This window comes from Ekhidna sp. (assembly GCF_039940915.1).
Lineage (GTDB): Bacteria > Bacteroidota > Bacteroidia > Cytophagales > Cyclobacteriaceae > Ekhidna.
The window spans coordinates 1095021-1325706 of sequence record NZ_JBDVFO010000002.1 but is presented as its reverse complement, the minus strand read 5'-3'; the positions used below and the strand labels follow the sequence as shown (position 1 = coordinate 1325706).

Genomic DNA, 230686 nt, shown 5'->3' with positions numbered 1-230686 from the left:
CAATGAAAATTCTGGAGATCATGGAGCTACTGAAAAAAGAGTAGTCAGGGAAGGAACAGCGCCTATTGGCAATGCATTTCAAAAATTTGATTTCAGTTTAGCACTAAGAAATCATGGGTTCAGTCATGGACAAAACTATGTCTTGGTAAACTTTAGAAATTCAGGACATGGAGCAGGTACTGCCCCTGCGCTAGATACAGGGACCACAGGATATGATGAGATAATTGCACAAGTAAGGCATCATATCCCCGGAGCCACAATTGTTCCAATGGGTGACCTTTTGCCGGCGGGCGGCGGCCCGTTTCCAGCCAACCTAGTCGATTATTGGACCTGGCCTGGAATCAACACGCGAGAAAAGCAAGCCGGCCTACTTAGGTACCTCAATGAAAACTATAACATAACAGGAGCAGTTGGAATGCGAAGTGGTATTATGGATAGCCTCGCGTTTGCGGGAATAAAAATAGTTTCGATTGACATTTCTCCTACTAAACAAGGAAACACCTCAAAAGGCTGGGAGAGAGGATCTAAATTGGAAAAGGCCTATGGAACAGACTATGGAAGAGTATTTGTCAAGCATCAGCGCGTTGGAGAGACGGTAGGAGGTAATCCATGGGTAGGCTCATTCCATGCAGCAGACAGAGCAACCATTGGAACTGCGGTTAATAACTATCTGGGAACGGGGGCCATTGCAATTGATAGAAAGGATGCCTCACACCCATTGTCAACGCACGAACTGCATGCATTAATCAATCGAGTTGCAGGTGCTGTCGTACCAGTACCAGCAGCACCACTTCCCGCTCCTGTCGGTAATCTCTTGGCTCAAGTCGAACGCACCAGGATTAATAAAATTAGAGATTTGGTCACAGCAAATTATACGCATGTTCCAAACGCGGCAGCTTATAGAGCTATTCTTGATAACTTTTTAACATTTCCTACACCTTGATGCAGCTTTGGTTTATTCGTGAGAACTACGGGTAACCTTTCTCTAATTTTGGTATTAACCCCTGTGAACCTGCGCACCAACAAAACTCAAGCATCAAAAACACAATCTGTCGCTGGCCATGTTGCTCAGCGGAAGGCCAACAATACAGGCCTTCCAGACAACTTGAAATCAGGAATCGAAGGATTGTCAGGCCATTCCATGGATGATGTGAAGGTCCATTATAACTCTTCACGTCCAGCCCAGTTACAAGCGCATGCTTTTGCCCAGGGGAATCAGATTCATTTGGCTTCAGGGCAGGAAAAGCATCTGCCACATGAAGCCTGGCACGTGGTGCAACAGAAACAGGGGAGGGTGAAGCCAACGATGCAATTAAAGTCAAGTGTACCAGTCAATGACGATCCGGGATTGGAGCATGAAGCGGATGTGATGGGGGCTAAAGCTTCTAATCATGTACTTCAAAAGGCGGCCTCTAATAAGTTGATATTGCGATCACCTTTTTCCGATTTAGCACAACTAGTTAGGAGAAATCGGAAACGATGGACTTCTGCTCAAAGAGAACAAAGTAGAAAATTTTGGGATAAGAAAGAGGCAAAGGAGAAAAGAATGGCAGATAGTGCCTTCATGCGAAACGAAGTTATCAAGCCAGACAAAGAGCAAGGTAACAAGGAAGAATTGCCTCTGGATATTAAAGGGAATTTCCCTTTGGAGGATAAGATAGATAAAGTAATTCTACAAGGATCTACAAAAACTGGAGAACACCAAGATGTGATTTGCACACTCTCGTCTGGGAAGAACTTACGTTTTTCTAGAAATCAAGCAGCTGATACAGCACAATTTGGAGCTGACCTTGGCAGAATGGCCACAATAAAAGTTTTTGCCCCCTCATCTAAAAAAACCGTGAAAGATGCGTTAAAAGCATTTAGACAAGCGCACGACGCAATTCCATGTTATTTTCATGGAGATTGTCAGTCCTTTGCCGATAAAATAGTTCATAATCTAACTGGGAGCAGCACTGGATTTGGTCATGACTCTGATGACGATCTATTTAGTATGTAGCCTCATAATGAAGCTAGGCTGACGAATCAATTAATTTATTATTTCAACTTCCGTACATTTTCTTTCAACGTTTCATTTCCTATCTCATTAAAAATCTCCTCAGCCTTTCCATCATTTCCCTCATCTTCATCTGTCAAATACAACAACCCTAAATACCATCTGGCCTGATCTTGAAACAGGTGATCGGGATCGTTGACCAACTGAACAAAGACATCTTCGGCGGCATCAAAATGTTTCAATGCGAAATGGCTAACTCCCAACATCAACTGGGCTCGATAATCATCAGGTTTTTCTATCAATAGTTTTTCAAACTTTGAGATGGCAGAATCAAACTCCATGTCTCTGTAATGTATCGTTCCCATCATGTAGTTGTCACTATCTTCGATTAGGCCTCTTGGTGTAGTCTGGATGATATAAGGTTCGAAAAACTCATCATAGATTTCATTTGGTGAAGCTGGTTTGGCAATGGTCCAAATAATCCAGGAAGCAGAGATGAGCAAGGCTACAGTTGCTGCAATCTTCAATGGACTGAAACCACCAGAGGTAGTACCATTGAAATAGTCCTCACTGGTTTCGTCTACAATCTTCCGAAAGATATTCAAGTCACTTTTATCACTGATGGCTTCAGAAAACTCACGCTCCAGCTTCACCCTTTTGCGTAGTGTTTCATCTTTTTCTAGACGGTCTTCAAATCGCCTCAGCGCTATACCTTCCAGTTGCTTGTTTAAATACCTTTCGATTTGATCGATAGTATCCTTATTCATTGCTCACCAATAGTTTATACTCAGGATCATTTTCAATGGCCTTAATAAGACTTTCCTTACATTGAAACTTACGTTTTTTAGCATAAGATACGCTTGCAAACCCAAAGTGCTCTGCGATACGCTTCATGTCTATGCCGTTAAGAAACATCTTCAGAATCTCCTGGCACTTTTCGCTGATCTCGTTAAACTTCTTGATATAAAAGTTGTAGCGATCAATTTTAAGTACCGTATCCTCCAGTTCCTCCTGTGCAATGTTGTGAATTTCGTCAGAAGTACCCATTGGATGATTTTTTCGCTCGCGTAGGCGCTTCTTCCAAATATTTGAGCTTACAGCGTGCAAGTAGGTTTTGAATTGGCAGGTGAGCTCAAACTCTTTATTCGATACATTTTGGAAGATGGCCATCATGGCATCCTGAAAGACATCTTTGGCATCATCTTCTGATCCTGAGTTTTTGAGGATGTGACTTTTTACATAAGGGTAGAAGTTTTCATAAACCTCTTTGATGGTTTTTTTCTTGCCTTTTCTCAATCCGTCGATAATGGTATCGTCGGAGTTATTTCTTAAAAACTCTATACTAATCATTACAATAGTGCAAAACGGTGGCGATTCAATTAGATGTGTATGTGATTTTAATCCAATAACCTTTCAGTTGCAAACTATTTTCAATAATTTGTAAGACACACATCGCCAAAACTGAACCGCCATGACTCACTATCTGCCGGCAATATTTATTGTCCGGAGAGGATCACTATCTCTCTGTCTATTTATAATATTACCGTTATTTGAAATAAAATCAAATCCTACGTTATCTGGATTGTATTTAGATGAATGTCTGACGGAAAAAGCATCCATGCTTGACTTAGCACATCTATATTTTGAAGGCATCCTTGATATTGAAATGGATGGATCAATGAAAATTTCTGAAGTGGCGAATGAAGAAAGGATGATCAATAAGTTTTTGGACTTGCTGGCCACTGTAAGACAATTTAAATCTTCAGTTTCTAGAGATGTTGAGTCCGCCATGCTTTTAGGGGATTTAATTGAACGCATGGAAATAGATATTGCATTGTTGGATGAACTGTGTACCAGTGATCCACTATCTCCCTATGTAATGGATTATGCTTACTTGGATAGAAAAAGCAGTTACTACGCTATTATGCTTGATTGGATGATTGATGGGGTAGCAGATGGGCTTATGGAGGAGCGTGACCTGACGTCTTTCTTTAAGGTGGTACTCCATTTTCTGGATGGATTTTATGCTTCGGGTCTTATCAACGCCTTTCGGAAAAATGAGCAAACAGAAAAGCACAATCTGCTGGAGAAGATGCTTGGTTACATTCATCAGTCTGATGCAATAGAGAATCGCAAATTCCTGATCAAGCAGATATTCAAAGTAAGCAGGCAAGGTGAGGTAGCGAGTAACAGACATGCTTTGTCCTTGAGTAGTGGCTACTCTGGTGTTTTATCTGAGTTATTGGCTCAGATCGAAGCAGTTGAACAGCCATTCTATCAAAAGAATACCATTGATAACCTAGTGAAATATCATCGTATAATAAACGGACTAAGAGAAAAATACCTGAAGATCATTCGATCAATGAGTCCTAAGGAAAATCAATCAATGGATAGGCTTACGAAAAACTTAGAAACAACGACTATCGTTTTTTTTTCAGGAGAAAATTATACGCATCAATATGTTGAGAACTCAAGCAAGTTTCAGTTGATCCAGCATTCGAAGTGCATGATAGCTCAGAGTGTCACTGACGTCATAGAAGAAATGGATCAAGCACTTTTTGAATTCAGTGGAAGTGCACATTCTTTGAAACATATGCAAGGGTTATTGAGGTCTATGTCCAGCAGCATTATCCAACCCATCGAAATAACACTTGATGATAAGATACGCATCATTGCAGATGGTCAGTTGTGTTTTTTTCCATTCGAAATGTTGATGACAGATGAAAATAAATACCTGTTTGAATCACATGAAATTATGTATCAATTTGATTTCAAAGAAACTAACGAGATGGTTCATTTGGAAGATATTTACAACGTCAAGGGTGAGTTTGACGGCAAGCTAAGACTTGCCGGATTTACTGGATATAACGAATTATCATTTAAAAGATTTAAGGCAATAGCCTCAGATAACTCTTTGCTCCACTTGGGCACACATCAAATCATGGTAGAGGATGAACCTTATATTCTATTGAATAAATCAGATTCAATGGCTCGAAGTGACTGGTTTAATGTCCCCGATATCATGGGTGTGTTAATGAGTATGTGTGCGGGATTTAGAGGTCGGTTAACGTCAGGCGAAAATGCAAGAAGCTTTGGGAATAGAGCTTATGAATCAGGCGCTGAGAGTATCATATCTAGTTTGTGGTCAGTGGATGATTACGCTACTGGTCGTTTGATTGAGCAGTATTTCGACTATCTGAACAAGGGAATGTCCAGCGGGAAAAGCTTGAGACAGTCCAAGCTTAAATACCTCGCTGAAACAGATGCATTTCACAGACACCCGGTTTTTTGGGCAGCATTCGTTCATTATGGGAGTAATTATTCAATGGAAAGAAAGCCCAATTACCTACTTCTTTTGTTTTTATTCCTGCTTCCCATTCTGGTACTCAAATTCAAAATCCGAGTGAGGTACTGATGTCACTTGTTGTGAACGGATTTTAGGGGGATTTACATTACCTGTTGCCTTCTTCATGTAAAAACGCAACAGGACTGCTATGAACGCTAAGACAACAAATGCCGATAAAACTTTTTCTGGGCACAAATTCATCCTTTCCAAATATGGAAACTATCTGAGAGAAAGACTCTCATCCGTTTATAAAAACCATTTTCCATTTGAGGAACTCAGCCCTTTGGATAATTATTTGAATGATGAAGGAGTGTACGCTGAACAAGACCGTTCAGGAAATCCTAGAATCAGCGTACACATAAAAATGAATCCTCTGCGAATAGAAGTGCGGGAACTAGCCAACCAAAGAAAGCAGGTAGTCTGGCAAATGATTGGTGGTTAAATACCCACCCACAGCTTTACTCATCTCTTAAAATATCCGCAGGGTTAGTCCGCATTGCTTTCCATGTTTGTGTACCGATGGTTAGCCCTCCGATCACAAGTATGAAGAGAAAGGCGATGACAATGATGTCATATCCTAAGCTAATTCGATAAGCAAATAATTCAAGCCAGGCTCTGTTTCCAAAGAAGGAAATGAGTCCACCTATTGCGGTAGAAATGATGATCATTATGAAAAAGCTTCTGCCGAGTATAATCATGAGGTTCTTGCCGTTTGCGCCAAGTATTTTTCTAATCCCAACTTCTTTTAGTCGTGTTTGTATGGTGTAAGTGGCGATGCCCAATAGACCCATGCCTGCGATTACAATGCTGAGAATGGATATGAGACCAACGATGTATACAATGTCATAAAACATGCTGTAAAATTCTTCTATTTGCTCATCGAAGTACTTGTATTCAAAATCGTGATTCGGATCAAATTCAGACCAAGTACTTTCCAATGCTTTCAGTTCTTCAATGCTATTCAAGCCAGCAACTTTGACTTGAGCGTACGTGAATTCCTCTGGATTGTATCGCAGGAGCATGGGGCGTATTTCCATGTACAAGATCATGTAGTTGTAATTTTTGACAACACCCACAATGTTTACATGCGTACTGTCGCTAAGGATGATGTTGCTCCCTATTGCCTCTTCATTGTCTGCAAACCCCAAAGCTTCCACCGCTTGTTCATTGATGATAACCTCTTTTTCTTCTTGCTGGTCAGGGGTGAAGTTGGTCCCCGCTAAAAGCTCCAGTTTGAGGTTGTCGATGTAGCGTTCATCTACTGAGAAATAATTGTATTTATCTGATTCATCAGTGATGCTTTTTCTGACTTCAATATCGTCGTGAGTGCCTGTGCTTGGGATGTTATTGGCACCAGACACAAGATCTACAAAAGCGAGCTTTTCGAGCTCTGGCTTTAGCAAATCAAAGGCCTGTCCCTGCAAAGAAATATTGACAATGTTTTCTTTTCTGAATCCATAGTCTCTGGTTGCCATGTATTTTATTTGACGATGTACCAAAGTCGCAGATATGATGAGAACCACTGATATGACCAATTGAGAAACAATGAGGAATTTTCTGAGACCAATTTTTGACATCTTTGGACCTTTCATTCCTTTCAAGGCATTGATTGGCTTGACTGCAGACATATACAGAGACGGAAAAAAACCAGTGACTAGCCCGGTAACCAAACTAAACACCAAAAACTGGAGGTATACCATGGTATCGGGATTTAGTTCCCAGTTTAGCATCGAGCTCATATTTAAGCTCTCGAATGCCGGAATGAGCAATTTGAGCAAACCGATAGCCAGGAGAAGGGAGAAGAGTGAGATCAGTACCGCTTCAATGATGAACTGCATGACGATCTGTTTTTTTGTAGATCCCATTACTTTCCGAACGCCTATTTCTTTGAACCTGGTGAGCGACCTTGCCGTGGTGAGATTTGCATAGTTGAAGGCGGCACATGTCATGATCAAAATGGCAAGTACCACAAGTCCGTAGATGAAAAACTTCGGCATTGACTGCCCAATTTGATTGCCCATCAGCGGCCCAGGGGTAATGTCCGTCATTTTTTGGACACCAAATCGCACTTCATATTCTGAGTCTTCATTGTAGTTTTCATCAGCAATTCGATTCAGTGCGTTTTGAAGCTCTTTTAGGTTTACACGGTCTTTAAATTTGAAGTAGAGCCATCCGGTGGACAGTTTTTCCCAGTCGGGAAGCGACTCGCTGAGGATTTTTTGTTTTTCTAGTGCAGCCCTGGTGCTGAAAGATGCCAATGACTCGAATGTGATGTGTGTTTTTCCAGGAATCTCCTCTAAAACGCCTGTTACCTTGAACTGGCCAAGTCCTTCTATAGCCAAATCTTGACCAATCGGATCTTGGTCTTTGAAAAACTTCTCTGCAATGTCATTTCTGAGGACTACAGAGTTTGGATTTGAGAGAGCTGTTTTGGGATCTCCTTTTGCAAGTTTGAAATCGAAAAGTTCAAAGAAAGTTGGAGTAGTGAAATAACCGGAAATAGCTAAGGTTTTACCATTTTCGACCACTTCTCCGCCAAACCCACGGGCAAACTGCACGAGCTGTTCTATGCCAGCATATTCGTTTTTTAGTTTGTCTGCCAATGGCATGGGGGTGGTAGCGATGGCAAGGTTTATCTCCGAGTTTAAACGTTCATGTGTGATTCGGTAGATGGCATTCCTTTGCGAATGAAATTCATCGTAGCTGTTCTGATCGTCAATGGTAGCTAAAATGAGGAGACATACAGCCATAGAAATAGCTAGCCCCACCACATTAATGGCAGTGAAGGCTTTGTTTCTTCTGATGTTTCTCAGTGCTACAAGTGTGTAATTCTTAAACATAAGCATTGGGATAAAAGTCCTTTTAGTCGTTTTGTTTTTGAGTGTATATTGGTTGATGAATCTGATGATGTCCATCCAGTATTTGAAATCAGAGATAATTTTGGAGTGTGACTCGCGATACATTTCGTAACGTTCATGCAAGTCTCCCATGATGGATTCAGCGAGCTCATTTTTACAATACCCACTGAAAAATCGATCGGCCAGCTTAGGTGGTTGGAGATCTTTTGGGCTTCTCATGGTGTATCAATTACTATTTTGGGAATCTTAGACCACAGGTGGTTTCTTGCATTTTTCGCCTCTATCAGTGCCTCTTTCCCCGCACTGGTAATCAGAAAGTTCCTTTTCCGTCTTCCCCCTCGCGTCTTAGAAGTTCCGCCGACTTTAGAGTTTAGCAATCCTTTTTCTTCCAGCCGATACAATGCTGTATGTACACTGCTCATTGTAACTGATCTTCCCAATTCTTCTTCTATTGCAGTGGTAACCGATAGCCCGTAGGCTTCCTCATTTTGTGCCGCTACTACCAGTAAAACGATTTCTTCAAACTCACCTAAATTAAATCTCATCTTTTATTACCCATTTGTAAAACAAATACGAAGATAAAAGTAAATGGTTGTTTTTTCCAATGAAGATACCTAGTGCAAAAGCTCAATTCGACCTCAGAGTGGATGTCTGAGGCCGAAAGTCGTTTATCTAAGAATGAATGATTTTGCTTAAGTCAGCATTTTCTTTGCGATTTTTCGAAATGGATTTCGCTGTTTTCAATCCAAATAATGGCCTGATAAAAGCGATTCTTTTGATGACAAACTCATAGGTAAGCATGCTTCCTGCAAAAGTGAAAATGTTCACTATGAGAAATATCCCGAAGGAAGAAGCCATGTTAAGCGGAAACAGCACAAAGCAAGCTAAGTATATGAATGCCATGTGGATGATATACACTGGATAGGCCGCTTGACTTAGATAGGTCAGTGCTTTACCTGGATGGTTCAAGTGCTTGTACCCAAAGCCGAAGACGGTGAATATCCACAGGTTTGATTCAATGGCCATTAGGTAGTCGGAAGTTCGTAATTCAAAAGCAAGCAACCTCACCAGGTAAAGAACGAAAGCTGCTGTGAATAATGGCCACCTCCATTTGGTCACCGTCTCCCAAAATGTATCACCACTGTAGACGAGACAGAAGCCAACAAGAAAAGCAATCATACCCAGCGCAAACCCGTGCATGGAGAGCGCATACATCTCGAAACTTTCGGGTTTTACTATTTCGGCTTCCAGGATGAAGGGAACAATCAGCACCAATAGACCCAGAGGATTTCTTAGTAGTTTTTGAAGGAAAATGCGAACCTTCCCGTTCGGGTTTTTCTTGAGGTAGAAAAAGATCGGTGACAAAAGGAGAACATAAATAAAGATGTTTCCAAGGAACCACAGATGCGCCGGACTGAAGCTGTAGGCGAGCTCCTGATGGTAATATTTTTGCCATAAGAACACATGTATGGGTACGATTGCAGCCATTCCAAAAACATATGGAAGAAGAATTCGCTTAGATCGTTCGATAATCAATTGTTTCCAGCTTCTCCGTTGGATAGCAAAGCACACCCCCATCCCAGAAACGAAGAACAAAAGAGGGATTCTCCACACATTCAGCATCGACATGGGGAGGAAAATCGCCTCCGAGGGTTGATTAGTTTGAATGAAACCAATGAACACGCCCCAGGGCTGAAAAGCTATTGCCACATGGTAAACGAGAAGCAATCCAATGGCGATGACTCGCAACCAATCGATATCATATCTTCTTCCTGACACCATTACTTGCTTGCTTTGATCATTTCCACAATAACCGGACGTGTTTCTTCGATCACCGCATAGTCGAGCTTCAAACCGAATGGTCCCAAGTCTCGACTAACCTGATCATAAAAAGGCTTAACCTCATTGAACGGACCGACAATTGACTCCATCGCTGTAGATCCGTAGTTGTTTCGGGCTGAAGTGTCCGCGCCCTTGTCTAACAACATTTGAACGATCTCTTTTCTACAAAAGAAAGCGGCAGAGTGTAGCGGGGTAGATCCATCACCACTTTTGATGTTCAAATTCGCCCCCGCTTCGATTAGCAGTTTGGCAACTTTAGGTTTTCCGAATATTGCAGCAATGGTCAAGGGAGCAGAACCAAATTGGTCCTTTTGGTTTAAATCTGTCTTGGCGGCAATGTGCGCTTTAAGTGCTTCCACATCACCTAAAAAAGCGGCTTCATGAATGGTCATTTTAGGTGCGTCGTTAGATGCTTCTTCCGTTTCTTGGCTGTTGGATTCACAGGAAGTGAAAGCAAATAGTGATAATAGCATACAGGAGAAATAACTTTTTCTGATAAAATTCATCGATAAAAAATGCATAGTGTTTGTGTTTTAAAATTTTGATACCACAAAGGTCTGAGGAAGGAAGAGCGGATAGTTATGAGCTATGTGACAAGATTTGTCAACTATGAATTATCTCTTGAAACTATGGTTCAAGACTATAAACTATGACGCAAGAGTCTGTTTTTTTCGTTGCTGAACCAGTTTATTTGGCGAATATTGTAGCATCTTATTTTTAAGAACCTATGAGTGATTTTTTACATCCGCAAAACGATTTTCTGAAAAAGGTGATAGCCATTATTGAAGAAAATCTAGCGGATGAGCACTTTGAAGTAACTGATCTCGCTTCGCAGCTAAACATGAGCAGATCAAATCTATTACGTAAGGTCAAAAGCCTTTCCGGTCTATCAGTAAGTGTCTTCATAAGACAGGTGAGGCTGCAGCATGCCAAAGAACTTTTAAAACAAGAGCTGCTTACTGTTTCCGAAGTTTCCTTTAGGGTGGGTTTTAACAGCACGTCTTATTTCACAAAATGCTTTCGTGAGTTGTTTGGATATCCGCCGGGTGAGGAGAGAAGTCAGCCAACGACAGAAGTTGAATCTCCGAAGAGTTCAGCTGTTACGAAAAAGAGATCCAGAGCGAAGATATTGGTCATTGTTGGGGCACTGATAGCTAGTATTTCGACCATACTTCTGACCCGAGAGTCTGCAACTTTCGTTGAGTTGGATAAGTCAATTGCAGTACTACCATTTAAAAATGACAGCAATGATTCTTCGAATGTCTACATCATCAATGGACTGATGGAAACCATTCTGAACAACCTACAAAAAGTAGAAGATCTGGATGTGACTAGTCGCACGACAGTTGAGAAATACCGAAACGCTGTTCAAACGATTCCTGAAATGTCAAAGGATCTCGGAGTGAGCTACTTTGTAGAGGGGAGTGGTCAGAAGATTGGAAATCAAATATTATTGACTGTTCAGTTGATTGATGGAAAGAACGATCGACACATTTGGTCTCAGCAGTACAAGCGTGAAGTAAGCGATATATTCAAATTGCAACAGGAAGTGGCAAAAATTATTGCCAGTAAGATTGAAGCAATTGTTACGCTCGATGAACAGCTCCGGATAGAAAAAATTCCAACAGAAAATCTGGTTGCCTACGACTTGTATCTCAAGGGGCAAGAATTTTTGAAAAGCGAAAGTGCTAATGGCTTGAATACAGCTATTTCGTATTTCGAAAAGGCGATTGAAGAAGATGGCGAGTTTGCACTTGCCTATGCCTACATAGCAATATGCTATTACTACCTGGATATTTATCAGGCAAATAAGCAGTTTGGGCTTGAAATAAATACCTATGCAGACAAAGCACTTCTGTACGATGAGGAACAGCCTGAAAGTTTAATCGCCAAAGCCCTGTTTTACATGCAGGATCAGCAGTATGAGTTGGCTGCCAGTTACTTTGAGAAAGTCCTTTCCTATAGTCCGAATTCTGGTTGGGTGCACAACAGGTTGTCAGATATCTACAACGACTATATTCCTAATACGGAAAAGTATTTGAAACACGCACTTCAAGGGATCAGAGTAGCCATTTCTGATCAGGATTCGACGGAAGCTAGCTATACATATCTCCATCTAGCCAACGCCCTGATAGAAACAGGCTTTGTTAAGGAAGCCGAAGTGTTTGTCATTAAATCACTGGATCATAACCCTGAAAATCTGTTTTCAGAACACTTGTATGCTTTCATCAAATTAGCGCAGAATTTTGATTTGGAAAGGACAAAAAATGAACTTATCGCCCTCTTAGCTAAGGATACATCGAGACTAGACATCCTGCAGTCAATAGGAAAGATATGCTATACCATGGAAGATTATGACGAAGCGTGGAAGTACTACGAAAAGTTTATCGTGATCAAAGAAATGTATAAGCTGGAGGTCTACGAAAGCGAAGATGTCAACATTGGATACGTCCTTGATCAGCTTGGTAGATCGGAAGAGGCAAAACAATTCTACGACAACCATTTGGAAAATGCGAAGAATAATCAGACCATCTACAGACCGTTGAGTATAGGCGCTTACCATGCTGCAAACGGTGAAGTAGAAGAAGCCATGGAATACTTCAAGGCATTTACAAGCGAAAGAAGCTATTTCTACTGGTTGATTTTATTTCTAGATAAAGACCCGGTGATCCTTCAACTTTCCGGGCATCCTGATTTTAACGAAACCATGCAAACGATCTCAGAGAATTTCTGGACGCAGCATAAAGAGATCCGAAAGATGCTTGAGGAGGAGGGGGTGATATAGCCTGGCTGCTGTTGTTTCAAGTCGAATTCCAAATGCCCAGATCATAATAAGAAAGTGTCTTTTAAGCGAGTTAGAGCAAATTTTTACCTTGGTGATAGCTGATTGAAAACAAAAGAACCAGCTACCACTGGCGCTGGTTCTAACTTAAACGTATGAGAAAAACTACTTTTTTATCTCAGGCAGTAGAATAAACTCCGCATAGTTGCGATCATCAAAATAAGCGTTAGCCGCATTCTTCAAATCTTCAGAGCTTAGATCTTCGATTTTCTGTTCTGCATTGAGCGCATCTTCTGGGTTGGTGTCATATACGTAAGCATTCTTGAGAATACTTTCCCAGTAGCCATTGTATTTCTTTCTATCTCTGAGATTGGTCAATTCAGCCTTTTTTATCTTTTCCAAATCAACAACTGTGGGGCCATTCTGCTTGATTTTATCTATTTCCTCCAGCACTTTTGATTTCAAAGCGTCAATGTTTTCGGGTGCGCAGGTAAAGCGTACATTCATGCGATACCAATGGTATGGCCTGTCTGTTGCAAATCCCGAAACCTGTACACCATACACGCCGGACATTTTCTCTCTCATTTCTTCATTGAGCTTGATTCGTAAGAGCTTTGCAAGGAATGTCATTTTACTTCTTTCCTCCAGAGAGTAATTAAGCTTGCCAGTGAATCGCATGTCAACTTTGCTCCGGTCATCAATCCCTTTTATTACGGTCTCTTTTATTATTCCTTCTGGACGTCTCAGGCCTATATCCTTCCAGGTGCTCATTTCTTCGGTATTTGATGGAAGACTCCCCAGGTATTGCGTTACGAAAGCTTTAAGTGTTTCCACTTCAAAATTTCCTATGAATATGAATGTGAATCCATTGGCTGAAGAAAAGCGCTCTTTGTAGAATTCGTAAACCTGATCAAGTTTTAATCCTTCTTCGATTTGCTCTTCTTTCAGTGAAACCGCTCTTAAATGATTTTGAGACATTACCTCACTTATTCTATGTTCGAACTTTGTGTTTGGGTTGTCATCGGTGTTTTTTGTAATAGCAATCATTTTTGATTTCCTACTTTCGAAGACACCCTGATCCTTGTTTGGTGAGGTGAAGTAAAGATGTGTCAGCTGTAACATTCGTTCTAGGTCAGCATACGAACTTGAGCCTCTGAAAAGATCGTCGTAATAATTGATGTATGGGGTGACACGTACGGTCTTTCCCATGTTGAGTTTTTTAAGGTCGATGGAAGAGATGCCATTTACGCCGCTTGCTCCGATAATGCCGCTCGCGTTCCTGGCAGATACATACAAATCATCTGGAGCTACGGAGCTACCACCTGGTCGAAAACCGCTCATAGATATCAAATCATTTTGCAATTCGGTGGGTTTCACGATGACAGTTACTCCATTGGCAAATCTCCATTTGGTTGCATCAACTACATGGTTATAGCTTGTTTCAACAATGGTGCCTGGCTCGGGCTTATTTGCCATCAAGGCAACGTTGGCCAACTTATCTTCGTAAGGGGCAATTTCTTTCGTCGATGTATTTTTTAGCGCTTTGATGAGCTGTTCTTCATTGGGAAGAACCACTGACTCTTTGTCTGGAGCGTTCAAAACCATGGCTATGTTTTGTTCTCCGATCCATTTTTTGCCGATCTGATTCACTTCCTCAATGGTAATGTCCGGTAAAACGCTTGCATAGAAGTTATAATTGAACTCATCTCCCGGAATTGGTCTCTTGTCAGTAAAGTGATCAGTATACTGCTCGAGGTAATACCTAGAGGATAATTTTCCTGTTTCTTTTCTGAGGGTATTTGCGTTGTTCAACAATACAGCCTTGTATCGCTCAAGTTCGGAAGCGGCAAATCCATGTCTTCTGGCACGCTCACTTTCTATTAGCAGTGCTTCAATTCCTGCTATTACGTTGTTTTCTTTAAGATTGACCCTGAGGAAGTAACAGTCCTTATCAGCTAAAAAACTACCAATGCCTGCAGCTGATGAAAGAAAAGGAGCATCCGTGCTTAGCTCTACTTCTGATAGTCTTTGACGTAGCATCCCTGTGTACAACCGCTGAAGTACCTGAGTTTTATATTCTTGGAGCGTTTTCTTCTCTTTCTTCTCTTTCTTGTAGTAAATGGATGCATTTACACTAGTTGCTTCTGGGTCTGTAATGATCGCCACAGCTGGCTCTTTGTTTTCAGGAATGCCATAATATATTCGTTCTCTTTTCTTTCTATTGGTAGATTTTAAGCTCTTGAATATTTTTTGAATTTGTTCTTCTACTTCATCGACATTGAAATCCCCGACGAGAACAAGTGCCATCAAGTCTGGTCGATACCAGTCTCGATAATATCGTTTCATTGCATCATATTCAGAATTCATGATTACATCGAGTGTGCCTATTGGCGATCTTTCTGCATACCTTGAATTGTTTGCCAGTATGGGTATTGATTGATAATACATACGCATACCTGCTCCACTACGGGCGCGCTTTTCTTCTGCTACAATGCCTCTCTCATTGTCGATCTCTTCATCTGAAAATGTAATACCATCGGCCCAATCACGCAGTATTTGAAGGCTGGTGTTAAATACTTCCTGGTTGTCTGTGGGGATGGAGAGTTTGTATACTGTTTCATCAAACCCAGTATGAGCATTTAGGTCAGCTCCGAATTCGATTCCCATGTTTTGTAAATAATCAATTAAGTCATTTTTCTCAAAATTGGTGGTGCCGTTGAAGGCCATGTGCTCTACGAAATGGGCGAGACCCAGTTGATCCTCATCCTCTACGACTGAGCCGACATTGACAATCAACCGCAGTTCTGCTTTGTTGGCAGGCTTTTCATTTGATCGTAAGTAATAAGTGAGTCCATTGCTCAACTTTCCAATTTTCACCGAGGGATCAATAGGAATTTGTTGATTGAGATCAAATGAGGTTTGACCCATCAAAAGATGGACGCAAAAACTCATGTACGCGAAGAGGAGTACGTTGATTTTTTTCATTTTGAGAGATATTTTAAATGTCGAATTGATTTTTTTTAGGCAATCACCGATGCTTTGAACGGCAGCAACAAAGGCATTTGCGTGAGTTTAAAACAAGACACCCCTGCTAGGCAGGAATGCCCTGTTTTTGCATATGAAGAGTGATTCTATTTATTCGTAACCTGGGTTTTGATCTGCTAATGAAATCTTCGCATTGCCGTTGATTTCCTCCTCTGGTATTGGGAGAATGTATTGATTGACACTTGTAATCGATGGTTTCAACGTCATTGCCTTGCCAAAGCGAATAGCAGCAAACCATTCACTACCATTTTCAAACGCAAGTTCTCTCACTATTTCATCGAAGATGTCATCTCTTAGTTCTTCGATCGTAGTGGCAGGGGAGTCACCAATGCCTGCACGGTTGCGAATGATATCCAAGGGAGCTTTGCTATCTGCCAAAGTCGCTCCACTAAAGGCCAATCCTTCTGCTTGAATGAGATACATCTCCGCAAGGCGGATGTAATATGTAGGCCGGAAATTATCCACGTTGTTTACTTTCAAACCAGTTGCTGATAATGCACTTGTGTAAGTGAGTGGCTGTCTTGGGTCTCCTGCCATTAGGGTAGCAAACCATGTGGTACCAGCTCTACCAGTATAAAAGCGCTTTCTGTTGTTTTGATCTGCATCTGAGTTTTCATCTCTATGCGTCATCAAAATCATCTCAGAAGAGTTTAACCCATTGTTAAATACAGAAGCAAAACCTGCTTCTGGTGTTCGTGTACCATCAGTGATGACTTCACTTGCCAGAGCGACAGCTTGTGCATAATCTCCCTGAAATAGCAATACTCTTGCCTTCAGCGCTTTGGCGGCCGTTTTCGAAGCCCTGTAAGTGACTGAAAAATCAGGTGCGTTGGCAATTGCAAAGTTCAAGTCACCCAGAATCATCGCATAGCAATCCACAACTGAACTTCTTTCCTTTGCTCTGGTTACAAAGTTGGAAGGTTCAGTTCTTAGAACTATGCCTAGACTGCTCGATTGGTTATAAAATTGTCCGTAATATCGCAGCGCATCGAAAGTTGCCATCGCTCTTAAGAAGTAAGCTTCTCCTAGAATTTCAGCTTTGTTATTTCCTGAAAATTCACTGTCAGGAAATTCAGTAGTAAGCTTGATTACGTTGTTGGCTTGATCTACTACTTTGTACAGTGCTAGCCAAAAGTTCTTGACGTGTGAATTGTCAAAGAACAAATCATTTTCTCTGAATTGATCATGACTACTTCCAAATCCTGAGCGGCTCATGGATCCAATAAGTGCACTCGGAATGAGCTCGTAGTTCATGTAGTAATATGAGCTTGTTCGTGATATTATTTGGCTGTAAACGCCATTTAGTAGTGCTTCAGCATCACGTTCATTTTCAATTACATTTTCTGGTACTAGATTATTTGGAGGATCATTTTCCAAAACATCTGTTAGCTCGCATGCGGAGATTGAAAACAACACTCCTATATATATGATTAAATTTTTCATGATTCTTCTTTTTTTGTTAAAAACCAATATTTACGCCCATGGTGAAAACTCTAGCTATAGGAAAGCGATTGTTGTCTCTTCCTGCACTTATGTCATTATTGAACAAGTTGGAAGCTTCAGGATCTGCTCCCGGATAGTCAGTGATGGTAAACAAGTTTTGGGCTGTCAAGTATATGGATGCACTGTTTACTATACCCATCTTTCCAGTCATTGTCGGAGATAGTGTATATCGCAGACTCAGTGTTTTCAATCGTACATATGAAGCATCGTAGACATAATGACTTGATGTGCGATCGTTGTTGTTTGGATCACGATAAACACTTCTTGGGATGTTACTGTCTCTGTTTTCAGGAGTCCATGCGTTTAAAACATCCGTTACTTTGTTCTCTCCGAAAAAAGTACTCGCGAAATTTTGACTTCTTGCCAAAGCAAAAGCGTCCAGGTCATTGCCAATGGAGTAAGTAAAGAAGGCTGTTAAAGTAAATCCTTTGTAGTTCCACTCACTGTTGAAACCTCCAAAAAAATCTGGTTGAGTATCTCCAATGACTTGCTGGTCCAAGCTTGTGATTCTACCATCAGGTACCCCATCAGGACCAGTAATATCTCTAAATCTTAAATCACCAGGGGATGTTTCATCATCTTGATAAAACCCAGTAGGGGAGCCAGTGTTTAGGGCGTCAATTTCATCTTGTGTCTGAAAGATTCCTTCCGCTACATAACCATAAATTAAGCCAATTGGGTTACCTACTCTCAATCTACCTCCACCACCAAAACCAGTCAGAAATCCATTCTCATCTTTGAAGTCGTCTGATATGGCAGTAAGTTCATTTTGGTTTTTGCTAATGTTAAAAGAGACATTCCAGTTGAAATCGTCTTTCGTAATAATGTCCCCTCTGAGTTCTATTTCAATACCCGTGTTTTTGGTATCTCCCACATTGGCAATGACTCTTGCTGTTCCAGAACTTCCAGGAGTAATTGCTGTGAAAAGTGCATCATGGGTTTCTTTGATGTAATAATTGAATACCCCTGACAATCGGCCATCGAAGAGTGTATAGTCCAATCCAACATCGAATTGGTTAGTTGTTTCCCATTTCAGCTGATCGTTACCAAGTTGAGATTGGATCACAGATGGCTGCCCACCATAGTTTGAGGATTCAAAAAGTGTCCGCCAAGCGTATGGACCAAAATCTTGTTGTCCTGTTTTACCTAAGCTGGTTCTTAATTTAAGCTCAACAATTGGCCTGATGCTAGAGAGAAAAGGCTCTTCGGAAATCCTCCACGCAACCGCCGCTGCTGGAAAAAATGCATACCGATTATCAACTGCAAATTTTGATGAACCATCCATTCTGGCAGATAGTGTCACTAAATACTTATTGTCATATCCGTAGTTGATGCGACCGAAATAAGATGCTAATCCTGAACCGGTTTGATCTGAAGAACCACTTGTAAATACTGTGGCGTTGGATATGTTACTCAATACATCGTTAGAAAATCCTTCTCCCCAAGCCTTATTGAAAGACGAACTGGTTCTTTCAAATGACGCGCCTAATACAGCATTTATGTTATGTACATCAATGATTTTATCATAGGTCAATGTGTTCTGAAAAAGGGTATTTGTGAATCTGCTTCTACTTTCTTGTGCATAGCCATCACCATCACCAAATCTTCGATCCCAGCCACCGCGAAAGGTGAATTTTGGATAGAAGGACTTTTGGTTTCCATTGTTGTAATTCAATCCAAAGAGGGTTTTTAAGTTTAACCCTTCAGCTACTTTGATTTGCGTGTAGAATGAGCCTAAAAAGAGCAATGTCTTATTGCCAGTAAAGGACTTTGTACGAGCTACCGGATTTTCTTGGGTATACTGCGCTGAAAATGAATAATTTCCATCCTCATCAAATACCGGGACATCTGGTCTGAAATCATACATGAGTTGAATGAGTGATCGATCTGCAGAGTTCTGATCTGTATGCGACAAGTTCATGGATGACCCAAATTGGAAAATATCGCTAAGCTCTGTGTCCAGGTTAAGGTTGAAGGAGTATCGATCAAAACCTGTGTTGCTAAGCACCCCATCTTGATTGTTGACCCCGATTGAAGTGCTGTATCTTGTCTTTGCAGACCCTCCCTGTACATTTAGGTTAAAAGTGGATGTGAGCGGATTGTTAGGGCTGATTTCATTTTCCCAATTCGTATCAGCGTCACCAAAGTAGCTTTCATCTAAAACACTGGTAGCAAATGCGTCGGTTGAACTTCCATTTTCTACTGCAGTTGTCCATACTTGCTTAAACTGGTCAGCGTTGAGCACAGAAAGCGTATTTGCTTCTTGTGAGCTTATAGCAAAATCAACGTTGAACCTTGGAGCAGTAGCGTAAGCCCCTTTCTTAGTGGTGATGATGATCACACCGTTTGCTGCTCGCGAGCCATAAATTGCAGCAGCCGAAGCATCTTTAAGTACGCTTATGGATTCAACATCTGCGTTGTTTATGTTACCAAGTGGGGTACTGAGTCCTTGTTGATCCAATTGATTTCCCAATACTCCGCCTTCCGGCCCACCAACGGGGATGTTACTATTTGGCACCACCGGTATTCCATCAATAACATACAAAGGTTGATTTGAACCGAATATAGAAGAAGTACCTCTGATTCTAACTCTGGATGCTGCGCCAGGCTGTCCTGTAGCACTAGAAATATAAACTCCTGCAACCTGGCCTTGAAGTGCATAATCCAGATTTACTGTTGGCGCTTGATTAGTGATGCTTTTAGCTTCTATCGTACCCACTGAACCGGTCAAAGCCTCCCGAGTGGTGGTTCCATAACCAACAACAACGACTTCACCAAGACGGGCTAAATCTGCTTTCAATACCACATCGATGACTGTCCGACTATCAACGACTACTTCGGTAGAAACAAAGCCGACATAGGAAATAGCCAGTATATCGCCTTCATTGGCTACTATTCTATAGTTGCCATCAATGTCTGATTGGACACCATTTGTCGTCCCTTTGATTAAAATAGTTGCTCCCGGTAGCCCTTCGCCGTCTTCGCTGGTGATTTTTCCAGATATAGCGACTTGAACAATTTTCTTTTTGACAGGGGGTCTCGGTTTTAATACAATCTGCTCCTCGAAAATTTCGAACGAGGTATTGGTGTTTTCGAAAAGCTTAGTGAGGATGTTTGAAAGGTACTCTTCATTAGCGTTTACGGAGACTTTTCGTTTATAGTCTACCTCTTTGTCGTTATAGAGAAATTTGTATTCCGTGAGCGACTCAATTTTGCTCAGCACATTCTCTACACTAACGTTTTCAAGATTCATACTCACAATGGTTTTCTGACCAAAAGTGTTGTTGGCATAAACCTGAAATAGCGAGCTGATAATTAGTAGAGAAGTAAGTTTCATTTTTAGATCGATTTTGAATCGAAAAGAAGCAAGCTTCTTTAGCTCAATAAAAATTTTCATACTTTTGTATTTGGTTTGTGATTAATTCATTTTGATCACATTTTAAGTCGGAGAATGTTGCAGCATTTTCCGATTTTTTTATGCTTCTTTTTTTCACCGTTTTGATGAATCATTAAAGCGCGTGACCTTTTAAGGATTCTTTTGTTGTTTACTGTTTCATAGGCACTCTTTGGTTAATTGATGATTATTTGATTGTCTTTAATGGTGTATCCAATAGCATAGTTTTTATTAAATGTTTCTAAGACTTGCTCGATGCTTTCAATATCGAAGCTGGCGGTAAATGTTTCTTCATTTAAGACTTCATTGTTGCTCACAATATCCACATTGTAATGCCGCTCCAGTTTTTTGAGGATGTTTTTGAATGGCATGTGTCTGAAAACAATTCTGCCATCAATCCAAGAGGTGAAAACTGAGGTTTCTATTTCTTCTATGAAAATACTTCTGTCTTCCTTGTTCCAAATAGCCTGGTGTCCTGGTTCAAGTCTTGTTGCCTCAGCACTGCCTGCATCTTCTGAGAGACTGACGGAACCTTCAACTAACACAGTTCTTATGAATTCATCTTCTGGATATGAAGACACGTTGAATTGTGTGCCGAGCACTTTGATATCTAATTCGTTGGCGTTTACAATGAATGGGTGAGCTGTGTCTTCTGCTACATCGAAAAAGGCTTCACCATTGAGGAAAACTTGACGGGTTGAACCAGCAATAAATTTCACTGGATACTTTAAGGAGCTACCGGCATTTAACTGCGCCTTGGTACCGTCCGATAGTACGAGCTTAAATCTTTTGCCGTATGGGACAGTCAGCGTATGGTATACTAAAGTGGTGTCGGTAGCGTCTAAATTTTCATTGTAAACGATTGTGTTACCTGATTGTGCTCCCAAAACCTTACCTGTAGCATCTACGATCTTCGCATTTTGCCGAAACGCAATGACTTTTACTTCCTGGTCACTCAAATTGAGGGTAATTGCCTCATTGGGAATGACAAGTTTAGCTGGTTTATTGTTGAAAAAATCTGTGAAGTAAACGTACCCAAGTCCAAAGATGATGCTGATCATTGCAGCGTACTTTAAGAATTGTAAACGTCTACTGGGTTTGGAATTGGGAGCAGAGTCAATGGTTCTTAAAAAATCTGAGAATTTTTTCTCGATATGAACGCTTTTTGCAGTCTCGTCAAAGGTAGAAGCTATGTATTGGGCTTTGAGAAGGTTGAATTTTTTGGCATTTTTCTCATCTTCGATGATCCAATTTTCTACCTTTTTTGCTTCAGTATCGGAAGTGTTTCCCGTTAAGTATTTTAAAATCTCCTGATCTTTCATAAAATAGATTATGAGTTAAAGACGACCAGAATGGGTTTTGTACCTACTCCGAAAGAAAAGAATTATAAAAAGAGTGTTAGAAAATCTCGCAAATGTAGTCTCATGTGTTTGACTGCCTTCGAGATATGATTATCTACTGTTTTAAGCGAAATCCCTAATTCCTGTGCTATTTCAGCTCGTTTCAAACCCTCCATCTTATTTTTCATAAAGACCTCTTTACACTTCTCAGGAAGTAGTTCGGCGCTTTCAAGTATTTTTTGTTCGAGCTCGTTCTCCAGAAGTAGGGATGCTGCCTCATCTTTCAAAAATTGATAGTTGATTGCTGATTTATTCTGAAGGTTTTGGTCCAGATAGCCGCGCTTGACCTTTTCATGTTTTAAATAGTCCATGCAGCTATTCTTAGTCATGATGTAGATGTAGCTGTTGATACTGGATATGTTCTTAAGCTTATCTCGTTGTTCCCACAGTTTCAAAAAAACATTCTGTACGATTTCTTCAGCGTCTGCTTCGTAGGTTAAGTAATTTTTAGAAAGGTGTAATAGTTTATCATAGTAGAGCCTAAAAATGGTTTCGAGTGCTACTGCGTCACCTTTTTTTAAAAGCTCTAGAAGAGAAATGGGGTCGTTATAGTCCTTGTAATTATCCAGCAATTTTACCTTTATAACCGGCCAATATAAAGAAATTATTGTCCCAGATAATTGGACAAAAATTAAACAGTTAATTAGAATAATTCATGGAATTGAAGATTCTTATCTAAATAATATCCATGGTTTTTTGACTTGAAATAAAACTTTTCAAAAACGCTGGTTATATAAATCTTTCTCTGTACTGTAGGTTAAACATTCCATATAAAAGAAATAAAAGAGTGCCGACAGACAGGTAGATTCTATTTTTAACTATGACGTTTAGCCAAATGAATTCACTCATCCCACGCGGCTCGCTGAAGGGATTTAGGAATACATTGTATGCGCTGTATTCTAATTCCTCGGCAAAGACGAAAAAGATGAAACTCACAATCACTACTACAATGGCTGTACCGTTTCCATTTTTGATTTTTGTAGAAAGCATAAAGGCCATCGAAGCTAAAAAGGTAATGGGAAACATGACCTGACCCAGCATGGGAAGTATGTCTACCCGGTAGAGTGTTAAGTTGGAGATGATCCCCAGAAAGTACAGCATCACTGCAGCCACCAAAAGTGCAAGTACGAATCGAATCAACCAGACTTTGTATCGATAGTTGGGAATGCCAAAAATGGTCTCAAGCATCTTAGAATCATCATCATTTTGAATCCCGTATGCCATTGGATAAAAGATGAGGAGGAGTCCGGGAAACACAAGGAATCCGAAAATAACCTCTTCGCTAAAGTTGGGGTCTTCAAAAATGGTAATGGTGATAATCCCTGCGAAAAAAAGCAGAGCGGCCAGTGCGAAGTACACAAACTTGTTTGCAAAAATGACCCGTATATTGTACGTGACCAGCTTATGCACCAGTATCAGATAGCTCTTCATTTTTCGTTTTCGTTTTACTTTTCATTAACCACAGGTAAGCATCTTCCAAGTTTGCACGGATTTGAGTTGCCTCTGTATCAGGCTTCTCTTCTGCAAGACACTTCACTTTAATTCGGTCTCCTTCCCGCATGTGATGCACGATTAGATAATCTTCTTTGCGGCTTTCAAACTCTTCAGCAGACATGTAGAATTCCCACACGGTGTCTTTGGCAAGTTCCGCCATGGAAGAAGGACTCCCCATATACTCAATGTTTCCTTTGATGAGCACGGCCAGGTTGTTGCAAGAACTGGCAATGTCCTCAATGATATGCGTGGAGAATACGACGATTCGTTCTCGACTCAATTCTACCAGCAGGTTTCTAAATCGGATACGCTCCAGCGGATCCAATCCTGCTGTGGGTTCGTCAACTACAAGTATTTTAGGAAGGTGCAGCAGAATTTGAGCAATACCGATTCGCTGTTTCATCCCTCCTGAAAAAGAACCAATTTTCTTGTCCTGATGCTCATCCATGTGAACGGCCTTCAAAACGTATTGAACTCGCGCCTCTCGTGTTTCTTTATTGGTAATCTTGCGCAGAATGGCCTGATAGTCAAGGAATTGTTTTGGAGTCATATTCTCATAAGTTCCAAATGCCTGAGGGAGATAGCCAATCAACCCCTGGAGTTCCTCTCTTCTTAGCGTGGTATCATGGCCATTGATCCAGATCTTGCCATAGCTCTGATCCATGATTCCACAAAGTATACGCATAAGCGTTGTTTTCCCAGCACCATTGGGGCCCAATAATCCGAACATTCCCTGTTCAATGTTCAGGCTCACACCAGCCAGCGCTTTGAATGGTTCTTTCTTCTTTCCGATGATAGGGAGAGCCATGATCATGCGGTAGTAAAGTCTTCTGATTTTTTTGAAGCGACCTTTCATCTGCTCAAGATCAACCGGCTTTTCCGATAGTCGTCTTCCTGAGTTGGTTAGTATCAAACCAATGAACCATAAGATGATGAGGAAAACTGCAAACGGACGCATATCCTGGGCAATGTCTGAATAGAGATAGTTAGAGCTGATAATCGGAAATCCCCAGAAAAGAAGGCGGTGAAAAATACGTGACAGTCTTCTTCGCTTTTCACTGATCAATTGTGAGATTTCCCCAGTCATTGAAAGTAGTAGGGTGTGCAGTGCTATCATGAAGCATAACTGCCAGAATGCCTTGTCGAAAAAGAAATAGATCAAATACACCAGCAGCCCTATCAAGGCTACCTGCCAAATAAGATTTTGTAAAACGTATTTTGCGGAAATTACAAACTCACCTCTCGATTCGAACAATCTTTTGTTTCCTTTCCACTCTCTTCGCCATCTTTTATCCCGCCCGTATACTTTGGTGAGGTTTTGAATTTCGATGTGCATTTCCTCATCTTCATCCACCATTTTAGTATTTGCTTGCCTCAAAGAAGTCATGACAAAGTGTGTTGTGCCCGGCACCAGAATGAGTGTGGAGAGGAACCAGATCATTTGCCAAAGAACTCCACTTATTTCCAGGTAAATAATGGTAAATATGACCACCATAAGTAAGATCTGAAAGATTCGAATGGATGGCTTTAAGTTTTTAAACCAGTTTATCACACTTTCGAGACCGGCACTCATGGTTGGTATATAGATCAATGTAAGTAGGGTGCTGAATGCGAGTCCGCCCATTACAGTAATGGCAAATGGTTGCCCAATACCAGTTACATATGCTGCATCTCCGAGTGCGAGCGGAAGCATCGCTACAATTGTTGTAATGGAAGTGATAAGAATCGGTCTGATGCGCGAAATTCCGCTGATCATTAATGATCGATACTTGGAAAACCCTCTTCTTCTTAGAATTCTTGAGTAATCGATTAGAATGATTCCATTGTTTACAACCACTCCAAGCAAAATGAGAGATCCAATCAAGGTATTTGCATTTAGCAAGGAGTTTCCTGAAAGGGTAAGACCTAAGAAAGCACCAATGGCAGAAAGAGGGATCGAAAACATGATCACCACGGGTAAGTAAAGCGACTCAAAAATTCCGGCAAGGATCATGAATATGATTACCACGGCGGCAATGATCAAAAAGTAGAACTCGTCAAAAAGTTTTTCATCATGAATGACATCCACCACAATGCCTGATGGGATATTTACTCCGCCCACAATCTGATCAATTTCTAGCTGAGAAGCTTCTAACAGAGATTCGGAACTCGACACTTCATCAATGAAGGAATAGGTGATTTCTATCTGCTTTTCCTGATTGAGTCTGTTGATGCCACTTTTACCAGAAGAATAAATAGCAGAGCCAAAATCATCGAGCTCATAAATAGCACCGGAGGTGTTGACCACTTGCATTTCACGGAGGTCTTTCATCTCCTTGTTGCCTTGATCTATTTGATTGGTGGTTTTGATGGTTATTTCGTATTCTTCATTCCCACTTACAAAGTTTGAGCCTGACTGAAATGAAGGCTGAAAGTCATTCAACGCATTCATGACATTTTCTTGCGTGATCCCGAATTCGCTCATGACCATCTGATCAAATTGAAGGTGAGCTTCGGGACGTTCTGGACTTAAATTGACCGTGCTCCTGCGTATGGATTGTAGCCCGTTTACAAACGTGTTGATATCGTTGGCAATGGTCTGCATTAAGTCAAAATCCTGACCTTTAATCACGATTCTCTCAGAAGCACTTCCTAGTCCAAGCATGCGTTCGAAGTTATCGGAAGCAGATGGACCGCTTGGCTGACCTTCGCTAGTGCTTGGCGGCTTGTCCATCGAAATATCGAGCTCTTTATACCCATCTGAAATGCTGCTAAGCATGTTTTTGATATCAGAAATGGAAACAGTGTCCTGCTCTTTGAAGTCCTCGATCAATTTTACGCGAAGAACTGCCTCGCCCTCCGAAGTTTGGCTGATTACTTTCTCAATTACATTGATATCAAGAATCTGTTGTTCTATTTTCTGAACCCTGATATCGGTAGAAGCAAGGGTAGCTCCTTGAGGCATATTGACATACATCGTCATTTCCTCAGTTTCTACTTCGTTTAGGCTTGCAGCGCTTACAATAAAACTCAAACCTATGGTGATGAAAAACAGCACTAGACCACCGATAATCGTAGCTGCAGGACGTCTAAAGCACATCTTAAGCACAACGATGTAGACCTGAATGATTCTTTGTCGGATAGATGCATTCTTTATGAGCGGTGTTTCATCTTCTCCGTTTTTTCGGATGGTCGCGTGAGCCAGCATTGGAATCAATACCAATGCAACCACCAGGGAGACAACCAATGTGGAAATGATGGATACGCCTATTTGTGTACCTATAATTGTGACTAAGAAGTTGGTGGAAAAAATGAATGGAAGGAATACCGTCACGGTTGTGAGTGTGGCCGCAGTAACTGACCGCATGACTTCCTTGGTTCCGTCTACTACGGCTTCTTCTGGAGACTTCTTATTTATCACGTGACGATAAATGTTTTCGATGACCACTACACTGTTGTCCAGGAGCATTCCGATGGCGAGTGCCATGCCTATCAGCGTCAGGCTATTGACGGAAATGTCATACGCATAAAAGAAATTGAAAGCAGTGAATACAGAAATGGGGATGGCCAGCGCAATACTTAGAATAAACTTGAGCCGGCGTAAAAATATCCACAGTACGAAAATCGCAAGCAAGCCACCAAGCAATGCCAGGTTCTTAATTTGATTGATGTTCTCTGTCATCAACTCTGCCTGATTGCTTTCTACGGTGATCTCTACATCTAAAGGAGCGAGTTCCTCATTAATTTCTTCAATGGCGGCTAAAACATCTTCAGATATGGAGATAAGATTGGCTTGAGAGGCTTTTGAAACACGTATAGATACGGCATCTTTTCCATTGACTCGGCTTAAGGTTGATTGCTCTTTTACCCCGAAAAAGACATCTGCTACATCACTGAGCAATAATGGCCCTTTTTCAGAAACCACAAGACTTTGAATGTTTTTGATGTTTTTTAATTCTGCTGTGACGTTAACGAAGAGTTTCTGTCCGTTCTGATCAACCCGCCCGGCAAAAGCACTCTTATTTGAGTTTTGAGCTAACACACTGCTGATGGTGCCAGGTGTGATCCCGTTGGCTTCACATATGGCATCATCCATGATGATTTCAATGGTCTTCTGCCTGCCTCCAAATACCTCAACACCACCTATTCCATCAATGTCGCTTAGCTTGCTTGTGATGTATTGGTCGGTTACATTTCTCACGCGATCCACTCCGCCACCGCCAAGCACTTGCAAGTCCATGAAGGCGTTGCTGAATTGTTCCGTGTCAATCTTGATGATTCGAACATTAAATTCATCAGGAAGTGTGGGTGTTACAGCTCCCACTTTTTGTTCAAGCTTCAGGTAAGCGAACTTGAGATTGGTGCCTCTTTTAAAAGAGATGAAAATGATTCCACGTTGACTATTAGCGGAAGCATTTATTTTTTCTACACCCTCAAGCGTACTGATTGCACTTTCAAGCGGCACAATGGCTTGGCTCTCCATGTATTCAGGGTCAACATCACCCGATGAGGCGATCTGTACGATGAGTACGGGAAGCTCGACATTAGGGAATAGCTCAACAGGCAATTTCTTATAGGAAACATAGCCCATGACTGAGAATCCAATGAATAGCATGGAAACCAGTACTTTCCGGTGTATGATCGTATGTAGTAGTCCTTTATTACCCATTAGACTTGCCAGTTAGTCTGAGATTGACGTTTCTTAATTTCGCTAGTCCTTTCTCAATGGTTTCATAGAAACACGGGATGATAATCAGTGTCAAAAGGGTGGAAGTGACTAATCCACCGATGACAGCTATTGCCATTGGAGATCGAAGTGAAGCACTTTCTCCAAAACCAAGCGTCAAAGGCAGTAAAGCAAGGATGGTAGTCAAACTTGTCATTATAATCGGTCTGAACCTTTTTTGCCCTGCTTCTAGAATAGCGGTTCGTGGATCGAGTCCCAGCTGTTTGTTTTTATTGATGCTATCTACCAAAATGATGGAGTCATTGACGGCAATTCCTGTGAGCATGATGATTCCGATCAATGCCATCATATTCAATGGCATTCCCAAAATAAAGAAAGATAAAAGAGCACCTACACCTGCTAGTGGAATCGTTAGCAGTATGGTAAATGGATGAATCAATGATTCAAACTGAGACGCAAGCACCATATACACAAGAAGCACAGATAGGATTAATGAAAACGTCAGGTTTTTCATGGATTCCTTACGCTTCAATTCTTGCCCGACCACATCAATCTTGTACTGAGGGGGCAAAGACATTTTAGAAAATTCATCTTGAATATTCCCAACAATTTGGTCGTACGGTCGATCCTGATTGACACGTGCGCTTACAGAAACGATTCGATTCTGATTTTTCCTGAAAATTGAGTTGGAAGCCATTTGTGTGCTGATGTCGCAGATTTCTCCTAGCCGCAATTCTTGTTGCGCACTTTTTATTTTCATGTTTTCTAATTCATGAAGTGCCAACTTTGGTATTTTAATCTGAATGTCTTGAATTTCTCCACCTCGCTCGATGGTGCCCGCTTTCTTTCCTTGCAGTTGATCCTTGATTTGACCAAGTACGTCTTCAATGGATAGACTGAAGAGCCCAGCACGATATTTATCAACATCTACCTGAATTTGAGGAATTCCTGCCTCCATGTTGGACAATGGTTCGTAAACATCTCTGTGCCTACTCAAGATCAGTAGCACCGAGTCAGCGATTGGTCTCAGTGTCGGTAGATCAGTGCCCGTTATGTCAACAACAAGCGGCATTTCTTCATCTCCCAGCACTGCTGTAAGCGCACTTTCATCATTGGAAAATGAAGCTGTCAAACCAGGTATTTTTTCGAAATAGTTGGAAAGGGCATCAGTGATCTTGGCAATCTCCAATGTTGACTCATCCTTGAATATGAGTTTGAGGCTTGCTTGATTTTCCTCGTAAACATTTTCATTTTCTATTCCTGATTGGCTCTGCATTGGCCCAATGTGACTGTATACTTTGTCGAGGTGTTCAGTAAACAATTCGAACAACTGCTTTTCAATCTGAGCGACCGTATTTGAAGTCCGCTCAAGTGGGGTGCCTTCGGTCAGTTTGATGTCGACAGAAAGGGCGCGAGTATCTGATTTTGGCATATACTCACTTCCGATAACCGAAATCAATTGATAACTTCCGACAACCATCAGGAATGATATAGCGATGAAAGCAAAGCGATAGTTTAGCGCCTTGTTGAGGAAATTTCTATATCCTTGAAACTTCAGAGGTGTTGGCTCAATGACTTTTTTAGTGTTTTTGAAAACCCTGGAAAAAAGCATAGGAATGACCAAAATGGCCACCACCAGAGAAGAAACGAGTGAAAAAGCAACTGTCAGGGCTTGATCCTTGAAGAGTTCACCGGATGGTCCCTGCAAATAGACAATGGGTAGAAATACGATGATGGTAGTGAGGGTAGAGGCCGTGATGGCACCACTTACCTCGCTTGTTCCCTGAATGGCAGCATCGATCACGCCAAGGCCTTCTTCTCTCTTTCTGAAAATGCTTTCTACGACTATGATGGCATTATCTACAAGCATTCCTGCTCCGAGCGCAAGTCCTCCAAGTGTCATTACATTCAAGGTCAGGTCATTGAAATACATGAGGTTGAATGTGGCAATGATCGAGATGGGGATGGCGATGCTGATGATAACCGTAGTGCCAATTCTCCTGAGGAAGATGAAAAGGACAATCATGGCAAATAAGGCGCCATACAGACCGGACTCCTTCACTTCATCAATAGCTCCCTGAATGAATCTGCCTTGATTTTGAATGACAACAAATTCATATCCGGGAACGGTCTTTTTGAGTTCGTCCAAAGCTTCCGTCAGTTCATTCACTGCATTGACCGTATTGTACTTGGTCTCCTTGTATATGGAGAGCCCGAGACTTCTCTGTTGATTTACGCGCACAATACTCCCAGCTTCTTTATCTAGGATTTTAATCTGAGCCACTTCTTTTAGGAGAATAGGAACCTGATCTGAGGAGGCAGCCTCCTCGGTCTGAGATTCCTGAGGAGTTCCCCCGACGGCTAACTGCTGTTGGGTAGTATACCCTACAACCAGATCTCCCAGATCTTCTGTTTTTTCAATGATCCCAAGTCCTTTTATGACATACTTCTTGCCTAATTCTTCAATAAATCCACCAGAAACGTTCCGGTTATAGCTTTGAATTTTTTGTACCAAATTGTCGACAGTAAGCCCCAATGAAGCAAGGAGGTTAGGATCAGTCTCCAGCACCACTTCCTTTTCTTGCTCTCCGGCTAATCTTACTTCTGCAATACCGGGTAAGCGGATGAGTTCATTACGAAAATTGGTTTCTGCAATTTTTCTCAGTGCATCAAAATCCTCATTTTGGGGATTATAGATTCCCAGTATCATGATGGGTGTGGCGTTCGGATCAAACTGAGAGATGACAAATTCCTCGATTTCCTCATCTAGTGAGAAGTTGGAAAGCGCCTTTTGCAAATCCAGAAATGCCTCATCCATGTCTTTGCCCCAATCGTACTGCACAGTAACGCGTGCATACCCAGTCTGACAAATGGAACTAACTTCTGTTGCTCCATTTTGTCTGATAGCCACGGATTCGATGGACTCAACAAACTGTTTTTCTACTTCGGATGGTGGACGTATCCCCACTTTCAACTCTACAAAGAGTGTAGGGTTTTTTAGGTTGGGGAATAGCTCTATTCCCAACTTGCTGAATGAAATGGTTCCGAGTAATATGACAGCTAAAACAACCATCAATATGGAAATCGGGTAGCTTACCGCCAGTGAAATAATTTTTTTCACGATTGATTGGGTTTACTGATACAATTATTGAATGACACTGACCTTAGACTTGTTTCGCAACGTCTCGAACCCGCTTACCACAAGCCGATCGTTTACCTTGAGCCCGTCGATGACTTCTATCAGGTCTTGATTTTCTAGCCCCGTCTTGATGGTTTTTTCAACAGCGATTCCATTTTCCACGATGAAAACCACTTTTCCATTTTGCCTGGAAATGATGGTCTCTTTAGGAATGACAATTATTTTTTCGCGTTTCTCTGAAAGAATCGCTGCTTTCACAAACATGCCTGGCCTTAGCATCAGCTCGTCGTTCTTGATTTCAAGTACACTCTGAAAGGTTCTTGTCTCAGGGTCAATAACCGGCGAAATCTGACTGATCTGACCGGTAAGCGTATCTTTCTTAAGGTTGTAGTTGGTAATGTTTACCATCTGACCCTTTCTTATTTCTATCAGGTGTTTTTCTGGCAATTTGATATCCAGCAACAGTCGGTTGAATTTCATCACTTTGAACATGTCTTGCCCTTGATCAACTTTCACACCTCCTGTACGGTAAGGAAGCTCCACGATGATCCCATCAAAAGGGGCTCGTATGGACATTTTCCCTAATTGGATTTGTGCATTTTCATACGCGTATTTAGCATTCACATATTCAATCGATGCATTTTTTAGTTCGGTTAATGTAACACCACCCTTCTCATACAGTGATTGCTGCTTGTCACGATTGTTCTCAGCTAGCTCAAGGTTGAGTTTTTTACCGTCCAGCTGGAGATTATTCTCGTATTCCTTGTCTTCAAGGGTGATCACCACTTGTCCTTGCTTCACAAAATCCCCCAGCGAAAAAGGCCTGTTTGTGGCAGGGTTGTTTCGCAATCGATAGATTCCGGTGAGTTCAGACTTCTGGATTCCTTCTTTTGAAGAGTAGACCGTTCCGGTTGTTTCAATGAACCGGGAAATGGACCCTTCTTTCAAACTGAGAACGGAAACTGGAATTTTAATTTCCGTGTCAATGGAAGATTGCTCGTCACCACAACCGGCCAAGGCAACCAGCAGTAGAATGGAGAGCAGTAAGTTGAGATGTTTTTTCATTTTAGTAGAATTTGTGGAATGAGTCATTTGGTACTAGCTATTTGATTTAGCGGCCATCATGGCCTCATGTTTTTTAAAAAGATTTTTGTGGAACCACTGGTTCGTCGTTTTCAAAGTCGTATAAACTTTGAATTTTTAGATTTAGGAGTTCGATTTTGTAGTTAATTAATGCTGTCGCCAGCGCGCTTTTCTTGTCAGAAAGTTGATTCTGAAAGAGGTTCAAATCCATGCTCGTCAAATCTCCGTTTTTGTAGCGTTCCAGGTTTATTTCATAAGTCAGCTCAGCATTTCTTACATTTTGCTGTGAAATTTCGATCTGGGTTTCTAGGTTTTGTAGGTTCCGGTACACCTTCCTGATATTGATCACAATGTCATTTTTTTGATTTTCCAGATCAATTTTTGTCATGTCCAGGTTAGCATTGGAAGCCGCCAGTCGCGCCTTTTTTTCTCCCCAGTCCCACAATGGAATGCTGAAAGAAACAGCAATACGCGGCTGGTTAGTGGGCGTGCTATACACATTGGTGAGACGTTCATTGTCACCGAAAATTCCGAGTGAGAGGGCAACGCTACCTTTGAATTCATTGAGTGCATTGGTCTTGACAAGCTCAAATTGTGACCGTTCAATATCTATGGATCTTTGCCTCAATTCCATCCGCTGATCGATTCCGTTTTGAATCGCTTTATTGAGATCGACTTTTTGGGTGACATAGTTGACATCAACCCTTACCTGGATATCTTCCTCAAGGCTAATGCCCAGCAGAAGCTTAAAATCATCTGCAGCGTTGTAGAGTGTTACTTGCTGATTTTGCAGGGTAGATTTAGAAGTGGCTAGGTTTAACTCTGCCTGATATAATTCTTCCTCTGCCAGCAGATCCGCTTCTACCTTATTTTTGGTGATTTCATAGCTTATTTGCTGATTGTCGTATTCATCCTGAGCGATCTCAACGTTATTTTGACTTTGGTAAAAATTGTAAAATGATTGCGTGACGTTACGCTCCAGATTGAGCAACTGCATCGCATGATTGAGTTGAGCATTTTCAAAATTCAGTTCCAACTCCGCCAATTGAAGTTTATTACGATTGTATGTGAAAATGGGCTGATCAAATTGTAAGTACAGGTTGTTGCTGTAAGTTTTGGTTCTTACGTCCTGAAATTCACTGAAATTATCCCGATAACCTAGCCGATTGTTTAAGGATAAGGTTCCATCCGTCACGGTGACAGGCTGTGAAATGGAAAAATTTGCAAAAGAGTTATAATCCTCACTTGTGTTCCATGTAGAGAAAAGGTCGTTGAAGACACGGCTTCTACTAAAGTCAATGGGTGTGACATCTAGTGCAAAGCGTGATTTCAGACTGGCGCGCTGAGCGTCCAGGCTTTTGCTGTTGCTGAGCAAGTTCAAGACAGATTTTCGAATGTCAGGACTGCTGATTTTTGCAACTTCAATCGATTCTTCCAGTGTTAGTACAGTTTGAGCTGCTACTGGCCTCCAGATCACAGATGTACTGAAGGTGAGGGCAAGGATGATTGTCCTTTTTAAACTGATTTTTGAGCGTTGATTCATTTTACTTTCGATTACAATTCTTTTACAATTACTGCTTTACCCATTTAATAGCATCGGCATACACGGTTCGCAGATCACATTCGTCTGTCAAGACTACACTTCCGCCTTCACCTGAGAAATAGTAAGATCCCAGGTAGTTCCATCCTCTTTCAGCATTCGAAAGATTGAAATTGATTTCATCCTTTCCGTCTGCATGATTGATGATGTATTTGTAGGTGAACCTCCGATCTGAACTACCTCTTCTGGTGAACTGGTTCTGGTTTTTACCCATCATGAAGGTGTACAAGTCATAAAATCCTTCTTCTTTAAGGTCAGGTGTCCACTCGGTAATTTTTTCTCCTTTCCCGGATCGGGTGAAATGAGCAGATCGGATGTGTTGGCCATAAAAACTTGATCCGGTGGTCAATCGCCACTTTGAATAAGAGCGTCTCCAGATTCCATAGTATTTCTTGTTGGAAGGGTTTTTCTTATCAAGATAGGCGCGTAGGTAAGTGTCTTTGATTGGACTGAAGAAAGAAAACCCTTCATCCTCATTGTCAACGATCACCTCATACTGCGAAGGCTTGGTTGCTTCTTCAATGACTCTTTCTCCTTCAAATGGAATAGCATTCTCTTTTAAAATGAATTGACCTGGCGAAAGTGTAATGACCGATGGGATATTTTTAGATACCAAGGTGTTGATAGCAATTTGGGTCGGTTCGGTATCCAGGATGAATCCGAACTGTCGAGTTTCTCCCGCTTTGATCAGAGAAGTGTATTCCAATTGAGCAGTCTTTGCTTCCAGGTTTCTTCGTCTGAATGAGAAATTTTCTGAATCACTTTCATCGTCAAATGTCACGGTAAGAACTCCATCATTTAGACCAGTATTTGTTGCATCAAACAATACTTGATATCGCTTTCGATCTCCATCTAGCAATTCATATTGATCCATGTTGTTTATCTCAAAAGAGGGTTGATCAGTTTCTGAATACACCTGATTGATGATCGGATCGATGTCTAACTGGAACGTGTTTAAAATACGATTGCGAAAATCAATATAGGAAGTGAGTTGATGTTGATTGCTGTTGATCCATTGGTATAGAAACTCCTTCAATTCTTCTTCTCCAATCAATTGCTCGAGGTAGGAAAAGAGGTATTGTCCTTTGAGTGAAACAGATTTCTGAATTTTCGAAAAGTCGGTTTCTTGTGTCAGCAGATCCATCAAAGGGGTCTCCTGCATCAGTTGATTACATTCTTCCGTGAAGGAGATTCCATTAATATTTCTGGAAAAATCATTTTCAGGCAATCGCACTTCATTCAGATATTCGGCGATGCCTTTGTTCAATAAGATCCATTCATTGCTTACAATGCCGGAGTTGTAGGCATAGAGGTTGGGGAAGATGGAATAATTCGCTACATCTTCATCTCTACCATCAAAAAACCAATTATCTCCTAGCTGCTTAGTGAATACTTTTTTGATCAATGTATTGAATACATTGGCCTGTTTTTCTTTATCACTCAATACTTGATTTTCTTGCCTGGCCTGGCGTTCCATGTTTCTAAATTGTCTTTTGAAATCAAAATCCCGGATGTTTCCTCCTTTTTCAGGCCAAAGCACGATTTCAGGCTGTACGAAAGCCTGATGACCTTCGTAGATTTTGTTGTAAGCCTTGAATTGGATAGGCACTTCTACAAATAGAAGTCGTTGGAACGGGTAGTCGAGTTGTTGATCATGCTCGTAACTGTTGACCAAGTCTTTGACCAGAATATCTAAGGTGTCACCTAGCTCATTAAGATGTTGTGAGAAATAATCGTTACCCCTGTGATAATAAATTGAGTAAGTTGTGCTGTCAACAAACAATTCCTTCTTTTCATAATCTCCGATAGTCAGTGAAATCTGTGGCAGTGGCGATTCTGGTCTAAACTGATGATAATCACCTACTTTTTCAACATTTCCTTGGGAAATTGGCGTATGGTTTCCAGCCACTTTTACATCGAGTTTGAAATCAATGAATGATCCCAGCTCTTTTACGGGTGATGACAGGCTATAGCCAACCATATTACTTGGATACCAAAGTACATCTTTTGTGAGCAGCGCATAGTCCTGCTGCAAAAAAGCATAGCGTTTTTCTATAGCGTAGATGAAATCTCCATCTATGGTTTCGTAGCGTTTTTGCTCAACTTCTAGATGCGCAGCTTCTTCCAGAATAGTTCCTTGATAGCTGATCTCTACCTCCGACTTTTCCCCTGCTCCAATCCCTTGCTTGAAGGGAATGGAAACAATATGAAGTTCTTTTTTGAATTCAACTTCTTCATTGTTGATGGTTAGTCCGGTTACTTCAAGTCCAGGGTTCAGTGTAAAAAAGAGAGTATCGAGATGAACCTGCGTAGTGTTGGTCACCAGCATTTTCGATGTTCCTTTGATTTCGTTGCCTTGGTGTTCGAGCGTAAGGTGATTCGATAGAATACTGATGTTCGGAGCCTCCGCCCAACGCCCATTTAGCTCAACCATGTCTTCTCGAAGGTCAATTGATCCGTTTCTATATTCCCACAGTGACATCATGATGTAGCCGGCAAAACCAGCGAAGACCAGCATGATGCTTCCCAGAGAAATTTTATTTCTTACATGATTCGAAAGCCGGTCAAGGAAGAAAGCTGATCCAACTAGACATGCGACCCCAGCGGTAAAATAAAATGCGCGCTGAAGGACGATGAATTTTAAATTGCTGAAGCCTGAAATATCGGAAGCCATCAAATTCAGCCGAAATGCCATGTAATCAAAAATGCTGGAATATTTACCGAAGAAATAAATGAGTATGACTCCAGATAGGCCAAGTAAAAGAACAATACTTACCGGCTGATTTCTCAGAAGTGTGACCAAAAGGAAAGCTAGCCCAGTTGTGAAGACGATGGCAGGCATGCTGATCAGCAGTGGATAGAAAACATAAGCGAGTGGATTGAAGTAGGTGATGGGGTTGGTGAGGTTGTAAATCATGCCCATTACGAGGATGACTACATTCAGCCAGAAAAACAATTTAAAGAGTGCCAGTGCTTTGCCAAAAACATAATCAGCATTGGAAATGGCTCTTGCAAAAAACACTTCGTTGGTGTCAATTTTTTTATTCTTTTTCACCAGACCTGTGGCCAGGAAAATGATTGCAGCGGCCTGCGGGATGGCAGACATCAACATATTGGTATAGGCGGGCCCCCAACTATTCGACTTTATGAACCAAGGCGAATCACTAATAGGCGAGAAGGCTGCCATATCGAAGATGAACAAGAAGAAGAGAATGCCAATGGAAAAAATGCGGAAAAACCAATTTCTCCAAAGCACCTTTGATTCATACTTTGAGATGGTCAATATGTTGCTAATGGAAATCATACCAGTGAAACTCCAAGTTCGTTTTCCATAAAAAATACATAAGCGTGCTCCAGATTGGGCTGAATGTTGAATGCTTCAGGATGGGGTTTTTCCATCGAGATTAATTGTGTTTCCCAGGAACCTTCCACGGGTATGGTAGATACCACAGAGTACTTGCTTTTTAAATCAGTAAAATCCTCGTCTTCGACAGTAACTTGCCATACATGGTTTTTCACCTGATCAATCATCCCTTCGGGTGCGCCGCTAAATGCTACCTCACCTTTATTGAGCATGGCCATATTATTACATGTGCTACTTATGTCACCCACAATGTGCGTGGAGAGAATGATCGTTACATCTTTCTGACTCAGATCAGAGAGGATATTTCTGAAGCGAATGCGTTCCTCCGGATCGAGTCCGGTGGTAGGTTCATCGATCACCAATAATCGGGGATTCCCGATCAATGCCTGTGCAATTCCGAGTCTCCTCTTCATTCCACCAGAGAGCTTGTTGGCCTGGCGTTCTCTAACATCTAACAAACCAACCTGATCCAACATGCTATCTACCTCTGCTATTCTCTTCTTTTTTCCCAGATCAGAAGAAAGCATGGCGGCATAATCGAGAAATTCCCATGTTTTAAGCTTATTGAAAAAGGTAAAGTCCTGTGGGAGGTAACCTATCCAGGGGCGAATTTTTTTTCGATGCTGATTGATATCAAGTCCGTCCATATGAATACTTCCGCCAGTGGCCTTCTGCAACGTCACCAGAATTCGCATTAGGCTTGACTTACCCGCTCCATTAGGCCCAAGCAAGCCAAACATTCCACTACCGATTTCAAGGTTGATGCCTTGGATGGCCGCATGCCCGTTTGGATAAACCTTAGATAGTTCTTTGATTTCGATGTTCATAGAGCTGGTGTCTCTGATTGGTTATGTTCAGTTGATGTCGGTTATGCTATTAGAGCAAGTCCGCTTTTGATTTGTTACAGATTGTCGAAAATCCTTTTTCTTATTGAAGAAATATTGTGGCTAGTCAATAAGCCTCATTGAGCTGCTTTTGTCTTTTTTGAATTCAATGTCATTGACACTCCCTGCAAACAAATCCGATTTGTTTGCCATATAACCCTCAAGTCGTCCTATTCTTGATCGGATGGTTGCATCCGAATTGTCCATATTGAGTGTTACTGTGTCAATTTCTCCGTTGTGCATCCTGAATGATGCGTTTGCCGAAGCCTGCAGTAGCAAACGATCAAGGTAGATGTTATTCTCGAAGACGATATTACCCCCGGACTGGATGATGGCCATGATTGGTAGATCCAGATCAGAGAAGTAAACACGTGCCTCATTCGAATGCAATCCAGTGAAGCTGCTCTTCGAGATGAAAATGGTCAAAGAAACACGAACATCTTCGTCCAGCTCAAGCTGATTTAGCGTAAGTGTATCGCCGCTGATCTTGTACCTAAGCCCTGACAACACATTGCCGTCCTTGCTTCTCATTTCGATGCGGGAGGTGTCAGAAGAGCTGATGTAAATGCGCTTACCAATGTCATTCAATTTGATATATCTTATGCCACTGAGTGACTGAGATTCAACCGTTGCATTTTCTCCGGTAAGTCTTCTATCATCGCCTCTTAGCCTTACTTCTGTAAATGCTAAAAGCATGTAAACCATTGCCCCACCAAAGAATCCTATGAGTAGTTTGTTGCTCAGTTTCATGATTTTGAGTTTTTATTTTCCAGATGATTTTTGAGTTCCTGAGTTGTAATTCCAAGCATCGATGCATGTCTGATAAACTCAGGCAGTATTTTTTCAAAAAAGTCCTTTTTCTTACTATCAATGATGATTTTCTGTGCTTCCGGGTTTACGAAATATCCGATTCCCCTTTTGTTTTCTATGATGTTCATGGATTGTAATTCACTGTAGGTTCTCATAATTGTGTTTGGATTAACTCCCATTTCTGAGGCTAATTCACGCACAGAAGGTATTTTCTTTCCTGATTCAAACTCGCCACTCACAACTTTATCTGTAATGGTGTCAGCGATTTGAAGAAAAATGCTTTTTCCGTTCTGAAATTCCATCTTATACCTCCTTTTCTTTGATTTTCAAATAGGCAGTAAAAAGCATAACCACATTGATCAAGATCAATGTCAACGCAGCGAAGCGGACTGCCGCTTCTTCTTTGTTTGGCAATAAAAAGAGCGAATCATTTGGCGTATAATTACTCAGTCCTAGCGGCTCCATCACAACATATATTACAGACCCAAAGGATGTCATAATGATGGCCACTGAAAACAAAGTTTTAATCAATGGCTGCTTTGAAAATATGGCTGCCCCGGTGAAAGGAAGAACGAATACCAAAAGAGACGAGAAGATAATAACCACTGGTAGCCAGAAGCTTTCATCTATAGGGGAAATGTCCATCTCTGCAAACGTTGAAAACCAGATGGGATCAAAATCTGCCTCGCTCACTAACTCAAAAAAGAGACCCTGAAGATTGAAAGTGAGCCAATAGAAAAATGGAAGTAAGAAGAGTGCCAGACCGATTCTGCTGACAAGCTCAAAAAGAAATTTTTCCAACGCAGAGGCTGGCATGGTCAGATAGCTTATCGTACTTTCCTTCGCTCTAAAAGGAGAAAAAGAATATCCGGTGTAGAGTACACCGAAAATTGCACCAAAGGTTAGCAGAAGCTGGAGAAATACATTGATTCCAAAAGCCTCTGCATCATTTCCAAGCTGTCCTAAACTTAGAATGATAAAAACCACCCCGCAGTATCCAACGATTGCATACATAAGAAATTTGCCGTTATGAATCTGATACTGTCGACAAAGCAACAGAAACCGATTCCAGCTAAACGTGTTATTAATTGACATAATCCTTGAGTTTTTGACTGCCCTGGGTAACAGCGTTGAACAATAATTCTATATCCACTGAGGAACTTCCGTTCACTTGTGGAGTAATGACTTTATATCCGCCCGGTACCATCTCACTGTACAGCACATCATCTCCTTCGCTGGTCGTACTTGTGGCAAAGTTCAGACTTGAGGAGATGTCAATCATGTCCTTTTGCATGATAAACTGCCCATTCTCAAGCATCAGAATTCGATCAATCAAATTCTCCACATCTTTCACTTGATGCGTTGAAATAATGACCAATTGATCTTCATCAAGTGAGCCAGCCATGATTTTTCTGAAAATAGCTTTGGATGGAATATCTAGTCCATTTGTAGGCTCATCCAAAACAAGTAGCCTGCATCTGGTAGCCAGCGCAAACGAAATCAGAAATTTCTTCTTTTGACCATAAGAAAGCTTTTGAAGACTTCTTGTTTCGGGCAGCTCAAACTCTGTTGTTAGCTTATCCAATAGCACTTTATCAAACCGTGGATAAAATTTTGAATTTGCTTTGACGTAACTGTCAATGGAGATACCCGGAATATGAAATTCTTCTGAAACAAAATACAGGTCTTGAAGAAATGAAGGTTGCCGCTTTCCTGGATGGTGGTCGTTGACCTTAACCTGACCACTAGTTGGATGAAGCAAGCCTATCATTATTTTCAGGAGTGTTGTTTTTCCGGCACCATTTTTTCCTAGCAAACCTGCTATACTGCCTGGCTGAAGCTCACAGTCCAGGTTTTGGAACAATGATTCTTGGTTCCGGCCATACGTGAAATCGAGTTTATGAATATCAATCATTACTATTGATTTAGTGTACTATCATACTAATACAGTACAACATTAAAATATGTTTCATTCAAATCAAAAAAATCATGATATTTTTTTTTGAAAATATTTTAGTGAAGTGCTTTCATTGCCTTATGGAATGGTTTGCCATTGCTATGAAATATCCATTGGGAGGAGATGTTGTAACATAAAAAAGGGCGACTCCTAGAGCCGCCCGAATCGCAATAGCCATAGCTAATGCTGCCTTAGTTTGCCTTTATTATCCTTGATTTTGTGCGACCAGTGCTTGTTTCTACCTCCAGGATATACATCCCAGGATTAAGCTCAGAGATGTCAATTTTATACTCATCGATCTGCTTAAATGGCATCTCTCGACCATTCAAATCAAATACACTCAATTCTATAGACTCTTCGCTATCGATAATCAAGAAATCGATTACTGGATTTGGGTACACACGTATATCATGTGTGTTTTTAAGTGCGAGTGCTTGTTCTTCTGTAACCTCAAAAGATGTAGTGACCGCAGCAGAATTATAATTGCTGGTTCCTGTCTGATCTACGGTCACTGTTACAGTGCCAACCGAACCATTTAGGTTTATTGTGGCTCCCGATATGCTTGCCGGACCTGAAACGGAATAATCAAGTGATAGACCAGTGCTTACTGATGCGATTACGTCAAAAGGAGCATCAGAAGTTAGCTTATCATCGATCGATTCTACGGTAATGGTTTGATCTGCTTTCCCAATCTCAAAGGTCCGTTGCACTTCTTGGGCAGGGTTGAAACTAGCATCACCAGCCTGATTGGCGGCTACAACGGCAATCCCCGCTCCGTCAATAGTAACAGTATTTCCATTGATCGAAATAGGACCGCTTACAATGCTAAAGGCTACATCAAGATCTGAAGAAGCAGTAGCTATCAGATTAAAAACGGAGGCACCAAAAATTTTATCTGCAATCGCTTCAAAAGTGATGGTCTGGTCCGACTTGGAAGGATCGGAAACATTAAATGAAGTTGATACGGTAGCAGAATTGTAATTTTCACTTCCAGTCTGATTTACTGTTACAGTCACATTTCCGCTTGTTCCTGTGAGCGAGAGGGTGGTTCCACTGATAGTGGCCGGACCTGTTACTTCATAAGTAAGCGATAGTCCTGTGTTCACCGAAGCAGTAACATCAAATGAATTATCTGTGGTCAATTTATCAGAAATGGATTCCAATGTGATTATCTGATCCGCTTTAGCAATAGTGAATGATTGTGTGACTTCAGGAGCCGGGTTGAATTGATCATTCCCAGCCTGATTCGCAGCGATGGTGGCAACCCCGGCCCCATTGATAGAAATCGTGGCGCCACTAACAGAGACAGGACCACTCACCACGCTATAGGTTATTGGCAGATCCGATGAAGAGGTTGCTAACAAACTAAAAGATGCATCTCCAAAAGTGACGTCAGCAATGTCATCAAAACTGATGGTTTGATTTGTTTTTGCAGGGTCTGTCACAATGAATGAAGTGGTGGCTGATGCAGCTAGGTAATTACCATTTCCACTCTGAATGGCCTCAACCACAACCGCTCCGGCAACACCATCCAGAGCAATTGTACTTCCTGAAATAGTAGCAGGACCACTGAGGATTGTGTACTCAAGCTCAAGTCCTGAATCGACAGAAGCGACGATATTAAAGGAAGCATCTGTCGTTACCTTATCTTCAACGGATTCAATGGTAATCACCTGCTCTGCTTTATTGATGGTCAGGGAGACAATTTGGACGATAGCTGAATTGTAGTCATTGTTCCCTTCCTGGTCTGCTCTGATCGAAGCACTTCCAGCACCCAGAATGGTCACTTCATTTCCATCAATTGAAATCGGGCCATTGACCACATCGAATGTTACCGGCAAACCGGAAGAGGCAGATGCTGAAAGTGTAAAAGGTTCATCCCCAAAGGTTCTATCTGCCAACGGTTCGAAGGTAATGGTCTGGTCAAGCTTACCAGCGGTTGTAAAATCCCAATCGTCCCGATTTTCAAGTAAAATGCCAGGGAATCCGTTTCCAGCAGCATCTGTGATGGTATTGGCATTGATCTGAATCCAGTAGTGTGTTTCTCCCTGAAGACTTCCAGGCAGATTGATGGTGATCGTATTTCCATCCAAAACAACGTCTTCTGATGCATAATTGACATTGTACTGATTGACATTGTTATCGTAGAATTTGATCAAAAAAGTGCTGTTCTCCAGCAAGACCTCTTCATCAAACTCAATGACCAGTTCTGTGTCATTTGGCACATTAGTGGCATTGTCGGCAGGTGTCAGGGAAACGATGGAAGGAGCTATAAAATCAGGCTCAGGTTCAGTGGTGAAATACCATGTATCATTATCTGTAATGGTCATCACGCCATGATTTTCAGAAAGAAATGCAAACTCTGATACTCGAACTGCCACCTCGGTGCCGTAGGGGAGATCACTGTTGAGGCTGATCGTGACAGTGTTTCCGGAGGTTGTCATATTAGCAGAGGTACTCACAGTCTGAATAAAAGAACCCGTGGTTCGGTTGTAAAATGTCAGTATCCCGTTTCCAGCTGTGACCGGATTTGAAAATTCAATACTGATGTCCGTATCAATAGCTGCTCCTGTAGACATATGAGCCGGAGTGTACGTTACGGGTTGGGCAAACAGAGCGGGATCAGGTTCAATGGTGAAAACAAACGTGCTGTTGTTGTTAAATCCGTCCGCTGGAACGTCATTTAAGGATCGTATCGGATTGCCCAGCATGGTGATGAAATAGCGTGTGTTGTATTCCAATAAATCGTTCACCTCAAAAATCACCTCATTGCCATCGATCGTGATGCGATCACTTGCATAATCGAAAGCTTCGACTATTTCGCTTCCGGTATATTTTCTGAACGTGTAATTTCCGTTAAATCCTCTTTTTACATCTTCAGCATAAACGATCTTGATTTCCCCGTCGATCGGATTCTTTGTTGAGAAATTTGAAGGGACAAATTCCATCCGTTCAACAAAGTCCCAACTGGTGGTGAATTTCCAGAAGTCTTTGCTTAATGGTTCAATGAAATGATCATTCAAATCTTTGATTCGGTTGTCTACAATGGATACGTACACCTCGACATCTGAAGGAACATCCACGGTAAGTCTTGCTTCCAGTTGATTACCAGTTACGGTTACATTTTCAACAGTTGCGAATGACAAAAACTGATCATCAGAATAGCGATAAACTTCGAGGGCACGATTAGTGGGTAATCCTTCAAGAACGATATCCTTATTAAAAGTGGCATTGAGATAGAGGACATGACCGTTAGAAGAGTTGAAATCCGGCGAAACCGTTTCTATCTCAAGTGGTGTGCCGGTGGTAAAGCTCCATGTGGAGGCATCATTAAATCCTGCAAACCCGTTCCCCACAAGATCCTCAACCACACCAGCAGGAATCTGGACATAAAAACCAGTTTCAGCAAGAAGGTTATTATCAGGGTTGATTGTCAGCTCATTCCCGTTAACACTTACCTGGCCTGATGTAGTGCTGATCGTTTCCCGTACAGCATCATTCGAAGTGAATTTTATAAAGATCAACTGATCGGGTATCAGATTAATGTCTTCATCAAAGGTGATGACGAGATCTTCAGAAACAGATACATTGGTAGATAGGTGCTCGGGACCAAGAGAGCTTATGGAAGGGCCTGTTAAATCGGGTTCTTCCTCTGTGGTAAATATCCAGGTGCTTGCATCGTTAAAACCGAAGTAATTGTTCCCTGCAAGATCAGCCACAGTGCCACTTAAAAACTGAACATAATAGCTGGTCGAATAAGCCAGATCTGTTGGAAGGTTCATGGTCAGCACATTTCCACTTACAATCACATCATCGTCGCTGACGGCAGGGAAGTATTGAACAAAAATGTTGTTGGAAAAATCTCTGACAATGATGTTTCCCTGACTCACTTTCTGAATCGGTTCGTCGAAGGTCAATTGAATTTGTCCAATGTCAATAGGAACATCTGCCGAAGCAGGTGTAGGGGTAAAACTTGTGACAGTTGGTGCGGTTACGTCTGGTTCATCTTCTGTAGTGAACGACCACTCTGTATCAGAAGTGATACCGGTGAAATTGGTATTTGAAAGGTCTGTGACCACTCCTGGGCCTAAGGTCACATAGTATTCCTGAGTGTATTCGAAATCAGCATGAGGAACATTGAGCGTGTTTCCACTGATATTTCCAGCATCCAGAGGGACTACTTCAAAAGTAGGACCACCACCAGAACGTCTGATTACAGCTTGTTTGGAAGCTCCATTTATTCCAATTTGAAAAGCCTGATTGAAAGTGATTGACAGTGTCTGATCTATGGCCACATCGACCGCATCATCCTCCGGAGATAGTGACTCGATATCGAGCGGACCTAATTCGGTGGTAAAATTCCAGTCTCCGGTCAAATTTCCAGCGTAAGGATTTCCGAGCACGTCTGTTATACACGTTGAGCAGATTAAGACATAGAGTTCGGAGTTGTATGGAATCCCTGTGAGACCATATACATGCACATCGGTGGATTCAAATTCAATGTCTTCACTGTCTATTGAAATCGACTGGACAAGAGACTCATCATCAACACGTCTGATTTCTATGTTTCCCGAGCCCGGAATTACATCTTCATTAAACCCAAATGAAAGCCCGTCCTCTTCCAGTTCATCAACAATGACATCTACTTCATCTTCGTCCGGGAATACGTAACTCAGAACCGGAGAGACGGATTCATCATCCATGGTAGTGAATGTCCAGGTGGTCTGATCTAGAATACCTGCAAAGTCATTTCCCGCATTATCTTCTACAGCGCCAACTGATATTCTGAGATTGTAGGTTGTTTCAGGTTGTAAATTTGAAAAGGTGGTAGAAAGTAAGCTGGTGGAGGAACTGCTGTTGAACGTGACATCAGCTCCGTTGATGTCATTACTTTCTATCAGGTTAGTGCCCTCATACAAATCAAATGTCCCTGTTAGTTTAACTGTTGGTTCATCAAAGGTGATTCCGAAACTTTCATTGATAAGAATTCCAGTTGATCCATCGGAAGGGCTAAGCTGCACAATGCCGGGGGCTTGTGTGTCTACAGTAGCGAAATTCCAGGTTGTATCATCGATAAAACCGCCGTATCCATTTCCTGACAGATCCTGGATAATATTGGAGCTGATCTCAATATGGTAGACCGCATTTTCATGTAAGGGAGTTATGTTAAGTGCTCCATCATGATTGAAATCCATAGTGAGAGTTCCATTCAATACAGTCATCCCTGGTGAGTTGGGAAGCATGCTTGTAACGGTAAAATCCCCGGCATCTCTGATAACGACTCCTTTTGTAGCAAGCAGATCAAGTTGAATATCTTCATCAAAAGTGATTTCAAACACCCAATTGTCAACAGCAATTTCTGTTGCATCATCATCAGGATTCATTGAAACAACGGATGGTGGTGTTACATCCTGTGCTTCACTTCGTGAAGCTATGAGCAGGCATAAAAGAAAGAAAAATAACTGAAGGCCGATGAGCCTGTTTTTTGAATTAGTGTGATAGTTTTTCATGGCATTGCGATTATTGATTAATTACAATGTCAATGCTCAGAAAATAGACAAATTATTCTTTCACCCACCCCGGGTGATTTTGACTCGGGAAAATGTTAAGATATTGAAAAAGAGATGGTTGTGGTTTCTATACTTTTGCCAAAAGTGCTTCGAGTGCTTCTTTTCTATTGGATACGCCAAGCTTCAAATAGATATTTTTAAGATGCGTTTTAACGGTGTTAACAGAAACAAAGACCGTGTCTGCGATTTCACTATTCGTCTTATCAGAGATTGCTTCGTTTAGAATCTCATACTCTCTTTCTGAAAGCGGCTTAAAAAGTCCCTCATTAATTTGATCAAGCGTAAGATCAAGCTTTTGGGTTTCACCACCAAAGATGGAGTTGATCTGGACTCTCAGCGTATTGATCTCTTGGAAAAGAAGAGCTTTCTTAAGACGAAATCTTTGTATTAAGAGAAGAAGACCAATTGTACTAAAAACAACAACGGTTGCTATAATGATATAAAGAAATTGTTGAAACCGCTCCTTTCTTTCAATTTCAGTGTTTGCCTCAATAATCTCCTTTTCTTTCTTTGCAGTTTCGTATTTGATTTCCAGTTCCGCGATTCGTTCTTTTGTATCGACAGCATTAAGGGAGTCATTGATGATTAGATATTCATTACGTTCCCTCAGAGCTTTTTTGTAATCATTCCTTTTTAATGCAATTTGATACAACACATCATGTGCAAGCTTTGCTTGCAATGGATAACTATTTGCATTGGATATTGCAAGATTATTTAAAGCCTCAGATTCGGCCATTTCAAATTGTCCATTTTCAAGGTGTACTCTTGCTATTTCTATTGTGGTGCTTGCGATGTTTTCTTGCTCACCTTCCAATTCTGCAAAATATCGGGCTCTTTTGTGGTGATAGAGAGACGAATCTAGCCGATCAAGCTTCTTATGAATATTGCCAAGAGTTTTTTCGATATAAGTTAATAGTACGTAGTTTTTTAGTTTTTCCGCTGATTTACTTGCCTTTGAATTGTGAAGGATGCTCAATTCAAGGCTATCAATTTCTTCATAAACTACGGCCAATCTAAGATTGCCATAAGCGATATCATCAATGTCATTGATTTCGATGGCAATGTCTAAGCTTTTCTGCGAATATTTAATAGCTGCAGTATAATCATCCATTTGGAAGTAGACTCCTCCCATATTCCCAAGTATTGTTGATTCTTCCTCTCTAAAGTCATTTTCTTCTGCAACCATTAGTGCTTCTTGATAAGTCTGGATAGCATTCTCGTATCTGCCTGCGTGAAAAAGCGTTAACCCTTTTGCATTGCCAGCTCTGGTGATCAAGTAGTTAAAACTTTGGGATTCCGAAATCTCAATACTGCGATTTAAATAAAAAAGGGCTGAATCTTCTATCCCTCTTTTACCATAAGCTATGCCCTTTGTAAGTAGATACTTGCTTTGAAGACTGTCAGTAAAGTCTTTAGGAGATTCGATACTGAGCAGAATATCTAATGTCTTTTTGGGATTATTCTCAGCATAAGCTGAATCGAGCAAGTCTACATCGCTTACTTGACCAAATAAAAAGAGTGCAAAAATTGAGAAGAAGAAAAAGCAGATTGGTCTCATTTTTTAAAGTGACATTCACAATCAAATTAAAGGAGAATAATAAGAAAGATATTAAAAATGTCGCTATTTGGTGAAAAGAAGTAGTAATCAATTCTTAACGAAAACCTTGTCGCTATCCGGAAAATGCGTTTGATACATGTGGTAGTTTATGCCATCTTTTAGCCCTACATCGGGGACAATGATCTTTTTTGCTTTAGCTGCTTGCATGACTCCTACATAGATATCTGATGCAGGAATGATTACATCGGCACGATCTGGGTTTAATTGAAGCTTATTTAACCGATCTTCCAATGTGAGGTTCTTCAAAACATCTTGAGTCTTCATGAGTGTTTCAAGACTCATTTTTTTGCTCTTAAGATTACTTCCAGAGAGCTCAAAGAGTTTGTTGATATTTCCTCCAGTACCTACAGCTTCAATTTTTCCACTACTTTTAAAGGCAACCGTTCCTACCCATTCTTTCATTTCTTGCCAGGCTTCCAAAGTATCTCCACCTTCTAGGGTTCGGACGGAACCAATTTTGAAGGAATGCGAATGAACCTTCTTGTGATTTTCATAAATATTCAATTCCGTACTTCCTCCGCCAACATCTATGTGGATATAATGCCCATTGTCTAGCCCCTGAAGGATGACCTTGTTGATCATTTCGGCTTCTTCATCACCAGAGATTATTTCGATATCGATGCCTAACTCATCATGCACTCGATCGACAATCTCTTGTCCATTTTCAGACTCTCGCATCGCAGAAGTGGCACAGCCATAATAAGCATCAATTTCATAAAGATCAATCAAGTTTTTGTAGGCTGTCATCAACTTAAAAAAACGTGCTTCATTATACTCGCTAATACTTCCTGTAGAGAAAACATCATGACCCAGACGAAGAGGAAAGCGTACATACTCAAGCTTTTTGAACGTAATAACTTTCTCGTACTCCAAGACGCGCGTGATTTGTAATCGCACGGCATTTGATCCAATATCTATTGCAGCCAACTTCATTAAAACAAGTGTAATGTCTTTTGATTGAAATCCAATCAATCGATTGACTCATTTTTCAAGAATGTTAATAGACCAAATCGGTTCAAGTTAGAACATACACGATCTTAACACTGTCTTGAACAATAAGTAAATTTGATCGTTTTACTTATGTATAAATATTGTTCTTATGAGACATCTGCAAATTAATAAATTGCATTTGGGAATTTTAGTCATCATTGCACTATCCATGGGTTGTTCCAACAATGAGACTCCGGTAGAGCCAATAGATGAGTCTTTGAATACCATAGTAGCAGGCGAAATCCCAAATCCATCTAACCATCTTGTTTTGAATAATAGAGTTTTATTCAATCGCACATCTGATGAAGTCTTTAGAGTTGAGTTGTTTTCTGAAGAAAAAATTGGCTTCAGCGTTTCGAATGACATAGATGAAGAGATGTTGGATCTCAATATCACATCAATGAAAACATCTTTAATTGACCTTGATCAGGAAGTCAAATTTCCCAATGTGACAGCATCTCAAGATTTGTTTCTTATTGGGTCTATATTTCAAGGTGAGACCATAAGCAGTTCTGATGAATTCATTTGGTTTAGTCCACAAACAATCTTTTTTGGAAAAGACAATGCGTTTCTAACTGTTCAGGATGCTTTTAATGGGTTTTTCGTTCCATTTAGGATTGAAAGAAATGATATTGATCGAATGGGATGGATACAAATGAAATTGATTACTTCGGATATTAAAGTGGAGGGTTTTGAATTAGTAGACCTTGCCTGGATTGATTTATCCGAGTAGTTTTTTTAATAGACATCAACTTTGACTGATTCTCAAATTGCTCAGTGAATGGGTAAATGATTGAGTGAAAATCAGATATTAAAGAAAATGAAGAGAAGCTGATTATATTTGCTTCACTTATCAAGAAAGACCGAGGGAATGGGCCCAATGACGTCTTAGCAACCTGATTGCCAGTGAGCAATTTTCGGTGCTACTTCCCAACCTGCAGCGGCAGGGTAGATGAGCAGATCCATTCGGAACTTTCTCTGGTAAGTAAGCTATAAACCGGAGAATGAAGAACTTAATTAATACTTTACATAAAAGGATACTGGTGCTTGATGGTGCTATGGGTACCATGATTCAACGCCATAAATTGGAGGAAGAAGACTTTCGTAACGAAGATCTTGCGGATCATGACAAATCATTAAAAGGAAATAATGACCTTTTATCCATCACCAGACCGGATATAATCAAAGAAATTCATGCGGCTTATTTTTCGGCTGGAGCTGACATTGCCGAAACAAATACATTTTCAGGAACTACCATCGCACAAGCAGATTATGGTCTCGAAGATTTGGTGTATGAAATTAACTATGAGTCCGCGAGGATAGCACGAGCAGTGGCAGATGAATTCACAGCAAATGAGCCCGGGAAACCTAGGTTTGTGGCAGGGGCAATGGGTCCAACCAATAGAACGGCATCTTTGTCGCCTGACGTAAATGATCCTGGTTTTAGAGCGATTACGTTTGAAGAATTGAAAACAGCCTACAAACAACAGGCAGAGGCACTCATTGATGGTGGAGTTGATATGCTATTGGTAGAAACGGTCTTTGATACATTGAATGCGAAGGCGGCATTGTTTGCAATAGAAGAGATTAAAGAAGAACGAGAAATTGAAATTCCTGTAATGGTTTCAGGTACCATTACAGATGCTTCGGGGAGAACGCTTTCAGGGCAAACAACGGAGGCCTTCTTGATTTCGATTTCTCACATGGATCTATTAAGTGTAGGATTGAACTGTGCCTTGGGAGCTGCACAATTACGACCCTATCTGAAAGTCCTGTCCAGTAAGTCAGATTTTTTGGTGAGTGCTCACCCAAATGCCGGATTGCCCAATGAGTTTGGCCAATATGATGAAACGCCGGAAATGATGGCCGATCAGATCAAAGATTTTTTAGATGAAGGTCTTATCAACATCATAGGAGGTTGCTGCGGGACTACACCGGATCATATTTCAGCCATTTCAGAATTGGTTTCTAAGTATGAGCCCAGAAGAAAGGAGGAACTCGTATGAAGCCACTAATACTCTCCGGACTTGAACCTTTGATTGTAACAGAACACACCAACTTTGTCAATGTAGGTGAGCGGACAAATGTTACTGGTTCTAAGCGATTTGCCAGGCTAATTGCAGAAGATAAGTATGATGAAGCCCTTGATGTTGCCCTTGATCAGGTGCGCAGTGGAGCCCAGATTTTGGATGTGAATATGGATGAAGGAATGCTCGATGGGCAAGCAGCCATGGTGAAGTTCCTGAACTTGATTGCTTCTGAGCCTGAAATTGCGCGCATTCCCATTATGATTGATTCATCCAAGTGGAAAATCATTGAGGCCGGACTTCAGTGCATTCAAGGCAAAGGGGTTGTGAACTCCATTAGCATGAAAGGTGGGGAGGAAGAATTTATTGAGCAGGCTACCAAAGTGAAAAGATACGGAGCTGCAGTAATTGTGATGGCTTTTGATGAAAAGGGACAAGCTGATAGCTATGAGCGAAGAATTGAAATATGCGAAAGAAGCTATCGAATACTGGTAGATCAAGTTAAATTTCCCCCTCAGGACATCATTTTCGATCCTAATATTTTCCCCGTTGCTACGGGTATAGAGGAGCACAACAACAATGCTTTAGACTTTTTTAATGCGACCAAATGGATCAAAGAAAACTTGCCAGGAGCCAAAGTAAGTGGTGGTGTAAGCAATGTTTCATTCTCCTTTCGTGGCAATAATGTTGTTAGAGAAGCCATGCACTCGGCATTTCTTTATCACGGTATTAAAGCCGGTATGGATATGGGTATCGTGAATGCTGGCATGATTGAAGTTTATGATGAAATCCCCAAAGATTTATTGGAACATGTGGAGGATGTATTGCTCAACAGGAGAGAAGATGCAACCGAGCGATTATTGTCATTTGCAGAAAATGTAAAAGGTACAGGTAAACAGAAGGTGGAAGATCTTAGCTGGAGAGAGTCAAGTGTCGAAGAACGACTTTCGCATGCACTGATCAAAGGAATCGTTGATTTCATTGATGAGGATACGGAAGAGGCGAGACTAAAGTACAGTAGCCCCCTTAAAGTGATAGAAGGCCCGCTAATGGATGGGATGAATATCGTTGGCGATTTGTTTGGAAGTGGCAAAATGTTTCTTCCGCAGGTAGTGAAAAGTGCGCGGGTGATGAAGAAATCAGTTGCTCATTTGACACCATACTTGGAAAAGGAAAAAGCCTCCGGGAGTGCGAAGGGAAAAATCCTTTTAGCAACGGTGAAAGGAGATGTTCATGACATTGGGAAAAATATTGTCGGGGTTGTAATGGCCTGTAATAATTTTGATATTGAGGATATGGGTGTGATGGTTCCGGCTGATAAAATATTGGATCGGGCACAGGAGATAAATGCTGATATTATAGGACTAAGCGGGCTCATTACACCGTCATTGGACGAAATGGTAAATGTGGCAGAGGAGATGAGTAGAAGGCAAATGAAAACACCACTACTCATTGGAGGAGCTACCACCTCCCGAATTCATACAGCAGTTAAAATTGCTCCGAAGTATGAGCAAACGGTCGTTCATGTATTGGATGCATCTAAGAGTGTCGGAGTTTCTACCAACTTACTGAGCGATCGTTCGCCTGAATTTAGTCAACTGATCAAGTCTGAATATAAGGAACTCGCAGCTTCTCATGCATCGCGGACTGAATCGAAAAACTACCTTACCTATGAGGGAGCCAAAGCGAATGCGTTGATTATAAAAAATAAACATGAGCAAACGCCAAACAAGTTAGGACTTACGGTTTATGAAGATTTTGACTTGAATGATGTACGGAGGTATATTGATTGGACTCCTTTCTTTTCCACTTGGATGCTGAAAGGAAAGTATCCCAGCATTTTTGATAACGCAACCGTAGGAAAGGAAGCAAAAAAACTGTTTGATGATGCACAGGAAATGCTGGATGAGATTATCACTCAAAAATCATTGATGGCAAAAGCAGTAATTGGTCTTTTTCAGGCAGAAAGGACGAGTGATGATGTGAAAGCACTCTGTGATGATCGAACATACGAATTTCATTTTTTGCGACAGCAAGGAAAAAAGGCTCCTGGAATCCCTAATCTTTCCTTGGCAGACTTCCTTAACCCGAATGGACCTGATTACATGGGTGGATTTGCTGTAACTGCAGGTATTGGTATTGAAAAGTTGATCGATAAATACAAAGCCGATCATGATGATTACAAAGAAATTATGGTAAAAGCACTTGCTGACAGGTTAGCAGAAGCATTTGCCGAACTCATGCATGAAAAAGTAAGAAAAGAATTGTGGGGGTATGCCAGTGATGAAACTTGGTCAAACGCAGATTTGATAAAAGAAAAGTATGATGGTATTCGTCCGGCTCCAGGGTATCCAGCGTGTCCGGATCATACCGAAAAGAGAACCCTGTTTGACCTGTTGAATGCAGAAAGAAATGTGGGTATTGAGCTTACAGAATCCTATGCGATGTACCCGGCATCTTCTGTGAGTGGATTCTATTTTTCAAATCCAGAGGCCAAGTACTTTGGTCTAGGAAAAATTGGCAAAGACCAAGTCGAAGATTATGCTAAGCGCAAGCAAATGAAAATCGAGGAAGTTGAAAAGTGGCTGGCCCCTAACTTAAATTATAAATGAAGGTAACAGAACATATAAAAAAAGCCGAAAACACATTGTTTTCTTTAGAAATTATTCCACCTAAAAAAGGAGATAGCATTAGGAATCTGTTTGATCAGATCGACCCTTTAATGGAATTTAAACCTCCGTTTATTGACGTAACTTATCATAGAGAGGAATATGTGTATAAAGAGCGTGAAAATGGGCTTTTAGAAAAAAAGAGTATTAAAAAAAGGCCTGGCACCGTTGGTATATGTGCTGCTATTCAAAACCATTATGAAATAGATGCAATACCTCACATCATTTGCGGAGGCTTCTCAAAGGAAGAAACCGAAAATGCACTAATTGACCTTAATTTTCTTGGGATAGATAATGTACTGGCACTTCGAGGTGATAATATTAAATCTGAACCGGCTTTCGTTCCAGAGCCAGACGGGAATTCATATGCTTCTGAACTAGTAGAGCAGGTCGCGGCGATGAATAAAGGGGACTACATGGATGAAGAATTGCAGAATGCCATTCCAACGAATTTTTGCATTGGGGTTGCTGGATATCCAGAAAAGCACTTCGAGGCACCCAATATGAATTTTGATTTGAAGTGGCTCAAGAAAAAAGTTGACCTAGGTGCTGAATATATTGTCACCCAGATGTTTTTTGACAATAAGGCATTTTTCAAATTCGTGGATGAATGTAGAGCGATTGGTATTGATATTCCAATAATCCCAGGTTTAAAGCCAGTGGCAACCAAGGGACATCTAACCACTCTTCCCAAAATTTTTAAGATAGACTTACCAGAAGAGCTTGAGCAAGCAATAGGGAAGTGCAAAGACAATGAAGCTGTCAGGGAGTTGGGTATCGAGTGGGGTATACAGCAATGCCGTGAGTTGATAGATGCTGGTGTGCCAGTCCTACATTTCTACAGCATGGGAAAATCAGATGCAATTCAACGCATAGCCAGAGAGTTTTTTTAGTTTTGATCTTCTAAACAATACCTCAAGTAACTTCATGAAAATCATAGAATGCCCCCGTGACGCCATGCAAGGCTTGCATGATTTCATTCCGACGGAAACAAAAATTAACTACATCAACCAGCTTTTGAACGTCGGGTTTGATACCATTGATTTCGGAAGCTTTGTTTCACCTAAGGCCATTCCTCAGATGCGTGACACAGCTGAAGTATTGGCTGGCCTTGATCTCTCGGTGACAAAGTCTAAATTGTTAGCTATTGTAGCTAACATTCGTGGAGCTCATGATGCCTGTCAGTTTGATGAAATCAACTATTTAGGCTATCCACTCTCATTATCAGAGACATTTCAACAGCGCAACACCAATCGGTCAATCAACGATGCATTCAATGACCTGGCAGAAATGCAAGAACTCGCTGAAGATCATGAAAAAGTATTGGTTGTTTACCTGTCCATGGGGTTTGGAAATCCGTACGGTGATCCCTATGAAATGGGTTATGTTGGCGAGTTCGTAGACAAGTTGGATAGCATGGAGGTTCAGATCATTTCATTGGCAGATACGATTGGTGTTTCTGATCCAAAGAATATCTCGATGCTCTTCGAAACCTTAATTCCAAAGTTTCCCCACATTGAGTTTGGAGCACACTTACATTCAACACCAGACACGATTGTAGAAAAATTAGCCGCTGCCTATGAATCTGGCTGCAGGCGAATGGATGGAGCCATTCGAGGATTTGGTGGTTGCCCGATGGCAAAAGATGATCTAACTGGAAACATGGCAACAGAAAAAATGCTCGCCTATTTTGAATCGAAAGAGGTAATGACAGGCGTGGATATGGAGCAATTTGAGGAGGCCATGAAACTGACCCCCTCGATTTTTAGCTAGTCACCTTTTATTCGTCTTTTAATATTTCTACAGGATTGAGTCGAGCGGCTGCAATGGATCTCGACCCCATCGTAATTGCTGTAATGAGGCCAGTACTAATCAGTGCGGCTGTAATTATTTCCCAACCGATTACGATATGATATTCAAAGCCTTCTAACCAACTGTTCATTAGCCAGTAGGAAGCAGAGGCAGAAATCGCGAAAGCAATGATCAATAGCAATACCACTTCTTTTGCAAAAAGCTTAAGAATTTGATGTAATTCAGCACCTACTACTTTGCGAATACCGATTTCCTTTCGTTTGGCATTTGCCATATAATCTGTAAGTCCATAAAGTCCCAGTACACTGATAACGAGTGCTATGAGAACAAAAAAACTGATGCTTTTTCCCATCACCTCTTCAAATTTATATCTCGAAGCAATGCGTTCATCTAGGTAACTGTATTCAATTAATAGTTCTGGATATACCCGATCCCAAATGGCTTCAACCTTAGCCAAAGTTTCCGTTTGATCGGCGTTTTCTGCAACTTTAAATGCTAGTTCATAATAACCTCTGGGTTGATAAAATAACATGACAGGTACCAGTTCAGACCTAAGCGAGTTTGCATTGAAGTCTTTCACAACGCCAACAATCTTTTTCTTACCGCCCCAGGTTGCTTCAAGCTCCATGCCTATTGCTTCATGTGGATTTCCAAGGTTGAATTTTGATAAACCTATTTCAGTGATCAAGACATGGTCACTGGGATCATTGGAAGTTAAGTTCCTTCCGCTGAGCAATTCGAGACCAAATAGATCGATGTAGTGCTCATCAATGCTTTTCGAATTCACGGTGAATGTTTCATCCTTACCAATGGTAGGATTAAAATATTTATCAGTGTTGTTTGTGTTTGCGAGAGGGCTACCCAGGTGAAGTGAAGTCTGTACGATCTCTGGTAGGGCATCAAGTTGTCCTTTCAGTCGTGTTTGCTTTTCAGCGTCTGGTCCGGGAAATTGAAGTGAAATGACATTGTCAGATTCGAATCCCATGTCATAATTCTTCATATATCCAAGCTGAGAAAATATGATGATAGCCCCCATGATCATCATAATTGAGAATCCAAATTGCACACCCACAAGTAACTTTCTCATCGGTATTTTACTTTGTCTGTCTATGTTTGAAATCTTGATTTTGATTGCGTTAAGAGCAGAAAATTTTGACAGAACCAAAGCAGGATAAAGCCCGGATAGGAAGGTCATGGATACGAGGACAATAGCGCAGAAGACAACCCAGTCGCTTAGAATCACTGAAGTTAATTCCAAGGTGGTACTCATCAGGGTGTTGAAAAGAATCAGAATCTGAGAGGCCAAAAGAAACCCAACGCCAAGAGAGATTAAAACAATCACGAAAGTCTCCAAAATAAACTGAAAAATAAGATCGAGTCGCTGACTTCCCATTACTTTTCTTATGCCCACTTCACGTGCCCTTTTCAGCGCTCTAGCTGTTGTGAGATTAATGAAATTGATGCTGCCAATGATTGCCAATAGTATCGCGATTGCATAAGAAATGGTGGTGTATTTTGGTTCAAATGAAATACCACTATAATTTCCAATAGGGTCGGTGTGAACATTGGCAAGTGCCTGCAGCTCTAAATCATACCCTTCCACTTGATTGAATTTTGCAAAAGCGTCTTTGAGACTGGCGTCAAAAATGATTGGGTCTGTCCCCTTTTTTAATCTGACCAAGCATTGCGTACCACCATTAAGTCGTCCCCAAATCTTTCCTTCTCCGAAATAAGGATTTACCCCATCTTGCTTATCATAATGAGCCAGCATTTCAAAAGGAAAATCGGTATTGCGAGGTAGGTCTTTGTAGATCGCTGTAACGATCAAATTATGTTTGTTGGCAAGAACAATGGTTCTTCCGATGAATGACTCTAATGAGTCATCGTTTCCAAAAAACTTTCTTGCTGTTGATTCTGATAAGTAGGCAGCATTTGGACTATCATCGGTTTTTTGACCCGCAATCCAATCAAAAGAAAGGATGTCAAAAATTTCTTGATTTGCGAATCCGATCCGTTCTTGTTTGATCTTTTTTAGCTTGTCGTTTGCTTCAGGAATATTTACTTGATCCGATAAGAGGAACGTGTTAGTCATCGCGGCAACTCCAGCAAGCTCTGGTTTCAAAGCTTGCGATAATGGATGAGGAACTGTAGCCGTTTTCCCTTCTTCATCGCCAATGTGATAGGTGCCAACGATACGGTATATATCACCGTAGTGCTCCTGGTGGTTGTCAAAATTGTTCTGAAAACTCAAGATGGTATAAATGGCAATCACGCACGAAATTCCAAGTGAAAGCCCTAGCGTACCCAGAAAAAAATAGACTTTGTTCCGAGTCAATGATCTGATCGAGGTAATTAAGAAATTCTTCAGCATAGTAGGATGGTTTACAGATTCTATATAAGAATACTGTGCCAAAGGATAAAAGTGACAGGTAATCAGAGGATTACATCGATTTTTTATTTCTGTGGATGTCCAGAATTGAACGCAAAACCGGCCGATTTGATAACTGTAAACTTCTTGCCTGGCATGCTTTTGACTAGGTTTTTAAACTCGAGACTGAGTAGGTGAGAGGCCACTTGATTGACAGGAATCTGCGTTTTTAGTGCGATCGTATCTATCTCGATGGGCGATCTATTTTCTTCCAGTAGCTGATAAATCAAAAGCTCGGGTACGTTTAACTCAGGGAGAGATTTTTTTTCTTCCTCTTTATCTTCGGTGTCGATCTCCCAGTTGAGGTTATAAACTAAATCTTCAACGCCTGTATAAATCAATGCTTTCTGAGTGGCTATCAATTTATTGGTTCCTTCTGAATAAGTATGTCCAACGTCACCAGGAACAGCAAAGACGATTCGATCATATGAATCTGCCAGATGGGCGGTAATAAGTGCACCTCCTTTTGCTGCAGCTTCAACAACAATTGTAGCGTCGGACATTCCGGCTATTATCCGATTTCGTGCTGGAAATAAGTGAGGATCAGGCTTGGTTCCAGGTATGCTTTCTGAGACAATTCCTCCCATTTCCTGCATCTCTTCAGCATACTTTTTATGAACTGATGGATACACTCGATCTAATCCACCAGCCAAAACGGCAAAGGTAGGAACCTTGTTTTTCAAGCAAGTCTTATGTGATTGAATGTCTATTCCGTAAGCCAATCCACTTACGATGGTTACTCCTAATGAGCTTAGATCGTTAACTATTTTATCGGTAATTCCTTTTCCGTATTCGGTAGCCTTTCGTGTGCCCACAATGGCAATGGATTTCTTTGGATTTAGATCACCAGCTCCCTTTTTGTAAATGATGTTTGGGGCATCTACAACTTGCTTGAGCCTCTTAGGATACAGTGGATTGGTATAATGCAGAACCTCAACACCTATTTTTTCTGCTGAGTTTAATATGAATTCGGCTTCCTTGAAAGGATTTGCATTTTTAATGGCGGCCGCCATTTTTTCACCAACCCCAGGGATTCTTAAAAGTTTACTTTTTGTTGATTTAAATACATCAGTAGCCGAGCCGCAATAGCTCATTAGCTGCTTAGTTCCTTTACTCCCAATACCTGGAATTAGTTCCAGCGAAATCTGGAAAACCAACTCTTCGGACATTCCTATGGAAGCTCGTTTTTAAGTTGGGAAAGAAATTTTCTGATTTTTTTCAAAGATTCTATCGTCTCCATTTTGTCTGAAGCTGTTTCACCACCGTTGGCGATAAAATCTCTTGCCCCTTGAAGAGTGTAACCTTTCTCTTTGACTAAATGATAAATGAGTTTGACGTTTTGCAGGTCGTCTTTTGTGAATTGACGGTTGCCCTTACGATTTTTCTTGGGCTTGATGTTATCAAACTCTCCTTCCCAAAAACGGATAAGGGAAGTGGCTACACCCAACTCGTCGGCAACTTCGCCGATGGTGTAGTACTTCTTTTCAATTTCCTTTTCCTTGTAGGGCACTGTAGGTGAGTAGGCTTTTTAGTTTTCTTTAAAAACAATACTTCCACTATCATCAATCACCACTGGATTTTCAGGGAAGTCTTCCAAAGATAATCGTTGGATTGTTTTTATCGAAGAAAGATTAGAATCATTTCTTGGACCCATCGAATAACTTTGTCGAAAAGAATGAATCTGGCCTCTTAAAAACCTCCCTGAAGCATCTGTTTGCACTTTAAGTAGAGGAGCTTCTCCAGCCAACCCCCTCAAATTAAATCTTCCATAGGTTAAAAAATTACCTAAACTGTAAGCGATTATCCGCTCTTTGTACACTTCTATTGCCCTGACAATGTGTGGTCCATGGCCTAGGATGATATCGGCACCATTATCTACCATCATATGTGAAAGCTCAAATACATTTCCTCGATCTTCACCATAGTAATATTCCCTTTTTCTAGTCACATGCTGATGTTTAGAACCTTCGGCACCCGCATGAAATGAAGCAATGACAATATCAGCAATTGAGTCCAAGTGCTGAATTGCTGATTTGATGTTTTCGTATTGGTGAATACTGACAGTCCCCCTGTTTGGTGCGAAAGCACAAAAGCCGATTTTCAATCGGCCAATTTTGACAACCACGTAAGGCTGGTCAACAGATCCTGCGTGGGCAATAGCAAGTGAATTCAGTACTTGTTGTGTGTTTTTTCTTCCCGTCTCTCCAAAGTCGTTGGCATGATTGTTCGCCACACTCAAGAGGTCAAATCCATTTGCCCTAAAATTTTCTGCGAGGTATTCAGGCGACCTGAATAGATAGCATAATTTCGGATTATTACATTCTTTCTGTTCGCCTCCTTCGTTTAAGATGGTTCCTTCAAGATTCCCAAAGGTTACATCTGCGTTTTGGAGGAAAGTCCGTACATGGTCCCACAGGTAGGCTCCACTGTCTCTAGGTAAATAGGATTCGTTCGGGAAATTGGTGCCCATCATGATATCACCAACGGCAGCTATAGTAACCGTATCGGGTAGTATTCGCTTCAATGATATTTCCACTTCTTCGGTCAGACTGCGCAGCGTATCACCCTTTTGTGTAATCAAATAGACTGAGTCTGGCTCCTCTACAATAGGAATGCTATCGCGTATTTCAGACTGTGGACTATCCAATATTGGTTTAGTCGTCTTACAAGCCATAACTAAGCAAAAGAGTAAGATGAGGTGGTGCGCTTTCATGAGGCTGCAAAATAAAAAAGCGGCTAGCCAAAAATGACCAACCGCTTCAATTTTTATTCTTTGCGATGGTTAGTAGTTACCCATGGACTGGTTTTCCAAAGACGAGAGTCGCAGAACTTCAGCATATTCTTCATCACTCAAATCTTGGTAGAAGAAGTTAACCGGATTCAATTTTTTACCATCTTTGATGACCTCATAGTGTAGGTGCGGCGCTGTTGAACCTCCAGTATTTCCAGAATATCCAATGACTTGGCCTCTTTTTACTTTTTGTCCTGGCTTAACTAAAAACTCACTTAAATGCGCATACAGTGTTTGATACCCGAATCCATGCTTCACTTTGATATGCTTTCCATACCCAGAGAATTTAGTTTTTGCGTACACGACTTGTCCATCACCGGTAGCATAAACAGGAGTGCCTGTAGGTAAGGAGAAATCTGTACCTGTATGCATCTTTCTTACTTTATAGATAGGGTGCATACGATATCCAAAGCCGGAAGCCAATCTTTTTAATTCCTTATTTGAAACTGGCTGAATTGCTGGCATGCTCGCAAGCAATGCTTCCTTATCCTTCGCCATAGTAATGATGTCATCATATGACTTGGTTTGGATGTACATCTGCTTTTTCAGCTTGTCTATTCGCTGCATGTTGTTGAGGATGAGCTCCTCACGTTCCAATCCTTTTTCCAGAAGCTCTCTATATCTATTAGACCCACCTGTACCAGCAGTTCTTATCTCATCTGGAATGGGCTCTACGCCAAAAACAACACGATATATATCATCGTCTCGTTCCTCGAGAACAGACAGAACTTCATTTGCCTCAGCAATGTCTTTTTCTAAGAGATTGTAGTAAAGCTTTAATTCATCATTTTCTTTTCTAAGGGCAGCTTTGGCCGGAGACTCGAAGTAGTGATCTGTAACAAAGAAGATGCCTAATCCGATGATGGAAGAAACTACGAGGAAACCAAGCAAGTTGATCACAATGTCCCAAGAGGAGACCTTTATGCGCTCATACCGGCAGGATTCAGTGTCATAGTAGTACTTAATTTTAGCCATGGGTTGATAGGGTAATTGTCGTAATTTTGTAAAATAAATTTTGCAGGTGGTTTACAAAATACCGGTGCAATTTACGGATAATTGAGTTTTTTTCATAATTACAAGATTTTACAGTAACATTCTAATTTTTTATTCCTCAATGGATGCTAAATCAATAAGGAAAAATTTCCTAAACTTTTTCGAGAGCAAAACGCACAAAATCGTCCCTTCTGCTCCAATAGTGGTGCAAAATGATCCAACCCTTATGTTTACGAATGCAGGGATGAATCAGTTTAAAGACTATTTTTTAGGTAATAAGGTTGCGGAAAATAAAAGAGTTTCGGATACACAGAAATGTTTACGAGTTTCTGGCAAACACAATGATTTAGAGGAGGTTGGTATAGATACATACCATCATACGATGTTTGAGATGCTTGGTAATTGGTCTTTCGGAGATTATTTCAAAGAAGAAGCCATTGCCTGGGCTTGGGAGCTACTGGTGGAGAAATTCAACCTTCCAAAAGAGCGATTTTACGCCACAATTTTCGAAGGTGATAGTAGCGAAGGTCTTGAGCAGGATAGTGAAGCCAAGGAAATATGGGAAAAATTCTTGCCAGAAGAGCGAGTTTTGAATGGAAATAAGAAAGATAATTTTTGGGAAATGGGTGATACAGGACCCTGTGGACCCTGCTCTGAGTTGCACATAGATCTAAGACCGCAGAATGAGGTTGATAAGGTGCCCGGGAAAGATTTGGTCAATCAAGATCACCCGCAAGTAGTGGAAATATGGAATTTGGTATTTATCCAATACAACAGACTAGCTAACGGAAAACTTGAAAATCTCCCTGAAAAACATGTGGATACTGGAATGGGATTTGAACGTCTTGCGATGGCCATCCAGAAAAAACAATCTAACTATGATACAGATGTTTTCCAGCCGCTCATTCAATGGGTAGCAAAGAAGGCTAATGTGGTGTATGGGAAAGATGAAAAAACAGATATTGCTATTCGTGTAATCGCTGACCATATACGAGCAATTTCCTTCACCATCGCTGATGGGCAATTGCCTAGTAATAACAAAGCAGGATACGTAATCAGAAGAATTCTAAGAAGAGCTGTAAGATACGGATACACCTTCCTGAATATAAAAGAACCATTTCTTCACGAAATGCTGGATATTTTGGTTGATCAATTTGATGGGGTGTTTCCAGAACTTATCGGGCAGAAAGATTTCATAGCAAAAGTGATAAAAGAAGAAGAGCTATCTTTTTTAAGAACGCTGGATAATGGGCTCAAAAAATTAGATACGATTACATCAGGAAATGCTAAGAAAATTGAAGGAGCTACTGCGTTTGAACTGTATGATACTTACGGTTTTCCGCTGGATCTAACGGCACTCATTGCAAGAGAAAATGACATGGATGTGGATGAAGCTGGTTTCCAAAAAGAAATGGAAGTGCAGAAGAATCGATCTAAAAGTGCTGGAAAACAAACTACTGGAGATTGGAATGTGGTAAATGATGGAGAAGAAACAAGTTTCTTGGGCTACACCGAAATAACGACGCATACGCAAGTACTCAGATACAGAGAGGTGAAGCAAAAGGACAAAGTACAATATCAAATTGTCTTAGAGAAAACCCCTTTTTACGCAGAGAGTGGTGGGCAGGTAGGTGATTCTGGTTACTTGCAATTTGAAGGAGAGAAAATTGAAGTAATAGATACCAAAAAAGAAAATGACCTGATTGTACACTTGGTGAAGAAATTACCAGCCAAGCCAAGTGGTAAAGTTCACGCAGTGGTAAATGAAAGTAAGCGAAGACTTACCGAAAACAATCACTCAGCGACCCACTTGCTTCATGCGGCTCTTCGAAAAGTTCTGGGAGATCATGTGCAACAAAAAGGCTCAATGGTAAACGATAAGCTCCTTCGCTTTGATTTCTCACATTTTGCTAAAATGACCGAAGAAGAAATAGCAGAAGTGGAACGTATTGTCAACGAAAAGATACGAGCAAACATCGCACTCGATGAAAAACAAAATGTGCCGATAGAGGAAGCTAAAGGAATGGGAGCAATGGCACTTTTCGGTGAAAAGTATGGAGACTTTGTGCGAGTCATTACGTTTGATCGTGATTATTCTGTGGAATTATGTGGAGGAACCCACGTACCTAGGACTGGTAATATCGGTATGCTTAAGATCGTGAGTGAAGCCTCAACTGCAGCAGGCGTCAGGCGAATAGAGGCGGTTACATCCTTGCAGGCAGAGAAATATTACCAGCAAAAATTGGATCTATTATCGGAATTGGAAGAGGTGCTGAAGCATCCTAAGGATTTGAAAAAGACCGTGGAAAATCTGGTCAAGGAAAATCTGGCCAATCAAAAGAAGATCGATGCAATGAATCAGCAAAAGGCAGGAAATATAAAGAACGATTTGAAAGGTTCTGCCAAAAAGGTAAATGGAAAAAACCTCATTACCTACAAGGGAGATTTCCCATCAGCTGACAGCATGAAACAAGTAGCGTTTGATCTCAAACATGAGGTGGATCATCTAGTGCTACTGATAGCTGCCAATGTCAATGATAAACCAATGCTAACTGTTATGCTTTCTGACGACTTGGTAAAAAATGGTATGAACGCCAACGAAATCATCCGCCAGATGGCAAGTGCCATCAAAGGGGGCGGAGGGGGACAGCCATTTTATGCAACTGCCGGAGGAAAAGACCTGACAGGTCTCGATAATGCATTAAAGCTTGGCAAGGAAATGATAGAAGCTTCTTAGATGAAAAGCGAGGATCACATCGGCTACCAACTGGTGGTTGGGCTTGAAGTTCATATTCAATTATTGACAGAGAGTAAACTTTTCGCAGCAGATACGACAGTTTATGGCCAGCCGCCCAATTCCAATGTAAGCGTTATTACCTTGGCCCATCCTGGAAGTATGCCTAAGTTGAACAAAAAGGCTGTTGAGTATGCCATCCGGATGGGACTTGCGTGCAATTCTGAGATTTCCAGCTATTGCATTTTTGATCGTAAGAATTATTTCTATCCAGATCTTCCCAAGGGCTTTCAAACAACCCAAGATAAAACACCCATCTGCATGGAAGGAGAAGTACCGGTACCGCTAAAAGATGGGAATGAAATCGTCGTAAAACTCAATCGAATTCATCTGGAGGAGGACGCAGGAAAGTCCATCCATGATGAAGCGTCGGGAGACTCCTTGATTGATTTGAATCGTGCAGGAGTACCGTTGATCGAACTGGTGACTGAGCCTGTAATCCATTCATCAGATGAGGCCATGGCGCTGCTTACAGAAATCCGACGAATGGTGCGTTATTTGGATATTTGTGATGCCAATATGGAACAAGGCTCCCTAAGATGTGATGCTAACATATCCGTGAGAAAAGCAGGGAGTTCTGAGCTAGGGAAAAAAGTGGAGGTTAAAAACATGAACTCCATTCGTAATGTGGGAAGAGCGATTGAGTTTGAAACCAATCGACAGATACGTCTGATCGAAAATGGAGAAAAGATTATCTCGGAGACCAGATTGTTTGATGCAAGTAAGGGAACCACATCTGGTATGCGAACCAAAGAAGAACTGAACGATTATCGTTATTTTCCAGAGCCAGACATTAGTCCTTTTCAGGTTTCAGAGGAATGGCTTGATGAGATAAAGATGAATATGCCTGCCACACCCCGCCAACTTAGAAGAAAGTTGACAAGTAGGTACGGATTGTCAGAATATGATGCAATGGTGTTGACCGACAAAAAGGAAGTTGCACTCTTTTTTGAAAAAACATGTCAGAAAACAAAGCACTTCAAACAGGTTGCAAATTGGGTGATGGGTCCAATTAAGTCCATTCTCAATGAGCGGTCAAAAGATGTTACAGAAATGCCACTTACGGAGGATCAGTTGGCAGATTTAGTAAACGAGGTAGCTAGTGGAGGAGTAAACTCTTCTGTAGCCAGCAAAGTAATTTTCCCCGCTTTGATCAATCAATCCAGGTCCCTAAAAGAAACCTTGGATGAGTTGAATTTAACTTCAGATTCGCCAGATGAACTATCGGATGTAATTTTACAGGTAGTTGATGCTTTTCCGGAAAAGGTAAAAGCCTATCGAAATGGGAAGAAAAACTTGATGGGCATGTTTATGGGAGAAGTAATGAAGCAGACGAATGGAACCGTGGACCCTAAAAGGGCGAACGAACTTTTGCGAGATGCGTTGGACCAATTGAACTAAAGAGTGATGATGAAAAATACGTTGATTTTAGCCATAATTCTTACCTTTTGTGGGTGTGGTCAGTCAATTCAAGATGGTGTCAAACTTTCTGGAAGCCTCGAACAATTTGGGGACGGGAGTTTGGTGTACCTGGAGAAAGTAACCGAGAATGGGCTTGAGTCATTGGATACCATCGAAGTCGATGCCAACGGATTGTTCAGTACCAATCTGGATGTTCAGGAATCTGCATTTTATCGTGTGAATTTTAATGGACGTCAGATCATCACATTAATTCTGACAGGGGAGGAAACCGAAGTTGTTGTAAATGCCGATGGTAATGATCCACGTGGCTTCTCCGAAATATCCGGTTCTTATGATACAGAGTATAAGCGTCAGATAGATGAGATAATGCAAAAGTACCGTGGACAGATTCAGGGGATGCAGCAAGTACAACGACAGGCTCGGGCAGATCAAGATGCTCAAGCATTTCAAACAGCGCAGGTTGGGATGATGGACCTGGCTAAGAGCACAGAAAATGTGCTCAAGGATTTGATACGTGAGGCTAGCCCGTCTCTGGCTGCTTTTTATGGCATACAGATGATTGACGCAAGCCAAAATGTATACTTCATTGATTCCATCGCATCGCAACTTCAAGCTGAGATGCCGGATAATTTTCATGTAGTTAACCTAATCTCTCAAGTATCTGCAAAGAAGAGTTTGGCTATTGGTAAAGAAGCACCGGAGATAGCCCTTCAAAACCCTGATGGTGAAGTCATTAAATTAAGCTCGTTACGAGGAAATTACGTACTCATCGATTTCTGGGCAGCCTGGTGTCGACCTTGTCGTGCGGAAAATCCAAATGTCGTGCGTCTTTACAACGAGTATTCAGATAGCAATTTTGAAATACTGGGTGTTTCACTGGATCGAACAAGAGAAAAATGGCTTCAAGCAATAGACCAAGATGGACTTCCTTGGCTTCATGTTTCGGATCTTAAATTCTGGAAGAGCCAAGCGGCGGTGGACTACCAGGTCGGAGCAATACCTGCTACCTTTCTCATTGATCCAAATGGAATCATAATCGCCAAAAATTTACGTGGTGTTACACTCGCGGCTAAGCTGAAGGAGATTTTTGGTTAACACGTATTTTAAACTCATTGATTGATTTGTCGTAAGCACTAAGGTGAATGCAATTGGCCTTTTTGGAGTATTGTCTGGTAGTGCGGTAGCATTGGCTTTCTTTCTGGCTTCCTTTTTCCTGGGGATCAAAAGACGCGAAGATTCCAGACATGTCTGGCTTGGGTTGATTCTAATCGCCATAGGTCTTCGCATCGGTAAATCCGTGATCTATTTTCTGGCAAATGAAATTGCTCCGATTGGTCTATCTCTCGGCTTCTTTGGCTTGGCGTGTATTGGACCATTCGTTTGGTTTTTATTGAAGGATACAGCTGCTCTCACATTCAAAAATGCCTGGCATTTCATCATTCCCATTACTGGGGCTGTTTCCTGTTTCATCGTAACACCCAGCCCGCTTGAAACGACTTTTTACCAAATAGGTACTGCGATACTGATGATATACTTGATCGTCTCATGGATGTTTGCAATCAGCCGAAATCAACCTTCAATATGGAATAGGAAAGTGCTAATCATGGCAACAGGCGTTTGGGTGGCATTGGTGTATCAACACCTGGCAAACTCCATGATGCACTATGCTTTTGGGGCGATCATCGCATCTGTTTTTCTCTATTGGATTTTTTATCAGTCTTTTAAATCAGCTGTTTTTAGCAAAGGACTATCTGTTAAATTACCAGATCAGACCTTGGCTGAAGTACGGGAGGCATTTGAAAATCAAAACCTATATCGCAAGCAAGGAATAACCCTCCAAACCTTTTCGGGGCAACTGAGTATTCCACCTTATCTCGTAACTCGAAGCGTGAAAAAATTGTATGACAGAACATTTCCTGAGGCTCTGAATTATTTTCGGGTGGAGGAAATAAAACAAATGCTCCTCGATCCAGATAAGGAGCATTTGAAGATAGAGTCTTTAGCTTATGATGTTGGCTTCACTTCCCCTTCGGCTTTTTATGCCGCATTCAAAAAAATTACTGGACAGACACCCACATCTTATCAGAAGGATGCCGAATTAATGTCAGCCTAAACTTCATGATGACTCCAGATTAAAAGCCATTACGTGCCGGGTATTTTATATGTACCGTTTTCGACTTCTTCGATGATTTCGTCCATTCTTTTCTTAAAATAATCGGGAGTAATTTCCTTAACTGCTTTCAATTCCTTCATCGCTTTACCTTTATTGTCCATAAAGTAATATGCCAACCCACGGTTGAGCTTGAGATACCAGACATCAGGATAATTCTTAATGCTCTCATTAAGTGATTCAAGTGCAGGTTGAGGCTTTCCTATTCCGAGTAAAAAAATACTAAACGCATTTGCGTCATTGACCGACAAGTTTAAAGATGAAATCTCTGTGATCGTTTGGTCTAATTCATTGGTTCGCTTTAGACGATTGAGTAGTTGAGCTTTAGTGGTGAGGTTTGTGATATTTTTGTTTGAAGCGAACCCGTTATAGCCTCCGTTTATGGATCTTTCAGCCCATGCCAGGGCTTCTTCCAGGTTGGTGTTATGATTGAGACACCATCGAGCAGCGTCGTTCCACGCTTGCCAGTGGTATGTATTAATTCCTCTTAACTCATCTCTGAAGCTTGCAGCAACAGTTTCATTTAAATCTACGCTTACGATAAACGGTAATCTGCGATTGGCCCATTCTAGCGCAAGTGTGACTTCATCTTCTTTCCAATTTAAAAATTCAAAATCAAGTTTCTCTGATGTCGGGCATTCCACACTCTGGACTTCTACAGTTAAAGAAACATCTTCAGCTAAATCCAAATAGTAGCTTCCCCATTGGTTGGAATGATGCGCAAAAATTAATTCATAAACGTCTCCTCTGGGAATGACATGAAAGCCGTAAGTGCCACTTGATAGCTTATTTCCATTGATCATCACATCCGTAGTGAAAGAAATGGTCGTGTTCATATTTGCGCCCGCTCGCCATGCTATAGGCTCTCCATTTGTGGGGATAACGTTTGGGTTATTCCAGACATCTCTGCCACGTGTTGCTGGACTGTGGTAGTCTAGTGTGATATCCGTCACACCCAGGGTTTGCGTTTCGCTTACATGATTACTTGCCTTTGGAATCTTCATCGTGTGAAACTGCGAGTAGGATAGCAGGCTGCTGCAAATAAGCGTGAGCATAAAAAGTAGTTTTTTCTGTTTCATATGTTTTGAGTTTTTTTCAAAACTCAAAAGCTTTCTTAGCCTCTGTATCCTGATTTGCGAAATGTGGAGAAGTAGTAAGTTTTTTTAATTCGACTAGGGGTATTCGAACCATTAATTGACAAATTAAGTACAAAACCAAGCTTACCACCATGAAATCTACACTCGCCACAAAGCTGTTAACTACGCTATTCCTTTTTTCTTTCTTTTTAGCAAATGGGCAAGAGCCCGATACGACTGCTTCAGAGACCGTTTTGAAGATTCAAAATCCTTACAAAAAGAACAGAACGAAATGGCTGAATAGTAATGGATTCATCACGGAATCTTATGATTGGAGTGATCCTTCTATCAATCTCTATCTAGAGAAAGCGGTAAAAAGGCGAACTACTTCAAATATCATGGGTGTAACAGGAGGAACAATTCTTTTGCTTGGCCTATGTGCAAATTTGGTGGGAAGCGTTTTCCATGAAGATCGGGATGGGAGGGAGGAATATCAGGTTATCAAAGGACCTTACTTCGTTGGAGGTGCAATGGTTGCTACCTCTATAGGCCTTAGTTTCGATTCAATAGCAAAGGTGAACAAAGCTAAAAAAGCAAAGGAGAAAAAATTCACAAATTGATTAATCCCTTTTCGGACGTGTAATGATTCGGATGGGAGGTTTCGTTTTCTGTGAATCTTCCGTCACCTCGTTTTCAGCCTTCTTTCCTCGATATTTCACCTGAAGTCCTTGAAGGAAATTTCTAAGAAACTGATCCTTGCAAACTCGATACTGCTTCTGAGTGGGCTTACGAAAGAAAGCATTGATCTCATGCTTACTTACTTCGAAATCTGCCAAATCCAAAGTTTCTACTATGTCTTCGTCTCGGAGGTTTAAGGCAATCTTAATTTTTCTAAAGACTTGATTGTTGTTGAGGCTTTTTTCAGGTTTGGGTTGCTCTCCTTCCTTCTTGCCACGGTGTTTGATGATGAGCCCATTGAGAAAAGCAGCAAGATCTACATCATAGATCGGTTTTTGATCTTCTTCGTCTTTTTTAAGCCAATCGCTGACCTGAGCACGAGTGACTTCCTTCCCACCGTTCTTGAATAGCTTGATGACTTTGTCATCTCCGAGATCAAAAGTGTAACGTAACCGGCGAAGGATGTCATTGTTGTTCATTGATGTAAATCAAACAAATTTTTGCAATGCTTCCCAAAGCTTGCCTTTTTCCTGTACGTCTCCAGATATCTGATGGAGTGGTTTGGAGCATAGGAATTCACTTTCCTTGTAAGGAATTGGTGTATAGAAAGCTTTGGCCTCTGGTACGAAAACGAGCGCTTTCTTGAACTGAACGGATTGATCAAAACCACCACTAAAAATTTTGTATTGATCTTCCGGAAGTTTGCAAGCAAGTATGATCTTGTGAAGAAGTTCAATATCAGAAGCATTCGTGCTGCTATGAAATACAGCAAAAGGAATTTCGCTTGGTTCTTCTACTTCATTGGATGGAATTTTAGGAGATTCCGGCTCCTGTTCTTTTTCAACAGGTTGGATAGGTTCTGTTGTCGGTGTTTCAGTTTCAACTGGAGCTTCTTGGCTTGTCACGGATTCAGACTCAGCAATTTGAGGCGTTTCTTGATCGGTCTCTTTCTCAGGTGTTGTTGTTGGCTCAGCATCCTCTACTGCAGGTCTTTGATCAGAAGTTGCACTTTCATCTTGCGATAGCAAGTAGATTTCTTCGGTTATTAGCAGATGCAGATTTTCCTGTTCCATCGATCAGTCTTCAAAGATGGACTTTAATTCTTTAGCCTCACTCGGTTTCATGCGTTTGCCCAGCACCAATCTAAGCTGTCTTCTTCTTAAAGCGCCCTCATACAGTTCTTTTTCTAGGTCCGTTTCAGGCTCAACTTGTGGAACGTCAATGGGTTTTCCGGATTGATCCACTGCAACGAATGTAAAAAAAGCCCGGTTGGTGAGTACTTTTTTATCGGCCGGAATATCTTCTGCAATCACTTCTAAATAAACCTCCATTGAAGAGTTGAATGCACGTGTTACAAACGCCGAGATGGTCACCGTGTTACCTTTTCTTATTGGCTCAGAGAAAGAAATGTTATCCACCGAAGCAGTTACCACAATTCGATTGGAATGCTTTTGTCCGGCTATTGCAGCGGCGATATCCATCCAATGCATCAGACGTCCTCCCATGAGATTGTCAAGCCCATTTGTGTCGTTTGGGAGCACCAATTCAGTCATCGTTACAAATGAGTCCTTACAGTTTTTTGCCTTTTTCATTTGATTGAGAGCAGTTAATTTTTTTGTAATTGAATTAATAATTGCTTCTAATGCTAGTCAGCGGGCCAGCCCTTGTCGCCAAGCAAAGGTACAAAGCTAAAATGGTCGTAATGTTTCTTTTTGATTTTGTTTTCATCCACTTTTTGGATCAAAACCATCGATTGTGTGTCATTGTTCCCGACAGGTATCACCAATCTACCTCCAATTTTGAGTTGCTGGATTAACTCTTCGGGTACTGTAGGTGCACCGGCCGTCACTATGATGCCGTCATAAGGAGCAAAACGTGGGATACCCTTCGATCCATCCCCTTGATACATATGCGGCTGATAGCCAAGTTTGGGTAAGAAACGAATGGCATTTTGATACAATTTCTTTTGATATTCTATGGTATAGACTTTTGCGCCAAGTTCCACCAAAACGGATGCCTGATATCCAGACCCTGTTCCTATTTCCAGAATCTTATCGCCAGACTTGACTTGAAGCAGCTGCGTTTGAAATGCTACCGTGTAGGGTTGGCTTATTGTTTGGCCAGAGTCGATTGGAAAAGCTTTGTCCTCATAAGCATGTGAATCGAAAATTTTATCGAAGAAGAAATGTCTTGGAATCTTATTAATGGCATTTAAAACACCTTTGTCAGCGATGCCTTTCTTTGCAATTTCCAAAACCAATTGCTTACGTAACCCTTTATGCTTGTAGGTATCTTCCAATTCACTTATTTTGAAGCTTAAATTTAATCAGCGTGTTTACAGGAATAGTCGAATCCGTAGGGAAAGTAGAAGAAATAAATCAGCAAGGATCAAATGTTCACTATGCGATTTCGTCAGAAATATCCAATGAGCTGAAAATTGATCAAAGTGTGTCACACAATGGTGTTTGCCTTACAGTGACTAAAGTATCAGATGGAAAGCATTGGGTGACAGCTATTGATGAGACATTAAAAAAATCGAATCTTGGTGACGCTAATCTTGGTGACAGATTGAATCTGGAAAGATGCATGAAAGCAGATGGTAGATTTGATGGGCATATTGTGCAAGGACATGTGGATGCCCTGGCAAAAGTGATTTCAATTAAAGATGAAAATGGAAGTTGGTTGCTAACTTTTGAGCTTGAAGAGGAGGGACTTGTGGTAGAAAAAGGAAGCATTTGTATTAACGGTACCAGCCTCACTTGTTTCAACGTTGATAAAAAATTCTTTTCTGTCGCGATAATTCCATATACATTTGAATATACCAACTTCAATCAGCTCGCAGTTGGTAGTGTTGTAAATATTGAATTTGATATTATAGGAAAGTACATTCACCTAATTCTAAATAGAAAATAAATGGCACTTAATTGCATGGTGGTAGATGATGACAAAATGTCTCGTCTCGTTATTAAAAAGTTCATAGATAAAACAGACTCACTCGTATTATCTCATGATTTAGACAATACGCAAGAAGCACACGACATCCTTCTGGGAGAGAGTGCAAATGACGTAGATGTAGTATTTCTAGATATTGAGATGCCAGGAATGAGTGGTCTGGAGTTGGTGAAATCACTTCAGCATGCTTACAATGTTATTCTGGTTACTTCTAAGAAGGAGTATGCAATAGAAGCCTTTGAGGACTCAGTGGCCGATTACTTAGTGAAGCCGGTAGAGTATGAACGCTTCATGAAAGCGGTGAACAAGGTTAAGGAGAACCTTGAAAAAGAAAAGCTCATAGCAGAGCAGGAAGATCATATTTATGTCAAGAGTGATGGTAAGCTGTTTAGGTTGAGTTATAATAATATTTTGTTTGTGGAAGCATTGGCTGATTACGTGATTTTCAATACTGAAAGCGGTAAGAAACACATTGTTCATCACACAATGAAAGGCATTGAAAAGCGACTCCCTGAAAGTATCTTCAGTCGCGTCCATAGAAGCTATATCATCAATCGCAATAAAATATTCAAAATAGAAGATTTGCAGGTTCACATTGGTGAAAAGACATTTTCCATTGGAGCATCTTATAAAGAGTCTCTAATGGAGAAGTTTAACCTGCTCTAGACTGTCCAGACAAAGAAATAAAAAGGCATTGACTAGTCTATGAGATCCAGTCAATGCCTTTTTTTAATAGTTCTAAAGTTTCTTTTTGCTCCTTGGTTTCCGGTTTGTGATCATATTCCCAATTGGCTTCTGGTGGAAGACTCATTAGTATCGATTCAGTACGCCCATTGGTGTCCAATCCGAATTTTGTACCCTTGTCATGTACTAGGTTAAACTCTACATATCTGCCTCGTCTGATCTTTTGCCAATTTTTATCCGACGCTGAGTAGGGCCTGTTTCTCAATTCATCAACAGCATCTGAGTAAGCTGGAACGAAAGTTTCTCCTACTTCTCGTACAAATTTCCATTGATCTGTTTTGGTTTTCCCTTCCTTATCAGAAAGACGGTCAAAGAAAATCCCGCCTATGCCGCGAGTTTCATCTCTGTGCTTCACAAAGAAGTAGTCGTCTGCCCATTGTTTGAATTTGGGGTAAAACGAGTCATCGTGATTGTCACATGTTTTTTTCAGGTGCTGATGAAAGTTTTTAGCTTTTTCCGGTATGATAATGTGGGGAGTTAGATCGATTCCACCACCAAACCACCAAACCCCAGTGCTCATTTCGAAGTATCGAACATTCATGTGAATAATCGGCACCCAAGGGTTGCTGGGGTGCAGGACAATTGAAACACCGGTAGCAAAAAAATCAGCTTCTGATAAATTAAGTGCTTTCAGAATTTTGTCAGGTGTAGCCCCTGAAACGGCCGAAAAATTCACCCCGCCTTTCTCTATCAACTCACCGTTTTTTAGCACGCGTGACCTGCCACCGCCACCTTCCGGTCTGCTCCATACATCTTCTTTGAATGCAGAGCCTCCATCTAGCTTTTCTACTGATTTGCAGATAGCATCTTGAAGATTTTTAAACCCATCTGCTATTTCTTCTTTGGTGATTTTTTTCATCTAAAAAGGGTATCCGATACCAATATTTATTTCCGAATTTCTACTGAAGTTGGAGAAGATTTCATTTCCAACAAATCGATCTCCTTTAGGTTGAGCGGGGTCAAATAATTTCATTCCAAGATCCACTCGGAAGATCAAAAACTGTAAATCGAAGCGCAGACCCACACCTGCACCGACAGCCATTTCATTCATGAATTCATCGAACTTGAAGACACCATCGTCACCTTCGGGATCATCCTCAACATCGACCAACGAGCTGCGAACTGTCCAAATATTTCCAGCATCAACAAAAATTGCACCTTCTAAAAAGCCGACAAGGTCTTGCCTCAATTCTAAACTTGACTCAATCAAGAGTTCACCACGCTGCTCGTTGCTGTAGTCTATGAATTCAGTTGGGTTGCCGTCCCCGTCATTTTCTAAAGCACCAAAAGAGCCAGGTCCAAGTCTTCTCGGCTTCCATGCTCGAATACTGCTACTACCTCCTGCAAAAAAATATTTTTCGTAGGGCAGCGACTTATTTGTACCATATGGATAGGCTAGTCCTACATTGAGACGAAAAGCAAGATTGGTATTTCGAGTCAACCGTTCGATCTTTCGAAGGTCAATTTGTGATTTGGCAAATTGGAAAGTTTCAAGACTGTCGCCAAATAATGAATTGCCGAGTATGTTATTGAGATTTCCGCCGAGTTCAGCGTTAAATTGGACATAGCCGCCATCCTGACCATTCGCATATTCTCCCAGGTTCAGGTCAAGCCTAAAAGCTGTACTGCTGACAATGGCAGAGTTAAATGCAATTGCATAAGGATTGGTTGCCGCTATTGTGGTATCTAGAAAAGCCTGAAATTCATCGGTCTTTGTTGCGTCTGTCAAACTAAGTTGAAGAGGAGTGAGGGTGTATTTTATCTGATCTCTGACTTGCCAGCTATAGGCCCATGTTCCGCGATAGGTCAGACGTCTGTATTCATTCACCCGATCTTCAAAAGAAAAACCAAAAGAGATTCTTGTCTTAGGGTTAAACCGTCCAATTTTATTTTTATAGTATGAGCCCAATGGGAATAAGAACTGAGGAAATGTGATAGCAGCCTCCGCACCAAACTGTCGTGAGGTATAATTCCCGTCAAAACCTGTCTCCTCCCTTACGGATTGTAAGTCCTCCAATTTAGCATTGGCGTCAAAACTCAGTATTTCAAGTGTTCTGAAGGTATTTCTATTTTTCAGATTAATGTTTACAAAAGGACCTGGTCTCCCTTGAGATCTCGAGAGCCCAAATTCACTAGATGTTTGATATTTCTTAAAAGGGGATGTGAAAATATTGGCTACAAAGTGATTTCCTGTAGTGTCATAGTTGATGTTGATAAACTTGAAGTTATCGAGATACGATAGCTGTCTTTGCGTTTCTATGGTTAAATCTCTACTGTATGGGTCATCCTGTTCTAGTGGAACTCTCCATTCAAGTACTTTCTTTGAATACCTGCTTCTACCAAAGCTGAACGTTATGTCCCGATACTTCTCTTGCGTCCTGCTATAATTTTCCTGTACACTAGCGTCTGTAATGAATACAATTGAATCCAGATAGAATATTTTGTGTTCTTTTCTTCCTGGGGGATTTTTGATCACTTCTCGCACGATGATCGTGTCTCTGCCTAGTTGAACTGAATCAAGCTCAAACTCAATGTATTGTTTAGAAAATTCATAGTAGCCATTGTTTTCTGCAAGATCAAATATGAAGTCACGTTCTTGACTGATTATTTCTTGATCGTAATAGCCTTTTTTCAAGGGAGAGTCTTTGATGTTGTCTGATATTAATGCTTGAAGTACCGTGTCAGCTACCTTATACTGGATGGAGTCAATAACGTACCGAGTGTTAAGCGTTACATCATAGTTGAGATTGATGTATCTGCTTTTGTGACCAAACCACCCACTCACCCAGTTACGAAAGTTTCTATTGAGTTTTTTGTATGTACCCAAGCTATCATAATTTGCTGTATCGATTTTCACCTCAGCATCAAAATATCCATGAGAAGCAAAGTATTGACGCATCTTTTGTGCTGATACTCTTGCACTCGCGTGGTTGTAGATGGCCAATGGTTCTCCCCACCGCATCATCTGATTTCCTTCCTTTACTTTCCTGTTTTTCTTATCAAATTTCTTAGCTTTCTTATTCCTTAGTTTTAGCCTTTGGTTCTCAGTTTTCGCAGCCTCAATCTTACGGTCATAATTTGCAATGAGCGTATCTCTTTTAGCTTTTACCATTTCCGAATCAAAATACCATAGACCAATCCACTCTTCATTTTCTAGCCTATTTATCCTCTGCTCTTCTTTGAGTTTTTTCCAGGCAAATTTCCTTTTGATTCTTTCTGTTTTCTTTTCCTTGGAGCTTTTATCAATTCTTTTGTTGCGACGCTTCTCTAATTTTCCGAGTCTATTTGTTCTTTTATTTACCTTCTTTTCGAGTCTGTTTTTGACCCTTTCAATTTTAGAGTTACGCTTAGATAGCCTGTTTTTCAAACGATTTTCTAGCACGGACCTTGAGCTACTATCGCTTTTATTAATTCGATGAGAAAAGGTGGTAATCAAGTTATCTTTTCGCAATTGGAGCCTTTCGATATCTCGTTTATACCCGATGCCTTCTTCGCCTAATTCATGAAAGTGTGCCAAGTGGGTAAAGGGGTATCCGAAAAGAACTCTGCTGTTGACCTCTTGTTCATATAAACCTTTGGCACCATCTTCCAAAGAGGATGGAAGACCGTTAATGTTTTGCTTCACTAATGCTCGTTGATCTTCGACTAAAAACTTCGAGCCCAGGCAGGAGGTGAAAAATATGCCTGCGAATAGTGATATTTGACTTAGTTTAAAAAATCGCTTCAAATTAGATGCTCTCTAGGAAGGACCAGAAATTTATAAAATCGCTCAAAGTTAAGAAGTACCGCACTCGCGAGGAGTGCTTTTTAGTAGAAGGAGCAAAAAATGTGCAGGAGTTACTCGATTCTCACTTTAAAGTGGAGATGGTGGTCGGTACGGAGAACTATTTTTCATTGAATATGAAGACGGGTAATCATCGCAATGAGCTCGTAAATGCAGACGTTCTGGCTCAATTGGGTACGTTTAAGACCAATGAGGATTGCATTGCCATTGCAAAGACCAGAAAGCATGAATTGAGTAGCCTTCAATTCAATGATCATCTTTTTGTATTGGATGGAGTCAGTGATCCGGGTAATGTTGGAACAATAATCAGAACCTTGGACTGGTTTGGCTTTAATCAGCTCGTCCTATCACCTGAATGCGCTGAGTTTTATCACCCTAAAGTGATTAACAGCACCATGGGTTCATTCACCCGAATTAATTGCGTAACAGTTGATTTAGGAGAGTTTTTCAAGGTCAATCAACTCCCTGTATATGCCGCTGATATGAATGGATCCGATTTGATGAAAAGGAATTTTGATTCACCATCAGTGATGGTAATGGGAAGCGAATCTCACGGGATTAGTGATGGTTCAAGAAAAAGAATCAAAGAATTTGTAACAATCCCCAAGCATGGAAAGGCTGAGTCGCTAAATGTTGGAATTGCGACGGGAATTATTGCTAGTCATTTTCGCATGTCCTGATAGCGTTTCATCAGCGATTGTGTAGACGAATCATGAGTACCCACATGGTTTTCCTTAATCTCTGCTAGAATGGGTTTGGATAATTGCTTTCCTAGCTCCACTCCCCATTGATCGAAACTGAAAATATTCCAAACGCATCCTTGGACGAATACACGATGCTCATAATATGCAATAAGCTTTCCTAAATTGAAGGGATTTAATTCTTTGATAAGAATGCTGGTAGAAGGGCGATTGCCTTGAAATATTTTTGATTTTTTCAGAATAGGATCAGCAGTTTCTCCTAACTCCTTCGATACTTGATCTTCAGTTTTCCCCGTAAGAAGGGCTTCAGATTGTGCAAAGAAATTGGCCAGTAATTTTTCATGATGATCGATATGATCATGATCAGAATTTGCAACCGCAATGAATTCGCAGGGGATGATCTTAGTGCCTTGGTGAATTAACTGATAAAAAGCGTGTTGTCCATTTGTTCCAGGCTCGCCCCAGATAATTGGGCCTGTCTGATGATTTACCTCATTTCCGGATCTATCAATGTATTTGCCGTTGCTTTCCATGTCCACCTGCTGTAGATACGCGGGAAGGTGCCTCAGTCGATGGTCATATGGCAAAATCGCCAACGAATCGTAGTTTCGGAAGTTGTTGTACCAAATGCCAATCATTGCGGAGATCACGGGCAGATTTTGAGGTAAATCCGTTTGGGAAAAATGATCGTCCATTTCCTTAGCTCCTTCGAGCAGTTTTGCAAAATGGTCATATCCGATGGTGCATGCGATGCTGAGTCCTATGGCTGACCATAAAGAATACCTGCCACCAACCCAGTCCCAAAACTCAAACATGTTTTCACTGGAAATTCCAAAGGCATTCACTGCTTTTTCATTTGTACTCACAGCTACAAAATGTTTGCTAATATCATCCTGATTTCCACCATTTGTCAGAAACCATTCTCTTGCTGACAAAGCGTTGGTAAGTGTTTCTTGCGTGGTAAATGTTTTGGACGCGATGATGAAAAGCGTGGTTTCCGGATCTAGATCTTCCAATGTCTCAACCATCTGCGCGGCATCCACATTGGAGATGAAGTGAGGTGTAATCGCCTTCCAGTAGGGTCTCAAGGCGTATGTCACCATCTTGGGTCCCAAATCCGAGCCTCCTATGCCAATATTGACAACATTTTTGATTGTTTTATTGGTATAACCTTTCCATCCACCGCTCAGTAGCTGACCACTAAATTTTTTAATTTTTTCCAATTCTACTTTAACAGCAAGATTCTTACCTCCGCGAAGCGCTACATGAAGAACTGATCTGTTCTCTGTCTCATTGATTTCATCTCCATTAAACATTGACTGAATCCCTTCTTGCAGCTGGCATTCTTGAGCAAGTCTAATTAGCTCAGACATAACCTCAGCGGAAACTTCATTTTTGGAAAAATCGAAATAAAAATCCTGATGGTTAAAAGAGAAGTCGTCTACTCTTGAGGCGTCATTTAGCAAATATTGAATACTGCCTTTACTCGAAGCAAGTTCGCTGAGTTTTGCCCATGACTGGGTTGTCGTGGGATCAATCTTTGGAAACATAATAAGTGGTTTTAGAATAATCCAGGGAGGATATCCTCCCTAACGAAGAGATAATAAGAATAGATTAAAAATCCAATGATATAAACCACTCCTTCAGCTCTATCAAGTTTAAATTTATTCAATGTAAACATGAAGAGGAATAACATGAGTGTCCCTAGCATTACTATATATAAGTCTGTATTTAGCGAAGGTGTGAATACAAGTGGAGCATGAACTATAGATGTCACTCCTAATACTAGTAGCAAATTAAAGATGTTGGATCCTACAATATTACCAACTGCTAGGTCGGATTTTTTGTGGAAGGCAGCAACAGCGGATGTGGCAAGTTCGGGTAGTGAGGTACCAGCAGCAAGAATGGTGAGTCCTATCATCTTGTCGCTTACATGATAAAACTTAGCAATGGTCACCGCGTTTTCAACAATTAGGTTACCACCAAAAACTAAACCTACTATGCCTAAAACAATCATTATGGTAGTCTTAAGACTGCCATATAGTTCAATGTCTTCTACTTCAGCTTCCGGGTTTCGGCTGAGGTTCATGAAAATATAGATGATGAAAAGAGCAAACATTATGAGTAGAATGATGCCGTCCCTTACATCAAGCGAACTTGTGTCTGACCCAAAAAATAATGCGTCGTTAACTAAGATGAAGAAAATGAAAGTTGCTAAAAGCGAGTAAGGCACTTCTTTCCATAGGGCATTTCGCTCTACCGTAAGCGGATATATGATACTTGCGACACCCAAAATAAGAAAGATATTAAAGATGTTTGATCCAATGATGTTGCCAAAGACAACTTCATTGGCACCACTGCCGCCATCTTGTACTGATCCTGAAATTATGTTTACAACCAATTCGGGAGCTGAGGTACCCATTGCTACCACTGTGAGTCCAATAGCAATATCAGAAACATTAAAACGTTTGGCTAAAGAAGAAGCTCCATTTACGAGGTAATCCGCTCCCTTGATAAGGAGGACAAAACCCACGATTACAAGCAAAAAATTTAGTAATACGTTACTCAATTCAATATCAGGTTAGATTGGTGACTCACTTTGAAGGGCTTAATTAACTTTTCTCCTTCTAATCTTCGCAAATTAACACTTTTGATTTATTTAATCCAATAATTAGCGATTCGATCACAAATTCAAGTCATTCAATAAGTTATGTACTTTATTTTTTAATTGATTTTCGGCATCAAAGAAGTCTTCGTTATCAAGTTTGCTTACAACCGAAAAATAGAATTTTATTTTAGGTTCCGTGCCTGATGGTCGAATACTCACCTTGGTGTCATCTTCAGTAAGGTATTGAAGTACATTCGATTTTGGAAAGCTGATGGTATCTTTTTTCCCACTGCTGTGAACTTTCACACCTTCGAGATAGTCTGTCACCACATTAACCTTTGAACCTGCAAGGTGGGATGGTGGATTAGTCCTGAAATCAGCCATCATTTTCCTTATTTCTTCTGTCCCTTTCAATCCTTTTTTTGTGATCGATTTCAATTCTTCATAATAAAAGCCATATTCCTTATATATCTGTATTAAGAGATCAAATACACTTAGATTTTGATCCTTAGCCCATGCGGCCATCTCAGCGATCATCACGCTACTTGCTACGGCATCTTTGTCTCTGACTTTTTCACCTATCATGTAGCCATAGCTTTCTTCACCCCCTCCAATAAATACTTCCGTCCCTTCTTTCTTTCGAATCATATCGGCGATCCACTTAAACCCAGTAAGTGTATCATAGCAGTTCGTTCCGAAACTTTTCGAAATTTCTCTTATCAGCTCCGTGGTAACTATTGTTTTGCCGATGTACTCATTTCCTTGCAGCCCTTTCTCATCCCATTTTTTCAGCAGATAATAAACAAGTAAAGCGCCGGTTTGATTACCGTTGAGAAGTTGAAACTCTCCTTTTGAATTTTTTACGGCTATTCCAACACGATCGGCATCTGGGTCTGTCGCCATTACCAAATCAGCATCAATTTTACCCGCTTCTCTTAGTGCAATAGAGAGTGCTTCTTTTTCTTCAGGATTGGGATACACAACTGTTGGAAAATTACCGTCTGGTGTCTTTTGCTCCTCAACAATGTGGATGTTTGTAAATCCAACTTTTTGAAGTGCCTGAGGAACCATAGTGATGCCTGTTCCATGAATTGATGAGAAAACGATTTTCAAATCGCTGTGTGATTTAACGACATCTGGCGAAAGAGATAAATCACTGATCATATTGAGGTAAGCAGAGTCGACCGTATCACCTATTGACTGAATGAGGTCTGAATTGGATTCATGTTTGATCTCATCGAGCGATTTGATTTTTTTCACCTCGTTGATAACGTTTGTGTCATGCGGGGGAACCAATTGCCCACCATCACTCCAATACGCTTTATAGCCGTTATATTCTTTTGGATTGTGCGAAGCAGTTAGTACAACACCTCCCTGGCACCCTAGATGACGTATTGCAAAGGATAATTCTGGTGTAGGTCTGAGTTCTTCAAAAAGAAAGACTTTGATTCCATTTGCAGAAAAAACATCGGCGGTGGTTTGAGCAAAAAGCTTGCTGTTATTTCGGCTATCATAAGCAATGGCTACCTTGATATCAGTACTGAACTGCTGTTTTAGGTAGTTAGCAAATCCTTGAGTTGCCATTCCAACAGTGTATTTATTCATCCTGTTGGTTCCAATACCCATAACCCCTCTTAGTCCACCAGTCCCAAAGGCTAAGTCTAAGTGAAATGACTCTTCAAGATTATTGGGATTCTTTAAAAGCGATTGAATTTCAAGTTTCGAATCCTCATCAATATTTACGGCATTCAACCACTGAGTTGCTTTTTCTTCGGCTTTTGTCATTACGCAAATCCTAGTTTTGTTTTCACTCTATTCAACACCTCATTGGCAATGACTGAGGCTTTTTCTTCACCTTTTTTTAATTGCTCCTCAAGTTCTTCAAGGTTATTCATATAGTAGTCATATTTATCCCTTTCTACAGCAAACTTTTCAAGCAGCAATTCAAATAATTCCTGTTTAGCATGGCCATACCCATAGTTTCCGCCCTCATATTTTTTCCGCATTTCTACGGTTTGCTCTGATGAAGCAACAAGTTGATAGATCGAAAAAACATGACAGGTGTCAGGGTTTTTAGGTTCCTCCAGCGGCGTGCTGTCTGTTATGATTTGCATTACGTTTTTTCGTAATTTCTTTTCTGGAAGGAATACATCAATAATGTTTCCATAGCTTTTGCTCATTTTTTGCCCATCTGTACCCGGAATGGTCATGACTTGATCATCGATCAATGCTTCAGGTATCGTAAAGACTTCACCGAATTGATGATTAAATGAAGAAGCCATGTCCCGAGTCATCTCCAAGTGCTGTTTTTGATCTTTCCCAACTGGGACCAAATTCGCGTCATATAGCAAAATATCTGATGCCATTAGGACTGGGTAGTCAAAAAGACCTGCATTTACATCTGATAACCTATCGGATTTGTCCTTAAAGGAATGTGCATTGGCGAGCATGGGAAATGGCGTGAAGCAATTGAGGTACCAGGTTAGCTCACAGCAGGCGGGTACACGAGATTGCCTGTAAAAAGTGTTCGCATTGGTATCAAAACCGCACGCTAACCAAGCGGCTGCTACTGCATTCGTATTTTCTATGCGTAACTTTGAGTCTTTTATAGTAGTAAGGGAATGCAGATCAGCAATGAAAAAGAAGGATTCATTGTCTTTGTTTTTAGACAACTCAATAGCAGGTATAATTGCACCTAGTAAGTTGCCTAAATGTGGTTTTCCTGAACTCTGGATACCTGTTAATATTCGCGCCATTATTGAAAAATTTGTGCAAACCTATATAATTTGAGGCTTTGTCTATCGTGTTAAAAATGAACGAAATGAAATTAATGATGAAAGTAATCTTTTCTATTTCCGCAATGATGATTTTGATGTCGGGAATCGCACAATCAACAATTAAGTTTACCAAGGTTGATCATAATTTTGGTGAAATAAGAGAGATGGACGGTGCAGTAGAATTCACCTTTCAGTTCATAAATAATGGTGAAGAAGGCATTCGAATCACCAACGTCAAGGCTTCATGTGGATGTACTACTCCTGGATGGACAAAGGAAGAAGTCATGCCTGGAGATTCAGGGTATGTTAAAGCAAAGTACAATCCGCTCAATAGACCCGGTAAGTTTAGGAAATCTCTCAGGATTTCAACTACCAGTGTCGCTTCCAACACAACCTTATATATTTCTGGATTTGTAAAACCTAAGCCTAAAACGCCAGAGCAGGAGTTTCCTGTAAGTTCAGGCGATTTACGATTGAAGTATCGGGGGTTAAATCTGGGAAAGATTACGAATGAAAAAGTGGTGACTAAAACCTTCGATGTTTACAACGGTTCAGATACCATTGTTTCCTTAAATGGCGACAATATGATTTTGCCAGATCACATCAGCATTTCTCTGGCTCCAGAATTTTTAAATCCTAAAGAGATAGGTGAGTTGAAACTAAGCTACGATCCTAAGAAAAAAGGAGACTATGGATATGTCAGTGACAATATTCAATTAGGGGGAGATTTTAAAGAAAATCTATCTGTGATAGCTGTCGTAGAAGAATTTTTCCCTGAAATGACAGCAGAAGAGCTTGATAACGCTCCGAAGTTAGCTATTTCAGACCGGTCATATGATTTTGGAAAAGTGACAGCAGGAACAGAATTGTCAATGGAATTTGTGCTGACTAACTCTGGGAAAGAGAAACTTCTTTTTAGGAGTGTGAAATCAAACTGCGGATGTATGACTTATGAGCTAAAAAACAGAGGCATCAAAAAAGGAAAAAGCCAAACGCTTAAAGTGTTTTTTGATACCTCCGAGATGCTTGGGAATCAGTACAAATCCATGACCATTTACTCAAATGATCCGGTGACCCCAACGCAGATCATTACCATTAAAGGCAAGGTGGTAAAGTAAGAAACTCCTACTTTTCCCACTTGTTGTTTTCTCTGTTTACATCAGCCATATAACCAGCCTCATCAATCTCAATCGACTGAATGCTACTCAATGGAGCATCAATGGTGAATTGATAGGAGGGATGTGTCCAGGACCAGTCTGGTAGTACTACCCGATCTAGGTCTGTATCGTTTTCCTTTTCACCTCTCATAATGGCCAGAGGTGCGTAGTAAATCCTCTTGGAGCCGTCGGCGAATGTAACGTTTACATCCATTGGCATAGGCATTTTACCTTCTCTCTTGAGTGAGACCAGGGTCTTGCCATTTTCTTCGGCTACACTGTCTATGGAATAGTCAATCGTGTGTGTTGTATTTACCCAATAGTCCAGATACCAGTCTAGTTCAATGTTTGATTCTTTTTCGAAAACACGTACCCAGTCAATGGCGTCAGGATGCTTAAATCTCCACTGATAATAATACTTTTTCAGCGCTCGGGCTGTTGCATTTTTACCAATGAGGTAATTCATCTGCGCTAGCGCAATGGCACCCTTGTAATACGAGCCTCGACCGTAAGCGAAATTGGTTTCAAAATGATCAGCGTGGGTACTCAAAGGTTCCTCTTTTCCTGATTTGGCTAAGGAAAAGTAAACCCTGAAATTACGCTGTTGATTGTTGCTAGATCCACTCCCAAAAACATGAGCCATAGTTTCTGCAGATGCGTAAGTTGTGAAACCCTCATCCATCCAAGCGTAGTAGCTTTCATTTGTTGCCAATAGCCCTTGGTACCAACTGTGAAGAGCCTCGTGTACGGTAACACCCGTTAAGCTTTGAATATTTCTGTTTCCGGTGATCAAAGTGGCCATTGGATATTCCATTCCGCCATCTCCACCTTGAATGATGGAATAGTGCTGATATGGATATTCTCCGAAGTTTTCTCCGATGAATTTAAAGGCTTTTGCTGCCAGCGGGGGTAGTTCTTCCCAGGCTGCTGTTTTTTCTCCTTTTTGATAAAAGAAATGAAGCTCTGGTCCATTTTCTACAGGAATAGAGGTATGCGTATAGTCGGTGTCTGCTGCCCATACAAAATCATGAACTTTCTCCGCTTCAAATTTCCAGGTTATTTTCTTTCCTTTTCTCTTTACTTTGGTTCCTTCATCTTCATATCCATATCCAATTTCATTCGGATTTTGTAAAACTCCTGTAGCAGCTACCATGTAATCTTTGTCTATGGTGAGGTTTACTTTGAAATCTCCCCAAGGCGCATAAAACTCTCTGCCTACATATGGATGACTATGCCACCCTCGCTCATCATATTCTGCCATTTTAGGATACCACTGAGCCATGCTGTAGTCTATGCCTTCCCTATTATCTCTACCGCTTCTTCGAATTTGAATAGGAACCTGACTTTGAAAATTCATATTTAAAACAGTAGTAGAGCCAGGAGGTATGGGTTCATTGAGTGTTACCTCAAGAACGGTTCCTTCAATTTTATACTCCACGGTGCTACCATCTTGAGATAGCGACTGGACTCTATGATAGCCAATCTGAGAATCATCCAATTTCGAAATACGATCTTGCACTCTGCCGTCAGGATCTTCGATTGTACGACTTCTTGTATCCATCATGCTTTCCGGTTGGAAAGCATTGAAGTACAAGTGATAAAAAACACGCCGAAGAGTGTCTGGACTGCTGTTGGAATATTTCAATGTTTGAGTTCCAGTGAATTGATGATTGGTTACATCAAAATCGATATCCATGGTGTACTCTACTCTTTGCTGCCAATAAGTTTGGGAGTACCCAAATGACGCCATCCCGACAAATAAAAGCGTGAAAATGGCTTTCTCAATAAAATTATATTTCATATTCGAAAATTAGTTAAACATTTTATACTCAAATCGGTTAATTAAAGCGTATATTTCTATATCAATTAACCCTAAGAGTATGGAAAAAATTTTAGACTTCTTCCTCCTGATAATATTTGCTTTTGGATCAGCCATTCTATTCACGTTTGCAATACTTTGGAAGTTCCTCCAGGCAATGTACCAGGTCATTACATCAAAATAAGCTATACGTCAACTTTTGCGTATTTAGCGTTCTTCTCTATGAATTCCCGACGTGGTGCTACTTCATCACCCATCAGCATAGAGAACAAATGATCGGCTTCAGCTGCTGACTCAATTGTCACCTGCTTAAGACTTCTATGCTCTGGATCCATAGTAGTAGTCCATAATTGATCCGGATTCATTTCCCCCAGACCTTTATATCTCTGCACACCTACACTATCTTCTTTGCCTTCTGGCGCTACTTCTTTTATCACTCTAACTCTGTCATCTTCCGACCAGGCATATTTCTCAGTCTTACCTTTCTTGATCAAATAAAGAGGTGGTAAGGCTATGTATAAATATCCGCTCTCAATTAGGGCTCTCATGTACCTGAAGAAGAAAGTCAGAATAAGTGTCCGAATGTGACTTCCATCAATATCTGCATCCGTCATGATTATAACCTTGTGATACCTGAGTTTTTCCATATTCAAAGCCTTTTCATCTTCTTCAGTACCAAAGGAAACACCAAGCGCTGTGATCATATTTTTGATCTCTTCATTGTCGTAGATTTTATGTTCTTGGGCTTTCTCTACGTTCAAAATTTTACCTCTAAGTGGTAGTATGGCTTGAAACTTTCTATCTCGACCCTGCTTGGCCGATCCTCCTGCTGAATCACCCTCTACTAAATAAATCTCACACACTGCTGGATCTTTATCAGAACAATCTGCCAGTTTACCTGGTAGGCCAGTGCCTGAGAGAACATTCTTTCGCTGAACCATTTCACGAGCCTTGCGAGCTGCATGGCGTGCTTGAGCTGCTACGATGACCTTGGAGACAATTTGCTTCGCTTCTTTTGGATGCTCTTCTAAATACTCGTTAAGTATCTCACTTACGCATGTGTCTACCGCTCCCATTACATCGGAGTTACCAAGCTTGGTTTTAGTTTGACCTTCAAATTGAGGCTCTGCAACCTTTACCGAAATCACAGCCGTTAGTCCTTCACGAAAGTCATCGCCGGAGATTTCGACTTTAACCTTATCAAGGAGTCCGGACTTGTCTGCGTAACTCTTAAGTGTTCTTGTGAGTGCTCTTCTAAAGCCTGAAACGTGTGTTCCGCCCTCAATCGTATTGATATTGTTTACATACGAAACCACATTTTCTGAATAAGACGTATTGTAGCTCAACGCTACTTCCACTGGCACGATCCCTTTTTCACTTTCTATATAAATTGGATCAGGAATCAAATTTTCTCGTGTAGAGTCAAGATATGCTACGAATTCGGCAAGTCCGCCCTCAGAAAAGAAAGACTCTTTTACGGAATCCCCGGATTCATCCAGCTCCCTATGATCTATCATGTGGATGGTAATTCCAGAATTCAGGAATGATAGCTCTCTTAGTCTGGAAGCAATGGTTTCAGAGTTATACTTATTAGCACTGAAGATATCCATGTCCGGTTGGAAATGAATAATCGTACCACTAATGTCTGTTTTACCTATTTCTTTTACAGGCTCTTGAGGTACACCAATTTTGTATTCTTGTTGGTAAACCTTCCCGTTTCTGTGCACCGTCGCTGTTAAATGAGAGGAGAGTGCGTTGACGCATGAAACCCCCACACCATGGAGACCCCCGGAAACCTTGTAGGTATCTTTATCGAATTTACCTCCAGCATGTAGCACAGTCATTACAACTTCGAGGGCACTTCTATTTTCTTTCTCGTGAAGGTCAGTAGGGATACCGCGTCCATTGTCAGTCACAGTAATGGATTCATCTGTGTTGATCTCAACAGTGATGGTATCGCAATGACCAGCAAGAGCCTCATCAATGGAGTTGTCCACAACTTCCCAAACCATGTGATGGAGACCTTTTAAGCCAATATCTCCGATGTACATAGCAGGTCTTTTTCTTACCGCTTCTAGTCCTTCTAAAACCTGAATATTACTTGCAGAGTAATCCCCTTTTTGCATTTGCTTATTTTCTTCCATGTGCAGTGATTAAAAAACAGGTAAAAGAGCTTAAATGGCTTGTTTTCAGCATTTTTCTGTATCGCTCTCTACTGTTTAAAATGATGTAATTTTCAATCCTCAAAAGTACAAAAAATATATCGATTTGGCGAGGTTTTTGATGGTTATAATAGACCTTTAAAATCATGCTACAACCGAACCTGTAATGAGACCAAATCTAATCCTAAATTTTCTCCTTCTATACTGTATAACAAGCGCTGTTTTTTCTCAAGAAAAAAATCACAATTTTGATAACAATGAAGAAGATTCCACCGCAGTAGAGAGAAGGAAACGCTATGAAGAAACGCTCAAATTCATTGAAGAAATGAAGAAGCGAAGAGAGAAAGATCCAGAGGGATATGCAGACTCCATTACACGGATCAGAGAGCAAAAAAGATTTGAAAAAGCTTCTGCTAGAATTGACGCCTATCGGCAGTCACAAAACATATCTGAACTGAAAGAGATTGATCTGACTGGCGCGCGATTGAAAGAGGTACCAGATTGGGTTTTCGAGGCGACGAATATGGAAGTATTGGTATTGGATAATAATGCAATTAACGTACTACCGCAGAAACTTGCTGAGTTAAAATCGCTTAAAAGAATTTATTGGAGATACAATTATCTTGGGAATGGAAAGATTAAGATTCCCAAATTAATTGGGATTGAGAAACTGGATCTTACAGGTAATTCCCTTTCAAAATTGCCAAAGGTGAATCGATTGGACGGTTTGGAAGAATTAGTTCTTGAGAAAAATTCATTTACCAAAATACCTACATGGAAAGGGCGGAGGCTTAAGGCCTTGAAAGAGCTTGACCTATCCCAGAATCCAATTGAACTGGATCGGAAATGGTACAGACTTATCGATCATCTTGAGATTTTAAAATTGAATAAATGTGAAATTGATGCTCTGCACACTTCTTTCTATAAGATGGAAGGGTTACAGGAACTTCAAATACAGGTGAATAACCTAGATAGTATTCCAGCGGGTATTTCTGCTTTAAAGAATCTGACTAAGCTGTCTTTTTATAAAAATAATCTCCAAGAAATGCCGATTGATTTTTACAGCCTGGAAAAACTCCGTGTGGTTGACTTATACTACAATCAATTGGAGAAAATTCCTGAAGAAATTGGAAAACTGAAGAACCTGGAAATTCTGTATCTATCATTTAATAAGTTATATGATCTACCGGATAAACTTGGCGAACTGAGAAAGCTTGAAGAGCTTTATATCCATCACAATAGATTGAGTACTTTGCCAGGTAGCATTCAAAAGCTCGAAAAACTTGGGACGCTTCACTTTCAGCATAATTATTTCCCCAATTTCCCGATGCATATTTTAGAAATGAACAGTTTGACGGACTTAGATATTTCTGATACTGATATTAAGTCGATACCATCCGATATAACCAAATTGAAGCTTAAAACTCTCTATTGGCGTAACCTTGAAATCAACCTGAATGACCTAGGCAATAGGCAGTCAGCAAATGCTTTGATTCGATTAATGGAGCAGGGAACCAATGTGGTTCCAAATATCTCAATGCACGAGTTGTCTGGGAAATAGTAGATGCTTATCTTGGAAAATGAATTTTTTAACTTGAAAAAATTCAATTTACTTGCGTTAAGACCCAGCTATGAATCAAGTACTACGACTTTTTGCATTGATTCTTTTTTTCAATGCAAACCTCCTGTATGCTCAATTGAGCCCGCAAGCACCACCTGCGGAAAAAGAAATCAAGTCAAGTACCGGAGTATGGCTTGGCTTTTACACCAAGTATCACTTCAATGACAAGTGGGCATACTATGGTGAGTATCATGTAAGAAAACGGAATGGTTTTGATGATATGGCTCAGGTGTATCTGAGGTTTGGTGCTACCTATACCTTAAAAAAATACCTAGACGTAACCGTAGGATTTGTACATCCTTTCTATTGGGCTCCCAATCAGGATGATCCCAATGTAGATAAAATTGTCCCCCAATATCGATTATGGCAGCAGGCTGTATTGGCAACACCTTTTGATCACATCAAGCTATATCATCAGATTCGGGTGGAGCAGCGCTGGAAAAGAGATTATGAAAAAGGATCAAATTTTGAACTAACTCACCGATTCAGGTATAAAATGACCATATATGTACCACTGAATAAACCAGCTTTTGAAAACCATACCCTTTTTCTATCCATGTACAATGAGATTTTTATTCAAGCGGGTAAGTCCATCGTATACAATCACCTTGAGGACAATAGAGCCTTTGCAGGATTGGGCTATAACTTAAATGAGCAGTTTCAAATTCAGGGAGGCTATATGTTTACTTTCAGACATAAAGGTTCCCCATTTGTATATGAGAAACGTCATATATTTAGATTGAGCCTATACCACCATATGGATCTTCACTTAAATAGGCACAGGGAGGAAAGGGATATCCCTATTCATTAATATAGCCCATTGCCAAGCATGACTAAGGTACAGGCATATTGGACATCAATTTCTTTCTCTAGTGCTTTTTTGGCTAGCGAAGGGTTTTCTGAACCGGGATTAAATATGATCCTTTTTGGTTTCAAGGCGAGAATGTAATCTTCCCACTCACCTTGATTCTGGGCTCCGATATACATGGTAACTGTATCAATGCCAGTTACTGAGGGGCGATCTCTAATGTTAAGAATTTCTTTCCCGAAGACTTCTCCTTTTTTAATTCCAATTGGTACTATCTCATGCTTATTTGAAACAAGTCTTTCAGCAGCGAAGTATGCATACCTACCAGGGTTTGTGGTGGCACCGAGTATGGCAGTCTTCTTTTTCATTGAGTTTTACTTTTACTTTTCGTGATCGCAAATCCAATATTCAATCCAACTATGACAGGAAAGTATACTGAGGATTTGATTTCTTGATCAAAGTAATTGTCTAAAACCTGAATAGGTTCATATTGCTTATTAAATGATCGACCAGAAACGCCAACACCTACAAATGCATCTACGGTAAGTCCAGAAGTTCCAACGTCCTTCATCCACCTAGATCCTACGAATAATCCATAGCCATAGGAGGTTTCAACAAGGTTTCCAAACCTTCTGGGCTGTTGTATGATCAGTGTGTCCGTGTGATTCACCTGGTTGTTTAGGTATTTGAAATTTACTTCGTGCCCAAAATACAGCATGCCTAGTTTGGTATCCGTATGATAAAATTTTTGTTTGAAATGAATCCTCATACCTCTACGGTAGACTTGATAATCTCCTATTTCACCATCTGAAGTGAAAAAAGGTGATCGGATCAAGTCAAGTTGCAATTCGTAACCCAGACGCTCTTGAATGTAATACTCCACGGAGATCGGCAACTGGTCATCGAGCAACAAGGCAGGCCCAACGCCTATAATAAAACCCTTATACTCATTTACTCTGGGCAAGAAATACCTCAACCCACGCTTTTCGGGATGATAGTTTGGCTTGTCTTGAGATTCCCTCTCTATGATGTCTGAAGTAATTCTTGTTTTAAAAATAGGTTTTTCGTCTTCATATATCGGGTGATAAGTCCCAGCGGTAGTTCCATCTGGATTGTAGAGTATCCATTCACCTGTGCGCTTATCATCACTAATGTGACCCTTCATTTTCACTTTGCCATCAGGATAATAGCCTATGTAGCTCCCTTGATTATCAACCAAATCAGCCTCGCCTTCAAGGTGTCCTTTGTCGCTGAAGTAATACCATTTCCCATTTTTCTTCCCATTGATAATTTGACCTTTAGCCTTTTGATTACCGCTGGGGTAATATTCGTTGAACTTCCCATCGCCTTCAGCAAATCGTGCTTCGCCAAGCACTTCGCCTGTAGGATAGAAGAGTTTCCAATAGCCATCTTTTTGATTGTTTAGAACAGTCCCCGATTGGCTTAGTTTTCCGTTTTCGTGGAAATATTCCCATTCTCCATTCTGAACACCTTGAGTGTAATTCCCAGTAGCTGCTTTCTCGCCATTTTTGTGATAATATATCCATTCGCCAGATCTAAGACCATTTTCAAACAAACCAACGGCTTCTATTTCTCCAGACTCGTAGTAATAAATCCATTCACCGTCACTTTTATCATTGATGTTTCTTCCATCCATGCGTCTACTGCCAGACGGGTAAAATTCAGTGTACTCACCAATGCCATTTTTTATGATTGATTGAGCTTTGATTGAACCATCTTCGAAGAAATAATTCCAAATTCCATTTTTCTGGTTTTTGGCGTAATTACCATTGCTTTTCTCTCCATCATTTTCATAGTAGAACCTCCAGAATCCTACTTTGTCCGTGCCATTTAGTTTTCCCTCGGACTTGATATTTCCATTTTCATAGTAATATTTCCAATCTCCCCTCGGTACACCCTTTCTGAATCGACCTTCAGCTTTCTTTCTTCCATTTTCGTAGTAATAGTGCCAAACACTATCGGGACGATTTTTCGCATACCAACCATAAGTTTTTAATGAGCCATTCAAATAGAAAGCTTCATAGGAACCTTGGAGTGTTGAGTCTTTGATGGAATAATTGTAGATCTCGCTTATGTTGAGACTATCAGCATCGAAAAAATTTTTCCCCTGCTTGATTTGAGAAGACAAGGATGTTGCCAGAAACAAGGTGATGATATAGCCAACTAGCTTATTCATTGGGTTTTTCAAACACTCTTTTGAATTTCTGACCCCATTCTTTCATTTCCTCCTGTGTCCATAATTGTGGATAGAAAATAATTCTCTGTCGGCGTGGAGGTAGATATTTTTGCCAATTTGTACCCCCGGATGCTTTGATTACATTCGGATCTCTTTGCAGATACCTTGTGGCAGACTTTAAATGCTGCAATGGCCAGTCCACATTTGCTTTTTGATCCAGCTTTTTCATTTCTGAAATGATTTCTTCATGACCTAGGTAGTGCTCCTCATATTTTCTGAGGATATTACATTTTTCAACCTCCCTTCCAAGTTCAACAAATTCTTTACCATATTTTGCTTCAAATTGGCGAAGTGTCAAGGTCTTCTTCCCTGTAGCTAATTCGGTGGCGCCAGCTTTCCAATATAGGAACTCATATAGCTTGGATACATCCACTTCATTTTTTAAATCTTCTCTCTTTTCGAGATTCACAAGATTCATATAGTCAGTGCAGTAGATTTCCAGTTTGCGATATTGGGCAGATTGAAAGCCGCTGGCGGGCAATAATGCCATTCTAAATGCCAGAAATTGATCTTGATCCATTCCATCGGTCATCACATCAAAAGAATCAATCAAATGGTCTAAATAACGATTTATTCTCTTTAATCTTTTCAGAAAAGTAGCTTCTCCGACTGGATCAGTGAAAACTGCTTGCTCCATTTCGTTGAGAATCATCCGGAAGTAGAGTTCTGTTACTTGATGATACAGTATGAATATTTTCTCATCTGGAATAGCCGTACGTGGCGATTGAAGACTTAAGAGCGTATCTAAATGGATGTAATCCCAATAGGTGAGGTAGTCTGAATACAATAAACCATCTAAATAGCTAGATAAGTCTTGCCCCATGGCTTCATATTTCTCCTCAAGTCTGCTTAGTTGATGCTGAATGTTTTGACCTATTTTATTTTCGCCCATCGTAATGTTTTGGTTGAATTATATGGTTGTAAATTTGGCCAAAATTTTAACAACTGATATAAAACCTTTCCATCAGATGAGTGTAGAAAAGCGAAACTTTGTAGATGAATTTGAATCACCAGATTTTTATGCCCTGGATGACTTGTTAACGGATGAACATAAACTGATTCGATCGTCTGTTCGTGATTTTGTGAAGAAAGAAATTACCCCATTTATAGAAGGGTGGGCGGAGAAAAATCATTTTCCGGAAGAGATAGTGAAAAAATTTGGAGAAGTGGGAGCATTTGGACCTACGGTTCCGGCAGAGTACGGAGGAGGAGGTCTGGACTATATTTCTTATGGCCTTATCATGCAGGAAGTAGAGCGAGGAGATTCAGGGATGAGGTCTACAGCATCTGTCCAGGGATCACTTGTCATGTATCCCATTTATGCCTACGGCTCAGAGGAGCAAAGAAAAAAGTATTTACCAAAGTTGGCTTCTGGAGAGATGCTCGGTTGTTTTGGACTTACCGAACCAAACCATGGATCGAATCCCAGTGGCATGGAAACTCACTTCAAAGATATGGGCGATCACTATTTGCTGAATGGTGCTAAAATGTGGATTTCTAATTCGCCCAAGGCAGATATTGCTGTAGTTTGGGCTAAAAATGAAGAAGGAAGAATTCATGGATTAGTAGTTGAGCGTGGGATGGAAGGATTTTCAACACCAGAGACGCATGGGAAGTGGTCACTCAGGGCTTCATGTACGGGAGAACTGGTTTTCAGCGATGTGAAAGTTCCTAAGGAAAACCTACTACCTGGCAAAAACGGCTTAGGAGCTCCAATGGGATGCTTGGATAAAGCACGATATGGAATTGCATGGGGAGCAATCGGTGCCGCAATGGATTGCTATGATTCGGCAAAAAGGTATTCCTTGGAAAGAGAGCAGTTTGGAAAGCCTATCGGGGCATTTCAGTTAATTCAGAAAAAACTAGCGGAGATGCTTACTGAAATTACAAAAGCTCAGCTGCTAAACTGGAAGCTTGGAAAAATGATGGATGAAGGGAAGGCGAGTACTTCTCAAATATCCATGGCTAAGAGAAACAGCGTGGAGGTTGCCTTGAATATTGCCCGTGAAGCGAGGCAAATTCATGGTGGTATGGGAATAACGGGTGAATATCCAATGATGAGACATATGATGAATTTGGAATCCGTCCTTACCTATGAAGGAACTCATGATATTCATTTGCTGATTCTGGGAGCCGAAATTACCGGCATTCCATCATTTAAATGACATTGAAAAAAAGTATATAAAACGAGCCATCTCATGAAAAGATGGCTTTTTTTGTTCCTCTACCTGGTGACTCTGATGAATTTATGGGAGTTAGAATTAAAAAAGGTCCGACGTTAATCGATGAGATTTGTCGGACCAACCAACTATCCTTAGATAGCTTTTTTGAGAAGGCTATGATACCTTCTCTTTCTCTTTCAAATGATTGTAACTCGAGGTTAATCACTTTCTGTCAAACATAATGGTGGTGTTACATAAAATCTGAAAAAAATACCCAGAAAAGGGTAGCGTTTAGTGCCATTTATTATCAGATGATAAGAAAAATACCATTTTTTGGGTATTTACTTTCCAATTGTTCCTGGATAGCTTGCCTGGAATAATAGTTGACGTACCGCTTATGAATATTAAGTTTTTCACGATATCCCTTGTTTTACTTTTGGCAGGAGCGAAGGCAAGGACAAATCGGACTCCACAAGCAGAGATGAATGCAATTAAAGGTGTGAAAACCAACGTGTCAAAAGTGAATTTGAATGAGTGCTGGCCATTTCCAAAAACCATCAGCGAAGCAGACCCATTTGTGCTGGAATTAGAGAAAGAATTAATGACAATGCGCAAGGACGGATAACCGATCTGAGTAAGCGCTTTGCAAATAATTACCCTTGAAGAGCAACTGCCAGTGATTACAAATTTTTCATCAATTCGCACATCAGGACAACAAGATCTTTTTCTGCTGTTTTCGCTGTAGCTATGATATCCTCAATATCAATGGGATGTAAATCATCAGGATCGCAATTATCAGTAAGAACGGAAATTGCCGATACTGGCAAGCTCATTTGGTTGGCTGCAATCACCTCAGGTACGGTACTCATGCCTACAACATCCGCTCCGATCATTCTTAAAAAGCGATACTCTGCCTTTGTTTCCAAACTTGGACCAGTGACGGAGACATAAACACCTTTATTTAGTTTGATGTCCTTTTCATTCGCTATGGCCAAGAGTTTTTCATTCATTTCTGAATCATAGGGGTTGCTCATATCGGTAAATATTTGACCAAACGCAGCAGCTTCATGTCCCCTCAAGGGATTGTCTGGTTGCAAATTGATGTGATCTTCAATCAACATGAGCTCTCCTTTTTTCCATTCCAAATTCATGCAGCCGCCCGCATTGGAGATGATGAGTTTCTTTATTCCTAGGCTTTGCATAACTCGTACAGGAAATACTACCTGACCCATACTATGTCCTTCATAATAATGAAACCGACCTTGCATAGCCACTACTTTCTTCCCTTCAAAGCTTCCGTAGATTAATTTGCCTTTATGAAATTCTACCGTTGCAATCGGGAAATGCGGAATATTTGAGTAAACAAATTCCTTCTCTATTGTTATTTCATCAGCAAGTGCACCCAAGCCGGTCCCAAGGATTATTCCAACTTCAGGATCATCGAACCCTTTTTCTTTTAAGAATTTTACTGCTGCGCTTACTTTTTCGATCATTTGCATCTTATGGAAGGTACTTTTTATCCGGTATTTCTTAGAAAGCTCTAAATTCACTTGAATTTAAATAGACTCCCAATCACAATGAAAAAAATTCTATTCGCCTCCTGTTTTATTGCTGGTATTGTCGGCTATTCGCAAGACCTTTTGACTTCAACAAAGATGGAACTCTTTGGAGATCATATTTTCATCCATTTAAGTGTAGATGGATCTGAACCATTGGATTTCATCTTCGACACAGGAGATGGTCTGCCAGTGATTGATTTGGATATTGCGCAGAAGCTTGGTTTAGACTTAAACCATTCTGCATCGAAAACCAGTGCTCAAGGTGCAATAAAAGGTGCACTGATAGATCACAATACGGTAGAGCTTAATGGCATCCAACTTGAAAAGGACATTCAACTTTACGCAACAAGTCTTCGCCATTTGGAAATGAGTATCGGAAGAAATATTGATGGCATCATTGGCTATGATTTACTTCACCATTACGTTGTTAAACTAGACTATGACAAGGGCATGTTTGAGCTTTATAGCCAGAAAAAATACATGCATGATGGGTCAGGAGAAAGCTTTGAGTTCAGGCTAGACAACTACATTCCTCATATTACAGGTGCTGTTACTTTAAATGATGGAGAAGTATTGGAAGGAGATTTTTTCCTCAATACAGGAGCTGGAACCACGCTGGATTTCAATACACGATTTGCAACCAAAAACAATGCTATTGACAGAACAGGAAAGCATTTTTCATATCCGGTAGCCGGGTTGGGGGCGAAAGAAACAGTGCATTATGAGGGTCGTGTCAAAAATTTTGTGTTTGGTGCATTCAATTTTGAGCAAATGCCTATTGGGATAAGTACTGCGAAGCATGGGATTCAAAACAATAAGAAAGTAGCAGGAATCCTTGGAAATAAGGTTTTGAAAAGATTCAATATCATCTTCGATTATTCTCGTGAGCAAATCTACTTTGTCAAAAACCAAAATTTTGAAAAGCCATTTACGGTAAATGCAAGTGGGATATATCTGCAATTAAGTGAGGATATGAGTAAAGTTTTGGTTCATCGTGTTTACGATGACAGCCCAGCTAAAACTGCAGGGATAATGAAAGAAGCTGAAGTGCTCCGAGTGAATGGAAAAGACATAAGCGAGTATTCACTTCCTGAACTGGGTGAATTGCTGAAGAAGAGCAATGAGAAAGTAGATTTGGTGCTCAGACAAATGGGAGAGGTAAAGACCTTCACATTAAATCTGAATGAATTGATCTAGAAAGCTCAGACGGTATCAATAGCCTGCAGGATAATGTTGCAGGCTTTTTTTATTTCTTTCTCTGTAATAATCAGTGGTGGAGCTATGCGCATGGATTGATCATCGAACAAGAACCAATCCGTAATAACCCCCAACTCAATGGCTTTATCAATGATTGGCTTCAAGATATCATACGATTCAAATTCAACAGCCATCATCAATCCTTTGCTGCGTATTTCTTTAATTTTTGGATGCGTGAGGCATTCGTGAAACAATTGCTCCTTGCTTGCAATGTCGGTTAGCAATTCCTCTTCCATGATTACGTCGATCGTCGCAAGAGCTGCTGCAGATGATACCGGATGACCACCAAAAGTAGAGATGTGACCAAGCACAGGATTTTCGGTAAATACATGCATGAGTTCTTTGCTTGCCACAAAGCAGCCAATTGGCATACCACCACCCATTCCTTTTGCACTTACTACCACATCGGGAGAAATACCATAATGTTCAAAAGCCCAGAATTTACCTGTTCTGCCAAATCCACACTGTATCTCATCTAAGATGAGTAAAGTGTCCGTCTCATCACATCGCTTTCTCACGGCTTTCCAATACGATTGGTCAGCATGCCGCACTCCAGCCTCACCTTGTACAGTTTCTACCACGAAAGCGGCTGTTTGCTCCGTAATTGTATTCAGATCATCAGCTACTCCAAAACTGATATGTGAAATGCCGGGAAGGAGTGGCCGATAATTTCTTTTAAAAGTCTCGCTTCCAGTTAGAGATAGTGCGCCATGAGAGGATCCATGATAAGCATCGTGGCAGGCAATGATTTCAGATCTGCCAGTAAATCTTTTTGCCAGTTTCATCGCACCTTCAATTGCTTCACTCCCTGAGTTTACCAGATAAACAGAATTTAGGTTTTTTGGCAGTGAGTTTGATAGTGCTGTTGCCAGCTTAACCTGGGGGGTCTGCACAAATTCACCATACACCATTACATGCAGGTGCTTGTCCACCTGTTCCTTAATCGCTTTTACCACTTTCGGATGCCTATGGCCAATGTTTGATACACCGATTCCAGATATCAGATCAATGTAGCTCTTGCCGTATGCATCTAGCATGTTAATTCCTTCCGCAGAAACCATCTCAAGCATAAGCGGAGCGTCAGATGTTTGAGCCAGGTGATTTAAAAAAAGTTGTCTTTGTGAAGGCATAGTGCAAAGATGCAAAAGGATAACTATTAAACTGTTTGATGCGCTTTTGATTATCTCAAGTTTGCAATCGATCGCCTTTGAGTTAAGTTCAATGATGTTTACCTTACCCTTACTCACTAATCTGTTCTAACCACCATGTCACTATCTATTCCTAAGCTTGGAAGAAGAAATGCAGTTTTACTGACCACCCTGCTTCTTATTTTAGCCACGTTTGCCTACTATTTTCTGGTTTTTGTGAAAACGAATGAGTCACGGTTCATTGATAGAGCGTACCGTGTATTGGATCGGAAAGCAACCAATATCGAGAACAAGTATGCCGGGTATGAAAGCTATCTCACCTTCGTCTTCAATTCTGTTAAAACTGAACTCACCGATATCATATCAAAAGGAGGAGACGAACAAAGCAGGATTAAGCAGCTCACAGCAAAAATTGAGGAGGTCAATTCCAGGATTGAGAGCAGGTACAGCGCAGAGAAGATTGACTATGAATCAATCAATGCGGATTATGACAAAATTGATCGCTATGAGAAAAGCATCAACCAGATTACCGGTAGACTTGATTCGAAGGTCAAGGTTCGAATCAAGGAAGTACTAGAGGATGCAACTCCTGAAAATGTTCAGTTGGACTATTTTTTTAAAGGAGAGGTCAGCTATGAGCGTACCGACTATTCTTATGCAGGGAATGGATTTATGTGGCATTTAGAAACCGCAGATACTTCTTATGTTTCGTTTAGCGAGCATGCTGAATCTTTTGTTTCTTCTCTTCTCAAAAATGGGCTTTTTGAAGAATACATCTTGCTAAAAGAGGAAACGATTTACGGTGATGGGGGAAATGAAGAGCTAAGCTATAACATGCTTTTTCAGACGTTCAATAATCCAATTGACCTGGAATCCATTGGGCCTAAACTTCAGCACAATGTGCTTGATCTAACATCTGGAGATTCTGTATACCTCGCAATGGGTCCTAAGATGGTGAAACCCATGAATATCAATCTTTTCAACAATGGCTACAAATTGTTATTTCACAGACTAGAGTTGGATGGCACAAGCTATTATTTGGGAGGGTTTGTGAGGAGTTCCGTCTTTAAAAAAGAGTCCCAAAAAGTGGAGATTTCTTTACTTGTTTTATCCATTCTATTCATTCTTTTGCTGCTCATCGCCATGCCTGTTATGAAATTGGCTTTCATGAGTTCAATAGAGCGACTCCATGTTAGAAATGTGGTGATGACAGGAGGTTCGCTGGTTTTAGGCATCCCAATCGTACTTCTCATCCTTTTCAGCATCTATGAGTTTGTAGTCAAAGGCAACAAGGAAATAGATGAAAACCTCGTGCAACTCTCAAACAATATTGAAGAAAATTTTGAAAGAGAGATTGGAACCATGCTCGCCAAACTTCATGAGTTTGATAGCCTGCTTGATGAAAATCCAGATAACCTTGACCGCCTAAATTTCTCACCATACGTTGAGTTTAATCATGTTTTTTGGATAGATGAGCAAGGTGTAGCCAAAGCTAATATGCAGCATACGTTGCTCAATTTGCAGCCTTCTCGAATTGAAGTTTCCTCACGGGAATATTTTCAGCGAATTGTCGAAGATCGGATGTGGAAATTCAAGAAGGATTCACTCGATTTTAATTTCTTTCTACAATCAATAGTCTCCTGGAACGACTTCACAAATGAGGCAGCTGTTTCTATTCCTTCCAAGCTCATAGAAAACAAGTTTTTGACAGATAAATACCCTGTGGCTGTAATGACAAGTCAGCTCAGGTCCGTAATGGATCCCATACTTCCACAAGGATATCAATTCGCGATCATTGATGAGGCAGGTCAAGTCAAATTTCACAGCGATAAAGACCGTATCCTTCAGGAGAATTTCTTGGAAGAAACAAGAAATTCAGCAGATATACGATCAGCTATTTACTCTCGCACGGGCATGGAAACTAACATCAAGTATCACAATGTCGATCACCGGGCATTTATACAGCCAATCAATTCAATGCCTCTCTATCTGATTACCCTGTATGACAATGAATATAAAAACGCAAAAATTCAAGGCGTAGTAAGCTTGTCCATCATTTTGCTATTTGGGACTTTTGCCGGTGTTTGTTTGATGGTTCTGTTGTTGTGGGTGATGCAGCGAAGGAAATCTAAATTGAGAATAAACAACTTTCTGTTTCACTGGATCAAACCAAACGAAAGTAGATCTTTAGAGTATCAATTTCTGACCATCCTTTTTTTAGTTATTGGAGGTGGATTGATGCTGATGATTGGCAACAATAGAATTGCCGAACAGGACATCCTTTTCACATTCGTCATCACGAATGCTTATTTGTTTCTGATAAGTTTCACATGGATTGCTCCAAAACAAACCGTGAGGTATACGGAGCGACCGTCCGAAAGGAGAAATTTTAATTTTGCATTCATCTCTTTCATCGTCGTAGCAGACATTGTTTATGCACCTCAAGCAGACGGATCCAAGTGGTGGATTGTCTATCAGCTCTTCCTGACTATCATCGTCTTATTCAGTCATACGTTGGAACGAGTAGTTAGAAATATTTATGAAAAAATACCTCCATTAGTTTCATTACAAGCAGTTTTTAAGAAAAACGCATATAACCTATTTCTATTTAGCTGGCTCATGATCAGTAGCGTACTACCCATCTTTTTCATTTTTATGGTATCCCACAATGAGGAGGAAATGATCTGGCAGAAGCATAATCAGCTGAAAGTGGCTGAGCAATACGAGCAGAAAGTACGAAAATTGGATCGGCGGACAGACGCACTACAAGAAGTCGACTCGTTGAGACAAGATTTTTTTGACACGAAGCTGTATGGTAGTATTTACTTATTGAACTCTGACCTATCCACTGTGGATACTACTGCCAATACGTACAAGCATTGTGTAGACAGTAGCTCTAGAGGAGATGTTCTTTTAAGTAAAATACGGCCACACTACAGCGATATCGTTACGGAGAGCAAAGGCCTTGTCTTTGATGTATCTGAGGAAAAGAATAGAAGATGGTGTTTTTTCGACGCATCGGATAAATCAGGGATGAAACTGTCATATACAGAAATCGAATCACCCTTGAGAAGGAAAACGAACAGTCAGATTTATATTACCACGAATCTCAATCTGCTAACCTTTGGTCAAAAAGCTAGCGCTGAGGAGGTTGTGCCAATTCACTATAAATGGATATTTAGATTAATCATCGCATTGATTCTTATCTCTATCTACGCTTTGGTTGATTACTGCACCAATAAAATTTATGGTCGGGAGTACAGGAATTTTAAAAATACGCTACCGCTTACGGTAGAAAATTTCAAGAAAATCTCCATCGGAGATGACAGCATTACGCACAATAAACAGCGACAGATCTTCTTACTCGGTTTGCCTAAATCAAATAAAAGCAACCTGATCAAATCAATCGAAGGGCTAATCCATATTGACATGATGTGGGTCAATTATGCTGAAAAGTGGAAAAAAACAAAGGAGTTAGACCTGACAGAGTGTGATGGAGTAATTCTTGAAAATTTTGAATACGGCATCAGCTCGCATAGGCTGAACAAAGAGCGATTGCAATTGCTTGAGAAGCTTACCTGTGATCATTCGATCCAATTGATTATTTCATCGGATGTAAACCCAAGCTTCATTACGGATTTTTATGAAAGTAGGCTGAATACATCCGTGGAAGATGAGATTAAACTCGAAGAATACACCTATTCGTTGGAGACCTGGAGGCATATTTTGGGCGGGTTCATAGTAGTGCATAATCCGATTAAAGAAAACTCAAAAATCAACAGCTATCTAAAATCTTCCTGGATTAAAAGCGAAGTGTTCAAACAACTTTTTAGGCTGGAATTAAATAAAGGAAGCTTTTTACCCAATCTGCTACCTGGAATAAAAGATTACTTTGTGAAGTTGAAGAAGAATGCCGGAAACAACGAAGCTAAGATTGACAAAGAAGATATCATCTTGAGAATACAGTTGCTTGCGGAGAGCTATTATTTAGGTCTTTGGAATACCTTATCAAAAGAAGAAAAATACATCATATACGACCTTGCCAAAGATCGCTTTGTCAACATTAACAATAAAAATGGTATCAGAAGCCTGCTGGAAAAAGGGCTGCTCATTTATGACAATGAATTGAGCATCATGAATGAGAGCTTTACCAATTTTGTGCTTTCCATTATCAAAAAGGAGGAGGCGCTTAAAATGGAGAAAGAAGTACGAGACAAAGGAGCATGGAGTACCATTAGTTCTGTACTGGTGCTTGCAGTAATTGGAGTTTTTGCTTTCCTGTTTTTAGGAAATCCGGATTTCTTTCAGAACTTCAACGCACTCATAAGTGTGTTTATAGCCATTATAGGAATGGTGCCAAGGCTCGGAGGTATTCTCAGCTTCAGCAAAGCTCCGATTAGCGAAAGCAGTTAACCTTTTCTGCTGATTGCTTTCTTGGCCTTTTCTACAATGTCATTAACACCCAAGCCATACTTGTCAAGGAGATCTTCTGGTTTGCCACTTTCACCAAACTGATCATTAACAGCAACGAATTCTTGTGGGACAAGGTGGTTACGAACAATGGTTTGCGCAATGCTTTCACCTAGTCCGCCAGCAATCTGATGCTCTTCAGCAGAAACGGCACACCCTGTTTTTGCCAGGGATTTCAAAATAGCTTGCTCATCCAGTGGCTTGATTGTATGAATGTTGATTACCTCAGCGGATATCCCTTGTTCTGATAAGATCGCTTCCGCCTCAATGGCTTTCCATACCAAATGACCAGTAGCGAAAATCGAAACATCGGTCCCTTCGATTAAGGTGATTGCCTTTCCTATCTCGAACGGTTGATCCTGCATGAACATGGGCCATCCAGGTCTACCAAAGCGGAGATACACAGGCCCGTGATGCGCTGCGATAGCCATCGTTGCAGCTTTTGTCTGATGATAGTCGCATGGATTTATTACCGTGAAGTTTGGCAACATTTTGGTCATGCCTATGTCTTCCAATACTTGGTGTGTAGCACCGTCTTCACCCAAGGTAAGGCCAGCATGAGAAGCGCACACTTTCACATTCTTATCGGAGTAAGCAATGGATTGCCTCAGTTGATCATACACTCTACTCGTAGAGAAATTGGCAAATGTTCCAGTGAAAGGTATTTTCCCAGCCGTGGCAAGTCCAGCTGCAATTCCCATCATGTTTGCTTCAGCAATTCCTACCTGAAAGAAACGATCTGGAAATTCGTTTTGGAAAGCGTTCATTTTTAAGGAACCTGTTAGGTCAGCACATAAACCAACAACGTTGGAATTGTTTTGCGCGGCTTCAAGTAGACCATCACCAAATCCTGATCGAGTATCTTTTTTAGCTGTGTAGGTTAGTTTCGTTTTCATCGTAGTTTGAATGATGTGGTGTTTAATAATCGCCTAAAGTTTCTTCCAATTGACTAAGTGCGTCCGCAAGCTGCTCGTCATTCGGAGCAACTCCATGCCACTTGTGTGTACCCTCCATAAAGTCTACACCCTTACCCATCTCAGTAGTCATTAAAATCATAATCGGCTGGCCTCCATTGGTCTTGTTTCGTGCATCCTCAAGCGTGCTTATCAAGTCTTCGAGATCATTTCCGTCACACGTCAGCACCAGCCATCCAAAGGATTCATACTTTGCTTTCAAATCACCAAGTCCGTTTACTTCCTCCAGCGGCCCATCAATTTGTTGACCATTGTAATCGATGGTAGCAATCAAATTATCTACTTTGTTGTGAGCCGCAAACAAAGCCGCTTCCCATACTTGACCTTCCTGTTGCTCACCGTCACCCATCAGCACAAATACGTTGTGATCATCTCCGTCAAGTTTTTTTGCAAGAGCTACACCTATCGCTGCTGATAATCCTTGCCCAAGTGATCCGGAAGCAATCCGCACACCTGGCAGCCCCTCTTCAGTTGCTGGATGACCTTGAAGCCTTGAGCCGATGATTCGAAAGGTGGCCAACTCAGACACTTCGAAGAATCCGGATCGTGCAAGTGTGCTATAAAATACCGGTGAAATATGTCCATTGGATAAAAAGAAAACATCCTCATTTTTTCCATCCATATTGAAAGATGGATCATACTTCATTAGGTGATTGTAAAGTGCTACAAAATATTCAGTACACCCCAGCGATCCTCCTGGGTGACCAGAGTTTACGGCGTGAACCATTCGCACAATATCGCGGCGAACTTGTGAGCAGATTTTTTGCAGACGATCGAGGTTAGGAGGATTTTCCATAAATCAAATTTTAGGTGTGCAAAACTATTGTTTTCGTCGAGAATATGTGAGGCCTCTCGGAAAATGATCATTTCAATCTGCGACCTCATGTTTCGCACATCAGGTGTACAAATGGTATACAAGTGCTATTAAAGCACTTTTTCAGTCTTTTATGACCGCTGACGCAACCTAACATTAAGCCTTAATAAATAATTTTTTAACAATTAAAAGTAAAGTATGAAGAAGTTTTTACTGCTTATTACTTTGTTCTCTTTTGCGGTCACATGTGTGATGGCACAAAGAACAATTTCAGGTAAAGTCACCGATGATTCGGGTGAAGGGTTACCAGGAGTGAATGTTGTGATTAAAGGCACAACCACAGGTGTTACCACAGACCTAGATGGTAACTATCAGATTTCAGTAGAGGATGGCACAACGCTGACTTTCTCCTACGTGGGATTTGAGACGCAGGAAGTTGCCGTTGGATCCAGAACTGCAATTGATGTGACATTAGGTGGTGCAACAGAGCTGCAAGAAGTTGTTGTAACAGCTGCAGCTATTGAAAGAGAAAAGAGGTCTATTGGTTATGGGATATCACAAGTAGACGGAAAAGACTTGACGGTTGCAAGAGAGACTAACATTGTTAACGCCCTTCAAGGTAAAACTACTGGTGTGATTGTTAACAATACAAGTGGTAATCCAGGAGGTTCTAGTCAGGTAATTATTAGAGGTATTACTTCTTTAGCAGGCAACAATAACCCACTTTGGATTGTAGACGGTATTCCGATTTTTAATAGCCAAACTGTAACTGGTTCAAGAATTTCAGGAAACAGAGATACGTTTAATGGTGCCGCTGTAATCAACCCTGATGATGTTGAATCAATGAGTATTCTTAAGGGAGCGGCTGCAACAGCACTATACGGCTCAAGGGCTGCTGCTGGTGCGATTATAGTTACTACAAAGAAAGGTAAAAAGAATAATGGAGGTCCTCAGATTTCTATTAATTCGACTTTTAGAGTCGATGAACTATTCAGAGAGCCAGATATGCAATATGAGTTCGCAGGCGGAGTACTTGCAAAGTATGATTCCTCAGTTGTTGTCAATGCATTTGGATCCAGAATTAATGGACAATTGGTAAATAACCATCTGGGCGACCAAGTAGCATTAAAAGCTCATGAAGAGAACTATAAGGATTTCTACGAAACAGGGAAAACATTTATAAACAATATTGCTATCGCAGATGCAGATGAGAGAGGTGATTATAGACTTAGCGTTACATCTCTTAATCAAGATGGGGTTCTTCCGGGGGCATCACTTGATAGATTAACAGTTAGTATGAATGCTGGTGTGAAACACAACGATTGGCTGAACACCAGATTTGGTATTCAGTACATTTCATCTGATGTTGAAGGGACAGGTGCTCAAGGAGCAAATGATTTGAACGTTCTAGGGTGGACTACCTTCACTCCAACGACGGATTTTAATCTATTTAAACCATGGGTTGATGGATGTGGCAACCAAATCAACAATATCGTTGGATCAAATAATCCCTTCTGGACTCGATTTGAGAATATCAACAGACGTGAAGATGACAGGATGATCGCGAGTTTAACTCAGGTTGTTACTCCAATAGAAAACGTTAACATAACAAGTAGAATTGGTTACGACTATAACATTGATAGAAGATTACTAACCAATAAAGTAGGAACTATTACTGCTTTAACTGGCACATATACGGTTGATAATTTTGTAAGAGAGCAGTTCAACTGGGATGTAATTGCGGACTATTCTACAAACTTTGGTGATGTTTCTCTAACAACTCTTGCAGGTTACAATTTTAACTCAAGAGAAACAAGACAAGAAACTTTAGATGCCTCGGACTTAGCAATTCCAGAATTATTTAGTCCTTCTGCGTAAGCATTGCATTATGATTTCAATACTGACCCAGTTGATGGAACGATTAGTTGGAATGCAGATTGGTCTTTTGATGAAGGTGCAACAATAACATACGTTTTTGACGTGGTTCTAACGCAAGTGCAGTAAAGGTTAGTTCTGAAGTTAAAAGGGATGTCTTAGACATCCCTTTATCTTGTATTCCTTCCTAAATCAAACTATTGTAATACTCCATTGCCTTTATCAAGGAACTCAGCTCATTGAGTTTGATCTTATTGTCATCAACATACTGCTTGAGTTCAGCAGTTTTGGCATCCAATAGTTTAAAAATCTTTTTGCCGTTGCCGGGATTAATTTCTTGCAGGGATTCATCAGGAAACTGGATGTAAAAACGGGATTTTCGCTCGTATCGATCCTTGGTGGCCGGTGTGTATCCTTTGGCAGGAGTTCCTTCCACAAATTTTGAGGTAACCAATTCAAGAACGGAATATTTCCCATTGTAAGCTACTCTGGAGAAATACAATTTGCTCTTTAGTTCAACCAACTTAAACGTGTCTTCTTCAAATTCAACTTGCTTGATGTTCTCCTTATTTGAGACAACATAGGTTTTGTTGTGCCTATTGAATATCACTTCACTGGTAAGCAAATTGATGTTCATTTCATGGGTATCGATTTTATAAGAATCCTTGCTATATCGGATGATGCCTTTCCTCCAGTCTTCAAAATAGTAGGGGTTACCTTCAATGTCTTTGCGAATGGGGTTTTTCTGAAAATTGACGTTTACACCTGAAGGCAGGTTGTCAAATTCTTTGTCATTTTGAGCCAGACAAAATGAAAAAGCGAGCGTCAAAAAGAATGTTATTATAATTTTTCTCATATCTTGATAGCTTGAAAGAAGAACAAAACCGAAGTTCTCCGAACTTTTACTTTTAGTAAATGTTTTACAAAAAAATCAAACCTACTAGATATGAGGCTAATTATTCCCATTTTTCTTTTATTAAGTACGCAAGTTTTTGCACAAACACCTGCAGAAATTATTGGAGATGTAAGTGCAGAACGGATAGAGAATGACGTACGAAAACTGGTATCTTTTGGTACCAGACATACCATGTCTGAAACTGAATCGGATACCCGCGGAATAGGAGCCGCTCGTCGATGGATAGCAGCTGAATTTGAAAAAATAAGTAAAGATTGTGGGGGCTGTTTGGAAGTATCTACGCAGAGAACCCTCGAGAAGGGCAGCGAGAAAACACGGATTACCAAGGACACGGAAATTGTGAATGTGATGGCTGTGATTCGCGGAACAAAATACCCCAATAGGTATGTGATCATGTCCGGTGACATAGACAGCAGAGTGTCTGATCCTTTGAATTTCACGGACGATTCCCCGGGAGCCAATGACAATGCCTCAGGGATGGCTGGGGTGATAGAAACTGCTCGTGTGCTTTCGAAATATCAATTCGAGAGTTCGATCCTTTTGGTGGGATTGTCAGGAGAAGAACAAGGCCTTTATGGAGGCAAGCACTTAGCCGCGAAAGCCACGGAGGAGGGATGGAACATTGTTGGGATTCTCAACAATGACATGATTGGAAATATTCAAGGTGTGGATGGTGTGATTGACAATCGAACGTTTCGCATTTTTTCTGAACCAACCAATCCAAAAGATACAGACTTTGAAAAGCGGATGAGGCGATATTATGGTGGCGAAGTGGATGGTGTTTCCAGACAGTTGGCCAGGTATGTGCATAAAATGACAAAGACCTACATGCCAGAAATGAATCCGATGATGATTTATCGGCTAGACCGATTCGGAAGAGGCGGCCATCACAGACCGTTCAATGATGCGGGCTTTGCAGGTGTGCGAATCATGGAAGCACATGAAAATTACACACAGCAGCATCAGGATATTAGAGAAGAGGATGGAATCAAGTATGGAGATGTCATTGAAGCAGTAAACTTTGAGTATGCTAAGAAATTGACCGCTGTGAATGCCATAACCTTGGCAGCCTTAGCTTCTGCTCCGCCACAGCCTGAGAATGTTGCCATTAGCGGGGCAGTTAAACCATCTACAACGCTATATTGGGATAAAAGCGAAGATTCCAATTTGGCAGGATATAAGGTGTACTTCAGAGAAACCACCTCCCCAACCTGGGATATGGCCTATGAAGTAGATAAAGACCAAACCGAGTTTACCTTGAAAGGAATCGTAATTGATAATTACTTCTTTGGAGTTTCTGCCGTTGGAATGGATGGCAATGAGAGCATGGTGGTATTTCCGAGCGAGGTAAAAAGATGAGGTCAGAATCAGGATCAAGTACAATGTTCACCTGATTATCCTTGCTTTCATTTCAGATTTTTTACAAAATGAAGAGCTAACGTCTATTTTCAGATAGGCGTTAGCTCTTTTTCGTTGCCCCCTTTTCCGCAACGCCTGTTACTCAACATACTGCGGCTATGTGCTCACGTTTTTTCCTGCTTATAATCCCCTACATCAAAGAATTGATGCTAGGTATTTGTTGTGATTTTCTATCTAGGTATACAAATGGTGTACTAGAACATCTCATCCCTCTTAAGATTCTGAAGGCCACCTAATATTGAGTTTTTTATGCTCTTTCTGAGAGAGAAATCAGCTCAGGGGAAATCTACTATAGAATGGCCTATCATATGCAGACGATCATTTCGAAAGTAAAAAACTTTCGGAAACAGCATTTTTTGAATACCAAAAATGAGGCAGAATTTGCTTTTGTGGGTATTGGGTATCACAGCCTGACTAACCTGTACCCTATACTTAATTTTTATCGCATACCAATCAAATACATTGTTACCAGCAGCCGAAAGAATGCAGATAAGATTAGCAAGAATTTTCCTCATTCGATCGGAACAAATCGATTGCAAGATGTGCTGAATGACCCAGATATTAAGGGGGTACTCATCTCTGCCAATCCAAGTTCTCATTTGGATCTGGCCAGTGAAGTTTTGAAAGCTGGTAAAAACGTGTTTGTAGAGAAGCCTCCCTGCCAGAATCTGGAGGAGTTACATCAGCTGATTCGAAAGGTTGAAGAAAATCAAAGAACCTGCCTGGTAGGGTTGCAAAAACGATATGCCCCTGCCAATATTTTGTTAAAAAAGAAAATGAAAGCGATACGCAGCTATAACTATCGCTTTATCACAGGCGGGTATCCCGAAGGGAATCCAATTACCGATTTATTCATTCACCCGATTGATCTATGTATTTGGCTGTTTGGAGAGGGCAAGATCAAATCCTTACTGAAGAGGAGAACGAAATCTCAAATCACCTTTTTTTTACAAATTCAGCATGCCAATGGAATTATTGGAAGTGTGGAATTATCAACCTGTGGCAGTTGGCAGCATATAGAAGAAACTCTTTCCATTCAAACCAAACTAGGGCTTTTTAGCATAAAGGATAGTACGGACCTCTCATTTATACCTCAGTCAAATTCGATTCTAGGTATGCCAAAAGAGAAATTATTCGCCGCATCTCGAATTGAGCAAACCCTGGCCGCCAGGGTAAACTACAGTTCGAGTTTGTATGACAATCAACTTTATACGGCTGGCTTCTTTTCAGAAGTCAAAACATTTATCGATTGCTGCGAGGGTCGAACTTCACAAAACGAATCTGCCCCATTCACACTGCTAAACACCTATCAAATTCTTGATCAATTAAATAATTCATAGCCCATGTATACAACATCCAATTACGTAAATAGAGGCGTTAAATTCATTAACAATACGATGAGACCTGGGCGTAAGAAATTGTCCACATTGATGATTTACGGTACGGATATTTGTGACTCCATGTGTAAGCATTGTTTGATTTGGGCTAAGCGACCAGTAAAACACTTACCTAAAAAACAAATCATTGAAATCATGAAATCGAAGTGTGTTACCAAATCCACAACCGTTGGTCTGGAAGGAGGTGAGTTTTTGCTGCATCCTGAGGCATTTGAAATCCTTGATTGGTTTTATACGAATCATCCTAATTTCGATTTGTTAAGTAATTGCTTAAAGCCGGAAAAAGTAATTGAGGCAGTTAAAAAATATCCTCCTCAGAGGCTGTTCATTTCCCTCGATGGAGGTCGAGATACGTATAAATACATGCGTGGAAAAGATGGCTATCACAAAGTAATCGAAGTGATTGAGGCTTGTAAAGATCTTGTGCCAATATCTGCAATGTTCACCCTGTCTCCTTACAATTCATTTGAGGATCTGGATCATGTTATAGGCTTGTGTAAGAAGAACGACATAGATGTTAGGGTAGGAATCTATAATGATATAGCACTTTTCGACACCATTGAAAAAGCGCATGAAATGGAAATTGGGAGTGCCAGAAATTTGAAAGATGCAACGGTCAAAGAAGTTAAAAAGAAACAGAAAGTAGAAATTGAAAGGGCTGATGATTTAGATGAATCCGAAAAACAACGCACTTTGCAATACAAGGATTTCTTTAAAGACCAAATTCCTCAATCGGTGAGGGATACACCTGAAAATCTTGATTTTCTATTCCTATATGATGAGTGGAGGAAGGGGCATGCGCAACTCAAATGCTACAGTATTTTGGATAGTGCAGTCATTCACCCCAATGGAGATGTGCCCATTTGTCAAAACCTAGATACTAAGCTGGGAAATATTTATGAGCAGTCGCTGGACGAAGTACTCAATTCGTCCCAATCATGTCAGACTCAAAAATCCTACGTGAATAACTGCAATAAATGCTGGATAAATTTCCATAGAAAATATGACATAATTATGCTCAGAACATTGGAGAAATTTCTACCACGAAGTGTGATTGAAATTTTCTACGGTAAGTATAAATGGTGTTTTGATGGTGATCTCTCTTATCGGGAATTCATGAAAAAATGTGATAGCCCTAACTAAACCAGTTACTGGGGTTTTCTATTATTTCAGAATCTGAGCTGTATGATCTTTGGTTTTAACCTTTTCAATCACCTCTTCTATCTTCCCATCTTCATCGATCACAAAAGTAGATCTGAGCGTACCCATATACTCTTTACCCATAAACTTCTTCAAGTCCCAGGTGCCAAACGCTTCATGTACTGACTTATCTTCATCAGCAATCAGTTTGAAGGGTAGTTCATACTTGGTGATGAATTTCTGATGTGATTTTTCACCATCACTGCTTACACCTAGTACCTCATATCCTTGAGATTTCAGTGCTTCATAATTATCTCTGAGGTTACAAGATTCTGCCGTACATCCTGGTGTGTTGTCTTTCGGATAAAAGTACAAGACCACTTTTTTTCCTTTGTAATCAGATAGTTTGATTGGATTTCCATCCTGGTCTTTGCTTTCGAAATTTGGCGCATTATCGCCAGGCTTAAGTGTGATCATAATGTTTTAATGTATATCGTTCCGTTATTCGAATTGTCAATTACTTCTAACATAAACCGTCCACTGAATGGAATGTTTTTATTCAATTTTTCAGACCATACAAGCTTCCGTTTGGGTTCATAATGCATCAAAATAAATTCACCGTTGATTGATGCTTTAAAGCTCTTGATACCCGAAAGTTCATCATCGATTCTAAATTTAAGCATATCTGGATTGGCCATTTTTAATTCAATGGAAGGTGGAATGCTATCCTCTAAAATGGTATATGAAACGAGATCGCGTGTTGAGAACGTAATTCGATCATCTTCCCATTCTCCTCCCATGAAGTTAAACCGTTTTCCAAAAACGGAATACACCATGGCCTTTTCTTGATTATATTCTTTTTCTGGATTCAAAGTAATGTTCATATCGGATCGGAATGGCTGGGTAGGATTTTTGAATTGAAACAATTCCAGATTCCTTGTTGAGTCAATTTCTTTTTCAAATGCCAAATACAGCGTATCAAAGAGGGATCTTCTTTTGAGATTCAATGTGAATTCGGGTTGGATATAGCTTATTTCTTGCTTGGAGGGTAGCAAACCTACGAGGTGAGTCTTAATGGTTTCGCCATCGATGAAGAGACTTTCAGGTGTACCGTTTCTCAGATCCCAGAGGTAGTACTGATATTCATCAGATTCAGTATATGATTGTAGATTCACCCATTCATCAAGCATGACAGATGCTTGTTGAGTGGATTTAAAGTGGAGGAAATTTCCAATTTGCTCGGGCGCCTTCAACGTAGGAGTGTTGATCACTTCTTCAGCATTCAACAAGATGCGTGTGGTAGAAGCATTCTTGTAGCTATCTTCAGTATTGATAAGGATTTCTCTTTGATCCGTAAAAGTGATTCCTCGGTTCACAACCGTGTACATGTTGTGTTCGTTTCCATCAGCCAGATACAACTTATTAAATCTTCTGCTGCCCTTTTTGTAAGCAGGGTAGTTGTAATGAACGAGTACATTTCGCTGCTTGCCAAAAGAAAAAAGCTCTTTGTGCTCAGAAAAAAGGGTATCACCATCCAACTGAAAAGTGGTCTTTACAATGCCGTTTTTGTTCGGAATGCCATCCATCGGGTCGTATGAGTATATTTCTACTCCAATGTTTCCTAGTAGGTGGATAGGCTCTTTGGTCTGGAACCAACTTTCAGTTTTGATTAGATCAAATTCGTATCGTCCGAAGTATCCGTTTATCCTGGCTTTTCCATCCAGAGTAATAAAGGCCACTTTTTGTACCACTGGAGCCCTCTTGTCACGAATCTCCTTGAATCCGAGGGTGAGTACATCTATTGGCTGATGATTTGCATCGCGTATCTCGAAGTGTAAATGCGGTCCACTGGACGATCCCGTATTGCCCGAGTATCCAATGATATTTCCTCTTTTGAACGCGAATTGATTTTCTTCCGGAAAAAGATCTATGTCAAAAGATTCTTTTCTGTACTGCTCCTTGAGTACCCAAGCTGCAATCTTTGGATCGAAAGCTTCTAGGTGGGCATACACGGAAAAAGTCCCATTGACGTGTTTCATGTAAAGTGCATAACCATATCCAGAGGGTGATACTTTTATTCGTGAAATATAGCCATCTGCCACCGCGTAAATGGGTAAGCCTGTCCGTCCTCCTGTTTTCACGTCAATACCTGTATGAAAATGAGAACTACGTATCTCTCCCACAGTACCAGCTAAAAAATTTTGCTGACCCGGATTAATTGGAAACTGATAATCGATGGCTTTGAAATCTTGTCCAGCAAGACTAAAAACCATTAAACTCAGTATAAATGTGGATGAAAATTTCACGTATTATTTAACCTCAAAATCAAACATCTGTTTGTTCTCCAAAAATCCTACCAAACGATCTCCAATTTTTACTGGACCTACACCCTTAGGTGTTCCTGTAAAAATAATATCACCAGTTTTCAACAAAATGAATTGGGATACATAGGCGATGATTTCATCAATGGGCCAGAGCATTAAGCTTGTATTTCCCTTTTGAACTTCATCACCATTGATTTCAAGTCTGAAATTCACATCCGTCATATCTTTATCCTCCTTCGGTAGGAAATTGGAAACAGGAGCAGAGCTGTTAAATGCCTTCGCGATCTCCCAAGGGTGGCCTTTTTCTTTGGCTTTCGTTTGCCAATCACGTGCGGTAAAATCAATACCCAAACCAATCTCATCGTAATATTGATGAGCGAATTCCTTAGCAATTGATTTTCCTTCTTTTTTAATTTTGACTAAAACCTCAACTTCATGATGAATGTCTTGAGAAAAATCAGGATAAAAAAACGGATCGTTGTTTCTGAGAAGTGAGGTGTCCGGCTTCATGAAAATAATCGGATGTTCCGGACGCTCGTTACCAAGTTCTTCTATGTGTTCGGCGTAGTTTCTGCCAATGCAAATGATTTTCATAATTCCACTTAAGTTATGACATGAAGCCCAGTTTGTTGGGTGGGACCTGTGCATTTGTTCGTAGGAGTAAAGATTCCGAAACAAGTTCAGATGACCAATGTTTTGGCTGTTTTAGTGCGCTAATATTTCTTCTGGCTCATCAACTTCGACATTTCCATCTGCATTAATATCCTTGAGCGTCACCTTTTTCACCTCATTGATGAGAATAGGGTCATATTTGGCTGCAATGCGAACGTAATTCTCAGTGAATCCGTGCATGAATCCATTTTGAACATCTTCCTCAAAAAGTACCTCTGAAGTATTCCCAAGCTGTTGCTTGTAGAAGTATCTGCGTTTTTTTTCAGAAAGACCTCTAAGCATTTTTGACCGCTTACTCCTTTCTCCTGGGCTCACAACCTCCGTCATCTCAATGGCCTTGGTATTTGGTCTTTCTGAGTAGGTAAATACATGAAGGTAGGACACGTCTAACTCGTTGAGAAAATTGTAGCTTTTAAGAAATTCTTCTTCTGTTTCTCCAGGAAACCCCACAATTACATCTACACCAATGCAACAATTGGGCATCAACGATTTTATTTTTTCCACTCGACTTTGATAGAGATCGGATAAATATCGTCGATTCATCTTTTTCAGGATGTCATCACTACCAGATTGCAGAGGGATATGAAAATGAGGAACAAAACGTTTCGATTGTGCTACAAATTCAATCACTTCATTGGAGAGCAGATTTGGCTCGATGGATGAGATGCGAAAACGATCAATTCCCTCAATCTGATCCAATGCTTCAATGAGGTCGATAAACTTTTCTTTCCTTCTACCTTGGTGAATACCAAAATCACCAATGTTTACTCCTGTAAGCACCACCTCCTTTACTTCAGTCTTAGCGATCTCCCTGGCTTGCAACACAATGTTTTCAATTGTGTCACTTCTGCTTTTGCCTCTGGCAAGAGGGATTGTACAAAAAGCACATCCGTAATTGCATCCATCTTGTACCTTCAAAAAGGTACGCGTCCGGTCTGCAATGGAATAGGATGCGTTATATGTATTTGCTTCCTTAATTTCTGATGCAAATACACCGCCTTTTGTAAAGTCATCTAAATAGTCGAACAAGCGAAATTTTTCAGCAGCGCCCAGCACAGCATCCACTCCTTCTATTTCAGCGATTTCTTTCGGCTTCAGCTGAGCATAACAGCCAATGATGGTGACGAAACTATTTGGGGATATCTTTTTAGCTTCTTTGACAATTTTTTTGCACTTCTTGTCTGCGTTCTCAGTAACAGAACAGGTATTAATAATAAAGATATCAGGCTGATCGGGAAAATCAACTTTCATGTAGCCTCTTTCCTCAAACATCCGGGAGATGGAGGATGTCTCGGAATAATTCAGCTTACAGCCTAACGTATAGAACGCAACCTTTTTCATGTGTTTTTACCTGATTTTCTCAGCCACATGGAATTTGCGATGACTCAACTTTAGATATGTTAGTCAATACATATCACCGCCAATTTCATTTGGAAACGCAAAGTTAAGAGGAAATAAACATTATGCTTAAAAAGAAGAATTTTGCTTTTGGGGAAAAGCAAGAAGCCCACATTTTTTGTGGGCTTCTTATCATTATTTCTTCTTCATAAAGTAATAGATGATGGCTGTGATGATGCTGAAAAGCAATGCTAAAATGGTCCATAGGATTTTAGCTCCGCCACCCATTTTTGATTTGGCCCACACTTCGTAAATGACCCAAATTGCACAAACGAGGTGGATGATGTAATAAATGTTATTCATAAGGTTAGGTTTTAATTACTTCAATATCGCTTTTTTCAAATGAAAAAACAATTTCAAAGTAACGGCGATAGGTAGCTCCAGACAGTTTCAGCAACAATCTCATGTCCTTCAGGAGTGGGGTGAATTCCATCTCTCAGGTTCAGTTCTGGAATTCCAGCTACCCCTTCAAGCAGGAAGGGGATGTATACAGCTTCATTTTTCTGTGCTAAATCTGAAAAAATGTTCTTGAATTGGTTGGTATAATCTTCTCCAAGGTTTGGAGGTACCATCATCCCGGCAATGATGATTTTTACTTCAGGATTTTCCTTCTTCACTGCATCGATTATGTCCTGGAGGCTCTGAATGGTTTGATCCAAAGGCAATCCTCTAAGTCCATCATTCGCTCCAAGTTCAAGGAAAAAGATATCTGGAGTAGTACGAAGGACCCATTCAATTCTATTTTTTCCACCTGCCGATGTTTCGCCACTCAATCCAGCATTGATTGTTTTGTAGTTGATCCCTAACGAATCAATTTTTTCCTGAATGAGTGCTGGAAATGCCTGATCCATGTCCAATTGATAGCCAGCGGTAATGCTATTACCAAAAAACAGTATGATCTTTTCAGAATCACTTATTGGCTGAGCAGGCTCATTCTTGTCAACTGGGGTCTCTGATTTTTCATTAGTTGATTCACTAGCCGTTCCACAACTGAATAGTAAGGTTAAAATAATTAAGTTTCGAACTTGACTGAACATAGACTGTTGTATTGTAGTATGATGACTATTGTGGTGTAACATATACGCCGCTTAGTTCATTTATGGTAAGTTGGGCCTAAGTTACAAACATGAACCACGGCTTTGCGTTTACACTTCTAAAATTTTATACATGCCAAACGAAGCACTCATTTTAGAGGTTTCATCCACCTCTAAAACATTCAAGAATGGAACCAGAGAAGTCCGCGTTCTGGAAGACATTAATTTTCAGATTGCTGAAGGATCCTCAGTAGCAGTAGTTGGCCCTTCTGGTAGTGGCAAAACGACGTTGTTAGGTCTTTGCGCAGGATTGGATCGACCTACGTCTGGCTCCATAACGCTCAACCATATTTTGCTTGATCGGTTATCAGAGGATGAGATGGCTCAGATAAGAAATCAGCATGTGGGCTTTGTATTTCAAAATTTTCAGTTAATTCAGACATTGACGGCACTGGAAAATGTAATGATCCCGCTTGAATTGCAAGGCGTAAAAAGCGCGAGAACACAAGCCAACGACCTTCTAGGAAGAGTGGGTTTGGGTGAACGAGTGAATCATTATCCGTCGCAATTGTCTGGTGGGGAGCAGCAACGTGTAGCAATTGCGAGAGCATTTTCCAATGCACCTAAAATTTTGTTTGCTGATGAGCCGACAGGAAACCTGGATGAGGAAACCGGAAAGGCTGTAGAGGATTTACTCTTTGAAATCAATCAGGAAAAGGGAACAACGCTCATTCTGGTGACACATGATTTGGAATTGGCAGAAAAAACCAATCAGATCATCCAGTTGAAAGGAGGGAAGATCATTGATCAGCGCAAAGGAAACAATGTCGCACAAATGAGATCGGCAGCTTCGTAGCATATGGATAAGCGAATAACCATTGAGCCATCAAAATACAGTCGGTCATGGCCGTGGAAAATGGCCTGGCGAGACAGTAGAAAAAGTAGAGGAAAGCTATTACTCTTCATCGCTTCCATCTCACTGGGCATTGCGGCAATGGTGGGGATCACCTCATTCAGAGAAAATTTATTGGTTGAGATTGATAAGCAGGCCAAAGGACTGGTTGGTTCGGATGTAAGAGTACAAGGTAGGAGAGTATTGGCAGATACGTTACTTCAGTCATTTAAGGATATGACCAAAGCCTATTCTCAGGAAAATTATTTCGCGTCCATGGTCATGTTTCCTAAAACAAGCGGAACACGGTTGGTTCAGGTAAGAGCATTGGAAGGCGAGTACCCGTATTATGGTGAAATTATCACCAAACCAGTTGAAGCTTCAAAGCGGTTTCAGTCTGACAAATATGTGCTTGTTGACGAAAAAATGATGCTTCAATACGGAGCGCAAGTTGGAGATAGCCTCCGTGTAGGTGCAGTCACTTTCGAGATCATTGGAGCAATCACTCAGATTCCTGGGCAAACGGATGTTTCTTCATCTGTATCGCCAGTCGTATACATTCCCTTTCAATACTTGAAGGAAACAGGCCTCATCCAAAATGGCAGTCGAGTCAACTATGTACACTATTTCATGTTTTCAGATGATCCGGCTGATACCGCAAAGCAGTGGAGTAAAACAGCCAGTTTCACAGAAAGTAAAGGGTTTGATGTAGAAACGGTAGAAGAGGAAAAACGTGAGACAGGGGAGGATTTTGAGAATCTATCCAACTTCCTTGAGCTAGTTGCATTCACCGCATTGCTTCTTGGATGTCTCGGAGTGGCAAGTTCCATTTATGTCTATGCAAAAAGCAAAGTGCAAGCCGTGGCAGTGCTTAGGTGTCTGGGGATGAAAGCGAAGCAAGCAGTAAGTGTGTACCTCATACAGGTGACTCTTTTTGGATTCATTGGAGCATTGATAGGAAGCATTTTGGGACTGGTCATTCATATGTACCTGCCAGTGGTGGTTCAAGATTTTTTGCCCATTGACCTGGATCCAGTTCCCTATTGGCCCGCATTGTTTGTTGGTGTACTTATCGGAATTGTGATCTCTCTTCTTTTTGGTCTATTATCGCTTGTTGGCTTGAGAAAGATCAGTCCACTTTCGGCTATTCGCTTGGGATTGGGTGATAGTAAGTTCAAGTTTGATAAACTGCTTATTCCTATCATTGGCGGAATAGCCTTGTTCATCTTTTTGTCTGTCTATTGGCAGATCCAATCTTTAAGCGAAGCTTTAGTGTTTTCAATGATACTCATTGGTGCGATCCTATTTCTGGGAGGTATAGGGAAAGGAGTGAGTTGGCTGACAAGGAAACTCATGCCTAAAAACCTAACATACGTTTGGAGGCAGGGCTTTTCGAACTTATATCGTCCCAACAATCAAACAGTGATTTTGATCATGGCATTGGGGTTGGGTACATCATTTCTTGCAACATTGTACTTCATGCAGGACTTGTTAGTGCAGCGTGTCTCTCTAACTGCTGCCAATGACCGACCGAATACCATCCTCTTTGATATTCAGGAAGGTCAGCACGATGAACTAAAAAAATTAACGAAGGAGTTCGAACTGCCGGTTATTCAGGATGTTCCTGTGGTAACCATGCGTTTGCTTGAGGTGAAAGGGTTTACGAAAGATGAAGCTTACAACGATACCACCGTTTCCATTTCCGATTGGGCGTACAGTCGAGAGTATCGGGTGACGTATCGGGACTCGTTGATTGACTCGGAAAAAATTGTAGAAGGTGAGTGGGTAGGAGAGGTGAGAAATGACAGTATCTACATCAGTGTATCCGAAGGCTTCAAGGATAATCTGGATATCGAACTAGGAGATGAGCTTGTTTTCAATGTTCAAGGAGCCATTTTGAAGGTCTATGTAGGAAGTTTCAGGGAGATAGACTGGCGAAGGGTTCAAACCAATTTCTTGGTATTGTTTCCATCAGGGACATTGGAGCGAGCACCGCAGTTTCATGTGTTGGTTACGCGTATAGATGAAATGTTGACTTCCGTAAAATATCAACAGGCAGTTGTGAAACGATTCCCCAATGTATCAATCATAGATTTGGAATTAATTTTAAAAACGCTTGAAGATGTGCTGGGGAAGGTGGCTTTTGTAATCCAATTCATGGCCTTTTTTAGCATTGGTACAGGTATCATTGTAATGATTAGTTCGATCATTCTTAGCAAGTTTCAACGCATGCAGGAAAATGTGCTCTTGCGCACATTGGGCGCTTCTAAGAAACAACTGTGGACCATTACCATCGCAGAATATTTCTTTCTGGGTAGCCTAGGGGCGATCAGTGGGATCTTCCTTGCAGCACTTTTTTGTACACTGCTCGGGCAGTTTCTGTTTGAGTTCACGTTTGTTCCAAATCCAGTTCAAATAGGCATTGTATATGTATCAGTGACAGGAATGAGCGTGCTGATAGGATTGCTGAACAGTCGCGGAGTGGTACGTCAATCACCCATGGAGGTACTCAGGAGGGAAACCTGATATAGCGTGGATTGGAGCTCTATTCAATGCTGGAGCCAGCTTAATTGAGATATTCCAACGTCCTCAATTCATTACAAGAAAATCTGGTACTTGATTACAGGTTGTTTTAGCATTTGCGAAGAGTATTGTTACCTCCGACGCATCGGGTAGTCTACTTTCTCCAGTTCTCGCTCGATGAGCTTTTCGATTCGCTTCATTTTATAGTTGTCGTCTTTGTTTACCAATGTAATGGCAACACCACTGGTTTTAGCTCTTGCCGTCCTGCCTATGCGATGCACATAATCTGCTGCATCATTGGGCACGTCATAGTTGACCACTAAGTTGATGTCTTTGATGTCAATGCCTCGTGAAAGCACATCTGTAGCAACGAGAATGCGAAGCTTTTTCGCTCTGAATTTCAGTAAAATACGCTCACGCTCGTCTTGATCCAGCATAGAGGAAATGCCTTTTGCCTCAAGGCCTGCTTTACTTAAGCTTTTGACAATATCGGAGACCTTTTTCTTGGTAGAGCTGAAAACTAAAATGCTTTCAAATGCCTCATACCTACTAATCAGCTTGCTGATGAGCTCAGTTTTGTAGCCTTCTTCCACACGATACACTTCTTGACTGATTTTTTCTGAAGGTTTGGCGAGTTCAAGTGTTATTCTGAGCGGATCTTTCAGAATGCTTTGGGCTAATTTTTCAATTTTGTTAGCCATCGTTGCGCTAAACATGGATGTTTGCGAGAGGTTGGGCAAATAAGTAATGATCTTTTTGATGTCATCATAAAAGTTCATATCCAACATGCGGTCTGCTTCATCAAGGATTAGATGAGTGACTTGATCAAACTTCACATATCCCAAATTGAGGTGTGAGATGAGTTTTCCCGGAGTTGCTACAACAATGTTACTGCCCTGAGTCAGCGCTTTCTTTTGTTGAGCGAAATCAGATCCATCTCCTCCACCATAAATCGCAATCGAATGTACGGGCAGGTAATATGAAAATCCTTCAAATTGCTGGTCTATCTGAATGGCGAGTTCACGTGTAGGAACTACAACTAAGACTTTAACATCGTCACTTGGATGCTGAGCCAGGTAGTTGAGTGTGGGAATTACAAAAGCAGCAGTTTTTCCTGTTCCTGTTTGGGCACAGGCTATCAAATCTTTTCCTTGTAGTATTGCCGGAATGGCTTGTTCTTGAATGGGAGTAGCTTCAGAGAAGCCCATGTGATCGATCGCTTCTGTGAGTTGATCGTCCAGGTTGAATTCATTAAATGTCATGTATGGCAAAGATGCATTAATCCTTTAAATAAAAAGACTGTTTCAGTTAGCGCAATATCAAACTGAAACAGTCGCACATAAAATCGTATATCTACTTAAGCCAGCCTACAGTTATACCTTTCTTGGCAAGAAAGATTAACCCTATCCCGATTAACAGGGTCATAATCGGCATAACCATTCCTCCAGGACCATATACTTCTATGGAATTGCTAATGAAGACGTTGTAAAACATCTGAACAACTATTCCTATTAAGGATATGATTAGCACTGTGTGAGCTAATTTTCTTCTCATAAGAAGTAGTAAACTTCCTAAAGCTCCAGCCCATACAGCAATCGCAAAAGCAGCAGTGACCCATGCCGGTGTTTGATTTACCAAATCTTGAACAGCTTGCTCCATCTGTGAGATGAGGTCGTCTGGGGTGAAAGCTTGCGCTAAATAAGCACCAACTCCCATGAGGTTCCAAACAAGGGCAATGATACTGACTACCCAAAACCAGGTAGGTGGTTTTACAGATCCATTTGTCATAATTAATTTAGGTTAGTTATTCATTAAATATACCAATTTAACAGAAGAGAGCTGATTACTTTCTATATTCAAGTTCATGAAGTCTTTATTCGCCTTTTTACTTTTGTTATTCTCCCTTTTCACCTCTGCTCAGATGATAAAATCAGGTCAATGGAGAGGGGCAATCGTTTATGATAGCCTACAAGTTCCATTCATCTTTGAAGTTGGTTATCCTGGAGGGGAAGTGCCGGAAATTACAATTATCAATGGGAGTGATCGCAGAGTAATTAGCAATGCTAAGGTATTGGGTGATAGTATCATTATTCCACTCGATCCTTTTGATGTAGAAATACGGGCTAAATACACTGCCATGGGGATGACAGGTGTTTATAAAAAGTATTACAGGAATTTGACGATTCCCTTCGTAGCTGACTATGGACGGGCTCGGATGTCAAAAAATAGCGTTCGGAGTTTTGCTCCCATTGAGGATCGATGGGCAATTACCTTTTCTCCGGGTTCATCGAGTATGTCAGCTGGTGTGGGACTTTTTAAGCAACGAGGATACATCGTGTCAGGGACAATCATGACAGAGGTTAGTGATTATCGATTTTTTGAAGGAATACTGGACGGTGATTCGATTAAAATTTCATGTTTTGATGGTGCGCACGCATTTGCCTTTATGGGTAAACGCACCGATAGCGGGTGGTCTGGACAAATGATATATGGCAATGGATACAGTGAGTCTTGGGAGGCAAATTATGATGCCGATGCTGAGCTGAAAGATCCGTTTGAAATGGTGAATGTAGAGCCGGGGACTCAGAAACCATATTATGATCTATTAGCAGCAGGGGAAGGAAAGGATGCCATCGATCCGACGAAATACGAAGGAGAAGTGCTTATTATACAACTTTTTGGCACATGGTGTCCCAACAGTCACGATCAAACACAGTATTTGGTGAACTGGTACAAAAAGAATCGGGACAGAGGGGTATCTATTTTAGCTTCCTCCTTTGAAGCAAACTATTCTCAGGAATATGGTTTGGAAAGGCTAAAAAAATACAGAGCCGTCAATGAAATTGAATATGACTTAGTACTAGGGGGTAAGCTGAGCAAAACGGGTGCAGCAATGCCATTTACTTTTATGCAACGCATAGAAGCATTTCCTACGCTTGTGATATTGGACAAGCAAGGGTATGTGCGCTATGTTCATAGCTACTTCAATGGTCCGGCTACTGGTGAGTATTACCGAACTTTTGATCGGCGTTTCAATCAAATAATTGATGCGCTTGTCGCCGAATAGCTTTCTTTGACAATTAGGAAGTTTGAAGTTCTAATTCTTCTACCACCTGATAGAAATCATCAGACTTCAAAATAGCAAATTCTGAGTCATTATTGTTCGCCGAGTTATCATGTATGATCCACTCTCGCGTTTCAGCAATCACACGTCCTTTGCCATAATTACTTTCCACCATGTCACCGATTCTTACTCTCTTCATACTTATCGATTACAGGTATTAGGAAGAGCAAGGTGCTAAATAATTTGCAAAGAACTTTCAGTTTTAAATCGTTACTTGTTAAGATTTGTGAAATTTCATTCTATTTTTTTGCAGAAAATCCTCCATGTAGGGTAGACAAACGTCTCTGTCTTGTTCACCCATTGACCAACCCAGTTGAATCCATCATCGGCAATGTCTTTAAATGTAATCTTGTAGAAACCCTCAGTACCATTGGGAGCAGGCTGATTTTTGTAGAGAATAATATCCCCATCTTGATTTTTATTTCCTTCCCATGCGGACAATGTAGGAGTTGCGGTAGTTGATGAATAGTAGTGAACATACCACCTGGCACTGTCTGCATTATACTGACGAATGCTGCCCGAGTGAGCATTGTCTTCTTTTATGGTTTCATCCTGTACTGCCATACCGTTCATGATATACTTATATGTCCACTCCATCATCACCGTGTCTGCCCACGTGTTTTGATCTATTCGAGCAACAGACTTGCATTTACACTTTCCAATTAATGGAGCAAAATCGGCAGTTTGCTCAGGCGCATCTGGATTGAGTTTACCGAATGGATTTTTCTCGGATGGCTCGTATTGAGACTGACCGAAAAGGAAAGATGCGGACAATAATGAAATGAGAATTAGGATTGTACTTTTCATGCTGTTTTGTTTTGGTAAACTAAACCCTTGAAAAATTTCATAACCCTACTCCTTGCAGTAAGCGATGGCGAATTTGCAGGGAATTAAAGTGAGGATTCCTCCAATTTCTTTTTTAAGGCCTTCGCTCCAGCTTTGGATATAGGTAATTCTGCGGTATTGATCAGTTTTACGCGTGAAGAATCAAAGTTCACTTGTTGAAAGAAATTCATATTTAGCAAGGCCGCCCGATGAATCCGTATGAAACCATATTGTGCCAGCTGTTCTTCCAATGCTTTCATACTTTTTCGCAAGGTAAAGGCCTGATTTTCGGTATGAATTTTTACACAATAATCATCTGATTGAATCCATATGATTTCGCTCAAGGCTATTGGTTGGAATTTATGACCCGTTTTTATGTTAAGATGAGGTTCTTCCTGTGTGGTAAAATTGAGTGCTTCTTCCAGATTTGAGCTTTTCCTTTTCAGGTCTTTGATTTCAATGAACTGACTTGCTATGGTTTTTTCACGGGATTGATTATAGAGCAATAAAGTGAGCGTAATAGAAGCCATAAGAAAAGTAAGCCCTTTCTGAAAAGTGAAGAAGGTCAAAAATTCGAGAAAAAGATCGACTTCAAAAACTAATTCTTGATCAACAATACTTTGAATGCTGATTGAACACAGTGAAACGAATGTGCTGAGTGGTATAGCTACTGAAATTAAGATCAGGATGCGTTTGGAAACGTTTTCACTTCGCTTTAGCAATTGTCTCCAGACAAGAACTCCAAAAGGAAAACTGATGGTACCCCAAATTAGCCATCGGATAAAGTGATGTTTGAAAAGTGTGATCAGCGATAACTCAGTACCCTCGGGTCTTAAGCTGAAGGTCTCAATGTAGTATTTCTGCTGAACGGCATCAAAGAAGATCAGGAAAAGAATGAATGAAATAAGTGCGATTGAGATTTTGCGATTCACAATTAAATATAATCACATACCAACCAAGATGAATGGAGCCCAAAAATAGGGTCTTGCGTATTCTTCTGAATTGAGTAGCGACAACTTCGCTTGTCTGAGTGCAGTATTGTATCCATGGTGCTCGTTGTTTAAGTTGTATTTATAAAACTCGATCATCATTTGAGCGGTGGATGCGTCAGCAACTTGCCATAACGATACAATGATGTTGTTAGCTCCAGCATATTGCAATGCTCGACTTAAGCCTACAATGCCTTCACCTTTGGCTACCTTTCCAAGTCCTGTCTCGCAAGCCGACAAGGTCACCAGGTCTGCATCAATGTTTAGGTTGTAGATTTCGCCCGTGTATAAGCTTCCGTCTTCGTCAGAACCGGGCTTGAGGAAAATTCTGGATAGCGCTGGTTCAGATTCGTTCACCAACCCATGAGTTGCAAAGTGTAGGAAACGATATTTACCCAAATTTTCATTTTTAAAGTTAAACTCACTTGCGTCATTTCCAGACTGTACTTTGGTCTCGCAATTGCTTCCCATGAATAAGTACCTAATTTCCTCAATCTCTTTTGCTGATCCGGGAAGAGCGTTCATTCTCACCTCGTTGTTCTCAAAACTTATGGGTGCTATGAGAAGAATCTCTGGGTTTATTTGCTGCTCATCGGCATGTCTTTCATTGAATAACGTGGCGGAGTAGTCATACGAAATGTGATAATCTTTAATGAGAAAATCAGCATTGGCGTAAGAGTCAGATTCATCATCAGGATTTATGAATGATTCGAAGGGTAGTGTGCCCAATACACCATCCGGCAAAATGACTAATTCATTAATGCTTGACGACATTTCTGGAACCAATAGGCTGTAAAGAGATTTTGAAGTCTTCAGGAAGGCACTCTTACTATTGTATTTGATTGCATTTCTTAGTGCAGAAGTAAGCTTGTCAAAATCATCTCCTTTTGATTTTCGTTCCGCTTTTACTCCCTTTTGGGTAATAATGAAAATGTAAAGTTCTTCATCTCCTAAGAAATAGGATAGCATGGCCATATTTTGAGTGAGGTGCTTTTGAACGGACTCAATAGATGCTATTGATTGATCATACTTTAGCTTAAAGTACTCAGGATAGTTTGTCTCCAGGCTTGCAATGAAGTCCCTATAGGTGTTTTGATAAGTGAAAAGCAAGTCTTTCATTTCTTGATTATCACTATTTTCAGGCTGAGCGAGTTGTTGCTCAAGGTAGGAAATTTCGTCCTTCAGACTATCTTCTAGTATGATTTGTTCGTCAGGAATGCCTGCAAACTTCTTCGCTTTTGATTCTGTAATGGCTTCCAGCAATACCGATGACTTACTTCGCTCACAAAAATCAAAAGCGGTTTGAAGGTGTTTCTTGCGGTTAAAACTTTGATCACTTAAAATCAAAGAAAGCTGAATTCCATTCTCATAAACTTCTTTTGCAATTTGTCCTAGTTTTAGTTTGTCTTGCTCGTTTAGTCGCTTTCTGCGAATGATTGTGATGAGATCATCGCATTTTCTATAGGTATCTATTGCTCCGACGAGATCCCTCACATTGAGTGACTTTTCGAAATGCAGCGCACCCAATGCTATGGCTTTGGCTTGCAGCGTTCTCAAGAGAATATCCGCATTAAAGTAGTTTTCAAGTTTTGGTAAATTGTAGATATCATCATAAACCTGATCGGGAAGGTTAGCATAAATCGCCCGCTGATAAAATTCAACAGAAACTTTGAACTCGCTTTTGGCTTTATAGATTTCTCCAATGGAGAAATAGGTATTCGCCACATCCGGATGTTTCTCTCCAAATAAGCTGATATACATTTGAAGTGCCTCCTTTTGATTGAGCAGGGCTTCTTCATATGCTCCTTTTAGGAGATAAACTCTCCCGATGATCGATAGTATATAAGCTTTATTGGGATGGTTTTCACTGTAGGTTGCGTCGTAGATGCTTTTTACATTGTTTAATTGTTCCAGTGCATCGTCAAAATTTCCTTGCTCTATTTCAGCGAATGCTATATTGAGATTGGCTCTAAGTGCTCTTCTGCTACTATTTCCCAACTGCTCCTCGTAGATTCCTTTTGCCCGATTGAAGTAAATGATGGCCTGAAGTGGGTCACTTTTAAGGAAGACTTGTCCGAGGTTGTTGTATGAATTAGCCGCTTCTATGGATTGAGATCCAAAAAGAGTCCTGCGCATCTTGAATGCTTGCTCCAGGTACTGAGTGGCCAATTGCTTGTTTTCGTTGTTATTGTAGACCTGTCCGATCGCGTCCAGACAATTGGCTCTTTCCTTTGAATTTTCTTCTGGAAAACTATTCTCAGCTGCTAAAAGACTCTCCAATGCGTCATCATTGTGACCAAGGTTTAGGTAGCTTAACCCAAGTCTGGTTTGACATCTGGCTTTTAGAATTAATTGATCAGGGACTTCCTTTGTAATGAAATCGAGTGTGCTTTGAGCTAGGTTCTTGGCAAGAAATGGGTCCCCAAGCTGCAGTTGACAGTCAATCATATTGATGTGAGTGTCTACATATAGGTCATAACTCCCCTTGGTGAAATAAATATCCCCGGCATCTTTATAATTGTTGTAAGCGAGTTCGAACTGGCTATTGGCATATGCTTGCTGCGCCTGCTTGAGTTGAATCTCTTGTGCTAAACTGGATCCTAGAGAAATAAGAGTGAAGACGAATGTCAGTAGCTTTCTCATTTTTAGAATTTGTAGACGTAACTGATGCTTAACACTTCATCTCGTGTGAGGCCATCTGGGTTAAAGTCTCGATCTACCAGTTTTATTCCTTTAATGATCTTAACGCTATTATTTACATCAAAATGATACCCAAAGCTTCCCAGTACTGAAAGTGCCAGCCCAGTAGTGTTGGGAAGTTTAGCTCGTTCGGTTGAACCAGCCGGAATTCCTTCATCTTGCGTAATTCGATAGATTGGCAGAGCACCGAGTGAAAAGTTGAAGTTGGTGAATCGCCAATTTCTTTCTACCCTGAGCATCACGTCAATACCTCTAAGCAATTCACGTCCAATGTTATACTTTCGAACATATTCTTGGTCGGGATAATTTGGGAATCCGCTCCAGACAAATTGATTGTTGTTTTTAGTAAGAGCTACTTGAACACCGGCTGCAAATAGCCAATTTCTACTGATCGCTGAAACACCGGCAATTGCGTCATATGACCCAAGGCTTTGCTGATAATACATATGAACCGGGGCATCAATACCTCCAGTGTTTTCATTGTTCACTGTGTTGTTACCATCATTGGATGGGATTTTGGCCCCCAAAGTTCCATTGATATTCCACTTACTAGATGCTTTGAGTAGTCGTGTATAGCTCAAAGAAATATCTCCAAGTCCGGCTGTTTCCCCCAGAGTGCCCTTTACCCATTGATAGGGAAGTTTAATTTGAAATGAGCTAAAGTCATTTATTCCGAGTGTGAAATCGACGGTGGCGGCATAGATGATTGGAGTGAGCAAGCTGGTTCCTTTATAATAATTGAACTCGATCGATCGCAGCTTGATCGCTATTCGCTTGCTGTAATTTTGATCTGGTTTCATTGCTCCCATGGTGCAAAAACCGGCATCACTACAACCTTGACTGTAGCCAAAGAAAGAGAGCGATGAAAGAGCGATGCAAGCAACTAGGGTTCTCATACGTGTGTAGTTTATAGCATTACAATAATAAACAATCAGTTAGCACTATTAGAAGAATAATTGTTGTGAAATGGGAATGTCTACCTTTTGATGTCTTTTATTCGATCAATATAAAAAATTCATAGTCGATTAAACCTTTTTGAAGAAGTACTGTCAAAGAGCCAAATCATTTGAAAAAACAATTACAATAAATAAAACGATTATGAAAAAGCTACTTTTTATTGCACCATTGGTATTTGCAGTCTTTCTAACTTCATGTAGTAAGGATGATGATGGAGGAACAGATTTAATAGCATCTCTGGATATCGACTCTGAAATTACTCAAGAAGCTAATTATGAGGACATAGATTTGATTGTTGAGGCTGGAATGGAAACAGTGGAGACCGGGGGCAGGATAAGTCAGGATGCTGTACTTGAATGTGCCACTGTCACACATGATGAAGAGAATAAGACTGTAACAATAGATTATGGTGATGGATGTGAGGGACCTGGCGGAAGAATACGTGCAGGGATTATCAGAATTTCTTACAGTGATCACAGACTTGTTCCAGGTGCTTTCAGAACTACAACTTTCGATGGTTTTAGTGTGGATGAAGTACTCGTAGAGGGGACACGAACGGTGGAAAATGTTTCTGAAAGCCTTGATGCAGACCCCGCTTTCAGTATTTCTCTGGTAGGAGGCAAGCTTACATTTGAAGATGAGACTACAGCTACGCGTGAGTCTCAAAGAACCCGAACCTGGTTCAGAGCGAGCAATCCGCTCAATGACGAAACTAGCATCGAAGGTGGTTCAAATGGCACAAGAAGAGATGGAGTAAGCTATTCTGTGGAAATACTTAGTCGTATCATCTACAAAAGAGCTTGTCGAGCCAACAGGGTATTTATTCCTGTAGCGGGAATCAAGCAGTACACTTCTGGAGATAATATCGCAGTAGTTGATTATGGCGATGGTACGTGCGACAATGAGGTGACGATAACTGTAAATGGAGGTGATCCCGTTACCAAAACACTTACTCCTAAAGGCAGAAGATAATCAGCAAACTGAAAAATTTTCAGGTAGGTAATTGCCCCATGATTCCTTCGGATGATTGGGGCTCTACTTTTTTATAGTGCTGAAGTGAATGCATATGAAATGATGTTAGCTCCCATTTTCAATGCTTCAATTCTAGTTTCTTGCGGGTCATTATACACGGACTGGTCTTCCCATCCATTTCCTAAGTCTGACTCATAGGTATAAAAGCAAACCAATCTTTCTTCATAAATCAATCCAAATCCCTTTGGCGGTTTCCCATCATGTTGGTGAATTTTCGGCAGCCCATTTTCGAAATCGAACTTCTGATGGTAGATGGAGTGGTCAAAAGGAATCTCTACAAACTCGAGTTCTGGAAAAACTTTTTTCATTTCCGATCTTACAAATTGATCTAGGCCGTAGTTGTCATCAATGTGAAGAAACCCTCCAGAAGTGAGGTAATTCCTAAGGTTTTCAACTTGCGCATTATTCAATACAACATTTCCATGCCCAGTCATATAAATGTATGGGTATAAAAAAAGGTCAGGACTTCCTACATCTACCACATCCTCAGATATTGCCAGATTGGTATTGATCTGTTGATTGCAGAATTCAATTAGATTGGGCAATGCGGTTTTGTTTGCATACCAATCACCACCGCCATCATATTTAAGTTTAGCGATCTTAACAGGCTGTGCAAAAGAGGCCAATGAAGCAACTAATAAAAGAATAGTAAGATTTCTCATTGATCAGTTATACTGTTCTAAACATAAATAGTTCTAATCAAACAATTCTAGCAATGGTATACCTGTACTGGCATTTGGTAGAGAAGTGTTTAATAGCATTGAAAGCGTGGGAGCGATATCTATAATAGCAACAGGTCGTACGCTGTTTCCCTTTTTAATTCCTTTGCCAAAAAAGATAATAGGAATATGTGTATCGTAGGTATATCCAGATCCGTGAGATGTACCTTTTCGGTCAGAAGTACTTGATACTGAAAGCAAGCCAGGACTGAGTCTAACGGCTATATCTCCAGATCTTTTAGCATTAAAACCATGCTCAATTCTTTTTTTGAAGATGTCGGTAGACTTTCTTTCAATGATTTCCTCTTTGGTGTAAGCGTCTGATATTCCATCAAAACCAATGATTATATCCCTTATCGTTTTTCTTACTTCCGTAATATTTAGTCCCTTTTCTTGAATTAAATCACGATTTAAAAAAACCTGATCATTTCCGATATTCAGAACCCACTCACCAGCCCCCAGCACAGAAGTAATGGTGTCATTCAAGGATGCAGCAAATTTATCTTGTTCTAAGTACCCACCTACCATTTTATTGTCTTCGAGAAATTGAGGTACGTTGACAACTCCATGGTCAGAGGTCAGAAATACCATGTACTCATCCTTAAAATTTGCATCTAAATACTCGAACAATCTTTCCAATTCCAGATCTAGTCTCAAATAGGTGTCTTGAACCTCCACGGAATTTGAACCAAACTGATGTCCAATGTAATCTGTCGATGAGAACGAGATTGCCAGCATATCCGTGGTTTCGTCAGCACCTAGCTTTTCTCCCTCAATGGCTGCCAATGCCATATCCAACACGAGGGTATTTCCAAAAGGGGTGGATCGAACCAGTCCCACTCCATTTTCTTTTGCAAGCTCCTTTAGGTCGTAAGGAAACGTTGTTTCCTCCTTACCTCTAAAACTTCGTTCATACGGAGCATTGTCCATGGTACTTTCGGCATATGCTTTAATAGGCAGGAGCGTAGACCAGGTGTTTTCCAAATACTTAGCTGCCAAGTTTTTTCCATTAAATTTCTTCACCCAGTTGGGTAGTTTATCCATGTAATAGGTACTAGTCATGAAATTCCCTGTCTTGCTATCAAACCAATATGCTCCATTCGGGCTATGCCCCGCAGGAAGAACTGAGCCTCGATCCTTGATAGAAACTCCGACGACCTTTGCTTGAAAATTGGTTGTTATGCGCAGTTCGTCGGTAATGGTTGAGGTCAATAAATTCTTAGGAGACATTTTACCGCTAGAATTGCTACCTCCGATACCGGATTGAGCAGGGTCAGAAACACAATAGACGTTCAAATTGGTTTCCGGAGAATACCATCCATTCCCGATAATGCCATGATTGGAAGGTGTTGTTCCTGTGTATATCGAAGCATGACCAGGAGCGGTATAGGTAGGAACATAGTTATAATGGGCATTTCTAAACTGGAACCCCTCACCAATCATCCGTTTGAAACCACCATCCGAAAATTTGTTTGAAAAGCGAAGTATATAGTCTTGCCTCATTTGATCTACCACAATACCTATGACCAACTTTGGTTTTTCTTGTGCAGTAAGTATTGAGACAAGTGAAATAAATAGGCAATAAAGTAATTTCTTCATCTGTGAGCTTAGTTCTGATATGTGAAGGTATTAAACCAAAATTATTCCAGTATTAAATTCTTTGAATCATCTTATGAAATATTCGATAAAGAAATGCATTAGCGGTTGACTATAAGCCTGTAATTTTGCGGCCATGCAAGACAAGATTCTAATTCTCGATTTCGGGTCACAATACACTCAATTGATAGCTAGACGTGTACGTGAACTTAATGTTTACTGTGAAATTCATCCATTCAGCAAATTTAAGATCACTCCAGATATAAAAGGAGTAATACTTTCTGGAGGACCTTGCTCAGTTTTAGATGAGGGCTCACCAGATATAAATACGGATGATCTTGGTGACTTGCCAGTCTTAGGAGTCTGCTACGGTGCCCAGCTACTGGTAAAGAAAAATGGAGGAACGGTAGCCAAATCCAATCATAGAGAATATGGAAGAGCAAATTTAAAGACGGTTGATTCCCATTTTGACTTGTTGAAAGAAGTAGAGATTGGAAGTCAGGTTTGGATGTCTCATGCGGATACAATTACCGAATTGCCAGAAAAATTTAAATTGATTTCAGCAACTGAATCAATTCCTGTAGCCGCATTTAAAATTGAAAACAAGTTTGTTTATGGCATCCAGTTTCATCCTGAGGTTACCCATAGTACCGATGGTAAAACAGTACTTCGAAATTTTGTTGTTCACATTTGCCATGCATCCCAAGATTGGACGCCAGATATTTTCGTGGAGGAGACGGTTGCTCAATTAAAAGATCAGCTAGGAGATGATAAGGTAGTATTAGGATTGTCTGGTGGAGTTGACTCCTCTGTTGCGGCTATGCTTATTCATCAGGCTATTGGAAAAAACTTGTATTGCATATTCGTTGATAATGGTCTGCTAAGAAAAAATGAATTTGATGAGGTGCTCAAATCATACGAAGGGCTTGGACTAAATGTAAAGGGTGTAGATACCAAGTCCCGATTCTACGATGAGCTGAAAGGTGAGAGCGACCCTGAAGGAAAACGAAAGATTATTGGAAGGGTATTTATCGAAGTTTTTGATGAGGAGGCCAAAAGTATTAAAGAGGTGAAATGGTTGGGGCAAGGAACCATATATCCTGATGTTATTGAGTCTGTTTCTGTGAATGGCCCATCTGTTACCATCAAATCTCATCACAATGTAGGCGGACTGCCAGCAAAAATGAACCTGAAAGTGGTAGAGCCGCTGAACACACTTTTTAAAGATGAAGTGAGAAATGTAGGCAGAACACTAGAAATCCCTGAGTTTATCCTAGGTCGTCATCCTTTCCCTGGTCCTGGATTAGGGATAAGAATACTCAGTGATATTACGGAAGAGAAAGTACGAATACTGCAAGAAGTGGACGCTCATTTTATCAATGGACTGAAGGAAGAAGGCCTCTATGATGAAGTTTGGCAAGCAGGGGCCATGTTGCTGCCAGTTCAATCTGTAGGAGTGATGGGAGACGAACGCACCTATGAGAATGTAGTTGCTTTGCGAGCAGTGGCTAGTTTAGATGGTATGACTGCCGATTGGGTTCATTTGCCGTATGAATTTCTTGGAAAGGTTTCCAACAAAATCATTAACAATGTAAAAGGGGTGAATCGCGTGGTTTATGACATCAGCTCAAAACCGCCAGCAACCATCGAGTGGGAATAATAATTAGCTTTGAAAGAAAAACAACCAACTGTGAGAACGCTCATCTTTAGTTTTTTACTTATTTCTGTTCTTACCATTTCTGCTCAGTCGAGTCAGGGAGAGTATCTGGAAGCCAAGCGTCAATTTGGGATTGGAAACTACGCAGAAGCCAAGCAAGCATTTAGAAATTTAAGCGATGACAACCTATTCGCAGAATACGCTTCTTTTTACTATGCACTATCTGCGTTGAAATTGGGACAGGAAAGGGTTGCTGAAAATATGCTTAAGCAGATCCAAACCAAGTACCCGGATTGGAATAAGCAACAAGAAGTAGATTATTGGCTGACACATCTATCATTTAGTCAAGGCAAACTTTGGCAGGCATTCCGTCAAGCCGAAGAACTGCCCGAAACATGGAGGAATTACCTCATAGATACCTTTCTAGGCAAGATGACATTATCTGGGCTGGACTCAGCGTATGCGCTCAATGCCAATAACAGTTACATAGGCACGTACTACGCGAAGGCAATCCAAAATCAACCATATGATGAGCGTGATCAGTTTCTGCTCATGGAGTTGGCTGAAAAGTTTGATTTTTCAATGGTTCCAGATGAAAACTTACCGTTAGTGAAGAAGGATCAATACGCGGTGGCTCTGGTGCTTCCATTCATGTATGAATCACTCGAAAATCCGCAAACGGTGATTAGAAATTCGATCATTTTTGATCTTTATCAAGGGATGACTTTGGCTCAAGAAGAACTGGAAAGTCAACAAATAAAATTGAATCTTTTTCCGTTTGACACGCAGAAGAAGGGATCGGTTACTTATGATCTGATCAAAGATGGAAAACTTGAGAAAGCAGATGCAATCATAGGCCCCCTTTACTCAGGCCCATCAAAATACATTTCTCAATTCTCGAAAGAGAACAAAATTACGATGATAAATCCTGTTTCTTCCAATGAAGGGATTGTAGGAGATAACCCTTACTCATACCTGTTTAAACCGGCCTATTCTACACAGGGAAGGGAAGCGGCTAAATATGCTGCTCGTAAGTTCACAGAGAATAAAAACCTCTTCATTTTCTATGAAACTGATAGAGACAGCATCATCGCCAATGCTTACAAAGAAACAATTGAAAGAGATAGTTTTTTGGTGGTTCGTTTCGAACGCCTGACAAATGAAAGTGCTCAACAAATTCAAATTGACTTTACCGAACAATATGAAGTAAGGCTTGATACGATGTACTCACAAGAGGAAATTGATTCTATTGCTTTAATACCGGGAAGATTTGTGAGGACAAGGAGTTTGAGAGAGGAAGATTCAGGAAAAATTGTACGGGATAGAAATGGAGAAGATGTTGTTGAATCCTATGAAGTGAAATTCACCGTTGCCCCTGACAGTATAGGTCACGTTTTCGCCGCTACTTCTAGTAATCTGTTGGCTAACAATTTCATCAGCACTGTTGAGGTCCGCAGCGATAGCATCGGAATCATAGGTTACAAAGACTGGTTAAATTTTTCACTTCTTTCCTATGCACAGTTGGAACGACTGCAAGTAGACTTTCTAAGCCCATCATACTATGATGTAGAGGGCGATGAATATAATCGCATAGAGCAGAAATTCATTCAGCATTTCGGAAAAACGCCCAGTGAGTATCATGTCTATGGCTATGAACTGGTTTGGCATCTGGGACAATTGATGAAAGAACATGGCAAGTATTTTCAAAGAGGATTTTTAGATGGTGAAGTAAAATCAGGACACATCATGGAAGGTTTAAGGTATGGCCCTTATAAGGACAACCAATTGGTGCCCATCACTCAATTAAAAAATCTGAGATTAAGAAATCAGAACATAAAACAAGAAGCTGACCAAGCAAATGAAGATATCGACAAGTAAAGAACTTTTTGATCGAGCTAAAGACTATATACCTGGGGGCGTAAACTCTCCAGTTCGTGCGTTTAAGGCAGTGGGGGGTGACCCCATTTTTTTTGTAAAGGCAGAAGGAGCCTACATGTATGATGAGGATGGAAACTCCTACGTTGACTTAATTAACAGCTGGGGGCCAATGATTCTGGGGCATGCCAATAAGCAAATTGAAGAAGCTATTTTCAAAGCCGTGATCGGCTCACCTTCCTTTGGAGCACCTAGCAGGATGGAGGTTGAATTGGCGGAGCTAATTACTGAGATGGTACCTTCTATTGAAAAAGTGCGAATGGTGAATTCAGGAACAGAGGCTACCATGTCAGCCATTCGATTGGCTAGAGGATTCACAAAGCGTGATAAGGTACTGAAGTTTGAAGGTTGCTACCATGGGCATGGCGATTCCTTCCTCATTGCCGCGGGCAGTGGTGCGATGACAATGGGCGAGCCCGATAGCCCGGGAGTAACGAAAGGAACAGCTAAGGACACACTTTTGGCACCTTTTAACAACATTGAAAAAGTAAAAGAGGTTTTGGCGGCCAACAAGGGAGAGGTTGCCGCAATTATTGTAGAACCAGTAGCAGGGAATATGGGGTGTGTGCTACCTGAGCGAGGCTTTCTGGAAGGTCTTCGAGAAGCGTGCAATGAAGATGATATCTTATTGATTTTTGATGAAGTCATGACTGGTTTTCGTTTGGCCAAAGGTGGAGCCCAGGAGGTTTACAATGTAAAACCTGATCTAACTACACTCGGAAAAATTATCGGAGCAGGAATGCCAGTGGGAGCCTATGGAGGTCGAAAAGACGTAATGGATTTTGTCTCACCTCAGGGACCGGTCTATCAAGCTGGAACTTTATCAGGAAACCCTGTAGCTATGGCAGCTGGATATGCACAACTGAGTTACCTCAATGAGCATTCAGAAGTATATGAAAGTATTGAGCAGACTACCAAGAAGATCGTGAGCGGGTACGAGAAAGCTTTGAAGAAGCACAAACTCAACTACTCAATGAATCAAATCGGAAGTATGTTTAGTCTGTTCTTCACGGAGCAAAAAGTAAACGATTTTGACTCTGCAAAAACATGCGATACCGAGCAATTCGGTAGATACTTTCGCCACATGTTGGAACACGGAGTATACCTAGCTCCATCTCAATTTGAGACACTGTTTGTTTCGAATAGCATTGGAGACGAGGAGGTTAAGAAGATTGTCTCTTCATTTGATAGTTTTCTTAAATCATAGCGAGGGATATGAGTACGCCGATCACTAGAACAAGCAAGACAAAGTACGTGTAGATAAATCCGAGCATCGTAGCTCTAAAAATACTCCACCCAATTTTTATTCCGTACACATTGCGAAAGCTAATGACGGCATAAATGAACGTGAGAATCATGCAAATCGGCCCTCCATAGTCTTCAAAACCTTCAATAACCAGCGCCAGAATCCACGTCCAGCCTAAAATGAAAAACAGAAAAGAATGGAGGTGTATCGAGTGTATGAGGTGCTTGATGTAAAGCCCTTTTCTCCAGAAAAACAACTTTAGAAGAAAGGCATAGACTGGAAGAATGAAAAATATGATTAGGGGAATTTGCCTCATCAAGTAATCATTTAAAGAAGCAGTTGTTTCCTGACTAATTTTCACGAATCTGTTAATGACAAAATCATTTGCCCAGGTGCCCGTATTTAAGCTCAGCGAATCCACAATACCTTCAGCATCCAAATTGGTGGTCTCTATGAGATGATTTACCAATTTTTGTCTTGGATTAGAAAGTGGCCATCCAGTATGCACTGAGTCGGGCAAGTTGTAAATACTGTCGTATTTAGCTTCAGACAATTCCAATTCAGTACTGAATCCACGCTGCTTTTTTTCCTTAACTGTCGGCTCAAACATCTTGGCCATGAAGAAAAAGTGAAAAATGCTGATTACGATGTACCAACGGATTGGATTGGCATAGTATACCCGTTTTCCATCAATGAAAGAGTTTGTGATCTTTCCCGGTTTGAACAGGAAAGGCTTAATTGTGTGAGCAAATCGTGAGTCAAGCGACAAGAAATTTGAGGTGACTTCTCTCAATAATAGGCCGAGGCTTATCTGATGGTCGGTGTTTTCCTGTCCGCAATTTGGACAATAATTATGCTTTTGATTGAGTAGCTCACCGCAGTTGAGGCAAGACTTATGTTTCCTTCTCTTTTTCACCGGGTTTAAACTTGTTGAGTAAAAATGCGACAGCCCATAATCCTAAAGCGATAAAACTATAAAGGATTTGATTGGTTTCTGTTCTCAGCGAGAAGAAAAGAAAGACAAAAGCCAGGATGGTGAAAACCCAGATTAATGTAGGGAATAATTTCATTGAGCTTCTTTTACTTTCAAGCTTGTACCTTCATCGGATATTACCTCTACATCTACCCCTTCATCAATGAAGTTGCCCCTGGTATACGCGTCATATATGGCTCCCTCCACTTCAATTTTACCGCTTGGTCTTAAGCGAGTATATGCCTTCCCTTTAAGACCAACCATGGATTTCTCTTTATAAAAAGTAGAGGTGAAGCCCTGCTCTTTATCCTGCACATCTTGCAGTGCAATTCGTCTGAAAACATTACTATTGAGTAGTCGTGCTCCACCGAAAAACATGACGACTATTGCACCTAGAAGCCCTGCGATTACGGTTGCAAATGAAATGAAAATCTCATCGCCTCCTACAAAGGAAAAATCAAACATGTCATTATTGAGCATGACTAAAACAAGCGAACCTATGGTGCATATTAGGCCGAGAATTCCTGCGACACCAAATCCGGGTATTACGAATACTTCCAATGCGATAAGAATGATCCCAACCGCAAATAATATTATTTCCCAATTCTCGGCGAGTCCATTCAGGTAATTGGGTACAAAATAGAGAATAATGGCCACCAAAGAGGCTAAAATGGGGAAACCTACACCGGGTGTTTGAAGCTCAAAATATATTCCACCAATAATGATTAAGATTAGAATTCCACTGACAAAAGGGTTTAAAAAAAGAGCAATGATTTTTTCTGTGGCTCCAAGTTTGTATTCCTGTAAATCATAATCCTCAATACCTGAGCGTATCATAATTTCGTCTATATTATTCACTTCGGCCTCACAAAAACCAAACTTGATGGCTTCTGATGTAGAGAGGGTTAAAATTTTTCCTTCAGTTGCGATGCTATCTAAGTCAATATCTTCATCAACCATTGCTTCTGCCATGCGAGGGTTGCGCCCTTTGGCCTCAGCTGTAGATCTCATAATAGATCTCATGTAAGATTGATATTTGTCCGGTGCAGCAGCTCCGTCTTGTGTGACGACTGTAGCTGCTCCAATACTTGAACCTTTTGCCATGTAAATGCTATCGCAGGCAATCGAAATTAGTGCTCCGGCGGAAGCAGCGTCTTTATTAATGAATGTGTAGATGGGACGATCGAAGTTTAGAATTCGCGTACGGATATCATCAGCATCATTCAAAGCACCTCCATATGTGTCAAGTTCCAAAATCACATAGTCGGCATCAATTTCCTGAGCCTTTTCGAGTGCAAGCTCAGAGTATCTGTTGGTTCTAGGATCTATTACATCACTGATTTTAAAGTGAAGAACCAAGGGTTTTTCTCTTTCCTGACCAAATAGGCTCAAGGTAAGAATTACACTAAAAAGCGTAAATAAATTTCTCATATTCGATTGCTAAAGTCCGCACAAAAGCTCCAACTTTGAAACTCCTCTTGTTGGTCTAAAGTTATTCTAAAATTGAACCATCGTTAAATATTTTTATCTATGATGCCAGAATCTATCAAGCATGTTGTCCTTGGAGATCATATTTGGAATTCTGCTATAGATGAAGCTTCAGGCAAGTTGTACTTAGATGTTCGGAAAGGGAATGAAACCATAGAGCTTGTCCAACTAGATCTTTCTTCGATGATTTATGAGGAGGTGAAGGTAGAGCATTCGAGATGGACACAGCTTTTAGGTGCGGCAGATGGCAAACTGTATTTCGTAGAATACATAGATCACCATAATCCGAATACGCAGAAACATTCTGCTTTAGATTGGTCAAGTAAAGAAATGAAAGCGGTGGAAACCATGTCTTCTTTGAGCAATTCTGCTCTTCATCCAGCTATCTATGAGCATGGATCAGATTATCATAAAACGGTAGCAAAGTTTTTGTCGTTGGATTTACCCCTCTCATGCGAATATTTGGAATGGAAGGAAAAAATCATAATCAGCTACTATCTTCGTTCTGATAATGAATTTGAAAGACACCTTCTTTTGCTGAAGAATGAGGAGAAGGAGTGGAGGCTTTGTCAGGACAGCAGAATGAAGGGATTCTCACCTGGCTCATTTTTTGTTTTTAAAGACTATTTAATATTTATAAAAGATCAAAATGAGGTTTGTGTGTACACTGAGTAGTCTGATGATGATCTTCTTAACTTATGCCAGTCCCATGGATAGCATCCGTGCTGAAAGGCGTGAGCAAGGTATGTTTGTTGTGCATGAAGTTGAGGAGGAGGAGACGATCTATTCGATTGCAAAACGATACAGTGGTTCCGTTGCTGGTATCGTAGAACACAATGAAATAGTAGACAATCGTATCGAGATTGGCCAAATTATCTATGTTTTAATAGAAGGTGAAAAAACCGAGGAGGTGACTCAGAATCATTCAGTAGGAGTTGCGGATATGGAAATACACTATGTTGAGGTTGGAGAAACGCTTTACAGTATTTCCAAAAAGTATGACCTGAAGTTGAAAGAGTTGCGTAAGTGGAATGATTTGGCGGATAATAATATTTCCCCCGGTATGCCTCTGAAACTAAGCGCAGAGGCCAAAATCTCGATACCCATAGAAGAAAATAGCCTTTATGATTCTGCTGCCTTAATGGAAGAGGATAGTAGCCAAGTTGAAGAAGTGGATCCCTTCGCTGATTTTGATCGATATTTAGTTCAAACAGGTGAGACCCTTTCTACTATCGCGGGAAAGATTGGTGTGAGCATTGATAGCTTGAAAATTTGGAATGCTTTAGTGTCAGACCGTTTAAAAATTGGACAGAAACTATTCTATAAACCTTCTGATGAAGTGGAAGCCACAGCAATCAACGAACCGAAGAAGAGAGTTCGTTCACAGATTGATGAGAATGGTTTTGAGCGATTGTATGAGGAGGGTGTAGCTTCTGTGATACAATCGATGAAAACTTCACGCTACTTAGCTCTCCATCGCAGCCTACCTATAGGCACAAACCTAGAAGTACGGAATTTGATGAATAATCAAATTGTGCATGTGAAAGTAGTAGGACGACTTCCAAACACGGGCTTAAACAAAAATTTGTTGCTTAGATTGTCTCAACCTGCCTTCGATCAGCTGGGCATTCTTGATTCAAAGTCTCGAGTAGAAGTTTCCTACAACAAGCAGTGAATAGAGAAGAGCTTAAGTCTTTCCTTGATGCAAAGGTCAAAGAGTATAATCGAGCGGATTTTATCACAAATGATCCAGTAAGTATTCCCCATGAATACACAAAAAAACAGGACATAGAAATTGCTGGACTCATGGCGGCCGTATTTGCCTGGGGTCAACGGAAAACCATCATCAACAAGAGCCGTGAATTCTTAACGCTGATGGATCATGCACCACATGAATTTGTGCTCACTCACTCGGAGAAGGATTTGAAGTCTTTTTTAGATTTTAAACATCGTACGTTCAATAGTGTAGACGCACTTTATTTTGTCCATTTCTTCCGGTGGTTTTATCGGCAGCATGAGTCGCTCGAAGAAGCTTTTGTTGGCAGCTTAGATGCGGACGCCCATATGGAAGCGCGTTTAACCAATTTTTTTAATCTATTTTTTTCCTTGCCAGATCATCCTGAAAGAACCTACAAGCACATTCCTAATCCATCAAGAAAGTCAGCCTGTAAGCGTATCAATATGTTTTTACGTTGGATGGTTCGAAAGGACGAGGCAGGAGTAGATTTCGGGATTTGGAAGACCATGAGCCCTCACCAACTGATTTGCCCATGTGATCTTCATGTGGATCGGGTAGCAAGAAAACTTGGTTTAATACGGCGCAAACAAACGGATTGGCAAACAGCCATTGAACTTACTGAGAACCTAAGGAAGTTAGACCACAATGATCCTGTCAAATATGATTTTGCCCTATTCGGACTGGGAGTGGAGGAGAAGTTTTGAGCCTTTGGCATAACATATGATCCAACCTTCATTATTTCAACCTGAAGCTACTGGAGAATCGTATGAACATTATGGCTAAATTGATTACGCTAACACTGTTTTTTATGTCTTGCTTGGCTGGCGAAGGTCAGTACCCAGCTCATGAGGTAAAAGAAGATTTGACTTACCTCCAATCTCAACTAGAAACTTATCATCCAGGATTTTATAGATACACTTCGAAAATGGAAATGGCTGACGCTTTTGAAAAAGCTATCGCGAATGGTGGAATGAGTGACTTGGGACTCTATGCAAATGTAAAATTCTTACTTGGTAAGATTGGATGTGGTCACACCCGCGCGCAAATGTCGGATCGGATGGGTCGAGATATTGAGTTAAATCAAGTCTTTATGCCTTTGACGGTCAAGTTAATAGGAGAAAAGGTATTTATTGATAAAACGTTGGACAGTCAACTTCAGTCGGGCCAGGAAATCATCTCAATCAATGGAGTTTCAATTCAGGATATAAAGAAGAAAATAGGCAATTACATTCCTTCAGATGGATTCATAGAAACTGGTAAACTTCGGATGGCAGAATTACTGTTTGATGGATATTATCAATTGTATGTAGACCCAACAGCTAGGTCTTACGAACTAAAGGTAAAAAATGAGCTTGATGAAGAAACAGTGTTTACTGTTGGTGGTGTTCCTAATGATCAGATTGAAGGAATTCGAAAGCAATACAAAGGTGATTTACTGTCCCTTGAATATTCTGGGGATTTTGCCTACATGCGGATAAAAACTTTTGGCTCTCAGTCGCTCCAGCGAGATGGATATGACTATAAGAAATTTTTAAAAACCAGCTTTAAAGAATTAAAAAATAAAGAGACTGCCAATTTAATCCTTGACCTCCGCGGAAATGGAGGAGGTAGGGACAATTATGGAGCCTTATTGGTTTCGTACCTGGCGAAGGATTCATATGGATATTTTGATAACATTCAGGTGACGGAAAACTATCCCGGAAGATCGACCAAAGTAGGAAACACCTATTTTATGACTAGTCATGAAGGTCTTTCTGTCTGGCAGCCTCAGAAAGATAGATTTAATGGGGATGTTTACGTTTTGATTGATGGATTTAGTTTCTCCACCTGTGCAGATGTAGCGACTGTTCTCCATCATCATGGTTGGGCTACCTTTTTAGGGGAAGAGACCGGCGGAGGGTATGATGGAAATACCAGTGGTAGGTCCAAATCAATCATTTTACCGAATTCAAAGATTTCCGTAAGCATTCCCATGTGGATGTATACAACGGCCAACGTAGGTCATGCATATATGGGAAGAGGAGTTATTCCCGACTACCCTGTTTTTACAAGTTGGGAGGAATACGTCTCCGGTGTAGATGCAGTCTTGGAAAAAGCAAAATCTCTTATAGATTCAAAGTAGTTAACCCCAGTTTGCAGGATCATCTCGCCATTCCTTAAGTGTCTTTAGGACGTCATTTTCAAACATGCGCTCATCCTGGGCATGCTCCAGAAGGTGGTTGTAGTCGCTGAGTACGACTAGGTCCACGCCTTTCTCCTTAAAATTGTTTTCTGAGACAGGGAAGCCGTAGGTGAAAATTGCAACCATGCCTACAACGTCAGCCCCTGCTTCTACCAATGCGTCTGCAGCCGCCAGAGAGCTACCACCTGTAGAGACTAGATCCTCTACTAAAAGCACTCGTTGACCCTTTTCAATCCTGCCTTCGATCATGTTTTGGAGACCATGTCCTTTTGATTTTGACCGTACGTATATAAAAGGCAGCCCCAGTTCTTCAGCCACCAAAGCCCCCTGAGGGATTCCTGCGGTAGCCACTCCTGCAATCACATCGATTCCATTGAATGAATTTGAAATCGCCAGTCCCAGTGCTGTTTTGATCTTAGAACGTACGTCCGGATAGGAAAGACTCAGCCTATTATCGCAATAGATGGGAGATTTCCAGCCAGAGGCCCATGTGAAGGGATCTTTCGGGCTTAGCTTAATTGCTTCAATTTTTAATAAATCTGCGGCTACTTCAGCGGCAAGTTTGGGATTGTAGATTTTGATGCTCATTGAATGCAAAAATAAAACGCAAGTATTACTCATCAATAATATGTATGCCTTGTTTGATTTTTATTTTATCACTTAATTGCTAGTTCAAACCCATCGATGAAGATTTTTATTAACGATATCCCTGTCTACATACTCTCAGAGAAAAAGATAAACATGAATCGTGCCTATGGTTTAGTCGTGCGTGAGTTTGAGGATATTGTGCCTGAGGTGCTAGCAGATGACGTACTCATCATGAATGCTTCCTTTGATCAGATAGATAGTTTACTTAGACTGATGACAGATAAGAAATTGAAGAAGGTTCATTCGATTTTTATCTCTTCACGAGAGAAGAGGGATTTAATTAATTATTTGAAGGGCAAATTCAAGGTCGTAGAAGCAGCCGGAGGAGTTGTGGAAAAGAAAGGAAAACTTTTAATGATTTATAGGCGCAAGGTATGGGATATACCCAAAGGTAAGTTGGATAAGGGGGAGACAATTGAAGAATGCGCAGTTCGGGAAGTAGAAGAAGAAACAGGCGTTAAAGTTCAGATTGACTGGAAGGTTGATGCTGTATGGCATACATACACGAACAAGAAAAAATATATTCTCAAGAAAACTCACTGGTATGCGATGCGGTGTGTTGACGATCGGAAAATGTCACCTCAAAAAGAAGAAGGAATTAAAAAAGTTGAATGGATGGGGTTAGAGGAAGTGCGCAAGGCTTTGCATGATTCATATCGTTCCATCCGATATGTAATGCAGGAATACACTAAAAAGATTGGAGAGGCTTAGTAAGCCACCATTTCTGCAATATTTAATTCCACTTCTTTCACTTCTGTAGCTTCAGAAACAAAAATTTCACCTTCCCTACGATAGTCTTCCCTTTTGAGTATCCATCCATTAATTCCCGTGCAGGGAAAGAGGGTACTTTGGTAGTTAAAGAGTTTTACAAACTGATCATAATTGGAATTTCTAATCTCTTTGGTTACCCAAATGGTTGAAATGGTACTATCTGTTCGGATATCTATCAATTTCCACAACTGGCACTTATAATCAAGAATATCTTCGTATTCATCTATTGCTTTAATTTCCAATGTTAATAGATTCGGCTCTTGCGATATAGGGATTTTATCAACTTTACCAGAATGATTGATATTGGTTCGAATCATCTTGTTGGCATCAGCATAAAGGGTTCCTAAGTCAAGTAGCGGTGCCTTTACTACGTATCCAGCGTACTTGAAAAGATGTTCCTTGATCCAATAATTCATTGTGGACGATGCTATTGTATCTCCACTTTCCAAAACACTATAGCTACGATAGGATAAGCTGCCTTCAAAGTTTTGACAAAAGACACTCGATGGGAGAGATAAGGAAGTCGCTATCAGAAATAGTGCAAATAGGTTATACTTCATAGGGTAGAAATGGATTAACATCTCCACCATAACGGTGAACTTCGCGAATTATGCTTGAGCTTATTGGGGCAAGTTCAGGCGAGGTAATCAGGAAGATTGTTTCCAGGTCACTATTCAATGAGCGGTTGATTTGAGAAATGCTATTCTCATATTCAAAATCGGTCGTATTTCGCAATCCTCGAATCAAATATTTAGCATCATATTTTTTTGCTAAAAAGGCAGTGAGTTCGTCGTATACTTCTATTTCAACTCTCCTTTCATCAGCAAAAGCCTCTCTGATCTTACCGACCATCCAATCCAATTCGAAGTACCGTTTATTCTTTGTACTATTATGTCCTATAGCAATAATTACACGATCAAATAGATCCAAACTTCTCATTACTATATCAAAATGACCTTTCGTAAAAGGGTCAAATGAACCAGGAAAAATGGCTGTTTTCATAGCTACAGGTTATTGTGATTAAACACAAAGATACCCACTCAATACATCAAAGTATTGGTGATCTTCTACTTCATCGTAGAGGTAGCTAAACTTCAAGAATGACGGCTTAGAGCCGAAAGAAATATTTCGGATGTACTTCTTTAGAAGGGTCATTTCCGCAGAACTTGGCTTTATGAAGCCCCAAATGAATACATGACTTTCCTTACCGTTCATTTTGAGCTCATTGAAAACCAGCATGATGTACTTGAGGTAATCTTCTTTTTTGCGAGCTGCAAACTGATTGTAGTATAGAAGTTTCTTGCCTTCGGTTGCTACTAAATGAAGAATTCCTCTGTCAACGAAGGCGTACATGCTTTTTTGATCAATGTGATCAGCATGCTTCATGAATCCTTCAATAAGCGCACTTCCTTGATGGATAATGTGTACCTTTTTTTTCTTGTATATGGATTCAATCCATCTGCACAGCTTTGTTTCGGCAGCAAATACATTGACCGAATCAGTTGCTATTTGCTTGTAATAATTAACCTCTTCAAATGCTGTTTTGATTTCGCTATTTAAAGCCAGGTAGTCTGCTGCAGCTTCCTGAACAAACATGTTGGCTGGAACAAGTGAAAACTTGTGCGACTTGAGACATAGCTTCACATCTTTCCAAAATCCGGCTGTCAAATATTCATGATTGTCAAGAATTTCCTTGATGAGCCTGAGTCGGCCATTCACGGTTTTAATTCCTTCGAGGCGGTAGTCTTCAAGACCCATGACCACATTATCTTGAGAGTCTACGACAGCAAACTGCAAATCGTAAATCCCAACCTGCATGATAAGCGAGTAATGGTCAAGTTCATCAATGGTAAACTTGGTATCCTTTACTCGCTTAATCAGCTTATAGGTCGATGTGTCTTGTGCAATCAAAATATTTATTCCCAGTTACCCGCTGTAGTCACGCTTGTTCGTGATCCAAATCTCAACGGCTTTCTGGTGTTGTATTCGCTATCTTCATCTCTGCTTGGATCTACCGGTCTAGGGTTCTTCACTTCAATCGCATTTACCAAAAGTCCAGCTTTCAGGATTTTGTCTGCCCAAACGTCAAACTTTACCTGTGTGCCTGGAACATAAGGCAGAGATGTTAAATCAAATCTTGGCCACTTATTATTCCCAAATAGTGAGTCAATTACAGATCTAGTACCCAATGTGTCTATTTCAACATAGATACTATCTTTTCCATACGGTTGAGGAATAATCGTTTCGCTTCGTTCAACCAGGTAAAAATTACCTGAATCGATAAAGGAGAGAAGTTTATCCCAATCACTTGTGTACTGTCCATTCACAGTCATGTAGGCGATTTCCGCTTCACGGATCATTTTCAGTTGTTCAATGATTCTGGCTTCTGCGTTTTCAATTCGCTTCGCTTCCTCAATGGACGATTTGATACTATATACTAAAAAAAAGGCCAGTGACACCCACACTACGAGCATGACCACAGAAACAATCTTCGTTTTACTCATTGCTAAATTTCTTTTTCGCTAGGTTTTTGCAATTATAAATATTTAATAGTGATTCTTGAAGCACTAGAACTATTAATGCTTAAAAGTAAACAAACCCCTAAGATCGGTAATTTTATCTGCTGTGCCAGTGGTATTAAAAATATTATGAATGGTGCCTTTTTGTAACAGGGAAATTTCTTCCATCGAAAAAAACTTTGCCTCTGTTAAGATTTGTGCGTTTGGCGCCAATTCAGGATCTGATCCTAGTCTGAGGGTTCCTGAGATGCGTTTTACCTCGAAAAACAACTCGATGGCATGGTAAGGGTTTCCTATGAATTCATTGGTGAATAAGTATTCTCCCACCTCAACTTCAAGATTGGTTTCCTCTAAAAACTCCCTTTTTAATGTTTCTGCTACTGTTTTACCGAATTCTACACCACCACCAGGAGGTGACCACAGATGACCTGCAGATCCCAGATTTTCGTGCCTCAGGAGTAGGGTTTTATCATTTTCCATTAAAATACCGACTGCTCGCACTCGTATTTTGCCTTCAAATGGATTTTCTGCTCGATTTTTGTTTAACATTTGAAACGGATGTTCGTTAACTTTGAATTCGAAAGAAACTACAATAAAATAAAATTAGATATGAAATATTTAGCGTCTTTGCTTTTAGTAGGTTTATCGTTTTTTGCTACTGCACAAGAAGAGGAACCCATGACAGGTCCTAAGATTTCGTTTACGGAGAAATCATTCGATTTTGGTGAAATTACACAAGGAGAGAAGGTTGAGCATGTTTTCACTTTCGAAAACAGCGGCAATGAACCATTAATTTTATCAGATGTACGGACCACCTGCGGTTGTACTGCCCCAGAGTGGCCAAGAGAAGCAATAGCTCCGGGAAAAACAGGCAAATTGAAGGTTGTATTCAATAGTTCAGGAAAAATGGGAATGCAGAATAAGGTGATTACGGTAATGTCAAACGCTGTAAATAACCCAGAGCGTGTGAAGATTGTGACGAATGTAATGGCTGCTGATCCAAACAATTAATGATTCCTTGCGCCAAAAATGGCGCTTCCTATTCTGATCATGCTACTTCCCTCTTGAATAGCGATTGGATAATCGCTGCTCATTCCCATGGAGAGTGTATTGATTTTTACATTGTCATGATCAGAATGCTTTTTTTCTTCAAAAAGTAGGTTCAGTCCATTAAATTCTTTTCTCACCTGAGCCTCATCATTGGTATTGGTTGCCATACCCATCAGGCCTACGATGCGCACATTGGACAGTTTGGTTAGCTCTTCTCCATGAAGTATTTCATTCAGCTCCTGCTTATCTAGGCCAAATTTGGTTTCTTCTTCCGCTATGTGAACCTGCAGTAGGCAATCAATCACACGTTCTGCCTTTTTGCCTTGCTTATCAATTTCTCTTAATAGTTTGAGAGAATCCACTCCGTGTATCAGATGGACAAACGGTGCGATATACTTGACTTTGTTTCGCTGGAGGTGACCAATCATGTGCCAGCGAATATCTTTTGGAAGTTGATCTGCCTTCTGCGTCAACTCCTGAACTTTATTCTCACCAAAATCCAGGTGACCGGTCTCATAGGCCTCTAGAATAGCTGAATGAGGCTTGGTTTTGCTAACCGCAACCAAAGTGCAGTTTTCTGGTAAAGTTTCCTTTAAATCTTTTAGTTGACTTGATATTTCGCTCATTATTGTCTCTTTTACATCTCTTAATTTGAAAACTCAAGAATAAGTTTCAATTGATTGAATGGCAATTTTAGGGACATTACTCAAGAAGGGAATCATGTTGCGAGAAAGTTTAGAGCAACTCTATACTTCCCCACTTGATTTGCAGAAGCAGGAGTTGAGAAATTTACTTATTCAATGTCAGTCCACGAAGTTTGGTCAATTTCATTCATTTAATGCAATCCTTAACTCATTCAAAAAAGGAAAGGATGAGTTTTACAAAAGCTTCACAGCAAATGTGCCCATACACGACTATGATAAGATCTATGAAGATTGGTGGCACTTAGCTAAAGCTGGCCAAAGGGATATCTGCTGGCCAGGAAAAATTAAATATTTTGCCTTAAGCTCTGGAACTTCTGGAGCTTCTTCGAAATATATTCCAATCACTCGTGAGATGGTTAAGTCCATTAGAAAGACTTCAATGAGGCAGATTCTGACGATGAGTAAATATGACCTGCCGGCATCATTATTTTCGAAAGGAATTTTAATGCTGGGAGGAAGTACAAATCTTAAAAAGAGCGGACACTACTTTGAGGGAGATTTAAGTGGTATTACAGCCGCACAAATTCCTTTTTGGTTTCAGCATTTCTATAAACCAGGAAAGAAAATCGCTAAGACGGAAGATTGGCATTCGAAATTAGAGGAGATTGTAAAGAAAGCACCGGATTGGGATATTGGAATCATTGTTGGCGTTCCAGCCTGGCTTCAAATTCTAATGGAGAGGGTAATAGAGAAATACCAGTTGAATACAATCCATGATATCTGGCCTAATCTTCAGATTTTTGTTCATGGCGGAGTTTCTTTTGAGCCCTACAAACGAGGGTTTGAAAAACTTCTCAGTCGTCCCTTGACTTATATGGAGACGTACCTTGCTTCTGAAGGATTCATTGCTTTTCAGGCATATCCCAACAAACGATCCATGCGTTTGGTACTCAACAATGGGATTTTCTACGAATTTGTCCCATTCATAGAGGCTAATTTTGATGTTGATGGCAAATTGAAAGATGGTGCTAAAACGTTGAAAATAGATGAGATTGAGGAGAATAAGGAATACGCACTGCTGATTACCACAAATGCTGGTGCATGGAGGTATATGATAGGGGATGTGATAAAATTCACGTCCGTGGATGAGAATGAGATCGTAATCACTGGACGCACAAAACTTTTCATGAGTTTGTGTGGTGAACACCTCAGTTTGGATAATATGAATAAAGCAATAGAGCTGGTTGAGGAAGAACTGAAAATTGATGTCAGAGAGTTTACATTGCTGGGAGACAGATCTGATAGTTTGTTTGCGCATCACTGGTACATAGGTACAGATGATGAAGTAGACGAAAATCAATTGGGGGAAAGAATAGATCATCACTTAAAGACCTTAAATGACGACTATAAAGTAGAGCGCGGTTCGGCATTGAAAGAGGTTCGATTGAGCACTTTATCTACCAAGACCTTTTATCAGTGGATGGAGTCTCAAGGTAAGGTGGGAAGTCAAAATAAATTTCCTCGTGTACTTAAGAAAGAAAAAGCCCAACTTTGGAGAAATTTTCTAAACGAACTAAATAGAGAAGTTAGCTAGATGCCCCCAATCATTAATGGTCTGATTTTCGGCCTAATCTTCCTTTTTGCCATTGGACCGGCATTTTTTGCTCTCATCCAAACAAGTATTCAGCAAGGTTTGAAGAAAGCTATCTTCCTCGCTGTTGGTATTTCTATTAGTGATGTTTTTTATGTAGTGGTTGTCCTTTTTGGAATGACTAAGGCGCTAGAAACGGATGATTTCAAGTTTTGGATGGGGATTTTTGGAGCTATTATGCTTGGCGCTTATGGGTTGTATTCATGGTTTAAGACCCCTAAAATCGAAAACGAGAAGGCTCTATTAAATGACTCCAACTATGCTAAGCAGTTTGCAAAAGGACTGTTGTTGAATGGGTTGAACCCTTTTATTATAGTATCATGGGCGACCTGGGTAAGTGCTATTGCGATCAACTTTGAGTATGGATTTAGTCAGCAGGTTCAATTTTTTGGAGGTATGCTCATTACCATTTTTAGCATGGATGTGGCTAAGGCCTTTGTTGCCCACAGATTGAAGCATCTAATAACTGTCAGGTTTGTCCGAAACATGAATAGGACAGTGGCCATTATCCTTGTGTTGTTCACTTTTCAGATACTATATTTTCTCCTGAATAACTACGCATAAAAAAACGTGCTCCGGAGCTGGAACACGTTTCAATCTTAAAAACCTAACCTAATTTTTTAGCTTTTACTGAATAGTAAAACCAAATACTTTTTCTTCAGATTTGGTATTTACTACTAAAGTGTAAGTCCCTTCATTCAGATTTGTGATTTTTGATAAATCGACTTTTACACCATTGATTTCTTTTACTTCCTCGTTGAGGTAAATCTTGATTTCTTGCTTTCTTGGATTTGACAACCAGACTTTGGTTCCTTTGGTGAATACAGGTTGGCCGCTTTCCACACTCACTGCCTTTTTGCTGAATTCAATGGCAACATCTGAGGGCTGTTTTATACTGCTGTAGGAAACAACGAAATTGAAAGAAAAAACCGAGAGGAGAATTGACACAAATTTTATCATAGCTGCTTTTCTTTATTCTATACAACACAAAAAACGAAAAAAACCCTGATTTCGTATCAGAGTTTTAGTTAAGTAGTCTTAAATACTAGTTGAAAAGCGGAAATATGTCGTTTAGGCCTTCAAGTCTCTTTTATTGAGAAACCAGGTGATGAAGAGCATGAAAAGTGCACCCCAACCAACGGCAATCAACCATTCATACCAGAATATGTGATCTTTTATTTCCTGAAATAAATAGCGTGCAAATGGACTTTCGTAAACTTTGCCACAGAGCTTTTCGATGGAATAGATGGGGAAGAATTTCACGAAGCTGGCTGTGTAATCCCTTACAACGGGTGCAAACTCTAAAATGGAAGTCACAATGGGTTCAAAAACAAGACTGTAAAGCATCGTAATAACTATTGCAAAACCTGCCTTTTTGATCACCATTGCTAAGCTGAATGCGAAGAGGCAGAAGACAACAAGCTGTAGGAAATAAGCCAATAGGAATTCAAGGTCTGTAAAAATGTATTTTAAGTCGGTTACGTGCGAGTACATTAAACCAGCCAGCAAGCCTGACACAAAAAGTACGAGTGTGCAAACTCCTGCCAAAAAAAGGATTAGTGATAGCTTGGATAGCAAGAATTCACGCTTGCTAATGCCATCTATGATGTTTTGTCTAAGTGTATTGTATGATAGCTCATTATTAACCGAGACTATGACAATAAAGGAAATGAGTACTTTAACAAAAGAGGCTAGCCATACCGAGTTTTGCCAAATGTCTGGAAAATCGTAGATGGGAATTATTGTGGGATCAATTCCATCAAAATCTGCCCCTTTGCTCTTGAGCCACTCCAAAAAGAACATGCCTCCATTGGTGATTATCAGCTGTGAAATTAAATAGAGACCAAACAGAATCCAGAAAACCCTGTAGTGCTTTAGTTTTAACCATTCAAGTGTAAAAGCTCTAATCATTTTCCTTTAAGATTTTTAAGAATTCCTGTTCGAGTGATTTGGATTGTGGAACCAGTTTTTTCAATAAAACCCCCTGGTCGAAGCAAAATTTGTTTAAATCTGCTGAGGATTGTCCCTCAGCCAGGTAAGCAATAAGGGATCCGTTCCGATTCTCTACTTTTTCTAAGCCTGAGTACTTTTCAATGGTTCCGGAGAGCAGGTCCAAATCCGAAGCTGAAATTTCAACGGCATTTGTTTCGCCCAATATATCATGGACGGAACCTTCGTGAAGCTTTACACCCTTTCTTAGGATGCAAAAATCAGTGCATACTTTCTGAACTTCATCGAGTAGATGACTCGCCATAATGATGGTTTTGCCTTGAGCGGCAATATCCCGGATGAGCTGTCTTACTTCTGCAATTCCTTCTGGATCTAAGCCGTTTGTAGGCTCATCCAACATTAATACGGGTGGATCTGATAGGAGTGCAGCAGCTAATGATAGGCGTTGCATCATTCCTAAACTAAAAGCTTTGAACTTGTCATTTCTTCTTTCATAGAGATTGACTTGCTTTAGAATGTCATCTATTTTGTTGGTGCCACATTTTTTGATGTGAGCAACTATTCTTAGGTTTTGTTTGGCAGTCAAGTAACTGTAAAAACAAGGAGTTTCTAATATGGAGCCGATCTTCTGTCTTGCCCCGACATTATTTACTCCATCAAACCATTCAAAGCCACCACTGGTAGGAGCCACTACCTCGAGTATCATCCCCAAGGTGGTAGTTTTGCCACTGCCATTTGGTCCAAGTATTCCATAGACCTGTCCTTGTTCTATGGTTAAATCTAGCTGGCTTACGGCTGTAAGCTTACCAAATTTCTTAGTGAGTTTATTAATCTTTAATACGCTCATTTGAAGTTGAATTGGTCAGTGAGTAATGGTAACATATCCGATTTTTGGAAACTCTGAAGCAGGGTAGGTATTTTTCCGAATGGGATGTTGCCACGCAAGTAAAAAGCAATCAGATTCCCTTCAGCAGCTGCAATACCCACATACTCTTCTTCTTTTCCAATGATCCGCATTTCTTGAAGTCCCAGCACTGTGATGTACTCTTCAAACCCCTCTTTTTCGTATGCTTGTAGCATATCCTTGTAACTTTTAGAAACCGCAGTTGCAGAATCCAGGGTATAGATCAATACCTTTTCAATATCATTAACCATTTCATTGAAGCTCGGATCCTGAGAGAGGTTGATCATTCGAAGAGTGCTTGGATACATGCAGATGGGATTCATCCACCTGGTGGGTCTGCGAGGCTCAGCAAAATCCTTGATGATCGATTCTTGAGCAACGGAGGTTAAAATAAATAGTGCGAATAGAACAGACAGTAGGTATTTCTTCATTAAGCGATTTTTTAGTAAATGAGCAAGCACAAGAGAAACTTATGCCTGCCCAAGGTCAACTAACTTATTTTAATCTTTTGAAGTATCAATGTTTTCTAAATATTGCAGTTGATTGATTCGCATAAGGCTAGCCAGTTTGGAGATTTGCTTTAGATCAATTTCTCCATATAGACTTACCATTGCGAATTTCTCTTTGCCTCCTGCAACAAGAATCAATTCTTCAATTATTCCACCCTTTTCACGGATGGATATTTTTACATTTTCTTCGGCGTCTCTTACAGTCATTAGTTCTTCAAACCCAGCCTTGTCTACATCAGCAACAGCACCATCATACAATGATTTTGGATTAGAGACTTTCTCACTTGCCACTACTTTCATGCCTTTGAGTTTGCTGGTGATGTCGTAAAATAACTTTTCATCATCTTCATTGCCTTCCATTTCTGCAAACAGCGAGAACATTTTGCTGCTAACTGAAACTTTTGTGAATGTTTCATCACCTTCATACTTATCCATGTATTTGCTAACCACTTCTTGGCTAAACGCCGTTCCGGCTATGGATAAAATCATTACTATTAATACAATCTTTTTCATCGTTTTATTTTTTAAGGTCTTAAAATCGAGGTTTTGGTTTTCTTCATTAGAAGGACTTTAGGACTCTTCCTGTAGTTCTTCTTTGGCTTTATTGATCTTCGTAAGCTCCATTGTATGGTTCTGTCCCTGATTTAACTCAGATCCTATCATCATTAAAGCGTCACGTGTAGCTTGGAATGCTTTCTCGGGATCATCTATTGCGAATGGATCTTTCTTTGCATCATTGAATACCAACGCTGCTGTTACCACACCAATCGTAATAGTTGCTGCCGCAGACAGCCAAGCTTTTTTTCTGCTGGTCACTTTTGATCCTTCATACTTCTGCGACTTCTGCTTTGTTAGAAATCGGAAGTAGTGACTTTCATTGTTGAGAGCCGGATTAGATTTGAAATGTGATTTTATCACTTTCTCTTCTTCCAGACTGGTCTCACCATTCCAGTACTTTTCCAGTAGCTTATCAATTTGCGATCCCATATGCGTCTATTTTTTGCATGGCTTCTTTCACTTTTTTTCGGGCTCTGTGAATATTGACTTTTACATCACTTTCACTGATTCCGCATGTTTCAGCTATATCCTGATAGCTCATGTCTTCCACCTCGCGAAGATGGAAAACCTCCTGCTGCTTGGCCGGTAGCTTCTTGAGCACTTCTTTCATCAATGACATGAAGTCGTCAGTGATGGCTTGCTCTTCAACCGAACTTGAATATCTCATATTTACCACTTTTTCGTCCAGGTCTGCATACCGATTTCTTCGCAAGATTTCGATGCATCTGTTTCGGACAATGCGAAAAGCCCACGCGTTGACTTTTTCTACTTTGTCCAGGTCCTTACGAATACTCCAAATTTTCGTGAGGCAGTCCTGTACAACATCTCTTGCAGTCTCTGGTTCATGTACAATCGATAACGCGTACCGATACATGCCGTCAGAGGCTGGGAGTATGTGCTTATGGTATAGGTTTTGTGACATTCAGCTAGATGATGTAGCGGCTGAATGAAAAGTTACAGATTAGTTTAAACTATTTATTAGTCAGTCAGCACATTTGTTACAAATGTGGACTTGGACAGGAGCCAGAGCAATAAGAATACGGCTGCCCACTTGAGATAAACATAGTAAAAGTCATTCGTATCTTTGTAGCGGGTTTCTTTGATTTCTGCTTTTTCAAGTCGATCAATCTCATCAAAAACCTGTACCAAGGCTTCTTTGTCTGAAACTCGATAGAACTTACCATTTCCAATTTTGGCAATTTCACGGAGGGTAGATTCGTCAAAGGTATTTTCCACCAACCTAGGCCTGCCAAAAAAGTCTGTCCCGAAAGGAACTTTCCCATCTTTCCCGATGGCAATCACATACATTTTGATGTTGTAAGCATTGGCCAAATTTGCGGCAGTGATGGGATCGACATTACCGGCAGTATTGTCCCCATCACTCAGTAAAATCATGACTTTTGATTCCGATTCGGACTCACGCAGAAAGTTGATTCCAGAGGTGACCGCATTTCCAATGGCTGTTCCTCTACTTTCAATCTTATCAAAATCAATGTCCTCAATCAACTCGTAAAGCAAACCATAGTCGGTTGTTAACGGACAGGAGGGCAATGCATCTCCGGAAAAAATCACCAACCCAATGCGATCTTGAAACCTTCCAGCAACAAAATTTCTTGCTACCTCTTTTGCAGCTTCTAATCTGTTTGGTAGAAAATCCATGATCTGCATAGACTCTGAAATGTCAATATTCAGCACTATGTCGATTCCTTCACTCCACTGCTCTATTTGTTCGTTGGTCGTTTGAGGGCGTGCCAAGCTGGTCATAATGAGTAACAAGCTGAGAACAAAAAAGACCGGGGGAATGAATCTGAGGTAAGTGATAGGATCACTTTTTAAATCTTTTTTTGTCAAGGCTACGGGCAGCTTCTGACTAAACTGATTGATGATGAGCCATCGCAGAATGAAAATCAATGGTATGGCCAACATTGCATAGAACCATAGCGGATTGGCCCAATCGAAACTTTGAAATTTTGAAGGGCTAAACCATTCAAATGAAAACCAGCTAGCTGTCTTATTTTCCATCTTTGATTTCCTCTATTTTCTTAGCATAACGATGCTGTGTGAAGTCTTCAATTTGTTGAAAGTCCTGGAACACGTTTTCCTGCACTCGTTTTCCATACACCACGCGATCCACAGATTTTAAAGGTTCCTCCAATTCTTGAGTGAAATCTTGACGCAGGATTTCCTTTGTTGTAAATACAGAAAAAGGAATTTTGTCTAATCGCTGTTGATACCTTTTCCAGAGTACCAGCGCTTTTTCAGCCAAATCTGGATCAGGATCAACGCTCAGTCTTTTGATGTATCCGCTGAATACCTCAGAGAATTGTTCATATTGTCCACGTAGCCTTCTCAACTTGAACCATTTAATGATTCGTTTACCAAAAATGAGAAGGAGCACGATGGTCAAAATGATCACCCCTCCTAATATGTAATACATCAGTGGATAGTTGAATTCAGTATCCACCAGTTGATAGTCCAGGTTTGTTTTTAGTGTGGTAGTATCAGTAACCACAGGAGCCAATTCTGTCAAAAATATGGAGTCCAGCGAAGTTTCGATGATGGTGGAATCACCACCCGTAAGTATCGTGGCTGGTAGTTTTAGATACTGAACCTTGTCAATCTCGAATGATTGTAGTGTATAAATGGTACTATCGTAGGCCAGATTGTTTCTGATTTCGGTTGGAAAAAACTTTTTTCCACTTATTTCGAATGGAGTGAAAGCATAAAGGCTATCCGGAAATACCATCTCTTGAGAAGGTGGGTAAGTTGCAGATATCCAAAAATTCACATTTTGGCCAATAACCAGACTATCCTCTAGAAATCCACCTCTCACAGCAACCTCTTGTGCGCTTAAGTTTACTGAGCACACAAAAGCAATTAGCGCTAACCAATTTTTACTTCGTCCTTCTTGCATTGCTTCTGTTTCTGTGTCTAAATAGTTTGATTAGTTTAGGTACATAATCGTCCTCAGTACCAATGGAAACATAGTTGACATCATTTCGCTTACAAAAGTTTTCCAGCGAATCTTTGTTTTTCCCATGTGTCTTTTCAACAGCATTTTTAAATTCTTTTGAAGAGGTATTTAACCACACAGTTTTACCCGATTCTTTTTCGTAAAGTGGAACGATACCGAGATGTGGGACAGCAGATTCTCGCTTATCAGAAATATGGACAACTACAAGGTCATGTTTTCTCGCAAGGCCACGCATTGAATGCGTGAAATTTTCATCAATGAAATCTGATATAATGAAAACGATTGTTTTTTTATTGAGAAGATTTAATGTGTATTTGATGCCTTCATCCAAATTGGTTTTTCTGGATTTTGGTTTTAGCGTAAACATGCGATTGATTATTTCATAGGCGTGTTTAACTGTTTTGCTTGGCTTCACATAATCTTCTACCTGATCGGAATAGCACAAAAGACCGACTTTACTTCCTTCACGAATTGCTGAAAGAGCTAAAAGGCCCGTCATTTCTTTGGCCAGATCAATTTTCTGTCGATTGTCCTTGCCAATCTCTTGTGATGCAGAAACATCTAAGAGAAAAAAAACAGTCTGTTCCTTTTCTTCAATGAATGTTTTCATGAATGTACCATGTCCTTTGGCGGTTACGCGCCAGTCAATGTTTCGAACATCATCCCCCCATTGGTAGGGGCGTACGTCATCAAATTCCAGACCGGATCCTTTAAAGATGGAATGGAAGTCTCCTTGCATTTGCGAATTAATCGCTTTTCTTATGCGTATTTCGTACCGTCTGAGCCTTTTAAGGATTTCCTTCATTTCAAGTTTTGTGCTTTATCAAGTTTGGCATTAATATGGCATTATTGATAATTGCTATGCATGTATGATCTTTGCTAATGATCAAACAACCTTTGACCTTCAAAATTATATTTTCACGAATTTAATGACTGATTTGAGAAACATTTTTTTAACCGCTCTTGTAATACTTTGTGCTTGTTCAACTTCTGACGTACCTGAAGATCTTTTGAGCAAGGAAAAAATGACGAAAGCGATGATTGAAATTCATCTGCTGGAAGCGAGAATCAGCAAGCTGACGATTGATCCACGCGATAGTGCACAAGCCGTCTATGATCATTATGAGAGGCTTTTGTTTAAGGATCTTGAAATTAACCAAGATCAGTATGAGCGGAGTTTTAATTATTATGTTGACAATGCCAATGAATTTCAAAAAATTTATAATGCTGTGGTAGATTCTTTGATGGCAAAAGAGAAATTGTATAGAAAGTGAAAGTATATCCACAGGATATCGAGCAAAATTTAGGTTTTGATCAGATAAGAACTCTATTAGCTGGGTTTTGTCAAAGTGTACGAGGCGAGCAACTTGCTAAAAAAGCTAAGCCAACTGAGAGTTATGATGTGTTGATGAAATGGCTAAGTCAAGCCAAAGAAATGATTCAGCTTAAGGGGAGCTCCGATGAGAAGGTTTCATTCGAATTCCCAGATATGGACGACTACCTTGTCCGAATAAAGGTTCCTGGATCTTTTCTCGACCCTCAAGACTTTCACGAATTGAAAAGGGGAGTAAAGACGCTTACTTCCTGGATTCATTTTTTTCAAAAAAAAGGAGATGACTTTCAAGAGTTATTTGCTTTATCAAGCAGCATAGCTATTGATCCCAATCTTTCCATTCATATTGATAAAGCCATAGACGATAGAGGAGAGGTTAAAGATTCTGCTTCTCGAGAACTCTCAGAAATAAGGTCAAAAATTGCTAAATCTGAGAGAGCGGTACGCTCAGCAATTCAGAAAATACTGAAAAAAGCAAAAGAGGATCAATTCACTGATGACGACAGTACGCTTACCGTTAGAGATGGACGTTTGGTCATTCCGCTAAAAGCAGAGCATAAAAAGAGAATCCAAGGATTTGTTCACGATGAGTCGGCTACTGGGCAAACAGTTTATTTAGAGCCTGGAGAAGTTTTAAACTTGAATAACGAAGTACGAGAATTAAAATATGCTGAAAAGCGTGAGGTAATTCGCATACTAATATCCTTATCTGATCATGTGCGCGCCAATCTTTCTGAACTTAAACGAGGAGCAGGGCTTTTGGAAAAGCTTGATTTTATCCATGCAAAAGCACTTTTAGCCGAATTGATTGGTGGAGTAATACCCGAAACGACCAATTCAACTCAATTTTCGTTGAAACACGCGTTTCATCCTCTATTGCTTCTTGCTCACCAAGAAAGCGGAAAGTCGGTGGTGCCATTGGATCTTACGCTAGACCATGAAAAACGTATTTTGATCATTTCGGGACCAAATGCAGGAGGGAAATCGGTCGCCTTAAAAACAGTAGGCTTGCTTCAGTATATGCTTCAAACAGGTCTTCCTGTCCCAGTCAAGGAGGAAAGTAAAATGGGTGTGTTCTCATCCATCTTTATTGATATTGGAGACACGCAATCCATCGAAGACGATCTCAGTACTTATAGTTCTCATTTGACTTCAATGAAGTACTTTCTTGAGCATACGGATAAGAAATCCATGTTCTTGATTGATGAATTTGGAAAGGGAACTGAACCTCAGTTTGGAGGAGCCATCGCGGAGTCTGTTCTCTCTGAATTGAACAAGAAGAAAGCTTTTGGAATAGTGACTACTCACTATCAAAACCTTAAGAAGGTGGGCGATGAGACAGCAGGTTTAATCAATGGTGCTATGAAGTATGATTTGGATGCTTTGGAGCCACTGTTTGAACTAGAGGTAGGAAAGCCGGGAAGCTCTTTTGCTTTTGAAATAGCTGGCAAAATTGGACTTCCGGCTGATATCATAACATCAGCGCGAAAGAAAATAGGAAGTTCCCATGTCGCATACGATCAGCTGCTCAATCAGCTGGAGAAGGAAAAAGCGCGCTTTGAGAAACTAACCAAGAAACTTGAGAAGGATCAATCTGATATTGTAAAGGTTCGCAAAGACTATGAAGATTTACGAAGCATGCTTGAGGAAGATAAGAAGCGGATCATCAAGGAAGCTAAGAAAGAAGCAAACCATATTCTGGAGAATGCGAATAAAGATGTAGAGCGAGTAATTCGCGAGATCAAGGAAAGCAAAGCGTCTAAGGAACGGACCAAAGCAGCCCGGCAGGAATTGGATAAGAAAAAATCCAAATTCAAAGAAAAGTCTGACACCTCTTCTAAGCCTAGTTTAAAAGTAGGCGATCCTGTTAGAGTGATGGGGCAGGAGACTACTGGGGTCATTCAAAAGATTAAAGGAAAGCAAGCAGAGGTGCTCTTTGGATCAATGAAGTCAATTGTTTCAACCGACAAACTGCAAAAAGCGAATGCTGATCCACTGGTCAGCTACCAAAAGAAAGTAAAGAAACTGGGGATTGACATAAGTCACAAGATGGCCAATTTTGAGCACGAAATTTCCATACGTGGCATGCGAGCAGATGAAGCAATGAATAAGGTTGAAACGTTCATAGATGAAGCTCTTTTAGTAGGAGTTGATGAAGTTCGGATTGTTCATGGTAAAGGGCATGGAGTTCTTCGTGAGATTGTGAGAAACGTAACTAAGGGACATACCAGCATTGCGAGTGTTGAGGACGAACATGCTGATAGAGGTGGAGCAGGTATATCTGTGATTAAACTACAATGAAGAAATTTAGTAGCAGCCAACTGGCCTTGAGAAATGGAAATGATCGGGAAGAGATTTGGATTGCTTACCAAGGGATCATTTATGATGTCACGGATTCCAAATTATGGAAAAACGGACAACATTATGAACATTGGGCTGGACAGGATTTGACTGAAGAATTGCAAGATGCTCCTCACGATACAAAAGTTTTTGAGAAATTACAGGTGATTGGACAGCTAACCAAATGAAGATTATCGAATCAGGAATAAAGAATGTACGGGCACATGAAAGTGTAAAAGTGGTGATGCCGAGCAACCTGTATGATTGCGAGCTGGCGGAAAATGTGTTTGTTGGTCCATTTGTTGAGATTCAGAAAAATGTACGAATAGGCGCCAGGACCAAGGTGCAATCTCATGCGTTCATTTGTGAGCTTGTTACGATAGGAGAAGATTGTTTCATCGGACATGGTGTTATGTTTATCAACGATCTGTTTTCATCTGGAGGGCCAGCAGGAGGTGATACTTCCAAATGGAAAAGAACATCCCTCGGAAACAATGTTTCCATAGGGTCAAATGCTACCGTATTGCCCGTCTCTATTTGTGATAATGTGGTGATCGGTGCGGGAACGGTTGTCACCAAGGACATCACCGAATCGGGAGTTTATGCTGGGAATCCTGCTAAGAAATTAAGAAGTTTATGAGCGTACCCTTTGTTGATTTAAAGGCTCAATATGAGTCCATTAAGGAAGATATTGATTCAGCTATTGCCAGAGTGATCAATGAGACCTCTTTTATTGGTGGAGCTATTGTCAAATCATTTGAATCTGACTTTGCGAAGTATGTTGGCATCAACCATTGTATAGGAGTGGCCAATGGTACAGATGCAATTGAAATTGCTTTGAAGTCACTTGGTATTGGAGAGGGGGATGAAGTCATTGTTCCTGCCCTTACATGGATGAGTACAGCGGGAGCAGTGAATGGCGTGGGAGCAGAGCCGGTTTTTGTAGATGTGCTGGAGGATGAGCGAACAATCGATCCTGCATTGATTGAAAAAAAAATCACAGCGAAAACCAAAGCTATCATTCCTGTTCACCTTTATGGTCTTCCCTCCAGAATAGAGAAAATTATGCAAATAGCTCGTAAGAATGAGCTATTTGTAATAGAAGATTGCGCTCAAGCTCATGGTGCAGAAATTGATGGTAAGAGCGTAGGTACTTTTGGTGATATTGCTACTTTTTCCTTTTATCCTGGAAAGAACTTGGGCGCCTATGGTGATGCTGGCGCGATTGTAACAGATGACAATAAGTTAGCTGAAACCTGTAGGATGTTGGCGAACCATGGTCAGATTAGTAAACATGATCATCGGATTGTGGGAAGAAATAGCCGGTTGGACACCATGCAAGCGGCTATTTTGAAAGCCAAGCTCCCATATTTGGAAGGTTGGACCAATGCTCGAATTCAAATAGCAAAATGGTACGATGCTAAACTTCAAGGAGTTGTAAAACCTATAGTGCCTAAAAATATGAGGCATGTCTTTCATCTCTATGTTATTCAATCTACAAGAAGGGAAGACCTAATATTGAAACTCAAAGAAGCAAATATTGGCTACTCCATTCACTACCCAACCCCATTGCCACATCTGAAGAGTTACGAGTACAAAGGGCATGAGCGAGGGGATTTTCCTGTGGCAGAGAAGCTTTGCAAGGAGATTTTGTCCATGCCAATGTTTGCTGAATTGAGCGAAGAGAAGGTGGGTTGGGTGTGTGAGGTATTGTAACTGTTCTTCTGCTAGGTACATCGGGTGATGAAGTACTTCAATAATTTTTCGTGAAAATTGAAAATTACTGATTCAGAGCAACCAAGAGTGAATAACTTTGTATGCAGGAAAGGTCAAAGCCATTCCTATACTACCAAAAATTCAATCGCTTTATGCTCAAAAGGCAGTTCAAGAGTATTCTTCGTAAGAATATCATGACTTCATCCTTTTTGGATGTTTACTTTATTACAAAGTTTTACCTGGATGAAAAGGGATGGACGCGAAGCAGAAGAACCAAACGACCAGTGACAAAAGATGGCGATAGCCTTCCGTGGCTTACCTACCCCGCTATTGAATTTGTAAAGGAGAGACTCAAATCGAACTTCGAGATTTTCGAATTTGGAAGTGGGAATTCTACACTTTTTTTTAGTGAAAGGGTTCAGTTGATAATCTCGGTTGAAAGCGATAGAGACTTTTTTGAATTACTTCAGCCGCAGTTATCTTCAAAAAAAAATGTTGAGTATCTGTATAAGAACTCAGAAAATAGTGAATTCAGTGAAAGTATACTACCGTATAAAGAGAAGTTTGATGTTGTTATAGTAGACGGAGCAGATCGTGTCAATTGCGGCATTAATGCAGTGGATGCGCTTAAGAGTGATGGCGTGATTATTTGGGATAATTCAGATCGCAAAGAATATCAGGACGGATACGATTATTTAATAAAAAAGGGATTCAAAAGAATTGATTTCGTAGGTCACGGCCCGATAGGATATAAAGAATGGGCTACCTCTATATTTTACCTTAAAGAAAATTGCTTTGGTATTTAACGAATAGCCTACTCGAAAACATATTCTTGAATTAAATCAACTTTACTCTTTGGTACAAAAAAGCAATTTCGAATACCATCATCCTCATCTCTTTTAATACTTTTTACCTGTTTTAAACCTTTTGAGGTGTGATTGAAGAACAGGTAATTGTGAGATAGCATAACCTCCTCTAGTTTATCCTCTATTGTATTGAATAGTGTTTCACATATCACTATCGGTTGATTTCGTTCTATGGTGTCCTTAGCATTCAATAAAATATCCACTTCAGTCCCTTCTGTGTCCAATTTGATGAGGTCTATTCTATCAACGCTGTTGATATTACAATAATGATCTAGCGTCATAGCTTCAACTTGTATGGGTGTAAATCTCGATGGGTCTAATTTTGAACCTGCATTTCCTTCACCTGCTAAATTGTGCTTGAGAAAACGATATTTTGTATTGTACACCACATGAAACTCTATTGTGCCTTCATGATCAGCAATGGCATAAGATTCTATTTTAACATTCTGATCAATCTTATTAATATTTATATTCTTTTTTAAATAATGAAGTGGTCCTGCTGCTGGTTCGAAGCTAATAACATCTATGTGAGGGTTTGACTTTGCAGCTATGATTGAATAATATCCTATGTTCGATCCAATATCTAAAAATCGTTTAGTTTTTTTTGCCAGACTGACGAACAAATCAGAATACTCAAAATTCTCAGGACCATTCCAGAAAATAAGTTTGGCTAAATAGCTTGTTTGATTCATGTGGAAGGTGAAACTAAAACCTCCAATTTCCACCTTCATTTTCCCAGATGGAGGTATTTTGAAAAAGCGAGGAAACAATGCTTTATTCAAATTCCTAAGCAAATAATTAATTGAAGGATGATAAATGGTTTTATATATAAGCTGAAGCATTTTTGACAATTGTGTCTTACAATTTTAATGAAATTTTGAACCTCCGCTTCTCGACTTTCTTTTTTTTGATTCTTAATTAACCATATCTTCTTAACTGAAAACCATTTATTTGTAATCGAATATAGTAGGCCTATTTTACTGGCTAAAGCAAAGATGTTATAGATGAAAATTGCAATGATTTTGGATATGGATTTTCCACCTGATGCAAGGGTGGAGAATGAAGCAAGAAGCCTTGCCAAAGATGGACATGATATCCATCTATTTTCTCTTTGCTACAAATCATTCGAAGTTGATTTAGAAGATTTTGGTTTTCTGACCATTCACCGATTCAAAGCGAGTTGGTTAATCTATAAGTTTTCTGCTCTTGCTTATGATTTACCGTTCTACAAATGGTTAGTTAAGCCTAAGATAAGGTCCTTTTTGAGACAAGTTAATCCTGATGCGATACATGTTCACGATATGGTAATAGCGGAGAGTATATTGGAAGCTACTGGGAAAATGGATCTTGTTAAGATCCTTGATTTACATGAGAATAGACCTGAAATAATGGAATATTACCCTCATACAAAAAAAATTCCAGGATCGCTTTTGATCAATCTAAACAGGTGGAGAAGAGCTCAATTTGATTTGATTAAAAATTTTGATAGGGTAGTTGTCGTGACAGAAGAAGCAAAGAATTATTACGCTAAACAGATTCCCATCAATGACTCGAAATTTTTAGTAGTTCCTAACACACTTCATCCAGATGTATTTAAGGTGGAAGACCAAGATCAAGAAAAAAAATATGACTCATTTTTCACCATCCTTTATATAGGGAATACTGGAATAAGAAGAGGAACACTTCTGGCACTAGAGTCTCTAAGATTGATCAAAGAACAAATCCCAAGGGTTAAACTTTTGCTAGTTGGAGCAAGCTCGGAAGATCAAACATTAAAGACTTACGCGGAAGATAATAGCCTTTTGGATTTGGTTGATTTTTGTGGATGGATGCCTCCTGAATCACTTCCAGCATACATTGCCGCATCAGATGTGTGTATATCGCCGCTAAAAAGAAACCTGCATCATGATACTACTTTTGCAAATAAGATATTTCAGTACATGGCTATTGGGAAGCCAATACTGGTTAGCGATTGTCCACCGCAAAAACGAATTGCTGAAGAGAACAAGTGTGGCTTAGTGCACGAAGCTGATTCAGTTGCTGATTTTGCTGAAAAAGTAATAGCTCTGTATAATAATGGAAAAGGAAGAATAGAAATGGGGGAGAATGGTAAGAATGCAGTCATGCTGAGTTTAAATTTTGAATCTACTTCTCGGGATCTTCGTGATTTTTACTTATCCAGTGATTCAAAATCTTAAGGTTTAGGTTAGTTCTCTTAAGTCTATTTTTTTTGAAATCAATGAGTTGTTCAAGAGATAAATCACCTTTAACTAATTCCATTAATGCAGCGTTCTTGTCAATAAAGTTAGCGTATTGAATGTAGCTCATCATAAAAACTTCTCTTTTCATTATTTTGTTAATCCCCTTCTTACACAATCTAAAAGCATAGGCAATTTTAGCAATAGTGTACGTTTTTAGCGTTGGAATTACGACTTTGAAACCATTGACGAGATATTTATTCATCAGACTATTATTTTCGACAATCAACCGTCTTTGAAAATTTCGTTTTCTCCTGGATCTAGCTGGTAATCCTAAACTGTGACCTATCATTTTTTTAGCAAAAATCGGATTGAAAACTCTTGTTTTAGCTGAAATGATTTGTAGGGTATAAGCGGTTAATGAAGTGAGTTTTTCTAGATAGAAGGCATCATAGTAAAGTTGATTGTTATCAAAATTATATCTTGAAAGTATTTTAGTGAGGTCATCTTTTATCTCTCTTAGAATATCTGAAGATATCAGTTTACTTTCGATGTTGAAGTCGATCAGGAAATTGGCAATGGATTTAATTGAGGAGTTATCCTTTTTCTTAATCGTTGGAACTTCTGCATAATGGGAGTAGACTAATTCCCCTCCGGCTGTTATTATCATGTCATGCGCCTCAGCTTCTTTACGCGTACAATAGTTCGTATGCAAAGATTTGAGACTATTGATCATACCATCCGTGTATTGCTGATTCTCTTCTAGAAGGGTATGGAGTAAATGAGTAAATTCATCATTTTGAGCATGCATCTTATATGCGGTATGATTTATCTCAAAATTCTCAGCAATTTTTGAGGCAATTTTCATATCGTCACTTTTGGGGTGACCAAAAGTGAAAGTGTTGATTTCTATGTCATCTTTTATTAATTGAGAAAGTACCATTCTGCTATCTAACCCCGCCGTTAGCGTAAGGCTAGCAGAAGATGATAGTTTAGGGATCAATCGAAGTGTTTCCGAAAATACTTCTCTAAACTCTTTCTCCGAAGTGGGTATTGTTGTACACTTCCAATACTGATTGAATTTTAAATCCCCATGATTATCGATTATCGTTATAGATGCTCCTGGAAATTTATTTACACCATTGAAAATGGTTTTTTCACCTAATACGCTCCCTAATGCCACCATTTCTGTAACACCAAGCTCGTTTAACTCTTCATCCTTGAAAGATGCCAATGAATCCGAAATCACGAATGAGCCTTTGAGTTTTTTGTAGTAAAAAGGAAAAAAATTTAAATGATCACTAAACAGTTTAAGCTCACCATTCTTCTTATCCTGAATTGCAATGGAGAAAGTACCATCAATTTCATCAAGTTTGAGGTTTGCAGTTTGATGAAGAATGGCTATGTCTTTTGAATTGAGCCACTTCGCAGGACTAGTCCAATAACCATTACCTCTTACAAAAACGATCAGCTGATTGTCCTCATAGAGATCATCATGAATGAATTCTTTTGAAATATTTAAGTGATACTTTTCTGTTCGAAATTCAACCTTTGCTTTCATCTTTTCTTATCAACGAAAACACAATCATAGATCCAAAACATAGAATAATAATTGAGCTGAAAATTAGCATGATCAAATTGCCTGTGGCCACTTCTTTAGGATCAAACGTAAAAACGATTTCATTTTGTCCTGCAGGAACCGTTAGCCCTCTCAAAACATAGTTAGCACGAATTATCGGAACTTCTTCATCATTAATGAAGGCTTTCCATCCATCTGGATAGTGGATTTCAGAAAAAACAGCAAATGCATCTGTTGAGTTAGTAGATTGGTAAGTAAGTTTTTTGGGTGATTTTTCAACCAAATTGATTGCTCCTTGTCCTGTTATTATTTTACTTAATTGAATGTCAAACTTAGACACATCCACGACGGCTGTTGTTTTGGTATCAATTTCAATCACCTTGCTAATCTCTTCGATAGGAGACGATACCTTTTCTATAGTAGACACAAACCAAGCGTTTCCATTGGCACTTGGATTTTGAATTACATTTTCCGGATTCGGGCCATATTTTAAGAACCCTGTATTCAGCATATTTAGGATATGGTAGGATGAGAACTGAGGACTCCCGGACTGAAGGTCATTTATGAGTTCATTCATTTCTGGACTAATTCCTCTCACGATCAAATCTTGATACCTTCCGAGTTTAGCTCCGTGATAACCGCCAATTGAAGAATGTAGGTATGAAGTTTTTGACTCGTTGAATGTACCTTGAAGGTTGAGTACTCGAGATCCCGAAGTATTATTCTGTAAGATCACCTCATCAGCAGGGGTGGGTTTGAAGTAGTTGTTAATTGCATTTTCTTGAAAGGCCTCTTTCTTCACATATCGTTTATTCACTGAAATAAGGTCAATTGATACCACCCCAATAAGTATAAAGATTGCGGTCTTGAAAGCCATTTTCTTTTTATGATGTAGCCAAACGATCGTCGCAGAAATAAACACAATAAAGGCCGATCTCATCGCATCAATCCTCAGCAATCTTTGACGATCGTCTCTAATAGCATCTAAGTACCAGTCTGGAATTTGTTGTGCTAATAGTTGATCATCTGCTGCTCCTTTATATGAGCCCATCCCTGCAAGAATTGCAGCGACTAAAGCGAATCCGCCTGTTATGGCGATAGCTATCACAAACTGCTTAAACGTTGGCAATTTATCTTCAATAAGCACCTTTTGAAGTGCTAATGAACCAAGAAGTGCAATTCCAAAAATGGAAAGAATAATCACGAAAGTGACGGATCGAAATTTGTTGTAGCCCGGTAAGTAATCGAATAAAAAATAATTGACCAATTGAAAGTTTTCTCCCCAGCTTAATACTATACCTAAGCCAGTGACAACCAAAATCCAGTTTCGATGTTTTTTTTCTACAGTAAAAATTGCAAGTACGGACAAGAAAATCAAGGTGGCACCAATGTAGTATGGAGCGGATAGGCGCTGCTTTCCCCAATAGGTAGGAACGGATTGTATGTTTTGTTTCACTTGATTTCGAGACAACCCTCTCTTTTTTAATTGCTTAGCCAAATTAGATCCATCGGATAATTCTTGATTTGAAGCTCCACCAAAGAAATTAGGAATGAACAAAACCAAGGGCTCGGCGATACTGTTACTAAACTCGAATGCATAGGACTTCTCAAGACCTGACAATCGATTGTCCAATTCACTCGGACCTCTCATGGAGTATTTTGAGTATGAAGTGATCGTTCTCAGCATTCCAAAATTGGCACCAATGCCAAGAGTAGCTGCAAGCAAAAGAATTGGAACTTTTAATTTGAGACTTTTGATATCCTTCTTTTTAAAAGATTGTATTAATTCACTGATTCCATAAATTCCAATAATTAGCAATAAGTAGTACGTAATTTGAAGGTGATTTACGCGTATTTCTAGAGCCAAGGCTAGCGCAGTGAGGACAAACCCCCATTTATACTTACCATCAAAAACCAATCGTATTCCAGCTATTACCAAAGGAAGAAACGCAATGGCAGCAATGCGTGAATTATGCCCTGCTATTATGCCAATGGTCATGAAAGTTGATACCCCATAGCCAATGGACCCAAGCGAAGCAACAAGGCTATTTACATTGAATGTTTTGAGTAAAATATAGAAGCAGGCCATGGCAAGAAAAATCAGACTATACGGCCTAGGTATGCCCAAGCTTATAAGCGTTTGAACATGTTGTGTTAAATCACCCCAATATTTTGTTGAAACTAAATATGCCGGCATTCCCGAAAACATAGAGTTGACCCAAAGAGCTTCTTCTTCATTGGTGTCTCGATAATCGATAGCTTCTTGAGCTCCTCCTTTCCACTGCAAAATGTCGTGCTGATTCAGCACCTTTTCCGAAAATAGACCATGGTGAAAAATCACCGCTACAAGAATGAAGAATATGAGAAAAGACAGTAAATGAGGGAAAAGATCCTTAGTAATTTTTTTCATTTTGTAAGCTTGATTTTAAGGAAACGTTCAAAAGTAGCATGAATCAGCCTATTGATATCATCAGATATTCTGAAACGATATATCAGCGAAATAAATACAACTGAGGTAAGTATTGAACGAATTAGAATATTAATTATCGGATGTAATTGAGGTTGAATGAGAAATGCAATAGTTGAAACAACGATTCCAATTATTGCCAGAGGAACATGAGATTTCATGAAGGGATGTATCCCAAAGTGATACCTTACAAAGGTCAGTTTCAAAATATTGTGAAATAGAATAGTTATCAGGTAGCTGATTCCCGCCCCATTTAATCCCCAGATTGGTATAAATATTACATTTAAAGAGATCAGAGTTATTGCTGCGAGGATTTGAAAGAGCAGATTGTATCTATACAGGTGCGAAAAATTTATTACTTCGCTGGCAAAGCTGGACGCCATTAGCACCAATTTTGCGGTGCAGACATATATGACAACCCAAAATCCAAGTTGGAAAGAATCCCCTTTAGGTATAAAATCAAACAAGTCGTTTAGGTTGGTTGCTATCCCCATAAAAAGCAGTAAACCTATAACTGACATGGTAATAGAACTTTTTCTATAGATCTTATTAACCTCGACCATGTTTTGCTCTTTCAATTGCTTAGATATGATGGGCGCAATTATATTGGCCATGTTTCGTCTTGGCATCTCTACTATCATGGCAATAAAAAAACAGGTGGTAAAAATGCCATTCATTTCTGATCCCAAAGTGATTGTGATCTGATCGTAGGTGATGTTATTCAGCACGCCAAAACTCCCTGCCATTAACATTGAGTAAAAGCCAAATTTCATCAATTTTATTCTCCACTCTTTTGTGATAATTCCAAAATGGAAATCGAATCTTAGTTTATGAATCAAAATAATTTGAAGGAACAATATGATAAATGCTAGAAGGTAGACGAGACCTAATCCCATGATCGCGTCATTAAAGCTCCACCAGTGTACGGCATAACCAAAGACGAGTAGAAGTGAAGCTACTCTTAAGTATATATCTCGTAAAAATGATGGAAATACAATTTTCAAGATGATACGACTGTAGGCAAAGAATAGCTCAAAGAGGCTGTTAGAAACAATAATGATGGCAGTAATGGATAGGAAGTTGATAAATGTGGGGGCAGAATCAGCATATCTGGCTGCAATTAGATCACGCATCAAGTATCCAATGGCCAGGATCAATGCATTGCCCAGAAGTGTAATGAGTAAAAGAAAGGTGAAAAATCGATTTCTATTTTCATTTTGAAAGTTCGGGAAATACTTAAGAAGAGAGCTCCCCATTCCAAATGAGGATACGGGAGAAATAATCATGGCATTGGCTGTGATTAAGGTAAACAAACCAATCTGATCTAGGTCAAAATATTCTGCTCGAAAGTAAAGCGCATTTAAGTAGCCAACGATGACTCCTATATAGGCAATGACCGTCCCCCAAAAACTTTGCTTAATTACTACTCCCACATTGACTATTTAGAAAAACCACAATTTAATGGAAAGCGCTACGACCATCACCAAAAGAATCAGTCGAATCAATCGGTCGCTTTTTCCTACTGACCAGCGACTGCCGACCCAGGCGCCTACCGAATTTCCTGCCGCAAGCACCAATCCATATTCCCATTGAATCTTACCCTCAATGTAAAATACCGTTACGGCTGCTGCGGTATAACATAAGATCACGAAAACTTTTATGCTATTAGTCTTAGCCATGTTGAAGCCATGAATGCTCGTGAGTGTGGCAATAACGAGAAAGCCTATTCCTGCTTGTATAAATCCTCCATAGATGCCGAGAAAAAAGAAGACCACAACACTTGTCCAAATCTTACCTTTTGAAAGCAGTTCCTCAGGATTGATTTTAATGGGTGGGCGAAAAATGGATATGGCCATAACGACAAGCATGACAATTGCAAGTATCCGATTAAAGATCTGGTCGCTAATGTCAACAGCAATGTTTGAACCAATAATTGCACCGATGATTGCCGGTATGGCCAAATAGATCGCGAATGGAAAAACGTAAATACCCTTACTTCGATATCCAGCTACTGAGAAGATGTTTTGTATGAAAATGGCTACTCTATTTGTTCCATTAGCTTCCGCTGACGGCAATCCCATGAAAATCAGTAATGGCATAATTAGCAATGATCCACCTCCCGCGATGCTATTCACGAAACCGGCAAATGCACCAGCAGCAACCAAAAGAATACCCTCAAGTAAAGACATGTTAGAGCTTGTAGTCTGTGAGTTTGCAATCTAATTCATCCGAACATTCAGCAAGCATTTGCATCTGTGTTTTTCCGGTTTTTGGATGACATTCTAAGGGGCACATTTCTACAAGAGGAATAAGTGTGAACCTCCGATCAGGTATGCCTGGATGGGGAACGGTTAGATTTTCTTTTGCTATCAGTTGGTCGTGATAGTATAGTACATCAATATCAATGCATCGCTCACCCCATTTTTCTTTTCGTATTCTCCCTAGCGCTTGTTCTATATCGAGCAATGTAGACAAAAGGGCTTCAGGCTCTTTAGAGGTATTTATCTGAAGTGTTACATTTAAAAACCAATCTTGATTTATGTTGCCCCAAGGCGCTGTTTCATAGATTGAAGACTCATCTAAGATGTCAATTCCAGCCTTAATTAATAATATTTCGGCTTCTCGAAGGTATTCCAACCGATTGCCCATATTACTGCCTAACAGGATGTAAATTCCGTTCATACACTTTCTTAATCCAAAGTTTAGGAACCTCGTCTTACTTTTGCGGGTTTCAAAGACAAACTAAACGTACCAAATCAAAATACATGGCTTTTTTAAGAAATCTTTTAGCCACCATTCTCGGACTGATCATTTTTACCTTCATTGGTTTCTTCATGCTCGTGGGTGTTGTAGCTTCTGCTTCTTCAGATGAAGTGCCAACTGTTAAATCAAACGCTGTGCTTCATTTTCCTATGTCGGGTATCCTTCTGGAGAAAGCGGTAGAAGACCCATTCCTGAATGCTTTTGGAAATGGACCCAAGCCCCTAAGTCTTCTTGATATCATTACAGCTATTAACTATGCGAAAACGGATGAACGGATCAAAGGCATTTATATCGAGCCAATGTATTTAGCCAGCAGCTATGCCGGACTGCAGGAGATTAGAGATGCACTTTTAGATTTCAAAGAGTCTGGAAAATTTGTATATGCATATGGAGAGTACATCAGTGAATCGGATTATTATGTAGCATCTGTTGCAGATAGCTTGTTTTTGAACCCGACTGGAGCTATTGAATTCAATGGACTAGCTGCGAATATTACTTTCATGAAGGGGATGTTCGATAAGTTGGACATCAAACCAGAAGTATTTAGAGTAGGGGATTTCAAAAGTTATGTAGAGCCTTATATCCGTAAGGATCTAAGCCCTGAAAACAGGTTGCAGTATACCGAACTGTTGAATTCAATGTACGGAACCTATCTAGGCAATGTTTCCAATTCAATTCAGATACCGGTAGAGAAACTGCAAGATATTTCCAGTCAGATGAAGGTAAGTCTGCCGCAAGATGCCGTCGATGTGGGATTGATTCACAAACTGGGCTATGAAGATGAGCTAAAAAGTGTCATGAAAGAAAAACTTGGATTGAGTGATAGCAGAGATCTTCGCACGATGAAGATGAGCAAATACATTCAGGCAACAGCTGCAGAAAGTAACTATTCATCCAATCGAATTGCAGTTATTGTAGCTGAAGGTGATATAGTCATGGGCGGTGACGAAGGGATTGTGGGAGCCACATTTGCAGAAGAAATTAGAAAAGCCCGCAATAATGACAAGATTAAGGCGATTGTTGTGCGAGTAAACTCAGGAGGAGGGAGTATGACTGCTTCAGATATGATCTGGAGAGAGTTGATGCTGACAAAAGGTGAAAAACCAATTATCGCCTCAATGAGTGGCGCTGCTGCTTCAGGCGGCTACTATATCGCCATGCCAGCAGATACAATCATTGCACAGCCCAATACCATTACCGGATCCATAGGAATTTTTGGGATGTGGTTCAATTTTGGTGAATTTCTGAAAAATAAAATTGGAATAACCCACGATGTGGTGAAGACTGGAGAGTACTCAGACATTTATACGGTAACGCGTCCTTTGCGAGATGCGGAACGAGCGATTATTCAAAGGGGAGTAAATGAAGGCTATGAAGTTTTCACACAGAAAGTAGCAGATGCACGAGGCATGTCACAGGCCGATGTGAAAAAGATTGCCAGTGGAAGAGTTTGGAGTGGAGAACAAGCTGCAAAAAATGGACTTGTGGATATGCTAGGTGATTTCAATGATGCAATTGAAATAGCCGCGCGAGCTGCGGATATTGAAGATGATTACAGTGTTTCTTACTATCCAAAGAAGAAACCATTCATCGAAGAGATCTTGTCAAAAATGAACTCAAAGATTCAGTTTACACTATTCGGCTTAGACGCTGATCCGTTGCTGAAAGGAGCCAAAGAGCTAGAAAACCTCAAAGGATTGCAAGCCAGATTACCTGGAAACCTAGAGGTTTACTAATCCCTCCAATGAAATGAAGGTATGTGCAATGGATGAGTTGCTACCTTTATCTTAAAAATGTCTATCGCATACAAACTAGGAGATATTTCAGATTTAGCGGCATTAATTAAGGCTGGAGATGAGTTGTTCGACTATCCGGTAAAAGAGCATCGGGCAAAGGAATTTCTGAACGATTCTCGTCATCATTTATTCCTTGCCTATGATGGACAAGCGGTTGTAGGCATGGCTTCTGGACTCCATTACGTTCACCCTGATAAAGATCCAAGCTTATTCATAGATGAAGTTGGAGTTGTTGATGCTTATCAAAGTTGTGGGATTGGGCGAGAACTAGTAAAAAAACTTGTCGCATATGCTCGAAAAGAACTGGATTGCAAGGAAGCATGGGTCTTAACCGACGAATCAAATTTAGCAGCACAGAAAGCATATTTTGCTGCTGGAGGTAAAAGGGAAGATGAGAAATTTGTACTGATTGAGTTTTAAAATAGTTAGCTGATTTGATTTTTGTTTGAAGCAAACTGGACTTCAAAACTCCCTTGATTCACCCATTGATTATTTAATTAGCTTCATCAACTACTTTACGAGCCCAATCACCCATTTCCAATAAATATCCCGGCGGATAAATGCCGTATGGAGCCCATAATATTTTCCCTAAACTGTGATCGGCTCCTTCCCATACTTTGTATTCAATCGTATGCTTTTTGTTTTGCATAATTTTTTCTATAGCAGCCACGCACTCAGCTGTTGGAATATTGATGTCAAGTTCAGCAAAGGCATAAAAGAATGGTGTTTCAAACGGTTGTTCGAAGTATTTCTGCGGATCATATGCACTGCTGTGACCTCTTCGATGTACGTAGGCTTCATTGTAATTACCCACACCAACAAGAAAAGGAAGCGTTGATCCGCCATATTCATTCCAGGCGGCAGACATTCTTTGATTCAGATCATCCTTTGCTTTGTTGAAGTAATCAGGATTTCCATCTGACTTACTATAGAAAGTAAGAACATCATGATAAATGCTCATGATTTTCTCAACGTCCTTTGGGTCTGAATGCCATTTTCGCATCAGATGACCCATCTGATACATTGCCAGCTTTTTGAAACTCACTGTAGACCCTACGGTAGCGTGTACAAAAGAGATGTCATTCCTCTCGCTTGCTATCTGGGGTCCAAAGAGTACACTCTCCGAATTTGTCGCCAATCCAATGCTTTGTGGTTTTATTTTATTATTCGATTTCAAATAATCTATTGCACTATAAATGTCGGCAATGAGTTTGTCGAAGTTCTCATTCCTGAATGTCCCACCAGACTTTCCGATACCACGTTTGTCATAAGTGAGGACTGCAAACCCCCTTCTCACAAATTCTTTGGACTGTACAGTCAGTGGACCTGCGCTACGCGTTGCTCTTCCCGAACCTGGTAAAACGATGACAACATCGAACGGACCATTTTGATCACTTGGATAATGCAATGTTCCCTCCAGTGTTACGCCCTGGCTTTCAAAGTGCACGACCTCTGTCGGTGTTGGAAAGTACATGAACCTAAACCAGAACGCAAAGATTGCCAGACCAAGTAAGACCATGAGTCCTAAAATAGAAATACCAACGCGCTTCCAGATTCTTCTCTTAAATATGATTTTTTTCATAAGATTTACTTAATGGAACATTCTTTTGTTTTAATGAACTACGTTTAGTTCTCTTCTAGGAATTCAAACGACTCCAGTTTGACCACCATCCATTTATTTCATCATTATATAAACCTTAGGCCAGCGAAATAAGGAGCTTCATTGATGATTAGTCACAATAAATCTCGGTCACTGAATCTTTGTGGAAAAGAATTGAACCTGTTTTTTATGTGATGTTTTTGTGAAGGTAAAACTTGATGATTGGCAGACGTATTTTGTTAAAAAAGATTCCTTATGAATGTTATTGCTGCAGGATCATTTATAGCTTATGTCGGATTGATTAGCCAAGCTGCACATATTTCAAAGAACAGAGAAATTCGAAAACTGGAATTTATGATAATGGAAGTTTTGCTTTGTCTTGCAACGGCAATTCGAAAGAAAGAGTCCTAACCTTATTTTAGTTAGTCACTTTTGACCAGTAAAACCACCAATCATTCCTCCATTAACTTCCGCTTTATTCCTTCAAGGCGAGTCTTTCTTGGGATATGAAGAGCTTTTCGTTCCCATCTAACGAGAAAAAAAGCCAGTGCAAACATCCCTATGATTAAAAACCACTTTTCCAAAGAAGCTCCGAAGTAGAGCATTTTACCTAACGTGAAAAAGCCGACTGGTATCAGGTAATAGTAAATCATGATGGTCGCTATTTGAATAATCGAATGGCTATTGGCAATGGCATGATCCAATTCACCCAGCATTGATCGGTCAAATTTTTGCTCATTTTTCTTCCTCCGAACTCTAAAGGCAATCAAAAAGACTACCGTCAACGCCATAATTACAGCTCCGGCATAATCCCACAAGCCTTCCTCGTCAAGGATTGCATCAGTAATCAGTACTACAGATACAATGCTGTTAATGATCATTAGGCTAATCTCAACAATGTTAATTCTTCTGCTGGCTGCTTTTTTTTTGCTTGTAACGCTTTTGTGAAGTGCAGTTTCATTTATTGCGTACATAGTTTCTCCTTTTTGTTCATCCCAGATTTTTTGCATTTCCTCAAACTCCATATTCGTATTGTTTAGAGTTAGTTACTAATTGCTTTTTGATTCGATGAATCTTCACACCGATGTTGCTTTCGGATATCCCCATCATTTCAGACATCTCTTTATAGCTATATCCATCAAGAAGTAGAAGTGTCAGAGAGCGATCAATCTCATTGAATTGCTTTATTTGGTTGTATAGCCAGCCTACCCTTTCATCTTTCGCCTCGTCGCTGACTATTAGCACATTCGTCATTTTTTCAACTTCATGATGTCCCATTACGTGCTTCTTTTCCTTGGTGCTCCATTTGATTGCCGTGTTTAGTGCAATCCGATAAAGCCACGTGGAAACAGCAGAAGAACCTCTGAAGTTTGGTATAGAACGGAATACTTGAATACATACATCCTGAAACAGATCGTTCTGATCGTCGGAGGTATAGGCATAGGCCCTGATGATTTTAAAGAGTAACGCCCGGTATCCAGCCAGCCATTCGTCAAAGATTTTACGCTGTTCGCTTTCTTTCATTTTCGAATCGTTACCCCACTAGTCCAGGCAAAAGAGAATTTCTTACAACAAGCAGAAAAAAATTAATTGAGCTGATCCTCAATGCTCTTGGTTACATGAGAATCCACCTCACCTGTATGAGCTGTACTCTTGTTTTCTATAAGCATAATCTGACATTCTTCTGCCGATGAAACACGATGATTGACAGCCTTACCTACTACATAGAAGTCTCCTTTTTTCATCGTAAATGGTTCTTTCCCTTCTTCCTCAAAGAGTAGTTCCCCGTCGAGGATAAAGAATGCTTCATCTTCATTGGTATGATTGTGCCAGGGAATATCTTCACCTTTTATCTTGGCCACCTTGACATAGGTGTCGTTTACTTCCCCAATGACTTTCGGAGAAAAGTACTGATTGACCTGAGATAGATAATCTTGAATATTCATTTGATGGAGGGTTTAGTTAATAGTCTAGACACGATTAGCGAGTAAAGCCCAAATATTTTGATAAGAAGAATGAAGAAATCTCTTTTGGTCATAGGTTTGGTGAATTATTCTATAAATCTAGCAACTGATCACTTTTTACTAATCACTTTCCACTGATATTTGCACCATGCCCATTCATGACCTTGTAGTAACACCAGAAATTGGATTCAATTCTGAATCTCTTGAAACACACCTGAAGAACGATGGAAAACTAAAGAAAGGTCAATTTGTAAACATCTTGCGAAGATCAGTGGATGCCAGGCAAAAAACCATCAAGGTAAACCTTCAGGTGGAAGTAAGAGATAGTCAGCCGGAAGTTGAGTACGTAGAATATTTCAAACAAGAGCGTGATGTCAGGAATAGCGACCCGGTAATAATTGTCGGTGCAGGCCCTGCAGGACTTTTTGCAGCAATAAAAGCAATAGAAGGAGGGCTCAAGCCAATCATTCTTGAGAGAGGGAAAGATGTGCAGGCAAGAAGAAGAGACCTTGCAGCGATTAATAAAGATCATTTAGTGAACCCGGAAAGCAATTATTGTTTTGGAGAAGGTGGTGCCGGTACTTACTCAGATGGAAAGCTGTATACGCGTTCGAAGAAGAGAGGAAGCATCCGTCGGGTATTTGAAATTTTGGTCGCGCATGGAGCAACACCAGAAATACTATTTGAAGCGCATCCTCATATTGGAACCAACAAACTTCCGAAACTCGTTACCGCCCTTAGGGAAACTATAGAGCTTGCTGGCGGAGAAGTACATTTCAATACCAAAGTGGTGGATTTCGTAATTGAGGATGGTGAAATGAAAGGGGTTCAAACAGAAGAAGGAGAACGATTGAAAGGAGTAGCCGTAGTGTTGGCTACAGGTCATTCAGCACGTGATATTTTTCGATTGTGCAAGGGAAAAGAGATTAAGATCGAAGCAAAGCCCTTCGCTCTTGGAGTGAGGATAGAGCACCCACAGCCATTGATTGATCAGATACAGTACAAATGCAAAGACAGAGGCGAGTACCTGCCTGCTTCCGCTTATTCGTTGGTATCGCAGACTACCTTAAAAGGTAAGGAAAGAGGAGTTTTTTCTTTCTGCATGTGCCCGGGCGGTTTCATTGTACCAGCAGCAACTTCCCCCGGAGAATTGGTTGTAAATGGTATGAGCCCTTCAAGACGAGATAGCAAATTTGCCAATTCAGGCATGGTCGTGGCTGTGGAACTTGAGGATATCTCGGAGTATCAGAAATACGAGGAACTAGCCGCCATGGAATTTCAGGCAAGTGTTGAGAAAAAGGCCTGGGAAATGGGAGGTAAAACGCAAGTAGCCCCAGCTCAGCGCATGGTTGACTTTGTGAACGGTAAAGTTTCCTCAAGACTCCTGGACACTTCGTATCAGCCAGGTTTGCAACCTGCTGACATGATGGAAGTACTGCCACATTTTATTGGTAAGCGATTACGTCAGGCATTTCAATATTTTGGACAAAAGATGAATGGATACCTCACAAATGATGCTCAAATTGTTGGTGTGGAGAGTCGCACATCATCACCTGTTCGCATGCCAAGGGATAGGGAATCTTGTGAACATGTTCAGATCAAAAAATTATTTCCTTGTGCTGAAGGCGCAGGTTATGCCGGGGGTATCGTCTCAGCGGCAATGGATGGTGAAAGATGCATGGAAGGTGTTCTTTCTTCTTACAAGAAATGAACCAATTCTGAGATGCAAGTATTCTGAAAATACGTGCAAAACACCACCTGATTCTAATCGCAGGTAAGACGTAATTTTCTTCCAGTTTAAAACCCTAACACACTTTTTTAGATTTTTTGACTCAAATTTCATTTGTCGTGATTGGGAACCTGTCTAACGAAACTCACCTTATGTCGAATTGACAATAAGACAGCGGTTTTCAGCATCATTTAATACCTATTTTTGAATTTACCACTAAAGTCAAAGTCATGAAAACCAGTTTGAGAGCTAACCTTCTTACCCTTACCCTTTTAATAAGCATATCTCTTACAGCTCAGGAATTTACAGCAGGAATAAACACAGAAACCCCCAATCCCAATGCGGTCTTGCACTTGGTAGCCCCCAACGGAAATCAAGGCTTACTTGTGCCAAGTATAACTACAGTACAGAGAAATGGAATGAACTCCACACTCACTGCCACTGACAATGGTTTGATGGTATTCGATAGTGATGAAAATGCCTTTTATTTCTGGGTCAACCCTAATTGGGTGGAGACAACCAATACCGACAACCAAAACCTTGCGAACGTGCTAAATCAGGGGAATGATGCTGGGGGAGTTGCAATAACGAATGTTGCAGATCCGGTAGCGGCCCAGGATGTTGCCACAAAAAATTATGTTGACACGCAATCAGAGTCAGACCCAACAGTTCCGGCAAATATCAAGGATGGAGTAGATTTTACTGAATTGACAGGCATTCCTGCAAACATTGATTTAGATCAGACAGACGATATTGCATTAAATACAGCACCAGCATTAGGAGACATTGAGGGCGACTATCAAAGTGGACTAAACATAGCGATTGGAGTGGTTTCATCGTTGGAAATTGCGGATGGAACAATCACTAATGTAGATATCAATGATGTAGATGTAAGCAAAATCACCGGCGCTCCAAACCTTGATTTAGACGCTAGCGATGATGTTGCAACGACTACAAATCCAACTGCGGCTGATGTTTCTGGAAGTTTTTCTTCCGGTTTTATCGTGGATCAAGTAGGAGGAGAAACTTCGACCGACATTGCTTCCGCAGTAGCCATTGTGAATGGAGCTACTAATCTTGACCTTGATGCGAGTGATGATTTAATAGCAGGGGATAATATCACTCTATTGACCAACGATGCAGGTTTCCTCACCGCTGAAACAGACCCTACAGTGCCAGCGAATATCAAAGATGGAATAGACTGGTCAGAACTAACAGGAATTCCTGCCGGCTTTGCTGACGACACAGACGATGGCATAGTGACAGAATTGGATCCTGTATGGTTAGGCGACCGTGCAACGATTGGTAGTGCAGGAGTGATCAACACCCCGGCTAACCTCTTAGACTGGAGTCAACTCAAGAATGTACCGGCAGGCATTGCCGATGGAGTAGATGATTTAACATTACCATTTTTAGGCAGCTTTGCAGACGGTGGATCACTTTTCGATATAGAACAAACGGGGGCAGGTAGGGCTGGCTTGTTTAGAGTTACTAACCCTGGTCACAATAGTCCAGCTTTAGAAGTCCGTTCCAATGGAGATGGCGCAACTTCCTATTTAGCCAGATTTGATAGAGTAGGAGGTTCAACAGGTAGCGGTGTATTTTATGATATGAATGGAGTTAATAACCCCGCCATTTTAATTGACAATACTACTGCTCCAATTCAGATTTTTGATGGAGCAAATATTGGATACGTTCTTACTTCAGATGCTGCTGGTATTGGAACCTGGCAGCAAAACTTTGGAAGCGTAATTGGCTCTTTTAATCTGGTAACTCAAATGGCAGGTACAGGGGGGGCTTTATCTACCGGAGCAGACAATGTATTATTGGGTAGAACAGTCGGAGGCGCGATAACTACTGGAAATGAAAATATTTTAATTGGAAATCAAGTAGCAACAGGGCTCACAACAGCAGGGGGAAATATATCCATCGGTATTCAATCAGGCGGGACAAACATGGTATCTGGAGGAGATAACATTGTAATTGGTACTAGGGCAATTCTTGCAGGTGGTCCAACCAACTCTACAAATAATATTGCCATTGGTACAGATGCACAGGCTACCCTCAGCGCTACGGCAATTGGTTCAGATGCAAGAGCAACAGCACCAGGATCAGTCGCCATTGGAACAGGCGCTAGAGCAACTAGCTTAAATACGGTTACGCTTGGGGATGCTGCCGGAACAAGATACAGCCTTGAAGTAACAGGAAACCTTGTAAGTTCCGTGTCAAATGTAGCAGCAGCTGCGGCGGAAGGGTTTACACCATTATCAAGAATTATTACCCTTGAAGCAAGTGCAAACATCACAAATATTGCGGCAGGCACTGCTGGTCAAGAAATTATACTGGTTACTCTTAGTGATGCTGCTGTAAATGAGGGAGGTAATATTGACTTAGCAACTCCTTCTTTTAATCCTGGTAATCCAAATAGCACACTGCATTTGGTATACATTGGATCCATGTGGGTCGAAATTAGTAGAACACTCAAATAAGGGAATTATGAAATATTTTATTCATTTCATATTACTATTTCAAGTGGTCGCCTTATCGGCACAAACGATCACTTTTGGTGATCAAACAGATCTTTATCTGGGTGATGGAACGATATTCTTCTTTGGAGGAAACACAAGCCTAAAGGGTCCTGTGAATAATTCTGGGACGATTGTTAGCTACTCAGATCTGGATTTTACCACAAACAGAAACGTTGGAAACATCAAATTCAACGGAGTGTTGGATCAAGAATTAAGTGGTGATACACTTGATGTGGGCAATTTCATCGTGGACAAACAAGGCAGACTTAACCTGCTTACTGATCAAGTGATTGTCTCGGGAGGTTTGGAGACGATCAACGGGGTGGTTGATGCTGCGGAAGAAGAGCTATTGGTCAGTGGGAGTTTCCCGTCCGGAGGAGATGGATATGTAGATGGTAAACTGTTAGGAATATCACGAGGTAATCCCGTTACCTTCCCGATGGGAGTCAATGGAGCTCCCAATTACATGACCATTTCCAATTTACCTTCCGGTAGTATAGTAAGCGTAGAATGTAAAGTTCCGATTCAAAATGAGTTGCTTCCAGATGAGGATATGGTTGGAATCAGTGATGAGGTGGAGTGGATACTAAAAGTTTCGGGAGACTCTGTGGAAGCACAAGTTTCCGTGAATTTTTCGGGCGTTGATCTCCAAAACCTTTCCAATGGAGAGCCCATAAGGTCGTTGGCTTATGAACCCGCAATTGTAATTTTCTCGAAGGAAGATACGCTATATCATGCATTGAGTGGTGCGGTTACAAATGCAGATGCGAACTTTTCGTCAGGAACAATCAACTCTACCGACAATATTTGGATAAACGACAGTGGCAGAAGATTAGGTATTGCGTTGATTCCAATCATTGTAGAGCCTACATTTTTCATACCTAAGGCCTTTGCACCTAAAGCACTGCAGGAAGATAATCGCATATTCAGAGCCTACTTTGCAGGAGCTCTGGTAAGTTCAATATCCATTAAGGTGTACGATTCCTTCAATAAGGAAGTGTATAGTTTGAATGATAGTGGCTCTGAATTAGATATTTCACAATACGGCTGGAATGGAGTCTTGAGCTCGGGACTTGATGCTCCAGAAGGGGTATATTATTATCAGGTCAGGATTGTTGCGGAATCGCAAGAGTATAGTAAAACCGGATCGGTACTTTTAGTCAAATGAGGAAATTCGTAGTACTTTCAATAGCGTTTTTGTACACGTTAATCTTACCAGCCCAGGAAGGACAGTTTTCGCAATATTTTGCAAGCTCAAGTGTGCTTAATCCAGCCTTTACAGGAACTGTTCCCAATCTATCGTTCAACTCAAACTACAAGCGAGGAGGCTCTCCAAGCTCAGATTCATTTCTCGAATTGATGCAGGTGACTTTTACTTATCCATTCAAAAAGACAACAAGCAAGGACAATCAGATCGGAGGAGCAGGAATCACTTTCTTTCAGGAAAAGAGAGGCTTTGAAGGTATTTATTCTTCTAAAAAAATATTGCTCACCGGAGCCTATGCTATCCGCTTGAGTCGCTTATCCAATCAAACGATTGTGTTTGGTTTGCAGGGAGGGATTGTCGAACATCGCATTGATGGAACCAGCCTGACGTGGGGGTCACAGTTCAATAAATACATAGGATTTGATAATACGAGAACTGGCGAGGAAATAGGATCTAACCCAGTTTTGTATCCAACCTTCAATTTTGGAGTTATCTACACCGCTTTTGACAATGAAAATAGATACATCAGGGACAGAAACTTCATGTTTGGGCTAAGTGTTGACAACCTTAACAGGGCGGTAGTGTCCATAGATGGGTTGGAAGGAGCTAGGAAGAGCTTTTTGTTCAAGGCCTTCGGTTCTTCGAAATTAAACATCGCTCCTCGCTGGTACATTCATCCATCTGCATATGTGCTTTATTCACAGGGGAGCAAGCAAATCAATGCAGGCCTGTACTTTTCAACATTGGTGAGTTCTCCCAAATCCAATACAGCTGTTAACCTGCAAGTGGGATCCTGGTATCGGGTAGAGGATTCAATTATTGTTTTGGCTGGATTCGAAATAGATAACCTGAAGATTGGCTTTAGTCTTGACCTAAACACCCAATCTTTTGATATCAGTGATCAGCTTGGCGCAAACCTCCCAACCTACGAGGTTTCACTAACTTACAACCTGGACTTATCAACTCCACTCCGAAACGTTTCAAGCCCAATATTCTGATCACTAGTATGAGAAAACTACTTACCATTGTTTGCTTGCTATTTGGTTTCATTTGTGCATCACAGTCTGTACCCAAGCTGTTGAAAATGGCTGATGATCGTTACCAAAATGGCATATACGATGATGCAATTGAGTTTTATGATAAGATTGTCGGGATTGACAAAGACAATCATTTTGCTCGTTTTCGATTGGCGGAATGTTATAACAGAACTTTGCAATATGATGAGGCAAAATCAGTTTTTCTCCAGCTAAGTAATACCCCAGATCAAGAGTACAGAGCTCGTTCAATGTATAGTTACGCCAGTCTACTTAAGCACGAAACAAGTTTTGAGGAAGCAGATTCTATTTACGGTGTTCTTATTTCTATTCCTGGAGCAGAATCCTATTTGGTAGAGCTGGCACGGAAACAAAGTGAGGGATGTCAATTGGCACTTAGACAGAAAAAAGCGGATAGAGGATTCGCTATTAGTTACCTGGACGGAATCAATTCCAAATTTCATGATTTTGGAGCTGTGATAAATCCATCCAGCAATCATGTTGTATTAGCGACCACAAGAAATTTACCGGGCACCCAATATGAAAACCTTCAGTACCAAGGGTTATGGCCAGATTTGGTTTCATTCGAGAATCGAGGGAATGGACGATGGAGGATGTCAACGTCTAATCAGGATTTTTCCGATTTGAATACGCAATGGCCAGAAGGATCAGGCTCTTTCACGAAAGATGGGAATATCTTTTACTTTTCTTCGTGCAGCGAGGGTGAGGGTTCCTCCTGCAATATCATGGTAAGCTATCTTGAAAATGGCAACTGGAGTGCCCCGGTTAAACTAAACAGCTACATCAATGAAGCTGGATCAGAGAACAAACAGCCTGCGATTTCAGCGACAGGAGATACGCTGTTTTTTAGTTCCAACAGATCAGGAGGTAATGGGGGTAGCGATATATGGATGAGTTTGAAAGGTTTGGAGAAGGAATCCTGGACACCTGCAATCAATATGGGAGCAGTAATCAATACACCTGAAAATGAAATAACACCTTATTATTCGTCCGCTTTTGAATGCCTTCTCTTTTCCAGCGATGGACATGTTGGTTACGGGGGCTACGACATGTATGCCGCTAAAGGAGAATCATTTTTCGAGCCAGAGATTTATAACCTGGGGGATCCTTTCAATTCTACCTGGGACGATACATACTTTGCCATTTCTGATACTGTCGGATTCATGTCTTCCAATCGGGCGGATCACGAAATATTGAACATTTACAGTTTTGATGTAAACAATGAACGTCTTTTCTTATCACTTTTGATTTCCGGAGAATCCTTAATTGATTCCAGGCTTGCGTCACGCTTTAGAGACATTGAATCACTTGATCTTGTCACATTTCGCGTGGAAGATTATGCAGGGTATGACCTTTTTGAACCCATAAGACCGGCTAAGCCAAAGCCGAAAATCATTGAAGATAGTGTGGCAGTGGCTGACGTTGAGACAGATGAATATCAGTTTGAGAAGCTCTATTTCAACTATGCAGATAGCCAACTGAGAAGTGAGGCAAAAGCGGCATTGCAAAACCTTGTTTTACAACTGAAGGAGCAATCATTTGAATCGATAGATATTTTGGCATTTACGGATAGCATTGGTTCGGATTCATCCAACCTTCTGCTAAGCAAAAGAAGGGGAGAATCAGCTAAAGAATACCTGGTTTCAATGGGAATTGACTCAAGAAGAGTAAATGTATTGCCTCGTGGCGAAATTCCATCGCAGGGAGCAGATCACTGGTTCAGACGAGTCTTTAGAAGAAGGGTGGAGGTCATTGTAAAGGCAAGTGCAGGATTAAAACTACGAACTGCGAAAACGTATATCATTAGGAAACCAAACTCTTTGGTGCAGATTGCCAACATGCTAAATGTTGATTACGAGCAATTAAAGGAATGGAATGGCAATGTGAAAGGAGCCATTGCTGCGGGCAGCACCATAAGGATATACGAGGAGTCTAAAACAGATCGCCCCATTCGCTTACTTGTGGGAGAAGAAAATCTGGATTTATTTTCAGCAAAAAACTAGCCTTTGGAAACCAGAATGTAGGCTCCCCAATTATACGGATTTGAGTCAACCTTGCGAAACGCTCTTCTGGCATTAAAAAAGGCGAGCTGGGGATCTTTGACAACCAGCAATTCTTTGTAGAATAAATTCATGAAATTTCTAGCTGCTTCATCATTTATTTTGACGAGTGAGAGAAGAACATTTTGTGCTCCGGCCACCAAAAATGCTCGTTGCAGCCCAAACACACCTTCACCATTTTGGACCTTACCCAACCCCGTCTCGCAGGCAGCCAACACCACCAAATTAGTTTGATCCAACACCAAGTTCATCGCTTCGTAAGCAGACAATAATCCGTCATTGGTGCTCGATGCAGACTTACTTAAAAAAAGACCGGAACTATGCAATGGATCGGTATAGTTTGGGTCATCTATAAAGTATCCATGAGTTGCGATATGAATAATTCCTGGATTTGTGAAATTTTTTATTCGATCTTCTGTTGCTTCCGAGAAATAGTAAGTCTCAGTGTCCCATCTCCTTACGTCGAGAATTTCACTAATGTCGTTTGCTTCTTTTTCTGCTCCAGGTAATTGTTGCAGTGTAAAACCTTCAATTCCGGAAAAGTCAGGGTTACCAAATATTTTGGCATCCTTCACGAGCTCTGGTGTATCACGATAGAGTAGGTCTTTTCCGCTGGTGATGTTAATGATATCATATTTGTCTGACATGTACTGATTGTTGGCTTCATCGTAGAAGACCACCGGATTTAGTTTATGGTAAATACCATCAGGTGAAAGGTATAACTTGTTGACATCTGATAAATGCTCATTTATAGGCTCCCAAAAGATGCTGTAACTAAGCTTGTCTTTAACCCCGTACCTCAATGCATTTCGATAGGTAGCAAAACCCTTGGTAATATCCAATGATGTTAGCTTTACTGTTTCCAAGACACTGTCCTTTTTGATGATGAAAGCCATGTAATGAGATTCGTCTTCAAATCCCTGATCTATTTTTTCATCAACAACTTCAACTGAATAGTTTTTGTACTGGATGATATCCACCATAGCCGTACTGTCTTCAAGCACTACGCTTATCTCTGACCAGTGATGATAGGTTGACTTTTCCTGATCTGCGAAAACTTTAAATTTTCGGGAGAGGTCTTTTTCGAGATTCGCACATTCTTCCTCCAGGAGAGTAATGGAGATTCCCTGTTTTACTCGATCTTCTTCTGTTAGCAAATAGGCCTGAGCTAGACTATATTTCTTTTCTCGCCAAGTGTTGTAATCCTTTTTTATTTTATCGTCATCGCTATTTTGAATCAGCTTTCTCATTTTCTCTGATGCATAAAAGAGAATGCCTCGTGTGTTTAAGAAATGGTTAAGCGCATTGCTTGCATACTTAGAGTCAATGTTTTCGTCACTAAATGCGAGCGCACAAAATCTACCAATATTATACCTGGTTTCATCAAAATAGAGTTTTCGTTGATTGTCAGTCAGTACAGGAAATATATCCTGCATATGTTTAATCTCGGCTGATAGCGCATGATCAAAGGATTCCATCGCTGATTGATAATCTTTTACGATCATGTAATACAGACCAAGATCATTCACTGTTTTGATGTAGAGTGGGTGATAATTTCCGAGTGTATTGGCTCTTATTTTTTTTGCTTCAGTAAGTAGCTTTCCTGCCAATGAGAAGTTCCCAAATTGAAGATACAGTAAGGCGACGTTGTTGAGCGATGTAGCATAGTTTGCATGCTCAGTACCATAGATCACCTTGTCCATGTCAAGCACCTTCATGTAGAGATTCAGTGCTTTTCCCAGTTCTCCTTTGTCTTTGTAGATACTAGCCAGGTTACTTAAGCTACTCGCATAGTCCGGATTCATGGATCCAAACAAGTCTAAAAAACCCTGTGAGCTTTCGAGGAAGCATTCTTCCGCTTTTTCGACATCTCCTTGCCGCTTATAAATTGTGCCCAGATTATTAATCATGTACGGCCGAATGGTTCGAATGTCACCTGCCACATCCAATGCCTGTTCCATGTAATTATTGGCAGTTTTTAGGTCATTGAGTCGGTAGTAAAGAATACTTAACCCATTGAGCGTTTCAAGGAGCATTACTTTATCATCTTGATAGTTGTTGCTTTTTTTCTCAAGGTTGTGGAGGAGGTAGTTTTCTGAATCAGAATACTCTCCCTGCTCTATCTTGAGTGCAGATAGCCTATCAATGGCTCGAAAGTATTGAATCTCATCTCTTCCTTTAGCCATTTCAATGGCGGTAAGAAGTTCTGTTTCACTTCTATTCAAATCGCCAAAGTGACGATAGGTGGTGCCTAGTTCTATTTGGAGGGCTATGCTGATGGAGTCATTGTAATCTTTTCCAGATGCTAAAGCCTGATTAAGTGCATCCAAACTTTGCTGAAAGTTACCCACCTCCCGATGATATATGCCTTGCCGATAGAGGTAGCGAAGTTGAGCGTTTGAGTCATTGCTGAGCCGACTATTTGTGACTCTTCCAGCCAAACCTAAAAATTTTCCAGCCATAGCAAATTCGCCCAACTCCTGGTAAAAAGCTGATAAATTATAATAGATGCCGAGTAAATCTTGATGCAGTGAATCTTTGTTGGCGACCTCAGACGTAAGACCACTGTGTAGTGCATTCAGACTATGCTGCCGGTCATTGACTTCCCAAAGAATCAGACCAACATTATTGTAGAGCCCCGCTATTCCAATTTCAGTCACACATTTGGCTGAGTCCAAATCTGTTAGCAATGAATTGGCGTAAAATTTCGATTTGAGAGGGAATGTATATTTGAAACGCTCTGCACTATCCAACTTTTGGAGACAGGTCTGCCCATGAAGAGAAATGCAGAGAGCGGAAAGTATAATTACAAAGCTTTTCTTAAGCATAGATCAATTTGGTGGTCAATTGAAGTTAACAAGGATACAACATTCTTGAGATGATCCTTTTACTTTTCCTACCAACCATACTTCAAAAACGATGAAGGGCTATGACTAGCCTGTCATACTTCATCGGTGAAATGTTTTTCAGACTTTTCTTCTGAGAACTTCTTTTGATTGTATTGATCAGTACCACCTTTGGGAATTGATAAAGAGACCCAATCTTCACCTTTGATCATTTTTGCCAGGTAAACGATTTGGCCAATGTGATAGCTGTAGTGGGCGAGTTGTCTATGAATGGCATCAATGACGGAATGTCCCTCATTTCGAATATAAATGGTTCTACCTAAGTCGTCATCTTTCAAATCCTTTAGGGTATTTATGAAAGTCGTCCATCCTTCCTCCCACTTGTTCAACATTTCTTCCCGAGTCTTAATTGTGGTTTCAAATTCGCCCTCACGATCTCTCCAATCCTTCTCTCCATCTTCCGTAAGGAAATTGGTCCATCGGGAAAGCATATTTCCCCACAAGTGCTTAACCATGGTTGGGATACTGTTGGAGCCATCGGCTGGAATGAGGTGCAATTCCTCATCGGAAAGTGATTCAAATGTTTGTTCACCCAACGATTTATAGTAAAGAAGGAGTTTTACCAGATTTTCAATCATACACTAAAATTTAATAAAGTCTTGAGCCTGATCCCTGAGTATTCCGAGATTCGATTCATTCGTGATTTTGCCATTCTCCATCATAGCGTTGATACTCATCAACTTGGGTTTGTTAGCAAATACATGCATGCCAAGATAGTTGAAAATATCTGTGAGATGACTCATGGCTATGGCCGCACCTTGAATGCCTGCCGAAAGTCCAACCATGGCACACTTCTTTCCAGTAAATGTTCCTGGAAATTCCAAGGCGTCGAGAAAAGTTTTTAGGACTCCTGGAAAAGACCCATTGTATTCAGGTACAATGAAAATATATTTTTGAGATGCTTTCATATGCTCCCTGATTGGATTGAAGACTACATTCGTTCCCTGATTTTCATAAAGCGCCGTTGAAATAAAATCTGACGGTAAGTCCTCCAGGTCAATTATCGTAGATTCAATTGATAATTCTTCAAGTATTTGCTGATATTGAAGTGCCACTTGCTTGGAAACCGAATGCTTGCGATTGGTACCACTAATGATTGTTATCATAGACGATTTTGTAAATCAAAATTGTAGATGTGGGCGCATATAGAAATATTTGCCCGATAATTGCGTTTTCAGATCCATTGATCAGAACGCAAATAAAACATCAAACCAATTAACTCTAAGAACGACTTTTAGTTCAATGTCAATCAAAGTAGATCAACTAACCAAAGTCTACGGAGCTCAAAAAGCACTAGATTCAATCTCTTTTGAAGCATCAAAAGGTAAGATTACGGGTTTTCTTGGTCCAAATGGTGCAGGTAAATCCACCACGATGAAGATTGCCACAGGTTATATTGGCCTTACTTCTGGCTCTGTTCAGGTCAATGGGATTGATGTTTCCTCACAACCGCTTGAAGTCAAACGAATCACGGGTTATTTACCCGAACACAATCCCCTTTACCTAGAAATGTATGTAAAGGAATACCTCAATTTTGTGGCCTCAGCCTACAAATTGAATAGTAAAGCAGTGAAAATTGCGAATATGATTGAGATGTGTGGACTGGAAAGAGAACAGCACAAAAGAATTGGAGCACTCTCCAAAGGATATCGTCAGCGAGTGGGGCTTGCTCAAGCATTGATCCACGATCCGGAGGTGTTGATACTGGATGAACCTACAAGCGGATTAGACCCCAATCAGCTAGTTGAAATTCGCAAAGTGATCAAAGAAGCGAGTAAGGATAAGACTGTGATCCTTTCCACCCACATCATGCAAGAGGTGGAGGCTCTTTGCGATAAAGTAGTGATCATCAATAAAGGTAAAATTGTTGCGGATGATGCGGTGAAAAACCTGAAGTCGATGAAGTCTGATCAGGTAGCCTATCGGGTAGAATTTGAAGAAAACATTGATCCTTTATTGTTTGAAGCTGAAGGTTTGCAAATAGTTGACATGGAAGACAATCGCTATCAAATCCATGCAAAAGAGGATCCGCGCAAAGCCATCATGAAAGTGGCTGGAGAGCACGGACTTCCACTAATCAATATTGCAAAAGAAGAGCAGTCGCTCGAAGGAGTTTTTCAGGAATTGACACAAGGAGAATGATTACAATTCTAAAAAAAGAAATCAACGAGTTCCTCGATTCATTAATCGCTTATGTAGTGATTGGCATGTTCCTGGTAGGAGTTGGTTTGCTGATTTGGGTATTTCCAGAAACCAACGTGCTGGATTATGGCTATGCCAGCATGGAAACACTTTTTTCATTGGCACCTTATGTATTTATGTTCCTTATTCCAGCAATCACGATGAAGGCATTCGCCGAGGAAAAAAGGGGAGGAACCATTGAATTGCTTTATACCCTTCCTTTCAGAGACATTGAGATAGTGATAGGTAAGTTTTTAGCTGGATTTTTTCTGGTTATCTTCTCTGTATTGCCTACGCTGATCTACTACTTCACCCTATCATACTTGGGAAATCCAGTTGGTAATATTGATACTGCTGGCATCATAGGATCATACATTGGATTGATATTGCTGGGAGGGATTTTTACCGCAATAGGAGTATTATCATCAGCACTCACGGGCAATCAGATTGTATCTTTCATTTTAGCAGCCTTCCTATGTTTTGCTTTTTATGCAGGTTTTGATTCCATAGCAGCAATCAATATCTGGTCCGAAACGTCTTACATCATTGAGCAGGTAGGCATTCTATCACATTATGAAACATTGAGCAAAGGATTGATAGACATGAGTGATGTCGTTTATTTCGGTTCCATGATAGTCCTCTTTTTGTATCTCACACGTATCATTTTAAACGTGCAGAAAGGATGAGTCGGAGTAGGAAAATAGTCATTCTTCAAAGCATAACAGTGCTTCTTTCGGTATGGCTGGTAAATCAACTGGCTGATCGCTTTCGCGTGCAATTTGACCTGACGGAAGAAAAGCGCTACACCATTTCAGATGCTACAAAAAATCTCCTAAAATCACTGGATGAGCAGGTGTATTTTGAGGTATACCTCGCCGGAGAATTACCTTCTAATTTTGAACGTTTTCAAAATTCAATTGGAGAGATGCTAGAGCAATTTTCAATTGAAAGTGGAAATAAGGTGAAATACAAATTTACCGACCCTGCACAAGCCACAAACGTTCAAGCAAGGAATCAATTCTATCAGTCACTCATAGATAAAGGAATAGAGCCATCAAACTTAAATTATAAGAATGCCGATGGTGACAAGATGGAAAAAGTGCTGTTTCCTGGAGCGATTGTATCTAAGGGGATCAATGAAATCAGCATCAACTTGATCAAGGGGAATAGTACCGCCGGAGTAGATGTAGTTTTAAACCAAAGCATTGAAGGGCTTGAATATGAATTAGCTGCTTCCATTGCTCAGCTGATTGATGGAGCTACCAAGCGTATTGCATACATCTCTGGTCACGGGTCGCCAGACTCTTTGGAAATAGCTGGGTTTAGAAATACGGTACTTTCCAAGTTCGAATTGTATAATGTGTCACTTTCAGGAAGGAAAGAATTGAGTGGTTACGACGCGGTAGTTATTGGCAAACCCACACAACCATTTACGGAACGCGAAAAATATTTGGTAGATCAATATTTGATGCGTGGAGGAAATCTAATCTATTTCATTGATGCACTAAGCGTTAATATGGATAGCGCATCCGGAGAAGGGACAGTGGCAATTCCATATCAAACGAATTTGGAGGATCAGCTTTTTAGGTATGGCGTAAGAATTAATCAAAACTATGTGCTGGACGTAAATAGCGGACAGTTTCCTGTGGTTGCTGGAAATGTTGGAAGCCAACCTCAGATTCAAATGATCCCATGGCCGTTTTTCCCCGTGCTCACCAATTTCAGCAAGCATCCTTCTGTTCGAAATTTAGATGCGATCTTAGGGAGATTTGTGTCTGAGATAGATACAGTGAAAGCAGTTGGAATTCAAAAAATTCCACTGATGACCACAAGCCCATACACCAAGTTGCTGGGTCCGCCGGTCAGGGTTGCATTCAATGACCTGAGAGATAAACTTCGACCTGAGCGATTTACAGACGGTCCCAAAACGGTAGGATATCTGCTGGAAGGTTCTTTCACCTCGCTGTATGCAAACCGTTTGATCCCGAAAGAATTTGACAAAGCTAAGTTTATCGAAAAGGGTAATCCAGGTAAAGTGATTGTCGTAGGTGATGGTGATATCATTCGAAACGACCTGGATCCTGAAACGGGCGAACCGCTAGGTTTAGGAGTGGAGCCTTTCACCAAAACCACGTATGCCAATGAGGATTTCATTCTGAACATTCTGGACTACATGGTTGATGATTCAGGCTTGATAGAAACACGAGCTCGGGAGGTAAAAATTAGACCGTTAGATCGTGTGAAAGTTCAGCAAGAACGTACGAAGTGGCAATTGATCAATTTGATAGTTCCAGTACTTCTGGTCTTACTCATCGGTGGGTTGAAATGGTATTTACGAAAAAATAAATTTGCCAGACAATGAGTAAGTCAGTAAAATATATCGTTGCGATACTGCTGCTCTTAATAGCCAATTTTTGGTTGTTTTTTTCAGGAGGGAGTAAGGAAGTCAAATCTTCCGAAAAGTACTTCAACGCTGAAGACCTGGAAGGCGTTAGTGCATTTGAATTTACGTACGATCTGGATACCATTAACATTTCTAAAACCGGCGAAGGCTGGATTGTGAATGATCAATACCTGGCTGATCAAGGCTTTATAAATACCTTGATTTCAGTATTGGAACGGGTGGAGGTGAAAAGTACACTTGGAAATTTGGAAACGCAGATTTTGGGCAGTGTGACAGTTGAATTTGATTTCAATTCAAGGTATCGATTTCAATATGCCACCAATCCGAATAAAACCAGATCCTATTTTTTAACCGATGCTGGGGTCAAAGAAGTTTCCGTACCAGGATATCGCGACAATGTGGTGGATATTTTCACTCTACACCCGGATCAATGGCGAGATCGAACCATCTTTGACGGTAGCTGGCGAACCATCCAAAAAATAATTATTGAGAACGAAGAAGGAGATAATTTTCAGATCTTGTTTGATGAAAAATTCTTTCTTATCAATGGCAATCAACCCGCCGATAGCTCGGCAGTGATTGGATACTTAAATCAATTTGAGCGGTTTCAGGCCAATGAAATGATCTCGACAGGGAGGTTTAATGAGATGGACAGCATTGCTGGCACTGAGCCTTTTGCCAGGTTATCCATTGAGGACATCAAATACGAAACGCCTATTCGTTTAGAGATTTTTAGAAATAAGCCAAATCAACCGTATCATTTAGTTCAAGATCAGGATGGTCAACGCATGGTAATAGACGCAAGGAGGGTCCGACAGATTTTATCAAATCCTGATAGACTTAACTGATCTTATTTCAGCTGTTTATCTCACAATTTGTGACTAAATTAGCGCCCGAAAAAATAAGGCAATTGCCTTGACTCACTAAGCTTTACAATATATGAAATTCATTGTCTCTTCATCTTACCTATTAAAGCAATTATCTGCCATCAATGGCGTAATTACTACAAACCCGGTAGTGCCCATTCTTGAAAACTTTTTGTTTGAAATAAGCGATGGCAATTTGACCGTTACTGCTTCTGACCTTCAAACAAGTATGATTACAGAGCTTCAGGTAGAAGCAAAAGAAGACGGGAGTATTGCGATTCCTGCTAAAATTTTATTGGAGACACTCAGGAACCTTCCAGAGCAACCAGTAACGTTTTCCATAGATAGCAACACCTACAGTATTGAGATCAACTCTGATAACGGAAGATACAAGCTCGCAGGAGAGAATGCCACTGACTTCCCTAAGATACCTACAGTGTCTGATGGATATTCTGTGAATATGTCTTCCGAAGTGCTAGGTAGAGCAATTAACAACACCATTTTTGCTACTTCCAATGATGAGCTAAGACCCGCCATGACAGGTGTGTTCGTGAAACTCGATGAAACCAATACAACCTTTGTAGCAACCGATAGTCATCGTTTGATCAGATACAGAAGAGTAGACGTAGTGGCAGATATGGGACATAGCATGATCATCCCACGAAAAGCATTGACGCTTCTCAAAGCCACTTTACCTTCGGAGTTGACCAACGTGAATGTGGAGTTCAATGCTTCCAACGCGTTCTTCAATTTCAATCAGGTAAAAATGATCTGCCGGTTGATCGACGAGCGATTCCCTGATTATGAAAATGTAATCCCGCTGGATAACAACAATAATGTTGTTGTGAAGAAAGATGAGCTGCTCAGCTCTTTGAAGCGTATTGCTATTTATGCTAACAAAACAACGCATCAGGTACGTTTGAAGATTACAGGTAGCGAGCTAATGATCTCAGCGGAAGATCTGGATTTTTCAAACGAGGCAAATGAGCGTCTATCATGCGAGCATGATGGAGAAGATCTTGAAATTGGATTCAACGCTAAGTTCCTTGTAGAGATGCTTGGTAACATTGATTCGGAGGACATCACCTTGAAATTGAGTGCCCCGAATAAGGCAGGTATAATTACACCACACGACAAAGATGAGGAAGAAGACATTTTGATGCTTGTGATGCCGGTAATGCTAAACAATCAGGTTTAGTAATTCGAATCATTAGAAATTATTGAAAAGTGATGCTGTGCGGCATCACTTTTTTTATTGTTCGCTTGCCAGGTCTTTCACCATTTTTTTAAGCCGCTTGACTTTTCTTCCATAGATCAAGTGGAGGAGCAAATGAAACAAGCCTCCAATTACGGATAGGGAAATGACCCATACGGCAATAACGGCGGCCCATTGTTCAGTGCTTTCTATTTTTGATAAATCCGCATGGTTGGCGGGATCTGAAACCCCATAGATGAATCCCATGACAACAGAAATCCAAAAGACCACCTTGTAGTGCAGTAGGTAAAACCTCAAATAGCCGTACACTTTTTTTAAGCTCTGAAGAACATTGCCATCGTAACTAAACCTCCGTATTTGGCGAATGAGAAATTGATAGTAGATGAGATACACGATGGTTACCAGTACATAGAATATGATTAGGCCTATAGAATCGCCTCTTTTGATCGTCAAATAGGTCATTAATGGGATCAGAACGATCGTTATCCAAAACTCTACCCAAAGGATGATCTTGATCCAATAAAGGGTTGTTCTGGTTCCTTTCCGCTCCAGCTTATCTATTTGAAGCGACGAAGGGTTTTCCTTTGCTTTACTTTTATTCCAGACTGACCGTATATCTATTTCCTCAGCCATTAATTAACTCTTTTAACTTCTCTTTGAGCCTATTTACCTTAACACCTACGTTGCTTACGGTAATACCCAATATTTCGCTCATTTCCTTATAACTTTTATCTTCTAGATAAAGCAGTATGATGGCTCGGTCAGATTCCTTCAATTTTTTGATTCCCGAATACAGTTTCTCGATCTGTTCTTTTTCTCCATCTTCCTCAATAGCTGAGTCACCCTTCCATTCGAGCGGAACCGTCTCCACTTTGCGTTTCATTCTTTTGGAATGAGAGAGACAGACATTCAGTGTGACACGGTAGACCCAGGTCGAAAGTTGAGAGTTGCCCTTAAAGGATTCATGAGACCTCCAAAGCTGCAAACTGACTTCCTGCACTAAATCCTTCAGTGATTCTTCATCTCGCGCATATGCCCTGCATATATGCATGATCAATGGCATATTTTCCTCTACGTACGATTTGAAGAAGTCTTCTGACACGCAACTTTTGTGTTAGTGGCTAAAACGTTCGATTTATTTCATCGAGACGCTATTTTTTTTTGGCAGCAGCTTTTTTGCCGCCTCTTCCTTTTTTCTCTGGAGCTTTTTCTGCCAATTCTTTACATTGTTCAAATGTGAGTTCCTCTGGAACCATATCCTTAGGGATTTTTACATTTTTCTTACCAAACTTGATGTACGGCCCCCACCTTCCATTCAATACAGCTACTGTTTCATCCTCATCAAAGGTCTTGATGTATTTGTTGGCATCAGCTTCCCGCTTATCTAGAATGAGTTGAACAGCCTCTTCTTCTGTGATTGTGAGAGGATCTTGTTCTTTCTTAATGGACACAAACTTCCCGTCATGGCGGATGTATGGGCCGAAGCGTCCTACCGCGGCGACCATGGGTTTATCTTCAAAAGTGCCCACCTCTCTAGGAAGTTTAAATAGCTCTAAAGCTTCATCCAAAGTGATGGTATCCATGAATTGACCATGCTTCAAACTTGCGTACTGAGGCTTTTCTTCGCCCTCTACTAACTCACCTTTTTGAACATAAGCTCCATACTTTCCATGACGTGCATAGATTTTTTCTCCTGATGTGGGATGTTCTCCTATTTCGCGTACTTGATTAACTGCAGCTCTGTCTAAGTCAGCGGACTTTTCAACCGTGGAGTGAAACCCACCATAGAAATTGTGGATCATTTTATTCCACTCGGTCTTTCCATGGGCAATGTCATCAAATTGCTGCTCTACATCAGCAGTGAAATGATAGTCAATGACGTTAGGGAAATGGTCAACCAGGAAGTCATTCACGACCATTGCAGTATTCGTTGGGAAGAGTTTATTCTTCTCTGCACCAGTTATTTCAACTACCTCTTCTCGTTTGATAGCACCATCCTGCAATCTGCATTCGATAGAGATGCGTTCATGCCCTTCCCGAGCATCCTTTTCTACATAATTTCTTTTTTGAACGGTAGAAATTGTGGGAGCGTAAGTGGACGGACGTCCGATTCCCATTTCCTCCAGCTTCTTAACCAGACTTGCCTCGGTGTACCTTGGTGGATGTCGAGTAAATCCTTGCTTGGATAGTATTTGCTTGAGATCCAGTACCTGACCTACGTTGAGTGGAGGTAGCATATTGGTATTTTCCTCTTCGACACCCTCTTCGTCTGTGGACTCAATATAAACTTTTAGAAATCCTTCAAACTTGACTACCTCACCTTTAGCGATAAGTTTCTCGTCCGTTGTTGAAACGCCGACTGTCGCAGTTGTCTTTTCAAGTTGTGCATCTGACATTTGCGATGCGATAGCACGCTTCCAGATAAGGTCATACAGTCTATTTTCTGCATCATCCTTTCCTGCAGACTGTATACCAAAGTTTGTAGGCCTTATTGCTTCGTGAGCCTCTTGTGCTCCGGCATTTTTTGTTTTAAAAACTCGTCTGAAGGCATATTCATCTCCATAATTCGCTTTGATTGCTGACGCTGCCCCATTTAAAGCTTCATCCGATAAATTGACCGAGTCAGTTCTCATATAGGAGATTTTTCCAGCTTCGTAGAGTTTCTGAGCAACAGACATTGTTCTTGCCACAGAATACCCCAATTTCCTACTTGCCTCCTGTTGGAGCGTAGAAGTCGTGAATGGAGCAGCTGGTGATTTTTTTGCGGGCTTTGTTTCCAGGTTCTCAATGGAGAAATCGGCACCGTTACATTTTTGAAGAAAGCCCATAGCCTCTTCTTCCGTCTTAAATTTCTTAGGCAGTTCCGCTTTTAGAATCTTACCTCCTTCCAGATTGAATTCGGCAGTAATTCTGAAGGATGATTCCGGATTAAACTTGGCGATCTCTCGCTCGCGTTCCACTACCAAACGTACAGCAACAGATTGCACTCTTCCTGCTGAGAGACCACCTTTAATTTTTTTCCAAAGTATAGGTGATAGTTCAAAACCGACCAGACGATCTAAAATTCTTCTTGCCTGCTGAGCGTTTACCAAATCAATGTCGATACCTCTGGGGTTTTTAATGGCGTTTTGAATCGCATTTTTTGTGATTTCCCTAAAAACGATTCGCCTGGTTTTGGCATTGTCAAGGTCAAGGGCTTCTGACAAGTGCCAAGAAATAGCCTCTCCTTCACGGTCATCATCCGAAGCAAGGAATATTGTTTCAGCTTTTTTGGCTAATTTTTTTAACTCTCTTACTACTTCTTTCTTGTCCTTGGATACTTCGTATGTTGGAGCAAACCCATTTTCTATGTCAATAGCTGAATCATCCTTAGGGAGATCACGAACGTGCCCATATGATGATTTAACCTCATAATCCTTCCCTAAATATCCTTCGATTGTTTTTGCCTTGGCAGGCGACTCAACTATGACGAGATTTTTTCCCATGGTAAATTTTATAAGATAATAGTGACAGGTGGAAACCCATTCAGCGCGTAAACATAACACGACTATTTAAATCCTGTTCAACACACAATTGAAAAACTTTATTTGTCTCGGCTCTTTTTCATGCTTTATATTTATACCAAACCTCCAAACTGATGAGTAGAAAAATCTACCTGATCCGACATTCCTATGCCGAAGAGCCCAATGGTAAAAGAGATATAGAACGTGAGTTGACACTAGAAGGTCAAAGCACTGTTCGTGCCTTGGGAAGACATTTGATCAAAGAAAATTTTAATCCGGATGTTATTTTGTGCAGCACTTCTACCAGAACTAAACAGACAGCTTTAAACCTTGTTGAAGAGCTTGGAATGAATGAGGGTGCGGTTGAATACAAGGAAGTAATCTACAATGCATCAGTCCGGGAGCTCTTAGCCTTGCTCAATGATCTTTCTGATAGTCAAAAGTCCATTGCCATAATTGGCCACAATCCGACCATCACATTTTTTGGTGAATATTTATCAGCTTCTGCTATTGGAAATATGGAGCCAGCTGGAGTGGTTACCATCAAATTCGATAAATTAAAATGGAGTGAAGTGTCCCAAGGAACAGGAGTTTTTTCTAGTTATTTTCATCCAAATCACTGATGTACAACCCAAGCGACGTAGGTAAGAAGGGGAGTGTTTTTGGGTTGCCATACAACTTGGAAGAGTCTAAGCTTGTGCTGTTGCCAGTTCATCTCGATGTTACAGTTTCTTATGGACAAGGAACATCCAAAGCTCCTGACATAATTCTAAGCGAGTCATCTCAACTGGATTTATCATTGCCATCCATCCATAGGCCATGGGAGCTGAAGATGGCCATGTATGATCGAATTGTCAATGCCGGTCAAAACGAAATTCACCGAGGGCGAGCAACCAATGTTATCAAAGACTTGGAGGCTGGTAAGGAACCCGATATTGAGCAGGTCGATTTCATCAATGAGTTTTGTCACCTCACCCATGAGAAAATTGAAGCGTTGGCTGGTTCCTTCTTGGATTTAGGTAAAATCGTTGGAATAGTAGGAGGAGATCACTCTTCGCCGCTGGGTCTGATGAGAGCACTAGGTAAAAAGGGGGAATATGGAATTCTTCAAATCGATGCGCATATGGACTTAAGGGAAACCTATGAGCATTTTAGATACTCGCATGCCAGTATTATGCATAATGCACTAAAGGAGCAAGCTGTAACCTCGTTGACTCAGGTAGGTATTCGTGATTTCTGCGAAGAAGAGGAGAATTATATCGCAAATTCAGAAAAACCGATCAGTGTTTTTTATGATGAAGACATTTTTAAAAAGACTTTATCTGGGGTGAATTGGCAAACACAAGTGAATGCAATCGTAGAACATCTTCCTCAGAATGTGTATATCAGCTTTGACATGGATGGATTAGATCCGTCACTTTGCCCTCATACAGGCACTCCAGTAGCTGGCGGTTTGCAATTCAATGAAGCCATTTACCTCATTGAACAAGTGGTCAGGTCAGGTAGAAAAATAATAGGATTTGATGTGTGCGAAACCGGCGCTAAACCATGGGATGCAAATGTAGCCGTTCGCATAATTTATCGGATAGCTACCTTTGCCGGGGTATCAAATAGCTTATTGACTTTCAAATAGATCAGTTAATAGCTTATTGAAGGAATCAGTGTTGTATTTGGCCATCCCGTGATTTTCCACTTTGATCGTGCCCCCTTTACTCAATACATAGGTTGTTGGAATCGAGTGTGTATCATATGTGGTGGGTAGGCTGGATCTTAGAAAGTAAACGGGAAATTCAAATCCCTTTCTATCGATAAATCTACGAGCCTTAGCCTCGTCTTGATCCAGCGATATCATTACGAAGCTTACTTGATCTTTTTGTTTTTGATATAAATCATAAATATCAGGCATTTCCGCTACGCATGGAGGACACCATGTCGCCCAAAAATTCATAAACACTACCTCATTAGAGAATTCAGTAAACTCAATTCGATTGCCCTTCAAGTCTTCCAACCAAAAATTGTACGAAGCTTTACGCTCTTCGGCTAGCAGGGTAGGTTTGATGAGGCCTGTTGATAATACAACCTGTTGCATTCGGCCGAGTACCTCAGTATGCCAGCCTCCTAAGTAAATCACACCGACTACCGTAATTAAAACAATCCATTCGATGAGTTCTTTTCTAATCTTTTGCTTCATTTTTGGGGGATGTAGCAAGTATTACACTCAAATTGACGAAAAGATTCATTTTTTAGCTAACTAGTCTCTTCCTTAAATTTTTATAATCTCACTTAGTATTTTTATAAATTAGCATGCACATAAATTTCACCACACGATGAAGATCAAGTCAACAGCTACCATTCTATTCATCCTATTTTTATTTGGAGCGCAGGCTCAGAAAATCAAGTACAAGGATTTGTACCCTATCCTGGCTGCCAAGAACTATGAGGAGGGAGGTCCAAAACTTATCCAGTTTCTCTCTGATATCAAAAATCAGGAAGAAGCAAACGCCAATCTACAAATGGGATTGTGGCTGGAGAGTAGATTTTTAAGCTACGACGTGGTGAATGATTCGTCAAGAGTTTATCAGGTAGGCGATTCTGCAGTCTTTTATTTAGAAAAAGCAAAAGGCCAAATTGATGAGAAAGAGTTAAAGAAGAAAGATGAGTATTACCAGGCCTTTTTTAGAAGAGATTTAAGAACTGGTGAGTTTGGAATCAAGGTTTCTGATGTTCATCTGGATATAGAGAAGAAAGTAGAAGCCATTGAGACCAGAATAGCTGACGTCAAAGAAATGCATAGAAAGGTTGTCCGAGTGGAGAATAACCAGTCGGAAGCGATGGAGTCTTACAAAGCACTGACAACTCAATTTGCAGTATACAGTAATATGCTTATTGGAGCAGATCAAGCTGTACAAGAGATTATTTCAAAAATTGAGGAGAGTGGAACACTTGGAATGGAAAATGCAAAAAGTGTACAAGAGCTAGCCGTAAAGCTTGGCTCAGACAAGTATAGCCAGGATCCCATGTTGAAAAGCATAGATCAGTTTGGAGTTGATGGCATGAATGCAGCAAACTTAAGGTCGGGTCCAATAGAGATATGGAACTTTCAATCTTGGGCAAGTGAAGCCAGATCAGAGATATTAGGAGGAGTGGCGCTTTTCAAAACCATGGTGAAGAACCATGCAGATGAACTAAGATCACAGAAAGAGAAAGTGAAGAAAAGTCAATCAGAAGATATCAGCGATTTTCCAGATAACTTAAAAGAGCAGTTTGCAAAATATGACCCTGAATCTACCGTAGAAAAATTGTTAAAAATCGAAATGTATGAAGCTCGAATTATCAAGCAGGTAGATTTACAACTGAATCCTTCGCTAATGGATTCATCACTCATTGGTTCACAATTGGAAATCTATGAAGCAGCTTTCGCAGATGCAAAAGAGATGAATGTTTTGGTGGAGTCCATTACTTCAGAGGACCTTGAGATCTCGAAGAAAAAATATACCGACTATATCGAAAGTTTCTTTCAGACGTACGTTACAGCGTCAAAGTATGTCTTGGAAATGCAGAATTGGTCCCGAAGACATGTCAAGTGGCTTGGAGATGCAGTTGAATTTTGGTCTGAGAAAAATCAATGGGGGATTGATGCTGAAAACGAAGAAGTGGTATACCCACTATTTGTACAAGATTCACCAGAAAGTGGCTTGATGACCATGAACGTCCCTGTAAAAAGCCCAGAAGAAGTAGTTGCATATGGAGCTGACCTGAATGCCAAGAAAGGATTCATCGCCTCATTTGGTCCTGATAGAATTGTGAAGTGGAAACTCGAATTTGATTTACCTGGAGTAGAGGCAGTCAACTATGCAAGTGATTCGATTCCTACCATTGCCGGATCCGAAAGCTTTTACATATACAATTCATCTATTCAGGAAAATAATTTCGTCGTTGTAAGCTATACCCCAGATGGGCGGCTTAACTGGGGCACGGTCGTTTCTATCAATAAAGAGCCAGTAGACTTTAAGTTTGATGACCTAACGCAGGAACTTACCATTCTGCTGTATCCGGAAGAACAGCTCCCGCTTGACTCTGACGAACTTGGGTATGTGGTGATTGATAGAACCGGAAATGCGAGATAAGGTATTTACACTTCTCATTTTTCTTTGCCTTGTTTCGTGCTCTGAAGAAGATCTTCCAGATGGATTGTACGATTATCAGGTTGAACGACTTCTGAGTGGTCAGTCAGGTACTAAGATGTGGAGTCAACAGGTTAATTCTACAAATTGCTCAGATTCTGTTTTTTTACTTTTCGTGTCGAGTAGTGATTCACTTGATATTTCTAGAATTGTAAGAAGTGTTGGATGTGCTTCATTTGATACCACCCTAATTGGTAGAGCAAATGCCGCAAGTGTTGAGGGAATAGATTTGTTTTCTGATTCCTTAATATTCAGTTCAGGAAGCCATTGGATTGTTAATGGTATTACCTCACAGCAAATGCAGTTGACAATGGACGTTGAAAGCCTTAATTACCTCGTAGAATAGACGATAGAATAGTTAGTATGAAAATTTCTTCATTTCTTGGATGATATTGTATTGATCATCGAAATGTTTGCTTTCGTTTGAAATAATTGCAGAAATTTGCTACTGATACTATCAACCAACTATCATCAAATGCTGCGCTTTCAACTAGTTACAATCTGTATGGTGTGTCTTTGCGCTTTTTCCAAAGCACAAACCACTGTCGTTTCCTACGATTTTAATGATTCAGACCAAGGGTGGTCCGCAACCTCCAATACCAATGGAGATTGGGCCAGAGGAGTTGATATTTTTAGCGCAGGTGCAAATGATTCCTATTGGTATACCTCTCCTTCTAACTACAATGATGATGCTATAATCGTATTGGAGAGCCCGCTCATTGACCTCACGGGTGAAATTGATTTGTTATTTTCCTTTCGCATAAGGCATAGTACAGAAGCCACCTACGACGGCTTTCAGGTAGAGTACAGTTCCAATGGAGGAGTTGATTGGACAGATCTTGGCGCCAATGGTGAAGGCGTAAATTGGTACAATGATGCCGATGTGAGTGCACTTACAGATACAGATGGATGGTCTGGTGATAACCTGGACTGGCAAACAGCTCAAATAGGCCTGCCTGTAGCCTTGGAGAATAATGCAAATGCGATGATTCGCGTGAGGTTCCAAAGTGATTTTTCCGTGCAAGATGAAGGTGTGGCTTTCGATGATGTGGTGATCACCTCAGGTTTTGAGATGGAAGTTTCTGGAAATGGTCAGGAAATCACAAACGCTGATGCAAGTCCGTCTTTCAAGGACTTTACAGATTTCGGAAATGTAGACGTCACTTCAGGTACGCGTTCCAAATCATATGCAATAACTAATATCGGAGGGGGAACATTGACACTGAATGGGGCTACCTCAGTTTCACTGAGCGGTACAAATGCGGCCGATTTCAGTATCACAAGCCAGCCTGGAGCAACGACTTTAGATGCCGTTGAATCCACAACTTTTACCATAGAATTTGATCCCTCCGGTTCTGATGTCCGAGTTGCCACCGTGTCAATCGACAGTGATGATGCAGATGAAGATCCATACACTTTTGATATTCAGGGAACAGGAGTAAATGCCGTCTTGGTACATGATTTTAATTCTACTGACGATGGATGGACTGTTGCAACGGCTACCAATGGAAACTGGTCCAGGGGAACTGGAACATTAAGTACCGGAGCAGATGGATCTTACTGGCACACCACTCCCAACGGAACTTATAATAACGATGCTGTTTTGACCATTGAAAGTCCGACCATTGATCTCACTGGGGAATCTGACCTTTCATTGTACATGGACATACGCTACGATACCGAGGTAGATTATGATGGATTTAAAGTGGAGTACAGTGATGATGGAGGTACAAGCTGGTTTGATCTAGGCACGGTAGGAGGTGGAGTAGGATGGTACAATGAGACCGATGTTGATGCGTTTGCGAACGATGAAGATGGCTGGGCTGGAGATAATACAGCCTGGGAAGCGGCACAGATTGGACTTCCAGTCGCAATTGAAAATATTTCCAATGCACAGTTCCGCGTACTCTTTGAGAGCGATGGCTCTGTTACTGGTACAGGTGTAGCATTTGACAACTTCATGGTTTATACTGGATTTCCGGAAATTTACATTGAGTCCAATGATGTAGAAATTGTTGACGGGCAGACAGCTACAGATGCTTTGGCCAATACAGATTTTCGAAGTGTAGATGTTACATCAGGTACCCGATCTAAAACATACACCATTACCAATATAGGAGCTGCTACGCTCAGCCTGACAGGAGCTACTCCTGTCACAATTAGTGGGGCCGCTTCGGCGGATTACACGGTGACTAGCCAGCCGGCAGCTAGCCTTGCTGGATTTGAATCTACCACTTTCATCATTGAATTTGATCCTTCAGCCTCGGGAACACGAAATGCAACCGTATCAATTGCAAGTGATGATGTAGATGAAGATCCTTTTACCTTCAATATTACCGGAAACGGTGACAATGCAATTATTTTTCATGACTTTGATAGTGGCACTGAAGGGTGGACTGTCACCTCAAACACGAATGGCGATTGGTCTAGAGGGACAGGCATATTGAATACTGGTGCCGATGGATCATACTGGCACACGACCCCTGCAAGTGTATATAACAATAGTGCTGTTTTAACTTTAGAAAGCGGAACATTAGATTTAACAGGGGAGAGTTCACTCACCCTATTCATGGATGTAAGGTATGATACAGAAGATGCCTTCGATGGCTATCAGGTAGAATACAGTTCCGATGGAGGAACAACATGGTTTGATTTAGGATCCACTTCAGAAGGAATTAATTGGTACAACGATAGTGATGTTGATGCCATTGCTAACAATGCCAATGGCTGGTCCGGAGATAATTCCAACTGGGAAACTGCAGAAATTGATTTACCTCTCGCTTTAGAGAATAATGCAACAGTGCAATTTAGAGTAACCTTTGAGAGTGATGGATTTGCTACAGATGTAGGAGTGGCGTTTGACAACTTTGTGATTTTCGGAGATGTCACACCGCTACCGGTAGAGCTCTTAACATTTAGCGGACTAGCAAATGGTGACAAAATCACGCTGGACTGGACCACTGCCATAGAAATAAACAACGATTACTTTGAAGTGCAGCATTCGATTGATGGTAATGTATTTACAACAATAGATATGATTGATGGGAATGGTACGGTTAACCACCTATCGGACTATCACTATGAACATAAAAACCCTGCTTTGGGATACAATTACTATAGGCTCAAGCAAGTAGACTTTAATGGGGCCAATGAGTATCATAAAATCATTCAGGTTTACAATGATTTTTATTACAACGGAATGGATGTGACCATCTATCCTAATCCGTCGCAAAGTAGCGATGCGAAGGTGCAGATTGTATCTGGCGATGACCATACACCAATCGAACTCATGTTGATCAATCTTGATGGCAAAGTGGTACTTAAAAAAACATTTGAAGCGGCCACCAATTTGGATCAAAAAATGGATCAAAACCTAGACCTCAAAGCCGGTGTCTACATTGCCACTTTCAAGCAAGGAAATAAGGTGGTCAATAAAAGACTCATAGTGAAATAAAGGTCCTCAAAGTGTGGTTTAGCTAAATAATAGAGCAATTCCCCTCCATCGCCACTAATGGTTTGTCGAAGAATTTGACTGCTTAACATAAAAATGGGTTCTCACAGAGTATTATATGGTAGTTTGACGAAAATGTAGCATTTAGCTATAATTCTTTTGGTAATTTTCAGGTTCAAGACCTTATATACCACACATGAGAATTATCCGCTTTTTATTGCTATTGGCATTTACTGGAATTTTATCATCACTTTCTGCGCAAACCGGACCTGGGGGGGTAGACACTAGAGACGGCACTGGGGAACTAGTCATGTGGTTCATTGCTGATTCTGCTACAGTCAACGGATCTAGCGAAGTGACAGCCTGGCAAAACGAAGTATCGATAGCAGGCAATGGATTAGTTGAACTTGGCACAGGTGTAAGGCCAATTTGGGTATCATCTGCTATCAACGGTCATGCTGAAATCAGTTTCGGTGATCAAATTGATGCTTTGATCTCTTCCGCGGCTAACTTAAATTCAGCAACTTTTCCTACAAATGAAGCCACTACATTCGTGGTGACCAGACATGATAATGCATCTCAACAGTCCTCAGTATACACGACAGGAACAGCAGCAAATGGGGGTATAGGAACCAATCGTTTCACTTCTCATTTACCCTGGAATAACATTGCATACTATGATCTAGGAAATTGCTGTGGAACAGGAGATTCTCGTATACAAATAACCTACGACGCTGGCTGGGTAGGAAATTATGGGGTTTTTACATATCAGAGAGATCTTGTGGATGGAATGGAAGTCTGGCGAGATAATGCTTCGGTAGCAGGCCCATCAGGTACTCCGGCGTCTAGTTATACCTCTCATGGAAGCCAGAGATTTTACATTGGTCACTCGTCCAGTGATAACTTTCAAGGAGACATAGCAGAGATTCTTGTATTTAAAGATGCAATTAACGATGCTGAACGAACCATCGTCAATAACTACATCGCAGCGAAGTATAACTTGAATATTACGGATGATTTCTATCTTTTTCAGACGTCACATGGTGTAGATGTCATTGGGATAGGACAGGATGGTACAGATACTAAATTGGAAGCCAAGTCGGCAAACATCATTACGATAAAAGATGCTTCATCAATCGATACAGATGGAGACTTTGTTTTTGCAGGACATGACAATGGAGATGCAGCTGCATGGACAACTAGCGAACAGATTAATGGAGATACAAATCTGGAAAGAATTGCTAGAGAATGGAGGTTTGACGCAAGTGGTGACCCTGGTACAATCACAATAAGCATCGATCCAACTGACCTTCCTGCTTTCAATACTGATTTTGATTTTTATACACTTTGGATTGACGATGATGGTGACTTTACTAGTGGAGCAGTACAATATCCATTGACTCAAAATGGAGCAGAATTCGAAGCTTCTGGAATTACGGTTACAGACGGTATGTATGTGACCATTGCTGCTTACAGACCTGAAATTAACTTTACCCAAACCAGTTTTGGAGGATTAGAAACAACTACACCCGCAACTTTTGAAGTCAATGTTGATTATGCTGTAGATGCTAACATTACGGTTGATTATACGGTGTTAGGAACATGCACTGAAGATCTACCTGCTGCTGGGACTTTTACTATTTCTACTGGAAATACCACTACCACACTGGTACAAGCAATCACTTCAGGTGACGGTTTTGAGGCAGACGAGACCATTATATTGACATTAACTGGAGGATCACAATCGGCAGGAGTATTAGGAAGCTCCGCCGTGAGCACCTACACCGTGAATGACGATGGAGCAAGTGCTACAAATACCATTCAGTATGATGCACCTTTTAGCTATGGATTTGTTAAGCGATTAACGATTGATAAGGACATGATTTCAGGATCAAGTGATCTTACAGATTTTCCTTTGATGGTCAGAATTGATGGAGCTGATCTTACGGAAATAGAAGGAGATGGAATACGTGGAGATGCTTTTGATATACGTTTCACCTATGCAAACTCAGTAGAATGGTTAGAACACCAAATTGAAGTTTATGACGCTGGCAATGAATATATAGCATGGGTGAAAATTCCAGCACTTTCCGCCTCATCAGATACAGAGATCGATATCTATTATGGCAATGCTCTGGCTACTACCGATCCCTCAGTATCAACTGTTTTTAGCGGCCCGTCTTATGAAGGAGTTTGGCATTTGGGAGATGCAACTGATGGTTCATCAAATAATCATAGCGGAACGGTAAATGGTGGGGCAACACACGCAGCTGGATTTATCGGTGACGCTCTTTCTTTAGATGGATCTAATGATGATTTAAGTGTTTCAAACATATCAAGTCTAGTATTTGCTCCTACAGATAATATGACAATGTCATTGTGGTATAGAGGAACTGATACAGCAGGGGACTTTATGTCGATGATGAATCAAGCGGATGGTGCTCAAGGGTATTCCATAAGATACTTTGGAGGAGATCTCTCATACTTATTGGGAGAAGATTATTTGTCAGCTTCACGTGTTGGTCTCAGAGCTAATGCAACTGAAAATGTGAACGATGATGCATGGCACTACATCGTTGTTACGTATGATGGATCAGTTGATGCGGGAGGAATTACCATTTACAAAGATGGAGACGCCACTGCCTTTGGTTCAATTGTGGATAATACGCTTCTGAGTGGATCAGATACTGATCCTGGAACCGATTTCAGTATTGGAAGCAGAACAAATGGAGCCGGCAAGACTCAATTCCTAAGTGGGTTGGTTGATGAGGCTAGAATAGCTCGTTCAACGCTTACATCAGATTGGATTAAAACAGAATATAATAACATGACTGATGCAGGTGTTCTGATAACAACTGTGGCATCAGTAGCCACCACTGGCTTCAACATAGCGGAGTCTACTGATCAAATCAATCTAACGATTGCCTTGACAAGCGTAGATTTAACGAATGATGTTAGCGTAGATTATGCCGTGACTTCAGGATCCGCTACTAACGGGGCTGATTATACATTGGCTTCAGGAACAGCTACCATAACTTCGGGAAATTTAAGCACTGTTGTTGCCGTGGACTTGACAGATGATGCATTGGATGAGGCCGATGAAAATTTCACTGTGTCGCTCTCGAATCCATCCTCAATATCAAATGTTAGCTTGGGGGCTAACAATGAAATAGAGATCACATTGCTTGACGATGATAGTGGTCCAACCATAACTGCATCAGATACCTTGTTGTATGTAAATGAGGGATCCACGATCAATTCATGGTCGGTTGATTTAAACACCTCTTCGGGACAACCCATTATGGTTGATTATGCCGTTACTGCAATTTCGGCAACTTCAGGATTAGACTATATACTCAGTAGTGGAACACTTACCATACCTTCAGATAGTATTTCTGTTGATGTTAATTTCAACATCATTGATGATGAAACGATTGAGTCAGGAGAAACATTTGCCATTAAGCTATCAAACCCAATCAACGGCATATTGGATCTAGCGTATGATTCAATAACAGTTGTCATAAATGATAACGACAATTTTGGTATCGATGGACCAGGAGGAATTGGGGATGCTGACGGCAGTGGTACATTGGTGATGTGGATGATTGCAGATTCGGCCAACGTCTCTGGTTCTGATATAGTTTCCTGGGAAAATGAAGTGGGTATTTCCGAGTTGGATTTGACTCCACCGCTAACGGCACCAACATTAGTTTCCAATGCAAGAAATGGCCATGCAGAAATAAGTTTTGCCAATGTAAACGATGTGCTTTCGACGAGTAGCAGGTTGAGTACTGCCTATTTTCCATACAATGAGGCTTCCACATTTATTGTTACCAGACATGATAATTTGACGCAACAATCAAATACATATGGTACTTCTACCTCTCTGGGAGGAGGACTAGCCACTAACAGGTTTTCCGCGCATATGCCATGGAACGGAACCGTATATTACGATATTGGAAACTGTTGTGGGACAGACGGGAGGTCACAATTCACATATGACACAGATTGGGTTGGAGAGTATACTATTTTCTCATACACCGCAAGCAGTAGTGATGGGAAGACCGTAAGAGGAAATGCGACACAGCAGGATTTTGATGCAGGAACGGATATTTTCCAAAATCATTCAGATTATTACTTCAATTTAGGGCAGACACAAAGTTCTAATTTTCAAGGAGATATTCTGGAATATATCATGTTTACGAGCCCGCTGAACAGTGCACAAGTAATCATTATGGAGAATTACCTGGCTGCGAAATATAACCTAACACTAGATCAAAATGATTACTATGCATTCAAAACCACCCATAGTTTTGAATTAGTGGGGATTGGACAGGAAGATGCAACCAATTTTCACAATGCTGCTCAGAGTAGCCTTTTGACCATCTCGAACGCGAGTGATTTGGATGATGTTGAGTATGTGATGGTGGGACATGACAACTTGGATGTGTCAGCATGGACAACGACAGATGTACCTTCAGACTTGAGTAACATTCAACGAGTGGAGAGGGAATTCAGAGTTGATGTTACAGGATCCCCGGGAACCATCACAATCGCAATTGATAGTGATCAGTTGCCTACTTTGCCAACAGACTATACTGAATACGTTTTGCTAACAGATGCGGACGGAGTTTTTAGTTCTGGAGCTACAGTATATTCAATGACTTTAGTTGATGGAGAATTTATAGCGAATAATGTGTCCGTTAGTCAGGGAACTTATTTTACCATTGGTACTCATAGACGGACAATTGAGTTTGTTGGAAATGCTATTCAAGATTTTGAAAATACGAATAACACGATTTCACTAAGCCTTTCATTAGCTTCAGGGACAGATGTTTCAATTCCTTATACCATAACTGGTTCTGCGACAAATGGCGCAGATTATACGTTAGCTGCAAGCGGGTCTTTCACGATCAGTGCTGGGAATACCGTAGAAATAATAGATTTAGGAATTTTGAATGAGGCTGTTGAGGAAAGTGATGAAACAATTATTGTCACTTTAGGGGCGGCACCTTCAGGAACAGTGTTAGGATCTAATGCAGTGTTCACCTATACAATCAATGATGATGACATTGTCAGATCCATCAATTTTGATCACTTCAAATACTTCAAACAAGTAACAATTAATGGATCTCAAGTTACAGGGGCACATGCAGATTTTCCTGTAATGATCTCTTTTACAGATAATGATTTAAGAACAACAGGGAATGCCGGTTTCGTTGAAAATGACAATGGCTATGATATTGCGTTCTATGATTCACTAAATGGTGCGTGGTTGGACCACCAGCTTGAGTACTATGATGCTTCTACTGGAGAGGCTGTCATATGGATTAGAATACCAGCATTAGCGGCTGCTACGGATGTGGATTTGACAATGTTCTATGGCAATTCTGGAATAACATTCGATCAATCATCTTCAGATACCTGGAAGTCATCATATCAAGGGGTATGGCATATGGGAGAAGATAATTACGATGATGGTACGGCAAATGGAAGTAATGGTGTTGATCAGGGTGCTGATGATGCGGATGGCATAATAGGTCGTGGTGCTTCCTTTGATGGTATTAGTAGTGTCAAGGTAACGGATGTGAGTAATCTTTCATTTGGAGTCTCTGATAGTTACACAATATCCGCATGGTATAAAGGAACTGATGCAGCAAAAACAATAGCGGGTTTAGTTGATGATAATAGCAATGGGCAGGGATATGATCTGTATATCTCTAGTTCCAATTATTTAATCGGATGGCAAGGAGATGATTCGGGGGCTAAAAATTACATTAGAGGTTCTGCAGGAGGAGCAATCAATGATGATACATGGACATATGTCGTTGTTACCTATAATGGAACAAGTGGAATAGCCTACAGAAATGGGGCAAATGCAATGGGTTCGCAAAATGCAACTCTGACTGGGACGCTTAGCCCTAATGTAGCGTTTACCATTGGATCAAGATCCAGCGGAGCAGCGATTGCCCGGGCTATCATTGGAACAATTGACGAAGTGAGGGTTTTAAATGAAGTGCTTTCACCAGAGTGGATAGCAACTGAATATGAAAATCAAAGTAATCCGGGCACTTTTGTTACCATCAATCCAACACAAAATGCAAATGATGAATTGACCCTAGCAGAAGATATAAATGAAGTTACCGTTTCTGTAAGAGTAGATCCAGTCGATGACGCTCAAGCCACTACAGTTGATTTTGGTGATGCTGCATCTGGCACGGCAATAATTTCTGAGGATTTTATGCTAACGCCTGCCACTGTTACAATCCCTGCTGGAGAACAGCTAGGGTCATTTACTTTCAACGTGGTAAATGATTTGACCGATGAACAAGACGAGACAGCAGTTCTCAACATAAATACACCTTCTTCAAATACAAAACTTGGAACTGTAAGCGAACAAACATATACCATAACTGATGACGATAATGGTCCTGAAATTGGGTTTGTAGATACTCTTTCGGTAGCTAATGAAGGCACAAGTGTTGTAGCTATTACACTCAAATTAGGAATTGAATCAGGAAATGATGTAAGCGTTGACTATGCTGTCACAGCCGGTGATGCGATAGCCGGTACAGATTACATTGCTTTAGGTGGTACAGCCACTGTTCCAGCAGGCAGTCTTACAACTACCATCAGCTTTCAACCCATTGATGACGCAATCATTGAATCACCGGAAACAGTCGAATTGACAATTTCAAACCCTATAAATGGTACGTTGGAAACCGATTTTGATGTGCATACACTTACCATAGCCGACAATGATGATCTCGGATTTGAAGGCCCGGGCGGTGTTGGAGATGTGGAAAATGCACTAGGTGAGAACTTACTTAAGTTATGGTTGATAGCCGATTCTGTAAACTTCTCAGGTGGAAGTGTCACCAGTTGGAATAACCTCATTCAGAACGTAAGTATCGATTATGACATGGTGCCTGTGGGAACAGCTCCTGATGTAGTCGATGCAGCAGTAAATGGACATAAAGAAATTAGTTTTAACAATGTGAGTGATGCACTGGTCTCACAAGGCACATTATCTGCAGCAAGCTTTCCGGGCAATGAAATGTCCTTCTTCATAGTAGCAGAAACGGATAATTTGATTCAGGATTCTTACGCATATGCTACAGATAATAGTGAAAATGGAGCGGTGGATGCAAACAGTGTTAGTGCGTCTATACCCAATGGTTCAGGTAATGTTGAATTTGATTTGGATGGTGATAATTTCAGCACAACCTATCAGACAGGGTGGGCAGGAAGCCACAGTATTTTCACACACATTGTTTCTTCAGATACGTTCTTAGTTTACCGAAACAATGGAGTGCTTGTCAATAGAGATGATGCAAATCCTTCGTTTACGGGCCATACCGCATACAATTTTTATTTAGGAAAAAATGGAGCAGCGGATAATTTCCAGGGAGACATTGCAGAAGTAATCATGTTCAGTAGAGATGTGAATGTTGCCCAAAGCAACATTATCAATAACTACCTGGCTGCTAAATACAATCTGACCATTACAAATGACTTTTACAATTTCGAAGTATCACATGGTGTTGAAGTTGCAGGGATAGGTCAGGTAGATGCCAACAATCAGCATGTTGCTGCAAGGGCAGGAATTGTAACAATTAGCAATGCCGATGATCTTGATGACGGTGAATACGTATTGTTTGGTCATGACAATGGTGATGTTTCTTCATGGACCACAGCTGAGATTCCTGCTGCTGGTATTCAAAGAACTGCCAGGGAATGGCGGTTTGATAACACAGGAGCACCAGGTACCATCAGCATTGCGATTAGCAGCGATTTACTCCCTGCTTTACCAAATGGAGATGAAGACTACATCATTATACAAGATACAGATGGAGATTTCACTTCTGGTGCAACAGTCATTAATACAGTGCTGGTAGATGGCCAGTACAAGGCCAGTAACCTATCGATTGCATCGGGAGACTATGTTACGTTTGGCATTGCAACAAGAAATATATCATTTGACCCAATCACACTTTCTGGTTCAGAGACAGTTGCTGCAAATGCTACCATCTTATTGAGCCTTGAAAGCAGTAGCAACATCACATTGGATTATGAAATCACAGATGGCACAGCTACAGGAAGCAATGATGACTACTCACTGGCAACAACCGGACAGGTTACATTCATCGCTGGACAAACAAGTGTCAGCCTTCCACTAGGAATCATCAATGATTCAGATATTGAAAGTGATGAAACAATTGAGATTACGCTGAGTAATCCACCAGCAGGAGTAACATTATCAGATTCGGTATTCACTTATACCATCAATGATGATGATAATGGAAGAAATGTTCAATTCAATGCAGCAAGTTCATCTGGTGCAGAAAGTGTAACCAGTATTTCGCTACAAGTAGATTTGAACTTGGTCGATGCTACGAATGACACCAAAGTCTACTATTCAATTACCGACGGTACTGCTGAAGCATCTCCATCTCCGGATTACGTGTTCACTGCCGACACCTTAACAATAGCAGCTACACAAACTTCAGGAACAATAGATTTTACGATTCTGGATGACGTGTTAAGTGAAGCCACAGAGACAATCGTCGTAAGCCTGAGCAGCCCAATCAACGCCAACTTGGGAACCAATACGATGCACACCTATTCAATTACAGATAATGATGGCCTGGTTACTGTTGAATTTCAGGATGCCACTACTTCCATTGATGAGGGTGGAAGTATAGCTGAGGTAATTGTGGAACTCTCTGGTACATCTGGTCAGGACGTTCTTGTGGACTATACGGTCGGAGAAGTAACAGCAACGGGATCAGGAGTTGATTTTGCGCTGGCAAATAGCACACTGACCATCCCAGCAGGTAGTCAGCTAGGAAGTATCAATGTGGCACTTACAGATGATGGTATTGAAGAAAGTGCTGAGACATTTACCATCACGTTGAGCGGCGAAGTTGGTGCTACTTTAGGAAGTGAGGATACGCATACGGTGACTATTTCAGACAATGATGCTGAGTTTGGCTATTACGGTCCAGGAGGAGTAGGCGATGCGGAAAGCAACATGGTATGGTTAGATGCTACTGCAGTGAATGGCAAAGGCGTAGCTAATCTATCGGATGGTAGCAACGTTACCACGTGGGTGGATCGATCAGGGAATGGATTTGATTTTATAGCAATAGGAAGCGCACCTACCTTTGACGAAGATGCTTTGAATTTGAAGAATACGGTAATCATATCTTCTACAAATCAAGGATTTCAAGCACCAAGTGGCTTTAGTAATGCGCTATCCAATTATTCGTTCATTTCTGTGATGTCACAGTCAAGTGGAAACTATTTGGTGGAAACCAATACTGCTGCACGGTCAGAATTTAGGTTAAGTCAGGGAGCCAATGGACTATACTCCATCAATGACACAGACTACTTGCCAAGTCAAAGTACCAATACAGACATAACTACCTGGAGGTTCAATAGTGAGAGTGGGACAAGTGCGGAGGTATTTAGAAATGGTGCGGCTTTGCTGTCGGATAATAATTACCAAGTCATGGCTATTGACAACAATTTTGCTTTAGGTAGTAGGAATGCTGATCAGGCACAAGCAACTAGTGATTTTGCAGGGAATATTTCTGAGTTCATTATGTACCGAAATGTTATTAATGATGCCCAAAGAGTAATCATTGAAAACTACCTCGCCAATAAATATGATCTCACCATTCCAAATGATTACTACAGTTTTGAAGGTACATATGGTAATGACATTGTCGGTATTGGACAAACAAATAATGAGCAGCATTTGCAGTCTATGTCAGACAGCTTGATGATGATTAGTGGTGCAAGCGATTTGCAGAATGATGAATTCGTATTTGCAGGACATGATGGTGGCGATGACCTTACTTGGACCACTTCCGAGGCTCCTGGTGGAGGATCAAATGTCAGAAGATTGGCCAGAGAGTGGAGGGTAGATTTGACTGGTGCACCAGGCACTATCATTATAAAAATCGATACCACTCAATTGCCAACACCACCAAGTGGTTATGATCAATACGTTGTGTATACGGATGAAGACGGAGATTTTAGATCTGGAGCAACCACCTATCAGGTAGACTATTCGGCAGTCTTTGGATTCCACGTTACTGATGAAGTAGTGGTTTCTGATGGCACGTTCATTACGATTGGAGTAGGACAACCCGTGATTCAGTTTTCACTCACAGAAAATGACGGTGATGAAAATGTAACTAACCCTTCCATTGAGGTTGGATTGAACTTTACATTGGGAGAAGATGCAACCGTCAACTACGCTGCTACAGGTGGGAGCGCCACCGGCGGAAATGTTGATTATTTGCTGGCGAGTGGGACACTTACCATTACCGCAGGTCAATCTGCTGCTAATATAAGTCTGGGTGTAATCGACGACACAGATGTGGAAAGTGATGAGACAATTGAAATTACATTGACAACACCGTCTGATAACGTTGCCTTGGGCAGCAATACGGTATTTACTTACACAATTCATGATGATGACAACCCGGAGGGTAGAACCATAGACTTTGCAACCGCTGGTCCTGGTGCAGGAGATGAAGCTACTCCTAGCGTAACCTCTGTATTCGTAAATCTAAATACACCGGACGATGATGTAGCCACTACTGTTGACCTACAGGTAATAAGTAGCGGAGCGAATGCAGCTGACGAAACAGATGACTTTGTGCTAAGCACATCTACGGTTACATTCCCGGCGGATAATACAACCGTTGCCCAGTCATTTGATATTACAGTAGTTGATGATGCAATTTTTGAAGGAACTGAAGTGATTACTATTCAGCTCACCAACCCTGTAAATGCTGACCTGGGAACTGTGACAGAGTATACATTGAACATCACCGATGACGATGCACAACCGGTTGCAGGGTTTACACAAGCTTCATCTTTCATCAATGAATCCGCGGGCATTGCTGCAATGGAGGTGTCGCTTGACGCAGTTTCAGTGAACGATGTGACCATCAACTATACAGTAACTTCCACCGCTACGTCAGGTGCAGATTATACGCTTAGCAATGGGTCAGTATTAATTTTAGCAGGTTCGATGAGTGAAGATATTCAAGCGGTCATTGTAGACGATCTTGTAACAGAAGCTGCAGAGAACGTTACCGTAACACTTACCACTGGCACCAATGCTACGGTTGGAGGTACCACTGTTCACGTACTCACGATTCTTGACAATGATCAAGCGGGTAGCACAGGTCCTGGAGGAGTCGGTGATGCATCATCTAACTTGCTCTGGTTGGTGGGAGATAATTTTACTCCGGGTACATGGACAGATGTTTCTGGAAACTCCAATAATTTCACAGGGGCTGGCCCAGCTGCGGGTGGTACAGGTATCAATAGCCAAAGTACTGTAGAGTTCAATGGAGCACAATCCTTGACATTAGCAACGGCTATCAGTAGCACAGCCAGTGATTATGATGTGTTCTTCGTAACTGACGCTGATGTAGCTACAGATCAAATTCTTTTTGATGATGCTGATGGAATTTTCTTTGGAGTTGAAAATTCCAATGGAGGATTTCAGGATTCGGATGCTACATGGAAAGGAGATGAAATAGCCACTGGAACCGGCTCACCTTCCATTATTCAGTACAATCTTGAAAGTGGATCAGGTCTTGCTGCCATTTCCTTAAATGGAACAGAAGATACACCTACCGTTCCATTTGACTATACAGCTACTTCCATTGGTGGTGCGAGTACTTTAGGATCACTGACAGGAGGTGGTTCAGGATTCGACGGTGAAATGGGCGAGGTGTTGGTTTATAATAGTCCACTCAATGACGCTCAAAACATCATAGTAAATAACTACTTGTCTACACGATATAATATCACCATTCCAAATGATAATTTCGCGTTTGATGATGGAACTGCGACGAATGATTATTTCTACAACCTTATAGGAATAGGACGAACGGATGCAAATAATATTCATGTATCGGCTACCACTCAAGATTTCTTAACGATTTCCAATCCGAATAATCTGGGAGATTCAGAATACATGATGATTGCGAATGATGGTGCAGATATGTCGAGCTGGACTTTTACAGGAGCTCCTGCCAACGGAAGCACTAGAAAAGTAGCTCGAGAGTGGAGAGTAGATAATACAGGAGATGTGGGTACCATTACATTCCAAGTGGACACGACGGCTTTACCAGCCCCTCCTTCTGATGGATTTACATGGGCACTCATTGTGACATCAGATGGTGATTTCACTGATATTGATAGCACATATCCGCTAACTTCTGTCTCAGGAGATATTGTTGGAGTCGATGGATTAAGTTTCGCAGATGGTGACTATTTCTCTTTGGCTTTAATAGAATATCAGTCTACTGGAGTCAGTTCAAACTTTAGTGATCCTTTAGCATGGACGACAGGCGTCGTTCCAACTGCGGGTACAAACGCCAGAATTGTGGATGGTCATAGTTTATTCTTATCTGCCGATGCAGTTGTAGGATCATTGACGCTCGAAGGAACGGGAGCTCTTAATTTAGCTGGTTTTACACTGGATTTCTCTGGCGATTGCATTGTGCTCAATGGATCAGGTTCTGTGGATGTTAGTACACCTGGCTCTACCATTGGGTATGTGAATCCTAACGTGACAGAGCAATGTGTTACGGGCATGATTTATAACAACCTGTATACCGACGGGCCTTCTGGATCTACCAAGTACCTCACTGGGAATATCACTGTTCAGGGAGATATGAACTTGCAAAGCAGTGGTGGTGCAGGAGCAGTCTTTGACACCAGAGAATCAGGAACTGCGAATGACTATGATATCGAAATAGAAGGGGATTGGATAAGTGAAATTACCTTCCTTGCGCGAACTGGATCTGTGACATTTGATGGTACAGCTCAACAGACAATCAACACATCAGGTGGTGAAACATTCAATAACCTGACAATTAATAAGTTGGGTGCAGTTAATATGGCAGATAGTACTGTAAGTCTAGGGTCTGGTATAGCTACAAATGGCATACTGACAATGACTAGAGGCTTTGTTGATTTAAATGCCTTTGATGTGACGATCAACAATGGATCATCCATCGTTGGAGGTGACGCAGATGCGTACTTTATCGTGGATGGTGTTGGTGTGTTGAGGCATGCAATCACAGCTTTAAGCACAGCTTATGAGTTTCCTATTGGTGATAGCGATGAATATGCGCCATTTACCTTTACCCTAAACTCAGGCACGCTGAGCAGCTCGAGCGTTACCATCAACATGAGAGATGCCAAGCACACAAACATTACGGAAGATAACTTCATCACAAGGTATTGGACACTGGACAATGAAAATATCACAGGTTCTCTGGACTATGACGTATCCTATATCTATGAAAACGTAGATGTAGTGGGAGTCGAAGGATCTCTGATGGCACGCAAGTTTTCTGGAGCAGGAGATGATATTGGCGGAACCGTAGATGTCGCATTAAATACCATATCAAATGTTGGTTATGATTCGTTTTCTGACTTCACAGCTGAATCTGAACCAGTGCCACTTCCAGTTACACTTCTGTATTTCATAGGGGAAGTGACCGATTCAGGAGTACTACTGAAATGGGAAACTGCAAGTGAGATCAACAACAGTCATTTCGAAGTACTGCGGTCGTTAGATGGGGAAACATTCAGGACTGTGGGAATTATTAACGGCAATGGAAATTCGTCAACTGCCATCGAGTATTCAATGATGGATACCAAGGCTGCCTTGGGGCTGAATTATTATAAACTGAAACAAGTAGACTTTGATAACACCGAATATATGTATGAGACGATCTTAGTTGATAACAATGACGGTACAACCATGTCGGCTTATGTCTATCCAAATCCTGCACGAGAAGAAAACTTCAATGTGAGAATAATATCTGTAGATCGACACACGCCAGTAAGCATTAAGATTGTCGATTTGAGAGGTAATGTTTACTATAGTAAAACGATTGAGGATGGATCCAATTTTGACAATAAGATTTTGCCAGAGCAGAGCATGGTTGAAGGCATTTACTTCATGATAGTGACGCAAGGGGATCAGGTACAAAAAAGTAAAGTTGTCATTAAGAAATAGACAATTAATACCTATTGATAGAATTAACAATGCAGCAGGCTACAAAGCCTGCTGTTTCTGTTCGTAAGGTGTTTTCGCCAAGCGAAACAGTTTGAAAATCAGCATTCTTTGCTTTTTGTACTTCTTCCATGCTGAAATCTCCTTCAGGACCAATCAGCAGTGTTGTGGACGAATTAGCTTGGAGCTTACTTGTAATGTGTTCGTAGGAATCATCCACGTGAGCAATGAGCTTAATGTCGGTGCTCGTGTCTGATATAAATTGGTCAATTGGTGTGAGCTCATTGATTTGCAATAGGAAAGGATTGCCTGATTGCTTCATGGCACTGATGGCTTTTTTCTCCAGCCTTTCCAGCCGTAGTTTTTTGCGTTCACTGTGTTGAGTCTGAAGGAAGGTCACTTTGTCGACACCAATCTCACTCAGTTTCTCAATTAACCATTCCATGCGATCCACATTTTTAGTAGGAGCAATAGCTAAATGGATGAAGAATTTCTTTTTAGGCGCATATTTAGACTCGATTAGATCAAATACACATGATTTTTTAGAAACCTGGGTTAAAACAGCCCTATGTTTCCCTCCATTCCCGTCAAAAATAAGTATTTCATCCCCTTTTTGATGGCGAAGTACCTGAGCGCAATGCTTTGACTCCTCTTCCGAAAGCATCTTTTCACCCGTTAGAACGGATTTTTGATAAAAAATGGTCATATAGGCTAAATTTTATACTTGAAAAACAATTTTTTACGTACAAATATTAATTTTAGGTTAAAAATCAATCCGTATTGATATTGAATTGCAAAATATCAGTACTTTTGGGTATCGAATTTGTTGAAAACTATAAACCATGGCACAACTTAGACACCAAGCGCTCAATTTAGTGCAAAAAAGAAAGAAGGTAGATGTAAAAGCTCCTTCGAAACGCATCTCTGATTATTTCGGAGAAATGGCCTTCACGAAGGCTCAAATGCAGACTGCTCTTTCACCAGATGTATTTAGAAGAGTGACTGATTGCATCAAAAATCGAAAGAAAATTGACATAGAAACAGCCGATGCGGTAGCTGCTGCTGTGAAAAATTGGGCAATGGATCGAGGTGTTACCCATTATACTCACTGGTTTCAGCCACTTACGGGCGCCACAGCTGAAAAACACGATTCGTTTTTTGATCCGAGCAAAGGGATAGAAAACTTCAAAGCGGAGGCGTTGGTTCAGCAAGAACCAGATGCATCTTCATTTCCGAATGGAGGTATTCGAAGCACCTTCGAAGCACGTGGATACACCGCTTGGGATCCTTCCTCACCTATTTTCATTTACGGAAAAACACTTTGTATTCCTACCATTTTCGTAGCGTATACTGGAGAAGCACTTGATCACAAAGCTCCTTTGCTCAAAGCACTGGAAGCTGTGGATAAGGCAGCTGTTAAAGTCTGTCGTCTGTTTGATAGAAATGTAACCAAAGTGAATGCTTCGCTTGGTTGGGAGCAGGAATACTTTGTGGTTGACAAAGCCCTTTACAACGCACGCCCGGATTTAGTCATGGGCGGAAGAACACTTTTTGGGCACAACCCGGCAAGGGGGCAGCAGTTGGACGATCATTATTTTGGAACCATACCAACGAGAATTTATGATTTCATGAAAGAATATGAAATCGAATCTCATAGACTGGGTATCCCTTTAATGACCAGACACAATGAGGTTGCTCCTGCGCAATATGAAGCTGCTCCGATGTATGGTGCTGTAAATGAGGCAACAGATCATAATCAGCTTTTAAAGGATGTAATGGAAAAAGTAGCCAACAAGCACGACCTAAGGGTACTGTTCCATGAAAAACCATTTGCTGAATTGAATGGAAGTGGGAAACACAACAATTGGTCGCTGGTTACGGACACAGGTGTGAACTTGTATCAGCCAAGCAGCAGTCCGAAAGAAAACCTGCAGTTTTTAACATTCTTCGTGACTACCATAAAAGCAGTTCATGAGTATGCGGATCAGTTAAGATCCTGCATTGCATCTGCCGGAAATGATTTCAGATTAGGAGCCAATGAAGCACCTCCAGCAATCATCTCAGTATTCATAGGTTCCACGCTGACACAGGTGCTTGATAAGCTGGAGAAGTCGGGCGACATCTTAGTTGAGAAGGGAGAAAACTTATACATGAAGTTGGGTATCGATCAGATTCCTTCGATCATTTTAGACAATACGGATAGAAACAGAACTTCTCCTTTTGCATTTACAGGAAACAAATTTGAATTCCGCGCAGTAGGTTCTGATGCCAACGTTTCTGATCCTATGATGGTATTGAACACAATCATGGCAGAACAGCTGGCAGATTTTTACAAGAAAGTAAACAAATTAATGGACGGAGGTAGAGATAAGCGCCTGGCGATCATTGATGTGTTGAGAGACTATATCAAAGAGTCTAAAGCTGTTCGATTCGAAGGCGACGGGTATTCAGATGAGTGGGTGAAAGAAGCCGCTAAACGTAAGCTTTCCAATGAACCTACAACTCCTCGCGCACTTGACTTTTCGGTAACGGATAAAGCCATAAAACTTTATGAAAAACACAAGGTCATGACTAAGGTGGAAGTAGAGGCACGTCATGAAATTCGTTTGGAAAACTATGTGATGAAAGTGCAGATTGAATCTAGAATGATGGGAGATATTGCCAGTAACATGATCATCCCTACGGCAACTAAATATCAGACCAAATTAATCGAAAATGCAAAAGGTCTCAAGGACCTTGGCTTGGATGCCAATGAAATCAAAAAGACCATTGAAGAAGTATCTACCCACATCAACAATGTGAGAAGGCTGACCCACGAAATGACTGATGAACGCAGACGGATCAATCAAATTGATGACATACGAGAAAAAGCATTTGAATACTGTGATAGTGTAAAAGGCAAGTACTTCGAGCCATTGAGATATGCAGTAGACAAACTGGAACTCATGGTTGATGACGAAGATTGGCCACTCCCTAAGTACAGAGAGTTATTGTTCTTGAGATAAGAATAGTTGAAGTTTATAGAAAAGCCCAGGCATAAACCTGGGCTTTTCTTTTTACTCGTATTTTAAGTTTTCAGAAGGATTAGCAGTTGCTGCTTTATATGCTTGAAAGCCTGTGGTCAAGATCACAAAAGCTCCTACAATTAAGAGAACAGCAACGAAAATCATCACATTGATTTCTGTATGATATTCAAAATCGCTGAGCCAGTTGTTCATGATTTTGTATCCTATAATGAAGGCCGGCAGTGCGCCAACGAGCACCAGCCAGATGAAGTCTTTCACAAGTAACAGGATCAATCCTTTCACATCGGCACCTAGCACCTTGCGTACGCTTAATTCTTTTGTGCGCTGCTCCGCAGTAAATGAGGCAAGCCCTAACAGTCCAAGCCCTGAGATGATGATCATCATCAAAGCAAACCCAAGAAACAATTGACCTCTCAGTTGATCACTTTCGTAAGCTTCCAGGAAGTTTTGATCCAGAAATTGGTATTCGAGCGGGGTATTGGGAAAGAGCTCCGTCCAGGAAGCTTCAAGATGTGCAAGGCCCGCTTCCAGGTCACCACCAATCTTCACCATGGCTTGTCGATTGTTCAAGTTAGGGAAGATCATGAAGGCCTCTATGGGATTGTAGAGCGAGCGGTGGTGAAAGTCTTTCACCACACCTACCACCTTATGAAATACCGTACTATCCTGATCAAACTGAAATCGCATACCAATGGGCGTGTCCCAGCCCATCCGTTCTACCATGGATTCATTGACAAGGACAGATGTGGCCGTATCGCTAGGGAAATCTCTGGAAAAACCACGTCCTTCCACCAGTTCAATTCCCAACACACTTACATAGTCATAGTCCGCTCCATACCAATCCACCCCGTAATCTTCCATGACTCCCTTGTTGGTTTCTACTTGCATCACATTTTTGCCAAATCCATTGCCTGGGACGTTGGTGGCAGTAGCCGCATCACTTACGTTCGGGTTTTGTAAAAGTGCGGTTCGGAAAGTCTCCCATTTTTCGCTGGTACTTCTGTTGAGTGTGAAATTGACCACACGATCTTTATTAAAACCCAGATCGGCGTTTCTAACGAATTGCATCTGTTGATAGATCACAAGAGTACCGATCAACATGAAAATAGATATCGAAAATTGAAGACCAACCAATATGCGCCGCAACCAGACGTTTCCAGTACGCTTACTTCCAGATCCTCCTTTGATTGCTTTGATAGGACTAAAACCTGACAGGTAAAATGCGGGGTATGATCCACTGACAAGTCCAGTGAAAATTAAGATTCCGACCAATGTCCAAATAATTTTTGGCGAGAGTAAATCATTGATCAAAAGCGAAGTGCCGGCGGCAGAATTGATTACCGGTACAGCTACCAGCAAAAGTAAAATGCTAATAAGCATAGATACCAATGCTATGAGGACAGATTCCACAATGAACTGACGAATCAGCGTAGCTCGATAGGCTCCCATCACCTTACGTATGCCGACCTCTAAAGATCTTCTCATCGAACGAGCAGTTGCTAGATTCATGTAATTGATGCAAGCAATCAGCACAAGGAAAATGGCTACTACAAGAAAGATATACACGTAATCAATGTTACCCAGGGATGTAGGCTCCCCTTCAAAGTCCGAGTACAGGTGAATGTCCTGAATGTTTATCATTTCATACTTGACCTTGATGTCAAATTGATCGAAGACCGTAGCTACGTATTTTTCAATGATTTCTTCGTTGAGGCGCTGCTCTACATAGGCAGGATCTACCCCGTCGTTCAACACGATGTAGGTATACAATCCAAATCCACCCCAGCTTTGCGAGTTGGCGTACCGTTCATTGGTGCTGAATGAAACCATCGCGTCCGGGCGAATGTGTGAGGTGATTGGAACATCTTTATAAACTCCCGTTACCTTGTACGAAAAGCGCTCGGTTTCAAGCACTTGGTCCAATGGGTTTTCACCTTTAAATATTCTTTTAGCCAGCGATTCGTTCAAAACTATGCTGTTGGGAGCATCAAGTGCTGTCGCTGGATCACCCTGAACAAACGTGAAGGAGAAGACATCAAATACCGTTGAGTCAACGAGGAACAAATCTTCTGCTTCGTAATTGATATCGTTATGTCTGAAACGCGAATTTCCCCCACCCGCGAAGCGGGTAAACTGTCGCACTTCCTGAAACTCCGTATTCACTGTACTCCCAAGTGGGGCTTGACTGACGGCCCAGCGGAAAGCATTGTCCGGCTCGGTAATGTCGGCAGAGATGCGATAAATCTGGTTGGCATTTGCATGATGCTTATCGTAGCTGGTCTCCTGATTGAGGTATAACACAATCAATAAAGCAGAAGCTATACCGATCGTTAGTCCTAGAATATTCAGCAAAGCATAGCCCGGCTGACGCTTGAGGTGACGGATAGCCACCAGAAAATAGTTCTTTAGCATTGGTTTTTGAGTTTTTTGACGAAAGAAAAGTAACAAAATGTGCAGGTTAAATACGCTCCACTCATCACAATTAAGAATATTTAACATTGGGTATACTGTATGAATGAACATCATTTCGATGAAGGTTTTGGAGGAATAAAGGCCAAACCAGAAGTAACCTTCAGACACTTGAGGGATTCTCCAAACTAACTACCCCTTTGATAAGATGAGAGGGGTGTCTTTATGTTAAAATGCGGCGCAATCCTGACCATCCTTCATCCACACGTCAATCCCATCACCCAAACCACTATCCCCTTGAGGGGATGAGAGGGGTTTTTTCTGATTTGAGCAGACATTAAAGATCACATAGTATACCATCTGTATACCTTGAAAATAATCGATTGTGAAGCCATTGATGATCTTTTGTAGCCTTGAAAAACATGCATACAATGAAGACACGATCAACGACGAATTTATTGAAGCACACCCTGGCTATGTTCGTCCTGATGCTATCTTTTGCGACGCATGCCCAACAGGACTACTACTGGGTAGGCGGCACGGGCGACTGGTCCGACTTTGCAAACCACTGGGCGACGACCTCAGGAGGAAGTGAGTTTCATACGTCTGTTCCTGGAAGAGAAGACGATGCCTACTTTGATGAGAATTCGTTTAGCGAGCCAGGTCAGATTGTGACATTTGATCTCGAAGGATTTCAATATGCACCAGGAATGGATTGGTCGCAAGCCAATGCACCGGAGTTTTACAGAGATGATGTAGAATCGATTATTATTTCCGGTTCGCTTATTCTTAATCCTGAGATGGAATTCAGAGTAGATCAGGTTTGGATAAGGCCAGATCAATCAAGAGAAACTATAATAGTCAATCCAAATGGGTTATCCTTAACCAACACCTTTTTAAAGATCGAAGCATTTTCAGGTATAATTTTTCTTGCAGATGCTCTCAGTGTGGAAACTTTGGAAATTCAGGCGAATGGTGTTTCTGATGCAAGTTTTGTTACAAATGGTTATTCGATAAATACTTCTGTGTTTAGGGCAGGTCGTACGCTAAATGCAACACTTGATTTTACTAATTCTACCGTATACGCTCAGGATGTAGCTTTGAATTATGATCCTCGTGATGGGCAAGTAATCTCTACTAATTCAACTTTAGTAATAGACAGACCTGGTGGAACAACGCAAATCGATAAATCGGAGACTAAATATTCTTTTTTTGAAAAGTATATTATTGCCGAAGATCACACCATTGAAGCTTACCCCCCTATATTCAATGTCTTAGAAGTAAAACCGGGTGTTGAATTACTTATTGATGATGAAATTGCCGGAGTTGAGTTTGAAGACCTGGTCGCGGAGGGCAAACCTGATGCACCAATCTATTTGCGATCGGATAACCAGGGAGTGCAGGCGACCCTGATCAAGGATGGTCAGGAAATTAGCATCAGTCAAGTAACACTGCAGGATATAGAGGCTACTGGAACAGCAACATTCAATGCAATAGCATCTGTTGATAATGGGAATGTTACAGGGTTTAATTTCCTAAAAGGGGAGCAGGAAATAACCTTTAAAATTGAACAAAGGGATTACGATGATCTGGGTGAAGTATACATTCCGACCGCCTCAGCAACATCAGGATTAGACGTCACTTTTACAAGTGATAATGAAGAAGTAGCTACATCAAATGGGAAAGCGTTGGTTATTGTTGGGATGGGCTCTTCTGAAATAACAGCGAATCAATCGGGTAGCGAACTATTTAATCCTGCAAATCCAGTGGTAAGAGTTCTTGAAGTTACCAAAGCAGATCAACAAATTACTTTCCCTGAGATACCCGATACCAGGATTGGTGAAGGGTTTGTAAACCCTAAAGCGACGACTACATCAGGTCTGGCTATTTTTTACGAGGTTATTGGTCCCGCCCAATTAAATGGAAACACTATAGTATTTACCGAAATAGGAAATGTTCAAGTCATTGCGAGACAAGACGGCAATGAGCACTACCTGGCAGCAGAGGTTGTTCAAAGGTCGTTCGAGATATTACCAACTCCTCTTTCAGCTACGACCTCTGAGAAGTTAGGAATCGTATACCCTAACCCGGCGATGAGTCACCTTCACTTTGATCCTTCTCTAAAAGTGCACTTCCTCAAGATCAGTGACCTGTCCGGAAAGACATATCACGACGGTATTTTGACGGAACAAACCCTTGACATATCCACATGGGAGCATGGTACCTATATACTCATCATCAAAACAGTGAGAGGGGAAGAAATCACACAACGTATCATAAAATACTAGGCGGCTATCTACTAAGGTAGCTTTTGGGCAGTCCGGTGCGGGACTGTCCTTTTTTATTCCCGATCACTTAAAACAATGCCCTTTG

General features: G+C 40.7%; 176 protein-coding genes and 1 riboswitch (1 of these 177 running past the window's edge). Of the genes, 71 read left to right on the top strand and 105 right to left on the bottom strand.

The annotated features are described in order from the left end of the window. Together ABJF57_RS10885 and ABJF57_RS10880 are read left to right on the top strand one after the other, a co-directional pair. Positions 1-943, top strand: the 3' portion of a protein-coding gene (locus ABJF57_RS10885) for an eCIS core domain-containing protein (protein WP_462228918.1). 836 nt of this gene lie to the left of the window's left edge; only the last 943 of its 1779 coding nucleotides appear in the window; the start codon falls outside the window, past its left edge; it ends in the stop codon at positions 941-943. Between the two features lie 63 nt (positions 944-1006). Beyond that, entirely contained in the window at positions 1007-1999 is a 993-nt protein-coding gene (locus ABJF57_RS10880) for an eCIS core domain-containing protein (RefSeq protein ID WP_462228916.1), read from the top strand. A 38-nt stretch (positions 2000-2037) separates the two neighbouring features. On the opposite strand, the gene ABJF57_RS10875 is transcribed toward ABJF57_RS10880, so the two are convergent. Both ABJF57_RS10875 and ABJF57_RS10870 read right to left on the bottom strand, forming a co-directional pair. Next, positions 2038-2763, bottom strand: coding sequence for a tetratricopeptide repeat protein (locus ABJF57_RS10875; RefSeq protein ID WP_462228914.1), 726 nt, complete (start codon positions 2761-2763; stop codon positions 2038-2040). Continuing rightward, positions 2756-3346 carry an RNA polymerase sigma factor gene (locus tag ABJF57_RS10870; RefSeq protein WP_462228912.1) on the bottom strand — a complete coding sequence of 197 codons (591 nt, stop codon included), beginning with the start codon at positions 3344-3346 and terminating at the stop codon, positions 2756-2758. The genes ABJF57_RS10875 and ABJF57_RS10870 overlap by 8 nt, the downstream gene beginning before the upstream one ends. 121 nt (positions 3347-3467) lie before the next feature. Here ABJF57_RS10870 and ABJF57_RS10865 point away from each other — a divergent pair, with 121 nt between their 5' ends. Beyond that, complete coding sequence (locus ABJF57_RS10865) at positions 3468-5411, top strand: CHAT domain-containing protein (protein WP_462228910.1); 1944 nt, start codon at positions 3468-3470, stop codon at positions 5409-5411. Between the two features lie 79 nt (positions 5412-5490). Continuing rightward, positions 5491-5784 carry a hypothetical protein gene (locus ABJF57_RS10860; RefSeq protein ID WP_462228908.1) on the top strand — a complete coding sequence of 98 codons (294 nt, stop codon included), beginning with the start codon at positions 5491-5493 and terminating at the stop codon, positions 5782-5784. A 16-nt stretch (positions 5785-5800) separates the two neighbouring features. Here the strand turns inward: ABJF57_RS10860 and ABJF57_RS10855 are convergent, their stop codons facing one another. The 4 genes from ABJF57_RS10855 to ABJF57_RS10840 all read right to left on the bottom strand — a co-directional run bounded on the left by ABJF57_RS10855 (position 5801) and on the right by ABJF57_RS10840 (position 10515). After that, positions 5801-8419, bottom strand: a complete 2619-nt coding sequence (locus tag ABJF57_RS10855) for an ABC transporter permease (protein ID WP_462228906.1) — start codon at positions 8417-8419, stop codon at positions 5801-5803. Further along, the gene (locus tag ABJF57_RS10850; RefSeq protein WP_462228904.1) at positions 8416-8745 is read right to left on the bottom strand and encodes a PadR family transcriptional regulator; all 330 of its coding nucleotides are present in this window, start codon (positions 8743-8745) and stop codon (positions 8416-8418) included. Before ABJF57_RS10850 ends, ABJF57_RS10855 begins: the two co-directional genes overlap by 4 nt. 127 nt (positions 8746-8872) lie before the next feature. After that, entirely contained in the window at positions 8873-9982 is a 1110-nt protein-coding gene (locus ABJF57_RS10845) for an acyltransferase family protein (RefSeq protein ID WP_462228903.1), read from the bottom strand. Then, the gene (locus tag ABJF57_RS10840; protein ID WP_462228901.1) at positions 9982-10515 is read right to left on the bottom strand and encodes an ankyrin repeat domain-containing protein; all 534 of its coding nucleotides are present in this window, start codon (positions 10513-10515) and stop codon (positions 9982-9984) included. The genes ABJF57_RS10845 and ABJF57_RS10840 overlap by 1 nt, the downstream gene beginning before the upstream one ends. A 254-nt stretch (positions 10516-10769) precedes the next feature. Between ABJF57_RS10840 and ABJF57_RS10835 the strand changes: the two genes are divergently transcribed. Further along, positions 10770-12827, top strand: a complete 2058-nt coding sequence (locus tag ABJF57_RS10835; protein WP_462228899.1) for a helix-turn-helix domain-containing protein — start codon at positions 10770-10772, stop codon at positions 12825-12827. A 162-nt stretch (positions 12828-12989) separates the two neighbouring features. On the opposite strand, the gene ABJF57_RS10830 is transcribed toward ABJF57_RS10835, so the two are convergent. The 19 genes from ABJF57_RS10830 to ABJF57_RS10740 all read right to left on the bottom strand — a co-directional run bounded on the left by ABJF57_RS10830 (position 12990) and on the right by ABJF57_RS10740 (position 49284). Next, a complete protein-coding gene (locus ABJF57_RS10830; protein WP_462228897.1) occupies positions 12990-15809 on the bottom strand; it encodes a M16 family metallopeptidase in 2820 nt (939 codons plus the stop codon). A gap of 150 nt (positions 15810-15959) precedes the next feature. Next, entirely contained in the window at positions 15960-17312 is a 1353-nt protein-coding gene (locus ABJF57_RS10825; RefSeq protein WP_462228895.1) for a RagB/SusD family nutrient uptake outer membrane protein, read from the bottom strand. Between the two features lie 16 nt (positions 17313-17328). After that, complete coding sequence (locus ABJF57_RS10820) at positions 17329-20769, bottom strand: TonB-dependent receptor (protein ID WP_462228893.1); 3441 nt, start codon at positions 20767-20769, stop codon at positions 17329-17331. A gap of 173 nt (positions 20770-20942) precedes the next feature. Then, a complete protein-coding gene (locus ABJF57_RS10815; RefSeq protein WP_462228891.1) occupies positions 20943-22088 on the bottom strand; it encodes a FecR family protein in 1146 nt (381 codons plus the stop codon). Between the two features lie 62 nt (positions 22089-22150). Continuing rightward, positions 22151-22738, bottom strand: a complete 588-nt coding sequence (locus ABJF57_RS10810) for an RNA polymerase sigma-70 factor (protein WP_462228889.1) — start codon at positions 22736-22738, stop codon at positions 22151-22153. A gap of 157 nt (positions 22739-22895) precedes the next feature. Next, entirely contained in the window at positions 22896-23597 is a 702-nt protein-coding gene (locus tag ABJF57_RS10805; RefSeq protein ID WP_462228887.1) for a hypothetical protein, read from the bottom strand. Then, entirely contained in the window at positions 23569-28308 is a 4740-nt protein-coding gene (locus ABJF57_RS10800; protein ID WP_462228885.1) for an efflux RND transporter permease subunit, read from the bottom strand. Before ABJF57_RS10800 ends, ABJF57_RS10805 begins: the two co-directional genes overlap by 29 nt. After that, positions 28301-31447, bottom strand: a complete 3147-nt coding sequence (locus ABJF57_RS10795; protein ID WP_462228883.1) for an efflux RND transporter permease subunit — start codon at positions 31445-31447, stop codon at positions 28301-28303. Before ABJF57_RS10795 ends, ABJF57_RS10800 begins: the two co-directional genes overlap by 8 nt. A gap of 24 nt (positions 31448-31471) precedes the next feature. Then, positions 31472-32530, bottom strand: a complete 1059-nt coding sequence (locus ABJF57_RS10790) for an efflux RND transporter periplasmic adaptor subunit (RefSeq protein ID WP_462228881.1) — start codon at positions 32528-32530, stop codon at positions 31472-31474. Positions 32531-32603: 73 nt separating this feature from the next. Then, a complete protein-coding gene (locus ABJF57_RS10785) occupies positions 32604-34091 on the bottom strand; it encodes a TolC family protein (protein ID WP_462228879.1) in 1488 nt (495 codons plus the stop codon). A gap of 28 nt (positions 34092-34119) precedes the next feature. Continuing rightward, positions 34120-37452, bottom strand: coding sequence for a golvesin C-terminal-like domain-containing protein (locus ABJF57_RS10780; RefSeq protein WP_462228877.1), 3333 nt, complete (start codon positions 37450-37452; stop codon positions 34120-34122). Beyond that, positions 37449-38339, bottom strand: coding sequence for an ABC transporter ATP-binding protein (locus tag ABJF57_RS10775; RefSeq protein WP_462228874.1), 891 nt, complete (start codon positions 38337-38339; stop codon positions 37449-37451). The genes ABJF57_RS10780 and ABJF57_RS10775 overlap by 4 nt, the downstream gene beginning before the upstream one ends. A 120-nt stretch (positions 38340-38459) precedes the next feature. Next, positions 38460-39146, bottom strand: coding sequence for a hypothetical protein (locus tag ABJF57_RS10770; RefSeq protein WP_462228872.1), 687 nt, complete (start codon positions 39144-39146; stop codon positions 38460-38462). Next, positions 39143-39508 carry a GntR family transcriptional regulator gene (locus ABJF57_RS10765; RefSeq protein WP_462228870.1) on the bottom strand — a complete coding sequence of 122 codons (366 nt, stop codon included), beginning with the start codon at positions 39506-39508 and terminating at the stop codon, positions 39143-39145. The genes ABJF57_RS10770 and ABJF57_RS10765 overlap by 4 nt, the downstream gene beginning before the upstream one ends. 1 nt (position 39509) lies before the next feature. Beyond that, positions 39510-40301: a hypothetical protein gene (locus ABJF57_RS10760; protein ID WP_462228869.1), complete on the bottom strand. Its 792-nt coding sequence runs from the start codon at positions 40299-40301 to the stop codon at positions 39510-39512. Further along, positions 40291-41121: an ABC transporter ATP-binding protein gene (locus ABJF57_RS10755; RefSeq protein ID WP_462228867.1), complete on the bottom strand. Its 831-nt coding sequence runs from the start codon at positions 41119-41121 to the stop codon at positions 40291-40293. Before ABJF57_RS10755 ends, ABJF57_RS10760 begins: the two co-directional genes overlap by 11 nt. A 233-nt stretch (positions 41122-41354) precedes the next feature. Beyond that, entirely contained in the window at positions 41355-46673 is a 5319-nt protein-coding gene (locus ABJF57_RS10750) for an Ig-like domain-containing protein (protein WP_462228865.1), read from the bottom strand. A gap of 127 nt (positions 46674-46800) precedes the next feature. Continuing rightward, positions 46801-48291, bottom strand: a complete 1491-nt coding sequence (locus ABJF57_RS10745; RefSeq protein WP_462228863.1) for a tetratricopeptide repeat protein — start codon at positions 48289-48291, stop codon at positions 46801-46803. An 87-nt stretch (positions 48292-48378) separates the two neighbouring features. Continuing rightward, positions 48379-49284, bottom strand: a complete 906-nt coding sequence (locus ABJF57_RS10740; RefSeq protein ID WP_462228861.1) for a Ppx/GppA phosphatase family protein — start codon at positions 49282-49284, stop codon at positions 48379-48381. Between the two features lie 166 nt (positions 49285-49450). Between ABJF57_RS10740 and ABJF57_RS10735 the strand changes: the two genes are divergently transcribed. The 5 genes from ABJF57_RS10735 to ABJF57_RS10715 all read left to right on the top strand — a co-directional run bounded on the left by ABJF57_RS10735 (position 49451) and on the right by ABJF57_RS10715 (position 55810). Continuing rightward, positions 49451-50074 (top strand): hypothetical protein, encoded by a 624-nt coding sequence (locus ABJF57_RS10735; protein WP_462228859.1) that lies wholly within the window; start codon positions 49451-49453, stop codon positions 50072-50074. A 114-nt stretch (positions 50075-50188) separates the two neighbouring features. Continuing rightward, positions 50189-50300: riboswitch (SAM riboswitch) on the top strand. 45 nt (positions 50301-50345) lie between these two features. Beyond that, entirely contained in the window at positions 50346-51347 is a 1002-nt protein-coding gene (locus tag ABJF57_RS10730; RefSeq protein WP_462228857.1) for a homocysteine S-methyltransferase family protein, read from the top strand. Further along, a complete protein-coding gene (gene metH / locus ABJF57_RS10725; RefSeq protein ID WP_462228855.1) occupies positions 51344-53980 on the top strand; it encodes a methionine synthase in 2637 nt (878 codons plus the stop codon). The genes ABJF57_RS10730 and metH overlap by 4 nt, the downstream gene beginning before the upstream one ends. Next, positions 53977-54930 (top strand): methylenetetrahydrofolate reductase [NAD(P)H], encoded by a 954-nt coding sequence (gene metF / locus ABJF57_RS10720; RefSeq protein WP_462228853.1) that lies wholly within the window; start codon positions 53977-53979, stop codon positions 54928-54930. Before metH ends, metF begins: the two co-directional genes overlap by 4 nt. Positions 54931-54964: 34 nt before the next feature. Then, positions 54965-55810, top strand: a complete 846-nt coding sequence (locus ABJF57_RS10715) for a hydroxymethylglutaryl-CoA lyase (RefSeq protein WP_462228851.1) — start codon at positions 54965-54967, stop codon at positions 55808-55810. Between the two features lie 7 nt (positions 55811-55817). Here ABJF57_RS10715 and ABJF57_RS10710 read toward each other — a convergent pair whose 3' ends face one another. The 5 genes from ABJF57_RS10710 to ABJF57_RS10690 form a co-directional block, all read right to left on the bottom strand. Beyond that, positions 55818-58220 (bottom strand): ABC transporter permease, encoded by a 2403-nt coding sequence (locus ABJF57_RS10710; protein WP_462228849.1) that lies wholly within the window; start codon positions 58218-58220, stop codon positions 55818-55820. A gap of 83 nt (positions 58221-58303) precedes the next feature. Next, on the bottom strand, positions 58304-59446 hold the full coding sequence (gene dprA / locus ABJF57_RS10705) for a DNA-processing protein DprA (protein WP_462228847.1): 1143 nt from the start codon (positions 59444-59446) through the stop codon (positions 58304-58306). A gap of 2 nt (positions 59447-59448) precedes the next feature. After that, the gene (locus ABJF57_RS10700; protein ID WP_462228845.1) at positions 59449-59787 is read right to left on the bottom strand and encodes a MerR family transcriptional regulator; all 339 of its coding nucleotides are present in this window, start codon (positions 59785-59787) and stop codon (positions 59449-59451) included. 18 nt (positions 59788-59805) lie between these two features. Continuing rightward, the gene (locus ABJF57_RS10695; protein WP_462228843.1) at positions 59806-60990 is read right to left on the bottom strand and encodes a CapA family protein; all 1185 of its coding nucleotides are present in this window, start codon (positions 60988-60990) and stop codon (positions 59806-59808) included. 69 nt (positions 60991-61059) lie between these two features. Beyond that, a complete protein-coding gene (locus ABJF57_RS10690) occupies positions 61060-62043 on the bottom strand; it encodes a M23 family metallopeptidase (protein WP_462228841.1) in 984 nt (327 codons plus the stop codon). A 139-nt stretch (positions 62044-62182) separates the two neighbouring features. On the opposite strand from ABJF57_RS10690, the gene alaS reads away from it, so the two are divergent. Genes alaS through ABJF57_RS10670 form a run of 4 tightly spaced genes read left to right on the top strand, consistent with a single transcriptional unit; the run spans position 62183 to position 68390 of the window. Continuing rightward, positions 62183-64798, top strand: coding sequence for an alanine--tRNA ligase (gene alaS / locus ABJF57_RS10685; RefSeq protein ID WP_462228839.1), 2616 nt, complete (start codon positions 62183-62185; stop codon positions 64796-64798). After that, positions 64799-66256, top strand: coding sequence for an Asp-tRNA(Asn)/Glu-tRNA(Gln) amidotransferase subunit GatB (gene gatB, locus ABJF57_RS10680; RefSeq protein ID WP_462228838.1), 1458 nt, complete (start codon positions 64799-64801; stop codon positions 66254-66256). 6 nt (positions 66257-66262) lie between these two features. Continuing rightward, positions 66263-67372 (top strand): redoxin domain-containing protein, encoded by a 1110-nt coding sequence (locus tag ABJF57_RS10675; protein ID WP_462228836.1) that lies wholly within the window; start codon positions 66263-66265, stop codon positions 67370-67372. A 43-nt stretch (positions 67373-67415) separates the two neighbouring features. Then, the gene (locus ABJF57_RS10670) at positions 67416-68390 is read left to right on the top strand and encodes a helix-turn-helix domain-containing protein (RefSeq protein ID WP_462228834.1); all 975 of its coding nucleotides are present in this window, start codon (positions 67416-67418) and stop codon (positions 68388-68390) included. A 29-nt stretch (positions 68391-68419) separates the two neighbouring features. Here ABJF57_RS10670 and ABJF57_RS10665 read toward each other — a convergent pair whose 3' ends face one another. After that, positions 68420-69526: a DUF2911 domain-containing protein gene (locus ABJF57_RS10665; RefSeq protein WP_462228832.1), complete on the bottom strand. Its 1107-nt coding sequence runs from the start codon at positions 69524-69526 to the stop codon at positions 68420-68422. A gap of 149 nt (positions 69527-69675) precedes the next feature. On the opposite strand from ABJF57_RS10665, the gene ABJF57_RS10660 reads away from it, so the two are divergent. Next, positions 69676-70143: a hypothetical protein gene (locus ABJF57_RS10660; protein ID WP_462228830.1), complete on the top strand. Its 468-nt coding sequence runs from the start codon at positions 69676-69678 to the stop codon at positions 70141-70143. On the opposite strand, the gene ABJF57_RS10655 is transcribed toward ABJF57_RS10660, so the two are convergent. The 4 genes from ABJF57_RS10655 to ABJF57_RS10640 are packed head-to-tail and all read right to left on the bottom strand — an operon-like array spanning position 70144 to position 72509. Then, positions 70144-70680 carry a YehS family protein gene (locus ABJF57_RS10655; RefSeq protein WP_462228828.1) on the bottom strand — a complete coding sequence of 179 codons (537 nt, stop codon included), beginning with the start codon at positions 70678-70680 and terminating at the stop codon, positions 70144-70146. A 9-nt stretch (positions 70681-70689) separates the two neighbouring features. Then, positions 70690-71274, bottom strand: coding sequence for a hypothetical protein (locus ABJF57_RS10650; RefSeq protein ID WP_462228826.1), 585 nt, complete (start codon positions 71272-71274; stop codon positions 70690-70692). Between the two features lie 3 nt (positions 71275-71277). Continuing rightward, positions 71278-71793 (bottom strand): acyl-CoA thioesterase, encoded by a 516-nt coding sequence (locus ABJF57_RS10645; protein ID WP_462228823.1) that lies wholly within the window; start codon positions 71791-71793, stop codon positions 71278-71280. Positions 71794-71846: 53 nt separating this feature from the next. Beyond that, positions 71847-72509, bottom strand: a complete 663-nt coding sequence (locus tag ABJF57_RS10640; RefSeq protein WP_462230416.1) for a protein-L-isoaspartate(D-aspartate) O-methyltransferase — start codon at positions 72507-72509, stop codon at positions 71847-71849. Positions 72510-72532: 23 nt separating this feature from the next. Between ABJF57_RS10640 and ABJF57_RS10635 the strand changes: the two genes are divergently transcribed. Beyond that, the gene (locus ABJF57_RS10635) at positions 72533-73114 is read left to right on the top strand and encodes a riboflavin synthase (RefSeq protein ID WP_462228821.1); all 582 of its coding nucleotides are present in this window, start codon (positions 72533-72535) and stop codon (positions 73112-73114) included. Further along, on the top strand, positions 73115-73819 hold the full coding sequence (locus ABJF57_RS10630; RefSeq protein ID WP_462228819.1) for a LytR/AlgR family response regulator transcription factor: 705 nt from the start codon (positions 73115-73117) through the stop codon (positions 73817-73819). A gap of 37 nt (positions 73820-73856) precedes the next feature. Here ABJF57_RS10630 and hemF read toward each other — a convergent pair whose 3' ends face one another. After that, the gene (gene hemF / locus ABJF57_RS10625) at positions 73857-74756 is read right to left on the bottom strand and encodes an oxygen-dependent coproporphyrinogen oxidase (RefSeq protein ID WP_462228817.1); all 900 of its coding nucleotides are present in this window, start codon (positions 74754-74756) and stop codon (positions 73857-73859) included. Further along, positions 74757-77624 (bottom strand): translocation and assembly module lipoprotein TamL, encoded by a 2868-nt coding sequence (tamL, locus tag ABJF57_RS10620; protein ID WP_462228815.1) that lies wholly within the window; start codon positions 77622-77624, stop codon positions 74757-74759. A 5-nt stretch (positions 77625-77629) separates the two neighbouring features. Here tamL and ABJF57_RS10615 point away from each other — a divergent pair, with 5 nt between their 5' ends. After that, positions 77630-78361 (top strand): TrmH family RNA methyltransferase, encoded by a 732-nt coding sequence (locus tag ABJF57_RS10615; RefSeq protein WP_462228813.1) that lies wholly within the window; start codon positions 77630-77632, stop codon positions 78359-78361. Here ABJF57_RS10615 and pgi read toward each other — a convergent pair. The 4 genes from pgi to trpS all read right to left on the bottom strand — a co-directional run bounded on the left by pgi (position 78343) and on the right by trpS (position 83746). Continuing rightward, positions 78343-79932, bottom strand: a complete 1590-nt coding sequence (gene pgi, locus ABJF57_RS10610) for a glucose-6-phosphate isomerase (RefSeq protein WP_462228810.1) — start codon at positions 79930-79932, stop codon at positions 78343-78345. The genes ABJF57_RS10615 and pgi overlap by 19 nt on opposite strands. A gap of 11 nt (positions 79933-79943) precedes the next feature. Next, positions 79944-80951 carry a calcium/sodium antiporter gene (locus tag ABJF57_RS10605; RefSeq protein ID WP_462228808.1) on the bottom strand — a complete coding sequence of 336 codons (1008 nt, stop codon included), beginning with the start codon at positions 80949-80951 and terminating at the stop codon, positions 79944-79946. Between the two features lie 114 nt (positions 80952-81065). After that, complete coding sequence (locus ABJF57_RS10600; protein ID WP_462228806.1) at positions 81066-82775, bottom strand: phospho-sugar mutase; 1710 nt, start codon at positions 82773-82775, stop codon at positions 81066-81068. Further along, positions 82775-83746, bottom strand: coding sequence for a tryptophan--tRNA ligase (gene trpS / locus ABJF57_RS10595; RefSeq protein WP_462228805.1), 972 nt, complete (start codon positions 83744-83746; stop codon positions 82775-82777). The genes ABJF57_RS10600 and trpS overlap by 1 nt, the downstream gene beginning before the upstream one ends. A gap of 74 nt (positions 83747-83820) precedes the next feature. Between trpS and ABJF57_RS10590 the strand changes: the two genes are divergently transcribed. Further along, positions 83821-84885 carry a DUF1573 domain-containing protein gene (locus tag ABJF57_RS10590; protein WP_462228803.1) on the top strand — a complete coding sequence of 355 codons (1065 nt, stop codon included), beginning with the start codon at positions 83821-83823 and terminating at the stop codon, positions 84883-84885. 7 nt (positions 84886-84892) lie between these two features. Here ABJF57_RS10590 and ABJF57_RS10585 read toward each other — a convergent pair whose 3' ends face one another. Both ABJF57_RS10585 and gyrB read right to left on the bottom strand, forming a co-directional pair. Then, on the bottom strand, positions 84893-86725 hold the full coding sequence (locus tag ABJF57_RS10585; protein ID WP_462228801.1) for a M1 family metallopeptidase: 1833 nt from the start codon (positions 86723-86725) through the stop codon (positions 84893-84895). A 203-nt stretch (positions 86726-86928) separates the two neighbouring features. Then, positions 86929-88887, bottom strand: a complete 1959-nt coding sequence (gyrB, locus tag ABJF57_RS10580) for a DNA topoisomerase (ATP-hydrolyzing) subunit B (protein ID WP_462228798.1) — start codon at positions 88885-88887, stop codon at positions 86929-86931. Positions 88888-89071: 184 nt separating this feature from the next. Here gyrB and ABJF57_RS10575 point away from each other — a divergent pair, with 184 nt between their 5' ends. Both ABJF57_RS10575 and ABJF57_RS10570 read left to right on the top strand, forming a co-directional pair. Beyond that, entirely contained in the window at positions 89072-90466 is a 1395-nt protein-coding gene (locus ABJF57_RS10575; RefSeq protein ID WP_462228796.1) for a leucine-rich repeat domain-containing protein, read from the top strand. A gap of 70 nt (positions 90467-90536) precedes the next feature. Further along, positions 90537-91337 carry a DUF2490 domain-containing protein gene (locus tag ABJF57_RS10570; protein ID WP_462228795.1) on the top strand — a complete coding sequence of 267 codons (801 nt, stop codon included), beginning with the start codon at positions 90537-90539 and terminating at the stop codon, positions 91335-91337. Here ABJF57_RS10570 and ABJF57_RS10565 read toward each other — a convergent pair. From ABJF57_RS10565 to ABJF57_RS10555, 3 genes are read right to left on the bottom strand one after another with little or no spacing between them, the layout of a single operon-like run. After that, positions 91334-91702, bottom strand: a complete 369-nt coding sequence (locus ABJF57_RS10565) for a CoA-binding protein (protein ID WP_462228792.1) — start codon at positions 91700-91702, stop codon at positions 91334-91336. The genes ABJF57_RS10570 and ABJF57_RS10565 overlap by 4 nt on opposite strands. Then, the gene (locus ABJF57_RS10560; protein ID WP_462228790.1) at positions 91699-93531 is read right to left on the bottom strand and encodes a toxin-antitoxin system YwqK family antitoxin; all 1833 of its coding nucleotides are present in this window, start codon (positions 93529-93531) and stop codon (positions 91699-91701) included. Before ABJF57_RS10560 ends, ABJF57_RS10565 begins: the two co-directional genes overlap by 4 nt. Further along, the gene (locus ABJF57_RS10555; RefSeq protein ID WP_462228788.1) at positions 93524-94483 is read right to left on the bottom strand and encodes a tryptophan 2,3-dioxygenase family protein; all 960 of its coding nucleotides are present in this window, start codon (positions 94481-94483) and stop codon (positions 93524-93526) included. Before ABJF57_RS10555 ends, ABJF57_RS10560 begins: the two co-directional genes overlap by 8 nt. 76 nt (positions 94484-94559) lie before the next feature. Here ABJF57_RS10555 and ABJF57_RS10550 point away from each other — a divergent pair, with 76 nt between their 5' ends. Beyond that, positions 94560-95756 carry an acyl-CoA dehydrogenase family protein gene (locus ABJF57_RS10550; RefSeq protein WP_462228786.1) on the top strand — a complete coding sequence of 399 codons (1197 nt, stop codon included), beginning with the start codon at positions 94560-94562 and terminating at the stop codon, positions 95754-95756. Between the two features lie 394 nt (positions 95757-96150). Then, the gene (locus tag ABJF57_RS10545) at positions 96151-96378 is read left to right on the top strand and encodes a hypothetical protein (RefSeq protein WP_462228784.1); all 228 of its coding nucleotides are present in this window, start codon (positions 96151-96153) and stop codon (positions 96376-96378) included. Between the two features lie 55 nt (positions 96379-96433). Here the strand turns inward: ABJF57_RS10545 and ABJF57_RS10540 are convergent, their stop codons facing one another. Beyond that, positions 96434-97246, bottom strand: coding sequence for a purine-nucleoside phosphorylase (locus ABJF57_RS10540; RefSeq protein WP_462228782.1), 813 nt, complete (start codon positions 97244-97246; stop codon positions 96434-96436). 84 nt (positions 97247-97330) lie between these two features. Here ABJF57_RS10540 and ABJF57_RS10535 point away from each other — a divergent pair, with 84 nt between their 5' ends. After that, positions 97331-98509, top strand: a complete 1179-nt coding sequence (locus ABJF57_RS10535; protein ID WP_462228780.1) for an aspartyl protease family protein — start codon at positions 97331-97333, stop codon at positions 98507-98509. 5 nt (positions 98510-98514) lie between these two features. Here the strand turns inward: ABJF57_RS10535 and ABJF57_RS10530 are convergent, their stop codons facing one another. Further along, the gene (locus ABJF57_RS10530) at positions 98515-99699 is read right to left on the bottom strand and encodes an aspartate aminotransferase family protein (protein ID WP_462228778.1); all 1185 of its coding nucleotides are present in this window, start codon (positions 99697-99699) and stop codon (positions 98515-98517) included. 135 nt (positions 99700-99834) lie between these two features. Between ABJF57_RS10530 and ABJF57_RS10525 the strand changes: the two genes are divergently transcribed. Further along, positions 99835-104130 carry a cache domain-containing protein gene (locus ABJF57_RS10525; RefSeq protein ID WP_462228776.1) on the top strand — a complete coding sequence of 1432 codons (4296 nt, stop codon included), beginning with the start codon at positions 99835-99837 and terminating at the stop codon, positions 104128-104130. On the opposite strand, the gene ABJF57_RS10520 is transcribed toward ABJF57_RS10525, so the two are convergent. After that, a complete protein-coding gene (locus tag ABJF57_RS10520) occupies positions 104127-105083 on the bottom strand; it encodes a transketolase family protein (protein ID WP_462228774.1) in 957 nt (318 codons plus the stop codon). The genes ABJF57_RS10525 and ABJF57_RS10520 overlap by 4 nt on opposite strands. A gap of 22 nt (positions 105084-105105) precedes the next feature. Beyond that, positions 105106-105957, bottom strand: coding sequence for a transketolase (locus ABJF57_RS10515; protein ID WP_462228772.1), 852 nt, complete (start codon positions 105955-105957; stop codon positions 105106-105108). 270 nt (positions 105958-106227) lie between these two features. Here ABJF57_RS10515 and ABJF57_RS10510 point away from each other — a divergent pair, with 270 nt between their 5' ends. Then, a complete protein-coding gene (locus ABJF57_RS10510) occupies positions 106228-107853 on the top strand; it encodes a SusC/RagA family TonB-linked outer membrane protein (RefSeq protein WP_462228770.1) in 1626 nt (541 codons plus the stop codon). 184 nt (positions 107854-108037) lie between these two features. Here the strand turns inward: ABJF57_RS10510 and ABJF57_RS10505 are convergent, their stop codons facing one another. Continuing rightward, a complete protein-coding gene (locus ABJF57_RS10505) occupies positions 108038-108706 on the bottom strand; it encodes a hypothetical protein (RefSeq protein WP_462228768.1) in 669 nt (222 codons plus the stop codon). 90 nt (positions 108707-108796) lie between these two features. Here ABJF57_RS10505 and ABJF57_RS10500 point away from each other — a divergent pair, with 90 nt between their 5' ends. From ABJF57_RS10500 to ABJF57_RS10490, 3 genes are all read left to right on the top strand, one after another. After that, positions 108797-110125: a M28 family peptidase gene (locus tag ABJF57_RS10500; RefSeq protein WP_462228766.1), complete on the top strand. Its 1329-nt coding sequence runs from the start codon at positions 108797-108799 to the stop codon at positions 110123-110125. Between the two features lie 368 nt (positions 110126-110493). Next, the gene (locus ABJF57_RS10495) at positions 110494-111525 is read left to right on the top strand and encodes a Gfo/Idh/MocA family protein (protein WP_462228764.1); all 1032 of its coding nucleotides are present in this window, start codon (positions 110494-110496) and stop codon (positions 111523-111525) included. A gap of 3 nt (positions 111526-111528) precedes the next feature. Further along, positions 111529-112725 (top strand): radical SAM protein, encoded by a 1197-nt coding sequence (locus ABJF57_RS10490; RefSeq protein WP_462228761.1) that lies wholly within the window; start codon positions 111529-111531, stop codon positions 112723-112725. A gap of 21 nt (positions 112726-112746) precedes the next feature. Here the strand turns inward: ABJF57_RS10490 and bcp are convergent, their stop codons facing one another. From bcp to ABJF57_RS10460, 6 genes are all read right to left on the bottom strand, one after another. Then, complete coding sequence (bcp, locus tag ABJF57_RS10485; RefSeq protein ID WP_462228759.1) at positions 112747-113199, bottom strand: thioredoxin-dependent thiol peroxidase; 453 nt, start codon at positions 113197-113199, stop codon at positions 112747-112749. Further along, the gene (locus ABJF57_RS10480; protein ID WP_462228757.1) at positions 113196-114995 is read right to left on the bottom strand and encodes a M23 family metallopeptidase; all 1800 of its coding nucleotides are present in this window, start codon (positions 114993-114995) and stop codon (positions 113196-113198) included. Before ABJF57_RS10480 ends, bcp begins: the two co-directional genes overlap by 4 nt. A gap of 36 nt (positions 114996-115031) precedes the next feature. Next, the gene (locus ABJF57_RS10475) at positions 115032-115640 is read right to left on the bottom strand and encodes a fumarylacetoacetate hydrolase family protein (RefSeq protein WP_462228755.1); all 609 of its coding nucleotides are present in this window, start codon (positions 115638-115640) and stop codon (positions 115032-115034) included. A gap of 111 nt (positions 115641-115751) precedes the next feature. Continuing rightward, entirely contained in the window at positions 115752-117059 is a 1308-nt protein-coding gene (gene mtaB / locus ABJF57_RS10470) for a tRNA (N(6)-L-threonylcarbamoyladenosine(37)-C(2))-methylthiotransferase MtaB (RefSeq protein ID WP_462228753.1), read from the bottom strand. A gap of 192 nt (positions 117060-117251) precedes the next feature. Further along, on the bottom strand, positions 117252-117419 hold the full coding sequence (locus ABJF57_RS10465) for a PLDc N-terminal domain-containing protein (protein WP_462228751.1): 168 nt from the start codon (positions 117417-117419) through the stop codon (positions 117252-117254). A gap of 53 nt (positions 117420-117472) precedes the next feature. Beyond that, entirely contained in the window at positions 117473-118153 is a 681-nt protein-coding gene (locus ABJF57_RS10460) for an arylesterase (RefSeq protein ID WP_462228749.1), read from the bottom strand. 130 nt (positions 118154-118283) lie between these two features. On the opposite strand from ABJF57_RS10460, the gene ABJF57_RS10455 reads away from it, so the two are divergent. Beyond that, complete coding sequence (locus ABJF57_RS10455) at positions 118284-119006, top strand: ABC transporter ATP-binding protein (protein WP_462228747.1); 723 nt, start codon at positions 118284-118286, stop codon at positions 119004-119006. Positions 119007-119009: 3 nt separating this feature from the next. Then, complete coding sequence (locus ABJF57_RS10450) at positions 119010-121568, top strand: ABC transporter permease (RefSeq protein ID WP_462228745.1); 2559 nt, start codon at positions 119010-119012, stop codon at positions 121566-121568. Positions 121569-121696: 128 nt separating this feature from the next. On the opposite strand, the gene ABJF57_RS10445 is transcribed toward ABJF57_RS10450, so the two are convergent. Both ABJF57_RS10445 and ABJF57_RS10440 read right to left on the bottom strand, forming a co-directional pair. Next, positions 121697-122827, bottom strand: a complete 1131-nt coding sequence (locus ABJF57_RS10445) for a DEAD/DEAH box helicase (protein ID WP_462228743.1) — start codon at positions 122825-122827, stop codon at positions 121697-121699. A 91-nt stretch (positions 122828-122918) separates the two neighbouring features. Further along, entirely contained in the window at positions 122919-123353 is a 435-nt protein-coding gene (locus ABJF57_RS10440; RefSeq protein ID WP_462228741.1) for a hypothetical protein, read from the bottom strand. Between the two features lie 76 nt (positions 123354-123429). Here ABJF57_RS10440 and ABJF57_RS10435 point away from each other — a divergent pair, with 76 nt between their 5' ends. Next, entirely contained in the window at positions 123430-124632 is a 1203-nt protein-coding gene (locus tag ABJF57_RS10435) for a TlpA disulfide reductase family protein (protein ID WP_462228739.1), read from the top strand. Between the two features lie 13 nt (positions 124633-124645). Here ABJF57_RS10435 and ABJF57_RS10430 read toward each other — a convergent pair whose 3' ends face one another. The 5 genes from ABJF57_RS10430 to ABJF57_RS10410 all read right to left on the bottom strand — a co-directional run bounded on the left by ABJF57_RS10430 (position 124646) and on the right by ABJF57_RS10410 (position 130099). Next, entirely contained in the window at positions 124646-124828 is a 183-nt protein-coding gene (locus ABJF57_RS10430; protein ID WP_462228737.1) for a hypothetical protein, read from the bottom strand. Between the two features lie 95 nt (positions 124829-124923). Continuing rightward, entirely contained in the window at positions 124924-125496 is a 573-nt protein-coding gene (locus ABJF57_RS10425) for a hypothetical protein (protein WP_462228735.1), read from the bottom strand. 83 nt (positions 125497-125579) lie between these two features. Then, on the bottom strand, positions 125580-126446 hold the full coding sequence (locus ABJF57_RS10420; RefSeq protein WP_462228733.1) for a LytR/AlgR family response regulator transcription factor: 867 nt from the start codon (positions 126444-126446) through the stop codon (positions 125580-125582). 12 nt (positions 126447-126458) lie between these two features. Continuing rightward, on the bottom strand, positions 126459-129146 hold the full coding sequence (locus ABJF57_RS10415; RefSeq protein ID WP_462228731.1) for a CHAT domain-containing protein: 2688 nt from the start codon (positions 129144-129146) through the stop codon (positions 126459-126461). A 2-nt stretch (positions 129147-129148) separates the two neighbouring features. Then, positions 129149-130099: a hypothetical protein gene (locus ABJF57_RS10410; protein WP_462228729.1), complete on the bottom strand. Its 951-nt coding sequence runs from the start codon at positions 130097-130099 to the stop codon at positions 129149-129151. Positions 130100-130301: 202 nt separating this feature from the next. Here ABJF57_RS10410 and ABJF57_RS10405 point away from each other — a divergent pair, with 202 nt between their 5' ends. Beyond that, positions 130302-131132 carry a hypothetical protein gene (locus tag ABJF57_RS10405; protein ID WP_462228727.1) on the top strand — a complete coding sequence of 277 codons (831 nt, stop codon included), beginning with the start codon at positions 130302-130304 and terminating at the stop codon, positions 131130-131132. A 71-nt stretch (positions 131133-131203) separates the two neighbouring features. Here the strand turns inward: ABJF57_RS10405 and ABJF57_RS10400 are convergent, their stop codons facing one another. Both ABJF57_RS10400 and pafA read right to left on the bottom strand, forming a co-directional pair. After that, complete coding sequence (locus tag ABJF57_RS10400) at positions 131204-131854, bottom strand: DUF4159 domain-containing protein (protein WP_462228725.1); 651 nt, start codon at positions 131852-131854, stop codon at positions 131204-131206. 33 nt (positions 131855-131887) lie between these two features. Then, complete coding sequence (gene pafA / locus ABJF57_RS10395; RefSeq protein WP_462228723.1) at positions 131888-133510, bottom strand: alkaline phosphatase PafA; 1623 nt, start codon at positions 133508-133510, stop codon at positions 131888-131890. A 133-nt stretch (positions 133511-133643) separates the two neighbouring features. On the opposite strand from pafA, the gene guaA reads away from it, so the two are divergent. Genes guaA through hemL form a run of 3 tightly spaced genes read left to right on the top strand, consistent with a single transcriptional unit; the run spans position 133644 to position 138306 of the window. After that, complete coding sequence (gene guaA / locus ABJF57_RS10390; protein WP_462228721.1) at positions 133644-135167, top strand: glutamine-hydrolyzing GMP synthase; 1524 nt, start codon at positions 133644-133646, stop codon at positions 135165-135167. Between the two features lie 30 nt (positions 135168-135197). Further along, entirely contained in the window at positions 135198-137042 is a 1845-nt protein-coding gene (locus ABJF57_RS10385; protein WP_462228719.1) for a hypothetical protein, read from the top strand. Continuing rightward, complete coding sequence (hemL, locus tag ABJF57_RS10380; protein ID WP_462228718.1) at positions 137023-138306, top strand: glutamate-1-semialdehyde 2,1-aminomutase; 1284 nt, start codon at positions 137023-137025, stop codon at positions 138304-138306. Before ABJF57_RS10385 ends, hemL begins: the two co-directional genes overlap by 20 nt. Here hemL and ABJF57_RS10375 read toward each other — a convergent pair. Genes ABJF57_RS10375 through ABJF57_RS10365 form a run of 3 tightly spaced genes read right to left on the bottom strand, consistent with a single transcriptional unit; the run spans position 138296 to position 140749 of the window. Then, complete coding sequence (locus tag ABJF57_RS10375) at positions 138296-139261, bottom strand: DUF3667 domain-containing protein (RefSeq protein WP_462228716.1); 966 nt, start codon at positions 139259-139261, stop codon at positions 138296-138298. The genes hemL and ABJF57_RS10375 overlap by 11 nt on opposite strands. After that, on the bottom strand, positions 139239-139415 hold the full coding sequence (locus ABJF57_RS10370; RefSeq protein WP_462228714.1) for a hypothetical protein: 177 nt from the start codon (positions 139413-139415) through the stop codon (positions 139239-139241). Before ABJF57_RS10370 ends, ABJF57_RS10375 begins: the two co-directional genes overlap by 23 nt. After that, a complete protein-coding gene (locus ABJF57_RS10365; protein WP_462228712.1) occupies positions 139412-140749 on the bottom strand; it encodes an NfeD family protein in 1338 nt (445 codons plus the stop codon). The genes ABJF57_RS10370 and ABJF57_RS10365 overlap by 4 nt, the downstream gene beginning before the upstream one ends. Positions 140750-140848: 99 nt before the next feature. On the opposite strand from ABJF57_RS10365, the gene ABJF57_RS10360 reads away from it, so the two are divergent. The 4 genes from ABJF57_RS10360 to ABJF57_RS10345 all read left to right on the top strand — a co-directional run bounded on the left by ABJF57_RS10360 (position 140849) and on the right by ABJF57_RS10345 (position 144666). Continuing rightward, complete coding sequence (locus ABJF57_RS10360) at positions 140849-141481, top strand: hypothetical protein (RefSeq protein ID WP_462228710.1); 633 nt, start codon at positions 140849-140851, stop codon at positions 141479-141481. Next, positions 141456-142481 carry a LysM peptidoglycan-binding domain-containing protein gene (locus ABJF57_RS10355; RefSeq protein ID WP_462228708.1) on the top strand — a complete coding sequence of 342 codons (1026 nt, stop codon included), beginning with the start codon at positions 141456-141458 and terminating at the stop codon, positions 142479-142481. The genes ABJF57_RS10360 and ABJF57_RS10355 overlap by 26 nt, the downstream gene beginning before the upstream one ends. Beyond that, positions 142478-143248 (top strand): TIGR02757 family protein, encoded by a 771-nt coding sequence (locus ABJF57_RS10350; RefSeq protein ID WP_462228706.1) that lies wholly within the window; start codon positions 142478-142480, stop codon positions 143246-143248. Before ABJF57_RS10355 ends, ABJF57_RS10350 begins: the two co-directional genes overlap by 4 nt. 71 nt (positions 143249-143319) lie before the next feature. Further along, positions 143320-144666 carry a S41 family peptidase gene (locus ABJF57_RS10345; protein WP_462228704.1) on the top strand — a complete coding sequence of 449 codons (1347 nt, stop codon included), beginning with the start codon at positions 143320-143322 and terminating at the stop codon, positions 144664-144666. On the opposite strand, the gene pyrE is transcribed toward ABJF57_RS10345, so the two are convergent. Further along, entirely contained in the window at positions 144667-145314 is a 648-nt protein-coding gene (gene pyrE, locus ABJF57_RS10340; protein ID WP_462228702.1) for an orotate phosphoribosyltransferase, read from the bottom strand. A 96-nt stretch (positions 145315-145410) separates the two neighbouring features. Between pyrE and ABJF57_RS10335 the strand changes: the two genes are divergently transcribed. Continuing rightward, positions 145411-146085: an NUDIX hydrolase gene (locus ABJF57_RS10335; protein ID WP_462228700.1), complete on the top strand. Its 675-nt coding sequence runs from the start codon at positions 145411-145413 to the stop codon at positions 146083-146085. Here the strand turns inward: ABJF57_RS10335 and ABJF57_RS10330 are convergent. The 5 genes from ABJF57_RS10330 to ABJF57_RS10310 form a co-directional block, all read right to left on the bottom strand. Then, a complete protein-coding gene (locus ABJF57_RS10330) occupies positions 146082-146705 on the bottom strand; it encodes a hypothetical protein (RefSeq protein ID WP_462228698.1) in 624 nt (207 codons plus the stop codon). The genes ABJF57_RS10335 and ABJF57_RS10330 overlap by 4 nt on opposite strands. Beyond that, a complete protein-coding gene (coaD, locus tag ABJF57_RS10325) occupies positions 146695-147147 on the bottom strand; it encodes a pantetheine-phosphate adenylyltransferase (RefSeq protein ID WP_462228696.1) in 453 nt (150 codons plus the stop codon). The genes ABJF57_RS10330 and coaD overlap by 11 nt, the downstream gene beginning before the upstream one ends. Before the next feature lie 18 nt (positions 147148-147165). Continuing rightward, positions 147166-148056, bottom strand: a complete 891-nt coding sequence (locus ABJF57_RS10320) for a DUF3822 family protein (protein WP_462228694.1) — start codon at positions 148054-148056, stop codon at positions 147166-147168. A 5-nt stretch (positions 148057-148061) separates the two neighbouring features. Further along, on the bottom strand, positions 148062-148649 hold the full coding sequence (locus ABJF57_RS10315; RefSeq protein ID WP_462228692.1) for a hypothetical protein: 588 nt from the start codon (positions 148647-148649) through the stop codon (positions 148062-148064). Between the two features lie 72 nt (positions 148650-148721). Continuing rightward, positions 148722-149213, bottom strand: coding sequence for an NUDIX domain-containing protein (locus tag ABJF57_RS10310; protein ID WP_462228690.1), 492 nt, complete (start codon positions 149211-149213; stop codon positions 148722-148724). A 60-nt stretch (positions 149214-149273) separates the two neighbouring features. Here ABJF57_RS10310 and ABJF57_RS10305 point away from each other — a divergent pair, with 60 nt between their 5' ends. Then, positions 149274-149675, top strand: a complete 402-nt coding sequence (locus ABJF57_RS10305; protein WP_462228688.1) for a DUF1573 domain-containing protein — start codon at positions 149274-149276, stop codon at positions 149673-149675. On the opposite strand, the gene ABJF57_RS10300 is transcribed toward ABJF57_RS10305, so the two are convergent. Continuing rightward, positions 149672-150340: a YggS family pyridoxal phosphate-dependent enzyme gene (locus ABJF57_RS10300; protein WP_462228686.1), complete on the bottom strand. Its 669-nt coding sequence runs from the start codon at positions 150338-150340 to the stop codon at positions 149672-149674. The two genes, ABJF57_RS10305 and ABJF57_RS10300, sit on opposite strands and share 4 nt — an antisense overlap. Before the next feature lie 58 nt (positions 150341-150398). On the opposite strand from ABJF57_RS10300, the gene ABJF57_RS10295 reads away from it, so the two are divergent. Both ABJF57_RS10295 and ABJF57_RS10290 read left to right on the top strand, forming a co-directional pair. Continuing rightward, a complete protein-coding gene (locus tag ABJF57_RS10295; RefSeq protein WP_462228684.1) occupies positions 150399-151952 on the top strand; it encodes a GH3 family acyl-acid amido synthetase in 1554 nt (517 codons plus the stop codon). Beyond that, positions 151953-152573 (top strand): LysE family translocator, encoded by a 621-nt coding sequence (locus ABJF57_RS10290; RefSeq protein WP_462228682.1) that lies wholly within the window; start codon positions 151953-151955, stop codon positions 152571-152573. Between the two features lie 63 nt (positions 152574-152636). Here the strand turns inward: ABJF57_RS10290 and ABJF57_RS10285 are convergent, their stop codons facing one another. From ABJF57_RS10285 to ABJF57_RS10240, 10 genes are all read right to left on the bottom strand, one after another. Continuing rightward, positions 152637-152969, bottom strand: coding sequence for a hypothetical protein (locus ABJF57_RS10285; protein WP_462228680.1), 333 nt, complete (start codon positions 152967-152969; stop codon positions 152637-152639). Between the two features lie 111 nt (positions 152970-153080). Beyond that, positions 153081-153920 carry an ABC transporter permease gene (locus tag ABJF57_RS10280; protein WP_462228678.1) on the bottom strand — a complete coding sequence of 280 codons (840 nt, stop codon included), beginning with the start codon at positions 153918-153920 and terminating at the stop codon, positions 153081-153083. Next, on the bottom strand, positions 153913-154806 hold the full coding sequence (locus tag ABJF57_RS10275; protein ID WP_462228676.1) for an ABC transporter ATP-binding protein: 894 nt from the start codon (positions 154804-154806) through the stop codon (positions 153913-153915). Before ABJF57_RS10275 ends, ABJF57_RS10280 begins: the two co-directional genes overlap by 8 nt. Next, a complete protein-coding gene (locus ABJF57_RS10270; protein ID WP_462228674.1) occupies positions 154803-155294 on the bottom strand; it encodes a hypothetical protein in 492 nt (163 codons plus the stop codon). The genes ABJF57_RS10275 and ABJF57_RS10270 overlap by 4 nt, the downstream gene beginning before the upstream one ends. A 69-nt stretch (positions 155295-155363) precedes the next feature. After that, on the bottom strand, positions 155364-155885 hold the full coding sequence (locus tag ABJF57_RS10265; protein ID WP_462228672.1) for a DUF4252 domain-containing protein: 522 nt from the start codon (positions 155883-155885) through the stop codon (positions 155364-155366). A 57-nt stretch (positions 155886-155942) separates the two neighbouring features. Continuing rightward, positions 155943-156359 carry a hypothetical protein gene (locus ABJF57_RS10260; RefSeq protein ID WP_462228670.1) on the bottom strand — a complete coding sequence of 139 codons (417 nt, stop codon included), beginning with the start codon at positions 156357-156359 and terminating at the stop codon, positions 155943-155945. After that, positions 156343-156852 (bottom strand): RNA polymerase sigma factor, encoded by a 510-nt coding sequence (locus tag ABJF57_RS10255; RefSeq protein WP_462228668.1) that lies wholly within the window; start codon positions 156850-156852, stop codon positions 156343-156345. Before ABJF57_RS10255 ends, ABJF57_RS10260 begins: the two co-directional genes overlap by 17 nt. A 56-nt stretch (positions 156853-156908) precedes the next feature. Beyond that, a complete protein-coding gene (locus ABJF57_RS10250) occupies positions 156909-157952 on the bottom strand; it encodes a vWA domain-containing protein (RefSeq protein WP_462228665.1) in 1044 nt (347 codons plus the stop codon). Then, a complete protein-coding gene (locus tag ABJF57_RS10245; protein ID WP_462228663.1) occupies positions 157942-158844 on the bottom strand; it encodes a hypothetical protein in 903 nt (300 codons plus the stop codon). The genes ABJF57_RS10250 and ABJF57_RS10245 overlap by 11 nt, the downstream gene beginning before the upstream one ends. Beyond that, complete coding sequence (locus tag ABJF57_RS10240) at positions 158825-159709, bottom strand: DUF58 domain-containing protein (RefSeq protein ID WP_462228661.1); 885 nt, start codon at positions 159707-159709, stop codon at positions 158825-158827. Before ABJF57_RS10240 ends, ABJF57_RS10245 begins: the two co-directional genes overlap by 20 nt. Before the next feature lie 133 nt (positions 159710-159842). On the opposite strand from ABJF57_RS10240, the gene ABJF57_RS10235 reads away from it, so the two are divergent. The 6 genes from ABJF57_RS10235 to ABJF57_RS10210 all read left to right on the top strand — a co-directional run bounded on the left by ABJF57_RS10235 (position 159843) and on the right by ABJF57_RS10210 (position 165099). Then, complete coding sequence (locus tag ABJF57_RS10235) at positions 159843-160178, top strand: DUF4296 domain-containing protein (RefSeq protein ID WP_462228659.1); 336 nt, start codon at positions 159843-159845, stop codon at positions 160176-160178. Then, positions 160175-162538 carry an endonuclease MutS2 gene (locus tag ABJF57_RS10230; protein ID WP_462228657.1) on the top strand — a complete coding sequence of 788 codons (2364 nt, stop codon included), beginning with the start codon at positions 160175-160177 and terminating at the stop codon, positions 162536-162538. The genes ABJF57_RS10235 and ABJF57_RS10230 overlap by 4 nt, the downstream gene beginning before the upstream one ends. Further along, the gene (locus tag ABJF57_RS10225) at positions 162535-162765 is read left to right on the top strand and encodes a cytochrome b5 domain-containing protein (protein WP_462228655.1); all 231 of its coding nucleotides are present in this window, start codon (positions 162535-162537) and stop codon (positions 162763-162765) included. Before ABJF57_RS10230 ends, ABJF57_RS10225 begins: the two co-directional genes overlap by 4 nt. Further along, complete coding sequence (locus ABJF57_RS10220) at positions 162762-163217, top strand: acyltransferase (protein ID WP_462228652.1); 456 nt, start codon at positions 162762-162764, stop codon at positions 163215-163217. The genes ABJF57_RS10225 and ABJF57_RS10220 overlap by 4 nt, the downstream gene beginning before the upstream one ends. Further along, positions 163214-164293 carry a DegT/DnrJ/EryC1/StrS family aminotransferase gene (locus ABJF57_RS10215; RefSeq protein ID WP_462228650.1) on the top strand — a complete coding sequence of 360 codons (1080 nt, stop codon included), beginning with the start codon at positions 163214-163216 and terminating at the stop codon, positions 164291-164293. Before ABJF57_RS10220 ends, ABJF57_RS10215 begins: the two co-directional genes overlap by 4 nt. A 101-nt stretch (positions 164294-164394) precedes the next feature. Beyond that, positions 164395-165099 carry an FkbM family methyltransferase gene (locus ABJF57_RS10210; RefSeq protein ID WP_462236574.1) on the top strand — a complete coding sequence of 235 codons (705 nt, stop codon included), beginning with the start codon at positions 164395-164397 and terminating at the stop codon, positions 165097-165099. An 8-nt stretch (positions 165100-165107) separates the two neighbouring features. On the opposite strand, the gene ABJF57_RS10205 is transcribed toward ABJF57_RS10210, so the two are convergent. Next, on the bottom strand, positions 165108-166001 hold the full coding sequence (locus tag ABJF57_RS10205) for an FkbM family methyltransferase (RefSeq protein ID WP_462228646.1): 894 nt from the start codon (positions 165999-166001) through the stop codon (positions 165108-165110). Between the two features lie 162 nt (positions 166002-166163). Here ABJF57_RS10205 and ABJF57_RS10200 point away from each other — a divergent pair, with 162 nt between their 5' ends. Next, positions 166164-167357, top strand: coding sequence for a glycosyltransferase family 4 protein (locus ABJF57_RS10200; protein ID WP_462228644.1), 1194 nt, complete (start codon positions 166164-166166; stop codon positions 167355-167357). On the opposite strand, the gene ABJF57_RS10195 is transcribed toward ABJF57_RS10200, so the two are convergent. Genes ABJF57_RS10195 through folK form a run of 5 tightly spaced genes read right to left on the bottom strand, consistent with a single transcriptional unit; the run spans position 167305 to position 174085 of the window. After that, complete coding sequence (locus ABJF57_RS10195; protein WP_462228642.1) at positions 167305-168918, bottom strand: asparagine synthase-related protein; 1614 nt, start codon at positions 168916-168918, stop codon at positions 167305-167307. The two genes, ABJF57_RS10200 and ABJF57_RS10195, sit on opposite strands and share 53 nt — an antisense overlap. Next, a complete protein-coding gene (locus ABJF57_RS10190; protein WP_462228640.1) occupies positions 168902-171346 on the bottom strand; it encodes a YfhO family protein in 2445 nt (814 codons plus the stop codon). Before ABJF57_RS10190 ends, ABJF57_RS10195 begins: the two co-directional genes overlap by 17 nt. Continuing rightward, the gene (locus tag ABJF57_RS10185; RefSeq protein WP_462228638.1) at positions 171343-172836 is read right to left on the bottom strand and encodes a hypothetical protein; all 1494 of its coding nucleotides are present in this window, start codon (positions 172834-172836) and stop codon (positions 171343-171345) included. The genes ABJF57_RS10190 and ABJF57_RS10185 overlap by 4 nt, the downstream gene beginning before the upstream one ends. A gap of 9 nt (positions 172837-172845) precedes the next feature. Further along, the gene (locus tag ABJF57_RS10180) at positions 172846-173592 is read right to left on the bottom strand and encodes a sulfite exporter TauE/SafE family protein (RefSeq protein WP_462228636.1); all 747 of its coding nucleotides are present in this window, start codon (positions 173590-173592) and stop codon (positions 172846-172848) included. A gap of 1 nt (position 173593) precedes the next feature. Continuing rightward, positions 173594-174085 carry a 2-amino-4-hydroxy-6-hydroxymethyldihydropteridine diphosphokinase gene (folK, locus tag ABJF57_RS10175; RefSeq protein ID WP_462228634.1) on the bottom strand — a complete coding sequence of 164 codons (492 nt, stop codon included), beginning with the start codon at positions 174083-174085 and terminating at the stop codon, positions 173594-173596. 83 nt (positions 174086-174168) lie between these two features. Between folK and sppA the strand changes: the two genes are divergently transcribed. Next, positions 174169-175902 carry a signal peptide peptidase SppA gene (gene sppA, locus ABJF57_RS10170; protein ID WP_462228632.1) on the top strand — a complete coding sequence of 578 codons (1734 nt, stop codon included), beginning with the start codon at positions 174169-174171 and terminating at the stop codon, positions 175900-175902. A gap of 57 nt (positions 175903-175959) precedes the next feature. Beyond that, positions 175960-176382, top strand: coding sequence for a GNAT family N-acetyltransferase (locus ABJF57_RS10165; RefSeq protein ID WP_462228629.1), 423 nt, complete (start codon positions 175960-175962; stop codon positions 176380-176382). A 73-nt stretch (positions 176383-176455) separates the two neighbouring features. Here the strand turns inward: ABJF57_RS10165 and ABJF57_RS10160 are convergent, their stop codons facing one another. The 4 genes from ABJF57_RS10160 to ABJF57_RS10145 all read right to left on the bottom strand — a co-directional run bounded on the left by ABJF57_RS10160 (position 176456) and on the right by ABJF57_RS10145 (position 179508). Then, a complete protein-coding gene (locus ABJF57_RS10160; protein ID WP_462228627.1) occupies positions 176456-177544 on the bottom strand; it encodes a serine aminopeptidase domain-containing protein in 1089 nt (362 codons plus the stop codon). 470 nt (positions 177545-178014) lie between these two features. Further along, complete coding sequence (locus ABJF57_RS10155) at positions 178015-178587, bottom strand: hypothetical protein (protein ID WP_462228625.1); 573 nt, start codon at positions 178585-178587, stop codon at positions 178015-178017. Then, on the bottom strand, positions 178577-179086 hold the full coding sequence (locus tag ABJF57_RS10150) for an RNA polymerase sigma factor (RefSeq protein WP_462228623.1): 510 nt from the start codon (positions 179084-179086) through the stop codon (positions 178577-178579). Before ABJF57_RS10150 ends, ABJF57_RS10155 begins: the two co-directional genes overlap by 11 nt. Positions 179087-179148: 62 nt before the next feature. Continuing rightward, complete coding sequence (locus ABJF57_RS10145) at positions 179149-179508, bottom strand: cupin domain-containing protein (RefSeq protein ID WP_462228621.1); 360 nt, start codon at positions 179506-179508, stop codon at positions 179149-179151. A 166-nt stretch (positions 179509-179674) separates the two neighbouring features. On the opposite strand from ABJF57_RS10145, the gene ABJF57_RS10140 reads away from it, so the two are divergent. The 5 genes from ABJF57_RS10140 (at position 179675) to ABJF57_RS10120 (ending at position 188048) form a co-directional block, all read left to right on the top strand. Then, the gene (locus ABJF57_RS10140) at positions 179675-181237 is read left to right on the top strand and encodes an NAD(P)/FAD-dependent oxidoreductase (protein ID WP_462228619.1); all 1563 of its coding nucleotides are present in this window, start codon (positions 179675-179677) and stop codon (positions 181235-181237) included. A gap of 248 nt (positions 181238-181485) precedes the next feature. Continuing rightward, positions 181486-183744, top strand: coding sequence for a beta strand repeat-containing protein (locus tag ABJF57_RS10135; protein WP_462236295.1), 2259 nt, complete (start codon positions 181486-181488; stop codon positions 183742-183744). A 7-nt stretch (positions 183745-183751) separates the two neighbouring features. Beyond that, positions 183752-184951 carry a hypothetical protein gene (locus ABJF57_RS10130; RefSeq protein WP_462234843.1) on the top strand — a complete coding sequence of 400 codons (1200 nt, stop codon included), beginning with the start codon at positions 183752-183754 and terminating at the stop codon, positions 184949-184951. Beyond that, positions 184948-185988: a PorP/SprF family type IX secretion system membrane protein gene (locus ABJF57_RS10125; protein WP_462234841.1), complete on the top strand. Its 1041-nt coding sequence runs from the start codon at positions 184948-184950 to the stop codon at positions 185986-185988. The genes ABJF57_RS10130 and ABJF57_RS10125 overlap by 4 nt, the downstream gene beginning before the upstream one ends. An 8-nt stretch (positions 185989-185996) precedes the next feature. Beyond that, entirely contained in the window at positions 185997-188048 is a 2052-nt protein-coding gene (locus ABJF57_RS10120) for an OmpA family protein (RefSeq protein ID WP_462234839.1), read from the top strand. On the opposite strand, the gene ABJF57_RS10115 is transcribed toward ABJF57_RS10120, so the two are convergent. From ABJF57_RS10115 to ABJF57_RS10105, 3 genes are all read right to left on the bottom strand, one after another. Further along, positions 188045-190933, bottom strand: coding sequence for a CHAT domain-containing protein (locus ABJF57_RS10115; protein WP_462234837.1), 2889 nt, complete (start codon positions 190931-190933; stop codon positions 188045-188047). The two genes, ABJF57_RS10120 and ABJF57_RS10115, sit on opposite strands and share 4 nt — an antisense overlap. Before the next feature lie 113 nt (positions 190934-191046). Next, positions 191047-191589, bottom strand: coding sequence for a DUF1572 family protein (locus ABJF57_RS10110; RefSeq protein ID WP_462234835.1), 543 nt, complete (start codon positions 191587-191589; stop codon positions 191047-191049). A 3-nt stretch (positions 191590-191592) separates the two neighbouring features. Beyond that, positions 191593-192117 carry an NADPH-dependent FMN reductase gene (locus ABJF57_RS10105; protein WP_462234834.1) on the bottom strand — a complete coding sequence of 175 codons (525 nt, stop codon included), beginning with the start codon at positions 192115-192117 and terminating at the stop codon, positions 191593-191595. Between the two features lie 136 nt (positions 192118-192253). Between ABJF57_RS10105 and gldA the strand changes: the two genes are divergently transcribed. From gldA to dnaN, 5 genes are all read left to right on the top strand, one after another. Next, on the top strand, positions 192254-193153 hold the full coding sequence (gene gldA, locus ABJF57_RS10100; protein ID WP_462234832.1) for a gliding motility-associated ABC transporter ATP-binding subunit GldA: 900 nt from the start codon (positions 192254-192256) through the stop codon (positions 193151-193153). Next, complete coding sequence (gldF, locus tag ABJF57_RS10095; RefSeq protein WP_462234830.1) at positions 193150-193878, top strand: gliding motility-associated ABC transporter permease subunit GldF; 729 nt, start codon at positions 193150-193152, stop codon at positions 193876-193878. The genes gldA and gldF overlap by 4 nt, the downstream gene beginning before the upstream one ends. Continuing rightward, the gene (gldG, locus tag ABJF57_RS10090; RefSeq protein ID WP_462234828.1) at positions 193875-195554 is read left to right on the top strand and encodes a gliding motility-associated ABC transporter substrate-binding protein GldG; all 1680 of its coding nucleotides are present in this window, start codon (positions 193875-193877) and stop codon (positions 195552-195554) included. The genes gldF and gldG overlap by 4 nt, the downstream gene beginning before the upstream one ends. Then, entirely contained in the window at positions 195551-196444 is an 894-nt protein-coding gene (locus ABJF57_RS10085) for a hypothetical protein (RefSeq protein ID WP_462234826.1), read from the top strand. Before gldG ends, ABJF57_RS10085 begins: the two co-directional genes overlap by 4 nt. A gap of 91 nt (positions 196445-196535) precedes the next feature. Continuing rightward, entirely contained in the window at positions 196536-197660 is a 1125-nt protein-coding gene (gene dnaN, locus ABJF57_RS10080; protein ID WP_462234825.1) for a DNA polymerase III subunit beta, read from the top strand. Positions 197661-197714: 54 nt separating this feature from the next. On the opposite strand, the gene ABJF57_RS10075 is transcribed toward dnaN, so the two are convergent. From ABJF57_RS10075 to topA, 3 genes are read right to left on the bottom strand one after another with little or no spacing between them, the layout of a single operon-like run. Then, a complete protein-coding gene (locus ABJF57_RS10075) occupies positions 197715-198311 on the bottom strand; it encodes a hypothetical protein (protein ID WP_462234823.1) in 597 nt (198 codons plus the stop codon). Then, positions 198304-198780 carry an RNA polymerase sigma factor gene (locus tag ABJF57_RS10070; protein WP_462234821.1) on the bottom strand — a complete coding sequence of 159 codons (477 nt, stop codon included), beginning with the start codon at positions 198778-198780 and terminating at the stop codon, positions 198304-198306. The genes ABJF57_RS10075 and ABJF57_RS10070 overlap by 8 nt, the downstream gene beginning before the upstream one ends. 49 nt (positions 198781-198829) lie before the next feature. Then, the gene (gene topA, locus ABJF57_RS10065; protein ID WP_462234819.1) at positions 198830-201163 is read right to left on the bottom strand and encodes a type I DNA topoisomerase; all 2334 of its coding nucleotides are present in this window, start codon (positions 201161-201163) and stop codon (positions 198830-198832) included. 152 nt (positions 201164-201315) lie between these two features. Between topA and ABJF57_RS10060 the strand changes: the two genes are divergently transcribed. Beyond that, on the top strand, positions 201316-201804 hold the full coding sequence (locus ABJF57_RS10060; protein ID WP_462234817.1) for a SixA phosphatase family protein: 489 nt from the start codon (positions 201316-201318) through the stop codon (positions 201802-201804). Then, on the top strand, positions 201804-202814 hold the full coding sequence (locus ABJF57_RS10055; protein WP_462234815.1) for an arginase family protein: 1011 nt from the start codon (positions 201804-201806) through the stop codon (positions 202812-202814). The genes ABJF57_RS10060 and ABJF57_RS10055 overlap by 1 nt, the downstream gene beginning before the upstream one ends. Here the strand turns inward: ABJF57_RS10055 and ABJF57_RS10050 are convergent. Next, positions 202797-203372: a TlpA family protein disulfide reductase gene (locus ABJF57_RS10050; RefSeq protein WP_462234814.1), complete on the bottom strand. Its 576-nt coding sequence runs from the start codon at positions 203370-203372 to the stop codon at positions 202797-202799. The genes ABJF57_RS10055 and ABJF57_RS10050 overlap by 18 nt on opposite strands. A gap of 136 nt (positions 203373-203508) precedes the next feature. Between ABJF57_RS10050 and ABJF57_RS10045 the strand changes: the two genes are divergently transcribed. The 4 genes from ABJF57_RS10045 to ABJF57_RS10030 all read left to right on the top strand — a co-directional run bounded on the left by ABJF57_RS10045 (position 203509) and on the right by ABJF57_RS10030 (position 222881). After that, positions 203509-205308 (top strand): hypothetical protein, encoded by a 1800-nt coding sequence (locus ABJF57_RS10045; protein WP_462234812.1) that lies wholly within the window; start codon positions 203509-203511, stop codon positions 205306-205308. After that, the gene (locus ABJF57_RS10040) at positions 205298-205711 is read left to right on the top strand and encodes a hypothetical protein (RefSeq protein WP_462234810.1); all 414 of its coding nucleotides are present in this window, start codon (positions 205298-205300) and stop codon (positions 205709-205711) included. Before ABJF57_RS10045 ends, ABJF57_RS10040 begins: the two co-directional genes overlap by 11 nt. Positions 205712-205840: 129 nt before the next feature. Beyond that, positions 205841-208819: a choice-of-anchor D domain-containing protein gene (locus ABJF57_RS10035; RefSeq protein WP_462234808.1), complete on the top strand. Its 2979-nt coding sequence runs from the start codon at positions 205841-205843 to the stop codon at positions 208817-208819. 193 nt (positions 208820-209012) lie between these two features. Beyond that, positions 209013-222881, top strand: a complete 13869-nt coding sequence (locus ABJF57_RS10030) for a DUF2341 domain-containing protein (RefSeq protein ID WP_462234806.1) — start codon at positions 209013-209015, stop codon at positions 222879-222881. A 4-nt stretch (positions 222882-222885) separates the two neighbouring features. On the opposite strand, the gene ABJF57_RS10025 is transcribed toward ABJF57_RS10030, so the two are convergent. Next, positions 222886-223584 carry a 16S rRNA (uracil(1498)-N(3))-methyltransferase gene (locus ABJF57_RS10025; RefSeq protein ID WP_462234804.1) on the bottom strand — a complete coding sequence of 233 codons (699 nt, stop codon included), beginning with the start codon at positions 223582-223584 and terminating at the stop codon, positions 222886-222888. Between the two features lie 136 nt (positions 223585-223720). On the opposite strand from ABJF57_RS10025, the gene ABJF57_RS10020 reads away from it, so the two are divergent. Next, positions 223721-225883 (top strand): glutamine synthetase III family protein, encoded by a 2163-nt coding sequence (locus ABJF57_RS10020; RefSeq protein ID WP_462234802.1) that lies wholly within the window; start codon positions 223721-223723, stop codon positions 225881-225883. 51 nt (positions 225884-225934) lie between these two features. Here ABJF57_RS10020 and ABJF57_RS10015 read toward each other — a convergent pair whose 3' ends face one another. Next, on the bottom strand, positions 225935-228316 hold the full coding sequence (locus ABJF57_RS10015; RefSeq protein ID WP_462234800.1) for an ABC transporter permease: 2382 nt from the start codon (positions 228314-228316) through the stop codon (positions 225935-225937). 428 nt (positions 228317-228744) lie between these two features. Between ABJF57_RS10015 and ABJF57_RS10010 the strand changes: the two genes are divergently transcribed. Continuing rightward, positions 228745-230601 carry a T9SS type A sorting domain-containing protein gene (locus ABJF57_RS10010; RefSeq protein WP_462234798.1) on the top strand — a complete coding sequence of 619 codons (1857 nt, stop codon included), beginning with the start codon at positions 228745-228747 and terminating at the stop codon, positions 230599-230601. Positions 230602-230686 lie beyond the last annotated feature (85 nt).

Coding starts and splice junctions, on each gene's coding strand:
- ABJF57_RS10480 (WP_462228757.1), bottom strand. CDS start 114,995: ATGGTTTTTAGTCTTGCTGGACAAGATTTCAAAGCCATCGATTATCAG.
- ABJF57_RS10355 (WP_462228708.1), top strand. CDS start 141,456: ATGAGGTTTGTGTGTACACTGAGTAGTCTGATGATGATCTTCTTAACT.
- ABJF57_RS10145 (WP_462228621.1), bottom strand. CDS start 179,508: ATGAATATTCAAGATTATCTATCTCAGGTCAATCAGTACTTTTCTCCG.
- ABJF57_RS10870 (WP_462228912.1), bottom strand. CDS start 3,346: ATGATTAGTATAGAGTTTTTAAGAAATAACTCCGACGATACCATTATC.
- ABJF57_RS10800 (WP_462228885.1), bottom strand. CDS start 28,308: ATGGGTAATAAAGGACTACTACATACGATCATACACCGGAAAGTACTG.
- ABJF57_RS10265 (WP_462228672.1), bottom strand. CDS start 155,885: ATGAAAAAGATTGTATTAATAGTAATGATTTTATCCATAGCCGGAACG.
- ABJF57_RS10615 (WP_462228813.1), top strand. CDS start 77,630: ATGCTCTCTAGGAAGGACCAGAAATTTATAAAATCGCTCAAAGTTAAG.
- ABJF57_RS10695 (WP_462228843.1), bottom strand. CDS start 60,990: ATGAAAGCGCACCACCTCATCTTACTCTTTTGCTTAGTTATGGCTTGT.
- ABJF57_RS10515 (WP_462228772.1), bottom strand. CDS start 105,957: ATGGAAAATCCTCCTAACCTCGATCGTCTGCAAAAAATCTGCTCACAA.
- ABJF57_RS10330 (WP_462228698.1), bottom strand. CDS start 146,705: ATGAAGTATAACCTATTTGCACTATTTCTGATAGCGACTTCCTTATCT.
- ABJF57_RS10540 (WP_462228782.1), bottom strand. CDS start 97,246: ATGATCGAAAAAGTAAGCGCAGCAGTAAAATTCTTAAAAGAAAAAGGG.
- ABJF57_RS10525 (WP_462228776.1), top strand. CDS start 99,835: ATGTCACTATCTATTCCTAAGCTTGGAAGAAGAAATGCAGTTTTACTG.
- ABJF57_RS10560 (WP_462228790.1), bottom strand. CDS start 93,531: ATGAATAAGCTAGTTGGCTATATCATCACCTTGTTTCTGGCAACATCC.
- ABJF57_RS10765 (WP_462228870.1), bottom strand. CDS start 39,508: ATGGAATTTCAGAACGGAAAAAGCATTTTTCTTCAAATCGCTGACACC.
- ABJF57_RS10250 (WP_462228665.1), bottom strand. CDS start 157,952: ATGGAAAATAAGACAGCTAGCTGGTTTTCATTTGAATGGTTTAGCCCT.
- ABJF57_RS10205 (WP_462228646.1), bottom strand. CDS start 166,001: ATGCTTCAGCTTATATATAAAACCATTTATCATCCTTCAATTAATTAT.
- ABJF57_RS10860 (WP_462228908.1), top strand. CDS start 5,491: ATGAACGCTAAGACAACAAATGCCGATAAAACTTTTTCTGGGCACAAA.
- ABJF57_RS10710 (WP_462228849.1), bottom strand. CDS start 58,220: ATGCTGAAGAATTTCTTAATTACCTCGATCAGATCATTGACTCGGAAC.
- ABJF57_RS10815 (WP_462228891.1), bottom strand. CDS start 22,088: ATGAAAGATCAGGAGATTTTAAAATACTTAACGGGAAACACTTCCGAT.
- pgi (WP_462228810.1), bottom strand. CDS start 79,932: ATGTTTCCAAAGATTGATCCCACGACAACCCAGTCATGGGCAAAACTC.
- ABJF57_RS10545 (WP_462228784.1), top strand. CDS start 96,151: ATGAATATTAAGTTTTTCACGATATCCCTTGTTTTACTTTTGGCAGGA.
- ABJF57_RS10150 (WP_462228623.1), bottom strand. CDS start 179,086: ATGAAAGAAAGCGAACAGCGTAAAATCTTTGACGAATGGCTGGCTGGA.
- ABJF57_RS10775 (WP_462228874.1), bottom strand. CDS start 38,339: ATGAACATCGAAATCAAAGAACTATCTAAGGTTTATCCAAACGGGCAT.
- gldF (WP_462234830.1), top strand. CDS start 193,150: ATGATTACAATTCTAAAAAAAGAAATCAACGAGTTCCTCGATTCATTA.
- bcp (WP_462228759.1), bottom strand. CDS start 113,199: ATGATCACACTTAAGCCTGGCGATAATGCGCCAAATTTCGAAAGCAAA.
- ABJF57_RS10295 (WP_462228684.1), top strand. CDS start 150,399: ATGGCAATTTTAGGGACATTACTCAAGAAGGGAATCATGTTGCGAGAA.
- ABJF57_RS10530 (WP_462228778.1), bottom strand. CDS start 99,699: ATGCCTTCACAAAGACAACTTTTTTTAAATCACCTGGCTCAAACATCT.
- ABJF57_RS10475 (WP_462228755.1), bottom strand. CDS start 115,640: ATGAAAATCATTTGCATTGGCAGAAACTACGCCGAACACATAGAAGAA.
- ABJF57_RS10365 (WP_462228712.1), bottom strand. CDS start 140,749: ATGAGAAATTTATTTACGCTTTTTAGTGTAATTCTTACCTTGAGCCTA.
- ABJF57_RS10010 (WP_462234798.1), top strand. CDS start 228,745: ATGAAGACACGATCAACGACGAATTTATTGAAGCACACCCTGGCTATG.
- pafA (WP_462228723.1), bottom strand. CDS start 133,510: ATGAAGAAATTACTTTATTGCCTATTTATTTCACTTGTCTCAATACTT.
- ABJF57_RS10105 (WP_462234834.1), bottom strand. CDS start 192,117: ATGATAACAATCATTAGTGGTACCAATCGCAAGCATTCGGTTTCCAAG.
- ABJF57_RS10450 (WP_462228745.1), top strand. CDS start 119,010: ATGGATAAGCGAATAACCATTGAGCCATCAAAATACAGTCGGTCATGG.
- ABJF57_RS10740 (WP_462228861.1), bottom strand. CDS start 49,284: ATGAAGTTGGCTGCAATAGATATTGGATCAAATGCCGTGCGATTACAA.
- ABJF57_RS10760 (WP_462228869.1), bottom strand. CDS start 40,301: ATGTCAATTAATAACACGTTTAGCTGGAATCGGTTTCTGTTGCTTTGT.
- ABJF57_RS10780 (WP_462228877.1), bottom strand. CDS start 37,452: ATGATTTCCATTAGCAACATATTGACCATCTCAAAGTATGAATCAAAG.
- ABJF57_RS10415 (WP_462228731.1), bottom strand. CDS start 129,146: ATGAGAAAGCTACTGACATTCGTCTTCACTCTTATTTCTCTAGGATCC.
- ABJF57_RS10510 (WP_462228770.1), top strand. CDS start 106,228: ATGGCACAAAGAACAATTTCAGGTAAAGTCACCGATGATTCGGGTGAA.
- ABJF57_RS10245 (WP_462228663.1), bottom strand. CDS start 158,844: ATGCAAGAAGGACGAAGTAAAAATTGGTTAGCGCTAATTGCTTTTGTG.
- ABJF57_RS10745 (WP_462228863.1), bottom strand. CDS start 48,291: ATGAGACCAATCTGCTTTTTCTTCTTCTCAATTTTTGCACTCTTTTTA.
- ABJF57_RS10125 (WP_462234841.1), top strand. CDS start 184,948: ATGAGGAAATTCGTAGTACTTTCAATAGCGTTTTTGTACACGTTAATC.
- ABJF57_RS10455 (WP_462228747.1), top strand. CDS start 118,284: ATGCCAAACGAAGCACTCATTTTAGAGGTTTCATCCACCTCTAAAACA.
- ABJF57_RS10430 (WP_462228737.1), bottom strand. CDS start 124,828: ATGAAGAGAGTAAGAATCGGTGACATGGTGGAAAGTAATTATGGCAAA.
- ABJF57_RS10855 (WP_462228906.1), bottom strand. CDS start 8,419: ATGAGAAGCCCAAAAGATCTCCAACCACCTAAGCTGGCCGATCGATTT.
- ABJF57_RS10590 (WP_462228803.1), top strand. CDS start 83,821: ATGATGAAAGTAATCTTTTCTATTTCCGCAATGATGATTTTGATGTCG.
- hemL (WP_462228718.1), top strand. CDS start 137,023: ATGAAGATATCGACAAGTAAAGAACTTTTTGATCGAGCTAAAGACTAT.
- ABJF57_RS10435 (WP_462228739.1), top strand. CDS start 123,430: ATGAAGTCTTTATTCGCCTTTTTACTTTTGTTATTCTCCCTTTTCACC.
- ABJF57_RS10025 (WP_462234804.1), bottom strand. CDS start 223,584: ATGACCATTTTTTATCAAAAATCCGTTCTAACGGGTGAAAAGATGCTT.
- sppA (WP_462228632.1), top strand. CDS start 174,169: ATGGCTTTTTTAAGAAATCTTTTAGCCACCATTCTCGGACTGATCATT.
- ABJF57_RS10405 (WP_462228727.1), top strand. CDS start 130,302: ATGAAAAAGCTACTTTTTATTGCACCATTGGTATTTGCAGTCTTTCTA.
- ABJF57_RS10785 (WP_462228879.1), bottom strand. CDS start 34,091: ATGAATCAACGCTCAAAAATCAGTTTAAAAAGGACAATCATCCTTGCC.
- ABJF57_RS10060 (WP_462234817.1), top strand. CDS start 201,316: ATGAGTAGAAAAATCTACCTGATCCGACATTCCTATGCCGAAGAGCCC.
- ABJF57_RS10500 (WP_462228766.1), top strand. CDS start 108,797: ATGAGGCTAATTATTCCCATTTTTCTTTTATTAAGTACGCAAGTTTTT.
- ABJF57_RS10520 (WP_462228774.1), bottom strand. CDS start 105,083: ATGAAAACGAAACTAACCTACACAGCTAAAAAAGATACTCGATCAGGA.
- ABJF57_RS10300 (WP_462228686.1), bottom strand. CDS start 150,340: ATGAGCGAAATATCAAGTCAACTAAAAGATTTAAAGGAAACTTTACCA.
- ABJF57_RS10690 (WP_462228841.1), bottom strand. CDS start 62,043: ATGGCTAAAATTAAGTACTACTATGACACTGAATCCTGCCGGTATGAG.
- ABJF57_RS10665 (WP_462228832.1), bottom strand. CDS start 69,526: ATGAAACAGAAAAAACTACTTTTTATGCTCACGCTTATTTGCAGCAGC.
- ABJF57_RS10200 (WP_462228644.1), top strand. CDS start 166,164: ATGAAAATTGCAATGATTTTGGATATGGATTTTCCACCTGATGCAAGG.
- ABJF57_RS10660 (WP_462228830.1), top strand. CDS start 69,676: ATGAAATCTACACTCGCCACAAAGCTGTTAACTACGCTATTCCTTTTT.
- trpS (WP_462228805.1), bottom strand. CDS start 83,746: ATGGCGCGAATATTAACAGGTATCCAGAGTTCAGGAAAACCACATTTA.
- ABJF57_RS10260 (WP_462228670.1), bottom strand. CDS start 156,359: ATGGGATCGCAAATTGATAAGCTACTGGAAAAGTACTGGAATGGTGAG.
- ABJF57_RS10305 (WP_462228688.1), top strand. CDS start 149,274: ATGAAATATTTAGCGTCTTTGCTTTTAGTAGGTTTATCGTTTTTTGCT.
- ABJF57_RS10360 (WP_462228710.1), top strand. CDS start 140,849: ATGATGCCAGAATCTATCAAGCATGTTGTCCTTGGAGATCATATTTGG.
- gldG (WP_462234828.1), top strand. CDS start 193,875: ATGAGTCGGAGTAGGAAAATAGTCATTCTTCAAAGCATAACAGTGCTT.
- ABJF57_RS10285 (WP_462228680.1), bottom strand. CDS start 152,969: ATGATAAAATTTGTGTCAATTCTCCTCTCGGTTTTTTCTTTCAATTTC.
- ABJF57_RS10275 (WP_462228676.1), bottom strand. CDS start 154,806: ATGAGCGTATTAAAGATTAATAAACTCACTAAGAAATTTGGTAAGCTT.
- ABJF57_RS10160 (WP_462228627.1), bottom strand. CDS start 177,544: ATGAAAAAAATCATATTTAAGAGAAGAATCTGGAAGCGCGTTGGTATT.
- ABJF57_RS10865 (WP_462228910.1), top strand. CDS start 3,468: ATGACTCACTATCTGCCGGCAATATTTATTGTCCGGAGAGGATCACTA.
- ABJF57_RS10770 (WP_462228872.1), bottom strand. CDS start 39,146: ATGAAACTGAGCAACAAACTACTCATAGGATTCTTTGGTGGGGCAATG.
- ABJF57_RS10315 (WP_462228692.1), bottom strand. CDS start 148,649: ATGAGTAAAACGAAGATTGTTTCTGTGGTCATGCTCGTAGTGTGGGTG.
- ABJF57_RS10255 (WP_462228668.1), bottom strand. CDS start 156,852: ATGTCACAAAACCTATACCATAAGCACATACTCCCAGCCTCTGACGGC.
- ABJF57_RS10755 (WP_462228867.1), bottom strand. CDS start 41,121: ATGATTGATATTCATAAACTCGATTTCACGTATGGCCGGAACCAAGAA.
- ABJF57_RS10130 (WP_462234843.1), top strand. CDS start 183,752: ATGAAATATTTTATTCATTTCATATTACTATTTCAAGTGGTCGCCTTA.
- ABJF57_RS10835 (WP_462228899.1), top strand. CDS start 10,770: ATGAGTGATTTTTTACATCCGCAAAACGATTTTCTGAAAAAGGTGATA.
- dprA (WP_462228847.1), bottom strand. CDS start 59,446: ATGTCCGAAGAGTTGGTTTTCCAGATTTCGCTGGAACTAATTCCAGGT.
- mtaB (WP_462228753.1), bottom strand. CDS start 117,059: ATGAAAAAGGTTGCGTTCTATACGTTAGGCTGTAAGCTGAATTATTCC.
- ABJF57_RS10045 (WP_462234812.1), top strand. CDS start 203,509: ATGAAGATCAAGTCAACAGCTACCATTCTATTCATCCTATTTTTATTT.
- ABJF57_RS10020 (WP_462234802.1), top strand. CDS start 223,721: ATGGCACAACTTAGACACCAAGCGCTCAATTTAGTGCAAAAAAGAAAG.
- metF (WP_462228853.1), top strand. CDS start 53,977: ATGAAGGTAACAGAACATATAAAAAAAGCCGAAAACACATTGTTTTCT.
- metH (WP_462228855.1), top strand. CDS start 51,344: ATGAAGCCACTAATACTCTCCGGACTTGAACCTTTGATTGTAACAGAA.
- ABJF57_RS10465 (WP_462228751.1), bottom strand. CDS start 117,419: ATGAATAACATTTATTACATCATCCACCTCGTTTGTGCAATTTGGGTC.
- ABJF57_RS10400 (WP_462228725.1), bottom strand. CDS start 131,854: ATGAGAAATCTTACTATTCTTTTATTAGTTGCTTCATTGGCCTCTTTT.
- ABJF57_RS10155 (WP_462228625.1), bottom strand. CDS start 178,587: ATGGAGTTTGAGGAAATGCAAAAAATCTGGGATGAACAAAAAGGAGAA.
- hemF (WP_462228817.1), bottom strand. CDS start 74,756: ATGAAAAAAATCACCAAAGAAGAAATAGCAGATGGGTTTAAAAATCTT.
- ABJF57_RS10345 (WP_462228704.1), top strand. CDS start 143,320: ATGGCTAAATTGATTACGCTAACACTGTTTTTTATGTCTTGCTTGGCT.
- ABJF57_RS10440 (WP_462228741.1), bottom strand. CDS start 123,353: ATGACAAATGGATCTGTAAAACCACCTACCTGGTTTTGGGTAGTCAGT.
- ABJF57_RS10210 (WP_462236574.1), top strand. CDS start 164,395: ATGCAGGAAAGGTCAAAGCCATTCCTATACTACCAAAAATTCAATCGC.
- ABJF57_RS10050 (WP_462234814.1), bottom strand. CDS start 203,372: ATGAAGCAAAAGATTAGAAAAGAACTCATCGAATGGATTGTTTTAATT.
- ABJF57_RS10805 (WP_462228887.1), bottom strand. CDS start 23,597: ATGAAGAGCTATCTGATACTGGTGCATAAGCTGGTCACGTACAATATA.
- ABJF57_RS10735 (WP_462228859.1), top strand. CDS start 49,451: ATGAGACATCTGCAAATTAATAAATTGCATTTGGGAATTTTAGTCATC.
- ABJF57_RS10190 (WP_462228640.1), bottom strand. CDS start 171,346: ATGAAAAAAATTACTAAGGATCTTTTCCCTCATTTACTGTCTTTTCTC.
- ABJF57_RS10655 (WP_462228828.1), bottom strand. CDS start 70,680: ATGAACAACAATGACATCCTTCGCCGGTTACGTTACACTTTTGATCTC.
- ABJF57_RS10850 (WP_462228904.1), bottom strand. CDS start 8,745: ATGAGATTTAATTTAGGTGAGTTTGAAGAAATCGTTTTACTGGTAGTA.
- ABJF57_RS10290 (WP_462228682.1), top strand. CDS start 151,953: ATGCCCCCAATCATTAATGGTCTGATTTTCGGCCTAATCTTCCTTTTT.
- topA (WP_462234819.1), bottom strand. CDS start 201,163: ATGGGAAAAAATCTCGTCATAGTTGAGTCGCCTGCCAAGGCAAAAACA.
- gatB (WP_462228838.1), top strand. CDS start 64,799: ATGAAAAGCGAGGATCACATCGGCTACCAACTGGTGGTTGGGCTTGAA.
- ABJF57_RS10845 (WP_462228903.1), bottom strand. CDS start 9,982: ATGGTGTCAGGAAGAAGATATGATATCGATTGGTTGCGAGTCATCGCC.
- ABJF57_RS10335 (WP_462228700.1), top strand. CDS start 145,411: ATGAAGATTTTTATTAACGATATCCCTGTCTACATACTCTCAGAGAAA.
- ABJF57_RS10585 (WP_462228801.1), bottom strand. CDS start 86,725: ATGAAATATAATTTTATTGAGAAAGCCATTTTCACGCTTTTATTTGTC.
- ABJF57_RS10140 (WP_462228619.1), top strand. CDS start 179,675: ATGCCCATTCATGACCTTGTAGTAACACCAGAAATTGGATTCAATTCT.
- ABJF57_RS10110 (WP_462234835.1), bottom strand. CDS start 191,589: ATGATTGAAAATCTGGTAAAACTCCTTCTTTACTATAAATCGTTGGGT.
- ABJF57_RS10085 (WP_462234826.1), top strand. CDS start 195,551: ATGAGTAAGTCAGTAAAATATATCGTTGCGATACTGCTGCTCTTAATA.
- ABJF57_RS10460 (WP_462228749.1), bottom strand. CDS start 118,153: ATGTTCAGTCAAGTTCGAAACTTAATTATTTTAACCTTACTATTCAGT.
- ABJF57_RS10215 (WP_462228650.1), top strand. CDS start 163,214: ATGAGCGTACCCTTTGTTGATTTAAAGGCTCAATATGAGTCCATTAAG.
- ABJF57_RS10600 (WP_462228806.1), bottom strand. CDS start 82,775: ATGACAAAAGCCGAAGAAAAAGCAACTCAGTGGTTGAATGCCGTAAAT.
- ABJF57_RS10875 (WP_462228914.1), bottom strand. CDS start 2,763: ATGAATAAGGATACTATCGATCAAATCGAAAGGTATTTAAACAAGCAA.
- ABJF57_RS10015 (WP_462234800.1), bottom strand. CDS start 228,316: ATGCTAAAGAACTATTTTCTGGTGGCTATCCGTCACCTCAAGCGTCAG.
- ABJF57_RS10565 (WP_462228792.1), bottom strand. CDS start 91,702: ATGAAAAAGAAGACTGCCATACTCGGTGCCACCACAAACCCTGGTAGG.
- ABJF57_RS10715 (WP_462228851.1), top strand. CDS start 54,965: ATGAAAATCATAGAATGCCCCCGTGACGCCATGCAAGGCTTGCATGAT.
- ABJF57_RS10550 (WP_462228786.1), top strand. CDS start 94,560: ATGAGTGTAGAAAAGCGAAACTTTGTAGATGAATTTGAATCACCAGAT.
- guaA (WP_462228721.1), top strand. CDS start 133,644: ATGCAAGACAAGATTCTAATTCTCGATTTCGGGTCACAATACACTCAA.
- ABJF57_RS10410 (WP_462228729.1), bottom strand. CDS start 130,099: ATGAGAACCCTAGTTGCTTGCATCGCTCTTTCATCGCTCTCTTTCTTT.
- alaS (WP_462228839.1), top strand. CDS start 62,183: ATGGATGCTAAATCAATAAGGAAAAATTTCCTAAACTTTTTCGAGAGC.
- ABJF57_RS10370 (WP_462228714.1), bottom strand. CDS start 139,415: ATGAAATTATTCCCTACATTAATCTGGGTTTTCACCATCCTGGCTTTT.
- folK (WP_462228634.1), bottom strand. CDS start 174,085: ATGAACGGAATTTACATCCTGTTAGGCAGTAATATGGGCAATCGGTTG.
- dnaN (WP_462234825.1), top strand. CDS start 196,536: ATGAAATTCATTGTCTCTTCATCTTACCTATTAAAGCAATTATCTGCC.
- ABJF57_RS10820 (WP_462228893.1), bottom strand. CDS start 20,769: ATGAAAATTTTTATTGAGCTAAAGAAGCTTGCTTCTTTTCGATTCAAA.
- gldA (WP_462234832.1), top strand. CDS start 192,254: ATGTCAATCAAAGTAGATCAACTAACCAAAGTCTACGGAGCTCAAAAA.
- gyrB (WP_462228798.1), bottom strand. CDS start 88,887: ATGGAAGAAAATAAGCAAATGCAAAAAGGGGATTACTCTGCAAGTAAT.
- ABJF57_RS10425 (WP_462228735.1), bottom strand. CDS start 125,496: ATGAAAAGTACAATCCTAATTCTCATTTCATTATTGTCCGCATCTTTC.
- ABJF57_RS10750 (WP_462228865.1), bottom strand. CDS start 46,673: ATGAAAAACTATCACACTAATTCAAAAAACAGGCTCATCGGCCTTCAG.
- coaD (WP_462228696.1), bottom strand. CDS start 147,147: ATGAAAACAGCCATTTTTCCTGGTTCATTTGACCCTTTTACGAAAGGT.
- ABJF57_RS10225 (WP_462228655.1), top strand. CDS start 162,535: ATGAAGAAATTTAGTAGCAGCCAACTGGCCTTGAGAAATGGAAATGAT.
- ABJF57_RS10220 (WP_462228652.1), top strand. CDS start 162,762: ATGAAGATTATCGAATCAGGAATAAAGAATGTACGGGCACATGAAAGT.
- ABJF57_RS10075 (WP_462234823.1), bottom strand. CDS start 198,311: ATGGCTGAGGAAATAGATATACGGTCAGTCTGGAATAAAAGTAAAGCA.
- ABJF57_RS10310 (WP_462228690.1), bottom strand. CDS start 149,213: ATGTTAAACAAAAATCGAGCAGAAAATCCATTTGAAGGCAAAATACGA.
- pyrE (WP_462228702.1), bottom strand. CDS start 145,314: ATGAGCATCAAAATCTACAATCCCAAACTTGCCGCTGAAGTAGCCGCA.
- ABJF57_RS10195 (WP_462228642.1), bottom strand. CDS start 168,918: ATGAAAGCAAAGGTTGAATTTCGAACAGAAAAGTATCACTTAAATATT.
- ABJF57_RS10120 (WP_462234839.1), top strand. CDS start 185,997: ATGAGAAAACTACTTACCATTGTTTGCTTGCTATTTGGTTTCATTTGT.
- ABJF57_RS10115 (WP_462234837.1), bottom strand. CDS start 190,933: ATGCTTAAGAAAAGCTTTGTAATTATACTTTCCGCTCTCTGCATTTCT.
- ABJF57_RS10825 (WP_462228895.1), bottom strand. CDS start 17,312: ATGAAAAATTTAATCATATATATAGGAGTGTTGTTTTCAATCTCCGCA.
- ABJF57_RS10840 (WP_462228901.1), bottom strand. CDS start 10,515: ATGCTATTATCACTATTTGCTTTCACTTCCTGTGAATCCAACAGCCAA.
- ABJF57_RS10055 (WP_462234815.1), top strand. CDS start 201,804: ATGTACAACCCAAGCGACGTAGGTAAGAAGGGGAGTGTTTTTGGGTTG.
- ABJF57_RS10575 (WP_462228796.1), top strand. CDS start 89,072: ATGAGACCAAATCTAATCCTAAATTTTCTCCTTCTATACTGTATAACA.
- ABJF57_RS10035 (WP_462234808.1), top strand. CDS start 205,841: ATGCTGCGCTTTCAACTAGTTACAATCTGTATGGTGTGTCTTTGCGCT.
- ABJF57_RS10830 (WP_462228897.1), bottom strand. CDS start 15,809: ATGAAAAAAATCAACGTACTCCTCTTCGCGTACATGAGTTTTTGCGTC.
- ABJF57_RS10165 (WP_462228629.1), top strand. CDS start 175,960: ATGTCTATCGCATACAAACTAGGAGATATTTCAGATTTAGCGGCATTA.
- ABJF57_RS10270 (WP_462228674.1), bottom strand. CDS start 155,294: ATGAAGAAATACCTACTGTCTGTTCTATTCGCACTATTTATTTTAACC.
- ABJF57_RS10645 (WP_462228823.1), bottom strand. CDS start 71,793: ATGAAAAAGGCAAAAAACTGTAAGGACTCATTTGTAACGATGACTGAA.
- ABJF57_RS10675 (WP_462228836.1), top strand. CDS start 66,263: ATGATGAAAAATACGTTGATTTTAGCCATAATTCTTACCTTTTGTGGG.
- ABJF57_RS10730 (WP_462228857.1), top strand. CDS start 50,346: ATGAAGAACTTAATTAATACTTTACATAAAAGGATACTGGTGCTTGAT.
- ABJF57_RS10505 (WP_462228768.1), bottom strand. CDS start 108,706: ATGAGAAAAATTATAATAACATTCTTTTTGACGCTCGCTTTTTCATTT.
- ABJF57_RS10490 (WP_462228761.1), top strand. CDS start 111,529: ATGTATACAACATCCAATTACGTAAATAGAGGCGTTAAATTCATTAAC.
- ABJF57_RS10280 (WP_462228678.1), bottom strand. CDS start 153,920: ATGATTAGAGCTTTTACACTTGAATGGTTAAAACTAAAGCACTACAGG.
- ABJF57_RS10180 (WP_462228636.1), bottom strand. CDS start 173,592: ATGTCTTTACTTGAGGGTATTCTTTTGGTTGCTGCTGGTGCATTTGCC.
- ABJF57_RS10790 (WP_462228881.1), bottom strand. CDS start 32,530: ATGAAAAAACATCTCAACTTACTGCTCTCCATTCTACTGCTGGTTGCC.
- ABJF57_RS10030 (WP_462234806.1), top strand. CDS start 209,013: ATGAGAATTATCCGCTTTTTATTGCTATTGGCATTTACTGGAATTTTA.
- ABJF57_RS10535 (WP_462228780.1), top strand. CDS start 97,331: ATGAAAAAAATTCTATTCGCCTCCTGTTTTATTGCTGGTATTGTCGGC.
- ABJF57_RS10445 (WP_462228743.1), bottom strand. CDS start 122,827: ATGACATTTAATGAATTCAACCTGGACGATCAACTCACAGAAGCGATC.
- ABJF57_RS10135 (WP_462236295.1), top strand. CDS start 181,486: ATGAAAACCAGTTTGAGAGCTAACCTTCTTACCCTTACCCTTTTAATA.
- ABJF57_RS10555 (WP_462228788.1), bottom strand. CDS start 94,483: ATGGGCGAAAATAAAATAGGTCAAAACATTCAGCATCAACTAAGCAGA.
- ABJF57_RS10040 (WP_462234810.1), top strand. CDS start 205,298: ATGCGAGATAAGGTATTTACACTTCTCATTTTTCTTTGCCTTGTTTCG.
- ABJF57_RS10630 (WP_462228819.1), top strand. CDS start 73,115: ATGGCACTTAATTGCATGGTGGTAGATGATGACAAAATGTCTCGTCTC.
- ABJF57_RS10570 (WP_462228795.1), top strand. CDS start 90,537: ATGAATCAAGTACTACGACTTTTTGCATTGATTCTTTTTTTCAATGCA.
- ABJF57_RS10495 (WP_462228764.1), top strand. CDS start 110,494: ATGCAGACGATCATTTCGAAAGTAAAAAACTTTCGGAAACAGCATTTT.
- ABJF57_RS10240 (WP_462228661.1), bottom strand. CDS start 159,709: ATGAAGGAAATCCTTAAAAGGCTCAGACGGTACGAAATACGCATAAGA.
- ABJF57_RS10650 (WP_462228826.1), bottom strand. CDS start 71,274: ATGGAACAGGAAAATCTGCATCTGCTAATAACCGAAGAAATCTACTTG.